170 protein-coding genes, 7 tRNA genes, 2 pseudogenes and 1 riboswitch are annotated in these 189192 nt (G+C 72.0%); of the genes and pseudogenes, 50 read left to right on the plus strand and 129 right to left on the minus strand.

Translation table 11 applies throughout. The annotated features are described in order from the left end of the window. Positions 1–158 precede the first annotated feature (158 nt). The 4 genes from fxsA to ABZX75_RS18030 form a co-directional block, all read right to left on the minus strand. Positions 159–746 (minus strand): FxsA family membrane protein, encoded by a 588-nt coding sequence (gene fxsA / locus ABZX75_RS18015; protein ID WP_355411501.1) that lies wholly within the window; start codon positions 744–746, stop codon positions 159–161. Between the two features lie 73 nt (positions 747–819). Further along, complete coding sequence (locus ABZX75_RS18020) at positions 820–1698, minus strand: polyprenol monophosphomannose synthase (protein WP_355411503.1); 879 nt, start codon at positions 1696–1698, stop codon at positions 820–822. A 305-nt stretch (positions 1699–2003) separates the two neighbouring features. Beyond that, positions 2004–3626, minus strand: coding sequence for an amidohydrolase (locus ABZX75_RS18025; protein WP_355411505.1), 1623 nt, complete (start codon positions 3624–3626; stop codon positions 2004–2006). 168 nt (positions 3627–3794) lie between these two features. After that, positions 3795–4235, minus strand: a complete 441-nt coding sequence (locus tag ABZX75_RS18030; protein WP_355411813.1) for an Lrp/AsnC family transcriptional regulator — start codon at positions 4233–4235, stop codon at positions 3795–3797. Positions 4236–4452: 217 nt separating this feature from the next. On the opposite strand from ABZX75_RS18030, the gene ABZX75_RS18035 reads away from it, so the two are divergent. Further along, positions 4453–4899, plus strand: a complete 447-nt coding sequence (locus tag ABZX75_RS18035) for a hypothetical protein (protein WP_355411507.1) — start codon at positions 4453–4455, stop codon at positions 4897–4899. A gap of 19 nt (positions 4900–4918) precedes the next feature. Here ABZX75_RS18035 and ABZX75_RS18040 read toward each other — a convergent pair whose 3' ends face one another. The 4 genes and pseudogenes from ABZX75_RS18040 to ABZX75_RS18055 form a co-directional block, all read right to left on the minus strand. Continuing rightward, a complete protein-coding gene (locus tag ABZX75_RS18040) occupies positions 4919–6010 on the minus strand; it encodes a phosphotransferase family protein (protein WP_355411509.1) in 1092 nt (363 codons plus the stop codon). Between the two features lie 34 nt (positions 6011–6044). Beyond that, entirely contained in the window at positions 6045–7187 is a 1143-nt protein-coding gene (locus tag ABZX75_RS18045; RefSeq protein WP_355411511.1) for a hypothetical protein, read from the minus strand. A gap of 1952 nt (positions 7188–9139) precedes the next feature. After that, positions 9140–10312, minus strand: a complete 1173-nt coding sequence (locus tag ABZX75_RS18050) for an acyl-CoA dehydrogenase family protein (RefSeq protein ID WP_355411513.1) — start codon at positions 10310–10312, stop codon at positions 9140–9142. Positions 10313–10780: 468 nt separating this feature from the next. Beyond that, positions 10781–11290, minus strand: a pseudogene (locus ABZX75_RS18055) (TetR/AcrR family transcriptional regulator); the annotation flags it as partial. A 192-nt stretch (positions 11291–11482) separates the two neighbouring features. Between ABZX75_RS18055 and ABZX75_RS18060 the strand changes: the two are divergent. Together ABZX75_RS18060 and ABZX75_RS18065 are read left to right on the plus strand one after the other, a co-directional pair. Further along, on the plus strand, positions 11483–12031 hold the full coding sequence (locus ABZX75_RS18060; protein ID WP_355411815.1) for a DUF6230 family protein: 549 nt from the start codon (positions 11483–11485) through the stop codon (positions 12029–12031). Continuing rightward, positions 12022–13023: a DUF6114 domain-containing protein gene (locus ABZX75_RS18065; protein ID WP_355411515.1), complete on the plus strand. Its 1002-nt coding sequence runs from the start codon at positions 12022–12024 to the stop codon at positions 13021–13023. The genes ABZX75_RS18060 and ABZX75_RS18065 overlap by 10 nt, the downstream gene beginning before the upstream one ends. An 85-nt stretch (positions 13024–13108) precedes the next feature. Here the strand turns inward: ABZX75_RS18065 and ABZX75_RS18070 are convergent, their stop codons facing one another. From ABZX75_RS18070 to ABZX75_RS18080, 3 genes are all read right to left on the minus strand, one after another. After that, positions 13109–13279, minus strand: a complete 171-nt coding sequence (locus tag ABZX75_RS18070; RefSeq protein WP_355411517.1) for an SCO1431 family membrane protein — start codon at positions 13277–13279, stop codon at positions 13109–13111. Positions 13280–13467: 188 nt separating this feature from the next. Then, complete coding sequence (locus tag ABZX75_RS18075) at positions 13468–13899, minus strand: SPW repeat protein (RefSeq protein ID WP_355411519.1); 432 nt, start codon at positions 13897–13899, stop codon at positions 13468–13470. 137 nt (positions 13900–14036) lie between these two features. After that, positions 14037–15395 (minus strand): peptidase C39 family protein, encoded by a 1359-nt coding sequence (locus ABZX75_RS18080; RefSeq protein ID WP_355411521.1) that lies wholly within the window; start codon positions 15393–15395, stop codon positions 14037–14039. Between the two features lie 214 nt (positions 15396–15609). On the opposite strand from ABZX75_RS18080, the gene ABZX75_RS18085 reads away from it, so the two are divergent. Together ABZX75_RS18085 and ABZX75_RS18090 are read left to right on the plus strand one after the other, a co-directional pair. Continuing rightward, positions 15610–16245 carry a hypothetical protein gene (locus ABZX75_RS18085; protein WP_355411523.1) on the plus strand — a complete coding sequence of 212 codons (636 nt, stop codon included), beginning with the start codon at positions 15610–15612 and terminating at the stop codon, positions 16243–16245. Positions 16246–16622: 377 nt separating this feature from the next. Further along, complete coding sequence (locus ABZX75_RS18090) at positions 16623–18581, plus strand: AAA family ATPase (protein ID WP_355411525.1); 1959 nt, start codon at positions 16623–16625, stop codon at positions 18579–18581. A gap of 54 nt (positions 18582–18635) precedes the next feature. On the opposite strand, the gene ABZX75_RS18095 is transcribed toward ABZX75_RS18090, so the two are convergent. The 10 genes from ABZX75_RS18095 to ribD form a co-directional block, all read right to left on the minus strand. Beyond that, complete coding sequence (locus tag ABZX75_RS18095; protein WP_355411527.1) at positions 18636–19730, minus strand: hemolysin family protein; 1095 nt, start codon at positions 19728–19730, stop codon at positions 18636–18638. Further along, positions 19727–21151, minus strand: a complete 1425-nt coding sequence (locus ABZX75_RS18100) for a hemolysin family protein (RefSeq protein WP_355411529.1) — start codon at positions 21149–21151, stop codon at positions 19727–19729. Before ABZX75_RS18100 ends, ABZX75_RS18095 begins: the two co-directional genes overlap by 4 nt. Positions 21152–21382: 231 nt before the next feature. Then, positions 21383–21847: a PH domain-containing protein gene (locus ABZX75_RS18105; RefSeq protein WP_355411531.1), complete on the minus strand. Its 465-nt coding sequence runs from the start codon at positions 21845–21847 to the stop codon at positions 21383–21385. A 31-nt stretch (positions 21848–21878) separates the two neighbouring features. Beyond that, positions 21879–22727: an ATP phosphoribosyltransferase gene (gene hisG / locus ABZX75_RS18110; protein WP_355411533.1), complete on the minus strand. Its 849-nt coding sequence runs from the start codon at positions 22725–22727 to the stop codon at positions 21879–21881. 90 nt (positions 22728–22817) lie between these two features. Next, positions 22818–23099: a phosphoribosyl-ATP diphosphatase gene (locus tag ABZX75_RS18115; protein ID WP_355411535.1), complete on the minus strand. Its 282-nt coding sequence runs from the start codon at positions 23097–23099 to the stop codon at positions 22818–22820. 35 nt (positions 23100–23134) lie between these two features. Next, a complete protein-coding gene (gene ribH, locus ABZX75_RS18120) occupies positions 23135–23620 on the minus strand; it encodes a 6,7-dimethyl-8-ribityllumazine synthase (protein WP_215031692.1) in 486 nt (161 codons plus the stop codon). A gap of 76 nt (positions 23621–23696) precedes the next feature. Next, positions 23697–24986: a bifunctional 3,4-dihydroxy-2-butanone-4-phosphate synthase/GTP cyclohydrolase II gene (locus ABZX75_RS18125; RefSeq protein ID WP_355411537.1), complete on the minus strand. Its 1290-nt coding sequence runs from the start codon at positions 24984–24986 to the stop codon at positions 23697–23699. Next, entirely contained in the window at positions 24983–25636 is a 654-nt protein-coding gene (locus tag ABZX75_RS18130; protein WP_355411539.1) for a nicotinamide mononucleotide transporter family protein, read from the minus strand. The genes ABZX75_RS18125 and ABZX75_RS18130 overlap by 4 nt, the downstream gene beginning before the upstream one ends. Beyond that, entirely contained in the window at positions 25633–26238 is a 606-nt protein-coding gene (locus ABZX75_RS18135) for a riboflavin synthase (RefSeq protein ID WP_355411541.1), read from the minus strand. The genes ABZX75_RS18130 and ABZX75_RS18135 overlap by 4 nt, the downstream gene beginning before the upstream one ends. After that, positions 26239–27339 (minus strand): bifunctional diaminohydroxyphosphoribosylaminopyrimidine deaminase/5-amino-6-(5-phosphoribosylamino)uracil reductase RibD, encoded by a 1101-nt coding sequence (gene ribD, locus ABZX75_RS18140; RefSeq protein ID WP_355411817.1) that lies wholly within the window; start codon positions 27337–27339, stop codon positions 26239–26241. It lies immediately after the preceding gene. A 215-nt stretch (positions 27340–27554) separates the two neighbouring features. Further along, positions 27555–27685, minus strand: a riboswitch (FMN riboswitch). A gap of 279 nt (positions 27686–27964) precedes the next feature. Here ribD and ABZX75_RS18145 point away from each other — a divergent pair. From ABZX75_RS18145 to ABZX75_RS18155, 3 genes are all read left to right on the plus strand, one after another. Continuing rightward, entirely contained in the window at positions 27965–30343 is a 2379-nt protein-coding gene (locus ABZX75_RS18145) for a chitinase C-terminal domain-containing protein (protein ID WP_355411543.1), read from the plus strand. Between the two features lie 119 nt (positions 30344–30462). Further along, positions 30463–31353 carry an RNA polymerase sigma-70 factor gene (locus tag ABZX75_RS18150; RefSeq protein WP_355411545.1) on the plus strand — a complete coding sequence of 297 codons (891 nt, stop codon included), beginning with the start codon at positions 30463–30465 and terminating at the stop codon, positions 31351–31353. A 52-nt stretch (positions 31354–31405) separates the two neighbouring features. Continuing rightward, positions 31406–32152, plus strand: a complete 747-nt coding sequence (locus ABZX75_RS18155; protein WP_355411547.1) for an NAD(P)H-binding protein — start codon at positions 31406–31408, stop codon at positions 32150–32152. A gap of 134 nt (positions 32153–32286) precedes the next feature. Here ABZX75_RS18155 and ABZX75_RS18160 read toward each other — a convergent pair whose 3' ends face one another. After that, positions 32287–33483: an ROK family transcriptional regulator gene (locus ABZX75_RS18160; RefSeq protein ID WP_355411549.1), complete on the minus strand. Its 1197-nt coding sequence runs from the start codon at positions 33481–33483 to the stop codon at positions 32287–32289. Positions 33484–33538: 55 nt separating this feature from the next. Here ABZX75_RS18160 and ABZX75_RS18165 point away from each other — a divergent pair, with 55 nt between their 5' ends. The 3 genes from ABZX75_RS18165 (at position 33539) to ABZX75_RS18175 (ending at position 37094) form a co-directional block, all read left to right on the plus strand. Beyond that, positions 33539–34777, plus strand: a complete 1239-nt coding sequence (locus ABZX75_RS18165; protein WP_355411551.1) for an MFS transporter — start codon at positions 33539–33541, stop codon at positions 34775–34777. Between the two features lie 156 nt (positions 34778–34933). After that, entirely contained in the window at positions 34934–36328 is a 1395-nt protein-coding gene (locus tag ABZX75_RS18170) for a solute carrier family 23 protein (protein ID WP_355411553.1), read from the plus strand. Between the two features lie 76 nt (positions 36329–36404). Next, positions 36405–37094, plus strand: coding sequence for a DUF5995 family protein (locus tag ABZX75_RS18175; protein WP_355411555.1), 690 nt, complete (start codon positions 36405–36407; stop codon positions 37092–37094). A 105-nt stretch (positions 37095–37199) separates the two neighbouring features. On the opposite strand, the gene ABZX75_RS18180 is transcribed toward ABZX75_RS18175, so the two are convergent. Beyond that, the gene (locus ABZX75_RS18180) at positions 37200–38897 is read right to left on the minus strand and encodes an NAD(P)/FAD-dependent oxidoreductase (RefSeq protein WP_355411557.1); all 1698 of its coding nucleotides are present in this window, start codon (positions 38895–38897) and stop codon (positions 37200–37202) included. 48 nt (positions 38898–38945) lie between these two features. Further along, positions 38946–39746, minus strand: coding sequence for a carbon-nitrogen hydrolase family protein (locus ABZX75_RS18185; RefSeq protein ID WP_355411819.1), 801 nt, complete (start codon positions 39744–39746; stop codon positions 38946–38948). A 334-nt stretch (positions 39747–40080) separates the two neighbouring features. On the opposite strand from ABZX75_RS18185, the gene ABZX75_RS18190 reads away from it, so the two are divergent. Next, the gene (locus tag ABZX75_RS18190; protein WP_355411559.1) at positions 40081–40380 is read left to right on the plus strand and encodes a WhiB family transcriptional regulator; all 300 of its coding nucleotides are present in this window, start codon (positions 40081–40083) and stop codon (positions 40378–40380) included. Between the two features lie 132 nt (positions 40381–40512). On the opposite strand, the gene ABZX75_RS18195 is transcribed toward ABZX75_RS18190, so the two are convergent. Then, positions 40513–40968, minus strand: a complete 456-nt coding sequence (locus ABZX75_RS18195; protein ID WP_073920257.1) for an Lrp/AsnC family transcriptional regulator — start codon at positions 40966–40968, stop codon at positions 40513–40515. A gap of 16 nt (positions 40969–40984) precedes the next feature. Further along, complete coding sequence (locus tag ABZX75_RS18200) at positions 40985–42469, minus strand: amino acid permease (protein WP_355411561.1); 1485 nt, start codon at positions 42467–42469, stop codon at positions 40985–40987. A 468-nt stretch (positions 42470–42937) separates the two neighbouring features. Here ABZX75_RS18200 and ABZX75_RS18205 point away from each other — a divergent pair, with 468 nt between their 5' ends. The 6 genes from ABZX75_RS18205 (at position 42938) to ABZX75_RS18230 (ending at position 49040) form a co-directional block, all read left to right on the plus strand. Further along, positions 42938–43234: a hypothetical protein gene (locus tag ABZX75_RS18205; RefSeq protein WP_355411563.1), complete on the plus strand. Its 297-nt coding sequence runs from the start codon at positions 42938–42940 to the stop codon at positions 43232–43234. 194 nt (positions 43235–43428) lie between these two features. Next, entirely contained in the window at positions 43429–44433 is a 1005-nt protein-coding gene (locus ABZX75_RS18210; RefSeq protein WP_355411821.1) for a GDSL-type esterase/lipase family protein, read from the plus strand. A 75-nt stretch (positions 44434–44508) separates the two neighbouring features. Continuing rightward, positions 44509–45339, plus strand: coding sequence for a LytTR family DNA-binding domain-containing protein (locus ABZX75_RS18215; protein ID WP_355411565.1), 831 nt, complete (start codon positions 44509–44511; stop codon positions 45337–45339). A 176-nt stretch (positions 45340–45515) separates the two neighbouring features. Then, the gene (locus tag ABZX75_RS18220; protein ID WP_355411567.1) at positions 45516–45791 is read left to right on the plus strand and encodes a hypothetical protein; all 276 of its coding nucleotides are present in this window, start codon (positions 45516–45518) and stop codon (positions 45789–45791) included. 289 nt (positions 45792–46080) lie between these two features. Beyond that, the gene (locus ABZX75_RS18225; RefSeq protein WP_355411569.1) at positions 46081–47808 is read left to right on the plus strand and encodes a cation acetate symporter; all 1728 of its coding nucleotides are present in this window, start codon (positions 46081–46083) and stop codon (positions 47806–47808) included. Further along, on the plus strand, positions 47805–49040 hold the full coding sequence (locus ABZX75_RS18230) for a histidine kinase (RefSeq protein ID WP_355411571.1): 1236 nt from the start codon (positions 47805–47807) through the stop codon (positions 49038–49040). The genes ABZX75_RS18225 and ABZX75_RS18230 overlap by 4 nt, the downstream gene beginning before the upstream one ends. Positions 49041–49230: 190 nt before the next feature. On the opposite strand, the gene ABZX75_RS18235 is transcribed toward ABZX75_RS18230, so the two are convergent. The 8 genes from ABZX75_RS18235 to fmt form a co-directional block, all read right to left on the minus strand. Then, the gene (locus ABZX75_RS18235) at positions 49231–50694 is read right to left on the minus strand and encodes a GuaB1 family IMP dehydrogenase-related protein (RefSeq protein ID WP_355411823.1); all 1464 of its coding nucleotides are present in this window, start codon (positions 50692–50694) and stop codon (positions 49231–49233) included. A gap of 291 nt (positions 50695–50985) precedes the next feature. Then, on the minus strand, positions 50986–51399 hold the full coding sequence (locus ABZX75_RS18240; protein WP_355411573.1) for a barstar family protein: 414 nt from the start codon (positions 51397–51399) through the stop codon (positions 50986–50988). Next, the gene (locus tag ABZX75_RS18245) at positions 51396–51911 is read right to left on the minus strand and encodes a ribonuclease domain-containing protein (protein WP_355411575.1); all 516 of its coding nucleotides are present in this window, start codon (positions 51909–51911) and stop codon (positions 51396–51398) included. The genes ABZX75_RS18240 and ABZX75_RS18245 overlap by 4 nt, the downstream gene beginning before the upstream one ends. A gap of 49 nt (positions 51912–51960) precedes the next feature. Next, positions 51961–52182 (minus strand): CarD family transcriptional regulator, encoded by a 222-nt coding sequence (locus ABZX75_RS18250; RefSeq protein ID WP_355411577.1) that lies wholly within the window; start codon positions 52180–52182, stop codon positions 51961–51963. A gap of 116 nt (positions 52183–52298) precedes the next feature. Beyond that, a complete protein-coding gene (locus tag ABZX75_RS18255) occupies positions 52299–53345 on the minus strand; it encodes a sugar-binding domain-containing protein (RefSeq protein WP_355411579.1) in 1047 nt (348 codons plus the stop codon). A 105-nt stretch (positions 53346–53450) separates the two neighbouring features. Next, positions 53451–54137: a ribulose-phosphate 3-epimerase gene (gene rpe, locus ABZX75_RS18260; protein ID WP_355411581.1), complete on the minus strand. Its 687-nt coding sequence runs from the start codon at positions 54135–54137 to the stop codon at positions 53451–53453. Between the two features lie 238 nt (positions 54138–54375). Continuing rightward, positions 54376–55755, minus strand: a complete 1380-nt coding sequence (locus tag ABZX75_RS18265) for a transcription antitermination factor NusB (protein WP_355411825.1) — start codon at positions 55753–55755, stop codon at positions 54376–54378. 274 nt (positions 55756–56029) lie between these two features. Continuing rightward, complete coding sequence (gene fmt, locus ABZX75_RS18270; protein WP_355411583.1) at positions 56030–56974, minus strand: methionyl-tRNA formyltransferase; 945 nt, start codon at positions 56972–56974, stop codon at positions 56030–56032. Between the two features lie 331 nt (positions 56975–57305). Between fmt and ABZX75_RS18275 the strand changes: the two genes are divergently transcribed. After that, entirely contained in the window at positions 57306–57827 is a 522-nt protein-coding gene (locus tag ABZX75_RS18275) for a hypothetical protein (protein WP_355411585.1), read from the plus strand. 213 nt (positions 57828–58040) lie between these two features. Here the strand turns inward: ABZX75_RS18275 and ABZX75_RS18280 are convergent, their stop codons facing one another. The 14 genes from ABZX75_RS18280 to pyrR all read right to left on the minus strand — a co-directional run bounded on the left by ABZX75_RS18280 (position 58041) and on the right by pyrR (position 74817). Then, positions 58041–60212 (minus strand): primosomal protein N', encoded by a 2172-nt coding sequence (locus ABZX75_RS18280; protein WP_355411587.1) that lies wholly within the window; start codon positions 60210–60212, stop codon positions 58041–58043. Positions 60213–60327: 115 nt separating this feature from the next. Then, positions 60328–61536, minus strand: coding sequence for a methionine adenosyltransferase (gene metK / locus ABZX75_RS18285; protein WP_355411589.1), 1209 nt, complete (start codon positions 61534–61536; stop codon positions 60328–60330). 194 nt (positions 61537–61730) lie between these two features. Beyond that, positions 61731–62945, minus strand: coding sequence for a bifunctional phosphopantothenoylcysteine decarboxylase/phosphopantothenate--cysteine ligase CoaBC (coaBC, locus tag ABZX75_RS18290; RefSeq protein ID WP_355411591.1), 1215 nt, complete (start codon positions 62943–62945; stop codon positions 61731–61733). Between the two features lie 128 nt (positions 62946–63073). Further along, a complete protein-coding gene (gene rpoZ, locus ABZX75_RS18295; RefSeq protein WP_004948662.1) occupies positions 63074–63346 on the minus strand; it encodes a DNA-directed RNA polymerase subunit omega in 273 nt (90 codons plus the stop codon). A 61-nt stretch (positions 63347–63407) separates the two neighbouring features. After that, positions 63408–63971 (minus strand): guanylate kinase, encoded by a 564-nt coding sequence (gmk, locus tag ABZX75_RS18300; RefSeq protein ID WP_355411595.1) that lies wholly within the window; start codon positions 63969–63971, stop codon positions 63408–63410. A gap of 61 nt (positions 63972–64032) precedes the next feature. Then, positions 64033–64356, minus strand: a complete 324-nt coding sequence (locus ABZX75_RS18305; RefSeq protein WP_030008746.1) for an integration host factor — start codon at positions 64354–64356, stop codon at positions 64033–64035. 377 nt (positions 64357–64733) lie between these two features. Then, on the minus strand, positions 64734–65576 hold the full coding sequence (pyrF, locus tag ABZX75_RS18310; RefSeq protein WP_355411598.1) for an orotidine-5'-phosphate decarboxylase: 843 nt from the start codon (positions 65574–65576) through the stop codon (positions 64734–64736). After that, positions 65573–66682 carry a quinone-dependent dihydroorotate dehydrogenase gene (locus ABZX75_RS18315; protein WP_355411827.1) on the minus strand — a complete coding sequence of 370 codons (1110 nt, stop codon included), beginning with the start codon at positions 66680–66682 and terminating at the stop codon, positions 65573–65575. The genes pyrF and ABZX75_RS18315 overlap by 4 nt, the downstream gene beginning before the upstream one ends. A gap of 94 nt (positions 66683–66776) precedes the next feature. Then, positions 66777–70085 carry a carbamoyl-phosphate synthase large subunit gene (gene carB / locus ABZX75_RS18320; RefSeq protein WP_355411601.1) on the minus strand — a complete coding sequence of 1103 codons (3309 nt, stop codon included), beginning with the start codon at positions 70083–70085 and terminating at the stop codon, positions 66777–66779. Beyond that, positions 70078–71235, minus strand: coding sequence for a glutamine-hydrolyzing carbamoyl-phosphate synthase small subunit (gene carA, locus ABZX75_RS18325; protein ID WP_355411603.1), 1158 nt, complete (start codon positions 71233–71235; stop codon positions 70078–70080). Before carA ends, carB begins: the two co-directional genes overlap by 8 nt. Beyond that, complete coding sequence (locus tag ABZX75_RS18330; protein WP_355411605.1) at positions 71232–71813, minus strand: hypothetical protein; 582 nt, start codon at positions 71811–71813, stop codon at positions 71232–71234. The genes carA and ABZX75_RS18330 overlap by 4 nt, the downstream gene beginning before the upstream one ends. Then, the gene (locus ABZX75_RS18335; protein WP_355411607.1) at positions 71810–73096 is read right to left on the minus strand and encodes a dihydroorotase; all 1287 of its coding nucleotides are present in this window, start codon (positions 73094–73096) and stop codon (positions 71810–71812) included. Before ABZX75_RS18335 ends, ABZX75_RS18330 begins: the two co-directional genes overlap by 4 nt. 2 nt (positions 73097–73098) lie before the next feature. Further along, positions 73099–74091, minus strand: a complete 993-nt coding sequence (locus tag ABZX75_RS18340) for an aspartate carbamoyltransferase catalytic subunit (protein WP_355411609.1) — start codon at positions 74089–74091, stop codon at positions 73099–73101. A gap of 132 nt (positions 74092–74223) precedes the next feature. Continuing rightward, positions 74224–74817, minus strand: coding sequence for a bifunctional pyr operon transcriptional regulator/uracil phosphoribosyltransferase PyrR (pyrR, locus tag ABZX75_RS18345; RefSeq protein ID WP_355411611.1), 594 nt, complete (start codon positions 74815–74817; stop codon positions 74224–74226). A gap of 288 nt (positions 74818–75105) precedes the next feature. On the opposite strand from pyrR, the gene bldD reads away from it, so the two are divergent. After that, on the plus strand, positions 75106–75606 hold the full coding sequence (gene bldD, locus ABZX75_RS18350) for a transcriptional regulator BldD (RefSeq protein ID WP_030026184.1): 501 nt from the start codon (positions 75106–75108) through the stop codon (positions 75604–75606). 238 nt (positions 75607–75844) lie between these two features. Here the strand turns inward: bldD and nusB are convergent, their stop codons facing one another. The 13 genes from nusB to ABZX75_RS18415 form a co-directional block, all read right to left on the minus strand. Beyond that, entirely contained in the window at positions 75845–76279 is a 435-nt protein-coding gene (gene nusB, locus ABZX75_RS18355; protein WP_355411613.1) for a transcription antitermination factor NusB, read from the minus strand. Positions 76280–76281: 2 nt separating this feature from the next. Continuing rightward, entirely contained in the window at positions 76282–76848 is a 567-nt protein-coding gene (gene efp, locus ABZX75_RS18360; protein WP_355411615.1) for an elongation factor P, read from the minus strand. A 57-nt stretch (positions 76849–76905) separates the two neighbouring features. Then, the gene (locus ABZX75_RS18365; RefSeq protein ID WP_355411617.1) at positions 76906–78012 is read right to left on the minus strand and encodes an aminopeptidase P family protein; all 1107 of its coding nucleotides are present in this window, start codon (positions 78010–78012) and stop codon (positions 76906–76908) included. A gap of 91 nt (positions 78013–78103) precedes the next feature. Further along, positions 78104–78853 carry an AAA family ATPase gene (locus ABZX75_RS18370; RefSeq protein WP_355411619.1) on the minus strand — a complete coding sequence of 250 codons (750 nt, stop codon included), beginning with the start codon at positions 78851–78853 and terminating at the stop codon, positions 78104–78106. A gap of 147 nt (positions 78854–79000) precedes the next feature. Beyond that, positions 79001–80092, minus strand: coding sequence for a 3-dehydroquinate synthase (aroB, locus tag ABZX75_RS18375; RefSeq protein ID WP_355411621.1), 1092 nt, complete (start codon positions 80090–80092; stop codon positions 79001–79003). After that, positions 80089–80607, minus strand: coding sequence for a shikimate kinase (locus ABZX75_RS18380; protein ID WP_355411623.1), 519 nt, complete (start codon positions 80605–80607; stop codon positions 80089–80091). Before ABZX75_RS18380 ends, aroB begins: the two co-directional genes overlap by 4 nt. Next, a complete protein-coding gene (aroC, locus tag ABZX75_RS18385; protein WP_355411625.1) occupies positions 80604–81788 on the minus strand; it encodes a chorismate synthase in 1185 nt (394 codons plus the stop codon). The genes ABZX75_RS18380 and aroC overlap by 4 nt, the downstream gene beginning before the upstream one ends. Before the next feature lie 198 nt (positions 81789–81986). Continuing rightward, positions 81987–82814 (minus strand): shikimate dehydrogenase, encoded by an 828-nt coding sequence (locus ABZX75_RS18390; protein ID WP_355411627.1) that lies wholly within the window; start codon positions 82812–82814, stop codon positions 81987–81989. A gap of 11 nt (positions 82815–82825) precedes the next feature. Then, positions 82826–84511 (minus strand): endolytic transglycosylase MltG, encoded by a 1686-nt coding sequence (mltG, locus tag ABZX75_RS18395; protein ID WP_355411629.1) that lies wholly within the window; start codon positions 84509–84511, stop codon positions 82826–82828. Between the two features lie 129 nt (positions 84512–84640). Further along, a complete protein-coding gene (ruvX, locus tag ABZX75_RS18400; protein WP_355411631.1) occupies positions 84641–85111 on the minus strand; it encodes a Holliday junction resolvase RuvX in 471 nt (156 codons plus the stop codon). A gap of 2 nt (positions 85112–85113) precedes the next feature. Beyond that, entirely contained in the window at positions 85114–87798 is a 2685-nt protein-coding gene (gene alaS, locus ABZX75_RS18405; RefSeq protein ID WP_355411633.1) for an alanine--tRNA ligase, read from the minus strand. Then, a complete protein-coding gene (locus tag ABZX75_RS18410) occupies positions 87798–88151 on the minus strand; it encodes a DUF6167 family protein (RefSeq protein ID WP_355411635.1) in 354 nt (117 codons plus the stop codon). Before ABZX75_RS18410 ends, alaS begins: the two co-directional genes overlap by 1 nt. An 8-nt stretch (positions 88152–88159) precedes the next feature. Continuing rightward, positions 88160–88585 carry a DUF948 domain-containing protein gene (locus ABZX75_RS18415; RefSeq protein WP_355411637.1) on the minus strand — a complete coding sequence of 142 codons (426 nt, stop codon included), beginning with the start codon at positions 88583–88585 and terminating at the stop codon, positions 88160–88162. Positions 88586–88732: 147 nt separating this feature from the next. Between ABZX75_RS18415 and ABZX75_RS18420 the strand changes: the two genes are divergently transcribed. After that, entirely contained in the window at positions 88733–91006 is a 2274-nt protein-coding gene (locus ABZX75_RS18420) for an AAA family ATPase (protein ID WP_355411639.1), read from the plus strand. 127 nt (positions 91007–91133) lie between these two features. On the opposite strand, the gene rpsD is transcribed toward ABZX75_RS18420, so the two are convergent. Beyond that, positions 91134–91745, minus strand: a complete 612-nt coding sequence (gene rpsD, locus ABZX75_RS18425) for a 30S ribosomal protein S4 (RefSeq protein ID WP_150520470.1) — start codon at positions 91743–91745, stop codon at positions 91134–91136. A gap of 286 nt (positions 91746–92031) precedes the next feature. On the opposite strand from rpsD, the gene ABZX75_RS18430 reads away from it, so the two are divergent. Next, positions 92032–92718 carry a DUF2470 domain-containing protein gene (locus ABZX75_RS18430; protein ID WP_355411641.1) on the plus strand — a complete coding sequence of 229 codons (687 nt, stop codon included), beginning with the start codon at positions 92032–92034 and terminating at the stop codon, positions 92716–92718. A gap of 52 nt (positions 92719–92770) precedes the next feature. Here the strand turns inward: ABZX75_RS18430 and ABZX75_RS18435 are convergent, their stop codons facing one another. From ABZX75_RS18435 to ABZX75_RS18450, 4 genes are all read right to left on the minus strand, one after another. Continuing rightward, a complete protein-coding gene (locus ABZX75_RS18435) occupies positions 92771–94123 on the minus strand; it encodes a replication-associated recombination protein A (protein WP_355411643.1) in 1353 nt (450 codons plus the stop codon). Positions 94124–94225: 102 nt separating this feature from the next. Then, positions 94226–94840, minus strand: coding sequence for a vitamin K epoxide reductase family protein (locus tag ABZX75_RS18440; protein ID WP_355411645.1), 615 nt, complete (start codon positions 94838–94840; stop codon positions 94226–94228). 217 nt (positions 94841–95057) lie between these two features. After that, positions 95058–96320 (minus strand): histidine--tRNA ligase, encoded by a 1263-nt coding sequence (gene hisS, locus ABZX75_RS18445; RefSeq protein ID WP_355411647.1) that lies wholly within the window; start codon positions 96318–96320, stop codon positions 95058–95060. Between the two features lie 10 nt (positions 96321–96330). Continuing rightward, positions 96331–97050, minus strand: a complete 720-nt coding sequence (locus ABZX75_RS18450) for an MBL fold metallo-hydrolase (protein WP_355411649.1) — start codon at positions 97048–97050, stop codon at positions 96331–96333. Between the two features lie 153 nt (positions 97051–97203). Between ABZX75_RS18450 and ABZX75_RS18455 the strand changes: the two genes are divergently transcribed. Both ABZX75_RS18455 and ABZX75_RS18460 read left to right on the plus strand, forming a co-directional pair. Next, complete coding sequence (locus ABZX75_RS18455) at positions 97204–97986, plus strand: peptidylprolyl isomerase (protein ID WP_355411651.1); 783 nt, start codon at positions 97204–97206, stop codon at positions 97984–97986. A 190-nt stretch (positions 97987–98176) separates the two neighbouring features. After that, positions 98177–99406: a DUF349 domain-containing protein gene (locus ABZX75_RS18460; RefSeq protein WP_355411653.1), complete on the plus strand. Its 1230-nt coding sequence runs from the start codon at positions 98177–98179 to the stop codon at positions 99404–99406. 76 nt (positions 99407–99482) lie between these two features. Here the strand turns inward: ABZX75_RS18460 and ABZX75_RS18465 are convergent, their stop codons facing one another. The 15 genes from ABZX75_RS18465 to pgsA all read right to left on the minus strand — a co-directional run bounded on the left by ABZX75_RS18465 (position 99483) and on the right by pgsA (position 114997). Then, positions 99483–101903, minus strand: a complete 2421-nt coding sequence (locus tag ABZX75_RS18465) for a bifunctional (p)ppGpp synthetase/guanosine-3',5'-bis(diphosphate) 3'-pyrophosphohydrolase (protein ID WP_355411655.1) — start codon at positions 101901–101903, stop codon at positions 99483–99485. A 335-nt stretch (positions 101904–102238) separates the two neighbouring features. Then, complete coding sequence (locus ABZX75_RS18470) at positions 102239–102790, minus strand: adenine phosphoribosyltransferase (RefSeq protein WP_355411657.1); 552 nt, start codon at positions 102788–102790, stop codon at positions 102239–102241. Beyond that, entirely contained in the window at positions 102787–103860 is a 1074-nt protein-coding gene (secF, locus tag ABZX75_RS18475; RefSeq protein ID WP_355411659.1) for a protein translocase subunit SecF, read from the minus strand. The genes ABZX75_RS18470 and secF overlap by 4 nt, the downstream gene beginning before the upstream one ends. Positions 103861–103863: 3 nt before the next feature. Continuing rightward, on the minus strand, positions 103864–105645 hold the full coding sequence (secD, locus tag ABZX75_RS18480; RefSeq protein WP_355411661.1) for a protein translocase subunit SecD: 1782 nt from the start codon (positions 105643–105645) through the stop codon (positions 103864–103866). Positions 105646–105798: 153 nt separating this feature from the next. Then, positions 105799–106290, minus strand: coding sequence for a preprotein translocase subunit YajC (gene yajC, locus ABZX75_RS18485; RefSeq protein WP_355411663.1), 492 nt, complete (start codon positions 106288–106290; stop codon positions 105799–105801). A 165-nt stretch (positions 106291–106455) separates the two neighbouring features. Continuing rightward, positions 106456–107541, minus strand: a complete 1086-nt coding sequence (gene ruvB / locus ABZX75_RS18490) for a Holliday junction branch migration DNA helicase RuvB (RefSeq protein WP_355411665.1) — start codon at positions 107539–107541, stop codon at positions 106456–106458. Positions 107542–107775: 234 nt separating this feature from the next. Further along, positions 107776–108408, minus strand: a complete 633-nt coding sequence (gene ruvA, locus ABZX75_RS18495; RefSeq protein WP_355411667.1) for a Holliday junction branch migration protein RuvA — start codon at positions 108406–108408, stop codon at positions 107776–107778. Continuing rightward, a complete protein-coding gene (ruvC, locus tag ABZX75_RS18500; RefSeq protein WP_355411669.1) occupies positions 108405–108935 on the minus strand; it encodes a crossover junction endodeoxyribonuclease RuvC in 531 nt (176 codons plus the stop codon). The genes ruvA and ruvC overlap by 4 nt, the downstream gene beginning before the upstream one ends. 237 nt (positions 108936–109172) lie before the next feature. Further along, on the minus strand, positions 109173–109925 hold the full coding sequence (locus tag ABZX75_RS18505) for a YebC/PmpR family DNA-binding transcriptional regulator (RefSeq protein ID WP_355411671.1): 753 nt from the start codon (positions 109923–109925) through the stop codon (positions 109173–109175). A 57-nt stretch (positions 109926–109982) separates the two neighbouring features. Beyond that, a complete protein-coding gene (gene pdxT, locus ABZX75_RS18510) occupies positions 109983–110576 on the minus strand; it encodes a pyridoxal 5'-phosphate synthase glutaminase subunit PdxT (RefSeq protein WP_355411673.1) in 594 nt (197 codons plus the stop codon). 6 nt (positions 110577–110582) lie between these two features. Further along, complete coding sequence (gene pdxS, locus ABZX75_RS18515; protein WP_355411675.1) at positions 110583–111503, minus strand: pyridoxal 5'-phosphate synthase lyase subunit PdxS; 921 nt, start codon at positions 111501–111503, stop codon at positions 110583–110585. Between the two features lie 153 nt (positions 111504–111656). After that, positions 111657–112199: a hypothetical protein gene (locus tag ABZX75_RS18520; protein WP_355411677.1), complete on the minus strand. Its 543-nt coding sequence runs from the start codon at positions 112197–112199 to the stop codon at positions 111657–111659. 67 nt (positions 112200–112266) lie between these two features. Beyond that, positions 112267–113436 (minus strand): glycosyltransferase family 4 protein, encoded by a 1170-nt coding sequence (locus tag ABZX75_RS18525; protein ID WP_355411679.1) that lies wholly within the window; start codon positions 113434–113436, stop codon positions 112267–112269. Next, positions 113436–114338, minus strand: coding sequence for a phosphatidylinositol mannoside acyltransferase (locus tag ABZX75_RS18530; RefSeq protein ID WP_355411681.1), 903 nt, complete (start codon positions 114336–114338; stop codon positions 113436–113438). The genes ABZX75_RS18525 and ABZX75_RS18530 overlap by 1 nt, the downstream gene beginning before the upstream one ends. Continuing rightward, complete coding sequence (gene pgsA / locus ABZX75_RS18535; protein ID WP_355411683.1) at positions 114338–114997, minus strand: phosphatidylinositol phosphate synthase; 660 nt, start codon at positions 114995–114997, stop codon at positions 114338–114340. The genes ABZX75_RS18530 and pgsA overlap by 1 nt, the downstream gene beginning before the upstream one ends. 260 nt (positions 114998–115257) lie before the next feature. On the opposite strand from pgsA, the gene ABZX75_RS18540 reads away from it, so the two are divergent. Together ABZX75_RS18540 and ABZX75_RS18545 are read left to right on the plus strand one after the other, a co-directional pair. Then, the gene (locus tag ABZX75_RS18540; RefSeq protein WP_355411685.1) at positions 115258–117462 is read left to right on the plus strand and encodes an elongation factor G-like protein EF-G2; all 2205 of its coding nucleotides are present in this window, start codon (positions 115258–115260) and stop codon (positions 117460–117462) included. A gap of 146 nt (positions 117463–117608) precedes the next feature. Beyond that, on the plus strand, positions 117609–119279 hold the full coding sequence (locus ABZX75_RS18545; protein WP_355411687.1) for a hypothetical protein: 1671 nt from the start codon (positions 117609–117611) through the stop codon (positions 119277–119279). Between the two features lie 9 nt (positions 119280–119288). Here ABZX75_RS18545 and ABZX75_RS18550 read toward each other — a convergent pair whose 3' ends face one another. Both ABZX75_RS18550 and thrS read right to left on the minus strand, forming a co-directional pair. Then, positions 119289–119849 (minus strand): HIT domain-containing protein, encoded by a 561-nt coding sequence (locus ABZX75_RS18550; RefSeq protein ID WP_355411689.1) that lies wholly within the window; start codon positions 119847–119849, stop codon positions 119289–119291. Positions 119850–119993: 144 nt separating this feature from the next. Further along, positions 119994–121970, minus strand: a complete 1977-nt coding sequence (thrS, locus tag ABZX75_RS18555; protein WP_355411691.1) for a threonine--tRNA ligase — start codon at positions 121968–121970, stop codon at positions 119994–119996. Positions 121971–122141: 171 nt separating this feature from the next. Here thrS and ABZX75_RS18560 point away from each other — a divergent pair, with 171 nt between their 5' ends. Next, complete coding sequence (locus ABZX75_RS18560; protein ID WP_355411693.1) at positions 122142–122642, plus strand: GNAT family N-acetyltransferase; 501 nt, start codon at positions 122142–122144, stop codon at positions 122640–122642. 59 nt (positions 122643–122701) lie between these two features. Here ABZX75_RS18560 and ABZX75_RS18565 read toward each other — a convergent pair whose 3' ends face one another. Both ABZX75_RS18565 and ABZX75_RS18570 read right to left on the minus strand, forming a co-directional pair. Continuing rightward, the gene (locus tag ABZX75_RS18565) at positions 122702–123976 is read right to left on the minus strand and encodes a hypothetical protein (RefSeq protein ID WP_355411695.1); all 1275 of its coding nucleotides are present in this window, start codon (positions 123974–123976) and stop codon (positions 122702–122704) included. Beyond that, positions 123976–124578, minus strand: a complete 603-nt coding sequence (locus ABZX75_RS18570) for a DUF4365 domain-containing protein (protein WP_355411697.1) — start codon at positions 124576–124578, stop codon at positions 123976–123978. Before ABZX75_RS18570 ends, ABZX75_RS18565 begins: the two co-directional genes overlap by 1 nt. Before the next feature lie 219 nt (positions 124579–124797). On the opposite strand from ABZX75_RS18570, the gene ABZX75_RS18575 reads away from it, so the two are divergent. Continuing rightward, complete coding sequence (locus ABZX75_RS18575) at positions 124798–125523, plus strand: 3'-5' exonuclease (protein WP_355411699.1); 726 nt, start codon at positions 124798–124800, stop codon at positions 125521–125523. Between the two features lie 83 nt (positions 125524–125606). On the opposite strand, the gene ABZX75_RS18580 is transcribed toward ABZX75_RS18575, so the two are convergent. After that, positions 125607–125678 (minus strand) — tRNA-Val (locus ABZX75_RS18580). 38 nt (positions 125679–125716) lie between these two features. After that, positions 125717–126205, minus strand: coding sequence for an SRPBCC family protein (locus tag ABZX75_RS18585; protein WP_355411701.1), 489 nt, complete (start codon positions 126203–126205; stop codon positions 125717–125719). 122 nt (positions 126206–126327) lie between these two features. Between ABZX75_RS18585 and ABZX75_RS18590 the strand changes: the two genes are divergently transcribed. Continuing rightward, positions 126328–128670: a hypothetical protein gene (locus ABZX75_RS18590; protein ID WP_355411703.1), complete on the plus strand. Its 2343-nt coding sequence runs from the start codon at positions 126328–126330 to the stop codon at positions 128668–128670. A gap of 47 nt (positions 128671–128717) precedes the next feature. On the opposite strand, the gene ABZX75_RS18595 is transcribed toward ABZX75_RS18590, so the two are convergent. Beyond that, positions 128718–128789: transfer RNA gene (locus ABZX75_RS18595), tRNA-Val, on the minus strand. Between the two features lie 68 nt (positions 128790–128857). Further along, positions 128858–129319: a TIGR02611 family protein gene (locus ABZX75_RS18600; RefSeq protein WP_355411705.1), complete on the minus strand. Its 462-nt coding sequence runs from the start codon at positions 129317–129319 to the stop codon at positions 128858–128860. A gap of 188 nt (positions 129320–129507) precedes the next feature. Between ABZX75_RS18600 and ABZX75_RS18605 the strand changes: the two genes are divergently transcribed. Both ABZX75_RS18605 and ABZX75_RS18610 read left to right on the plus strand, forming a co-directional pair. Continuing rightward, the gene (locus ABZX75_RS18605) at positions 129508–129921 is read left to right on the plus strand and encodes an SsgA family sporulation/cell division regulator (protein ID WP_030011909.1); all 414 of its coding nucleotides are present in this window, start codon (positions 129508–129510) and stop codon (positions 129919–129921) included. A 255-nt stretch (positions 129922–130176) separates the two neighbouring features. Further along, entirely contained in the window at positions 130177–130794 is a 618-nt protein-coding gene (locus ABZX75_RS18610) for a CGNR zinc finger domain-containing protein (protein ID WP_355411708.1), read from the plus strand. Positions 130795–131017: 223 nt separating this feature from the next. Here the strand turns inward: ABZX75_RS18610 and ABZX75_RS18615 are convergent, their stop codons facing one another. After that, positions 131018–131467 (minus strand): hypothetical protein, encoded by a 450-nt coding sequence (locus ABZX75_RS18615; protein WP_355411710.1) that lies wholly within the window; start codon positions 131465–131467, stop codon positions 131018–131020. Positions 131468–131637: 170 nt separating this feature from the next. Here ABZX75_RS18615 and ABZX75_RS18620 point away from each other — a divergent pair, with 170 nt between their 5' ends. After that, positions 131638–132153: a DsbA family protein gene (locus tag ABZX75_RS18620; RefSeq protein ID WP_355411712.1), complete on the plus strand. Its 516-nt coding sequence runs from the start codon at positions 131638–131640 to the stop codon at positions 132151–132153. A 218-nt stretch (positions 132154–132371) separates the two neighbouring features. Here the strand turns inward: ABZX75_RS18620 and ABZX75_RS18625 are convergent, their stop codons facing one another. The 3 genes from ABZX75_RS18625 to ABZX75_RS18635 form a co-directional block, all read right to left on the minus strand. Continuing rightward, positions 132372–133196 carry a GNAT family N-acetyltransferase gene (locus tag ABZX75_RS18625; protein ID WP_355411714.1) on the minus strand — a complete coding sequence of 275 codons (825 nt, stop codon included), beginning with the start codon at positions 133194–133196 and terminating at the stop codon, positions 132372–132374. A 64-nt stretch (positions 133197–133260) separates the two neighbouring features. After that, positions 133261–134082 carry an aminodeoxychorismate lyase gene (locus ABZX75_RS18630; RefSeq protein ID WP_355411716.1) on the minus strand — a complete coding sequence of 274 codons (822 nt, stop codon included), beginning with the start codon at positions 134080–134082 and terminating at the stop codon, positions 133261–133263. Continuing rightward, entirely contained in the window at positions 134079–135155 is a 1077-nt protein-coding gene (locus ABZX75_RS18635) for a chorismate-binding protein (protein WP_355411718.1), read from the minus strand. The genes ABZX75_RS18630 and ABZX75_RS18635 overlap by 4 nt, the downstream gene beginning before the upstream one ends. Positions 135156–135334: 179 nt before the next feature. On the opposite strand from ABZX75_RS18635, the gene ABZX75_RS18640 reads away from it, so the two are divergent. From ABZX75_RS18640 to ABZX75_RS18660, 5 genes are all read left to right on the plus strand, one after another. Then, positions 135335–135407, plus strand: a tRNA-Gly gene (locus ABZX75_RS18640). A 39-nt stretch (positions 135408–135446) separates the two neighbouring features. After that, positions 135447–135520 (plus strand) — tRNA-Cys (locus ABZX75_RS18645). A gap of 1 nt (position 135521) precedes the next feature. Continuing rightward, positions 135522–135593: transfer RNA gene (locus ABZX75_RS18650), tRNA-Val, on the plus strand. Positions 135594–135612: 19 nt separating this feature from the next. Continuing rightward, a tRNA-Val gene (locus tag ABZX75_RS18655) sits at positions 135613–135684 on the plus strand. Between the two features lie 43 nt (positions 135685–135727). Beyond that, positions 135728–135802: transfer RNA gene (locus tag ABZX75_RS18660), tRNA-Val, on the plus strand. A gap of 261 nt (positions 135803–136063) precedes the next feature. Here the strand turns inward: ABZX75_RS18660 and ABZX75_RS18665 are convergent. Next, complete coding sequence (locus ABZX75_RS18665) at positions 136064–136249, minus strand: hypothetical protein (RefSeq protein ID WP_355411720.1); 186 nt, start codon at positions 136247–136249, stop codon at positions 136064–136066. Positions 136250–136800: 551 nt separating this feature from the next. On the opposite strand from ABZX75_RS18665, the gene ABZX75_RS18670 reads away from it, so the two are divergent. Continuing rightward, the gene (locus ABZX75_RS18670) at positions 136801–137997 is read left to right on the plus strand and encodes a serine/threonine-protein kinase (RefSeq protein ID WP_355411722.1); all 1197 of its coding nucleotides are present in this window, start codon (positions 136801–136803) and stop codon (positions 137995–137997) included. 172 nt (positions 137998–138169) lie between these two features. Here ABZX75_RS18670 and ABZX75_RS18675 read toward each other — a convergent pair whose 3' ends face one another. The 8 genes from ABZX75_RS18675 to ABZX75_RS18710 all read right to left on the minus strand — a co-directional run bounded on the left by ABZX75_RS18675 (position 138170) and on the right by ABZX75_RS18710 (position 149510). After that, positions 138170–138988, minus strand: coding sequence for an RNA methyltransferase (locus ABZX75_RS18675; RefSeq protein ID WP_355411724.1), 819 nt, complete (start codon positions 138986–138988; stop codon positions 138170–138172). Positions 138989–139046: 58 nt separating this feature from the next. Continuing rightward, a complete protein-coding gene (cobA, locus tag ABZX75_RS18680) occupies positions 139047–140279 on the minus strand; it encodes a uroporphyrinogen-III C-methyltransferase (RefSeq protein WP_355411726.1) in 1233 nt (410 codons plus the stop codon). A gap of 816 nt (positions 140280–141095) precedes the next feature. Next, a complete protein-coding gene (gene cobT / locus ABZX75_RS18685; RefSeq protein ID WP_355411728.1) occupies positions 141096–144332 on the minus strand; it encodes a nicotinate-nucleotide--dimethylbenzimidazole phosphoribosyltransferase in 3237 nt (1078 codons plus the stop codon). A 260-nt stretch (positions 144333–144592) separates the two neighbouring features. Continuing rightward, the gene (gene cbiE, locus ABZX75_RS18690) at positions 144593–145801 is read right to left on the minus strand and encodes a precorrin-6y C5,15-methyltransferase (decarboxylating) subunit CbiE (protein WP_355411730.1); all 1209 of its coding nucleotides are present in this window, start codon (positions 145799–145801) and stop codon (positions 144593–144595) included. Between the two features lie 97 nt (positions 145802–145898). Further along, entirely contained in the window at positions 145899–146582 is a 684-nt protein-coding gene (locus ABZX75_RS18695) for a GNAT family N-acetyltransferase (protein WP_355411732.1), read from the minus strand. A gap of 208 nt (positions 146583–146790) precedes the next feature. Beyond that, positions 146791–147654 (minus strand): MetQ/NlpA family ABC transporter substrate-binding protein, encoded by an 864-nt coding sequence (locus ABZX75_RS18700; protein WP_355411734.1) that lies wholly within the window; start codon positions 147652–147654, stop codon positions 146791–146793. A gap of 111 nt (positions 147655–147765) precedes the next feature. Next, a complete protein-coding gene (locus tag ABZX75_RS18705; RefSeq protein ID WP_355411736.1) occupies positions 147766–148434 on the minus strand; it encodes a methionine ABC transporter permease in 669 nt (222 codons plus the stop codon). Further along, positions 148431–149510: an ATP-binding cassette domain-containing protein gene (locus ABZX75_RS18710; protein ID WP_355411738.1), complete on the minus strand. Its 1080-nt coding sequence runs from the start codon at positions 149508–149510 to the stop codon at positions 148431–148433. The genes ABZX75_RS18705 and ABZX75_RS18710 overlap by 4 nt, the downstream gene beginning before the upstream one ends. A 580-nt stretch (positions 149511–150090) precedes the next feature. Here ABZX75_RS18710 and ABZX75_RS18715 point away from each other — a divergent pair. After that, complete coding sequence (locus ABZX75_RS18715) at positions 150091–150459, plus strand: hypothetical protein (protein ID WP_355411740.1); 369 nt, start codon at positions 150091–150093, stop codon at positions 150457–150459. Continuing rightward, positions 150452–150868, plus strand: coding sequence for a hypothetical protein (locus ABZX75_RS18720; protein ID WP_355411742.1), 417 nt, complete (start codon positions 150452–150454; stop codon positions 150866–150868). Before ABZX75_RS18715 ends, ABZX75_RS18720 begins: the two co-directional genes overlap by 8 nt. Positions 150869–150889: 21 nt before the next feature. Here the strand turns inward: ABZX75_RS18720 and ABZX75_RS18725 are convergent, their stop codons facing one another. From ABZX75_RS18725 to ABZX75_RS18735, 3 genes are all read right to left on the minus strand, one after another. Beyond that, on the minus strand, positions 150890–151402 hold the full coding sequence (locus ABZX75_RS18725; RefSeq protein ID WP_355411744.1) for a GNAT family N-acetyltransferase: 513 nt from the start codon (positions 151400–151402) through the stop codon (positions 150890–150892). A 37-nt stretch (positions 151403–151439) separates the two neighbouring features. Beyond that, on the minus strand, positions 151440–151994 hold the full coding sequence (locus tag ABZX75_RS18730) for a sigma-70 family RNA polymerase sigma factor (RefSeq protein WP_355411746.1): 555 nt from the start codon (positions 151992–151994) through the stop codon (positions 151440–151442). Positions 151995–152067: 73 nt separating this feature from the next. After that, positions 152068–153240: a glycerophosphodiester phosphodiesterase gene (locus ABZX75_RS18735; RefSeq protein WP_355411748.1), complete on the minus strand. Its 1173-nt coding sequence runs from the start codon at positions 153238–153240 to the stop codon at positions 152068–152070. 366 nt (positions 153241–153606) lie between these two features. On the opposite strand from ABZX75_RS18735, the gene ABZX75_RS18740 reads away from it, so the two are divergent. Continuing rightward, positions 153607–154239 carry a lysophospholipid acyltransferase family protein gene (locus ABZX75_RS18740; RefSeq protein ID WP_355411750.1) on the plus strand — a complete coding sequence of 211 codons (633 nt, stop codon included), beginning with the start codon at positions 153607–153609 and terminating at the stop codon, positions 154237–154239. Positions 154240–154293: 54 nt separating this feature from the next. Here the strand turns inward: ABZX75_RS18740 and ABZX75_RS18745 are convergent, their stop codons facing one another. The 5 genes from ABZX75_RS18745 to ABZX75_RS18765 form a co-directional block, all read right to left on the minus strand. Then, positions 154294–155772 (minus strand): membrane-associated oxidoreductase, encoded by a 1479-nt coding sequence (locus tag ABZX75_RS18745; RefSeq protein ID WP_355411752.1) that lies wholly within the window; start codon positions 155770–155772, stop codon positions 154294–154296. Between the two features lie 68 nt (positions 155773–155840). Continuing rightward, positions 155841–157385 carry an MFS transporter gene (locus ABZX75_RS18750; RefSeq protein WP_355411754.1) on the minus strand — a complete coding sequence of 515 codons (1545 nt, stop codon included), beginning with the start codon at positions 157383–157385 and terminating at the stop codon, positions 155841–155843. Then, positions 157385–157933, minus strand: a complete 549-nt coding sequence (locus tag ABZX75_RS18755; RefSeq protein WP_355411756.1) for a helix-turn-helix domain-containing protein — start codon at positions 157931–157933, stop codon at positions 157385–157387. Before ABZX75_RS18755 ends, ABZX75_RS18750 begins: the two co-directional genes overlap by 1 nt. A 222-nt stretch (positions 157934–158155) precedes the next feature. Beyond that, on the minus strand, positions 158156–159583 hold the full coding sequence (argH, locus tag ABZX75_RS18760) for an argininosuccinate lyase (protein ID WP_355411758.1): 1428 nt from the start codon (positions 159581–159583) through the stop codon (positions 158156–158158). A 93-nt stretch (positions 159584–159676) separates the two neighbouring features. Then, positions 159677–160870: an argininosuccinate synthase gene (locus tag ABZX75_RS18765; protein WP_355411760.1), complete on the minus strand. Its 1194-nt coding sequence runs from the start codon at positions 160868–160870 to the stop codon at positions 159677–159679. Between the two features lie 191 nt (positions 160871–161061). On the opposite strand from ABZX75_RS18765, the gene ABZX75_RS18770 reads away from it, so the two are divergent. Beyond that, positions 161062–161730, plus strand: a complete 669-nt coding sequence (locus ABZX75_RS18770) for a L,D-transpeptidase family protein (RefSeq protein ID WP_355411829.1) — start codon at positions 161062–161064, stop codon at positions 161728–161730. Between the two features lie 44 nt (positions 161731–161774). On the opposite strand, the gene ABZX75_RS18775 is transcribed toward ABZX75_RS18770, so the two are convergent. The 5 genes from ABZX75_RS18775 to argC are packed head-to-tail and all read right to left on the minus strand — an operon-like array spanning position 161775 to position 166659. Further along, positions 161775–162311, minus strand: a complete 537-nt coding sequence (locus tag ABZX75_RS18775; RefSeq protein ID WP_355411762.1) for an arginine repressor — start codon at positions 162309–162311, stop codon at positions 161775–161777. A 7-nt stretch (positions 162312–162318) separates the two neighbouring features. Further along, positions 162319–163524, minus strand: coding sequence for an acetylornithine transaminase (locus ABZX75_RS18780; protein WP_355411764.1), 1206 nt, complete (start codon positions 163522–163524; stop codon positions 162319–162321). After that, positions 163521–164465, minus strand: a complete 945-nt coding sequence (gene argB / locus ABZX75_RS18785) for an acetylglutamate kinase (protein ID WP_355411766.1) — start codon at positions 164463–164465, stop codon at positions 163521–163523. The genes ABZX75_RS18780 and argB overlap by 4 nt, the downstream gene beginning before the upstream one ends. After that, positions 164462–165634 carry a bifunctional glutamate N-acetyltransferase/amino-acid acetyltransferase ArgJ gene (argJ, locus tag ABZX75_RS18790; protein WP_355411768.1) on the minus strand — a complete coding sequence of 391 codons (1173 nt, stop codon included), beginning with the start codon at positions 165632–165634 and terminating at the stop codon, positions 164462–164464. The genes argB and argJ overlap by 4 nt, the downstream gene beginning before the upstream one ends. Then, complete coding sequence (gene argC / locus ABZX75_RS18795) at positions 165631–166659, minus strand: N-acetyl-gamma-glutamyl-phosphate reductase (protein ID WP_355411770.1); 1029 nt, start codon at positions 166657–166659, stop codon at positions 165631–165633. Before argC ends, argJ begins: the two co-directional genes overlap by 4 nt. Before the next feature lie 560 nt (positions 166660–167219). Between argC and ABZX75_RS18800 the strand changes: the two genes are divergently transcribed. The 3 genes and pseudogenes from ABZX75_RS18800 (at position 167220) to ABZX75_RS18810 (ending at position 170214) form a co-directional block, all read left to right on the plus strand. Then, on the plus strand, positions 167220–168284 hold the full coding sequence (locus tag ABZX75_RS18800) for a gluconolaconase (RefSeq protein ID WP_355411772.1): 1065 nt from the start codon (positions 167220–167222) through the stop codon (positions 168282–168284). 53 nt (positions 168285–168337) lie between these two features. Then, positions 168338–169495 (plus strand): hypothetical protein, encoded by a 1158-nt coding sequence (locus tag ABZX75_RS18805; RefSeq protein ID WP_355411774.1) that lies wholly within the window; start codon positions 168338–168340, stop codon positions 169493–169495. A 288-nt stretch (positions 169496–169783) separates the two neighbouring features. Next, positions 169784–170214: pseudogene (locus tag ABZX75_RS18810) on the plus strand (VOC family protein). Positions 170215–170276: 62 nt separating this feature from the next. Here ABZX75_RS18810 and ABZX75_RS18815 read toward each other — a convergent pair. Continuing rightward, complete coding sequence (locus ABZX75_RS18815; protein WP_355411776.1) at positions 170277–170702, minus strand: helix-turn-helix domain-containing protein; 426 nt, start codon at positions 170700–170702, stop codon at positions 170277–170279. Positions 170703–170726: 24 nt separating this feature from the next. Between ABZX75_RS18815 and ABZX75_RS18820 the strand changes: the two genes are divergently transcribed. Continuing rightward, the gene (locus ABZX75_RS18820) at positions 170727–171137 is read left to right on the plus strand and encodes a DUF4440 domain-containing protein (RefSeq protein ID WP_355411778.1); all 411 of its coding nucleotides are present in this window, start codon (positions 170727–170729) and stop codon (positions 171135–171137) included. A 147-nt stretch (positions 171138–171284) separates the two neighbouring features. Here ABZX75_RS18820 and ABZX75_RS18825 read toward each other — a convergent pair whose 3' ends face one another. Beyond that, on the minus strand, positions 171285–171860 hold the full coding sequence (locus ABZX75_RS18825; RefSeq protein ID WP_355411780.1) for a histidine phosphatase family protein: 576 nt from the start codon (positions 171858–171860) through the stop codon (positions 171285–171287). A 31-nt stretch (positions 171861–171891) separates the two neighbouring features. Beyond that, complete coding sequence (locus ABZX75_RS18830; protein WP_355411782.1) at positions 171892–173370, minus strand: PLP-dependent aminotransferase family protein; 1479 nt, start codon at positions 173368–173370, stop codon at positions 171892–171894. On the opposite strand from ABZX75_RS18830, the gene ABZX75_RS18835 reads away from it, so the two are divergent. Next, complete coding sequence (locus ABZX75_RS18835) at positions 173369–174274, plus strand: DMT family transporter (protein WP_355411784.1); 906 nt, start codon at positions 173369–173371, stop codon at positions 174272–174274. The genes ABZX75_RS18830 and ABZX75_RS18835 overlap by 2 nt on opposite strands. 57 nt (positions 174275–174331) lie before the next feature. After that, entirely contained in the window at positions 174332–174529 is a 198-nt protein-coding gene (locus ABZX75_RS18840; RefSeq protein WP_355411786.1) for a DUF1918 domain-containing protein, read from the plus strand. A 1-nt stretch (position 174530) separates the two neighbouring features. Here ABZX75_RS18840 and ABZX75_RS18845 read toward each other — a convergent pair whose 3' ends face one another. Beyond that, on the minus strand, positions 174531–175853 hold the full coding sequence (locus tag ABZX75_RS18845; RefSeq protein WP_355411788.1) for a family 10 glycosylhydrolase: 1323 nt from the start codon (positions 175851–175853) through the stop codon (positions 174531–174533). Positions 175854–176007: 154 nt separating this feature from the next. Between ABZX75_RS18845 and ABZX75_RS18850 the strand changes: the two genes are divergently transcribed. Further along, a complete protein-coding gene (locus tag ABZX75_RS18850) occupies positions 176008–176910 on the plus strand; it encodes a 3-hydroxybutyryl-CoA dehydrogenase (protein ID WP_355411791.1) in 903 nt (300 codons plus the stop codon). Between the two features lie 3 nt (positions 176911–176913). Here the strand turns inward: ABZX75_RS18850 and ABZX75_RS18855 are convergent, their stop codons facing one another. From ABZX75_RS18855 to infC, 10 genes are all read right to left on the minus strand, one after another. Continuing rightward, the gene (locus ABZX75_RS18855; RefSeq protein ID WP_355411793.1) at positions 176914–177444 is read right to left on the minus strand and encodes an NUDIX hydrolase; all 531 of its coding nucleotides are present in this window, start codon (positions 177442–177444) and stop codon (positions 176914–176916) included. 53 nt (positions 177445–177497) lie between these two features. Further along, positions 177498–178841, minus strand: coding sequence for a transcriptional regulator (locus tag ABZX75_RS18860; protein ID WP_355411795.1), 1344 nt, complete (start codon positions 178839–178841; stop codon positions 177498–177500). 351 nt (positions 178842–179192) lie between these two features. Next, positions 179193–180380, minus strand: coding sequence for a SpoIIE family protein phosphatase (locus tag ABZX75_RS18865; protein ID WP_355411831.1), 1188 nt, complete (start codon positions 180378–180380; stop codon positions 179193–179195). A 390-nt stretch (positions 180381–180770) separates the two neighbouring features. Further along, the gene (gene pheT, locus ABZX75_RS18870; RefSeq protein ID WP_355411797.1) at positions 180771–183299 is read right to left on the minus strand and encodes a phenylalanine--tRNA ligase subunit beta; all 2529 of its coding nucleotides are present in this window, start codon (positions 183297–183299) and stop codon (positions 180771–180773) included. Further along, the gene (gene pheS, locus ABZX75_RS18875) at positions 183299–184426 is read right to left on the minus strand and encodes a phenylalanine--tRNA ligase subunit alpha (RefSeq protein ID WP_355411799.1); all 1128 of its coding nucleotides are present in this window, start codon (positions 184424–184426) and stop codon (positions 183299–183301) included. The genes pheT and pheS overlap by 1 nt, the downstream gene beginning before the upstream one ends. A 154-nt stretch (positions 184427–184580) precedes the next feature. After that, a complete protein-coding gene (locus ABZX75_RS18880; RefSeq protein ID WP_355411801.1) occupies positions 184581–185861 on the minus strand; it encodes a PAS domain-containing sensor histidine kinase in 1281 nt (426 codons plus the stop codon). A gap of 55 nt (positions 185862–185916) precedes the next feature. Next, positions 185917–186774: an RNA methyltransferase gene (locus ABZX75_RS18885; protein WP_355411803.1), complete on the minus strand. Its 858-nt coding sequence runs from the start codon at positions 186772–186774 to the stop codon at positions 185917–185919. A 111-nt stretch (positions 186775–186885) separates the two neighbouring features. After that, entirely contained in the window at positions 186886–187272 is a 387-nt protein-coding gene (rplT, locus tag ABZX75_RS18890; protein WP_007263143.1) for a 50S ribosomal protein L20, read from the minus strand. Between the two features lie 99 nt (positions 187273–187371). Next, positions 187372–187566, minus strand: a complete 195-nt coding sequence (gene rpmI / locus ABZX75_RS18895) for a 50S ribosomal protein L35 (protein ID WP_355411805.1) — start codon at positions 187564–187566, stop codon at positions 187372–187374. 102 nt (positions 187567–187668) lie between these two features. Next, positions 187669–188385, minus strand: a complete 717-nt coding sequence (gene infC, locus ABZX75_RS18900; RefSeq protein ID WP_355411809.1) for a translation initiation factor IF-3 — start codon at positions 188383–188385, stop codon at positions 187669–187671. Between the two features lie 324 nt (positions 188386–188709). Here infC and ABZX75_RS18905 point away from each other — a divergent pair, with 324 nt between their 5' ends. Further along, positions 188710–189078: a DUF1844 domain-containing protein gene (locus ABZX75_RS18905; RefSeq protein WP_355411811.1), complete on the plus strand. Its 369-nt coding sequence runs from the start codon at positions 188710–188712 to the stop codon at positions 189076–189078. Positions 189079–189192: the final 114 nt, after the last annotated feature.

Below are 189192 nucleotides of genomic sequence, written 5' to 3' on the forward strand. Positions count from 1 at the left end.
CGCGGACCCGGGAAGGGCGGCGCTTCGCTGGCCCTACCTCCCGGCGGGCATCAGACCGTGCTTGACGCCCCTCGGCTTTTCACTTGTCCACGAACCGTGCTGCGGGCCGGCCCGTTCTGCGGGCCGGCCCGTTCTGCGGGCCGGCCCCTCCACCGCGTCTACGGGGTGAGCGGTGGACGGTACGCCGTGTCCGGGCCCTGCTCCTCGCCGGGCCGGCCCGGCCGGTCCTCGCGGATGACCTCGCCCTGGACGACCCTGCCGTCGGGGTGGTGGATGCGGACCTGCTGGAAGGCCCCGCCGAAGGTGCCCGCGGGCACCGAGGCCATCCTGCGCTCCAGCGAGCGGGCCGCCCGGCGGCCGATCCAGGCGCGGACGGGCGGGAGCAGGCAGAGCAGGCCCGCCACGTCGGAGAGCAGGCCGGGCATCATCAGGAGCAGGCCCGCCAGCATGGTGAGGCCGTTTCCCTGGCCGGGCCGCTGCGGGGCGGGCTGCTGCCCCTGCTGAGCCTGCTGGAAGGTGTCCGTCAGGTTCCTGAAGGCACGCCGCCCGGCCCGCTTGATGACCACCGCGCCCAGCACGATCCCACCCACGAGCAGCGCGGCGACGGTCAGCCCGCCGGCCTCGCCGGCGACCAGGCTGAGCAGCCAGATCTCCAGGAACAGCCAGGCGGCGACCGCCAGGGGCAGGAAAGTACGGGCGGGCGAGCGCCGCCGGGGGGCCGTCGAAGTGGGAACGCCGGTCGTCATACCAACAGTGTGCCTGGACCGGCGTAAAAGCGGCCTCAGCCGGAGGTGCCGGGCATCCCCTAGGGGTCGCCGGTCAGGCCTTGCCGCTGCTGCCCTGGTCGCCGCCGTCGTCCGTGCGCTCGCCCGTGTCCTTGTCCGTGCGCTCGCCCGTGCCCTTGTCCGTCGCCTCGCCCCTGGGGGCGTCCGTGCGGTCGCCCTTGCCGATCAGCTTGGCCGCCTGGGCCTTGATGCCCCACTGGGTGACCCGCCACAGGGCCTCCACCACGATGTCCTTGCTCATCTTGCTGTCGCCGAACTCGCGCTCGACGAAGGTGATGGGCACCTCCACGACGCGGAAACCCTTCTGGACGGCCCGGCGGGCCAGGTCGACCTGGAAGCAGTACCCCGCGGAGGCCACCTCGTCCAGGCCCAGCCCCTCCAGGGTCTCGCGGCGAAAGGCCCGGTAGCCGCCGGTCACGTCGCGGATGGGCACGTTCAGCATCAGGCGGGAGTACGTCGAACCGCCGCGCGAGAGGATCTCGCGGCTCTTGGGCCAGTTGACGACCCGGCCGCCCGGCACCCAGCGCGAGCCCAGAACCAGATCGGCGCCGCTCAGCGCCGTGAGCAGACGGGGCAGTTCCTCCGGCTGGTGGGAGCCGTCGGCGTCCATCTCGACGATGACGCCGTAGCCGGCCTCCAGGGCCCAGACGAAGCCCGCCAGGTAGGCGGCGCCGAGCCCCTCCTTGCCCTTGCGGTGCAGGACGTGCACGTGGTCGTCGCCGACCGCCAGCTCGTCGGCGAGCTTTCCGGTGCCGTCGGGGCTGTTGTCGTCCGCGACCAGGACGTGGGCCTCCGGCACCGCCGCGCGGACGCGTCCGACGATCAGCCCGATGTTCTCCGCCTCGTTGTAGGTCGGAATGATCACCAGGGCTGTACCGAGCGGTCCGTAGGTCCGCTGTCCGCCGTCGCTCACTGAGTCCCCTTTTGTGCTCTTGCACGTCCTGTACGTCTTGTCGCAGAGGATGACTTTAGAACAGTGATCGGGGCCCGCGGTCCTTCGGGCCGGTCGGACTCCCGCTGGATGCGGGTCGTCGTGACCGTTGTCTACTGGACCGCCGGGCCCCGACCCGGGGCCACCCGCCGCCCGGCGAAACCTTCCCTCGCCCCCGAGGCGCGGGCGCGCTGAGCAGACGGATCCATCCGGCACGGACGTCCTGTGGTGGACCCGGCCGAACCTATCCGGGTCCGACCGCCCGCACCGAACCGAGGCCGACCGGATCACCCCTGTGGCCGTACGAATACCTCCCGGCCGCCGACGACGGTCGCCAGGCACACCGGCAGGTCGGCGCCCGGGCTCAGGTCGGGCAGGCCGGGGGTGCCGGAGCGGGGGTCGGTGGACCAGCGGGCGACCCGGTCGTCGGGGGCCTGGACGACCAGTTCCGAGGTCTCCCAGACGGCGTAGTCGGCCGGGGCGCCGGGGACGAGGACGCCCGCGTCGTCGCGGCCCAGCGCCCGCCAGCCGCCCCTGGTGTGGGCGGTGAAGGCGGCCCGCACCGAGATGCGGTGGGAAGGGGTGCGGTGGAAGGCGGCCGCGCGGACGGTGCCCCAGGGGTCGAGCGGGGTGACGGGCGCGTCCGAGCCGAAGGCGAGCGGCACGCCGGCCTTGAGCATGGCCGCGTACGGGTTGAGCGTGCGGGCGCGCTCGGCGCCGAGCCGGTCGGCGTACATGCCGTCCTCGCCGCCCCAGGCGGCGTCGAAGGCGGGCTGCACCGAAGCGGTGAGGCCGAACTCCGCGAAGGCGGCGATGGTCGCGGGGGTCATCATCTCGGCGTGCTCGACGCGGTGCCGGGCGGCGCGGACGCGGGCCGGGCCGACCTTCTCGGCGGCCGCGCGGACGCCCTCCACGACCGCGGCGATCGCGGCGTCCCCGATGGCGTGGAAACCTGCCTGGAGGCCCGCCTCGGTGCACGCGGCCACGTGTTCGGCGACGGCGTGCGCGTCGAGATAGCCGGTACCGGTGTGAGAGGCGTCGGCGTACGGGGCGTGCAGGCAGGCGGTGTGGGAGCCGAGGGCGCCGTCGACGAAGAGGTCACCGGCCGCGCCGACGGCCCCCAGCGCCTTGGCCTGGTCGAGGTCGAGGTCGGCCCAGTACCCGAAGACGCGCGGCCCGGGGCGCTCCCCGGCCAGCGCGAGCAGGGCGGTGAAGTCCTCGGCGGAGGAGATGTCCGGCCCGCCGCACTCGTGCACGGAGCCGATGCCGAGGGAGGCGGCCCGGTCGAGGGCGGCCCGCTGGGCCTCGGACCGCTGGGCAGGGGTGACGGCGGCGAGGGCGGCGGCGCGGACGGCGTGGTGGGCGTCGCGGGTGAGCGGCTCGTCACCGTGGACGGCCACGCCGGGTACGAGGTCGAGCAGGGCGGTGGTGACCACGGCCGAGTGCACGTCGATGCGGCTGAGGTAGAGCGGGCGGCCGCCGGCCGCCCGGTCGAGCTCGTCGCGCCGCGGGGCGCGCCGCTCGGGCCAGCGGGCGGCGTCCCAGCCGTGCCCGAGGAGCACCCGATCGGCGGGGCGGCTCGCGGCGTACGCGCGTACGAGGTCCAGCGCGGCGGGCAGGGAGCGGGCGCCGGAGAGGTCCAGCCCGGTGAGGGCGAGGCCGGTGGAAGTGGTGTGGACGTGGGCGTCGGTGAAGGCGGGGGTGACGAGCGCCCCGCCGAGGTCGACGACCTCGTCGACGCCCTGCGCGAAGGCGTCGGCCGCGCCTTCGGAACCGACCCAGGCGATGTGGCCGCGCTCGACCACCATGGCGGTGGCGAAGGGGTCGGCGGGGCTGTGTACCTCACCCCCGCGGAGGAGGACGGTCCGGTGGGGCGCGGGCGGGGCGGCGTCGGCGGTGCGGTCAGTCATGGGAACCAGTCTCGCGGGTGCGCGGACCCGGCTTCGACCGGGGCCGGGATCCCCTAGGCGTACCGCCCCGGGGAGAAGGCATGCCGGGCGGCGCATCGGGGCCGGCGCGTCAGAAAGGCGCAGAGCGGTTCACAGGCGGGGCGGACGCTTCCCACACGGGCGGACGGTTCACACGCGGGGCGGGCGGGCCTCGTACGGGGTGGAGAGGACCACCGTCGTGCGGGTCGAGACGTGCGCCAGGGCGCGCAGGCGGCCCAGGAGGTCTTCCAGCTCCAGAGGGGTCCCGACACGCACCTTGAGGATGTAGTTCTCGTCGCCCGCGACGCTGTGGCAGGCCTCGATCTCGGGGACGCCGGCCAGACGGTCGGCGATGTCGTCGGGAGCGCTCGGGTCGAACGGCTTGACCGAGATGAAGGCCGTCAGCGGCAGCCCGACGGCCTCGGGGTCGACGACGGCCGCGTAGCCGCGGATCACCCCGCGCTGTTCCAGCCGCCGTACTCGCTGATGGACCGCCGACGTGGACAGTCCGGTGGCCTTGCCCAGGTCCGTGTAGCTCATCCGCCCGTCCCGCACGAGCAGATCCACGATCTGGCGGTCCAGCTCCTCCATTGCGCTCATAGCCGCTCAACCTAAGGCCCAAGGGCACTCCAGGCACAGTGCTGTCCGCCCACTGGAGGCATCTGCGCCGGGCATGTGACCAAGGCCACAGGCCTGTGCACGCGTACGCCCGGCGGTTGTGGTTACTCGTGCCGCGCGACGGGAAGTGCTTGGTGTGGCCGAGGCTGTGGAAACTGCCCGCCCGGCCCACCCAAGGGGGAGTACATCCATGCTGAACAACAAGCGCGCCGGTCGCACCGAACCGGAGCCCCTGGAACCGCTCGATTCCGAGGACGGCGAATACCTCGAATACCTCGACGACGCCGAGGGTTTCGAGATCCACCACGGGATCTGCCCCGACTGCGGGCAGGCGATCGCCCTGGTCGCGGACGAGGAGTACCTGCCGCAGCACGCGCTCTGCCTGACCCCGTGGAACCCCTTCGGGCTCACGGTGTGCGCGGGCACCGGCCGGCCCGCCGCCGACGCGCTGCCCAGCATCGGCGTCATCGAGCCGGTGGAGAGCCGGGAGCTCGAACCCGTCGTCCACCTGGCCCTGCCCCAGGGGCTGGACTGGCGGACGCAGCCCTTCTCGCACGTCGGCGGTCCGGGCTCGCGTCCCGTCCGCGTGGTGAGCCCGGTGCTGCCGCAGCGGCGACAGCACGCGCAGGCCGCCTGACGGTCTCCCCGTACGAGTCCTACCAGTACGTTCCCCGCACCATGGCCGCCAGAGCCGCGTGGTGCAGGATCAGACGGTCCGGATCCGCCGGGATCTCCACCTCGCCGAAGTACGCCTGCCGGTAGGCGATGCGCAGCATCACGATGCCGTGCCGCAGGGCGGCGTAGAGGGTGTGGAACTCCATGTCCCTCGGGGCGTGCCCGGTCAGTTCGGCATACCGGCGCTCCAGGTCCTCACGGCGCAGGAAGTCCGGCAGGCCGGGCTGGCCGAAGCCGACGGTGAGGTCCTGGAAGAAGCGGTGGAGGTAGACGGTCCAGCCGAGGTCGACCTCGCGCGGGGCGTACGCGGCCATCTCCCAGTCCAGGACGGCCACCGGGGTGAAGCCGTCGTAGATGACGTTGCCGATGCGGGCGTCGCCCCAGTTGAGGACCGCCGGGCCCTCGTCGGCGGGCCACAGCTCCTCCAGTCGGGCGAAGGCGCGCTCGATGAGCGGGGACGGGGCGAGCCCGCCGACCACCCAGTCGTAGTAGGCGCGTTGGCATTCCACGTGACGGCGCAGCGGGGTGCCCTCACCCTCGGGCAGGAGGAACTCGGCTTCCTTGGCGGGGAACTGGTCGTGCAGGCGGGCCAGGAGCGAGATGCTCTGCTCCTGGAGTGCGGCGCGCTCGGCGTCGGTCGCCGCGTGCAGCCAGTTTCCCTCGTAGGTGTAGGGCATGACATCGGGCGGGACCCGCCCCTCGGCGCGGGCCATCACGAAGAACGGCGCTCCGAGCGGGGCGGGGTCCTCCTCCAGCCATTGCACGCGCGGGACGGGCAGGTCGGTGTGCTCGGCGACCAGGCTCATCACGCGGTGCTGGCGCGGCATGTCGTACGCCGGGAAGACGGTGTAGGCCGCGGGGTCGGCGGCGAGGCGCAACGCGCAGGCGCGCAGCGGGGTGTCGGGGTGCTCGATGTCGAAGAGCAGGGTCTCGCTGGACATGCCGTTGGACCCCGGGACGCGGACGTTGGTGACCCGCACGCCGGGAAGCCGCGCGTCGAGCCAGGCGGCGAGGCGCCGGCCGAGCTCCTCGGGCTCACGGGTGGAGGTGCGGGGGCGTGGAGCGGTTGCCATGGGTGAGCCCCTCTCTGCTGGTCTCTGCCGGTCTCTACTGGGCGACGGAGGAGTAGTCGGCGAAGCCGCTCGGGTCGTGGCGGCCGAAGCTGCCGTGTTCGAAGATGCCGTGGCCGACCTGCCCGTCGAGGGTGAAGCGGGCCGAGTGGTCGGTGACCCCGAAGGCGGCCATGGGGTGGGCGGCGGGGTCGGAGAGGTCGTAGACACGGCAGTCGGTCCAGCCGCGCCCCTTCCAGGTGCCGTGCTGCCAGTCGCTCGCGGGCGGGTACCCGGCGCCGACGGCCAGCGGGGAGGAGGCCAGGATCTCCACTCCCAGCTCAAGGGGCTTGCGGGCCGGATCGGTGAGGTGGACGACGGCGCTCTCGGGATGGCGGGTGCCGGGGCGGTAGCGGATCTCGGTGTGCGGCCAGCCGAGCTGGACGTCGTGGCGCCCGCTGTCCTCGGGGAAGACCTGCACGGCCTCGCTGAGGGTGCGGTGGCCGTCGGCGTCCTCCTGCGCGATGACCATGACGAACCGGTCCTCGAAGCGGACGGGGATCCAGAGCCAGTGGAAGCCCTCGGGGCGGTACTCCTCGGCGGCCCGCCCGCCGTCCTCGCCGGGGATCGGACGCACACCCCAGCTGCGGTCGCGCGTGCCGGTCCACTCCCCCGGCGCGAGGGTGAACTCCTCACCCTTGGCCCGGATGGTGCCGGTGACGTCGCCGGCCTGGACGAAGCGGCGGCCCTCCAGCATCAGGCGGTCGCCGCGCCGCTGGACGTGGTGCGGCTCCCAGACGGCGGGGAACGCGGCGGTCCAGGTGATGTCGTACGAAAGCCCGTGCGGGTCCGCCGGGTCCGCCGGGTCGGCGGCGCAGCGCAGGGTGAGCTGCTTCAGCGGGGCGTCGACGGTGAGGGAGAGAGGCCCCACGGAGAGGTTCATCCGGTCGTCGCCGAGGGCGTCGGAGGCCCGGACTGCGAGGAGTTCATCACCGATGCGGAGGGTGGCGTAGGCGTCGATGACCCCGGCGTTGGGGTAGACGCCGAGGCCGAGGATGAGGACGGCGCGGCCGGCGTGGTCGAAGACGTGGAAGATGCAGCGGTCGTAGGCGTTGCGGTCGCCGCTGACGAGGTGCTTCATCGACAACGGCGCCTGGTGGATGGGGTATTCGTCGAGGGCGACGGGCCGGTCGACGGGCATGGCGAACCTCCGGGGCGCGGTGACGGGCGAATGCACGGGGACGCGACTTGACGGTACGTCAGACACCGCGCGCGCGGCCATACCGCTGCCGCGGGGGCGGGCATACCGCTCCCGCGGGGCGGGCGGGGCGGCGCGCCGGTGACGGACAGCGGAACGGGAGCCCAGCAGGACGCAGCACCGGCGGCGAACAGCTGGGCGGGAGCCGAGGAGGACGGAACACCGGCGGCGGACAGCTGAGCGGGAGCCCAACAGGACGGAACACCGGCGGCGGACAGCTGGGCGGGAGCCGAGGAGGACGGAACACCGGCGGCGAAGATCCAGGCCGGGGACCCGGGAAAACGGAGCACGGCGGCAAAGAGCCGAGCCGGGAGCCCCGGAGGACGGCACACCAGCGACCAAGAACCGAGCCAGGAACCCAGGACCCCCGAGCACCGGCGACCGAGCACCAGACCGGGGACCAGCAGAACGAAGCACGGGGGGCAAAGAGCCTGGCCGGGAACCCAGGGGGACGGAGCGTCGGCGACGAAGAGCCGGACGGGGCTGCCGGGGGCGCGGCCATCGTGCTCGTCAGAGGGCAAAGAGGCTTGTGCCCAGCCCGAGACGGCCGTCAGCCGCTCGAGTGAGAAACGCCTAACGACCCTGGGCGGCTTATGTCCAGCCACGGACAGCCGCCGGTCGCTGAGCCGTGAGAAGCGCGTAGCGATCTGGCGCGCTGCCCGCCGGAACCGCTGCCAGGTCGCTCTGGTGGAGGTTTGACCGGGGGTGGGCCGCCCCCGACCCCGAAACCAGGCCCGTATGGGCCCGCCTCGGGCTCGTCCTCAAGCCCGGGCCCTCACCACCGGTGGGGCTTCACGGCACGCCCGGACTGATCCTGGGACACCGGCCCGGCGCTCCCTGCGGGGGTGGCCTGCCCCCGACCCCGGAACCAGGCCCGTCTGGGACCGCCTCGGGCTCGTCCTCACACCCGGGCCCTCACCACCGGTGGGGCTTCACGGCAGGCCCGGACTGATCCTGGGACACCGGCCCGGCGCTCCCTGATGACCCCGTATCCCTGTCCGTCCCCCGTGACCGTTCCTTCGGGGGCTTCCCGACAGTCCTCGTATGTCCGGGGCGGGACGGTCGGTCAAGGGCGGCCGCAGGCCGTCGCGCAGCGACGCGACGACGAGGAACGAGGAGGAGCGCCCTTGACGGGCCGGCACGACACGGAGAGACGATGGGACTGACGGGAAACCCCCAAGACATCCCCGATCCCGCCCGACTGCATGCCGCCACCCGAAGCCCCGCCCCCGTTCCGTCCACCGATGTACGGGGTCCCGCCCCCCGAAGCCCCACCCCCCACCCCCGGGGACGCGTCGAACGGATAGCCGGGGCGGGGAGGCGGTAACCCGGGGCTCGCGTGCCGCGTTGCCCCTGCATGACCACGGTTGAGACTTCCACGCCGAGGACGGGACGCCGTCGGCGGCCGACGCCGGCCGGTTACGAAGAATCGGTTCAGCAGGCACCTCGTCAGCGCCACCCCGATCCACCCATCTACAGCGCCCTGATCGCCCGCTGGACCGAGGAAGAACGCACCCTGCCGGGACGGCGCGATCCGGAGTGGTCCCGGATCAGCTCGTCCCCGATCTGGCCGAACGGTCCGCTCTTCGGGAGCTGACCTCAGAGCGGGCGCGGCCAGCCGCCGGGCGGAAACCGCACTGCACGCAGAAGGCGCCCAGGGGGCGACGTAGCGCCCGTGCGACCCCTGCGCGCGACCCGTAGTACGTCGCACTACAGCGCCGCGTCGTCCGCGGTCCATACCGGCCGCTACCGGCCGCTACGAACCGTAGCCCGAACCCGAACCCCGGCCCCGACCCCGACCCCGGCCCCGGCCCCGTCCCCGGCTAGCCGTAGCCCTGACCCGCACCCCGGGCGGCCACGTCGTCCGCCCTGGCCATCTGCCCCAGTCGCCCGTCCTAGCGGCTCTCGGGCCCCGCCAGGTGGCGGGCGATCACCATGCGCTGGATCTGGTTCGTGCCCTCCACGATCTGGAGGACCTTCGCCTCGCGCATCAGCCGCTCGACCGGGAAGTCCGCGGTGTAGCCGTAGCCGCCGAGGACCTGGACCGCGTCCGTGGTGACGGCCATCGCCGCGTCCGTGCAGAACAGCTTGGCCATCGCCGCCTGCCGGGAGAACGGCTTGCCGGCATCCCGCAGCCGCGCCGCCGCGAGGTACAGCGCCCGGCCCGCCTCGATCTTGGTTGCCATGTCGGCCAGCATGAAGCGCAGCCCCTGGAAGTCCGCGATCGGGTGCCCGAACTGCTTGCGGTCCAAGGCGTACGCCAGGGCCTCATCCAGCGCCGCCTGGGCGACGCCGATGGCGCAGGCGGCGATGCCGAGGCGGCCGGCGTCCAGCGCGGCCAGGGCGATGGTGAAGCCCTGGCCCTCCTCGCCGATGCGCCGCGCGTCCGGCACCCGTACGCCGTCGAAGTGCAGCTGGGCGGTGGGCGAGCCCTTCATGCCCATCTTCTTCTCGGGCACGGCGGCGGTCAGGCCGGGCGCGTCCCCGGGGACCAGGAAGGCCGTGATGCCCTTGGCGCCCTCGGCGCCGGTGCGCGCCAGGACGGTGTAGAAGTCGGCGACGCCGCCGTGGGTGATCCAGGCCTTGGTGCCGGTGATGATCCAGTCGTCGCCGTCGCGCACCGCTTTGGTGGTCAGGGAGGCGGCGTCGGATCCGGAGGCCGGCTCGGAGAGGCAGTAGGCGCCCAGCAGGCCGCCGCCGAGCATCGCGGGCAGGTGGGCGCTCTGCTGCTCCTTGGTGCCGTAGCCGGCGAGGCCGTGGCAGGCCAGGGAGTGCACGCTGACGCCGAGCCCGACGGTCAGGCGGGCTGCGGCGAGTTCTTCCAGTACCTGGAGGTAGACCTCGTACGGCTGCTCGCCGCCGCCGAAGTCGCCGTCGTAGGGGAGGCCGAGCAGTCCGGCCTCCGAAAGAAGGGTGAAGACCTCTCGCGGGAACCTCCCGGAGTCCTCCTCCTCGGCGGCCCGGGGGCGGATCTCCCGCTGGGCGATCTCTCGTACGAGCGCGAGGAGGTCCCGGGACTCCTCGGTGGGCAGCTGACGGTCCACCGGCTGCGGGGCGCGGTCGTTCATGGCGGCGCTCTCCTCCCTCGTCGGGCACGGCGGCGACGCGCGAGGTGTGGGGCGCGCCGCCGGGTCTCGGTGCTCTTACAGCCGATGCTGCCCTCCCGGATCACGGAAGGGGCTGTTCAGCGGCTGCGGCGGGTTGAGTATGCCCGATCAGGCGCGTCCCGTCACCGGTGCAAGATCGCTCGGGTGGGCGGGCGGTTCCTCGGCGGCGGGCGGAGCGGGGCACTCCGGGACGAACTCCTCGATGACCGTCAGGGTCGCGCGCAGCTGGCGCACGAGGAGGGCGCCGACTTCGGCTCGGCCGAGCCGCTCGGCCGCGCCCGCCACCGCGCCCGCCACCGCGCCCGCAGCCGTATCCGGGGCCCCACCCGCATCCCCGCCCGCAGCCGTATCCCGCTCCGGCTCGGCACCCCCACCCCCACCCGCACCCGCGCTCCCACTCCCGCCCCTACCCCCGTCAGCGAGGCCGCCGATCCACTCCAGGGTGATCCCCTCGACCCCCGAGAGCCAGCCCACCAGGGCGAGCCGGGCGATCGCGGGGACAGTGCGGTGTCCGTACGCGCCTTCGGCGATGGTCGCGACCAGTTCCTCGCGCACGGCGTCGCGGATCGCCAGCACCTCGGCGTCGGAGCCGACGCCGCCGGTGACGATGGTGCGGTAGGCGGCGTGGTGGTGCTCGGCGTAGTGGAGGTAGCCGTCGACGGTGCGCCGGACCCGCTCGGCGGCCGGGAGGTCGGTCTCCCCGCCGGCGCGGGCGACGAGTTCGGCCACGGAGTCCTCGACGATGGCGAGGTAGTAGCCGCGCTTGCTCTTGAAGTAGTAGTAGATCAGCCCCTTGGCGACGCCGGCGTGCTTGGCGATGTCGTCCATGGAGAGCGCGTCGTACGAGGTGTCGGCGAACAACTTGCGGCCGATGGCTATGAGTTCGGCCCTGCGGACCTGCGAACGCCCGGTCGCTCCGCGCTGTTGACTATTATTCAAATTCAGCCCTAGCCTCGAAGCGCCACAGGATGCCCGAAGTATGGCAGACCTGTGTGCCGAGCTCGCTTCGCACTTCCCCTGCGCACTGGACGACGTACGGGAGGAACAGTCATGGGTAACGGCAACATCCGCAACGGCGGGAGACGGCCCGCCGAGGGCCGGGTCGACTGGAAGAAGACGGCCGTCGTGGCGATGCCCGCGGTCGTCGCGGTGGGGGCGATGGCCATGGTCATGGCGCAGGGCGCGCTCGCCGCCTCCTTCGCCGTCTCGGGGACCAGCTTCCAGGTGTCCTCCTCCAAGCTGAGCAGCAAGGGCCTGGCCTCGTTTGTCCAGACGGACCGCTCCGTCGACGGCAAGGGGCATCCGGTCGCGCTGCTCGGCATCGGCGAGGCCACGCTCACCGACATCTGCCAGGCCGCCGAGGTCGACACCCCTCTCGGCAAGGTGATCTTCAAACTGACGGCCGGCGGCCCGGCCGGGGAGGTCACGGCCAGCAACCTGGTGATCGACGGCGAGGACCTCGACGGCGACGCCACCTTCGGCACGGCCCAGATCGGCCGGGACGCCTCGACCCTGGACCGGGTGGACGGGGTCAAGGGAGAGCCGGGGAAGTTCGGCCTGCAGGCCGGGAACATCGAGGTGGTGGGCGTGAAGTCGCACGCCTGGTCCGCGACCGGCGGCAACTTCAAGCTCAAGGGCATGAAGCTGAACGTCAGCCTGGACGGCAAGAAGTGCTTCTAGGCGTCCGAGGCCTACGGGGCACCCCGCTGCCCGAGCACCGGCGCCGGCTGCGCGCCTGGCGCCGGACCCGGCCGTTCTGGGGCGGGCTGCTGGTCATCCTGGGCGGGACGGAGCTGCTGCTGGTCCCGCTCTCCCCGCTGACGGTGCTGGTGAGCCTGGGCCTCGGGGGGCTCGCCGCGATCGGGATCGGTGTCGCACTGGTCCTGGCGGGGCTGTGCCTGTGGTTCCTGCCGCAGGCGCGGACGTACGTCTCGCTGCACGCCCTGCTGCTGTCGGTGCTGTCGTTCGCGGCGACCAACCTGGGCGGTTTCCTCATCGGGATGGCGCTCGGCATCGCGGGGAGCGCCCTGGCCTTCGGCTGGACCCCGCTGCCCGAGGAGGAGGCGGGCGAGGAGGGACGATGGGGCTCACCCGGGACGGCGTCGGCGTCCGGCGGAGTACCGAACCCGGGCCCTCGCCCGGGTCCGGAGGGACGCGGGCCGCGCACGCTGGCCGCCGCGCTGCCGGTGGTGCTGCTCGCGGCGCTGGTAACGGCCGGGCCCGGGGCGAAGCCCGCCGCCGCGGCGGCGGGGAAGCCGGGGGCACCGATGGCCGCCAGGACTCCGCCGACCGTCACCACTTCCCTCTTCGCACCCCAGGGCTTCGCGCTCGCCGGCGTCACCCAGGTGTCCACGGTGGACGGGCCGTTGAAGGTGCTGGTGCTCAGGATGCACGCGGCTTCCCTCCGCGACTACCGGCTGCGCACCCGCGACGGCCGGGACGAGTACGGGCTGGCCGCCAGGTCCCTCGATCTGCGCGGCGACGTGACCCTGTACCTCACGAAGTTCAGCGGCTGCATCGAGGGGCTGCTCTGCGTCACCTTCAGTCCCGACGGGCTGCCCGCTCCCCCGGTCATCCCGCCCTTCGTCTTCATGACCCAGGTCAGCGCCGAGCAGGCGCTCGTCACCTCCGACGTCATCGTCACCGACGGACTGCGACTGGAGGCCTCGTGATCCCGGTCCGGACGGCGGACGGCCGCTAGGTGTAGCTAGGCCCTGTCGTCAAAGTCCCGCCTTGCCCGCGACGTCCGGCACGGAACTAGAGCCAGCCGACCTGGGTGACGAACATGGCGACGACCACCACGAGCGTCCAGCCGAGCACGTGTTCGAGCCAGGACGAGTCCTCTCCGGGGCCACCGGTGCGGACGAGGTCGCGGGCACGGGCGGTCAGAGTGGCGGTGGCGGTGGGGGCGGCGGTGGCGGCGGTCATGGTGTCCAATGTGCCAGCGGTCGCGGCCTTCGCGGTAGAGACGAGGGCCACGGGTGGCGGACGTCACGCCGCCGGGCCCCGACCGTGGTGCGGTCGGGGCCCGGCGGCCGGTTCGGCGTCCTGACCAGACGCGGGCGGACCTTGGGCGTGGACGTCGGGTTCGAGCCGTCGGGTTCGAGCCGTCGGTGTCACGCCCGGGTTTCACGGTTGCGGCCGGCCATCGCCGCCATGGCGAGGCCGAGACACAGGGCGACGGCGCCGGTGATCACATTGCTGACCACCGAACGGGTCGTGTCCATTTCACCGGCGATGACCCATGGAGCGATGATCGTCCATGCTCCGAGTGCGACCGCCGTCCAGGCCATCGCGTGAGTGCGCTCATAGGCGTTCCCGAACCCGCCCATGCAGACGCAGAACGCGAGGCCGGCGATCAGGTTGTTGATGGCCAGCGGGGTCAGGCCGCTGAACCCGGCGATCCAGGGCGAGGCCGCCAGGTACAGGCCCGTCAGCAGGGCCAGTGCCTCTACGGCCTGCGCACGGGGAGTGCTGGTGACCCGCTCGAAGCGAGTGCGCATCTCGGCGAGGTCGGGGTGGTGCTCGATTCTCGAATGGGTGGTCATAGCGGGCTGCCTCCTAGTGAAGCCTTTATATGCCCTTTACCCCACTATGCGCGGACTATTCGGACTCATCGGACTCATCGGTCAACCCCATCGGACTTTTCGGTCAGCCTCATCCGACTCGTCGGTCAACGCCAACCTCACAGCACTCCGACCGCCCTCAGAGCGTCGACCTGCGCCGGCCCCGCGTCGACGGGAGCGAAGAGGTAACAGATGCCTCCGGTGCCCGGGACGACCTTGCCGGCGGCGTTGTGGCGCTTGGTCCGCAGCCAGATGTTCTCGAGCTGCCGCCGCTTGTAGACCCGCCGCACGGACGGGTTGTCGGGCGAGTTCGGGTCGTTGGCGATCACGTCCCCGTCGGCGGTGAAGCCGACGACGGTCATCAGGTGCCCGGCGGTGCCGTAGCCCGCGCCGGTGAGCTCCTCCGGGAGGAAGGACTGGGAGGTGATGGCCGGGATGCCGGCCCGGACGAGGATCTCCAGGTCGGTGAGGGAGGTGAGGCGCGTGACCACCCCGGCGAGCCGGCGGTAGGTGGCGGCGTAGGCGGCGTTGAAGGGCCAGTTGCCGCAGCCCTTGTAGGCGGCGTCGTAGGTGGAGCGGGCCGCGTGGCAGACCTGCGGGTCGGCATAGGCCGGATTGACCCACGCCAAAGCCTTGGCACTGGCCTTGCGGCCCCAGAACTCGATGACCATCTGGGAGGAGGTGGGGCTGCACCAGGCCTCGCCGCCGTTGTCGTACTCGGGGTACTGGCCGACGTGGATCTCCTGGGAGTAGCGCGGCACCATCAGCTCGTGCGGCCGGCCGGGAGTCGAGGCGGGGACGGTGAACCGGTCCGGGACGTCGGAGGCCATGGCCCCGGCCAGCCAGACGGTGGGGCCGCGGTCGGCGCCGGGCCGGCGGTAGAGGGTCAGACGCAGTCGCCAGTCCGCGATGCGCAGGCCGGTCGCGGGAGCGTCGACGGCCAGCGTGTCGGTCCCGACGGTGGACTTGCCGTCGGTCTGGCCGTCCACGGAGGTGCGGCGGATGTCGCCGTCGCCGGAGGCCCAGCGGCCCATGACGTACCAGGGGGTGGCGGTGCCGTCGGTGTAGGTGCCGCACAGTTCGATCTGGATCCAGGTGCCGACGGGCGTACGGGCGTTCCATGAGGCGATGGCCTCGGTGGCGGGCACCGCGGAGCGGTGCGCCGGGGAGGTCCAGGTGGCGTACTCCCAGGTGCTCTTCTTCCCCGTGTGGGGGTCTGCGTACGTGGTACGGCCCGCCGGGATCCCGATCTCCAGGCCGGGGCGGGCGCCGCCGACCGCCGTGGTGCCCTGGTGGGCGCCGGCCAGCCAGTGGTCGTACGAGAACCAGAACCGGTTGTCCACGGTGCGGGCGGTCCCTCGGGGCGCCGGCGGGGCGGCGGCCGACGCGCTGCCGCCGGGGACGGCGGCGGTGGTGGCGGCGGTGGCGACCGCGAGGGCCGCGACGAGTACGGCCCTGCGCGGTGTGGGTGCGGTCATCGCGGGATTCCCCCAGGAGTGCGTCGATACTTCGCTGCTTCGGTGCTTCGGTGCTTCGGCACATCCGCGCTTCGGTGCGTCGGTGCGTCGGTGCGTCGGTGCGTCGGCACTTCACCCTTCCATTTCCCGGCGGCCGGAGGCCGAAGCCGGGAGCCCGTGTCGGGGGTGACGACCGGTCCGGCCGAAGGGTCGCCCGCCGCCGTAGGGTTGCGGCGTGGAGCCACACCAGTCACTCGAACCACTCGCGCGGGAGCTCGCCGCCCTGCCCCCCTCCCTCGGCCCGGTCCGGCTGATCGGCGTCGACGGGCACGCCGGGTCCGGGAAGAGCACCTTCGCGGCGCGGCTGGCCGAGGAACTGGGAGGAGCGCCGGTGCTGCACCTCGACGATGTGGCCACCCACGAGGAACTGTTCGGCTGGGTGGAACGGCTGCGCTCGCAGGTACTGGAGCCGCTCGCCGCCGGACGGCCCGCGCGCTGGACCCCGTACGACTGGGTGGAGCGGCGCTTCGGCCCGGAGCGGGTCCTGGAGCCGGCGCCCGTGGTGATCGTGGAGGGGGTCGGGGCGGGGCGCCGGGCGCTGCGCCCCCGTCTGGCACGGCTGCTGTGGATGGAGACGCCGCGTGCCACGTCCTGGGGGCGCGGGAGGAACCGGGACGGGCGCGAACTGTCCGACTTCTGGGACGGATGGGAGCGCGCGGAGCGCGCGCACTTCTCGGACGACCCTTCGCGCCCCTTCGCCGACACCCTGGTGTGCCAGAGCGGTACGGGATACGAGTGGTCTTCCGGGGCCACTGCGACGGCGCGAACGACCACCACCCTCACTGAGGGTGACGAACTCCCCCAGGCCTGAGCCACCCTCGAAATCCGCTCCGACGGGCCTCCGCCGACCCGCTTGACCCGGGGCCCGCAGCGGCCTTACGTTTCCCATGCGCGGCCCTTGGCGGCCGGCGCGGACGCGAAGCCCCCGGTTGTTCCCCCGTGACCGGGGGCTTCGTTCTGCCGCACACCTCCGCGCCCTCGCGTCACGCGACGCGCATGCCCCCGGGACCTTCACACAGAGTCACCGGATGCCCTCGGGTGACTCGCCCGAACCGGCTCCGACGCGCCCTACGTAAGGTGCGAAACCGCAGGTACGATGCAGCCCTGATTTCATCGGCGCAGTGGGCAACCCGCGTGCTCGACGCGTGGGTTGCCGCGCACCACGGGGGCAGGCTTGTGGGGGACGTGATGGATTTCGGCACGCCGGGCAGCACGCACGCCCCGGCCGAACTCGCCTGGCTGCGCGGGGTCGACGCCTGCACCATGGGCGCCTATCCGCAGGCCGAGGAGGAGTTCCGGGCCGCCGTACGACTCGATCCCGCGATGGCTGACGCCTGGCTGGGCCTGCACGCGCTCCGAGTGGACACCACCAACGCCTTATTGCGCATGTACGCGCACCGGGACCGTTTCGGCGAGCAGCGGGCCCGCCACCGGCGGACGCTCAACTCCTGGTACTGGCTGGGCTGGTGGGTGCAGCCGGTGCTGGAGAGCCGGCGTGACCTCCTGCTGGCCCACGCCTCGCACTGGCTGGACGGCCGCCATGTGCCCGAGCTGGACCAGGCCCTGGCCGCCCTGCCCCCGGTGGACACCGATCCGCAGGTGCGGTTCCTGCACGCCTGCCGGGCGTACCTGGTCAAGGACTGGGAGCAACTGGTGCGGCACACGGAGCCCTTGGTGAACGATCCGCTGCTGGGCATCGAGGCGGGTCTGTTCGGCGGGATGGCCCGGGTCCGGCTGGAGATGTACGGCCAGGCCGAGCCGATGCTGTCGGCGGCGCTGATGCGGTGCCGCAGTGAGCAGCCGCAGCGCAAGGAGCTGCGGTACTGGCTGGCGCGGGCGCACGAGGGCACCGGGCGCAGCGCGGCGGCGCTGCCGCTGTACCGGGCGGTGCACCGGGTGGACCCGTCGTTCATGGACACGGCCGCCCGGCTGACTGCGATCGCCGACGGCGACGACGCCGACGACATGGCGGGGCTGGCGGGGTACTCCGGGTACGGGGCCTACGGCGGCCACGGCCTGTCCCCGGCCGGCGGGGACTTCGCCGCCGTGGCGCTCGGCGGGGGCGGCGGCGCAGGCGCCGGACCCGTCCAGGACCTCGCGGCGGACGGCCAGGTGGACGCGGAACCGCCACCGCCCGACCCGCCGGACGCGCGCTTCGGGCCCGGAGCACCGCCTACGGGCCGGGCGGGAGTCGTACGGCGCAAGGTGACCGTGCCGCCGCAGGCGGCGCCCGCGGGGCTCCCGGGCGGGCCGCCCGACCCGGCGGCGCTCGCCGAGGCGCTGGCGGAGCTGGAGCGGATGGTGGGTCTGGAGCCGGTCAAGCGGCAGGTGAAGGCGCTCTCCGCGCAGCTGCACATGGCACGGCTGCGGGCCGGTCAGGGGCTGCCGGTGCAGCCGCCGAAACGCCACTTCGTGTTCTCCGGCCCCTCCGGCACGGGCAAGACGACGGTGGCCCGGATCCTGGGCCGGGTGTTCTACGCGCTGGGGCTGCTCGGCGGCGACCACCTGGTGGAGGCCCAGCGGGCGGACCTGGTGGGCGAGTTCCTGGGGCAGACCGCCGTGAAGGCGAACGAGCTGATCGATTCGGCGATCGGCGGGGTGCTGTTCGTGGACGAGGCGTACAGCCTCTCCAACTCGGGGTACAGCAAGGGCGACGCGTACGGCGACGAGGCCCTGCAAGTGCTGCTCAAGCGGGCCGAGGACAACCGGGACCACCTGGTGGTGATCCTGGCCGGCTACCCGGCCGGGATGGACCGGCTGCTGGCCGCCAATCCGGGACTGTCCTCGCGGTTCACCACCCGGGTGGACTTCCCCAGCTATCGGCCGCTGGAGCTGACCGCGATCGGCGGGGTGCTGGCGGACGCGAACGGGGACCGCTGGGACGAGGAGGCTCTGGAGGAGCTGCGCAGCATCAGCGGGCACGTGGTGGAGCAGGGCTGGATCGACGAGCTCGGCAACGGCCGCTTCCTGCGCACCCTGTACGAGAAGAGCTGCGCCTACCGGGACCTGCGGCTGGCGGGCTTCGCGGGCGAGCCGTCGCGGGACGATCTGTCGACGCTGCGGCTGCCGGATCTGATGCAGGCGTACGGGGAGGTCTTGTCGGGCCGGGGTCCCCAGGACCGCTCGGAGCCCCCGCCGGCTCAGTGACCGGCGGGGACCCGCGCGGGCCGGAAACCCCGGCCGCGGAGCCGGGCCGGGGGGTCAGCCCGCCATGGCCCCCTCGGCCACCGGCGCGTGCACCACCGGTGCCCGGCGGGCGGCCGGAGTCGTGCGGTGCGCCGGGTCCCGTACCTCTCCCACCAGCATCTCCAGGACGTCCTCCATGGCGACCAGGCCCAGCACCCGCCCGGCCGCGTCCGCGACCTGCGCGAGGTGGGTGGCGTCCCGGCGCATGACGCTGAGCGCGTCGTCCAGCGGGAGGGTCGAGGACACGGTGGTCATCCGCCGCCAGACGCGCTGCGGCACGGCCCGCTCCCGGTCCTCCAGGTCCAGTACGTCCTTGACGTGCAGGTAGCCCATGAAGGCGGCGCCGCTCTCGGAGCGGACGGGAAACCGGGAGTAGCCGGTGCGCACCGTCAGCTGCTCGATCTGGCGCGGGGTGACCGCGGGGCCGACCGTGACGAGGCGGTCCCGGGCGAGCAGGACGTCGGTCACCGGGCGGCTGCCCAGTTCGAGGGCGTCCTCCAGCCGCTCCTGCTCACCGGGTTCCAGGAGCCCGGCCTGCCGGGAGTCCTCGACGAGCCGGCCGAGCTGGGCTCTGGTGTAGACGGCCTCGACCTCGTCCTTGGGCTCGACCTTGAAGAGCCGCAGGATCAGCGTGGCGCAGGCGCCCAGCGCGGTGGTGACCGGGCCGCAGACCCGGGCGAAGGCGACGAGGCCGGGGCTGAACCACAGGGCGGTCTTCTCGGGGGCGGCCATGGCGAGGTTCTTGGGGACCATCTCGCCGATGACCAGGTGCAGGAAGATCACCGCGGCGAGCGCGAGGGCGTAGCCGAGGGGGTGGATCAGGCTCTGCGGTACGTGGACGGCATGGAAGACGGGCTCCAGCAGCCGGGCCACCGTGGGTTCGGCGACCGCGCCGAGGGTGAGCGAGCACACGGTGATGCCGAACTGCGCGGCAGCCATCATCCGGGGCAGGTTCTCCAGGCCGTAGAGCACCTGGCGGGCCCGCTTGGAGCCGGCCGCGAGGGGCTCGATCTGGCTGCGCCGTACGGAGACGAGCGCGAACTCGGCGCCGACGAAGAAGCCGTTGGCGAGGACCAGGAGCAGGGCGAACACGAGCTGGAGGGCGTTCACCGGCCCACCGCTTCCAGCTCGGCGGAGGCGGCCGGGGCGGCGGCCCCCGCCCTTGCCCCGGCTCCGGCCCTTGCCCCGGCTCCGGCCGCGCCGTCCGGGCCGGCGCCGAGGGGCGCCTTACGGACCAGCCGGACCCGTTCGGCCCGGAAGCGGCCGACCCGGCGGACGGACAGCTTCCAGCCGGGGAGCTCGGCACGGTCCCCGGGGGCGGGGATGCGGCCGAGCAGGTCGGCGACGAGACCGGCGACGGTCTCGTACGGGCCCTCGGGCACCTCCAGGCCTATCCGGCGCAGGGTCTGCACCCGGCAGCTGCCGTCGGCCTCCCACGCGGGGCGGCCGTCCTCGGCGGGTACGGCGGCCAGCTCGGGGCCGTCGTCCTCCGCGCTGTCGTGCTCGTCGCGGACCTCGCCGACGAGTTCTTCCACGATGTCCTCCAGGGTGACCACGCCGGCGGTGCCGCCGTACTCGTCGACGACCACGGCCATCGGCTGTTCGCTGCGCAGCCGCTCCAGCAGCGGCTGCACCGGCAGGGAGCCGGGCACACGCAGCGGGGCGACGCAGATGCGGCTGACGGTGGTGCGGGCGCGCTCGGACTCGGGCACGGCGAGGGCGTCCTTGAGGTGGACCACGCCGGTGATCTCGTCGATGCGCTCGCGGTAGACGGGGAAGCGGGACAGCCCCGTGGCGCGGGTCAGGTTGAGCACGTCGGCCGCGGTGGCCGTGTGCTGGAGGGCGCTGACCTTCACCCGGGGGGTCATGACGTGCTGGGCCGTGAGCTCGCCCAGGGAGAGGGTGCGGACGAAGAGGTCGGCGGTGTCCTGTTCGAGGGCGCCGGCCTGGGCCGAATGGCGGACCAGGGAGACCAGCTCGCCGGGGGTGCGGGCGGAGGCCATCTCCTCCGTGGGCTCCACGCCGAGCGCCCGTACGAGGCGGTTGGCGACGGCGTTGAGCCCGGCGATGACCGGCCGGAAGGCGCGGGAGAAGGCGTACTGGGGCCCGGCGACGAAGCGGGCCACCTGGAGCGGCCGGGAGATCGCCCAGTTCTTGGGGACGAGCTCGCCGACGACCATCTGGACGGCGGAGGCGAGCAGCATGCCGATGACCACGGCCACGCCGGGGACGGCTCCCGTGGGCAGACCCGTCGCGGCGATCGGCCCGGACAGCAGGGCGGCGAGGGCCGACTCGGCCAGCATGCCGACCACGAGGGAGGTGATGGTGATGCCGAGCTGGGTGCCGGAGAGCTGGAAGGACAGCTCCCGCAGGGCCTTGACCACCGTACGGGCACGGCGGTCACCGTCGGCTGCGGCGCGTTCGGCCTCGGGTCTCTCCACGGTGACGAGGCCGAATTCGGCCGCCACGAAGAAACCGTTGGCGAGGATGAGAACGAACGCCGCCACGAGAAGGAGTAGCGGGATGGTCATGCCGCCGCCTCCGAGGGGAGGGCGGCGCGGGTATTACCGGACGGTCCGTCCATTGCTGGAGGGAGTCACTCCTCAAGTCGCAGGTGCCCGCGGGCCACGGGGTCCCGGGGCCGGTGGGAGGACGCACGGTCGCGCCCCGCCACCAGGTTAGTCACTGAGATCGCGGCCGCAATGGGACGCAGCGGTGAGCTGTCGTCCCGGTGTCCGGCTCACGGGGGGGGAGGCGGGGGCTCAGTGGTCGTGCGCCCCGGTTCCCCGGCTCTCGGCGAGCGCGCGCAGGGCTCGGGCGTCGCTGATGGCCTGCTGCTTGGCCACGCCGGGCTGGATGCCGAGGGCGGGCAGGCTGGTGCCGTCGCTGAGGTCGAGGAACACCCACGGGTCGCCGGGGCGGAGGTTGACGCGCAGGATCTGCGGCCACTCCAGGCGGTGGGTGGTGGTCAGGTTGACGACGGTGACGCCGGCCTCGTCGGCGACCACCTTGGGGCGGCTGAGGAGGACGAGTACGGAGGTCAGCAGGGCGCCGGTGAAGATGAAGCTGATCCGCTCCCCCGGGCTGAGGGTCTCCAGCAGCAGGGCGACCGCCGTGATGGTGGCGAACATGGCGAGCCCGACGCCCAGCAGCACGGCCCGCGTACGGGTCGGCCGGAAGGTGACCGGCAGGGCGGGCGGGGCGGGCTGGGCGGCGGACTCGCTCATGGTGCGTTGCCTTCGGGAGTCGTCGTACGGGTCAGAGGCGACAGGCGTGGATGGACGTGGTGAGGATCGCCCGCGCGCCGAGCTCGTACAGGTCGTCCATGATCCGCTGGGCCTCCTTGGCCGGGACCATGGCACGGACCGCGACCCAGCCTTCGTTGTGCAGCGGGGAGATGGTCGGCGACTCGAGGCCCGGGGTGAGGGCGACCGCGCGCTCCAGGTGCTCGGCGCGGCAGTCGTAGTCCATCATCACGTAGCTGCGCGCCACCAGGACGCCCTGCAGGCGGCGCAGGAACTGCTGCGCCTGCGGGTCGTCGGGGTCGGCGCCGTTGCGGCGGATGACCACGGCCTCGGACTGGAGGATCGGCTCGCCGATGACCTCCAGCCCGGCGTTGCGCAGGCTGGTGCCGGTCTCGACGACGTCCGCGATGATCTCGGCGACGCCGAGCTGGATCGCGGTCTCGACCGCACCGTCCAGGTGCACGACGGAGGCGTCGATCCCCTGGTCGGCGAGGTGCTTGGCGACAATTCCCTCGTACGAGGTCGCGATCGTCATGCCGTGGAAGTCCTGGAGGCCCTTCGCGGTGCCGGGCTTGGTGGCGTAGCGGAAGGTCGAGCGGCCGAAGTTCAGCGGCAGGATCTCCTCGGCGCTGGCGCCGGAGTCGAGCAGCAGGTCACGGCCGGTGATGCCGATGTCCAGCTTGCCCGAGGAGACGTAGATCGCGATGTCCTTGGGGCGGAGGTAGAAGAACTCCACCTCGTTCTCGGGGTCGACGACCACGAGCTCCTTGGACTCCTTGCGCTGGCGGTAGCCGGCCTCATGGAGCATCGCCGACGCCGGTCCGGAAAGTGAACCCTTGTTGGGGACGGCGATGCGCAGCATGGGGCTTCCTTTGATGCGTAGGTTGATGCGTAGGTGCGAAAGATGTGGGCGGGCGGGTGGACCGGCCGGGACCCGCGGGGGCGCTCCGGCCTAGAGGTGCGCGTAGACGTCGTCGAGGGAGATCCCGCGCGCCACCATCATCACCTGGACGTGGTAGAGCAGCTGGGAGATCTCCTCGGCGGCGGCTTCCTTGCCCTCGTACTCGGCCGCCATCCAGACCTCGGCGGCCTCCTCGACGACCTTCTTGCCGATGGCGTGGACGCCCTGGTGGACGAGCTCGGCGGTACGCGAGGTGCTGGGGTCGCCGTCGGCGGCCTTGAGCTGGAGCTCGGTGAAGAGCTCTTCGAAGCTCTTGGGGGATTTGTTCGCCATGATGGTCCTCAGAATAAGGGGTCGCCCGCCGCGACTCAGCGCCAGGGTTCGCTGACGGTCCGCAGGGTCATGGCCGTGGAGACGGCGGCGGTGACCGCTTCGTGCCCCTTGTCCTCGTTCGACCCCTCGAGCCCGGCGCGGTCCAGCGCCTGCTCGTCGTTGTCGCAGGTCAGTACGCCGAAGCCGACGGGGACTCCGGTGTCGATCGACACCTGCACCAGGCCCTGGGTGACGCCCTGGCAGACGTAGTCGAAGTGCGGGGTGCCGCCGCGGATGACCACGCCGAGGGCGACGATGGCATCGTATCCGCGACCGGCCAGTACCTTCGCCACGACGGGGAGCTCGAAGCTGCCGGGGACGCGCAGCACGGTCGGCTCGTCGATGCCCAGCTCGTGCAGGGCCCGCAGGGCTCCGTCGACCAGCCCGTCCATGACCTTCTCGTGCCACTGGGCCGCGATCACGGCGACTCGCAGGTCTCCGCAGTTCTTCACGCTCAGTTCGGGTGCGCCCTTGCCGCTCACAGCTCTGCTCCTCGGTGGTGTGCGTTGGGTGGTTGGTGTGCGTTGGATTCGATCGTTCGGACTGGTGTTGCCGGTGTCACTGGTTGCCGCAGGTCGTGACCACGACCTCGTCCAGCCAGGGCAGGTCGTGGCCCATCCGGTCGCGCTTGGTGCGCAGGTAGCGCAGATTGTGCTCGCCGGTCTCGCTCGGCATCGGCTCCCGGACGGAGACCGTGATGCCGTGCCGTTCGAGGGCGGCCGACTTGTCGGGGTTGTTGGTCAGCAGCCGGACGCTGTGCACGCCGAGGTCGGCGAGGATCTGCGCACCGGCCGCGTAGTCTCGGGCGTCGGCGGGCAGGCCCAGCTCCAGGTTGGCGTCGAGGGTGTCACGGCCGCGCTCCTGGAGTTCGTACGCGCGCAGCTTGGACAGGAGTCCGATGCCGCGGCCCTCGTGGCCCCGCAAGTAGACGACGACGCCGCGGCCGTCGGCCTTGATACGGGCCATGGACGCGTGCAGCTGGGGGCCGCAGTCGCAGCGCAGGGAGTGGAAGATGTCGCCGGTCAGGCACTCGGAGTGCATGCGGACCACGACGTCCTCGCCGTCGCCGATCTCGCCGTGGACGAGGGCGACGTGCTCGACCCCGTCGACGGTGGAGCGGTAGCCGTAGGCCGTGAAGTCTCCGAACGTCGTCGGCAGGCTGACCTCGGCCTCGCGGCGCACGGACGGCTCGGCGGAGCGGCGGTAGGCGATCAGGTCCTCGATGGAGATGATCGTCAGGCCGTGCTTGCGGGCGAAGGGGATCAGCTCGGGCAGGCGCAGCATGACGCCGTCCTCGCCGGCGATCTCCACGATGGCGCCGGCCGGGCGCAGGCCCGCGAGGCGGGCGAGGTCGACGGCGGCCTCGGTGTGGCCGTTGCGGACCAGGACGCCGCCGGGCTTGGCGCGCAGCGGGAAGATGTGGCCGGGGCGGACGAAGTCGGAGGGCTCGCAGGAGCCGGCCGCGAGCAGCCGCAGGGTGGTGGCGCGGTCGGCGGCCGAGATGCCGGTGGTGACGCCGTGGGCGGCGCTCGCGTCGACGGAGACGGTGAAGGCGGTCTTCATCGACTCGGTGTTGTTGCGGACCATCTGCGGCAGTTCGAGCCGGTCCAGCTCGGGGCCCTCCATGGGGGCGCAGATCAGGCCGCGGCACTCGCTCATCATGAAGGCGATGATCTCGGGGGTGGCCTTCTCGGCGGCGATGACGAGGTCGCCCTCGTTCTCGCGGTCCTCGTCGTCCACGACGACGATCGGCCGGCCGGCGGCGATGTCGCGGATGGCCTGTTCGACGGGGTCGAGCAGGAAGGTCTCTTCGGGGGCGGCATCGGGCACGGGCTTGAGGGGGGTCATGCCGTTGCTCCTTCGAGGGCCGGGGCGGAGGTGGTGCGCGAGCGCTGGTACCAGTCGTAGGCGCCCCACAGCACGAGGGCGAAGTACACGACGTAGACGAGGCCGGAGAAGGCCAGCCCGTTGTTGAAGGCGAGGGGGACGCCGACCAGGTCGACGAGGAGCCAGGCGAACCAGAACTCGACGAGGCCGCGGGCCTGGGCCACCATCGCGACGATGGTGCCGACGAAGATGTACGCGTCGGCCCACGGGCTCCAGGACAGGTGCGGGTAGAGGGTGAACAGGCCGCCGACGGCGAGGGTGCCGAGCACCGCGCCGGCGAGGAGCAGTCCGCGCTCCGTCCAGGTGGCGGTGCGCACGGCGATGGAGCCGTCCTGGGCCTGCTGCCTGCCGCGCTGCCAGGCGCGCCAGCCCCAGACGGCCACGCCGATGACCAGGAGCTGCTTGCCGACGCCGCCGGCGAGGTGGGCGGAGGCGTAGGCGGCGATGAGGATCAGGCCGGAGAGGAGCTGGGCGGGCCAGGTCCATATGGAACGGCGCCAGCCGAGGGCGAGGGCGGCCAGGCCCATCAGGTTGCCGATCATGTCGGACCAGATGACCTTCTGGCCGAAGACGGTGAAGGCCTCGGCGTTGAGCCACTCCAGGGCGCTCACCGCTCCGCCTTCCGGTCCGCTCCGAGCAGCCGCTCGACGTACTTCGCCAGGACGTCGACCTCAAGGTTGACCGGGTCGCCGAGCTGCTTGATGCCGAGCGTCGTCAGGTCGAGGGTGGTGGGGATGAGGCTGACGCTGAACCAGTCGGCGGCGGCCTCGACGACGGTGAGGCTGACGCCGTCCACCGTGATGGAGCCCTTCTCGACGACGTACCGCGAGAGGTTCTCCGGCAGCGCGACCCTGACGATCTCCCAGTGCTCGGAGGGGGTACGGGAGAGGATCTCGCCGGTGCCGTCCACGTGCCCCTGGACCAGGTGGCCGCCGAGTCGTCCGCCGAGGGCCATCGGGCGCTCCAGGTTGACGCGGGAGCCCTTGGTCAGGGCGCCGAGGCTGGAGCGGTTCAGCGTCTCCTGCATGACGTCGGCGGTGAACTCGCCGTCGACGGTCTCCACGACGGTCAGGCAGACGCCGTTGACGGCGATGGAGTCGCCGTGCTTGGCGCCCTCGGTGACGACGGGGCCGCGCAGGCGGAAGCGGGAGGCTTCGGCGAGCTGCTCGACGGCGGTGACCTCGCCCAGTTCTTCGACGATTCCGGTGAACACTCAGTGCTCCTTGAGGGCGGTGGGGACGGACGGGGCGGGCGTGGGGACGGCGGTGACGCGGAGGTCTGTACCGATGTGGGCGGTCTCGGTGATCCGGAGCCGGAGCGCCTCGGTGATCGTGCCGATGCCGGCGTCGCCGAGGGCGGTGGGGCCCGCGCCGAGGAGGACGGGGGCGAGATAGCCGACGACCTTGTCGACGGCGCCCGCGGCGATGAACGCGCCGGCGAGCGTCGGGCCGCCTTCGAGGAGGACGGAGCGCACTCCGCGCCGGTGCAGCTCGGCGAGGAGGGCGTCCACGGAGATCCCGCCCTTGTCGCGCGGGAGCCTGGCCAGCTCGACGCCGGCGAGGTGGCGGGTGGCTGCCTCTTCGAGGTTCTCGGCTACGACGATCAGGGTCGGGGCGGTCTCGTCCAGGACGCGGGCGCCGGGCCTGACGGTGGCGTGGGTGTCCAGAACGACGCGCAGCGGCTGGTCGGCGGCGGTGAAGCCGGCGAGTCCGCGTACCGCGAGGTGCGGGTCGTCGGCGCGCAGGGTGCCGGAGCCGACGACGATCGCGTCGGCCTCGGCGCGCAGCCGGTGCACGTCGGCTCGGGACTCGGCCGAGCTGATCCAGCGGCTGGTGCCGTCGGCGGCGGCGATCCTGCCGTCGAGGGTGGCGGCGTACTTCCACAGGACGTACGGGCGGCCCAGGCGCACGGAGGTCAGCCAGGCGGCGTTGCCCGCCTCGGCCTCGTCCGCGAGCAGCCCGGCCTCGGTGGCGACGCCGGCGGCGCGCAGGGTGAGGGAGCCGCCGCCGGCCTGCGGGTTCGGGTCGGGGACGGCGTAGACCACGCGGGTGATGCCCGCGTCGATGAGGGCCTGGGCGCAGGGCCCCGTACGGCCGGTGTGGTTGCAGGGTTCGAGGGTGACGTACGCGGTGCCGCCGCGGGCGGCGGGGCCGGCCGCGCGCAGGGCGTGGACCTCGGCGTGGGGGCCGCCGGCCCGCTCGTGCCAGCCTTCGCCGACGACGGTGCCCGTGGCGTCGGTGATGACGCAGCCGACGACCGGGTTGGGGCTGGTGGAGCCGAGTCCGCGGGCGGCGAGCTCGACGGCTCGGCGCATGTGGTGCGCGGCTGTGCCGGGTACTGCGTGCGCGGCGTGTGTCGCCACCGGGTCCTCCTGCCTCATCGGGCACGGACTCCGGGGCCTGTCGGGATACGACAGATGAAGCAGTACAGCGCACGCGGGGACGCCGAGGCCGGAAAACAGTCCGCTCGGGCATATCCGTGGGGATACGCCGAGGAACCGCCGACGGCGGCGTACCGGTGACTGGCCCGCCGCGCACTGCCTCCCATCCGGACTTTAACCGTCGGTCCAGGAATCTCACCTGGTCAACCGGCCGCTGGCTGCGGACGGGTCGCGGACTATAACCGCCGGTTCGGAATTACACCGACCCCGGAGTGCGCTGCTTACTGGTACTGAAGCCAGTTTGCCATGGGCGATCGGCGGCCATGCGGGTGAGGGTATGTGGCCTGGATCACAGGGGGTCGTTCGCCGCGGAGTCCGTCAAGTGGGACTGCGGTTGGTCCAGACCTATTGACGGGTTGGTCTAGTCCTCTTAACGTTCCCTTCATCTTCCCCGGGAACGGCCCGTCAGATGTGCGCACGTCACGGGTCCAACAAGCGCCACCCCTCTGCATGTTGTGTCCTGTCGTGTTCTGTCATCCTCCCCTCCCCAGGAGGCACAATGCCGTCCCCCACACGTACGAGAGCGATGCTTCTGGCATCCGGCGCCGCAATCGCCGGACTGCTGGTGGGCGGGCTCTCGGCGGGCGTCTCGCACGCCGCCGACCACGAGAGCTGTCGCCCCGACGGGCTGTACAAGACCGCCGGTGTCGACGTTCCGTACTGCTCGGTCTACGACTCCGAAGGCCGCGAGAAGATGGGCGCCGACCACCAGCGGCGCGTCATCGGCTACTTCACCGGCTGGCGCACCGGCAAGGACGGCACCCCCGCCTACCTCGCCCACGACATCCCGTGGTCCAAGGTCACTCACCTGAACTACGCCTTCGCCCACGTCGGCGCCGACAACAAGATCTCGGTCGGCGCGGACAACGCGAACAACGCCGCCACCGGGATGACCTGGCCGGGCGTCGCGGGCGCCGAGATGGACCCCGCCCTCCCCTACAAGGGCCACTTCAACCAGCTGACCAAATTCAAGAAGCAGTACCCGGACGTCAAGACGCTGATCTCGGTCGGCGGCTGGGCGGAGACCGGCGGCTACTTCGGGGACGACGGCAACCGGGTCGCCTCCGGCGGCTTCTACTCCATGGCCACCAACGCCGACGGCTCGGTCAACCAGGCGGGCATCGACACCTTCGCGGACTCCTCGGTCGAGTTCATCCGCAAGTACGGCTTCAACGGCGTCGACATCGACTACGAGTACCCGACCACCATGAAGGACGCGGGCAACCCGCTGGACTGGCAGCTGGCCAACGCCCGCCGCGCCGGCCTGGTCAAGGGATACGCGGCCCTGATGAAGTCCCTGCGGGAGAAGCTCGACCGCGCGGGCGCGGCCGACGGCAAGCACTACCTGCTCTCCGTCGCCGCCCCCTCCTCCGGCTACCTGCTCCGCGGCATGGAGACCTTCCAGACACAGAAGTACCTGGACTACGTCAACATCATGTCCTACGACCTGCACGGGGCCTGGAACGAGTACGTCGGCCCCAACGCCTCGCTCTTCGACGACGGCAAGGACGGCGAACTGGCCGCCGCGGGCGTCTACTCCACCTCCCAGTACGGCGGGATCGGCTACCTCAACACCGACTGGGCCTACCACTACTTCCGCGGCTCCATGCCGGGCGGCCGCATCAACATCGGCCTGCCGTACTACACCCGCGGCTTCAAGAACGTTCAAGGTGGCACCGACGGCCTGTGGGGCAAGGCCCCCGCGACCACCTGCCCGGCCGGTGCCGGCCTGACCAAGTGCGGCGACGGCGCGGTCGGTATCGACAACCTGTGGCACGACAAGGACACCAACGGGGCCGAGTCCCCTGCGGGCTCCAACCCGATGTGGCACGCCAAGAACCTGGAGAAGGGCGTCGTCGGCGACTACGCCGCCCGGTACGGCTTCCCCGCGAACACCACGCTGACCGGCACCTACGTGCGCAAGTACGACTCCACCCTGGTGGCGCCGTGGCTGTGGAACGCCCAGAAGAAGGTCTTCCTCTCCACCGAGGACGAGCAGTCGGTCAAGGCCAAGGCCGACTACGTGGTCGCCAAGGGCATCGGCGGCACGATGGTCTGGGAGCTGGCGGGCGACTACTCCTACAACGCGGCCAAGGGCCAGTACGAGATGGGCGACACGCTCACCGACGCGATGTACCAGAAGTTCAAGTCGGCTCCCCCGTACGGCGCCAAGCGCGCCACGATCACCATGCCGACCGAGGCGATCAAGGTGGACGCGGAGTTCGGGCAGTTCCCGCTCGGCGACTCCAACTACCCGATCAGCCCCAAGCTGAAGATCACCAACAACACGGCGGCGACCCTGCCGGGCGGTACGGAGTTCCAGTTCGACTACTCCTCCTCCGCGCCCGCCAACGCCAAGGACCAGTCCGGCTGGAACACCACGATCGTCCGCAGCGACCACACCGGCACCAACGTGGGCGGGCTGAAGGGCGACTACAACCGGGTGTCGCTGAAGCTGCCGGCCTGGCAGTCGCTGGCCCCGGGTGCCTCGGCCGAACTGGACTTCGTCTACTACCTGCCGACCTCCACCCCGTCCAACTGGACGGTGAGCTTCGGCGGCAGGACGTACGGCATCGCCGGTGACCTGGCGCGCGGTGCGAAGGTGGTGGAGCCGGGCGGTACGACGCCCCCGCCGACGACCACCCCGCCCACCACCGCGCCGCCGACCACCGCGCCGCCGACCACGCCTCCCCCGACGACCGCGCCTCCGACGGGTGGTAGCTGCACCGGCCCGGCGTACGTGGCCGGGACGGTGTACACGGCCGGGACGCTCGTGTCCCACAAGGGCCGTGTCTGGAAGGCCCAGTGGTGGACGCAGAACGAGGAACCCGGCACCACGGGCGAGTGGGGCGTCTGGAAGGACCAGGGCGCCTGCTGACACCCGCCGGGTGAGAAGCCGCCGTTCGTGAGAACGTGAAGCCGTGAGGACCCGGTGGCCCGGCGGCCACCGGGTCCTCACGCGTGTGCCCGGCGCCGGGTGTCTGGCAGGCTGCTCGGGTGAGCACCCATGGGACCGCACCCGTCGCGGAATTCGAGCAACACCGGCCCCGGATGTTCGGCATCGCCTACCGCATGCTCGGCTCCGCCGCGGAGGCCGAGGACACCGTCCAGGACGCCTACCTGCGCTGGAGCGCCGCCGACCGCGCCGGCATCGAGGCGCCCGGGGCGTGGCTCGCCAAGGTCGTCACCCACCTGTGCCTCAACCGGCTCACCTCGGCGCGCGCCCGCCGCGAGGAGTACGTCGGCCCCTGGCTCCCCGAGCCGGTCCTCACCGGGGACGGGACGCTGGGCCCGCTGGAGTCGGCCGAGCAGCGGGACAGCGTGTCCATGGCCCTGCTCGTGCTGCTGGAGCAGCTCACGCCGGTGGAGCGCGCGGTGTACGTGCTGCGCGAGGCCTTCGCGTACGGCCACCGGGAGATCGCCGGGCTCCTCGACCTCTCCGAGGCCAACTGCCGCCAGCTCTACCGGCGGGCCGCGGGCCGGGTGGCCGCCGGGGCTCCGAAGCCGCGCTTCGAGCCGGACCCGGCCCAGTGGCAGGGCCTGGTGGAGACCTTCCTGGCGGCGGCGCGCAGCGGGGACCTGGCCCGGCTGGAGAGTTTGCTGACGGCCGACGTCCGGTACGTGTCGGACGGCGGCGGCGTGGTCAACGCGGCGAGGCGGCCGATCCTGGGCCGGGACAAGGTGGCCCGCTTCTCGATCGGCGCGCTGGAGAGGTTCGCGGCGGACCTCCCGGTCACCGTCGCCGAGGTCAACGGGTCGCCCGCACTGCTCTTCGGCGAGGTGGCGGTCCTGCTCGTGGAATTCGAGAACGGACTGGTCAGCGGCATGCAGACGGTGGTGAACCCGGAGAAGCTGGAATTCCTCCGGCGCCAGCTGTCACATTCCTGACGGCTGTCCGGTCTCCGCTGGTGAACGCACCTCTTCAGGAAGGACGACGCCCATGAGCACCATCCTCGTCACCGGAGGCACCGGGAACCTCGGCTCGCTCGTCACCGAGCGGCTGCGGGCGGCGGGTCACGACGTACGCGTCCTGAGCCGGCACTCCCCCGACCACCCGGTCGACCTGCGGAACGGCAGCGGGCTGGACGCGGCGATGGCGGGCGCGGACGTGGTCGTGCACTGCGCGAGCTCGCCGCGCGGCGGCGACGACGTGGCCGCCGGGCACCTCATCGAGGCGGCCCGGCGGGCCGGGACCGTCAAGAACCTCGTCTACATCTCGATCGTCGGGGTCGATGTGGTCCCGCTCGGCTACTACAGGACGAAGCTCGCGGTGGAGCGGATGCTGGAGCGGTCCGGGCTCGGCGTGACGATCCTGCGGACGACCCAGTTCCACGACCTGGTGGCGCAGGTGGTGGACGCGGCGGCGAAGCTTCCCGTGGCGCCGCTGCCGCACGGCGTCCGGGTGCAGCCGATCGCCGTCGAGGAGGTCGCGGACCGGCTGGCCGAGCTGGCGGTCCCCACCCCGGCGGGCCGGGTCCCGGACATGGGCGGCCCGGAGATCCGCACCCTGCCGGAGCTGGGCCGGGCGTACCTGGCGGCAACGGGGCGCCGCCGCCGGATCGTTCCGCTGCCGCTCGCGGGGAAGGCGTACGCGGGCTTCAAGCGCGGCGGGAACCTGGCCCCCTCGCACGCGGCGGGCCGGGTCACCTTCGCGGAGTTCCTGGCGGGGCGGGCGCGGGGACGTTGACGCGCGGTTGCCCCTTGCGGCGGGCGCTGTATCCGGTCAGGCACGCGTACGCCGGGGCGGGCACCTCGTCTTCCCGCCGGCCTCACGGCTCCGCACATGACCGCCCGGACGAGCCGAGGGGCACCGGTGTCCCCTCATGCTCCGAACAGCACCTCCTGCGCCGCCTCCCGCGCCGCCAGCCGCGCCCCCTCCAGGACCGCGGGGCCGCCCAGGGCCGTGGCGCGGACCTCCGTGGGAACGGGGGTCAGGGTGGCCAGGCGGCGGGCGACGCGGGCGGCGAGGGCGGGGCCGCCCGCGCGGCCGAGTTCGCCCGCCAGTACCACGCATCCCGGATCCAGGACCGCTGCGACGGCCGCCGCGCCCAGCGCGAGCCGCTCGGCGAGGGCGTCGAGGAACGGCTCCCCGGCGGCGCCCGCCACGGCCTCCTCCGCCGGGCCGTGGAAGCCGTGCTCCGCGGCCAGGGCCGTCACGGCGTCCCGGCCGGTCAGGGCGTGGAAGCCGCCGCCGCAGTCGGTGGCGGAGGGCAAGCCGTCGGTGCCCGGCACCGGGAGGAAGCCGATCTCGCCCGCGCCGCCCGAGGCGCCCCGGCGCAGCCGGCCGTCCAGGACCACCGCGGCGCCGACGCCCGCGCCGAGCCACAGCAGGACGAAGGATTCCAGGTCGCGGGCGACGCCCAGGCGCTGTTCGGCGAGGGCGGCGAGGTTGGTCTCGTTCTCGACCACCACCACGGCGGGCAGGCTGCGCTGGAGGGCGTTGACCAGGTGCCGGTGCCAGGCGGGCAGGCCGGTGGTGTCGCGGAGTTCGCCGGTGGCGGGGGCCACCAGGCCGGGGGCGCCGATGACGACGGTGTGCAGGTGCGCCGCCCCGGCCTCGCGGGCCGTGCGCAGCAGGGCCGCCACCGCGTCCTCGGGGGCGCCGACGGGCAGGGCGGCCTCGGCCAGGGGGCGGCCGAGGAGGTCGGTGACCACGGCCGTGACGCCGTCCGTGCGCACGTCGAGCGCGGCCAGGTACGCGCGGCGGGCGACGATCCCGTACAGCCGGGCGTTGGGGCCGCGCCGCTGTTCGCCGGACTCCCCGACCACCTCGATCAGGCCGGCCTCGGTGAGCCGCTCGATGAGGTCGGCGACCGAGGGGCGGGAGAGGCCCGTCATGGTCTTGAGCTGGGTGGCCGTCAGCGGCCCGGATTCCTGGAGCAGCCGAAGGGCCAGCCGGTCGTTGATGGCCCGGGCGGTGCTCGGCGAGGCGGGCGAGGGGGCGGCGGCGGAGGGCGTGGCGGAGGGAGCGAACGTGGCGAAGGTGGCGAGGGCCTTGGCGGGAGTCACGGCGCCCATCCTAGGGAGGGGAAAGTCATCAACCATCAGGCAGGCTCCCTGATAGTTTACGGTCATGACCGGGGAAACCGACCTCAGCCCGGCGCGACTGCGCCATGCCCGTTCGGCCATCGCCGCCGTCTTCTGCGCCCACGGCGCCGTCACGGGGTCCTTCGCCACCCGCATCCCCTGGATCCAGGACCACGCGCAGCTCAGCGCGGGCACCCTGGGGCTCGCCCTCGCCTTCCCCGCCCTCGGCGCGGCGCTCGCGATGCCGCTGGCCGGGCGGATCAACCACCGCTTCGGGGCCCGCACCGCCCTGCGGGCTCTGCTGGCGATGTGGACCCTGTCCCTCGTCCTGCCGAGCCTGGCCCCGAACCTGCCCGTCCTGTGCTTCGCGCTCTTCGTCTACGGAGCCACCTCCGGCATGTCGGACGTGGCGATGAACGCGCTGGGCGTGGAGACCGAGAACCGGCTCGGCCGCTCGATCATGTCCTCGCTGCACGGCATGTGGAGCGTGGGCGCCCTCCTCGGCTCCGCCGCCGGTACGGTCGCCGCGCACACCGGCGCCGACGCACGGCTGCACCACCTGATCGCCGCGCTCGCCCTCACCGCGGCCGGGCTGGTCGCCGTACGCGGGGTGCTGGACCTGCGGAGCGCCGAGGAGGCGCAGGCGCCGCCGCACTTCGCGCTGCCCCCCAAGTCCGCCCTGCTCATCGGCGCCATCGGTTTCTGCGCGGTCTTCGCGGAGGGCGCGAGCCTGGACTGGTCGGCGGTCTACCTCCGGGACGTCCTGCACACGGACGACGGCCTGGCCGCCGCCTCCACCACCGCCTTCGCGCTCACCATGGCCGTCGCCCGGCTCGCCGGGGACCGGGTGGTGGACCGGTTCGGAGCGGTGCTCACGGTCCGGGTGAGCGGCGTACTGGCCACCGCCGGCGGGCTGCTCGTGATCACGGTCCGCCATCCGGCGGCCGCCCTGGCCGGCTTCGGGCTGATCGGGCTCGGCATCGCGGTGGTGGTCCCCCTGGCCTTCGCGGCAGCCGCGCGCAGCGGTCCCGCCCCGGCGCAGGCCATCGCCGGTGTCGCGACAATCACGTACACCTCGGGGCTGATCGCACCGTCGGCGATCGGAGCGGTGGCCGACGCGACCTCGCTCGTGGTCTCCTTCGGACTGGTCACCCTGCTGGCCTTCGCGCTGGTCGTGGGAGCCACCGTGCTGCGGCAGAAGCCCGCGGCGGGGCGGGCCGGGGCACAGCCGGCGACGGGCACGGACCCGGCCAATCGGGACGAACCTTCCTCTATCCGGCCGTAACATATCTCTGGTACCTCGCTCTTGTGCGTACGCAGATCGTTCGTCCATCGTTCGTACAACATCGTTCGTACAACATCGTTCGTACACCGTCGGCCGCAGCGGCAGCTCACGCGCTGCGGCCTCCGTGTGTGACCAGCCGGAGAAATGGAGTGGAACATGGGCCTCGGCGTGCGCTGGACCCTGCACGGAGACGGGCGGACGCCCGCCCCCGGGGCGGTGGTCCGGCCGGACGAGCGGCTGTCGTGGCCGCGGACCGCCGGGCTGGGCGCCCAGCACGTGGTGGCGATGTTCGGCGCGAGTTTCGTCGCGCCGGTGCTGATGGGCCTGGACCCGAACCTGGCCATCATGATGTCCGGTGTCGCGACGGCGGTCTTCCTCCTCGCGACGCGCGGCCGGGTCCCCTCCTACCTGGGCTGCTCGCTCTCCTTCGTCGGCGTCGCGGCGGCGATCCGGGCCTCCGGCGGGGACAGCGCGGTCGTCACCGGCGCCGTCTTCGTCGTGGGCGCGGCGCTGTTCCTCTCCGGTCTCGCGGTCCAGCGCTTCGGCGCGCGGATCATCCACGCGGCGATGCCGCCGGTGGTCACGGGCGCGGTCGTCATGCTGATCGGTTTCAACCTGGCGCCGGTGACCGCCTCGACGTACTGGCCGCAGGACCAGTGGACGGCCCTGCTGGTCATGCTCTTCACCGGCCTCGCCGTGGTCTGCCTGCGGGGGTTCTGGTCGCGGATCGCGATCTTCCTCGGGCTGATCTTCGGGTACGGGATCTCCTGGGTCTTCGACCTGGTCTTCGGCAAGATCCACTCTCCGGCCGGCGGGGCGCAGGCCGTGGACCACTGGCGTCTGGACCTGGCCGCGGTGGGCCGGGCCGACTGGATCGGGCTCCCCACCTTCCACGCCCCGCAGTTCGAGTGGTCGGCGATCCTGATCGCCCTGCCCGTGGTGATCGCGCTGATCGCCGAGAACGCCGGGCACATCAAGGCCGTCGGCGAGATGACCGGCGACCCGCTGGATGACAAGCTCGGCACCGCCATCGCGGCCGACGGCGCCGCGTCCATGCTGTCCACGGCGGTCGGCGGCCCGGCGAACACCACGTACTCCGAGAACATCGGCGTCATGGCGGCCACCCGGGTGTACTCCACCGCCGCCTACTGGGCAGCGGCCGGCTTCGCGCTGCTCTTCGGGCTGTGCCCCAAATTCGGCGCGGTCGTCGCCGCGATCCCGGGCGGGGTGCTCGGCGGGATCACCGTCATCCTGTACGGCATGATCGGCCTGCTCGGCGCCCAGATCTGGCTGAACGGCCGGGTGGATCTGCGCAATCCGCTGAACCTCGTGCCGGCCGCGGCGGGCATCATCGTCGGCGTCGGCGGGGTCAAGCTGCACATCACCGACAGTTTCGAGCTCGGCGGCATCGCGCTGGGCACGATCGTGGTGATCACGGGCTATCACGCGCTGCGGTACTTCGCCCCCGCGCACCTCAAGGAGCAGGAGCCCCTGCTCGACGCGGGCACCTCCGCCTACGACGAACAGGACGGCCGGGGCACGCCGCGTTGACGGGGTTTCGCCCGAACCGGGGAAGCGTACGGCCAAGTTCCCCGGATCGGCGCCGGCACCTGCGACTCTGCGTCCCATGGAAGCGGTGCTCGCGCGGATGCGCGCCCTGGACGAGCGGCTCCCCGCGCAGGACGGCGTCGCCGTCTTCAACCGGGTGTACCTGACGGTGACGCAGACGCTGCACCGCCGCATCGAGCGCGGGCGGTTCCCGGCGCCCCGGGCGGCGCAGACCCTCAGCGTGCGGTTCGCGGAGCACTACCTGACGGCGGTGGAGGCGGCGGCCGGCGGTGACCGGCCGGTCCCGGCGTGCTGGCGGCCGCTGTTCCAGTACCGCCGCCACCCCGGCGTCCGGCCGCTCCAGCACGCCCTGGCCGGCATCAACGCGCACATCGGGCACGACCTGGCGCTGGCGGTGGTGTCCACGTGCCGCGCCCTGGACTGCGAACCGGCCGCCCTGGAGGCCGACTTCGACCGGGTCGGTGACACCCTGGTCTCGCTGGAGGAACACATCCGCGAGGAGCTGATGCCGGGCCCCGACCTCCTGGAGATCGCCGACCCGCTGACCCACCTCATCGGCTCCTGGAGCCTGGAGCGGGCCCGCGCGGGCGCCTGGGCGGCGGCCCGCCTGCTGTGGACCCTGCGCCACGCGCCCGACCTGGCCGAGGAGTTCCGCGAATCCCTGGACGCGGGCGTCGGCCTGGTCGGCCGCTGCCTGCTCACCCCCACCCGCCGGAAAGCCGGAGCCACCTGGGCGAACGCCGTCTAGGCCGGCGGTCCGCACCTACCGCACGTCCGCATGGAAACGGGCCGCCGCCGTGCGGTCTCCAGCGCACGGCGACGGCCCGGGTATGCGGGGCCGGGAGGGCTGCGGTCAGTCCTCCGGGAGTTCGACCGGGGCGATGTCCTCGTAGAGGTCGCCCGGGCCCGGGTTGGTGGCGTCCGTCGAGCCGCCGAGGTGGTGCATGACGCCCCACACCGCGTTCAGCGCGGTCTGCACGGCGCCCTCGGCCCAGCCGGCCGTCCAGGAGATGTCGTCGCCCGCGAGGAAGATGCCGCGCTTGTCCTCGGGGAGGCGGTCCTGCATGAAGTGGGTGAACAGGCGCCGCTGGTAGCGGTAGTGGCCCGGGAGGTTCGCCTTGAACGCGCCCATGAAGTAGGGCTCGTTCTCCCAGGACACGGTCACCGGGTTGCCGATGATGTGGCGGCGGATGTCGACCTTGGGGTAGATCTCGCCGAGGGACTTCAGCATGACCTCCATCCGCTCGTTCGCCGACAGCGGCAGCCACTTCAGGCTGTCGTCGCACCAGGTGTACGAGAGGCAGATGACGGCGGGCTTGTCCGGGCCGTTGTCCAGCAGGTAGGTGCCGCGGGTCATCCGGTCCGTCAGGGTCATCGACATGACGTCGCGCCCGGTCTGCTCGTCCTTGTCCAGCCAGAACGGCCGGTCCACGGGGACGAACAGCTTGGACGACTCCATGTAGTGGGTGCGCTCGATCGCCGTCCAGTGGTCGATCGGGAAGAGCGTGTCGTCGCACTCGATCTTGGACAGGAGCATCCAGGACTGGGCCGTGAAGATCGCGGCGCGGTACGTACGGATGTCACCCGACGCGTCGGTGACCGTGATGCGGTTGCCCGCGGTGCGGTGGAGGCGGGTCACCGCCGGGCGCGGCGTCCCGTCGTGCAGGGAGGACAGCGAGGTGCCCTGCGCCCAGTGCAGGATCTTCTCGGGCTCGCGCTCCCACAGGCGCAGCGGGAGCTGCTGCGAGCCGCCCACGATGCCGCGGTGGTGGTCGTCGGCCTCGGTGTAGACGACGCGCAGGATCTCCAGGATGGAGTTCGGGAAGTCGGTGTCCCAGCCGCCCGTGCCGAAGCCGACCTGGCCGAAGATCTCGCGCTTGCGGAAGGACTGGAAGGCCTCGGACTTGCAGAGGAAGCCGTAGAAGGTCTCGTCGTCGAGCTTCTCGACCAGCTTGGCCCAGATCTCGCGGATGCGCGGGACGTCCCGCTCGCGCATGGCGGTGTTCATGTCGGAGAAGTCGGCGCCCTCGTCGAGGCAGGCGTTCCACGCGGCGGCGACGTCGCGGTAGATCTGCGGGAGGTCGGCGATGGTCTCGGCGTAGTGCGACTCGCCCTTGAGGTCCACGACCGTGGAGGGCGTGGCCTCGGAGAGCGGGTTCGGGAAGGGCTGGGTGGTCAGGCCGACGAGGTCGATGTAGTGCTGGAGCGCCGTGGAGGACGGCGGGAAGCGCATCGCGCCCATCTCCGCGGTCAGCTCGTCGGTGCCGACGCCCTCGAAGCCGACGGTGCGCAGCCGGCCGCCGATCTGGTCGGCCTCGTAGACGACGGGCTTGAGGCCCATCTTCATCAGCTCGTACGCGGAGATGATGCCGGACAGTCCGCCGCCGATGACCGCGACCTCGGTGCCGTGCTCGGTCGCCGGTATCTGGCCCAGGCCCGCCGGGTGGGCGAGGAAGTCGTCGTACGCGTACGGGAAGTCCGGGCCGAACATGGTGATCGGCGGCTGTCCGTCGCTGTGCGGGACGGCGGTGGTGGGCACCGTGGACGTCATGGGGGTACGTCTCCTTGCGAGCTTGCGGCAGGGCTGGGGGAAGAGGTCTTAGACGAGGGAGGCGTAGAGCCCGGGGCGGCGGTCGCGCAGGTACGGGTTGTTCTCGCGCGAGGCCCGCAGCAGCTCGGCGTCGGCCTCGCCGAACACCAGCTCCTCGCCGCGGCCGGCCCGGGTACGGGTGACCCCGTCGGGGCTCGCCAGGCAGCTGAGTCCGATGAATTCGAACTCGCCCTCCGGGCCGGTGCGGTTGACGTACGCGATGTACATCTGGTTCTCGAAGGCCCGTACGGGGACGAGCTGTTCGGCGACGAACTGGAACGGGTGCATCTGCGCGGTCGGCACCAGGAGGAGGTCGGTGCCGGCCAGCGCGTGGGCCCGGACGTTCTCGGGGAACTCCACGTCGTAGCAGATCATGATGCCGACGCGGAGACCGCCGAGGTCCGCCTGGACGACGGGGGTGTCACCCGGCGTGAAGGCGTCCTGCTCGAAACAGCCGAAGAGGTGCGTCTTGCGGTAGTTCGCGAGCGCGACCCCGTCGGGGCCGATGAGCTGCGCCGCGTTGAAGACGGCGTCCCCCGCGCGCTCGGGGTAGCCGTACAGGACGGCGACCCCGTGGCGGCGGGCGATCATGCCGATGGCGTGGGCGGACGCGCCGTCGGCCGGTTCGGCGAGGCCGGCGATGTCCTGGACGTCCAGGGCGTAGCCGGTGAGGAACATCTCCGAGGTCACCAGGAGCCCGGCCCCGCCCTGTGCGGCGCGCGCCGCGGCCTCGTCGAGCGCCTTGAGGTTCTCGGCGGTGTCGCCGAGCCGTCCGGAGCTCTGAAGGAGGGCGGTGCGCAGCGGGGGCATGGGCATACCTCTGTGGCAGGAGGGGTGGGGTTGTCCTAAGACGGTACGTTCACGCCTTCCACCGCGACAAGCCGTGACCGTTGTGCTGCGCGCATCGATTCGTTGCGTGTTCCGGCCCGAGCGCGGCGATTCGTTGCGCGAGGCCCTGTGGACCCCGTCATACCCCCGTCATACCCGCGGCAGAGCCTCCGCCGGCCCCTGGTCATCCGGCGGGTCCGGCTTCTCGGTACTGGGCGGGAGCAGAGCTGTCCGGGGCCCTCGGATGGTAGGCCGACGCGGGTTTCAAGGGGCGCCGAGCGGTCAAACGCGGGGCAACCCACGGAAAGGAACTGCCATGACCGACGTCTCACGCCTGCCCGGCGCCGTGCACCACCACTGGCAGTGGCAGACCCGCGCGGCCTGCCGGGAGCTGGGGTCGGGCCGGTTCTTCCATCCCGCCGGTGAGCGGGGCGAGGACCGGGAGGAGCGTGACGCGGCCGCCAAGCGGGTGTGCACGGGGTGCCCGGTGCGTACGGCCTGTCTGGAGCACGCGCTGCGCACCCGGGAGCCGTTCGGGGTCTGGGGCGGCTTGACCGAGGAGGAGCGCCACGCGCTGCTGGCCCGTCCGGGTGCCGCCATGGCGGGCCGGGCCTGAAAGGCGGGTGCCGGCCGCGGGCGACCGGCACCCGGACCGGCACCCCCACGGTCCCGGACCTTGGCACTGGCACTGGCACTGGCACGGAACGCACGAGCAACGGCACCCGAACCGGCAGGACGCCGCCTACGTCTAGGCAGGCGCGCCCGACGTGAAGCGGCGCAGGAGCGGCGAGAGGACCAGCACCGACTTGGTGCGCTCCACGAACGGCTCCCCCGCGATCCGCTCCAGCACGCGCTCGAAGTGGCGCATGTCGGAGGCGAAGATCTGGACGAGGGCGTCCGCGTCGCCGGTGACGGTCGACGCGGACACCACCTCGGGGTAGCGCCCCAGACCTCGCCGGATGTCGTCCGGCGAGGTGTTGTGGCGGCAGTAGATCTCGATGAAGCCCTCGGTCTCCCAGCCCATGGCGGCGGGGTCCACCCGGACGGTGAAGCCGGTGATGGCCCCTTCGGCCCGTAGCCGGTCCACCCGCCGCTTCACGGCGGGGGCGGAGAGCCCGACCTCGGAGCCGATGTCCGCGTAGGAGCGGCGGGCATCCTCCGCGAGGGCGTGCACGATGCGTTCGTCGAGATCGTTCAGTCGCACGGGAGGTGAATCACTTCTATTCAGCGGCCTCCGCGGCCGAAGCGGCCACGGTGGCCACAGTGGCCAGGCTGGAGCGGCGCATGCCGTACAAGAAGTAGATCACGAGCCCGACCGCCATCCAGCCACCGAAGACCGCCCAGGTGACTCCCGGGAGCTCCAGCATCAGGTAGGCGCAGAAGAGGAAGCCCAGGATCGGGGTGACGGGGAAGAGCGCGACCTTGAAGGTGCGGTTCATGTCGGGGCGCTTGTAGCGCAGGATGACGACGGCGACGTTGACCAGCCCGAAGGCGAAGAGGGTGCCGATGCTGGTGGCGTTCGCCAGCTCGCCCAGCGGGATGGTGGCGGCGAGGATGCCGCAGAACAGGCAGACGATGATCGTGTTGACGCGCGGCGTGCCGGTCTTCGGGTCGACCTTGGCGAAGGCCTTCGGCATCAGGCCGTCGCGGGCCATCGCGAAGAGGATGCGGGTCTGGCCGTAGAGCACGGCGAAGACGACGCTGGCGATGGCGACGACCGCACCGGCGGCGAGGATGACGCTCCAGAAGCTGTGGCCGGTGACGTTCTGCATGATCTGGGCCAGGGCGGCCTCGCTGCCCTCGAAGTCCTGCCACGGCATGGCGCCGACCGCGACCAGCGCGACGAGGCAGTACAGCGCGGTGACGATCAGCAGCGAGAGCATGATCGCGCGGGGCAGGTCCTTCTTCGGGTTCTTGGCTTCCTCGCCGGCCGTGGAGGCCGCGTCGAAGCCGATGTACGAGAAGAAGAGCATGGAGGCGGCGGTGCTGATGGCGGTGATGCCGAGCGGCGCCAGCGGCGTGTAGTTGCCGGCCTTGATGCCCATGAAGCCGATGACGCAGAAGAGCACCAGCGTGACGATCTTGACGCCCACCATGATCGAGTTGATCCGGGCGCTCTCCTTGGCTCCGCGGAGCAGGAACACCATGCACAGCAGGACCACGACCAGGGCCGGCAGGTTGATGTAGCCGCCTTCACCCAGCGGCGCGGAGAAGCCCTCGGGAATGGTCAGGCCGAGCGTGCCGTCGAGCAGCTCGTTGAGGTACTGGCCCCAGCCGACGGCGACGGCCGCGACCGAGACGCCGTACTCCAGGATCAGGCACCAGCCGCAGACCCAGGCTATGAGCTCGCCCATGGTGGCGTAGGCGTACGAGTAGGAGGAGCCCGAGACCGGGATCGATCCCGCCAGCTCGGCGTACGAGAGCGCGGAGAACAGCGCGGTCAGGCCCGCGATGATGAAGGCTATGAAGACGGCCGGACCGGCGATCGGCGTGGCCTCGCCGAGGACGACGAAGATGCCGGTGCCCAGGGTCGCGCCGATGCTGATCATGGTCAGCTGCCACATGGTGAGCGAGCGCTTGAGCGCGCCGCCCTCTCCCTGACCGCCCTCGGCGACCAACTGCTCGACCGGCTTGCGTCGGAGCAGCGGGTGGGCAGGCTTGCGGGGCTCGGTGGCGAGTGGTGGCGCCTGGCCGTGGTCGAGCACGAGGGGTACTCCTTAGTCGCTGCGGATGGGGACTGACAGGCATCGACCGCAGCGGTCCGGAGCAGGAGCAGGCAGAGCCTGAACATGGGGAACCGCCGAGCAGGCGGTCCACGCCACTCCACGTACAGCGAGTGAGCCTACGAGCTGAGTGATACCGCCCGTAATGCGCCATCCTTGCACATTGCCGCACGATCGTTGCGTGGATCTGTCCTGGATGGTCCTTTGTTGCGCGCAGATGATCGATCGCTGCGCAGACCCCCTCGAACCCGATTATTGACACCTCGTCAGATCTGCCGCAGCGTGCCGCCATGGATCTGTACCTGCGCCGCGGGATCGACGTGCCGGAGCCGCCGGGCAGCGCGTCCGTGCGTGCCGTCCGGGCGCCGGGTGGAGGGGGGGGATCCGCCGGCGCTCCGCTCCGCTGGAGCGGACGGACTGCGGGGTGGACCCGGCGGAGTCCCGGGACGAGTGGCGGGGGGTGTGGCCCCGTACCGGGCGGCCGCCCGCACGCCGCGTACGGCGCCGGCGAGGCCGGGCCGGCGCAATGGTGCGCTCGGCGGCGGTCGAACCGGCTCCGAGCGGGTACGGGTGAACGCGGTGGCGCCGGGGGTGGTGTGGCCACGGCGGGGCCGCCTGCCGGGCGGCGAGGGGCGGCGGCGCGGCGCGGAGAACGTCCCGCTGGGCCGGGTCGCCGAGACCGCGGACAGCGCGGCCGCCCTGTACTCCCCCGGCGCGCCCCCGTCCTCGTACGTGGCGGGGCAGTAGTTCCCGTATCCGACGACCGGAGGCGAAGAGTGAGTGAGCACGACGACCAGCGCGACGACGACGGCGGCAGCGGCAGCCGCGACCCAGGCGGTCACGGCGGTCACGGCGGTCACGGCGGTCACGGCGGTCACGGCGGTCACGGCGGTCACGGCGGGAACAGCGGCCACGGCCCTTGGCAGGACCCCGCTCCGTTCCTGCGCGGGGTCGCCTGGCTGGACAAGGGCCGCCCGGTGCGCGCCGACCCCGCGGACGCCATGCGGCTGCCCTGGGACACCGGCGAACGGGCCGCCGTGCCCATCGGGGTGCGCCTGGAGTTCGCCACCGAGGCCGCGCGGGCGGTGGAGATCCGCTACCGGGCGATCCTGCCCGGTCCCACCGACGCCCTGCGCGACCTCGCCCACGGATTCGCCCTGTGGGACCGGCACGGGGTGGTCACCGAGGTGTTCACCGACCCGGCCGCGGAGTCCGTCGTACGGATCGAACTGCGCGGAGGCCACGGGCCGTTCACCATCCACCCGCCCGAGACGCAGTCCCCGCTGATCCTCGGCCTGCGCGGAATCGGCGGCCCCCTCACCCCGGCACCCCCCGCCCCGCGCTGGGTGGTGCACGGCGACTCCATAACCGAGGGCTGGTGGTCCACCCGACCCGCGCACGGCTGGCCCGCCGTCACCGGCCGCGCGCTGGGCTGGGACGCCGTCAACCTCGGCTACGCGGGCGCCGCGCGCGGCGAGCTGGCCGTCGCCGAGCAGCTCGCGGGCCTGCCGGCCGATGTCCTCACGCTCGCCTTCGGCACCAACTGCTGGACGGGCGTGCCCTTTTCGGCGCCGCTGCTGTACGAGACCACGCGTACCTTCCTCGACCTGCTGCGGCAGGGGCATCCACGGACCCCGCTGCTGCTCGTCTCCCCCGTCCTGCGCCCCGACGCGGAGCGCACCCCGAACAGGCTGGGCGCCACCCTCGGCGCCCTGCGCGATGCCATGGAGCGCGCCACCCGGGAACGGATCGCCGCGGGGGACGACCGCCTGGCCGTGCTTCCGGGGCGCGGCCTGCTGGGTCCCGAGCACCTGGCGGACGGGCTGCACCCCAATGACGCCGGACACCGGGTACTGGGCCTCGCCGTGGCCGCGGCTCTGCGCCGGACCGGGTTCGGCGCGGGGCGAGTGAAGGCGGCGGGGTGCGTGAAGGGCCGGGGCGAGTGAAGGGGCGGGGTGAGTGAAGGCGGCGGGGTCCGCGGACCGTTCCGTCCCGGCGGGGCGAAACCTAGACTCGGCCGCATGCTGCGCGTACTGGCCGTCGACGACGAGAAGCCGCTCCTCGAGGAGCTCCTCTACCTCCTGCGCTCCGACCCCCGGGTGCACAGCGCGGAGGGCGCCTCCGACGCCACCGAGGCCCTGCGCCGGATCACCCGGGCGCTGGAGAGCGGCCCGGACGGGCCCGACGGCATCGACGTGGTCTTCCTCGACATCCACATGGCCGGGCTGACCGGCCTCGACATCGCGCGGCTGCTGGCCGGCTTCGCCCGGCCGCCGCTGACCGTGTTCGTCACCGCCCACGAGGGCTTCGCCGTGCAGGCCTTCGACCTCAAGGCCGTGGACTACGTACTCAAGCCCGTGCGCCCGGAGCGGCTGGCCGAGGCCGTCCGGCGGGCCTGCGCCCAGCTGGACCGGTCCGGGGAGCGGCCGCCCGCCACTCCCGGGGCCGCGCCTGCCGTCCCGGCCGTGCCGGTGGCGCGCCGCCCGGGCGCGGGGGTCACCGTCGCCGCCGACCGCGCCCCGGACCAGATCGCCGTGGAACTGGGCGGGGTCACCCGTTTCGTGGCCATCGCCGACATCGCCTACGTCGAGGCGCAGGGCGACTACGCCCGGCTGCACACCGACGAGGGCAGTCACCTGGTCAGGATCCCGCTGTCCACGCTGGAGGAGCGATGGGCGGCTCGCGGTTTCGTCCGGATCCACCGCCGCCACCTGGTGGCGCTGGCCCGGATCGACGAGCTCCGGCTGGATGCGGGCACGACCAGCGTCCGGGTCGGGTCGGCGGAGCTGCAGGTGAGCCGCAGGCACGCGCGGGAGCTGCGAGAGCTGCTGATGCGCCAGGCGACGGGCTGAGCGGCGGGCGCGCGGACACCGGTCGACCGTCCGGCGCGCGTTGCGGAGCCGTTCGTCGCACGGCGAGGGGCGTAGGGCGATCCGCCGGGGCCGTCGGCCGCAGCGGGCGGGGCACCGGCCCGCCGGACCCGCGGCCCGTGCGTATCGTGGATCTTCCGGTGCCCGGGAGGAGCGTGATGTCCGAGATGCAGGCGCTGCTCGACGCGCTCACCGGACTGCCCCGCAGCCAGCCGGCCGGGCCCGCCGAGGCCGAGGCCCTGCTGGCCGGGCTGCGCAGCGCGGCCGCCCGCTGGGCCGACGTCCTGTACGAGGCGGGCGAGGACGTACGCCGCCAGGTGCCGCCCCGCGCGGAGGCGGCCCTGACGCTGGCCTTCCGGCGCGCGGAAGAGTCGTACGTGGAGCTGGAGATCGCCCTGCGCGACTGCGCGGAGCACCGCGACCCCGCGACCTGAACCAGCCGCCCGCACCCCGCACCCCGCACCCGCGCCCGGTTCACCGGCCCCGGACAGCCGGGGCTCCGGTGTTCCTCCGGCGCGGTCGGAACCGGCCTCCGAGCGGTGCGCGGCGGGTGCCGGGCCTCGGGGTGCGGGCGTACCGGCAGGGCCCGGCCCGGCGCGACGGCCCCGACCGGCCGGGCCCCGGCCGGATCATGTCTGTCGCCGGGCCCGCGGGGATGCATAGACTCCGGTTCGCCCCTGCCTGCCGCCGCCCCCGCCCCCCGCCCCGCCGAAGGACCGACCGGTGAACCAGACGTACGCGCTGACCGCGGTCACCGTCGTCGTCCTGGCCACGGTCCTGGTCGGCGCGCTGGGTCTGCGGATATCCCGGACCACCTCCGACTTCTACGTCGCCTCCCGCACCGTCGGCCCCCGCCTGAACGCGGCGGCCATCAGCGGGGAGTACCTCTCCGCCGCCTCCTTCCTCGGCGTGGCGGGGCTGGTGCTGCTGCAAGGGCCCCAGATGCTCTGGTACCCGGTGGGCTACACCGCCGGGTACGTGGTGCTGCTGATCCTGGTGGCGGCCCCGCTGCGCCGCTCGGGCGCCTACACGCTGCCCGACTTCGCCGAAGCCCGCCTGGAGTCGCAGGCGGTGCGCCGGATCGCGGTGCTGTTCGTCGTCGGGGTCGGCTGGCTGTACCTGCTGCCCCAGCTCCAGGGCGCCGGACTGACCCTGGAGATCCTGACGGGTGCCCCGCACTGGGCCGGCGGGGTGGTCGTCGCCACCGTGGTGAGCGCGGCCGTGGCCGCCGGCGGCATGCGCAGCATCACCTTCGTGCAGGCCTTCCAGTACTGGCTCAAGCTCACCGCCCTGCTGGTGCCCGCCTTCTTCCTGATCGCCGCCTGGGCCGGGGACGGCGCGCCGCGCGCCACCTTCGACGCGCCGGCCGTCTTCCGCACGCACACCTCGGTCACGCTCGCCGAGGACGTACGGCTGGCCGTGGACGCACCGCTCACGCTGACCGTGACGGGCCAGGTCGACGGGCATGCGCACGAGGCTGCTCCGGTGACCCTCGCCGCCGGGCAGCACTCCTTACGGGCGGGCACGCGGCTGGAGTTCGCCCCGCAGACCGCCGTCCCGCAGACCCGGGCCGAGGCCGGTCCCGGCATGTCCAGCTGGTCCGAGCCGCTGTCCGAGGACGGGAAGGAGTACCGGCTGTACGCGACGTACGGCCTGATCCTGGCCACGTTCCTGGGCACCATGGGCCTGCCGCACGTGGCGGTGCGCTTCTACACCAGCCCCAACGGGCGGGCCGCGCGGCGGACCACGCTGGTCGTGCTCGGGCTGGTCGGTGCCTTCTACCTGCTGCCGCCGGTGTACGGGGCGCTGGGCCGGATCTACGCACCCGAGCTCGCCCTCACCGGCGACACGGACGCGGCGGTGCTCGTGCTGCCGGACCGCATGCTGGGCGGACTGCTCGGCGAACTGCTGGGGGCGCTGCTGGCCGGGGGCGCCTTCGCCGCCTTCCTGTCGACGGCTTCGGGGCTGACCATGGCGGTGGCCGGGGTGCTGCACCAGGACGTGCTGCCGATGCGCGGGGTGCGCAGCTTCCGCTTCGCGGTACTCGTGGCGGTCCTCGTGCCGCTGGCCGGAAGCGTGGCCGCCCGCCACGTGCCGGTGGCGGACGCGGTGGGCCTGGCCTTCGCCGTGTCGGCCTCGTCGTTCTGCCCGCTGCTGGTGCTGGGCATCTGGTGGCGCGGGCTGACGCCGCCGGGGGCGGTGGCCGGTCTGGTCACGGGCGGCGGGGCGGCGCTGAGCGCCGTGCTGGCGACGCGGGCCGGGCTGGCCCCGGCGGGCTGGACGCACACGCTGCTGGCGTGGCCGGCCGCGTGGTCGGTGCCGCTCGGTTTCCTGACGATGGTGCTGGTCTCGCTGGGCACCCGCTCGCGGATACCGGGCGGTACGGCGGCCATCCTGGCCCGGCTGCACCTGCCGGAGGACGTGGCCGTGGACCGCGGGGGGGTGCGGTGACCGGGGCGGCGCCGGCCGTGCTGGCGGTGGCGTGCGCGGCCCTGCTCCTGGGCGTCGGCTGGACGGCTGGGCGGTGGCATGCCCGGCGCGGTGAGCGGGCGGCCGGCCTGGACCTCGGCACGCCGGTGGAGCGGGCCACCTTCCACACCCTCCACACCGCTTCGCTGGCCGCTCCCCCGCTGCGCGCCGGCCTGACCGAGGACGCCGCCCGCAAGGCCGCCCGGCGGCTGCGGTCGCTGCTGGGCACGGAGGCACTGTGTCTGACCGACCGGGAGGCGGTGCTGGCCTGGGACGGCCCGGGCGCCGACCACCACCAGCGGCGGGCGATGGCCCGGGTGACGGAGATGCTGGAGTCGGGGCGCAGTCAGAGCGTACGGACCGGGTGCGAGCGGCCCGACTGCCCGCTGAAGTGGGCGGTGGTGGCTCCGCTCACGGGCGAGGACGGGGTGCTGGGCGCACTGGTCGCCTACGGGTCGCGGGAGTCGGCGGTACTGGTGCGGGCCGCGACCGAGGTCGCGCGCTGGGTCTCCGTACAGCTGGAGCTGTCGGAGCTGGACCGCTCGCGGACGCGGCTGATGGAAGCGGAGATCAAGGCGCTCCGGGCGCAGATTTCGCCGCATTTCATCTTCAACTCGCTCGCCGCCATCGCCTCGTTCGTGCGGACGGACCCGGAGCGGGCCCGGGACCTGCTGCTGGAGTTCGCGGACTTCACCCGCTACTCCTTCCGGCGCCACGGCGACTTCACCACCCTCGCCGACGAGTTGCGCTCCATCGAGCAGTATCTGGCGCTGGCCGGGGCCCGGTTCGGGGACCGGCTGAAGGTGACGCTCCAGGTGGCGCCTGAGGTGCTGCCGGTGGCGCTGCCCTTCCTGTGCCTTCAGCCGCTGGTGGAGAACGCGGTCAAGCACGGGCTGGAGGACTCCACCGAGGAGTGCCGGATCACCATCTCCGCCCGGGACGCGGGCTCGGAGGCGGTGATCACCATCGAGGACAACGGCATCGGGATGGATCCGGCGCTGCTGCGCCGGATCCTGGCCGGGGAGCGCAGCGGATCCTCCTCCGGCATCGGGCTGCCCAATGTCGACGAGCGGATTCGACAGGTGTACGGGGACGAGTACGGCCCGGTGATCGAGACGGGTATCGGCGCCGGCATGAAGGTCACCCTTCGGATCCCCAAATACCGGGCCGGCGTGCACAGTTCACCGCCGAACGGCCGGCTCGCCGGGTACTGACCGGTCGGCGGCGGGGCCGGAGGTCATCCCCGCCGACGTGTGAGGCGCGAGGTCTGGGGCGGAGCCCCGGGAAACGGCGGGGAAGACGAGCACCGAGCGCCCCGCCCGCACGACCCCGCACCACCCCGGGGACGCCCGGGGCCCCGGTCCGTCCACCAGGGGACGGCCGGGGCCACGGGCGAAAAGGGACCTAGCTCCAGCTGGCGTGCAGCGGCTTGCCTTCGGCGTAACCGGCGGCGGACTGGATGCCCACGACGGCCTTCTCCTCGAACTCCGCGAGGGAGCCGGCACCGGCGTAGGTGCAGGAGGAGCGGACACCCGCGATGATCGAGTCGATCAGGTCCTCGACGCCCGGACGGGCCGGGTCGAGGAACATGCGCGAGGTGGAGATGCCCTCCTCGAACAGCGCCTTGCGGGCGCGGTCGTAGGCGGACTCCTCGGAGGTGCGGTTGCGCACGGCGCGCGCGGAGGCCATGCCGAAGGACTCCTTGTACAGGCGCCCGTCGGCGGACTGCTGGAGGTCGCCCGGGGACTCGTACGTCCCGGCGAACCAGGAGCCGATCATCACGTTGGACGCGCCGGCGGCCAGCGCCATCGCCACGTCGCGCGGGTGGCGGACACCGCCGTCGGCCCACACGTGCTTGCCGTACTTCTTCGCCTCGGCCGCGCACTCCAGCACCGCGGAGAACTGCGGGCGGCCCACGCCGGTCATCATGCGGGTGGTGCACATGGCGCCGGGGCCCACACCGACCTTGATGATGTCCGCGCCGGCGTCGATGAGGTCCTTGACGCCCTCGGCGGCGACGATGTTGCCGGCCACGATCGGGACCTGCGGATCCAGCGCGCGGACGGCCTTGATCGCGTTGATCATCGACTCCTGGTGGCCGTGCGCCGTGTCGATGACGAGCGTGTCCACGCCCGCGTCGAGCAGCTGCTTGGCCTTCTGCGCGAAGTCGCCGTTGATGCCGACGGCGGCCGCGATCCGCAGCTTGCCGTTGGCGTCGGTGGCCGGGGTGTACAGGGTGGCGCGCAGCGCGCCCTTGCGGGTGAGGATGCCGACGAGCTTGCCGTCCTTGTCGACGGCCGGGGCCAGCTTGCGGTGGCCGGCGTCGAGCTTGTTGAAGGCCTCGCGGGGGTCGATGTCGGCGTCGATGAGCAGCAGCTCCTTCGACATGACCTCGGAGAGCTGCGTGAAACGGTCCACACCGCTCAGGTCGTGCTCGGTGACGACGCCGATCGGGCGGTCCTCGCCGTCGACGACGACACCGGCGCCGTGGGCGCGCTTGTGCAGCAGCGACAGCCCGTCGGCGACGGTCTGGCCGGGCGCCAGCGTGATCGGGGTGTCGAGCACGAGGTGGCGGGTCTTCACCCAGGAGATGACGTCGGTGACGATCTCGATCGGGATGTCCTGCGGAATGACGACGAGCCCGCCGCGGCGGGCGACCGTCTCGGCCATCCGGCGGCCCGCGATGGCGGTCATGTTCGCCACGACGAGCGGAATGGTGGTGCCGGTGCCATCGGGCGCGGACAGGTCGACGCCCTGGCGGGAACCGACCGCGGAGCGGCTCGGCACCATGAACACATCGTCGTACGTGAGGTCGTACGGCGGCTTCAGGTCATTGAGGAAACGCACGTGCTGAACATCCCAGTCGATTCGGAGGGGCCCGTCCTGCCCGTCAGGGCAGCCGAGGAAACGCACGTACTTCATTCTCCCACGTCCCGGCCCGTATGCCGCCCGGGCTGATCGTCCAGGACATACCGGGCCGCCTGGTCGTTTCCTACGGGATCGTGGTCCCGACGGCGCGGCGGACGGCGGTCGGCGCGTCCATACCCCGGTGGACCAGGTCCCGGCGCCGGCCCGGCGGCGCCACGGATCCGCCTGCCGGACGTCTCTGAGCGGGCTCCTTCTGCGCCGTGGCCGGGGACGGCGCCCACCAGGGGCCTGTCAGCCCCGTCGGCGTTTGAGGCGCGAGGTCTGGGGCGGGCCCCCAGGGGCCGGTTCGGCCAACAGCACCGTCAACGCGGGCGCCCCGTCCTCCTCGCGCCAGAAGTCGACGGCCTCCTCCAGGATCTCCACCAGCGTCTCCCAGTCGGCCGGCCGCGCGGCGGCGAACTCCCGCCAGGACGTCACGGCCACCAACCGCCCCGGAACCACCGGCAGCCACGACAGGTCCCTCAGCGCGTCCGCCAGCGCGTCCCAGTTCCCGCCGAACCACTCCGGCACCCGCAGGGCTTCCCCGCACCGCCGCATCAGCCCGGCCTTGCCGCGTACGTCGTCCAGGTCCAGCCGTACGGTCGTCCAGCCCGCCTTCTCGGCGGCTGCGAGCGCCGGCGCGAGCGGCTGCGCGTCCAGGGTCATCGGAGAACCGCCTTGAAGGTCTTGTAGTGGTCGTCCGTGTAGAAGAACTCCCCACCCTGCCCCGTCACGATCCGCCGGGCGCCACGGTCACGCTCTCCCGGAGTCCTCACGGTGAATTCGTGGTAGTAGCCGCGCTTCTGCCTGGGCAGGACCTTCTCGAAGTTCCCGAAGACGGTCCCGTCCTGCCGGTACGGATACGGCCCGCCCTCGTCGATCAGCGCGAGCACGTCCCGCGCCTGCCGCGGCAGGGCGTCGGCCCGTACGGTCGCCATCCCCCTCGCCCACTCCGGGACGGCACTCGGGACGGCACTGCGACCAGCACTGGGCGCCCCGGGAGGCGCACTGGGTGAAGCGCTGGGCCCCGCGCTCAGATCAGCACTGGCACTGGCACTGGCGCTGGCGGCGGGCGCGGGCTTCTTCCCGCCGCAGCCCACCGCACCGACCAGCGCGGCGCAGAGGAACACAGCCCCCAGCAAACGCAGCAACGATCGGGGCACGTTCCCGAAGATCATGCACCGATCGTGCCAAATATCCGATTCGCTCGCGAATCGCCCACTGGCCTCAGAGCTTGGCCATCTTGGTGTAGGGACTCAGGATGCGTTTCTGGACCGACCCGAAGTCAACGAGAACGGCGATCCCCTCCTCGATACCGACGACACGGCCGAGGCCGTGCTCATCGTGAGTAACCCGGTCGCCGACGCTGAACTGCCGGAGCGGCGGTTCCACGGGGGCCTTGAACGGGCTGGACGGCAAATGGCGGCGAGGTACTGCTGACTTTGTCATTGGAACCAGTATGCGCCCAGCGGGCCGCCTCGCGGGCCGCCGTTCGGATCTCAATTCCGGCACCATCCGCACCAGCGGTGGCCTCCGCCCCGAGCATCAGGGCCGATCAGGCTCGGTCAGTCGTCAGGGTCGGCCCGCTCCAGCGCCGGCCGCAGGCCCGGGGCCGACTCGGTCAGCAGGTAGTCGGCGACGGCCGTGTCCGTGACCAGGCTGGTCACCAGCCCGGAGCGCAGCACCGCCCCGATCGCCGATGCCTTGCGCAGCCCGCCGGCGATCGCCACGACCTCGGGGATCCGCCGCAGCCGGTCCGCCTCCACCGTGATGCAGCGCTCGCCGAGGTCGCGTCCCACCCGCCGCCCCTCGGAGTCGAAGAGGTGGGCGGACATCTCGGCCGCCACGCCCAGCGAGGCGTAGTGGGCCCGCTCCTCGTCGGTCAGCATGTCGTGGACGGTCGAGATCCCCGGCTCCCACGACCCGATGGAGACGGCCGCGACGGTGACCTTGTCGAAGTACTCGAAGGCGCGCGCGATCCCGGTCTGGCCGCGCAGCGCTGCCGCGGTCGCCGGATCGGGTAGCAGCATCGGCGCGTAGATGGGGTGGGCGTCCCCGCCCGAGACCTGCGCGGCCCGCCGTACCGCCTCCACGGACCCCCGCTCGGCGGTCCCCGCGTCGTACACGCCGGTCAGCTGCACCACGGTGCACGGCGGCAGCCGGTGCAGGGAGGCGGCCATGTGAATGGTCGACCGGCCCCAGGCCAGTCCCAGCACGTCACCTTCGTTGACCAGCTCGCCGAGCAGGTCCGCCGCGACCGCGCCGAGGTTCTCCGGGTCGGGGGCGTCCTCGGTGGCGTCGGCCGGCGATTCCACGACGACCGCGTGCCGCAGCCCGTACCGGGCGCGCAGCGCGTCGGAGCGCTCCGCGTCCAGTTCGGCCGGTACCCGGATCTCGATGCGCACGAGGTCACGTTCGAGGGCCGTCTCCAGGACCCGGGCCACCTTGAAGCGGCTCACGCCGAACTCCTCGGCGATCTGGATCTTGGACTTCCCCTCCAGGTAGAAGCGGCGCGCCATGGCCGCCGCCTGCACCAGCTCCGCGGGTCCCATCCGCAGGGCTGACCGTCCCGCCGACATTGCAGACACCGCGTTCTCCTCACTGCTGTTCACACGCTCGTGTTCACACTCTCGACTCGCCGTTCATCCTGTCAGATCCAACGGCGGTTGATCAGCCCGGACAGTCTCCGTTCACCGAGCTGTTCATCAAGGCTTGGCTCAGTGGTCGCAAGCCCACGGCGCGAGGGCGATCGCCGCGTCCGCCTGCTCACGAAGAGTACGCACGGCGGCGGCCGGGTCGACCGCCCCGTAGACCGCGCTGCCCGCGACGAAGACGTCGGCTCCGGCCTCGGCACAGCGTTCGATGGTCGAGGCCGAGACCCCGCCGTCCACCTGGAGCCACAGCTCCAGACCGTGCTTGGAGATCAGCTCACGGGTGCGCCGGATCTTGGGAAGCATGATGTCGAGAAAGGGCTGGCCGCCGAAGCCCGGCTCTACCGTCATGATCAGCAGCATGTCGAGCTCGGGAAGGATGTCCTCGTACTGCTCGATCGGCGTCCCGGGCTTGAGCGCCATCGAGGCCCGCGCCCCCTGCGCCCGGATCTCCCGCGCCAGTCGTACGGGCGCGGCCGCGGCCTCGGCGTGGAAGGTGACCGAGCCCGCGCCGGCCTCCACGTACTGGGGAGCCCAGCGGTCGGGGTCCGCGATCATCAGGTGCAGATCCAGCGGGATGTCCGTCGCCCTGCTCAAGGACTCGACGATCGGCATACCGAGGGTGAGATTCGGGACGAAATGGTTGTCCATGACGTCGACATGCAGCCAGTCGGCCCCCTCGACGGCCTTCGCTTCCTCAGCGAGGCGGGAGAAGTCGGCGGACAGGATGCTGGGAGAAATCTGAGCGGCCATGCCCCAAGCCTGCCATGCCCCCAGCGGCTTCCGGCCAGGACCCCGCATCTCCCGCGGTGCGTAGCATCCCTTAAACGATCATGGAGAACGTTTCACTTGTCCTTCGTGTTTCTCCCTATGCACGGTGCTGTCCATGACAGGCGGCCCACGCCCGCCGCACCGGCGTACGAAGCACGGGGCCCGTCCTCCCGAACGGCAGCCGTCACGACTGAGCCGGGGGGGGACCCCCCGCCCCCGACTACCCCGTCCGCCTCAGCAGTGCCAGGTACATCGCGTCCGTCCCGTGCAGGTGCGGCCACAGCTGTACGTCCGGGCCGTCGCCCAGGGCCGGGACACCCGACATGTACGGCCGGGCGTCGATCAGTTCGGCCGCCACCGGCGAGGCGCCCGCGCCGCGTCCCTTCAGGACGTCGTCCACGACCACCCGGGTCTCCGCCAGGTGCGGCGAGCACGTCGCGTAGCCCACGACGCCGCCCACCCGCACCGCCGACAGCGCCTCCCGCAGGAGCCCGCGCTGGAGCGGGGCGAAGCCCTCCAGGTCCTCCGGGCGGCGGCGCCAGCGGGCCTCCGGGCGGCGGCGGAGCGCGCCCAGGCCGGTGCACGGGACGTCCACCAGGACGCGATCGAAGGAGCCCGGCAGCCACGGCGGCCGGGTGCCGTCGGCCGCGATGACCTGGTACGGACCGGGGTTGCCCGCCAGAGCGCGCTCCACCAGCCGCGCCCGGTGCGGCTGCTTCTCGGAGGCCAGCAGGAACGCCCCGCGCTGCGCGGCCAGTGCCGCGAGCAGCGCCGCCTTGCCGCCCGGTCCGGCGCAGCCGTCCAGCCAGCGCGTGTCGCGGCCCTCGACCGGTACGGCGGCCAGGGCCAGCGCCACGAGCTGGCTGCCCTCGTCCTGGACGCCCGCGCGCCCGTCGCGCACCGCCTCCAGCGCGCCGGGTTCACCGCCCTCGGCCATCCGCACGGCGTACGGGGACCAGCGTCCGGGCAGCGCCGAGTCCTCGCCCACCGCCTCCAGCAGCTCCTGCGGCGTGGACCGCCCGGGCCGCGCGACCAGGGTGACCTCGGGCCGCTCGTTGTCGGCCTCCAGCAGGTCCTCGATCCCGGCGCGGCCGCCGCCCAGGGCGTCCCACAGGGCGCTGACGACCCAGCGCGGGTGCGAGTGGTACACCGCGAGGTGTTCCTCGGCGTCGTCCTCGTACGGCGGCGCGACCCGCTCCAGCCAGCCTTCCAGGTCGTGCGCGGCGATCTTGCGCAGGACGGCGTTCACGAACTTCGCGCGCCCGTCTCCGAGCACCACGCGGGCCAGTTCCACGCTCGCGGACACGGCCGCGTGCGTGGGGATACGGGTTCCCAGGAGCTGGTGCGCGCCGAGGGAGAGGACATCCAGCACCGGCGGGTCGACCTCGCGCAGCGGCCGGTCGATGCAGGCCTTGATGACGGCGTCGTACGTGCCCTGGCGGCGCAGCGTCCCGTAGACCAGTTCGGTGGCCAGCGCCGCGTCCCGGGCCTGGAAGGTCTCGTCCTGGCGCGCCTTGCGCAGCAGCGGGGGCAGTACGAGGTTCGCGTACGCGTCGCGCTCGGCCACCGCCCGCAGCACCTGGAAGGCGAGCATCCGCACGGGGTCCTTCTTGGGCCGGCGGTGCGGCTTGGCCTGCTTGGCCCGCTTGGCCTGCTGGCCGGCCGCGCCTGCGGCGGCGGCGGGTCGGCGACCGGTCTGTTCGCTCACGTGAAAGGTGCTCCGGGGTTACGAGGTACGAGTGCTGTGACTGCGGGGACTGCTGGGAGTCGTACGCGGAGGTGCGCGTACTGCGCCTGACACGCGTGCGGTACGAGCGGCACGCGCGCGCCGGGTGATTCGGGTGATGCGTACGGCCGGGGCGCGGCGCCTGGGATCAGCCTACGTCCGCCCCGCCGAGCCGCTCGCCGGGAGCGATCCGCACCCCGCGCGCCCAGTCGGCGCCGCGCATCGGCTTCTTGCCCTGCGGCTGCACCCAGAGCAGCTCCACGGCGTGGGAGCCGGTGCCCGCGTAGACGTTGTTCTTGGCCGGTGCCAGCACGCCGGGCGCCAGGTCGGTGCGGTCGGGCACCATGCCCACCGAGACCAGCTTGAGCCGCTCTCCTCGGAAGACGGTCCACGCGCCCGGTGCCGGCGTGCAGCCGCGCACCACGCGGTCGACGCGCATCGCCGGGGCGGTCCAGTCGATCCGGGCGTCCTCCACCGTGATCTTCGGCGCGAGCGAGATGCCGTCGGCGGGCTGCTCGACGGCGCGCAGGGTGCCGTCCTCGATGCCGTCCATCGTGGCGGTGAGCAGTCCGGCGCCGGCGAAGGCGAGCCGGGTGAGCAGGTCGCCGCTGGTGTCGGTCGGCCGGATCTCCTCGGTGAGGATCCCGTACACGGGGCCGGAGTCCAGCCCCTCCTCGATCAGGAAGGTGGACGCGCCGGTGACCTGGTCCCCCGCCATGATCGAGTGCTGGACCGGTGCGGCGCCGCGCCAGGCGGGCAGCAGCGAGAAGTGCAGGTTGACCCACCCGCGCTTGGGGATGTCGAGGGCGCTCCTGGGAATCAGCGCGCCGTACGCGACGACCGGGCAGCAGTCCGGGTCGATCTCCCGCAGCCGGGCCTGGAAGTCGGGGTCACGCGGCCGGGCGGGCTTGAGGACCTCGATGCCGGCCTCCTCGGCGCGCTCGGCGACCGGGCTGGCGACGAGCCGCCGGCCGCGGCCGGCCGGTGCGTCGGGCCGGGTGATGACGGCCGCGACCTCGTGCCGCCCGGAGGCGATCAGGGCGTCCAGGGCGGGCACGGCGACCTCGGGGGTGCCTGCGAAGACGAGCTTCACTGGGGTCCTACCTCGCTATCTCGGCTGTCAGCAGCGCACCAGTCTATGGGGGCGGGCGCGCCCGGGCGTGTCCTGCCGACGAGAACGCGGCGGGTGCGCAGCCGGGCGCCGCGAGCCGGCCCGACCGGCATGGATACCCCCCGGGGCCCGCGTACGGCCATCAGGGGGCGTACGCACAGGGACGCGCCCCTCGCATATGCCGACACGCCCCCACAGCGTGACCTGGGCGCCGGGTGGCGCGTTGGTCAAGAGAGATTGACCAAAACGGGCCGCGTTTGCACGGTGTCTGCGGCCCGATCCCCCCTTCAGCACCGGTTCGAGAGGCTTCTTCATGGCCGACCACGCCACCCACGACGCCCAAGCCCGGGCCAGCCTGCATCTGCTGGTGCGGGACATCGAGCGGGTTCGGCGGCAGGTGGATGCTCTGCGTACGCTCACCGCCCAGCTCGGCAATGTGTACCGCCCGCGCCGCTCAGGTCCCTCCACGGGCTTCGTCGTCTACGGCCGGGCGCCCGCGCCCACCGTCCGCCTCGCGCAGGAGTTGCGGGACAGCGTCGAGACACTGGTCACGGCAGCGGTGGACTTCGACCGCTCGCTCGGCTTCTCGTGGGACGCGGTCGGCTCGGCGCTCGGTGTCACCAAGCAAGCCGTGCACCGTCGCTACGGTGCCCGCCGCGCGCAGACCGCCGAGTCCGCGGAGCTGCCGGCCGAGGGGGCGACCACCCGGACCCTGGGACCGCTTCCCACGGTCCCGGCGGCGCGCTCGGTGCCGCCGCAGCCCATGCGCGAGGAATCCCAGGCCGCTGCGGGCGCATCCCGCCAGTCGGCCTTCCCCGGGCCCCGCAACGGCTGATCCGCTCTCTGCTCCCAGCCGCCGGGACGCCGACCCCCGACGGCCGGCCTCCGAGCCACCGTGCCTGAACCCCGCCCCCGGCGGGCGACCCGAACGGTCGTCCCGCCGGGGGTTTTCCGCGTCGCCGAGGGAGCCGCTGCCCTCCGGGACCCCGAGTCGGCCGGGCGAGCCGATGTACTGCCGTCGGCCGATGCGGCGGCGGATCCGGCCGGTTCAGCCGATGTCCGGCGGGTCGATCCGGATCCGGACCGCCTCCGACGCCGGCACACCGCGCGCCAGGCGGGCGGCCTGCGCCGACTTCAGAGCGGCGGCGAGCGCCGCGCCACTGCCCGGCGGGACCCGGACCAGCGCCCGCTCCGCCGGCCGGGAGTCCCCCGGGCCGGAGTCCGGGGAAGGCTCTGCGCGCCGCCCCGGAAGCGGCACGGGACCCAGGATCTCCGCCTCCGGCGGCAGCCCGGCAGCGGCCAGGAAGGCTTCCACCGCCTCGCCCCGCCCGGCCACCGCCGCCATCCGGGACACCGGAGGGAAGCCGAGCTGGGCCCGCTCCGCGAGCTCGCGGACCGCGTGGCCGACCGGGTCCCACCGCACCAGCGCCTGCACGGGCCGCAGCGTCGGCTCGGCGACCACGACGACCTGCCCGTCGCCCCGTACGAGCGAGGCGGCCGCGATCCACCGGCGCAGCGCCTCCTCCCCCGCCCGCAGGTCCGGCCGGGACAGCATCGCCCAGCCGTCCAGCAGCAGCGCCGCCGCGTACCCGGCGCCCGCCGCGACCGGTTCGGCGCCGGGAGTGCAGACCACCAGCGCGGGCCGGTCCGGCACCTCGTCCAGGATGTGGTCGCGCCCCGATGTCCGTACGGGAACGGCCGGGAAGGCCCGGCCGAGCTCCTCGGCGGTCCGCCGGGCGCCGACCACCTGCGCCCGCAGCCGGAAGGAACCGCACTCCTCGCAGTGCCAGGACGGTTCGCCCCGGCCGCACCATCCGCACTGCAGGGCCCGCTCGTCGGGGGCCTCCAGCGGCCCCGCGCAGACCGTGCACCGGGCGGGCGTCCGGCACCGCTCGCACGCCAGCCGGGGCACATAGCCCCGCCGCGGCACCTGTACCAGGACGGGCCCGGTCTTCAGGCCCTCCCGTACGGTCTCCCACGCCAGCGTCGGCAGTCGCGCGGTCCGGGCGGCCTCGTCCCGGGCCAGCAGTTCGTCGCCCACCGTCCGGATCCGCGGGGCGCACGCGCGCACCGTCTCCCGGGTCGCCACCAGGGGCCGCGCCCAGCCGGACTCGACCAGCTGGGCGGCCTCGACAGTGCAGCTGGTGCTCCCGGCGAGGAAACCGCAGCCGTCGCTGACCGCGCGCAGCTCCAGTACCTCCCGGACGTGCGGGAAGGGCGCGTGGTCGTCGCTGTGGCTGGAGTCGCCGTCGTCCCAGATGGCGACCAGCCCGAGGTCCCGTACGGGGGCGAACATCGCGGCGCGGGTTCCTATGACGGCCCGGACCGAGCCGCGGTGCACGGCGAGCCACTGCCGGTAGCGCTTCTCGGGGCCGGACTCGGCCGTCAGCAGCGCGTGCCGCCCCTGGCCGAGCAGGGCGGTGAGCGCCGTGTCCACGCGGGCGGCGGTCCGTCCGTCGGGCAGCACGGCGAGGGCGCCCCGGCCGGAGGCGAGGGTGGCGGCCATGGCGCGGGCGAGTTCGTCGGCCCAGCCGGGGCCTGGCAGGGCGGTCCACACCGCGCGCGGAGCCCCGCCGGTGGCCAGGGCGCGCAGGAAGGCGGGGCCGGATCCGTACCGCTCCCAGCCGCAGGGCTCGGGCGCGGCGGGCGGGGGCAGCGGCTGCGGTGACGGCTTGGCCTCGGCGCGGGCGTTGCGCGGGGGCAGGGCGAGCTGGAGCACGTCGGCCAGACTGCCCGCGTACCGGTCGGCGACGGCCCGGGCGAGGGCCAGCATGCTCGGGCTGAGCACCACCTCGGGGGAGACGACGTGGGCGAGGGCGGCCAGGGCTCCGTTGTAGTCGGAGTCGGCTCGGCGCTCGACGATGAAGCCGTCGATGAGGCCGCCGCCCTCGCGGCGGCCGCCGTGCACCTGGTGGGAGCCGGCGCCGAAGCGGACGCGGACGCGGACGCCGGGCTGCGCGGCCTCGGACAGTTCCTCGGGGACGGCGTAGTCCCAGAGCTGGTCGAGGTGGAGCACGCCCTTGTTGACGAGGATCCGGGCGACGGGCAGTTCCCGGGCCAGGGCGGCGCCCCGCCAGGTGCGCGGTTTCGCCTTGGGCGCTTTGGCCTTGGCCGCGGCGACCATGTCCCGCATCAGCGCGAGCTGCTGCGGCGGACCGCCGGGACCCCCGTCCCCGGACCGCTCCCCGGACCGCTCCTCGGAATCGTTCGCGCTGCTCACACCAGCATTCTTACAAACGGCACCGACAACGCCGGCGGGTGAGCACAGGCGGAAGGGCCCGGACCGTTCCCGGTCCGGGCCCTTCCGTCAGGCGTACTTCGCTCTACGGGCCGGCTTACAGACCGGCGGCGGCGCGCAGGGCGTCGACGCGGTCGGTGCGCTCCCAGGTGAAGTCCGGCAACTCGCGGCCGAAGTGGCCGTAGGCGGCGGTCTGGGCGTAGATCGGGCGCAGCAGGTCGAGGTCGCGGATGATCGCGGCCGGGCGCAGGTCGAAGACCTGCCCGATGGCGTCCTCGATCTTCTGGACCTCGACCTTGGCGGTGCCGAACGTCTCCACGAACAGGCCGACCGGCTCGGCCTTGCCGATCGCGTAGGCGACCTGGACCTCGCAACGCGAGGCGAGTCCCGCCGCGACGACGTTCTTGGCGACCCAGCGCATCGCGTACGCGGCCGAGCGGTCCACCTTGGACGGGTCCTTGCCCGAGAAGGCGCCGCCGCCGTGACGGGCCATGCCGCCGTAGGTGTCGATGATGATCTTGCGGCCGGTCAGGCCGGCGTCGCCCATCGGGCCGCCGATCTCGAAACGCCCGGTCGGGTTCACCAGCAGGCGGTAGCCCTCGGTGTCCAGCTTGATGCCGTCCTCGATCAGCTGGGCCAGCACGTGCTCGACGACGAACTCGCGGATGTCGGGAGCGAGCAGCGAATCCAGGTCGATGTCCGAGGCGTGCTGCGAGGACACGACGACGGTGTCCAGGCGCACGGCCTTGTCCCCGTCGTACTCGATGGTGACCTGCGTCTTGCCGTCCGGACGCAGGTACGGGATGGTCCCGTTCTTGCGGACCTCGGACAGCCGGCGCGAGAGCCGGTGCGCCAGGTGGATCGGCAGCGGCATCAGCTCGGGCGTCTCGTCGCAGGCGTAGCCGAACATCAGGCCCTGGTCGCCCGCGCCCTGCTTGTCGAGCTCGTCCTCGTCACCCTCGACGCGCTGCTCGTACGCCGTGTCGACACCCTGCGCGATGTCCGGGGACTGCGCACCGATCGACACCGACACACCACAGGAAGCGCCGTCGAAGCCCTTCTTCGAGGAGTCGTAACCGATCTCCAGGATCTTGTCGCGGACGAGCTGCGCGATCGGGGCGTACGCCTTCGTCGTCACCTCGCCCGCGATGTGCACGAGACCGGTGGTGATGAGGGTCTCCACGGCCACACGCGAGGTCGGGTCCTCCCGCAACAGGGCGTCGAGGATCGTGTCGCTGATCTGGTCAGCGATCTTGTCGGGGTGGCCCTCGGTGACGGACTCCGAGGTAAACAGGCGGCGGGACACATCGCTCCCTGGGGTTGCAGCGGCTGCTGGCTGATCACTTGGCGGAACCACACCGGGGGCTGCGCCCGGTCACGTTCCGAGTGCAGTTTATCGGTCGCCACCGTTTGCCGGTCCACCCGTCTCGCCCTATGGGAGCCGTGTGACCTGCGGCACGTCATTGTGACGCACGGATTTGCCCAGGAGAAGGGATCCGCTCAGGCGCGTCGGAGCACGAGTCGCGGCGCGACGTGATCCCACAGGACGTCCGCCAGCGCTTCCTTCGGACCGTAGGGGACCTGCGTTTCGGATCCATCAGAAGCGAGGATGACGGCCTCGTTCTCCTCGGAACCGAAAGTCTTGGACTCGCCCACCTCGTTGACGACCAGAAGGTCGCATCCCTTGCGCAGAAGTTTGGCGCGCCCGTTGGCCAGGACGTCGTCGGTCTCGGCGGCGAAACCCACCACGACCTGTCCGTCCCGCGCCCGGTCGGCCGAGATCTCCGCGAGAATGTCAGGATTGCGGACGAGCGCCACCGGCGCGGGCTCCTGCCCGTCCTTCTTCTTGATCTTTCCGCCCGCGTACTCGGCGGGACGGAAGTCGGCCACGGCCGCGGCCATCACCACGGCGTCGGCGTCCGCGGCGGCCTTGAGCACCGCTTCCCGCAGCTGCACGGCCGTCCCCACCCGTACGACGTCCACCCCGGCCGGATCGGCCAGCGCGGTGTTGGCCGCCACGAGGGTGACCCGGGCTCCGCGCGCGACGGCCGTGCGGGCCAGCGCGTAACCCTGCTTGCCGGAAGAGCGGTTGCCGAGGAAGCGGACCGGGTCCAGCGGCTCCCGCGTGCCGCCCGCGCTGATCACCACGTGGCGCCCGACGAGGTCGGGCTCGGTGACCCCGCGGGCCAGGACCTGCCGACACACCTCGAAGATCTCGTCGGGGTCGGGCAGCCGCCCCTTGCCGGTGTCCTTGCCCGTGAGCCGGCCGACGGCGGGCTCGATGACGACGGCTCCGCGCCGCCGCAGCGTGGCCACGTTCTCCTGGGTGGCGGGGTGCTCCCACATCTCGGTGTGCATGGCGGGGGCGAAGACCACCGGACAGCGTGCGGTGAGGAGGGTGTTCGTGAGCAGGTCGTCGGCCAGCCCGTGGGCCGCCTTGGCCAGCATGTCGGCGGTGGCCGGTGCGACGACGACGAGATCGGCCGCCTGCCCGATGCGCACGTGCGGCACCTCGTGGACGGTCTCCCAGACGTCGGTGGAGGCCGGATTGCCGGACAGTGCGGCCCAGGTGGCCTCGCCGACGAAGTTCAGGGACGCCGCCGTGGGCACCACCCGCACCTCGTGCCCGGACTCGGTCAGCCGGCGCAGCAGCTCGCACGCCTTGTAGGCGGCGATCCCGCCGCTGACTCCCAGCACGACCTTCGGCTTACCCACCACGCACTCCCCTTCGAAACGTCCGGCACGCCGGACGCCTTCGGCTTCTGATCGTCGTACCACCCATGACACACCACAGGCCCGGCAGATGTTCTGCCGGGCCTGTGGTGAAAGGAATTCTCGGTGCCTTACTGAGCCGGGGCCTCGATGGCCTCGGAGGTCAGCAGACCCGCGTTGATCTCGCGCAGCGCGATCGAAAGCGGCTTCTCGTGGACGTGGGTGTCCACCAGCGGGCCGACGTACTCGAGCAGGCCCTCACCGAGCTGCGAGTAGTACGCGTTGATCTGACGCGCGCGCTTGGCCGCGTAGATCACGAGGCTGTACTTCGAGTCAGTAGCCTCGAGCAGCTCGTCGATCGGCGGGTTGATGATGCCCTCGGGCGCAGTGATGGAAGAGGACACGCTCTACCTTCCGAAGATGGGTGAAAGATCAAGCATTGACCGAATGAAAATCGATCAACGATCAGACAACTTCCATCAAGGCTAGCAGCTCGCGGGCCACGTCCTCGACGGAGGTATTGACAAGGGTGCTGTCGAACTCGGATTCGGCAGCGAGTTCGATCTTGGCCGTTTCGAGTCGGCGCGCGATGACCTCCGCCGATTCGGTGCCCCGGCCGGTGAGCCGGCGGACCAGTTCGTCCCAGCTCGGCGGGGCCAGGAAGACCAGCTGGGCGTCGGGCATGGACTCGCGGACGAGCCGTGCGCCCTGGAGGTCGATCTCCAGCAGTACCGGCTCGCCGTTGTCCAGGCGTTCCAGCACCGCGCCGCGCGGTGTGCCGTAGCGGTTGCCCGCGAACTCGGCCCACTCCAGCAGCTCGCCGTTGGCGATCAGCTTGTCGAACTCGTCGTCGTTGACGAAGAAGTACTGGACTCCGTGTCGCTCACCGGGCCGCGGCTTGCGGGTGGTGGCCGACACCGAGAGCCAGACCTCGGGGTGGACCTTGCGCATATGCGCGACGACCGTGCTCTTGCCGACCCCCGAGGGGCCGGAGAGCACGGTCAGCCGCGGACGAACCTCTGCTGCCATAAAGCGATTATCCAGGTTCCCAGGACTGCCTGAGAACGCCGGGAGAACTTCAGTCGACGCCTCAGGCGCCGGTGCTGCCGAACTCGCGCTCCAGAGAGGCGATCTGGTTGGAACCGAGACCTCGGACACGCCGGGATTCGGAGATGCCGAGGCGCTCCATGATCTGCTTGGCGCGGACCTTGCCCACGCCGGGCAGGGACTCCAACAGGGCGGAGACCTTCATCTTGCCGATGACGTCGTTCTCCTGCCCCGTCTTGATGACCTCTTGGAGGGAGGCGCCGGAGTGCTTGAGTCGATTCTTCACCTCGGCCCGCTCCCGGCGAGCCGCGGCGGCCTTTTCGAGCGCGGCTGCGCGCTGTTCAGGGGTAAGGGGCGGAAGAGCCACGCCTACGTCACCTCGGATGTCGAACTGTCGGATACGGACCGGTGGGGAGCTCGAAGGCACCACACCAGGCGAGCTCCCGAACAGCGGTGGAACTCGTTCGCTGCTCGTTCACTCTGCTCGGAGACTAGCGGCCATGGCCGCTCCAGTCAGCGAGAACGAACGAAAAGTCCTGGTCAGCCTCTACTGAACCGTACATCACGGACAAAATACCCCTGTTTTGTCCGGTGAAAGACGTTCGAATTTCGTCAGGTCGTGCGGGGCGCCGGTCCGGCGGGGCTGATTTCAGCCCCGCCCGGCGTCGAAGGCGATCTTCCGGCCCCGCCCGGCGAGCGGGCGCGGGGTCCGCGGCCGATGCCCGCCGCGGACCCGCAGCGGCGTTACGCGCAGACGGCCTCGCGGATCTCGTCCGCGAACTCCCGCGCGCGGGCGCGCAGCGCGGCCACATCCGGGCCGTGCTTCAGCACACCCCGCGACACGTTGGGCACGACGTTGCGCACCGCCTTGCCGAACACCCCCGGCAGGTCGGCCGCGGTCGCGCCCTGCGCGCCGATGCCCGGGGCCAGCAGCGGCCCGTTGATGTCCAGGTCGAAGGAGGACAGGTCGCCGAGCGTCGCGCCGACGACGGCGCCGAAGGATCCCATCGGCGCCGCGCCCGCGTTCTCCGACGCCAGGTGCGCCAGCATCGTCGCGCCGATCGTGCGGCCGTCCTCGCGCAGCGCCCGCTGGACCTCCGCGCCCTCCGGGTTGGAGGTCAGGGCCAGCACGAACAGGCCCGCCCCGGATTGCCGCGCCAGGTCGACCGCCGGGCGCAGCGAGCCGTAGCCCAGGTACGGGGACACCGTCAGCGCGTCCGAGAAGAGCGGCGAGGCCGGGTCCAGGAAGGCCGAGGCGTACGCCGCCATCGTGGAGCCGATGTCGCCCCGCTTGGCGTCCATCAGGACGAGCGTGCCCGCCGCCCGGGCGTCCGCCACGGTCCGCTCCAGCACCGCGACGCCCTTGGAGCCGAAGCGCTCGAAGAAGGCCGCCTGCGGTTTGAAGACCGCGACCTGGTCGGCCAGCGCCTCCACCACGGTGCGCGAGAACCGCTCCAGGCCCGCGATGTCGTCCCCCAGACCCCACTGCGCCAGCAGGGCGGCGTGCGGGTCGATGCCCACGCACAGCGGACCACGGGAGTCCATCGCCTCGCGCAGGCGGGTACCGAAGGGGGTCACAGAGGTCACAGCGCGGCCTTTCGGGTCTCGGCACCCACCGCTTCGGCGAGCGTCGCGTACGGGCTGGCGGCCAGGCGCGCGGCCAGGCCCTTGTGGAGGGCGCGGGCGTAGAACGGGCCCTCGTAGATGAAGGCGCTGTAGCCCTGGATCAGCGTGGCACCGGCCAGGATGCGCTGCCAGGCGTCCTCGGCGTTCTCGATGCCCCCGACCCCGACGAGGACCAGCCGGTCCCCCACACGGGCGTACAGACGGCGCAGGACCTCCAGGGAGCGCTCCTTGACGGGGGCGCCCGACAGGCCGCCGGTCTCCTTCACCAGGGACGGGGAGGACTTCAGGCCCAGGCCTTCCCGGGCGATGGTGGTGTTCGTCGCGATGATGCCGTCCAGCCCCAGTTCCAGCGCGAGGTCGGCGACGGCGTCGACGTCCTCGTCGGCCAGGTCCGGCGCGATCTTGACCAGCAGCGGGACCCGGCGGTCGGTCACCACCCGGTCCGCGGCCTCCCGTACGGCCGTCAGGAGCGGCCGCAGCGAGGCGGTGGCCTGGAGGTTCCGCAGCCCCGGGGTGTTGGGCGAGGAGACGTTCACCACGAGGTAGTCCGCGTGGCGGGCGAGGCGCTCGGTGGAGGTGACGTAGTCGGCGACGGCCTCTTCCTCCGGCACCACCTTGGTCTTGCCGATGTTGACGCCGACGACCGTCTTGAAGACCGGCTGACGGGACGCCAGCCGCTCGGCCACGGCCGCCGAGCCCTCGTTGTTGAAGCCCATCCGGTTGATCAGCGCGCGGTCCGGCACCAGCCGGAACAGCCGCTTCTTCGGGTTGCCCGGCTGGGGCTCGGCCGTCACCGTGCCGATCTCGACGTGGTCGAAGCCGAGCATCGCCATGCCGTCGATGGCGACGGCGTTCTTGTCGAAGCCGGCCGCGAGCCCGAAGGGGCCGTGCATCCGCAGGCCCAGGGCCTCGGTGCGCAGTTCCATGGAGCGGGGGGCGAGCCAGGCCGCGATGAAGGTGCGCAGCACCGGCGTGCGGGCGGCGAGGCGGATCCAGCGGAAGGCCGTGTAGTGGGCCTGCTCCGGGTCCATCCGCTTGAAGACCAGGTTGAAGAAGAGTTGGTACATCGTCACTGTCTTGAAGATCCCTCTGCGCTCATGGGAAGGGGGACACCCGTCGTGAAACCGGTGTCCCCCTCCCGTGTCCGGGCCGTACGGGCTGCTAGTCGCGGGCCGCGATCAGGCGCTCCGCGTGCTCCTGGAGCGAGCGGACGCCCACGTCGCCGTGGCCCAGCGCCTCGATGCCCTGCACGGCGGCGGCGAGCGCCTGGACCGTGGTCAGGCACGGGACGCCGCGCGCCACGGCCGCCGTGCGGATCTCGTAGCCGTCGAGGCGGCCGCCGGTGCCGTACGGGGTGTTGACGATGAGGTCGACCTGGCCGTTGTGGATCAGCTGGACGATGGTCTTCTCGCCGCCGGGGCCCTCGCCCTCGCTGAGCTTGCGCACGACGGTGGCGTTGATGCCGTTGCGGCGCAGCACCTCGGCGGTGCCCGAGGTGGCGAGCAGCTCGAAGCCGAGGGCGACGAGCTCGCGCGCCGGGAAGATCATCGAACGCTTGTCGCGGTTGGCGACGGAGATGAACGCGCGGCCCTTGGTCGGCAGCGGGCCGTACGCGCCCGCCTGCGACTTGGCGTACGCCGTGCCGAAGACGGAGTCGATGCCCATGACCTCGCCGGTGGAGCGCATCTCCGGGCCGAGGACGGTGTCCACGCCGCGGCCGTGGACGTCGCGGAAGCGCGACCACGGCATGACGGCCTCCTTGACGGAGATCGGCGCGTCCAGCGGCAGGGTGCCGCCGTCGCCGGTCTTCGGCAGCATGCCTTCGGCGCGCAGCTCGGCGATGGTGGTGCCGAGCGAGATCCGGGCAGCGGCCTTGGCGAGCGGTACGGCGGTCGCCTTCGAGGTGAAGGGGACGGTCCGGGAGGCGCGCGGATTCGCCTCCAGTACGTACAGGATGTCACCCGCCATCGCGAACTGGATGTTGATCAGACCGCGGACGCCGACGCCCTTGGCGATGGCCTCGGTGGAGGCTCGCAGGCGCTTGATGTCGTAGCCGCCGAGGGTGATCGGGGGCAGGGCGCAGGCCGAGTCGCCGGAGTGGATGCCGGCTTCCTCGATGTGCTCCATGACGCCGCCGAGGTAGAGCTCGGTGCCGTCGTACAGGGCGTCGACGTCGATCTCGATCGCGTCGTCGAGGAAGCGGTCGACCAGCACGGGGCGGGTCGGCGAGATCTCGGTGGACTCGGCGATGTACGACTCCAGCCGCGCCTCGTCGTAGACGATCTCCATGCCGCGGCCGCCGAGCACGTAGGACGGGCGGACGAGGACCGGGTAGCCGATCTCGTCGGCGATGGCCTTCGCACCCGGGAAGGTGGTGGCGGTGCCGTGCTTGGGCGCGGGCAGTCCGGCGTCGGCGAGGACCTGGCCGAAGGCGCCGCGGTCCTCGGCGGCGTGGATGGCCTCGGGCGAGGTGCCCACGACCGGGACGCCGTTGTCCTTGAGCGCCTGGGCGAGACCGAGGGGGGTCTGGCCGCCGAGCTGGACGATGACACCGGCGATGGGGCCGGCCAGCGTCTCGGCGTGGACGATCTCCAGCACGTCCTCGAGCGTCAGCGGCTCGAAGTACAGGCGGTCGGAGGTGTCGTAGTCCGTGGAGACGGTCTCGGGGTTGCAGTTGACCATCACGGTCTCGTAGCCGGCGTCGCTGAGCGCGAAGGAGGCGTGGACGCAGGAGTAGTCGAACTCGATGCCCTGGCCGATGCGGTTCGGGCCGGAGCCCAGGATGATGACCGCGGGCTTCTCGCGCGGGGCGACCTCGGACTCCTCGTCGTACGAGGAGTAGAAGTACGGGGTGTTCGCGGCGAACTCGGCGGCGCAGGTGTCGACCGTCTTGTAGACGGGGCGGACACCGAGGGCGTGGCGGACCTCGCGGACGACGTCCTCGCGCAGGCCGCGGATCTCGGCGATCTGGACGTCGGAGAAGCCGTGGCGCTTGGCCTCGGCGAGCAGCTCGGGGTGGAGCTTGTCGGCGGCGGCCAGGTCGTCGGCGATCTCCTTGATGAGGAAGAGCTGGTCGACGAACCAGGGGTCGATCTTCGTGGACTCGAAGACCTCTTCCGGGGTGGCGCCGGCGCGGATGGCCTGCATGACGGTGTTGATGCGGCCGTCGGTCGGGCGCACCGCGGTGGCGAGGAGCTCTTCCTTGTCCCCGGGCTCGCCGACGAAGGTGAACTGCGAGCCCTTCTTCTCCAGGGAGCGCAGGGCCTTCTGCAGCGCCTCGGTGAAGTTGCGGCCGATGGCCATGGCCTCGCCCACCGACTTCATGGTGGTGGTGAGGGTGGCGTCGGCGAGCGGGAACTTCTCGAAGGCGAAGCGCGGGGCCTTGACGACGACGTAGTCGAGAGACGGCTCGAAGGAGGCCGGGGTCTTCTCGGTGATGTCGTTGGGGACCTCGTCGAGCGTGTAGCCGATGGCCAGCTTGGCTGCGATCTTGGCGATCGGGAAGCCGGTGGCCTTCGACGCGAGCGCCGACGAGCGCGAGACGCGCGGGTTCATCTCGATGACGATGACGCGGCCGTCGACCGGGTCGATGGCGAACTGGATGTTGCAGCCGCCGGTGTCGACGCCGACCTCGCGGATGATCGCGATGCCGATGTCGCGCAGCCGCTGGTACTCGCGGTCGGTGAGCGTCATGGCCGGGGCGACGGTGATCGAGTCACCGGTGTGGACGCCCATCGGGTCGAAGTTCTCGATGGAGCAGACGACGACGACGTTGTCCTTGGTGTCGCGCATCAGCTCCAGCTCGTACTCCTTCCAGCCGAGGATGGACTCCTCCAGGAGCACCTCGGTGGTCGGGGAGAGCGTGAGGCCCTGGCCGGCGATGCGGCGCAGCTCTTCCTCGTCGTGGGCGAAGCCGGAGCCGGCGCCGCCCATGGTGAAGGAGGGGCGCACGACGACGGGGTAGCCGCCGAGGGTGTCGACGCCCTTGATGACGTCGTCCATCGAGTGGCAGATGACGGAGCGGGCGGACTCGCCGTAACCGATCTTGGCCTTGACGGCCTCGACGACGCCCTTGAAGAGGTCGCGGTCCTCGCCCTTGTTGATGGCCTCGACGTTGGCGCCGATGAGCTCGACACCGTACTTCTCCAGCACACCCTGCTCGTGCATGGAGATGGCGGTGTTCAGCGCGGTCTGGCCGCCGAGGGTCGGGAGCAGCGCGTCGGGGCGCTCCTTGGCGATGATCTTCTCGACGAACTCGGGGGTGATCGGCTCGACGTACGTGGCGTCGGCGATCTCCGGGTCGGTCATGATCGTCGCCGGGTTGGAGTTGACCAGGATCACCCGCAGGCCCTCGGCCTTGAGGACGCGGCAGGCCTGGGTGCCTGAGTAGTCGAACTCGGCGGCCTGGCCGATGACGATCGGGCCGGAGCCGATGACCAGGACGGACTGGATATCGGTGCGCTTAGGCACGCTCGGCCTCCATCAGGGCGGTTTCCATCAAAGACGTGAAGCGGTCGAAGAGGTACGCGGCGTCGTGCGGGCCGGCAGCCGCCTCGGGGTGGTACTGGACACTGAAGGCCGGCCGGTCGAGCAGCCGGAGGCCCTCGACGACCTGGTCGTTCAGGCAGACGTGGGAGACCTCGGCGCGGCCGTAGGCCGTCTCGGAGACCTTGTCGAGGGGCGCGTCGACGGCGAAGCCGTGGTTGTGCGCGGTGACCTCGACCTTGCCGGTGGTGCGGTCCTGCACCGGCTGGTTGATGCCGCGGTGGCCGTACTTCAGCTTGTAGGTGCCGAAGCCGAGGGCGCGGCCGAGGATCTGGTTGCCGAAGCAGATGCCGAAGAGCGGGGTCTTGCGTTCCAGGACGCCCTGCATGAGGGCGACGGGACCGTCGGCGGTGGCCGGGTCGCCCGGGCCGTTGGAGAAGAACACGCCGTCCGGGTTGACCGCGTACACGTCATCGATGGTGGCGGTGGCGGGCAGCACGTGCACCTCGATGCCGCGCTCGGCCATCCGGTGCGGGGTCATGCCCTTGATGCCGAGGTCGACGGCGGCCACGGTGAACTTCTTGTCACCGATCGCGGGGACGACGTAGGCCTCCTTGGTGGCGACCTCTGCGGAGAGGTTCGCGCCCTTCATCTGCGGGGCCTGGCGCACGCGGGCGAGCAGGGCCGCGTCGTCCGCGACGGAGGCCCCGGAGAAGATGCCGACGCGCATGGCGCCGCGCTCGCGCAGGTGGCGGGTCAGGGCGCGGGTGTCGATGCCGCAGATCCCGACGACGCCCTGGGTGACCAGTTCCTCGTCCAGCGAGCGCTGGGAGCGCCAGTTGGACGGGACGCGCGCGGGGTCGCGTACGACGTAGCCGGCCACCCAGATCCGGGCGGACTCGGGGTCCTCGTCGTTGACGCCGGTGTTGCCCACGTGCGGGGCGGTCATCACGACGACCTGCCGGTGGTACGACGGGTCGGTGAGGGTCTCCTGGTAGCCGGTCATGCCGGTGGAGAACACGGCCTCGCCGAAGGTCTCCCCCACAGCGCCGTAGGCACGGCCGCGGAAGATCCGACCGTCCTCCAGGACGAGTACGGCGGGAGCTTTGGCTGCTCCCCTGGTGGAGGTCGTCATCGTTCGGCGCCTTCCGTCGTGGTGGATGAGTTCATGAGGTTGAGGGCTTCGACCCAGGCGGCGTGTTCGGCCGCGCGGTCGGAGCGGAATCCGGAGTCGATCAGCTTGTCGCCGTGCGTCCAGGTGACGACGAGCAGACCGCCCTCGGTGAGTACCTTGCCCGCGATTCCCTTGTCGAGGCGGGCGCCGCGCAGCTGCGCGGCCGGTACGAAGAAGTCGTTGGCCCCCGGACGGACCACGTCGAGGCCCGCGTCGGTGAGCGTGAGCTCCACCCGGCTGCGCAGGCCCAGACCGTGGGCGACGATCCGGTCGAGCCACTGCCCGGCGGTGGTGGACCCGTGGTACCGGCCGGTCAGGGCCAGCCGGTGCTCGGGGAGACCGTCGGGGGCGGCGGGCAGCTCCGGCAGATCGTTCTGCAGAGCGCCGCGCCATTTCCAGCCCTGCCGCATCAGCCAGTACACGAAGGCGATGAAGACGAGCAGACCGGCCACCCACGCGATGCGCGCGCCGACGTCCGTCACCTCCGCCGACTGTCGCTCGACGGCCTCGGCGGCCAGTTGGATTACTGCAGGTGTCACGCCAGCGTCCCGTCCACGACCGTTGCCCGGCCCCGCAGGAAGGTGTGAGTGACGCGACCCGGCAGTTCACGGCCCTCGTAAGGCGTGTTGCGGCTGCGGGAAGCGAAGTGCGCGGGGTCCACGACACCACGGTACGAGGTATCGACCAAGGTCAGGTTCGCGGGTTCACCTGCCGAGACGGGACGGCCGTGGTTCCCCAGGCCGCCGATGCGCGCCGGGGCGAAGGACATCCGCTCGGCGACGCCCGCCCAGTCGAGCAGTCCGGTCTCCACCATCGTCTGCTGGACGACGGAGAGCGCCGTCTCCAGGCCCACCATGCCCATGGCGGCGGCGGCCCACTCGCAGTCCTTGTCCTCGTGCGGGTGCGGAGCGTGGTCGGTGGCGACGATGTCGATCGTGCCGTCGGCGAGGGCCTCGCGCAGGGCCATGACGTCGCGCTCGGTGCGCAGCGGCGGGTTGACCTTGTAGACCGCGTTGTACGAGCGCACGAGCTCCTCGGTGAGGAGGAGGTGGTGCGGGGTGACCTCGGCGGTGACGTCGATGCCGCGGGCCTTGGCCCAGCGGACGATCTCGACGGAGCCGGCGGTGGAGAGGTGGCAGATGTGGACGCGGGAGCCGACGTGCTCGGCGAGGAGGACGTCCCGGGCGATGATCGACTCCTCGGCGACGGCGGGCCAGCCGCCGAGACCGAGCTCGGCGGAGACGACGCCCTCGTTCATCTGGGCGCCCTCGGTGAGGCGGGGCTCCTGGGCGTGCTGGGCGACGACGCCGCCGAAGGCCTTCACGTACTCCAGGGCGCGGCGCATGATCACGGCGTCGTCGACGCACTTGCCGTCGTCGGAGAAGACGGTGACGCGGGCGGCGGAGTCGTGCATGGCGCCCAGCTCGGAGAGCTGCTTGCCCTCCAGACCGACGGTGACGGCGCCGATGGGCTGCACGTCGCAGTAGCCGGATTCCTTGCCCAGGCGCCAGACCTGCTCGACGACGCCGGCGGTGTCGGCGACCGGGAAGGTGTTCGCCATGGCGAAGACGGCGGTGTACCCGCCGGAGGCGGCGGCCCGGGTGCCGGTGAGGACGGTCTCGGAGTCCTCGCGGCCGGGCTCGCGCAGGTGGGTGTGGAGGTCGACGAGGCCGGGGAGGAGCACCTGGCCTTCGGCCTCGATGACGGTCGCGCCCTCGGCGGACAGTCCGGCACCGACCCTGGCGATGGTCTCGCCGTCGATCAGGACGTCCTGCGCCTCGCCACCGAGTACCTTCGCGCCACGGATCAGGATCTTGCTCATCTTTACTTGCTCTCCTCGGTACGGGCGGCGGCGGGGGTGGTGGTGACGGCGGGCTCGGATCCTCCGAGCAGCAGGTACAGGACGGCCATCCGGGTGGAGACCCCGTTGGCGACCTGCTCGACGGCCGTGCAGCGGTCCGAGTCGGCGACCTGGGCGGTGATCTCCATGCCGCGGTTCATGGGGCCGGGGTGCATCACGATGGCGTGCTCGGGCATCTTCGCCATGCGCTCGCCGTCGAGCCCGTACCGGCGGGAGTACTCGCGCTCGGTCGGGAAGAAGGCGGCGTTCATGCGTTCGCGCTGCACACGCAGCATCATCACCGCATCGGACTTCGGCAGCACCTCGTCCAGGTTGTACGAGACCTCGCAGGGCCAGCTCTCGACGCCGATCGGGACCAGGGTGGGCGGGGCCACGACGGTCACCTCGGCGCCGAGGGTGTGCAGCAGCTGGACGTTGGACCGGGCCACCCGGCTGTGCAGGACGTCGCCGACGATGGTGATGCGGCGGCCGTTCAGGTCCTTGCCCAGACCGGCGTCGCGGCCGACCAGGCGGCGGCGCATGGTGAAGGCGTCCAGCAGGGCCTGGGTGGGGTGCTCGTGGGTGCCGTCGCCGGCGTTGATGACGGCGGAGTCGATCCAGCCGGACGTGGCGAGCCGGTAGGGCGCGCCGGAGGCGTGGTGGCGGATGACGACCGCGTCCGCGCCCATGGCCTCCAGGGTCAGGGCGGTGTCCTTCAGGGATTCGCCCTTGGAAACCGAGGAGCCCTTGGCGGAGAAGTTGATGACGTCGGCGGACAGCCGCTTGGCGGCCGCCTCGAAGGAGATCCGGGTGCGGGTCGAGTCCTCGAAGAAGAGGTTGACGACGGTCAGGCCGCGCAGGGTGGGCAGCTTCTTGATCGGCCGGTCCGCGACCCGGGCCATCTCCTCGGCGGTGTCGAGGATCAGGACGGCGTCGTCGCGCGTGAGATCGGCGGCCGAGATGAGGTGGCGCTTCATCTGGATGGCTCCGTAGGGCTGGAGGGCAGGCAGGCGGACTGACTGACTAGGGGTGCGGACGGGGCGGGGCAGGACAGGCCGGGGCACGGCACGGCGCAGGACCCCCGTGGGAGGCCCTTTCACTCGTAAGGACTACTGCCCGGCTGCCTGGGCGGTCCGCTGGCCGAGCAGCACGGCGTCGCGGCCGTCCTCCTCCTGGAGCTGGACCTTGACGGTCTCCCGCAGCGAGGTGGGGAGGTTCTTGCCCACGTAGTCGGCGCGGATCGGAAGTTCGCGGTGGCCGCGGTCGACGAGGACCGCCAGCTGTACGGCGCGGGGGCGGCCGAGGTCGCCGAGCGCGTCGAGGGCGGCGCGGATGGTCCGGCCGGAGAAGAGCACGTCGTCGACGAGGACGACGAGGCGGCCGTCGAGGTCGCCGCCGGGGATCTCGGTACGGCCGATCGCGCGGGCGGGCTTCATCCGCAGATCGTCGCGGTACATGGTGATGTCGAGGGAGCCGACCGGGATCTTCGAACCGGTGATCTCGTCGAGCTTGGCGGCCAGCCGGCGGGCGAGGTAGACACCGCGGGTGGGGATGCCGAGGAGCACCACGTCGTCGGCACCCTTGGCGCGTTCGACGATCTCGTGGGCGATGCGGGTCAGTACCCGCGCGATGTCCTGCGCTTCGAGTACGGGGCGCATGGCATCGGTTTGCTCATCGATCTGAGCGGTGTTCTGAGTGTCCATGAAAAGGACCTCCTTCTCCGCCTCACGGGACGGACCTTAAAGGACGTCTGATGTACGCCTCTCACCGTACCAGGGTCATTCCGGCCGTCGTGCACCCGCCCGCGCCGGGCGGCCGCCAGGACGGCGCCGGGCCCGCCCGCGAGGGGCGGGGAAAGACCATTCGGCTTGACGCATCCAAGTAACGCTGCGTAACCTCACAGTGAGTTACCAGCCGCGCGGCGGAGCCGCACGTGGTCCATGTCGTCACAGCGTCCATGTCGTCACAGCGTCACAGCGTCCGGGAGCGTTATGTCCAGCGAATACGCCAAACAGCTCGGGGCCAAGCTCCGCGCCATCCGCACCCAGCAGGGCCTTTCCCTCCATGGTGTCGAGGAGAAGTCCCAGGGCCGGTGGAAGGCCGTCGTGGTCGGTTCTTACGAGCGCGGCGACCGCGCCGTGACCGTCCAGCGCCTTGCCGAGCTGGCGGACTTCTACGGGGTGCCGGTGCAGGAACTGCTGCCGGGTACGACTCCCGGCGGAGCGGCCGAGCCGCCGCCGAAGCTCCGTCTCGACCTGGAGCGCCTGGCGGGCGTGCCGGCCGAGAAGGCCGGCCCGCTGCAGCGTTACGCGGCGACCATCCAGAGCCAGCGCGGCGATTACAACGGCAAGGTGCTGTCGATCCGCCAGGACGACCTGCGCACCCTGGCCGTCATCTACGACCAGTCGCCTTCGGTCCTGACCGAGCAGCTGATCAGCTGGGGCGTGCTGGACGCGGACGCCCGTCGCGCCGTGGCGCACGAGGACGTCTGAGCCCTGGGCCCCAGGCCAGCAGAAACGTTTACCGGTGGGTGCCGGGAAGCCGAGAGGCCTCCGGCGCCCACCGGTTTTTCGTATCCGCCGCCCGGGACGTGCGGGACGCCCCGAGGGCCAGCACGTCATACGGAAATGGACGTCGTACGGACCGACGGAAGGGCCCGCAGCGCGTACGGCGTACGCTGCGGGCCCTTCCGTCGGGCGCGGTGCCGGTGGTTCCGTGTTCCGTACGGTGTCAGCTCTCGCTTCGGCGCAGGCTCGGCTTAAGGTCCTTGAAACGGGCCAGCAGCCCGTTCACGAACGAGGGAGACTCGTCCGTCGAGAACTCCTTCGCGAGCTGGACGGCCTCGTCGATGGCCACGGCGTCCGGGGTGTCGTCCACCCAGATCAGCTCGTACGCACCGAGCCGCAGGATGTTCCGGTCCACGACCGGCATGCGGTCGAGGTCCCAGTCCACGGCGTAGGTGATGATCAGGTCGTCGATGCGGTTCACCTTGTCGGCGTATCCCTCGACGAGATCCATCGTGAAGGCGCTGACCGGCGGCTGCCGGTCGTCCGACCGCGTGTGGCGGATCCAGTCCGCGAGGACCTCGCGCACGGGCACCCCGCGCTGGTCGGCCTCGAACAGGATCTGGAAGGCGCGCTTGCGCGCGTTGCTCCGGGCAGCCACGGTTAGCTGCTCACCCGGCCGAGGTAGGCGCTGGTGCGGGTGTCGACCTTGACCTTCTCGCCGGTGGTGACGAAGAGCGGGACCTGGATCTCGTAACCGGTCTCCAGCTTGGCCGGCTTGGTGCCGCCGGTGGAGCGGTCACCCTGGACACCCGGGTCGGTGTGCTCGATCGTGAGCTCGACGGCGGCCGGGAGCTCGACGTAGAGCACCTCGCCCTCGTGCTGCGCGACGGAGGCGGTGAAGCCCTCGACCATGAAGTTGGCGGCGTCGCCGACGGCCTTGCGGTCGACCATGAGCTGGTCGAAGGTGCTCATGTCCATGAAGACGAAGTAGTCGCCGTCCATGTACGAGAACTGCATGTCACGGCGGTCGATAGTGGCCGTCTCGACCTTCGTGCCGGCGTTGAAGGTCTTGTCGACGACCTTGCCGGAGAGCACGTGCTTGAGCTTGGTGCGCACGAAGGCCGGGCCCTTGCCGGGCTTGACGTGCTGGAACTCGACGACGGACCAGAGCTGGTCACCGTCGAGCTTGAGCACCATGCCGTTCTTGAGGTCGTTCGTGGAAGCCACGGTTGCGGAATCTCCTGCACTGGAAGACCACGGGTGCGCGCACAGCCCGGCAGCGGGCTAGAGCGCGAGCAGCTCCTTGGTCGTAATGGTGAGTAGCTCGGGACCGCCGTCCGCCTCGGGGCGTACGACGAGCGTGTCATCGATCCGGACGCCGCCCCGGCCAGGGAGGTGAACCCCCGGTTCGACGGTGACCGGCACGCAAGCGTCCAGTTTACCCATTGCCGTAGGTGCAAGCTGCGGGTCCTCGTCGATTTCGAGACCGACACCGTGTCCGGTCCACGGAGCGACGGATTCCCCGTGGCCGGCGGAGTCCAGTACGGAGCGTGCGGCATGGTCGACATCGCGGTACGCGGCCCCGGGCAGCAGCGCCTCGCGTCCGGCCCGCTGGGCGGCGAAGACGAGGTCGTACAGCTCGATCTGCCAGTCCGCCGGGGTGGTGCCGATCACGAAGGTGCGGCCGATCTCGCACCGGTAGCCGCGGTAGTTGGCGCCGAGGCAGACGGAGAGGAAATCGCCCTCCTCCACCCTGCGGTCGGAGGGCCGGTGCCGGGAGCGGCCGGAGTGCGGCCCGGTGCCGACGGAGGTCGGGAAGGCGGGCCCGTCCGCGCCGTGGTCGACGAGCCGGCGTTCGAGCTCCAGCGCGAGGTGCCGCTCCGTACGCCCGACGAGGATCGATTCCAGCAGCTCGCCGAGGGCCTGGTCGGCGATCTCGGCGGCGATCCGCAGGCAGGCGATCTCCTCCTCGTCCTTGACGAGGCGCTGCTGCTCGACGGCGGTCCCGAGGTCGGCCAGGCGCAGGTCGGGGGCGACCGAGTGCAGGGCACGGTGCCGCCCCACGGTGAGGTGGTGCTCCTCCACCGCGAGGGAGTCGGCGCGTGCGCCCGCGGCCATGTCGGCCGCCGCCACGGCCGGGTCGCCACCGGGGCTCGACAGCAGGGAGAGTCTGAGCCGGTCGTCGAGGCGTCCCTCGTCGGACTCGCCGGTGGGCGCGCCGGCGCAGAACAGCACGTCCTCGGCCGGTCCGACCAGCAGTACGGCGCCGAGCGGGGAGGCCCCGGAGAGATAGCGGACGTTCGACGGACGCGTGATCAGTGCGGCGGCGTTCCCCGCGGCGGCACAGCGGTCGCGAAGCAGGCTCCGGCGGGCGGCGTACACGTCTGACATGTCTTCGAGCCTACGAGCGCGGCGCGGATCCGGCCCGACGAGCGCGTCCGGACGGGGCCGGGCACGCCGCCCGGACCCGGCCCCGGCCGGGCTACCAGGCCGCCGGAGCCGTGATGGCTCGGGCGAGCACCTCGTCGAGGGCGCGCGCCGTGCCCTCCACATCGAGCTGGGAGTTGTCGATGATCGGCAGGCCGGAGCCGTACCACCCGGCCATCCGGCCGTGGATCCGCGCGACTTCCTCGTCCGAGAGCCGGCGGTTGCCGGAACGGGCCGCGTTGCGCTCCAGGACGATCTCCAGGCCCGGCAGCAGGACCACCGGCAGCAGCGCGGGCCCCACGTGCCGCTTCCAGCCGCCCAGCCCCACCACCGGCCGGTCCGGGAAGACCGCGTCGTCGAGGATGCAGGAGATCCCGTTCGCCAGGAAGTTGCGGGCGGCGAAACCGCAGGTGCGCCGGGCCAGGCGGTACTGGGCCTCGGAGTGGTCGTTCCACCCCGACTGCGGGTCCGCGAAGCCCGAGCACACCCACTCCCGGACGTCGTCCAGGCTCACATGGGCCGTCGGCACCGGCCGGGTGCCGGCCCAGTGCCGGGCCACGGTGGTCTTGCCCGCGCCCGCCGGCCCGATCAGCAGCACGGCGAGGGTGGCGCCTCCCGTACCCGCCGCCGCGGGCGGCAGCGGGATGTGCCCGGTGGCTTCCGACCCCTGCGGTACCGAGGGCAGGGGAGGCGGCGGTGTCCCCGGCCAGCCCTGCGCCGGGGGTATCGGTGGCTGCGAAGGCGCCGCCGGGTGCTGTCCCGACTGCCCCCAGCCCGCGCTCCCGCCCCCCACTCCGTGCTGCATCCGCTGCCACTCCGTCTCGTTCCGGCGACTGATGCGAGAACGTTATATGACCCTGGGGGCCCGGCCGTCCACCAGCACTGTGAGGCGGAACTCAGCCCGGCGTCGCGCAGGGCCGGGCGGCGGCTCAGGCTCAGGGCCGGGCGGCGGTCAGGCGGCGACCTCTCCGTACGCGGCCACGAGCACGGCCGGGTCCGGGCCTTCCAGGACGGTCGGCTTGGCCAGCCCGTCGAGGACGATGAAGCGCAGCAGGTCGCCGCGGGACTTCTTGTCGACCTTCATGGTCTCCAGCAGCTTGGGCCACTGGTCGCCGCGGTAGGTCAGCGGCAGCCCCACCGAGGCGAGCACCGCCTTGTGCCGGTCGGCCGTCGCGTCGTCCAGCCGGCCCGCGAGCCGGCCGAGCTCGGCGGCGAAGACCATGCCGACCGACACGGCCGCGCCGTGGCGCCACTTGTAGCGCTCGTTCTTCTCGATGGCGTGCGCGAGCGTGTGACCGTAGTTGAGGATCTCGCGCAGTCCGGCTTCCTTGAGGTCGCTGGAGACCACATCGGCCTTGACCTGGATGGAGCGCACGATCAGTTCGGCGGTGTGCGGGCCGGTGGGCGTGCGGGCCGCCTGCGGGTCCTCCTCGATGAGGTCGAGGATCACCGGGTCGGAGATGAATCCGGCCTTGATGACCTCGGCGAGGCCGCTGACGTAGTCGTTGACGGGCAGGGAGTCCAGCGCGGCGAGGTCGCACAGCACCCCGGCCGGCGGGTGGAATGCGCCCACCAGGTTCTTGCCCTCGGCGGTGTTGATGCCGGTCTTGCCGCCGACCGCCGCGTCCACCATCGCCAGGACGGTGGTCGGTACGGCGATCCAGCGCACCCCGCGCAGCCAGGTGGCCGCGACGAAGCCCGCGAGGTCGGTGGTGGATCCCCCGCCGACGCCGACGATGACGTCGGTGCGGGTGAAGCCGGACTGGCCGAGCGCCTTCCAGCAGTACGCGGCCACCTCTGCCGTCTTGGCCTCCTCGGCGTTCGGCACCTGGATGGCGACCGCCTCGTAGCCCTGGTCGGCGAGGTCGTCGCGCAGTGCCTCACCGGTCGAGGCCAGGGCCTCGGGGTGGATCACGGCGACCCGCCGGGCTTTCGTACCGATCAGGGAGCCGAGCTCGCCGAGCAGCTGCCGGCCGACCAGCACGTCGTACGCGTCATGGCCGGCGCTCGCGCCGACGTGGATCCGCGTCACCTGGTCTGTCATACGTCCTTCAACTCCAGAGCGTCGAGGACCGCCTGGGCGACCTCTTCGGGTGTGCGGTCGTCGGTGGCCACCACGACGCGCGCGACTTCGGTGTACAGGGGGCGCCGGGCGTCCATCAGCTCGCGCCACTGGCGGCGCGGGTTGACGGCGAGCAGCGGGCGCGCGGCGCCGAGGCCGACGCGCCGTACGGCTTCCTCGACGTCCATCGACAGATAGACGACGGGCAGGCCGGTCAGCAGCTCGCGGGTGCCCTCGTCGAGGACGGCGCCGCCGCCGAGGGCGAGGACTCCGGTGTGCTCGGCGACGGCGGCCGCGACCGCCTGCCGCTCCAGCTCACGGAAGTACGGCTCGCCCTCGTCGATGAACAGGTCAGAGATCTCCCGGCCCTGGGTGGCGACGATGTCGGCGTCCGTGTCGCGGTAGGGGACGCCGAGCCGCTCCGCGAGCAGGCTGCCCACGGTGGACTTGCCGGAACCCATGGGGCCGACGAGGACGACCAGTGGTCCGCCGGTCACCGGATCTGCAGGTGGTCGAGGTACGACTGGACGTTGCGCCGGGTCTCGGGGACGGAGTCGCCGCCGAACTTCTCGACGACCGCGTCGGCCAGCACGAGCGCGACCATGGCCTCGGCCACGATGCCCGCGGCGGGCACGGCGCACACGTCGGAGCGCTGGTGGTGGGCCACGGTCGCCTCACCGGTCGAGACGTCGACGGTCGCCAGGGCGCGCGGCACGGTCGCGATGGGCTTCATGGCGGCCCGTACGCGCAGCAGCTCGCCGGTGGTCAGCCCGCCCTCGGTGCCGCCGGAGCGGCCGGAGGTCCGCTTGAGGCCCTCGGGGGTGGAGACGATCTCGTCGTGCGCCTTCGAGCCGGGCACGCGGGCGAGCTCGAAGCCGTCGCCGACCTCGACGCCCTTGATGGCCTGGATGCCCATGAGGGCGGCGGCCAGGCGTGCGTCCAGCCGGCGGTCCCAGTGGACGTGCGAGCCGAGCCCTACGGGGACCCCGTAGGCGAGGACCTCGACGACGCCGCCGAGGGTGTCGCCGTCCTTGTGGGCCTGGTCGATCTCCGCGACCATCGCCTTGCTCACGTCCGCGTCGAGGCAGCGCACGGGGTCGGCGTCGAGCTTGTCGACGTCGGCGGGGGTCGGGTAGACGCCGTACGGGGCCTTGGCCGCGGCCAGTTCCACCACGTGCGAGACGATCTCGATGCCCGCGGCCTCCTTGATGAAGGACCGGGCGATCGCACCGAGGGCGACGCGGGCGGCGGTCTCCCGGGCGCTGGCGCGCTCCAGGATCGGCCGGGCCTCGTCGAAGCCGTACTTCTGCATGCCGGCGAGGTCGGCGTGGCCGGGCCGCGGGCGGGTCAGCGGCGCGTTACGGCCGGTCTCCTTCAGCTCCGATGGGTCGACGGGGTCGGCCGACATGACCTTCTCCCACTTCGGCCACTCGGTGTTGCCGATCATGACGGCGACCGGGGACCCCAGCGACAGTCCGTGGCGGACACCGCCGAGGAAGGTGATCTCGTCCTGCTCGAACTTCATCCGGGCACCGCGGCCGTAGCCGAGCCGGCGCCGGGCCAGGTGGTCGGCCACCAGCTCGGTGGTGACCGGGACGCCGGCGGGAAGCCCCTCCAGCGTCGCTACCAGCGCCGGTCCGTGCGACTCCCCGGCGGTCAGCCAACGCAACCTGCTCAACGATGCTCCTCATGCTCGCGCCTGGTACAGCGACGGCGCGATCGGGTGCGCGGCCCGGACCCGCCATACCCGATCCTCCCATGTCCGGGCCGGTGCGCCGCCCTCGGTCCAACTGTCGGACGGCGCCGCACCCGTCCCCACAGTGGCGGTGCTCGGACGGCAGGGCAAGATCAGCCCCGGCAAAGCATCAGGTGTCCCTCAGTGGCGGGCCAGGAGCGCCGCTTCACCGGCCGCCCGCATGGCGGCGAGCGGCGCGGTGGGCCGCCCCGTCATCTGCTCGACCTGGAGCACGGCCTGGTGGACGAGCAGGTCCAGGCCGCCGATGACCTTGCCGCCCTGCCGGGACCAGGCCGCCGCGAGAGCGGTCGGCCAGGGGTCGTAGAGGACGTCGAAGAGGGTGCCGGGGTGCTCGGGGACGGCGGTGGCCAGCGCGTCCGTCGTCCCGGCGGGGGTGGTGGCGATCACCAGCGGCGCGCGCAGCGCCTGCGCCGCCTCCTCCCAGTCGGCCGTGCGCACGGGCACCCCGAGCCGCTCGCCCCACTGCCGCATCTCCTCGGCGCGGGCGCGCGAGCGGACGTACGCCGTCACCTCGCCGGAGCAGATCCGCGAGAGCGCGGCGAGCGCCGAGGAGGCGGTGGCTCCGGCGCCCAGGATGGCGGCGGACGGCACCTTGTCGATGCCGCGCTCGTGGAGCGCGGCGACGATGCCGGGGATGTCGGTGTTGTCGCCGAGACGGCGGCCGTCCTCGGTGAGGACGACCGTGTTGACCGCCTCGACCGAGGCGGCGGTGTCGCTGATGCCGTCGAGCAGCGGGATGACCGCCCGCTTGAGCGGCATGGTCAGCGACAGCCCGGCCCACTCGGGGCCGAGGCCGGCGATGAATCCGGGGAGCGCGGCCTCGTCGATCTCGAACCGGTCGTACGACCAGCCGTCGAGGCCGAGCTCCCGGTAGGCGGCGCGGTGCAGCACCGGTGAGAGGGAGTGCTCGATGGGCGAACCCAGCACCGCGGCCCTTATGCGTGACATGTCCTACCTACCTACCCGCCGTTTTTCTGCTTCTGCCGAGCGTTGAACTCATCGACCAGTTTGACGTGTTCGTCATAGGACTGGGTGAAGGTGGTCTTGTTCCCGTCGACCGAAACGAAGAACATCCAGCCGCCCTGGTCGGGGTTGAGCGTGGCGTTCAGGGCGTCGTCTCCGGGGTTGCCGATCGGACCCGGGGGGAGGCCCTTGTAGAAGTAGGTGTTGTAGGCGTGGTCGAGGGTCCTCGCCTCCTTGACGGAGACGTTGATGTCGCTCGTGCCCTTGAGGTAGTTGATCGTCGAGTCGAATTCGAGCTTCTGGTTGGTGACGTCGTTGGTCTTCTTCAGACGGTTGTAGATGACCTCGGACATCTTCCGGAAGTCGTCGTGGTTCATGCCCTCGGCGTTGATGAGGCTCGCGACCGTGACCACCTGGAGCGGGTTCTCCAGGCCGAGCTCCTTGGCCTTCGCCTCGATGCCGAGCGCCGCGTACTTCTCGTTCGCGTTCTTGACCATCTGCCGCAGCACGGACTCCGGCGTGCTGTCCTTGCTGAGGTCGTAGCGGGCCGGGAAGAGGAACCCTTCGAGCGGGTCCATGGCCTTCTGGTTGTTGGCCGCCCAGGCCGGCAGGCCGAGGTTCTTGGCTTCGCGCTTGGCGATGTCCTGCGTGGTGCCCGTCTCCTTGCCCAGCTTCTTGTCGATCGCCTCGTAGACCTTCACGTTGCGCTCGCCCTCGGGGACCGTGATCACGTTCAGCTTCGAGGGGTCGGTCATCACCTCGACGGCCGCCGCGGCCGACATCTTCTTCTTGAGCGGGTAGACGCCCGCCTGGATGGACTTGCCCTTGGAGTTGGCGGCGGCCGCGCTGGTGAAGGCCTCCACGCTCGCGACGACGCCGTGCTTCTTGAGGATCTGACCCATCGTGGCCAGGGAAGCGCCCTTGGGGATCTCCACGTCGATCGACTCGCCGCTGCCCTCGCCCGCGTAGTCCTCGGCCGTGGCGAACCGGTCCTTGAGGTAGGTGTAGCCGTAGTAGCCGCCACCGCCGAGCACACCCACGATGACGAGGCTGGCGATCAGGCAGGCGGCGCCGCTGCGCTGCTTGGGCTTGCCGCCCTTCGAGCGGCCGGAACGGCGGCCGCCGCCGGCCGGAACGGCCCCGTCGTCGTCTCCGCCCCGCTCCTCGGTCTCCACGTCGGTGTCCTGCCACTGCTCGGCCGGTTCCGGCTCCAGGTGGCGGCGGCCCGGGGGCTGCGGCGGCGGGTAGGCCTCGGCCGTGGTGTACAGGTCGGGGCTCTCGCCGGGGTAGCCGCCGACGGGCTGCTGGGCGTACGGTTCCGCGCCGAGGTAGGGGTCGGCCGTCAGGGCGGCCGCGTACTGGTCCTGGCCGGTGTCCCAGCCCTGGCCGTCGTACGCCGGCTGCTGCGGCTGGACGTGCGGCTGCTGCGGGGCATAGCCCTGCTGCTGCTCGGCGTACGGCGGCTGCTCGGTGTACTGCGGCTGCTGGAAGTGCTGCGGGTACTGCTGCTGCTCGGGGTACTGCTGCTGGTACTGCGGCTCCTGCGCGTACTGCTGCTGCGGGTCACCGCTGTAAGGCACCTGGCCCTGCTGGGTCTGGTGCCCGGTCCACCCCTGGTCCCCGTACAGGGGGTCCTCGGGGTGCCACGGTTCGGAGCCACGGCCCCGGCCATACTCAGTCATCGGTCCCCTAGAGCCGCGAGACGAAGGCCACGGTTTTCCGTCTACCGTGGCACCCGGTTCCGCCTCTTTGGTGGTGGGCGACGGCTGTTCGAATGCCGTCTCATCGCGCGGAACGTTACCGTATCGCGATCAGACAACCACTTCGACGCACTCGCCAGGCGGATTACCTGATACCCGTTCGGTCTCAAGAGCGTTCTGCAGGATCACCACAGCGGCCGCCTGGTCGATGACCGAACGGCCCTTCTTGGCGTTCCGTCCGGATGCCCTCAGGCCCTGGGCGGCGGTGACCGTGGTCATCCGCTCGTCCACCAGACGGACCGTCACCGGCTTGATGCCCTTGGCGAGTTCCATCGCGAAGGCGCGGCACTTGGCCGCGGCCGGGCCCTCCCGCCCGCTGAGCGAGCGGGGCAGGCCGACCACGACCTCCAGGGGCTCGTACTCCTCGACGAGCTGCCGCAGCCGCCGGTGGGCCGCCGGGATGTCACGTCCCGGCACGGTTTCGACCGGTGTGGCGAGCACCCCGTCGGGGTCGCACGAGGCGACCCCGATCCGGGCGTCACCGACATCGATCGCAAGGCGGCGGCCGCGGCGCAGGCTCATCGTCAGACCGTCTCGACGACGAGACGCTCGACGGCGCTGATGGCCTCCGGAACGGCGGCCGGGTTCTGGCCGCCGCCCTGGGCGACGTCCGGCTTGCCGCCACCGCCGCCGCCGAGGGTCTTGGCGGCCGCGCGGACCAGGTCGCCCGCCTTGAGGCCGCGCTCGCGGGCCGCCTCGTTCGTCGCGATGACCGTCAGCGGACGGCCGCCCGCCACGGCGAAGAGCGCCACGACGGCCGGACGGTCGCCCGCGCCTGTCATCTGGTGCAGCCGGCCTCGGACGTCGAGGACCAGCTTGCGCAGGTCATCGGCGCCGGTGCCGTCCGGCACCTGACCTACGACGAGGGCGACCCCGCGGATGTCCTGAGCGTTCTCGGCGAGGCCGGCGGCGGCCTGGAGGACCTTCTCGGCGCGGAACTTCTCGATCTCCTTCTCGGCGTCCTTCAGCTTGCCGAGCATGGAGGAGATCTTCTCCGGCAGCTCCTCGGGACGGCCCTTGACCAGCTCCTGGAGCTGCGCGACGACCGTGTGCTCCTTGGCCAGGAAGTTGTAGGCGTCCACGCCGACGAGGGCCTCGACACGGCGCACGCCGGAGCCGATGGAGGACTCGCCGAGCAGCTTCACCAGACCCAGCTGGGCCGTGTTGCCGACGTGCGTGCCGCCGCACAGCTCCTTCGAGAAGTCGCCGATCGTCACGACCCGCACGCGCTCGCCGTACTTCTCGCCGAACTCGGCGATGGCGCCCTGCTTCTTCGCCTCGTCGATGCTCATGATCTCGGCGGTCACGTCCAGCTCACGCGAGAGGACCTCGTTGATCTTCTGCTCGACGTCCGTGAGGACTCCGCCGGGAACGGCGTTCGGCGAACCGAAGTCGAAGCGGAAACGGCCCGGCGAGTTCTCCGAACCGGCCTGGGCCGCCGTCGGGCCCAGGGCGTCACGCAGCGCCTGGTGCGTCAGGTGCGTGGCCGAGTGGGCGCGGGCGATGGCCCGGCGCCGCTTGACGTCGATGGCGGCGTACGCGGAGGCGCCCACGGTGACCTCGCCGACCTGCACGGAGCCCTTGTGCACGGAGACACCCGGGACCGGCTGCTGGACGTCGCGGACCTCGATGACGGCGCCCGAGCCGAGCTTGATCCGGCCCTGGTCGGCGAGCTGGCCGCCGCCCTCGGCGTAGAAGGGGGTCCGGTCGAGGACGACCTCCACCTCGTCGCCCTCGGAGGCGGCGGGCGAGGAGACACCGTTGACCAGCAGGCCGACGATGGTGGACTCGCCCTGCGTGGTGGCGTAGCCGGTGAACTCGGTGGCGCCGGCGCGGTCCGCGATCTCGCGGTACGAGGCGACGTCGGCGTGGCCGGTCTTCTTGGCCTTGGCGTCGGCCTTGGCCTTGTCCCGCTGCTCCTTCATCAGGCGCCGGAAGCCGGACTCGTCCACCGACAGGCCCTGCTCGGCGGCGATCTCCAGGGTGAGGTCGATCGGGAAGCCCCAGGTGTCGTGGAGCAGGAAGGCCTTGTCGCCGGAGAGGACCGTGCCGCCGGAGGCCTTGGTCTCGCTCACGGCGCCGTCGAGCACGTTGGAGCCGGCGTTCAGCGTCTTGAGGAAGCGGGCCTCCTCGGCGAGGGCGACGGTCTCGATGCGCTTGCGGTCGGTGACGAGCTCCGGGTACTGCTGCCCCATCGTGTTGATCACGACGTCGACGAGTTCCCGCACGACCGGGCCGGTGGCGCCCATGAGGCGCATGTTGCGGATGGCGCGGCGCATGATGCGGCGCAGCACGTAGCCGCGGCCCTCGTTGCCGGGGGTGACCCCGTCGCCGATGAGCATGACGGAGGTGCGGATGTGGTCGGCGACCACGCGCATGGCCACGTCGGTGTCCTTGGCCGCTCCGTACTGGACGCCGGTCAGGTCGGTGGCCTTGTCCATCACCACGCGCAGGGTGTCGGTCTCGTACATGTTCCGCACGCCCTGCAGGATCATGGCGAGACGTTCGAGACCCAGACCGGTGTCGATGTTCTTCGACGGCAGGTCGCCGAGGATCGGGAAGTCTTCCTTCCCGTCGCCGGCGCCGCGCTCGTACTGCATGAAGACCAGGTTCCAGATCTCCACGTACCGCTCGTCGTTGACGGCCGGGCCGCCCTCGACGCCGAACTCGGGGCCGCGGTCGTAGTTGATCTCCGAGCACGGGCCGCAGGGGCCGGGGACGCCCATGGACCAGAAGTTGTCCTTCTTGCCCAGGCGCTGGATGCGCTCGGCGGGGACGCCGATCTTCTCGCGCCAGATCTGCTCGGCCTCGTCGTCGTCGAGGTAGACCGTGATCCAGAGCTTCTCCGGCTCCAGGCCGTAGCCGCCGTCCGCCACGGAGCTGGTCAGCAGCTCCCAGGCGTAGCTGATGGCGCCTTCCTTGAAGTAGTCGCCGAAGGAGAAGTTGCCGCACATCTGGAAGAACGTGCCGTGGCGGGTGGTCTTGCCGACCTCTTCGATGTCCGGCGTACGCACGCACTTCTGCACGCTGGTGGCGCGGGGGGCCGGGGGCTTGGCCTCACCGAGGAAGTACGGCTTGAAGGGGACCATGCCCGCGTTGACCAGCAGCAGAGTCGGGTCGTCCGCGATGAGCGACGCCGAAGGGACAACGGCGTGACCGCGCTCCTCGAAGAAGCTCAGCCAGCGGCGGCGGATTTCAGCCGACTCCATCAGTGGTCCTCATTCCGGTCGTACGAAAACTTCGGTCGGTGGGTGGTCTTGTCATTCTCGATGGCCCGCAGACGCCGCGGCCCGGGGAGGGCGGTGACGTTGTCGGGCCGGGCCGCGTCTTCGGCGTCCCGCCCCAGCCCCAGTGCGTCTTTCAGCTCGTCCTCGCGCTGCGTCATTCCCGCCCTGACGTCGAGCGCGAAGTCCTTGAGGCGGTGCCCCGCCTCCACGGCCTTGTCCGCGGCCTGGGCGGCGAGGCTCTCCGGGGTCAGCTTCTTCAGCTGACGGTTGACCTTGGTGGTGGCCCACACGCCGGCGGCTGCGCCTGCGGTGAACCAGAAGGCTCGGCGGAACATCGGCGGTCTCAGCCCTTCTGCTTCCGACGCCGGGCCGCCGGCACCGTACGGCCGACGATCACGGTACGACGGGACGTCTTCTTTGGCTCATCCGTTCGGCCGAGCGCCTTGCGGACGCCGTAGCCGAAGGCCGCGACCTTGACCAGCGGCCCGCCGAAAGCGGAGGCCACGGTGGAGGACAGCGCGGAGGCGTTCGAGGTGACCTCCTGGACGTCGCTCGCGATGGCGTCGACCCGGTCGAGCTGGGTGCGCGCGGAGCGGACGGTGGTGGAGGCATCGGCCAGCAGCGGGACGGCCTGGTCGGTCACGTCGGCCACCAGCTTGGTCGTCGCCTTGAGCACCTGGGCCAGCCTCGCCAGCACCACCGCGAGGAAGGAGACCAGGATGGCCCAGAAGACGGCCACGAGGATCCCGGCCACCTCTCCACCGGACACGTCACACCGCTCTCTGTCTGTACCTGAACTGCTGGGAAGATGCGCCCTACGACCCTATCGCGCCGAGGATCCCCGGCCGTACCGCAATTCAGGGGTCGGGGGCTCGCCTTGAACGCGGCGCGTCCGGACCAGTACTCTCCGTGTCCCATGCGACACAGACCCCTTCCATACACGGCCCGGGGCAATCTTCCCTCGGAGCTGAACCGGTTCGTCGGGCGGGGTGGCGAACTCGCCGAGTTGGGGCGGCTGCTGGAGTCCTCGCGGCTGGTCACGGTGACCGGCGTGGGAGGGGTGGGCAAGTCCCGGCTGGCCCTCACGGCCGCCCGGATGCTCGCCGAAGAGGCCGGACGGGCATCCGGCTCCCCCGAGACGGTCCAGACCGGCGAGACCGGCGCAACCGGCCAGGCTCGGGGCGTACCGGCGCAGGAACGCTACTGCGACGGAGCATGGCTGGCCGAGCTGGCGACCGTACGGGATCCGGCGCTGCTGGAGCTCACGCTCGCGGAGGCGCTCGGGCTGACCGACCACACCACGCGCCCGCCCCGGGCCGTCCTGGCCGATCACCTGGCCGAGCGGCGGCTGCTCCTGGTCCTGGACGGCTTCGAGCAGCTCGTCGACGAGACGGCCGGGCTGGTACGGGAGCTGCTGCGCCGCTCCCCGGGCCTGCGGGTGCTCGCGGCGGGCCGGCGCCCGCTGGACCTGGACGGGGAGCAGGTCTTCCCGCTCGGCCCGCCGGCGCCGGACGAGGCGTTGGCCCTGCTGGCGGAGCGCGCCGCCGCGAGCGATCCGGCCTTCGCGGTCACCGACGCGAACCGGTCGGAGCTGACCGATCTGTGCGCCCGCCTCGACCGGCTCCCGCTGGCCCTGGAGCTTGCGGCCGCCCGCTTGCGGGTGCTGTCCCCGGCGCAGGTGCTGGCCCGGCTGGAGGACCGCTTCGCCCTGCTGACGGGCGGCGCCCGGGGGGCGCTTCCCCGGCACCGGGCGCTGCGTACGGCCATCGGGTGGAGCCATGAGCTGTGCACGGCCGAGGAGCGGCTGCTGTGGGCCCGGCTGTCGGTCTTCGCCGGGCCGTTCGATCTCGACGCCGTCGAGTACGTGTGCGCGGGCCCCGACCTGCCGGTGGAGCACGTGCTGGACCTGGTCGGAGAGCTGCTGGCGCAGTCCCTGCTGGTCCGGGAGGAGACGGCGGCCGGGGTCCGCTACCGGATGCTGGAGACCGTACGGCTGTACGGGGCGGGCTGGCTGGAGTCGCTGGGTGACGCGGGGCGGCTGCGGCGGCGGCACCGGGACTGGTACATGGGCCTGGCGACCTGGTGCGAGCTGGACTGGTTCAGCCCCCGCCAGTACGAGGTCGCGGCGCTGGTGGAGGCGGAGCTGCCGAATCTGCGGCTCGCGCTGGAGTGCTGCCTGGACGAGCCGGACGAGATCCACCTCGGCCAGTACCTGGCGGGCACGCTCTGGTTCTACTGGGCGGGTTGCGGGCGCCTGACCGAGGGACGGCACTGGCTGGACCGGACCCTGGAGCCCGGCGGGGCATCCGGGCACGCGGAGTCGGAGTACGGGAGCTCGCGGCTGAAGGCGCTGTGGGTGCTCGGCTACGTGGCGGCCCTGCAAGGCGACGCGGTGGCCTCGATGAGCGCCCTGTACGAGTGCCGCGACGGGGCGGAGCGGGTGGGGAACCAGGTGGCGGCGGCGTACGCGGTGCACCGGCTGGGCTGTCTGGCGCTGGTCTCGGACGACATGGCGCGGGCCGGGGAGCTGCTGGGTTCCGCGCTGGAGCGGTACCGGGCGGCCGGGGAGCTGAACAGCAATGTGCTGATGTGCCAGGTGGAGCTGGCGATGGCGCTGGCCTTCCAGGGTGAGCTCGCGGGCGCGCTGTCGCTGTGCGAGGAGGTCCGGGAGATCTGCGAGGAGCGCGGCGAGCGCTGGACGAAGGCGTACGCCTTGTACGTCCTCGCGTACGCGGCCCTGGACGCGGGGCGCACGCAGGAGGCACGGCGGTTGCTGACCGAGTGCGTGGCGGTCAACCACACCTTCAACGATCTGGTCGGCCTGGTGCTGGCGGTGGAACTGCTGGCCCTGGTCACGGTGGCGGAGGGCGATCCGGCCGAGGCGGCGGTGCTCCAGGGCGCGGCGGAGCCGATGTGGGACGGGGTGGGGCTGCAGCTGTTCGGCTCGGGGTACTTCAACGCCCCCCGGCTGATGTGCCAGGAGCGGGCGGGCGAGCTGCTGGGCGCCGAGCGCTACGGGGCGCACGCCGCCGAGGGGCGGGAGCTGAGCCGGGAAGCCCTGGTCCTGCGCGCGCAGCGCTCTCCCGGGGAGCGGGGCGGGGCGGCTCCGGCTCCGCGGCCGGCGAGCCGGGCGGGGCTGCGGGGCCCGCGGGCGCCGCGCCGCGCCCCGGCGGCCCGGGACCAGCCCTAGCGTCCGTGGGCCCGCAGGCCGGTACGCCCGTCCAGAACGCGGAAAACCCGCCGCCCCCCGAAGGGGACGGCGGGCTGACCAGCCTGTGAGACTGTCCCCCGGCTGAGGGCCGGGAGGTACCCCTGTATCAGCGGGCGTAGTACTCGACGACGAGCTGCTCGTCGCAGATGACCGGAATTTCCTTGCGGTTCGGGTCACGGTCCAGGCGGAAGGCCAGGGCCTTCAGGTTGACCTGCAGGTAACGCGGGGTTTCGCCCTCGCCTGCGTAGCCACCCTCACGGGCGACCTGGAACGGAACCTTCTCGCGGCTGCGCTCGCGCACGGTCACGACGTCGTCCGGGCGGACACGGAACGACGGCTTGTCGACCTTGCCACCGTTGACCTCGATGTGGCCGTGAACGACCATCTGGCGGGCCTGGTAGATGGTGCGGGCGATGCCCGAACGCAGAACCAGGGCGTCGAGGCGACGCTCGAGCTCGACGACAAGCGCCTCGCCCGTCTTGCCTTCGGCCTTCTTGGCGCGGTCGTACGCGCGGGCCATCTGACGCTCAGAGATGTCGTACTGAGCGCGCAGACGCTGCTTCTCCAGCAGACGAACCTTGTAGTCCGAGTTCTGCTTGCGGCCACGGCCGTGCTCGCCCGGCGGGTAGGGGCGGGCCTCGAAGTACTTGACGGCCTTCGGGGTCAGCGCAATGCCGAGGGCACGCGACTTCTTGACCTTGGGTCGCTTCTGGTTCACGTGGAACCTACCTCCATGTAAGTTAGGTGAGGCTTACCTTAGCGAGGAGGACGTAATGTCTCGACCACATGGGATCCCCCTGCCCAGTGCGCATCGAAGTTCAGATTCCAACGAAACGGAATCTGCTTTCGACGACGATAAGCAAGGTCAGCCGCGTCCCAGGGAAGGCGTTCGGCAGCTCACCGGAGCCGAACGCGTACGAACCCTCGTAGAGTCCAACGCCTCAGTATCCCTCACGCTCCCGGGTGCTCCTGACAGTCAGGAGCTCGCGGAGCTGGGGGCAGGGATGCCGGCCGCTCGGACCGTCACCCCGGACGGGGACGTGATTCTCCTTGTTTCCGGGGAATCCGCGGCTGCCAGGGCAGCCGCTCACGCCCAGGACGACGACCTCACCGCCGTGATCGAGATCACGGATGTGGCGCCGGTGTCCGTGCCCCATCGTATCCGAGGCCACGCCCGGCTGGGCGGGTGGCTGACGCCGGTGCGCGGATCCGACCGCGCGGCCTGTGCGGCGCTGCTCGCGGAGCGCCATCCGGTGGGTGAACTGCTGGGCATGGCCGAAGCGCTCGACGGCGAGCCGTACGGACGCCCGGCGTGGATGCTCCTGCGCCTGGAGGTCGGCGAGATGTCGGTGGACGACCTCTGGGGCGCCGAGCAGGTGGACCCCGACGACCTGGCCCTGGCGGAGCCCGACCCGATGGTCGCGCACGAGACGGAGCTGCTCCAGCACCTGCACTCGGCCCACGGCGACCGGATCGCCGAGCTGTGCGGCCTGCTGGGCTCCCGGGAGGCCGACGGCATGACCGCCGTCCCGCTCTCGCTGGACCGGCTCGGCCTGCGCGTCCGCTTCACGGGCGGGGCAGCCGGCTCCTTCGACGCCCGCTTCGACTTCCCCGAGCCGGTGGCGGACATCTGCGGCCTGCGCCGGGCGATGCACACCCTCTTCTCGGCGGCGGGCCACCCGGACCACTGAGGATCGCCGGGGACGGGTCGCCGGCGTGCCGGGAGCGTGGGCGACCCGCGGGTCAGGACCCGCCCCGGAGGCGTTCGCGGACCTTCTCGACCACATCCGCGTACCGGGCCTCCGCCCCGTACCGCGTCGGCTCGTAGTACCGCTTCCCGTGGATCTCGTCCGGCGCATACTGCTGCGCGGCGATGCCTCCCGGCACATCGTGCGGGTACACGTACCCCTGAGCGTGCCCGAGCTTCGCCGCGCCCTTGTAGTGCCCGTCCCGCAGGTGCGGCGGAACCGTCCCCGCCAGCCCCGCCCGTACGTCCGCCAGCGCCGCCCCGATCGCGGTCGTCGCGGTGTTCGACTTCGGGGCCAGCGCCAGCGCGATGGTGGCGTGGCTCAGGGTCAGCGCGGCCTCCGGGAAGCCGATCATCGCGACCGCCTGGGCCGCGGCCACCGCGATCGGCAGCGCCGTCGGGTCCGCCAGTCCGATGTCCTCGCTCGCCGAGATCATCAGGCGGCGCGCGATGAAGCGGGGATCCTCCCCCGCCTCGATCATCCGCGCCAGGTAGTGCAGCGCGGCGTCCACGTCGGAGCCGCGGATCGACTTGATCAGGGCGCTCGCCACGTCGTAGTGCTGGTCGCCGTCCCGGTCGTACTTGACCGCCGCCCGGTCGACCGCCTCCTCCACCGTCTGGAGGGTGATCTCGTCCTCGCCCTTGGCGAGGGCCGAACCGGCTCCGGCCTCCAGCGCCGTCAGCGCCCGCCGGGCGTCGCCGCCCGCGATGCGCAGCAGGTGTGCCTCGGCATCCGCCGGCAGGGACACCGCCCCGCCCAGGCCCCGCTCCTCGGTCAGCGCCCGCCGCATCAGCGCGCTCAGGTCCTCGTCGGTCAGCGGTTCCAGCGTCAGCAGCAGTGACCGCGAAAGCAGCGGGGAGATGATCGAGAAGTACGGGTTCTCCGTGGTCGCCGCGATCAGGGTCACCCAGCGGTTCTCGACGGCCGGGAGGAGCGAGTCCTGCTGCGCCTTGCTGAAGCGGTGGATCTCGTCCAGGAAGAGGACGGTCTCCTTGCCGTATCCACCCGCCGCGCGGCGGGCGCCCTCGATGACCGCACGGACCTCTTTGACTCCCGCCGTGATGGCGGACAGCTCGACGAACCGCTTCTCGGTGGCCTGGCTGACGACATAGGCGAGGGTCGTCTTTCCGGTGCCGGGCGGCCCCCACAGGATCACCGACGAGGCACCGGCGGGGCCCCCGGCCCCTTCCTCGACCAGCCGCCGCAGCGGTGATCCGGGCTTCAGCAGGTGCTGCTGGCCGACGACCTCGTCCAGGGTGCGCGGGCGCATCCGGACGGCGAGGGGAGAGCTCGCGGGGTCTTTCTCCTGGCGGGCCTCGGCAGCGGCGGTGAACAGGTCTGGTTCCACACCGGAAGCCTATGCGAGCCCACTGACAACACCGGCGCTCCCGGTCGGCGGCTCAGGAGGCCCGGCTCAGGCCGGGATCAGGAGCTCCCGCCCAGGCCGGGATCAGGAGGTCCAGAAGTCCCACCAGCGGGTCAGGATCAGCATCCCGATGATCCCGGTGTGCAGCACGGGCAGGACCCAGGCGAACTCGTCGAAGAAGGCCCGCAGCCAACCCGGGGCTGGCAGCAGCCCCTCGCGCACGTTGTGCGCGGTGACGTACCAGAACATGACGATCGTGGCGACCCAGGCCAGGCAGCACCACAGACAGAGCGAGTTGATGTTGTACAGCGACTGGTACGTGAGCCAGGCGCAGAAGACGACGCCGAAGAGGGTGCCCGCGTTCAGCGTCAGCCAGTACCAGCGGCGGAAGCGGGCCCCGGCCAGCAGGCTCATGCCGACCGCGACGACGATCCCGTAGGCGACCAGTCCGAGCATCGGGTTCGGGAAGCCGAAGACGGACGCCTGGTCGCTGGTCATGATGTTGCCGCAGGAGACGATCGGGTTCAGGCTGCAGCCCGGCGTGAAGTTCGGGTCCTCCAGCAGCTTGAACTTGTCGATCGTGATCACCCAGGCGGCCAGCAGCCCCGCGGCCCCCGTGATCACCAGGAGCAGGGCCAGGGCCCGGCCGGCCCCGACGGTCCTGGGGGCGGTGTCCGCGTCCGTACCTCGTGTCGTCATACCGCCCGCTCCGCCATCCCGTCCACGGCCGTACGGCCACGCCTGCAAGGTCATCAAGCACCGGCCATTGTGCCGTACCGGGACGTGTCCCGGCCGTTCGATGGACATAAGGACGGAGCCGCACCCGCGGACCGGACGGCGGCGCGCACGACGAAGGGCGGGGCGGAGAGCCGCGCGCAGCGCGATTCCCCCGCCCCGCCCAGCCGGGCGGCGGCCCTCAGACCAGCTTCGCCCGGACCGCGTCGACCAGATCGGCCAGAGCCACCGGGGACTGCTCCCCGGTCTCCATGTCCTTCAGCTGCACCAGGCCCTCGGCCAGGTCACGCTCGCCCGCGACCACCGCGAACCGCGCACCCGACCGGTTCGCGTCCTTCATCGCACCCTTGAGGCCCTTGCCCCCGTACGAGAAGTCCGCCGCGATCCCGGCCCGGCGCAGCTCGGTGACCTTCCCGAACAGCACCCGGCGGGCCTCCTCGCCCAGGGCCACCGCGAACACCGACGTCGCCGCCGGAATGTCCAGCTCGACGCCCTCGGCCTCGAGCGCCAGCACCGTACGGTCCACACCCAGCGCCCAGCCCACCGACGGCAGCGCCGGTCCGCCGATCATCTCGGACAGGCCGTCGTAGCGGCCGCCGCCGCCCACCGCGGACTGGGAGCCCAGACCGTCGTGGACGAACTCGAAGGTGGTCCGGGTGTAGTAGTCCAGCCCGCGCACCAGCTTCTCGTCGTCCTCGAAGGCCACACCCGCGGCCGTGATCAGCGAGCGGACCTCCTCGTGGTACGCCTTGCACGCGTCGCACAGGTAGTCCCGCAGCATCGGAGCGCCGACCAGCTGCTTCTGTACGTCGGCCCGCTTGTCGTCGAGCACCCGCAGCGGGTTGATCTCGGAGCGCCGGACGGTCTCCTCGTCCAGGTCCAGCCCGCGCAGGAAGGCCTGCAGCGCCTCCCGGTACACCGGGCGGCACTCCTTGTCGCCCAGGGAGTTGAGCAGGATCCGGAAGTTGCGCAGGCCCAGCGAGCGGTACGCCTGGTCGGCCAGGATGATCAGCTCGGCGTCCAGCGCCGGGTCCTCGGCGCCGATCGCCTCGGCACCGACCTGCGAGAAGTGGCGGTAGCGGCCCGCCTGCGCCCGCTCGTAGCGGTAGTACGAACCGGAGTACCAGAGCTTGACCGGCAGGAGGCCGAGCTTGTGCAGGTTGCCCTGCAGCGCGGCGCGCAGCACGGACGCGGTGCCCTCGGGACGGAGTGCCAGCTGGTCGCCGCCCTTCGTCGTGAGGGTGTACATCTCCTTGGTCACGATGTCGGTGGACTCGCCGACGCCGCGGGAGAACAGCTCGACGTTCTCGAAGCCCGGGGTCTCCACATAGCCGTAGCCCGAGTTCCTCAGCGGCCCGGCGATCGCCTCGCGGACCGCCAGGAACGTCGCGGACCGGGGCGGCAGCAGGTCGTAGGTGCCCTTGGGGGCCTGGAAAGTACTCACGGAGTTCTCGTCACATTCCTCGTCGTGGAGCGGCGGTGCCGTCACGGCTTCCTCGGCGGCCTGCGGCCACTTCTCGCAGATACGGGTTGGTCGCGCGCTCGCGGCCGATGGTGGTCTGGGGACCGTGGCCGGACAGCACCACGGTCGAGTCGTCGAGCGGCAGGCACACACGGCCCAGCGACTCGAGCATCTCGGCGTGGGAGCCGCCGGGCAGGTCGGTGCGTCCGATGGAGCCGGCGAAGAGCAGGTCGCCCGAGAAGAAGACCGGCGGAACATCGCCCAGCTCGGGCATGCTGAAGGTCACCGACCCCTTGGTATGGCCGGGCGCGTGCGCCACCGAGAAGTCCATTCCGGCCAGCTTCAGGCTGCTGCCGTCGGTCAGCTCGCGGACGTCGTCCGGCTCGCCCACGGTCAGCTCGCCCATGAGCGGCATCCCGATGGAGCGGCCGAGGGCCTTCTCCGGGTCGCTCATCATGTAGCGGTCCTCGGGATGGATCCAGGCCGGTACGTCGTGTGCTCCGCACACCGGGACCACGGAGGCCACATGATCGATGTGGCCATGGGTGAGCACGACCGCGACGGGCTTGAGCCGATGCTTCTTCAGCGTCTCTTCGACACCCCGGGCGGCCTGGTGGCCCGGGTCGATGATGACGCACTCCTCACCGGCGGCGGGGGCGACCACGTAACAGTTGGTCCCCCAGGCCCCGGCGGGGAACCCGGCAATCAGCACGTTCGTCCTCAATCGTCGTCGGCGGGGAGGCTGCAGATCTGAATGCTGCTGCTCAGAGCCTACCGGCGCGGATCATTACACAGCGAACCCATATACGGTACGGCCTATCCCAGCCCGGACAGCAGTACCAGACACGTACAAGGAGACGACCCGGTGGTCACGAACGATCAGCGGCGGCGACAGCTCGCCAGGGAGAAGTACGAGCGCCAGCAGAAGCGCCGGGCCGAGGCTCGGCAGAAGGCGCGCAGACGCATGGCGGTGATCGGGGCGGCGGTGGCCGTGGTGGTCGCCACGCTGGTCGGCCTCGTCGTGGGAGGCGTCTTCGACAAGGACAAGAAGGACCAGGCGACGGACCCGGCGGCGAACCCGTCCGCCTCGCCGACGCCCAAGCAGTCCCCCTCGCCGGAGATGGCGATCGACCAGAAGGCGAAGTACACCTTCGCCCTGAAGACCAGCGCGGGCGACATCACGTTCGCGATGGACGCCGCGAAGACGCCGCAGACCGTGAACTCCTTCAAGGCGCTCGCCGACAAGGGCTACTTCGACAACACGAAGTGCCACCGGCTGACCACCGGCGGGATCTTCGTGCTCCAGTGCGGCGACCCCGAGGGAACCGGCAGGGGCGGCCCCGGCTACACCATCCCGGACGAGAACCTGGACTCCCTCGGCAAGCCGAACGAGCAGGGTCAGGTGACGTACCCGGCGGGCACGGTGGCCATGGCCAACACCGGCCAGCCCGGTACCGGCGGCAGCCAGTTCTTCCTGGTCTACAAGGACAGCCCGCTGGCTCCCGGGTACACCCCCTTCGGCAAGATCGACGCGGCCGGCCTGAAGGTCCTGGAGGACGTCGCCAAGGCCGGGACGGCCGACGGCGGCCAGGACGGGCCGCCGAAGAACGAGGTGAAGATCGAGAAGGGCACCGTCAGCAAGGACTGACGGCCCGCGGCGGCCCACGGGCCCGGTCGGCCCGCCCCCCGTACGTCGATATTCCGTCGTGCGGGATGCGGACAGCCGGCCCGGCGGTCGCCTATGTTGGCGTTGTGCAGGGCGGGCGCGGCCCGCCCCAGGAAACTGTGGACGATGCCCAGGGGGCGACCCCGCACAGGCATCAGGTGGAGGAGGCGCTGTGAGCAGCGACCCGTGGGGCCGAGTCGACGAGACGGGCACCGTGTACGTGCGTACTGCCGATGGCGAGAAGGTCGTCGGCTCGTGGCAGGCGGGCACCCCTGAGGAGGCCCTGGCCTATTTCGAGCGCAAGTACGAGGGCTTGGTGGTCGAGATCGGCCTCCTCGAAAAGCGGGTGCGGACCACCGACCTGTCCGCCAAGGACGCGCAGACGGCGATCGACCACCTGCGCACGCAGGTCGACGAGCACCACGCCGTGGGCGACCTCGACGCCCTGCGCGTCCGGCTGGACAAGCTGGTCACGACCGTGGAGTCCCGGCGCGAGGAGCGCAAGGCCCAGAAGGCCAAGCAGGCGGACGAGGCCCGTGCGGCCAAGGAAGCCCTGGTCGTCGAAGCCGAGCAGCTGGCGCAGAGCGACCAGTGGCGCAGTGCCGGTGAGCGGCTGCGGGCGCTGGTGGACATCTGGAAGGGGCTGCCGCGCCTGGACCGCAAGTCGGACGACGAGCTGTGGCACCGCTTCTCGCACGCCCGCTCGGCCTTCTCCAAGCGCCGCAAGGCGCACTTCGCCTCGCTGGACGCGCAGCGCGAGGACGCCCGCAAGGTCAAGGAGAAGCTGGTCGCGGAGGCCGAGGCGCTGTCGAAGTCGACCGACTGGGGTCCGACGGCCGCCCGCTACCGCGAGCTGATGGCGGACTGGAAGGCGGCGGGCCGGGCGCAGCGCGAGTCCGAGGACGACCTGTGGAACCGTTTCCGCGGCGCTCAGGACGTGTTCTTCGCGGCGCGCGGCGAGGTGTTCGCGGAACGGGACGCCGAGCAGACCGAGAACCTGAAGCTGAAGGAGGAGCTGGCCGACGAGGCCGAGAAGCTCGTCCCGGTGACGGACCTGAAGGCGGCCCGGGCCGCGTTCCGCTCCCTCAACGAGCGCTGGGAGGCCATCGGCCACGTGCCGAGGGACGCCCGTCCGAAGGTCGAGGGCCGGATGCACGCGGTGGAGCGGGCGATCCAGGAGGCCGAAGAGGGCGAGTGGCGGCGTACGAACCCGGAGGCTCGGGCGCGAGCGGCCGGGCTCACGGGGCAGCTCCAGGCGGCGGTCGACAAGCTGCGCGGTCAGATCGACGCGGCGCGCGCCGCGGGCAACAACGCGAAGGCCGACAAGCTGGCCCGGGAGCTGGAGGGCCGTCAGGCCCTGCTGGACCAGGCGCTGAAGGGCCTGGAGGAGTTCGGCGGCTGACGCGGCCCCGGACCCGCATGACATGAGAGTGGGCGCCACCCCCGAGGGGTGGCGCCCACTCTCGTGTACCGGCTCGCTACGGCCTGCGCGCCGAGGTCACGCGGTAGACGTCGTAGACGCCCTCCACGCCCCGAACCGCCTTCAGGACGTGCCCCAGGTGCTTCGGGTCGCCCATCTCGAAGGTGAACCGCGAGGTGGCCACCCGGTCGCGGGAGGTCTGCACGGCCGCCGAGAGGATGTTCACGTGCTGGTCCGACAGGACCCGGGTGACGTCGGACAGCAGCCGGGACCGGTCCAGTGCCTCGACCTGGATCGCGACGAGGAAGACCGAGGACTGGGTGGGCGCCCACTCGACCGCCAGCATCCGCTCGGGCTGCTGGGAGAGCGAGTCCACGTTGACGCAGTCCGCGCGGTGAACCGATACGCCGCTGCCCCGGGTGACGAATCCGATGATCGGGTCGCCCGGTACCGGGGTGCAGCAGCGGGCCAGCTTGATCCACACGTCGTCGACGCCCTTGACGACCACGCCCGGGTCCGCGTTGCTGCGCCGCTTGCGGCCGCGGGCCGGCGGGATGGTCTCCTCCATGTCCTCGTTGGCCGCGTCCTCGCCGCCGAGGGCCTGCACCAGCTTCTGTACGACGCCCTGCGCGGCCACATGGCCCTCGCCGATCGCCGCGTACAGGGAGGAGATGTCCGGGTAGCGCATCTCGTGCGCGAGGGTGACGAGGGAGTCGCCGGTCAGGATGCGCTGGATCGGCAGGTTCTGCTTGCGCATGGCCCGCGCGATGGCGTCCTTGCCGTGCTCGATGGCCTCGTCGCGGCGCTCCTTGGAGAACCAGGCGCGGATCTTGTTGCGCGCCCGGGGCGACTTGACGAAGCCCAGCCAGTCGCGGGACGGGCCTGCGCCCTCGGCCTTGGAGGTGAAGACCTCGACCAGGTCGCCGTTGTCGAGCGTGGACTCCAGCGGGACGAGGCGGCCGTTGACCCTGGCCCCTATCGTCCGGTGGCCGACCTCGGTGTGCACGGCGTACGCGAAGTCCACGGGCGTGGCGCCGGCGGGCAGCGCTATCACGTCGCCCTTCGGCGTGAAGACGAAGACCTCGTTGCGCGAGAGGTCGAAGCGCAGCGAGTCGAGGAACTCGCCCGGGTCCTCGGTCTCCTTCTGCCAGTCCAGCAGCTGGCGCAGCCAGGCCATGTCGTTGACGGTGTCCTGGCCGGCGGTGCCCTTGGCGGCCTGCGGGACGTCGGTGCGGACCTTGGAGGTGCCGGCGACGGTCTGCTGCTTGTACTTCCAGTGCGCGGCGATGCCGTATTCGGCGCGGCGGTGCATGTCGAAGGTGCGGATCTGCAGTTCGACCGGCTTGCCGCTGGGCCCGATGACCGTCGTGTGGAGCGACTGGTACATGTTGAACTTGGGCATCGCGATGTAGTCCTTGAACCGGCCGGGGACCGGATTCCACCGCGCGTGCACCGTGCCCAGGGCCGCGTAGCAGTCGCGGACGGTGTCGACGAGGACGCGAATGCCCACCAGGTCGTAGATCTCCGCGAAGTCGCGGCCGCGGACGATCATCTTCTGGTAGACGCTGTAGTAGTGCTTGGGCCTGCCGGTGACGGTGGCCTTGATCCGGGCGGCCCGCAGGTCGGCCTGGACCTCGTCGGTGACGACCGCGAGGTACTCGTCGCGCTTGGGCGCCCTTTCGGCCACCAGGCGCACGATCTCGTCGTACATCTTCGGGTACAGGATCGCGAAGGCGAGGTCTTCGAGCTCCCACTTGATGGTGTTCATGCCCAGCCGGTGCGCCAGCGGGGCATAGATCTCAAGGGTCTCGCGGGCCTTCTTCTCCTGCTTCTCCCGCTTGAGGTACCGCATGGTGCGCATGTTGTGCAGCCGGTCGGCGAGCTTGATGACCAGGACGCGCGGGTCCTTGGCCATCGCCACGACCATCTTGCGTACGGTCTCGGCCTGCGCGGCCTCGCCGAACTTGACCCGGTCGAGCTTGGTGACGCCGTCGACGAGCAGGGCCACCGCGTCGCCGAAGTCCCGGCGCAGGTCCTCCAGCCCGTACTCGGTGTCCTCGACGGTGTCGTGCAGCAGACCGGCCATGAGCGTGGCCGGGTCCATGCCGAGCTCGGCGAGGATGGTGGTCACCGCGAGCGGGTGGGTGATGTAAGGGTCGCCGCTCTTGCGCTTCTGGCCTCGGTGCCAGCGCTCGGCGACCTGATAGGCCTGTTCGAGCTGGCGCAGTGTCGCCGTCTCGATCTTCGGGTCGTTGCTGCGGACTATGCGGAGCAGGGGCTCCAGTACCGGGTTGTACGCATTGGTGCGCTGGACGCCGAGGCGGGCGAGACGGGCGCGCACGCGGTTCGAGGACCCGGCCGACTTCGCCGGCGCGGGCTTGACCGGCGGAGCCGGCGGGGGCGTGGCGGCGGGCGCCGCGGCCTGCTCGGCCTGCGGGTCGGGCTGCGCGGCGGAGAGTGGCTGGACCTCGTCTGGCAAGAGCGCTCCTCTGGGGGTCCCCCCGGACGGAGTCGGGGGAGGATCCGGTGCCCCGGTCAGGTCCGGATAACCCATGGTAGCGAGGGTTCCCGCTCGCCGTTCCCCGTGGCCCTCCCCAACCCTCCGCAGCCCAGGGGGCCTGCGGCGTACGAGGCACACCACCCGGCCCCGCCGGGGTCCGAGGCGCACCACCCAGCTCCGCCGGAGGCCCCTCCGAGCGGTAGCCGGGGCAGTTCGAGGCGCGGGTCCGGGGCGGAGCCCCGGCAGCGGCGCCGCACGCGAAAGCGGCGGGCGCCCGGGGAAGACCCGGACACCCGCCGCTTCGGCAAGGAAAGTCAGACCACGATCAGCGCGTCCAGCGGAGCCCCCGCCAGCGCACCGGCCAGCCGCAGGCGCCCCGGCAGGAACGACAGCTCCATCAGGACCGCCACCCCCGCGACCTCCGCGCCGGCCCGCCGGATCAACTGCAGCGACGCCTCCGCCGTGCCACCGGTCGCCAGCACGTCGTCGATGACCATGACCCGGTCACCCGCCGACAGATCCTCGGCGTGGACCTCGATCTCGGCGGTGCCGTACTCCAGGTCGTAGACCTGTCCGAGGGTCGCCCCCGGCAGCTTCCCGGCCTTGCGCACCGGTACGAAGCCGATTCCCGCCTGGACGGCCACGGGAGCCGCCAGGATGAACCCGCGGGCCTCCAGTCCGACGATCTTCGTCGCGCCGTACCGCCCGGCCAGTTCCACCAGCGCGTCCGTCAGCGCCGCGAACGCCTTGGGATCGGCGAGCAGGGGGGTGATGTCCTTGAACATCACGCCCGGCTTCGGGTAGTCCGGTACGTCCTTGATCCGGCCGAGCAGCAGCTCGTGCACGTCGGACGGGAGGGCGGTCACCGGCGCCGCCCTGCCCGGCCCTGCGCCAGAGCCTGCGGCTCGTCGTTGCCGTCACCGTCGGAGGAGGACTCGGAGCCCTCGTCCTCGGACCCGCCCTTCGCCGCCGCGGCCGCCCGCTTGGCGAGCACCCGCTTCTTCAGCGCCTTCATCGCCGGCTCGCGCTCCTTGAGGTCCACGACCAGCGGGGTCGCGATGAAGATCGAGGAGTACGCACCGGCCGCGAGGCCGACGAAGAGCGACAGCGAGATGTCGTTCAGCATGCCCGCGCCCAGGAAGCCGCCGCCGATGAACAGCAGGGCACCGACCGGAAGCAGCGCCACGATCGTGGTGTTGATCGAGCGGACCAGGGTGCCGTTGATGCTGCGGTTGGCGATCTCGCTGTACGTGTAGCGGGTCTGCTTGGCGATGTCCTTCGAGCCCTCCTTCAGCCCGTCGAAGACGACGACGGTGTCGTAGAGGGAGTAACCGAGGATCGTCAGCAACCCGATGACCGTGCCCGGGGTGACCTCGAAGCCGACGAGCGCGTAGATGCCGACGGTGATGGTGAGGTCGTGGACCAGGGCGATCAGCGCGGCGACGGCCATCCGCCACTCGAAGGCGATGGCGAGGTAGATCACCACGAGGAGCATGAAGATGCCGAGGCCGGTCCAGGCCTTGTTGGCGATCTGGGAGCCCCAGCTGGGGCCGACCAGGTCCGCGTTGATGTCGGCCTCGGTGACCTTGAGGTCGGCGGCGAGCTGCTTCTTCACTCCGGTCGCGGAGTCGGTGTCCAGACCGGAGATCTGGATCCGCATGCCGCCGGTGCCGAGCTCCTGGACGATCGCGTCGTGGCCGGAGGCCTTCTCCGCGTCCTCCGTCACCTGGGCGACGGAGACGGCCGTCTTCGGGGTGGTGAAGACGGCACCGCCCTTGAACTCGATGCCCATGTTGAGGCCCTGAACGGCCAGGGCGACGATCGCCGTGATGGTGATCAGGATGGAAACGCCGTACCAGAGGAAGCGCTTGCCGACGAAGTCGTAGCCGACCTCACCGCGGTACAGCTTGGCGCCGAGATCTCCCAGCTTCGACATCTCTCACGCCTCCTTTACGTCGACGGGGGCGGGGACGGCACCGGTACGACGGGCCCGGCGCAGCGGCGGCTTGGCGCCGAGCCGCTTCGGGTCCAGCCCGGACCACGGGTGGCCGCTGGAGAAGAACTTCGTACGCGCGAACAGCGTCATGACGGGCTTGGTGAAGAGGAACACCACGACCACGTCGAGCAGGGTGGTCAGACCCAGCGTGAAGGCGAAGCCCTGCACCTTGCCGACGGTGACGATGAACAGCACCGCGGCCGCCAGGAACGACACGAAGTCGGAGACCAGGATGGTGCGCCGGGCACGCGGCCAGGCGCGCTCGACGGCCGGACGCAGGGTGCGGCCCTCGCGGATCTCGTCCCGGATGCGTTCGAAGTACACGATGAACGAGTCCGCGGTGATACCGATGGCCACGATCGCACCGCAGACGGCGGGCAGGTTCAGCGCGAAGCCGATGCCCTTTCCGAGCAGCGCCATGATCGTGTAGGTGAGGATCGCGGACACCAGGAGGCTGACGATGGCGATGAACGCCAGGCCGCGGTAGTACACCAGCAGGTAGATGACCACGAGGATCAGGCCGATGGCACCGGCGATCAGGCCGGCCTTCAGCTGTTCGCCGCCGAGCGCGGCGGTGACGGTGGTGACGCTGTCCTCGCTGAAGGAGAGCGGCAGGGCGCCGTACGACAGCATGTTGCCCAGGTCCTGAGCGGACTGCTGGGTGAAGCCGCCGGTGATCTCGGCGTTGCCGCCGGTCAGCGCCTGGCTCACGGAGGGGTCGGAGATGACCTCGCCGTCGAGCACGATCGCGAACTGGTTCTGCGGCATCTGCTTGGTCGCCAGCTCACCGGTGATCTTGGCGAACTTGTCGGCGCCCTTGTCGGTGAACTGCATCGTGACGATCCAGATGCCGCGCTGGGGGTCGATGACTCCCTTGGCGTCCTTCACGTCCTGGCCGTTGACCTGGGCCGGGCCGAGTACCCACTTGCCCCAGGTGTCGCCGCGCTTGCCGCAGGCGATCATCGGCTCCTCGGGCTTGGCGCCCTTGCCGGCGGCGGCGCGCTGCGCCTCGTCGTTGCAGTCCAGCGCGGCGAACTTCGCCTGCAGATCCGCGGCGGCGGCCTCGTCGCCCGAAGGCGTCGCGGACGGGGACGGAGCCTTGTTGTCGTCTGCCTTCTTCGACTCGCTCGCCGAGGGCGAGGGAGTGGGGGCGTTCGGGGCCCTGAGGGCCTCGCTGAGCGCACGGCCCTGGGAAGTGGCGCTGGACGACGGGGTGGCCGAGGGACTGGACTTGTTGCCGTCCTCGGCCTTCGGTGCGCCGGAGCCGCTCGCCGAGGGGCTCGGGCTCTGGGTGCCCTCGGGGGCGACCGGGGCGCCGTCCGCGAAGGCGATGACCGGGCGGAAGTACAGCTGGGCGGTGGTACCGACCTGCTCGCGCGCCTGCTGCTCGTTCGTCCCCTTGGGGATGTTCACGATGATGTGGTCGCGGCCCTGCGTCTGCACCTCGGCCTCCGACACTCCGAGACCGTTGACGCGGCGCTCGATGATGCCGACCGCCGTGTTCATGTTGGTCTCGTTGATCGCGTCCGGCTTGCCGGGCTCGCTCTTGGCCTTGAGCGTGATGCTCGTACCGCCGGCGAGGTCGATGCCGAGCCGGGGAGTCGTCTGCTTGGAGAGGAACATCCCCGCGGTGAGCGCCACCATCGCGATCAGGATGATCGCCAGGGCGCGCCCCGGCCTCCCCTGAGCCCCCGTGGGCCGCCGGCCCTTCTTCGGTGCTGCCACCTTGTCGTTTCTCCCTGTCCAACCGCCCCGCGCCGGGTCAGCGCGCGGACGGCCACGAATGTGTGGTGGGGACCCCTGCCCCCCCGCGGAAGTGTCACTGACGGGGACCGCGGCGGCCGCCGGTCAGGCGCCCTCGCGGCCCCCGGCCGCGCGCTACTTCGCGCCGGCCTCGCCGTCGGTCTTGCCGTCCTTGGGCTCATCGGCCTTGGGCTCGCCGGCCTGGGGCTCGTCCTTCTTGCCCAGGTCGAGCTTGGGAGCCTCGGCCGTGTCCGAGTCCTTGGCGAGGACCGTCTTGGGGCCCTCGGTCAGCGAGGACGCGTCGTCCGGGACGACCGGCGTGTCGCCGACCGGCTCGTCGCTGATGCCGTGGACGATGCGGTTGTACTCCGCGTCCTCGAGCACCGCGCCGATGGAGTTCTTCGCGTAGATCGCGTGGACGCCGGGGGCCACCTCAAGGGTGACGGTGTCGTCGCCGATCTCCTTCACCGTGGCGTACATGCCGCCGATGGTGCGGACGCCGGTACCGGGCGTCATCTGGTCGCGCATCTGCGCGGCCGCCTGCTGCTTCTTCTTGGCCGAGCGGGTCATCAGGACCATCGCCCCGATGAGCACGACGAACGGCAGGAAGGTCACGAGACTGTTCACGGGACGAAGATCCTTCGCACGACCGCATGGGAAGGCGGCCTATTTCTACGGGGGTGGGCATACCGACCCGAAGGGTCGGCATCGGCGGAGTCTAGGCGAGTCCGCACCGATGGAACAACGCCCAGCATGGCACCGCAGTTCCTGAGGGGGCGAACCTCCGCGCCGTCAGGCTCCGAACAAGCCCGGTTGTCCGCTTGATCCACTGATCGATCCACTGGCGCCGTGCTGCGGCGGTACGAGGCCCAGGTGGGCCCACGCGGCAGGCGTGGCCACCCGTCCCCTCGGCGTACGAGCGAGCAGCCCCTCACGGACCAGGAAGGGCTCCGCGACCTCTTCCACGGTCTCCCGCTCCTCGCCGACGGCCACGGCGAGGGTCGACAGCCCGACGGGGCCGCCGCCGAACAGCTTGAGCAGCGCCTCCAGCACGGCCCGGTCCAGCCGGTCGAGTCCGCGGGCGTCCACCTCGTACACCTGGAGCGCGGTACGGGCCACCTCGCGGTTGATCACTCCGTCCACCTTGACCTGGGCGTAGTCGCGGACGCGGCGCAGCAGGCGGTTGGCGATGCGCGGGGTGCCGCGCGAACGCCCGGCGATCTCGGCGGCGCCGGCGGTGTCGATCTCCACGTCGAGGAGGCGGGCGGAGCGGTGCAGGACGCGCTCCAGCTCCTCGGGGGCGTAGAACTCCATGTGTCCGGTGAAGCCGAAGCGGTCGCGCAGGGGCGGTGGCAGCAGTCCGGCCCGCGTGGTGGCCCCGACCAGGGTGAACGGCGGCAGCTCCAGCGGGATCGCGGTGGCCCCCGGTCCCTTGCCGACGATCACGTCGACGCGGAAGTCCTCCATGGCCATGTACAGCATCTCCTCGGCGGGCCGGGACATGCGGTGGATCTCGTCGAGGAAGAGGACCTCTCCCTCCTGGAGGGAGGAGAGGATGGCGGCCAGGTCGCCGGCGTGCTGGATGGCGGGGCCGGAGGTGATGCGGATGGGCGCGCCCATCTCGGCCGCGATGATCATCGACAGCGTGGTCTTGCCGAGGCCGGGCGCACCGGAGAGCAGGACGTGGTCGGCGGTGGCGCCGCGCTGGCGGGCCGCCTTGAGGACGAGGTCCAGCTGCTGGCGGACCTTTTCCTGACCGACGAACTCCCCGAGGTCCTTGGGCCGCAGCGCCGCCTCGACGGCGGTGTCCTCCCCGTCCGCGGCGGCGGCGACGATGCGGGCCTCGTCCTCGGCGGTGGTCTCGTCGTCCCAGTTCACGGTGTCAGTCTGCCTTCTCGGTTGGTGCGGTGGTCGTGGTCCGGCCCGGGTGCCCCCGCGGGCCGCCCTACTGGGCTTCGCCCCGGACCCGCGCCTCACCCGCGAGGCTTGCCCTGCCCCGTCGGCGGTCCGAGCCCGCGAGGCCGGCGTCAGCCGCACGCGGCCCCGTAGGCGGGTGCGGCACGGCTGTCACGGGGGCAGGGCCCCCGGCGGCGGCGCCGCGGGCCGGCGGGCTCAGCGGGTGCGGTTCAGGGTCTGGAGGGCCGCCCGCAGGAGCTGCGGCACGGGGGCCGAGCCCCCGGCGGCGATGGCCGCCTCGGCCTGCGGGGTCACCGCCGAGACGGCTTCGTCGGCCTCCCGGGACGCGTAGCCGAGCCCGATCAGCGCGGCCTGGAGCTGCTCGGTCCACGGCGCGGGGCCGGCCGCGACGGCCCGCTGCGCCCCCACCAGTCCACTCGCGCCCAGCGGAGCCCCCAGCCTGTCCTTCAGCTCCAGCAGCAGCTTCTGGGCGCCCTTCTTGCCGATGCCCGGCACCGCCGTCAGCGCCTTCTCGTCCCCCGTGGACACCGCCAGCCGCAGCGCGTCCGGCCGGTGCACCGCCAGCATCGCCTGCGCCAGCCTCGGCCCGACCCCGCTCGCCGTCTGCAGCAGCTCGAAGACCTGCCGCTCGTCGTCGTCGGCGAAGCCGTAGAGCGTCAGGGAGTCCTCCCGGACGACGAGCGAGGTCGCGAGCCTCGCCTGCTCGCCCGTCCGCAGGCTCGCGATGGTGGCCGGCGTGCACTGCACGGCCATGCCCACTCCCCCGACCTCGATGACGGCGAGGGTGGGGGCGAGCGCGGCGACTGGGCCGCTGACGAAGGCGATCATCGGGTACGGCCTTTCGAGGCGTGCAGGGCGACCGCCCGCTGGAGGCGGTTCTGGGCGGGGGCCCGCCAGATGTGGCAGATGGCGAGGGCGAGGGCGTCGGCGGCGTCGGCGGGCCTGGGCGGCTCGGCCAGCCGCAGGAGCCGGGTGACCATGGCCCCGACCTGCGCCTTGTCGGCCCGGCCGGTGCCGGTGACGGCGGCCTTGACCTCGCTCGGGGTGTGCAGGGCGACCGGTATCCCGCGGCGCGCGGCGCACAGCATGGCGACGGCACTGGCCTGGGCGGTGCCCATCACGGTGCTGACGTTGTGCTGGCTGAAGACCCGCTCCACGGCGACGACTTCGGGCCGGTGCGTGTCGAGCCATTCCTCGATGCCCTGCTCGATGGCGACGAGCCGGTGGCCCAACTCGGCGTCCGCGGGCGTCCGTACGACCCCCACTGCGAGCATGGTCAGGGGACGGCCGGCGACTCCCTCGACCACGCCGACACCGCACCGCGTCAGCCCGGGGTCCACACCCAGTACGCGCACCGCACCCACCCCTGCCTTCGATCACCTGTCCGTGCGCAGGCTATCCGGCCCCACTGACAAAGCGACGGGCCGACAGGGTGTGTCCTGTCGGCCCGCCGAAAACAGCAACCATCAACTGAGCAACCACAGCGGCGGACAACCACATCCGCGAGAGCGGCCGGGGGCACCTCCGAGGGGGTCCCCCCGGACGGAGTCTGGGGGAGGTAGCTGGGGGAGGTTTAGCCGCAAAAAAGGGGCTCAGGCGTCGACCTTCTCCATGACCTCGTCCGACACGTCGAAGTTGGCGAAGACGTTCTGCACGTCGTCGCTGTCCTCCAGTGCGTCGATGAGCTTGAAGATCTTGCGCGCGCCCTCTTCGTCGAGCTCGACCTGCATCGAGGGGACGAAGCTGGCCTCGGCCGAGTCGTAGTCGATGCCGGCGTCCTGGAGCGCGGTGCGGACCGCGACCAGGTCCGTGGCCTCGCTGACGATCTCGAAGGTGTCGCCGTTGTCGTTGACCTCTTCGGCGCCGGCCTCGAGCACCGCGCCGAGCACGTCGTCCTCGGACAGTTCGCTCTTGGGCAGGATGATGACGCCCTTGCGGTTGAACAGGTACGAGACCGAGCCCGGGTCGGCCATGGAGCCGCCGTTGCGGGTCATGGCGACGCGCACGTCCGAGGCGGCACGGTTGCGGTTGTCGGTGAGGCACTCGATGAGCACCGCGACACCGTTCGGACCGTAGCCCTCGTACATGATCGTCTCGTAGTCGGCGCCGCCGGCCTCGAGGCCACCGCCGCGCTTGACCGCGGAGTCGATGTTCTTGTTCGGCACCGAGCTCTTCTTGGCCTTCTGAACGGCGTCGAAGAGCGTCGGGTTGCCGTCGATGTCAGCGCCGCCCATCCGGGCCGCGACCTCGATGTTCTTGATCAGCTTCGCGAAGAGCTTGCCGCGCTTGGCATCGATCACGGCCTTCTTGTGCTTCGTCGTAGCCCATTTAGAGTGGCCGGACATCCGCCTGTCTCCTTCGCGTCACCAACAGTGTTCGTCACCGATCCTACCGGGACCTGATTACAGCCCCGCGCGCACCATGTCGACGAAGTACGCGTGGACGCGGTCGTCGCCGGTCAGTTCGGGGTGGAACGAGGTCGCGAGGACGTTGCCCTGCCGCACGGCGACCGTGTGGCCGTCGTACGTGGCGAGCACCTCCACGGCGGCGCCGACGGATTCGACCCACGGGGCCCGGATGAAGACGCCTTCGACCGGGCCGCCCGCTACGCCCGCGAAGTCGATCTGCGCCTCGAAGGACTCGTTCTGGCGGCCGAAGGCGTTGCGGCGGACGATCATGTCGATGCCGCCCAGCGTCTCCTGGTCGTCACGGCCTTCCAGCAGCTTGTCGGCGAGCATGATCATGCCGGCGCAGGTGCCGTACACCGGCATGCCGGCCCGCACGCGCTCGCGCAGCGGCTCCAGCATGCCGAACAGCACGGCGAGCTTCGACATCGTCGTGGACTCGCCGCCGGGGATCACCAGGGCGTCGACCTCGGCGAGCTCCTCGGGACGCCGGACCGGCCTGGCCACGGCGTCCGCCGCGGCCAGGGCGATCAGGTGCTCCCGTACGTCGCCCTGGAGAGCCAGGACACCGATCACGGGGGTGTTGGTCATGACCGGTTACCAGCCGCGGTTGGCGTAGCGCTCGGACTCGGGGAGGGTGTCGCAGTTGATGCCGACCATGGCCTCGCCCAGGTTGCGGGAGGCGTCCGCGATGATCTTCGGGTCGTCGTAGAAGGTGGTGGCCTTCACGATGGCGGCGGCGCGCTTGGCCGGGTCGCCCGACTTGAAGATGCCGGAGCCGACGAAGACGCCCTCGGCGCCGAGCTGGCGCATCAGCGCGGCGTCGGCCGGGGTGGCGACGCCACCGGCGGAGAACAGCACGACCGGGAGCTTGCCGAGCTCGGCGACTTCCTTGACCAGCTCGTACGGCGCGCGCAGCTCCTTGGCGGCGGCGAACAGCTCGTTGTTGTCGTAGCCGCGCAGGCGGGCGATCTCGTTCTTGATCTGGCGCAGGTGGCGGACGGCCTCGACGACGTTGCCGGTGCCGGCCTCGCCCTTGGAGCGGATCATGGCCGCGCCCTCGGCGATGCGGCGCAGGGCCTCGCCCAGGTTGGTGGCGCCACAGACGAAGGGGGTGGTGAACGCCCACTTGTCGGAGTGGTTGACCTCGTCGGCCGGGGTCAGGACCTCGGACTCGTCGATGTAGTCGACGCCGAGGGACTGCAGGACCTGGGCCTCGACGAAGTGCCCGATGCGGGACTTGGCCATGACCGGGATCGAGACGGCCTCGATGATCTCTTCGATCATGTTCGGGTCGGACATGCGGGCGACCCCGCCGTCCTTGCGGATGTCGGCCGGGACCCGCTCCAGGGCCATGACGGCCACGGCGCCGGCGTCTTCGGCGATCTTCGCCTGCTCGGCGTTGACGACGTCCATGATCACGCCGCCCTTGAGCTGCTCGGCCATGCCGCGCTTGACGCGCGAGGTGCCGATCGCCGAAGACTCGGAGGACTGCGGGGTGGAGGGAAGCGTGCTCACGGATTGACCTCACTCGAAAGGAAGACTGGTACGCGGGGGTACCGGGTCACACGGGTGGTACTCGACTGAGGAAACCCTCCGCGACCAGTCCACTGCAAGGGCCAATGTGGAGCCAGTGGCTCTTCCACTTGTCCCCTGCGGCCCTGGCAGGACCTAGACGGGCCGCTCGGCGAGATCCACCGGAGGCTCGTCGTCCATTTCGAACGCGAGCGGGAAGGGCGCGTGCCCCGCCAGCCGGAACCAGCGGACCTTGCGGTGCTTGCGCAGGGCGCGGGCGGCCCGCACGGAGTCGTTGTGGAACCGCCGCGCCATGGGCACCCGGCGGACGGCCGCCGCCAGGTCCTCCGTCGCCTCGGCCCCGCCCGGAGCCGCCTTGAGCACATCGACCTGGTGGGCGTCCGCGAACACCGCCCGCAACGCCTGGCTCAGCTCGCTCTCCGCCACCTCCCGCTGCTCCTCCTCGGCCTGCCGGGCGGCGTGCGCGGCCTCGTACAGCACCAGGGACGACGCGGGGTCGAGCACCCCAGAGGTGGCCACCTCCAGCACTACGGACGCCCGCCGCACCAGCTGCGCGTCCAGTGCGGCCCGCGCGGCGTCCATCCGCGAATGCAGCCGGTCCAGCCGACCGGCGGTCCAGCTGAGGTAGACCCCGATGACACCGAGAGCCAGGGCGATCCAGACAAGGGTTTCGATCACGGGCGGCGACACTACCCTTTGGGGCCCACCCCTTGCGCGCCCCGGCCCCGGAGGGCCACTTCGGCCGTCAGTCCGACGTGTCCCGCGAGAAGCCCAGGCGGGTGCGGAGCGGGACGCGTTCGTCGGCGGCCACCGCCGTGGCGCCGTCCGTCACCGTTTCGTAGACCGCCAGGATGTCCGCTCCGACCGTGGACCAGTCGAAGCGGCGGACGTGGGCCGAACCGCGGGTGCTCAGGGCCGCGCGGCGGGCCGGGTCGCGCAGCAGGGCGATGGCGCCCGACGCCAGGGAGGCGGCGTCCTCGTTCGTGAAGAGTTCGCCCGCGCTGCCCTGGTCCAGGACCTGCGCGAAGGCGTCCAGGTCGGAGGCCAGGACCGCCGCGCCCGCCGACAGGGCCTCGACGAGGATGATGCCGAAGCTCTCGCCGCCGGTGTTCGGGGCGACGTACACGTCGACGCTGCGCAGCAGCCGCGCTTTGTCCTCGTCCGAGATCATGCCGAGGAATTCGACCCGCGGGCGGAGCTCCGCGGGCAGCGAGGCCACCGCCTCCTCCTCGTCACCGCGGCCCGCGACCAGCAGGCGTACGTCCGGACAGGCCTCCACGATCTCGGGGAAGGCCGACATCAGCACGGGCAGGCCCTTGCGCGGCTCGTCGATGCGGCCGATGAAGCCCAGCGTCTGGCCGGTCCACTCGGGCTTCGGCTCGGCGGAGGCGAAGAAGCCCACGTCGACGCCGTTCGGGATCACCACCGCGTCGCCGCCCAGGTGCTCCACCAGTGTGCGCCGCGCGTACTCGCTCACCGCGATCCGCGCGCTGATCTTCTCCAGCGCCGGCTGCAGGATCGGGTACGCCGCGATCATCGCCCGCGAGCGCGGGTTCGAGGTGTGGAAGGTCGCCACGATCGGCCCCTGCGCCGCCCAGCAGGACAGCAGCCCCAGTGAGGGCGAGGCCGGCTCGTGGATGTGGATCACGTCGAAGGTGCCGTCGTGGAGCCAGCGCCGCACCCGGGCCGCCGACAGGAAGCCGAAGTTCAGCCGGGCCACCGACCCGTTGTACGGCACCGGCACCGCCCGTCCCGCCGAGACCACGTACGGCGGCAGCGGGGTCTCGTCGTCCGCCGGGGCCAGTACCGACACCTGGTGGCCGAGGCGGATCAGGTGTTCCGCCAGGTCCCTGATGTGGAACTGGACGCCGCCGGGGACGTCCCACGAGTACGGGCACACGATGCCGATCTTCACTACGCGCGCTCCTCCAGGTCGTCCAGCCACAGCCGCTGCAGCATGTGCCAGTCCTCCGGGTGCTCGGCGATCCCCCAGGCAAAGGCGTCCGCCATCGCCTGCGTCATGACGGAGGTCTTCTCGGTCCGGGTCCCCGTCCTGGGCACCTGCACCTCGGGGTGGATGCGGCCGTACATCTTGGGCGTGTCGCCGTAGTACAGGGTCGCCGGGAGCAGCACCGCGCCCGTGTGCTGTGCCAGCAGCGCCGGCCCGGCCGGCATGCGCGCGGTCGAACCGAAGAAGTCCACTTCCACCCCGGAGGCCGAGAGGTCACGGTCCGCGACCAGACAGACCATGCCGCCGGAGCGGAGCCGGCGGGCGAGGGTCCCGAAGGCGGCGCCGCCGGTGTGCGGCAGCACCTCCATGCCCAGGCTCTCGCGGTAGGCCACGAAGCGGTCGTAGAGGCTCTCGGGCTTGAGCCGCTCGGCGACCGTGGTGAACGGGACGCCGATGTGGCCGACGGCCCAGGCCCCGCCGAGGTCCCAGTTCGCCAGGTGCGGCAGGGCGACGACGACCCCGCGCCCGGAGGCGAGGGCCTCGCGCAGGATGTGGTCGTCCTTCATCTCGACGTCCGTGCCGAACCGCTTCGGGTCCATGGCCGGCAGGCGGAAGGATTCCATCCAGTACCGCATGTAGGAGCGCATGCCCGCCCGCGACAGCTCGCGCAGCCGCTCCGGCCCGGCGTCGGGCACCACCCGCGCCAGATTCGACTCCAGCCGCAGCACGCTCTTGCCGCGCCGCTTCCACGCGAAGTCCGCGATCCGGCGGCCGAGGGCCACCGCGGCCGGCTCCGGCAGCTTCTTCACTCCGGCCCAGCCCAGCCCGTACAGGCCGTCGACCAGCTTGTCCCGCGCGGCGCCCATCAGGCCGCGCCGCCCTCGGCGGCGGCCGCGTCGGCCTCGGCCGACTCACGGCGTACGGTGACCACCCGCTGGATCAGCGTGACGAGCGAGCCCGCCGCCACGACCCACAGCGCGATCGGCAGCAGCATCCCGATCCAGGCCGGCACCCCGAAGGTCTCCAGCCCGGACAGACCGGCCGCGACCAGCGAGATCACCAGCCGCTCGGCCCGTTCGACGAGCCCGTTGACGGCCACCGGAAGGCCGATCGACTCGCCGCGCGCCTTCGTGTACGAGACCACCTGGCCGCTGGCCAGGCAGAAGATCGCGACCGCGCACAGCGCGTTGTCGTTCCCGGAGCCCGCGTACCAGAGCGCGAGGCCGCCGAAGATCGCCGCGTCGGCCACCCGGTCGAGCGTCGAGTCCAGGAAGGCCCCCCACCGGCTGGAGACGCCGGCCTGGCGGGCCATGTTCCCGTCCACGAGGTCGGAGAAGACGAACAGGGTGATGGTGATCGTGCCCCAGAAGAACTCTCCGCGGGGGAAGAAGACAAGCGCTCCCGCGACCACTCCGGCCGTGCCGATCAGGGTCACGGCGTCCGGGCTCACCCCCCGCCGGAGCAGAAAAGCGGCGAATGGCGTGAGAACACGCGTGAAGAATGCACGCGCGTACTTGTTCAGCATGGCCTTCCCGGAGGGTCGCTGGGCCGCACGGCCACCACGGCCACCGGCTGGCCCATCGTAGCCAGCGCGCCGCCTCCCGGACGCCGCGCACCCACCGGTTCGTGGCGCGCAAGACGTTCTTCGCCCCACAGACCGGTCCCGGCCACCGCCGCGGGCGGCCCCGGTACGACGTATGGACGTGGTGTGACACCGGTGCAAAGCTCGAAGAACCCCGTTTCCCGCTTCCAAGGAAACCTCCACCACCGGGAGGCACGAGCATCATGGGAGCCACATCACACCAAGCCGGGGCCGCCGGCAGGGCACTGACGGCCGACCGACCGTCCTCCGTACGGAACGTCGTGCTGGTCGGCCACAGCGGTTCCGGCAAGACCACGCTGGTCGAAGCCCTGGCCCTGACCGCCGGAGCGGTCAACCGGGCCGGCCGGGTCGAGGACGGCGCCACCCTCTCGGACTACGACGAGATCGAACACCGGCGACAGCGCTCCGTCCAGCTCTCCCTCGTCCCCGTCGAATGGGACGGAATCAAGATCAACATCTTGGACACCCCCGGATACGCCGACTTCGTCGGAGAACTCAGAGCCGGTCTGCGCGCCGCGGACGCGGCTCTCTTCGTCGTCTCCGCCTCTGACGGCATCGACGGAGCGACCCGCATGGTCTGGGACGAGTGCGAGGCCGTCGGCATGCCCCGCGCCATCGTCGTCACGCACCTGGAGGCCGCCCGCGCCGACTACGCCCAGATGACAGAAGTCTGCGGCGAGATCTTCGGCGCCGACGACCCCGACGCGGTCATCCCGCTCTACCTGCCCCTGTACGGACCCGCCGGCCCCGACGGGCACTCCCCCGTCACCGGCCTCCTGGGCCTGCTCTCCCAGCGCGTCTACGAGTACACCTCCGGGCAGCGCACCGAGCGGGACCCGGACCCCGCCGAGCTCGCCCTCATCACCGACGCCCGCTCCCGCCTCATCGAGGGCATCATCGCCGAGAGCGAGGACGAGGGGCTGATGGACCGCTACCTCGGCGGCGAGGACATCGACATGAAGACCCTCGTCGACGACCTGGAGCGCGCCGTCGCCCGCGGCACCTTCCACCCCGTCCTGATGGCCGCCCCCGCCGCCGAAGGCGCCCGCCAGGGCCTGGGCACCCTGGAACTCCTCGAACTGATCACCGGCGGCTTCCCCACCCCCCTGGAGCGCGCCCCCGTCCCCGTCACGGCACCCGACGGCTCCCCCCGTCCCGCCGTCACCTGTGATCCCGACGGCCCCCTCGTCGCCGAGGTCGTCAAGACCTCGTCCGACCCGTACGTGGGCCGCGTCTCCCTCGTCCGCGTCTTCTCCGGCACCCTGCGCCCCGAGGACACCGTCCACGTATCCGGCCACGGTCCTGCGGACCGGGTCCACGAGGGCCGCGCCCTCCACGAGGAAGACGAACGGATCGGCGCCCTCACCTCCCCCTTCGGCAAACACCAGCGCACCCTGGACCGGTGCATCGCCGGCGACCTCGCCTGCGTGGCCAAGCTCAGCCGCGCCGAGACCGGCGACACCCTCTCCGCCAAGGAGAATCCGCTCCTCATGGAGCCCTGGAGCATGCCCGAACCGCTGCTGCCCCTCGCCATCGAGGCCCACAGCAAGGCCGACGAGGACAAGCTCTCCCAGGGCCTGGCCCGGCTCGTCGCCGAGGACCCCACCATGCGGCTGGAGCAGAACCCGCACACCCACCAGGTCGTCCTGTGGTGCCTCGGCGAGGCCCACCAGGACGTGGCCCTGGAGCGCCTGCGCACCCGCTACGGCGTCCAGGTCGACCCGGTCCCGCACCGGGTGAGCCTGCGCGAGACCTTCGGCGCCAGGGCCGCCGGCCGCGGCCGCCACGTCAAGCAGTCCGGCGGCCACGGCCAGTTCGCCATCTGCGAGATCGAGGTCGAACCGCTGCCGCCCGGCAGCGGCATCGAGTTCGTCGACAAGGTCGTCGGCGGCGCCGTGCCCCGCCAGTTCATCCCGTCCGTCGAGAAGGGCGTACGCACCCAGGCCGCCCGCGGAGTCGCGGCCGGCTACCCCCTCGTCGACATCCGCGTCACCCTCCTCGACGGAAAGGCGCACTCGGTGGACTCCTCCGACGCCGCCTTCCAGACCGCCGGCGCCCTCGCCCTGCGCGAAGCCGCCTCGGACGCCCTCATCCACCTCCTCGAACCGGTCGCCGAGCTCGCCGTCATCGTCCCCGACGAGTACGTCGGGCCCGTGATGAACGATCTCGCCGGCCGCCGCGGCCGCGTCGTCGGCACCGAACAGGCCACCACCGGGCGCACCCGGGTCCGCGCCGAGATCCCGGAGATCGAGATCGGCCGCTACGCCATCGAGCTGCGCTCCGTCTCGCACGGCACGGGCCGCTTCGCCCGGGCCTACGCCCGCCACGAGCCCATGCCGCCCCAGATCGCGGACAAGGTGCGAGAACGGACTGAGAAGGGAACCTAGTTGATGTAGCCCTTTGCGGCCGCCCACCCAACCCGGTTGCGGTGGGCGGCATTTCCCTGTCCCATGACCATGGGGCGGGCTCCGCCGATAGGCTCATCGGCGCGACGAAGAGCACGAACGCACGACGCACGGCAATGGGGGCAGCGGTGGCGGATGACGGATTCGACTTCAGGCCCGGGGCGCAGATTCCTCTCCAGGGCGGCGGGGGCCAGACGGCGGCGACCAACGCCCTCGCCTCCGCCGCGTACCGCGACGGCGGTCGGGACACCGACCTGGAATCCATACTCAAGGCCAACAGCGAGCACCACCCCGCCACGGTCAAGCCCCCGAAGATCTCCCTCTTCCGAGCCAACCTCGGCGAGGCCTTCTGCCGCGCCGTCGAGGTCCGGACGCTGGGATCCGCCCGCAAACCGCTCATCCAGTCCTTCGGCGCCGACCCCCAGACCGTCGTCGAGCACTGCCTGTCCGCCTCCCGCGTCCGCAAGGAGCGCGACCGCAAGCTCCGCCTGATCATGCTGGTGTGCGGCGTGCTGTTCATGCCCGGGCTGCTGCTGTGGCTGGGCCTGTTCCAGCTCCGCCAGAGCCTGTCCTCCGACAAGAAGGGCGCACGCGGTTCCTGGATCGGCACCGCGCTCCTGGTCGGCGTCGCCCTCGTGGTGGCGGTCCTCATGTTCCGGCTGCCGTTCACCGGGTTCCTGGGCCTGTACCTGCGCGCCATGATCGTCGCGCCGGCCCTGGGCTGGCTCCTCGCCCGCCGGCTCTGCGAGGCCACCGCCGCCGACCTGCGCTCCCGCTGGGACGGGCTGCTCTCCGGCGACGGCGTCCCGGCCAAGATCCCGGAGGCCGTCCCCGGCAACCCCGACGAGAAGGCCCGCGAGGACCTGCGCCACCAGCTCGCCAAACTCACCGCGGAGGACCGCAGCAACTCCGTCTTCTACGCCGGCGCCAAGGGCATACTCGGCATGGGCACCCGCTGGGGCAGCTGGCAGATGGCCGAGGAGCTCACCCCCACGACCGAGGGCTCCGACATCCACCCCTTCCGCAGCTGGGACGTCATACGCGCGATCGACGCCCAGCTCCGCAAACTGGAACGCGGCCCCCTGCACACCGGCGGCTTCCCGCCCGCCGCCATCCAGCACTGGATCGTCACCCCGATCGGCGAAGGAGCCGCCGAGGTGGCCCGCCCCACCGGCGAGAACATCGACACCTTCCTGATCAAGCCGCACGAGATCACCCGGATCTGCAACGAGCAGCAGTTCAGCGCCGGCAACCGGCACTACCTGGGCATCCAGTACCCGCTCTGGGACGGCCAGCTCGTCATCACCATGCTGGTCACCGTCACCGTGCTCTACAAGACGCTGCGGGTCGACGTCACCGCACACGCCCTGGGACCCGTACACGCGCTGTTCACCACGAAGCCCGTGCAGCCGACGGTCGAGGTGCCCAAGAGCATCCGCTTCTGGGAGACCGAGGAGCGCCGGCTGCCGCTGGTGGACGCCAAGGAGGTCGTACGCCTCGCCGTGCGGGCCCCGCTGACCTGGTACCCGCCGCTCCTGGACTACCTCGGCGGCAAGCTGGTCCTGCCCGAGCCCTTCGGCGTCCGGCACGTCTGGGCCGGCCCGATGTGGCGCCACCGGTTCATGGCCGATGACGCGCTGCGCACCGTGGCGCCGGTCCTGCGGGCGGTCCACGCCGCCACCTTCAAGGTCCTGGAGGAGAACGGCGTCGACACCGAGCGCTTCACCAACCGCTCCTCGATCATGAGCGGCCTCATCCAGGAACCCGCACCGCGCAAGGCGGACGTGTACGACGCCTGATCAGTCGACTCAGTCGACCGGCCAGGCGTCGGAGAGCATCTGCCGGGTGTCGGCGAGGAGTTGGGGCAGGATGCGGGTGTGCCCGACGATCGGCATGAAGTTCGTGTCCCCGCCCCAGCGGGGCACGACGTGCTGGTGCAGATGCGCGGCGATGCCGGCCCCCGCCGCGCTGCCCTGATTGAGCCCGATGTTGAAACCGTGCGCGCCCGACGCCTTGCGCAGCGCGAACATGGCGCGCTTGGTGAAGTCCGCGAGCTCGGCGGTCTCCGGACCGTCGAGCTCGGTGTAGTCGGCGACGTGCCGGTACGGGACCACCATGAGGTGCCCGCCGTTGTACGGGTAGAGGTTCAGCACGGCGTACACGTGCCTGCCCCGGGCCACGACCAGCCCGTCCTCGTCCGACATCTCCGGGATCCCGCAGAAGGGACAGCCGTCCCCGGCCTCCGGGCCGGTCGGCTTGTTCTCCCCCTGGATGTAGGCCATCCGGTGGGGCGTCCACAGACGCTGGAACGCGTCCTGAGTGCCCACCCCGATCTGCTGCTCCGGCTCAGTCGTCATGGAAAGCAGCATATGACCTCGCCCGCGCGGACGAGGAAGGCCCCCGGAAAGTGATCACTTTCCGGGGGCCGAAGCCCCGCGGGGCGGGGAGAAGGTGTACACGCCGCAGGCCACTAAGGGCGCCCTTGGATCACCCCCGCATCGGCGGGGAGCAGGTCACACCTGGACGCGACGCTCCACCACGTCAACGAGCTTCGCCAGCGCTGCGTCGCGCGGAACGCCGTTCTCCTGCGAACCGTCGCGGTAGCGGAAGGAGACCGTGCCTGCGGCCATGTCCTCGTCACCGACGATGATCATGAACGGGACCTTCAGCTTCTGGTGGTTGCGGATCTTCTTCTGCATCCGGTCGGAGGAGGCGTCCACCTCGACCCGCAGGCCCTTCTTCTTCGCCTCGGCGGCGAACTCCTGAAGGTACTCGACGTGCCCGTCGCCGATCGGGATGCCGACCGCCTGGACCGGGGCCAGCCACGGCGGCATGGCGCCCGCGTAGTGCTCCAGCAGCACGGCGAAGAACCGCTCGATGCTGCCGAACAGCGCCCGGTGGATCATGACCGGCCGCTGACGGGAGCCGTCCGGCGCGGTGTACTCCAGGTTGAACCGCTCCGGCAGGTTGAAGTCCAGCTGCACGGTCGACATCTGCCACGTGCGGCCGATGGCGTCCCGCGCCTGCACCGAGATCTTCGGGCCGTAGAAGGCCGCGCCGCCCGGGTCGGGGGTCAGCGGGAGCCCCTGCTTCTCGGCGACCTGCTGGAGGACCGCGGTGGCCTCTTCCCACACCTCGTCCGAGCCGACGAACTTCTCCGGGTCCTTGGTCGACAGCTCCAGATAGAAGTCGGTCAGACCGTAGTCGCGCAGCAGGTTCAGCACGAAGGTGAGCGTGCGGTCGAGCTCCTCCGCCATCTGCTCACGGGTGCAGTAGATGTGCGCGTCGTCCTGGGTGAAGCCCCGGGCGCGGGTCAGGCCGTGCACGACGCCCGACTTCTCGTACCGGTACACGGTGCCGAACTCGAAGAGACGCAGCGGCAGTTCGCGGTAGGAGCGGCCGCGCGCGTCGAAGATCAGGTTGTGCATCGGGCAGTTCATGGGCTTGAGGTAGTAGTCGGTACCACCGTCAAGCTGCATGGGGGGGTACATGCCCTCCGCGTACCAGTCCAGGTGACCGCTCTTCTCGAAGAGGGCGCCCTTGGTGGCGTGCGGGGAGTAGACGAACTCGTAGCCCTCTTCCTCGTGCTTCTTCCGCGAGTAGTCCTCCATGGTCCGGCGGATGATGCCGCCGCGCGGGTGGAAGACGGCGAGGCCGGATCCGATCTCGTCCGGGATGGAGAAGAGGTCCAGCTCGCTGCCGAGCTTGCGGTGGTCGCGCTTCTCGGCCTCGGCGAGGAAGTCGAGGTGCGCCTTCAGCTCGTCCTTCGACGGCCACGCGGTGCCGTAGATGCGCTGGAGCATCGGGTTCTTCTCGCTGCCGCGCCAGTAGGCGGCCGCGTTCCGCATGAGCTTGAAGGCCGGGATGTTGCGGGTGCTGGGCAGGTGGGGACCGCGGCAGAGGTCCGACCAGCACAGCTCGCCGGTCTTCGCGTCGAGGTTGTCGTAGATGGTCAGCTCGCTGCCGCCCACCTCGACGTTCGCACCGTCGTCGGTGGACGCGGATCCCTTGATGCCGATGAGCTCCAGCTTGTACGGCTCGTCGGCGAGCTCCTCGCGCGCCGCCTCGTCGGTGACCACGCGGCGGGCGAACTTCTGGCCCCGCTTCTGGATCTCCTGCATGCGCTTCTCGATGGCCTTGAGGTCCTCCGGGGTGAAGGGCTTCGCGACGTCGAAGTCGTAGTAGAAGCCGTTCTGGACCGGCGGGCCGATGCCCAGCTTGGCCTCGGGGAAGAGCTCCTGCACGGCCTGCGCCATGACGTGGGCGGTCGAGTGGCGCAGGATGTTGAGCCCGTCCTCGGAGGAGATCTCCACCGGCTCGACGGTCTCGCCGTCCCGCACCTCGTACGCGAGGTCCTTCAGCTCACCCGCGACGCGCGCGGCGATGACGGTGCGCTCACCGGCGAACAGCTCGGCCGCCGTAGTGCCCGTGGCCACCACGCGCTCGTCCCGCTCGGAATCGCGTTGGATGATCACACGGACGTCTGACACCGGTCTCTCCTGACTCAGGGGGTGCGCGAGCGAACACTGCGCGCCTGAATCGTACCGAGCGCAGCGGCCGCGCCGCTAAACGGTTAACGGGCGGGGGCGCCCGCACCCCCCGAGACCCTCCCGCCCGGCGGCTACGGTGGGCCCTCCGCCCGACGCCCCGAAGGGACCCGTATGCCGAGCGTGCTCGTGCGCCCGCTGGACCTCACCGACGACACGACCGCGTACGCCGTGCACCGGATCGGCCGGGCGGCGTACCGCGTGGAGGCGGAGCTGATCGGCTTCGACGGCATTCCCGCCCTGCGCGAGAGCCTCGCCGACATGCGGGCGCGCCCCCTGCGGTGGCTGGGTGCGGTGTCCGGCGACGGCGGCGGAGGCGGAGGCGGCGAGATCGCCGGTTTCGTCGCCTGGGCGGAGGAGGCCGACGGCGGTGTCTGCCTCGACCGGCTCTGCGTGGACCCGGCCTGGTTCCGCCGCGGCGTCGCCTCCCTGCTGCTGCGCCACGTACTGGCCGAGGTCCTCCCGGACCGCACCGTCGAGGTCACCACGGGCTGCGGCAACGCGCCCGCGGTGACGCTGTACGAGCGCCTGGGCTTCGTCCGCGGCGCGGACTTCTCCCCCGTACCGGGCCTGCGCATGGCCTCGTTCAGCCGACCGGGGCCCGCCTGGAGGTAGCCGGGGCCGAGGCGGGATCCGGCGGAGCATGCCGGCGGCGCGGCGCCGCCGGACCCGTCCTATTCGTCGGCCGGCAGCACGTCCCCAGGGTCGAACGCGTCGTCCAGCGACTTCATCAGGCGGTCGCGCTCCACCTCGTCCAGGGGCACCGGCGTCACCTCCGCGGCATCCGTCAGACGCCGGAACCCGCCCCGCCGCTGGAGCCGCCCGGTGACCCGGATCGGCAGCCCCACCAGGTGCGCGTGGCCCGCCACCCGGTACGCCTCCTCGTCCAGCGCGACACGGACGTACGGGATCTCCGCCCCTGCGAGCACCCGCAGCCGGACCGTGCCCCCGCCCCCCGGGGCCGAGCGCCGCATCCGTACCACCGCGCCCGCGATCCGGACCTGGACGGCCGGTTCGTCCCGGGTGTAGCGGGCCGCCGCCTCGCGGAGCACCGGCAGGTCCCCGGGGGAGAACTCCACCGGCTCCGGCCGGGCCGCGCACCCCGCCGGGACCCCCGCCGCCGGCGCCCAGGCCAGCGAGACACGGACTCCCTCCGAGCCCCTGACCAGCGCGATCAGCGCGTCGGCGAGTTCCCGGCTGACCCCGGCCCCCACCGCGGCGTCGAAGGCCTCCATGCTGCCGGTGGCCCGCCGGTAGTCCACGGCTTCGCGGGCGGCGTGCAGTGCGTGGTGGAGCCGGGTCACGGTGCCCCGCCCCCCGCCGACGGGGACGTACGCGGTGAGTCGCCGGCCGCCCGGTGACGGCCCGACCAGGACCCCGTCCAGGGAGTGTTCGGCCTGTCCGCGATGCCGGGCGCCGTAGTACCCGGCCCGTGCCCGGGCCGCCAGGGCCCCGGCCAGCAGGAGCTGCCGGGCGGCCGAGCGCAGCTGTTCCTGCACCGTCCACGCGGCCTCGCCCCGGAGCCCGTACGGCCCCTCGGGGATCGCGCGGTCCCAGCGGATCTCGTCGCTGGGCACGCTCAGGCCGTAGAGCACCTCCCGCGCCGAGGGCAGTGCGCTGCGCGAGAGCGCGGTCAGCGCCTCCTCCAGCAGGTCGGCGCAGTCGGGGAAGCTCCGGGTCTCCGGGACGAGGAGGCTGGTGCCGCTGCTGCCCGCCGGGTGGGTGGCGGGCGGTGTCCAGCGCCCGTACCGTCCGGGCGGCCCGCCCCGGCGCAGCCAGCCGTGCCGGCGCAGCAGGGCGCCCAGCACGACCGGGTCGACCTGTGCGGGATCGGGTGTGACGGAGTGCGCGTCCTGCGCGCTCTCGCCGTCCCCGTACGCCGCGTACTGCCCGTATTCCCCGTGCTCCGGGGACGGCAGCGGTTCGAGATTCGGTGAGTGCCAGTGCATCAGGGTGTCCCTCCCGACCCGACCCGGGTCATGATCTCGCACAACGCCCGGTCGTCGAAGATCCGCGTGGTCGGGATCCGTACGGTGGTCCGGCGCCGGCCGGTCACGGGGTGTCCGGCGAGATTGGTCCAGTAGCAGCAGTGCCGCAGGTCGAGCCGGTCGTGCCCGGCGGCGAGCCACTGGTCGCGCTCCCGCGGGACGAGCATCACGACGAGGATCTTGTGGACGGCGACCGGGGTGCGGGCGAGTTTCACGAGGTGCTCGTTGTCGAGGGTGAAGGCGAAAGTGGGTCCGGCCGGTCTGGGCGGTGTCTGGTAGGTCGCTTTCAGCTGCACCTTGACGGTGACTTCGTCGTCGACGAGGTGCTCGGGCGCCCCGTGGCTGACGTGCCAGTCGATGCCGTTGTCCGGAAAGGGCTGGGAGAGCGAGCAGCCGGCCGCGGCGGCGACGGCGTGCAGGTATCCCACCTGAAGGGTTTCCATACAGGCGGTGGTGGCGAGTGCGCCGCGCAGCGGTCCGGTCCGCGCGTCGCCCGGCGTACCGGTCCGCGGATCGATCTGCCCCGCCGGCACCCCGCCCGGTTCGGGCTGCGCGAGCGCCATGGCCGGCTCCCCATGCCTTCCGGGCTCTGCCGTGGGTGGGTGGGTGGGTGTGGGTGGGGTGACGACCGATCATGTGTGCGGCTCCCCAAGGAAGTTGTCTCCGTACCCGGGTGCCCGCAAACGGCGTACGGGGCAAACGGCCCGGGTATCACCGATTCGGGCAAGGGCCGCGTGTTCCGGGTGCGCCCCGATCTGCCCGCCGGGGACGAGGAGTTCGCCATGACACGCTGGTACGAGGGCCCGCTGGCCGCATTCGACACCGAGACGACCGGGGTGGACGTCGAGCAGGACCGGATCGTGTCCGCCGCGCTCGTCGTGCAGGAGTGCGCGGGTGGCCGCGTCCGCTCCACGCGCTGGCTGGTCAATCCCGGCATTCCGGTCCCCCCGGGTGCCACGGAGGTGCACGGCCTCACCGATGAACACCTTCAGCACCACGGGCGCTGGCCGGCGCCGGTGATGGAGGAGATAGCCCGGGCGCTCGGAGAGCAGCAGGTGGCGGGCCGGCCGGTGGTGGTGATGAACGCTCCGTTCGATCTGACGCTGCTGGACCGGGAGTTGCGTCGGCACCGGGCGTCGTCGCTGTCGCGATATCTGGACAACCGGCCGCTGACGGTGCTCGATCCGCGGGTGCTGGACAAGCACCTGGACCGTTACCGCAAGGGGCGGCGGACCTTGACGGACCTGTGCGCGCACTACGGGATCGAGCTGGAGGCCGCGCACGACGCGGCGGCGGACGCGCTGGCCTCGCTGGAGCTGGTGCGGGCGGTGGGGCGCCGGTTCGCGGGGCGGCTGGAGCGGCTGACACCGGCCGAACTGCACACGCTCCAGCAGGTGTGGCACGCGGCGCAGGCGCGGGGGCTGCAGGCGTGGTTCGCGCGTCAGGGGACGCCGGAGCCGGTGGATCCGCACTGGCCGCTGCGGCCGGACATGTCGACGGCGGCGTAGGACGTCCACCGGCCACCGGCCGACGTTCCGTCCCCTCGCATGCGGAAGACCGGTCCGTCATCAGACGGACCGGCCTGTCCCGGTGGGCGATACTGGGATCGAACCAGTGACCCCTTCGGTGTGAACGAAGTGCTCTCCCGCTGAGCTAATCGCCCGGGAACGCACTGAACAATACAGAAGGCTTGGGGCTGGTTCAAACCGCTTGCGACCCGGCCGCGAGATGCGCCGCGAGGCCTCGCCGGCCGGCCCGCATCAGCAGACTGTGGTTGAGCCGGAACACCGGCCGGCCGGGCAGCGCGAGCCACCGCATCAGCGGCCGGCGCACCTCGACCTCCTGCTCGTACAGCACCCGCGTCCGCCGTCCGTCCGGTCCGCCGCGGGGGCGTACGGTCCACCGCGCCCAGCCGTCGATGTCTCCGTGCAGGGCCACTTCGAGCACGCCGCGCCCGGGGGCGCGCAGGAGTTCGGTGGCGGTGACGTGCAGGGCGTACGGCAGCACCGAGCGGACGAGCGCGCCGCCGGCGCGGTCGCCGGCCGGTTCCGTCCGGCGGATCTGGGGCCACCAGCTCGGGTACTCCTCGCCCTGCTCCAGTACGGCGTACACGGCCGACGGCGGGGCGTCGAGGTCCCACACGCTGCGGAAGCGGTAGCGGCTCCAGCGGTCCCAAGGGCTGCGGTCCATGGATCCAGTCTGCCCCCGGGGCCCGCGGGCACGCCCGGTTCCCGCGACCCGTGCGTACTCAGGGCGGATCTGAGTACGGGGACCCATGTCCTGACGGCGTGACGGGCGCCACACTCCGCCCTATGAACACGTCCCTGCCGCCGGCCGAGGAGCTGGCGCTCATCGACCGCGAGCTGACTCAACTCGACGCCCGCCGACTGTACTTGCTGAGCCGCCGCGACTGGCTGCTGCGGCTGCTGCACCAGATAGGGCCGGGTCCTGGCGGCTGGGCCGCCCCCGCGACCCCTCCCCGGCCCGCGAAGGACGCCTCGGCGCCGAGCGCGCAGAACGTCCTGCTCGCCCTGGGGGCGGTGCTGCTGGCGGTGGCCGCGCTGGCGTTCACGCTGGTGAGCTGGGGGTCCCTGGGGATCGCCGGGCGCTCGGCGGTACTGGCCGTGGTGACGGCGGCGGCGCTGGCCGCGCCCGTGGCGCTGCTGCGCCGCGGGCTGAGGTCGACGGCGGAGTCGGTGGCGGCGGTGGGGCTGCTGCTCACGGTGCTCGACGCGTACGCGCTGCGCGTGACCGGCATGCCGGACGCGGACGGCCTCCGGTACGCGGCGGGGGCGGCCGGGGTGCTGGCGGTGGTGTGGGCGGGGTACGGGCTGGGGCTTCCCAAGCTTGTTCTCCCGCTGCCCGCGGCGGTGCTGGCGGCGCAGTTGCCGCTGCCGCTGGCGGCGCTGGCCGCGCAGGCGGGCCCGCTGGACATCGGCTGGGCGCTGCTCGCGACGGCGGCGCTCGACGCCGTCCTCGCGCTGCGGGTCCGGACGGCGTCGATCCCGGGGGCTCTGCTGGGCGCGGGAGCGCTGCTGACCGGGGTGGCCGAGTCGTGGGCGGCGGCTTCGGCTGCCGAGTCCCTCGCACCGGCGGCGCTGCTGCTGGCGTGCGCGGCGCTCGGTGTGGCGGTGGCCCGGCGGGAGCCGCGCGCCTCGGCCGCCGCGCTGGCGGGCGGTCTCGCCTGGGTGGCGGCGCTCGGCGGTGTGGCACGGCCGGCGCTGACCGGTTCGACGGCGGGGGCGGGCTGGGCGGTGGTGGCGCACCTGCTGGTGGCGCTGCCGCTGCTGGCGGCGGTACGGGCGAGCTCGTTCCCGCCCGCGGTCCGGCGCGGGCTGGCCGGGGCGGGGGCGGTGGTGGCCGCCCTGGCGGCCTTGGCGGGCTGGTCGGCGGTGGCGCCGACGCTGCTGGCACGGGTACGGGTGCTGGACGAGGTGTGGGCGGCGACGACTCCGCCGGGGGATCCCTCCTGGCCGGGGGCGGCGGTTCCGGTCGCCCTGCTGATCACGGCGGGGGCGGCCTGGTGGCTGGGCCGGGCACTGTCGCGGCCGGAGCCGGGCGTGGTGGGGGTGGTCCTGGCCTGGTCGGGTCTGTTCACCGCGCCGGTGCTGCTCGGTCTCCCGGTGGCGGCGGTGTTCGCCGCGCAGCTGGCGGTGACGGCGGCCGCGGGGTTCCTCGCCCTGCGGTCCGCGGCTCGCGGCGCCGCAATCGCGGCCGGGGTGTGTGCGCTGGCCGGGGCCGCGAACGTGTCCCTGGGCGCGCTGGACGGCCGGGCGGCCACCTTCGCGGTCTGGGGCCTGCTGGGGGCCGGCTGCGCGGCGGGAGCGGCGTACAGGGCCGCGCCGCGCTGGGCCCGCTCCGGGGCGGCCGTGTGCGCCGTCGGGTACGCCACCGGGGTGCTGGTGGCGGTCGGCGCGGCCGCGGAGCTGGCAGTGGCCTGGTGGGCCCTCCCGGTGCTGGCCGTCCCCGCGGCGGTGGCCGCGCCGGGGCCCCGGCTGGGCGGCGTCCGCGTCCCCGCGGAGGGCGCGGCGGCGGCGGCCGTGGTGCTGGCGGTGGCCCTGGCCTCCGGGGACGCGCTCGTGCTGGCGTTGGTCCTGTCGCTGGCCGGGGTGGTCTGCGCGGGTGCGGCGGTGCGCGCGGACCGGCGCGTGCTGGGCTGGGCGGCGGGGGCGCTGTTCGTGGCGGCGACCTGGGTGCGGCTCGCCTCGTCCGGGGTCACGGCGCCGGAGGCGTACACGCTGCCGGTGACGCTGCCCGCCCTGGCCGTGGGCCTGCTGCGGCGCCGCGGGGACGAGCGGGCCTCGTCCTGGACGGCGTACGGCCCCGGCCTGGCGGCGACCCTGCTGCCGAGCCTGGTGGCCGCCTGGGGCGACGCGCACTGGCTGCGGCCGCTGCTGCTGGGTCTGGCCGCGCTGGGTGTGACCCTGGCGGGCGCGCACCGGCGGCTTCAGGCCCCGCTCCTGCTTGGCGGCGCCGTGCTGGCGGCGGTGGCGCTGCACGAGCTGGCCCCGTACGTCGTGCAGGTCGCGGGCGTGCTCCCGCGCTGGCTGCCGCCGGCGCTGGCGGGCCTGCTGCTGCTGGCGGTGGGGGCGACCTACGAGAAGCGGCTGCGCGACGCCCGGCGCCTGCGGGAGGTGTTCGGCCGGCTCCGGTAACGCCGAAGGCCCGGAGACGGTGAAAGTCTCCGGGCCTTCGGTCCGGGTGGGCGATACTGGGTTCGAACCAGTGACCCCTTCGGTGTGAACGAAGTGCTCTCCCACTGAGCTAATCGCCCGGACGCACCGCAAACATTACCGCATGTCAGCGGTGCTCCTCGACCAGCCCCGGGCCCCTGGCTGCCGGTCACTGGTCCTTGAGGTTCCAGGGCAGTACCAGGCCGTACTTCCACAGGTAGAAGCCGATCAGCACGCCCGCGACGACCAGACCCACGGTGGTCAGGATGAGGTTGCGGCGGCGGACCTTGGGGTCGAGCGCCTTCTGCGCGGCCTCGGTGACCTTGCGCTTGGTCCAGTGCAGGACGAGGTGGGCCCAGGCGAATTCCGTGGCCCAGATCGCCAGGCCGGCGAAGATCGCGACCCATCCGGGCCCGGGCAGCACGAGCATGGCGACGCCGGCCCCGATGACGGCGAGGCCGACGATGAAGACGCCGACCTGCCAGCTCAGGTGCAGGCCCCGCCTGGCCTTGATGAAGTCGGGCGCCTTCGATACGTGCGGCGCCTCCGGTGCGGCTTCCTTGTCCGGTGTGGCTTCCTTGGTGGCCTCTTCGGCTGCGGACTCGTGCCCGCGGTCACTCCCCGTATTCATGGGGTGGAATCTACCCGAGCCGGAAGCGGACCCGCAGCACACGTGAATGGTGGTTTGGATCCGCCGTACGAGGGACCCAGAGGTCCGCAAAACGGTCAGAGGGGTTTACAACGGCACCGTAGGTGGCATGTCGATTTCGCCGACGTGCGAATCCCCGAGCGCACACTGAGCGAAAGGCCCTGGCGCTTATGAACACCACGGTCAGCTGCGAGCTGCACCTGCGCCTCGTTGTGTCGAGCGAGTCCTCACTGCCTGTTCCCGCGGGCCTGCGGTATGACACGGCCGACCCCTACGCCGTGCACGCCACCTTCCACACCGGCGCCGAGGAGACGGTCGAATGGGTATTCGCCCGCGACCTCCTCGCGGAGGGCCTCCACCGGCCCACCGGTACCGGCGACGTCCGCGTCTGGCCGTCCCGCAGCCACGGTCAGGGCGTCGTCTGCATCGCCCTGAGCTCACCGGAGGGAGAAGCACTGCTCGAAGCACCCGCCCGAGCACTCGAGTCGTTCCTCAAGCGGACGGACGCCGCGGTTCCACCCGGGACCGAACACCGGCACTTCGACCTCGACAAGGAGCTCTCCCACATCCTGGCCGAATCCTGAGCCAGGACCACAGCCGCTCGACACCGTCCGACTCGGGGCGACGGTGCGGGTCGGACAACCCCATACGGCGATGCCGGCGCTGTTCTCGCGGAAGCCACCCGCGAGGGCGGCGCCGGTTTGCGTGGGCGTGCCGCGCGGAGCGCTCCGCGGGCCCGGCGTGATCCACGGGGCACCCCTGGGAGGGACCCGCTAGAGTCGGGCCACCAGCGGCGGTACTGGCCCGTCGCCGCAGGCCCGGCCCTTGAGGGAGACCCCGTGCAGATCCCCCACGACACCCGTCGCGCGCTCGACGTCGTCGTCGCGCTGGTGAACACCGCGGCCGAGGCGGACCAGCCCGACGGGCTGGCGGACATCGGTGCGCTGCGCGCCTTCGTCCACGAGTACGCGATCAGCGACGTCGGCGAGCTCGGCGCCCGCGATCTGGCCGGGGTCCGGACGGTACGCGCCAAATTCGCCCAGGTGTTCGCGGCCCCGAACTCCCGCGCGGCGGCCACGCTGATCAACGAGCTGGTCGCGACCGCCGGCACCACCCCGCAGCTGACCGACCACGACGGCTACGACTGGCACGTGCACTACTTCGCGCCGGGGGCGTCGGTGGGCGACCACCTGGCGGCGGACGGCGGCATGGCGCTGGCCTTCATCGTGGTCTCCGGCGAAAAGGAGCGGCTGCGCCGCTGCGAGGCGCCCGACTGCCGGCGCGCCTTCGTCGACCTGTCCCGCAACCGCTCGCGGCGCTACTGCGACAGCCGGACCTGCGGGAACCGGCTGCACGTGGCGGCGTACCGGGCCCGGCGCAAGGAAGCCGACGCGGGAGCGGCGGGCCCGGCGGACGTGTCAGAGCACGAAGAGATCGTGCACGGCGGCAAGCAGTAGCAGAGAGCCGATCACCCCGAGGAAGATCATCAGGGGTGGCTGGGAGAGCGCGAAGAGGCACCCCCGCGGCTCCTCGGCGACGGGGGCCGGGACCGGCGCGGGACCCGACGGATCAGTGTGCGATGTGTCGAGCATGTCGGGGCGATGATGACGCAGCACACCGCCGTCGGCCTCTCAACACGCCAGTGTTCGGGCGGTACTCCGCCCGATCTCGTGGACCGGCTCAGATGCCGTGCTTCTTGAGGATGGCCTCGATGTCGGAGAAGTCGTCCGCGGGAGCGGCGGCGGCGGGCTTCCGGGACGCGGTCGGCCGGGGGTCGGAGCCGGCGCCGAGGGACGGGGCGGAGGAGGCCGGGGCGACGGCCTCGCGGACCGGGGCGCCCTTGGCGGCCTTCGCCGGCTTCTCGGGCTTCCCGAGGCTCCGGCGCTCGATGGCGCGGGTCGTGACGAAGAGCAGCCAGGCCAGCGCCAGGAGTCCGAAGCCGGCCCAGACGGTCGGCTTGAAGACCATCCCGGACACCCACTGCACGACGCCCGTCATCACCAGACCGACCGGCACCAGCGCGTACGCCGCGATCCGCGCGGCGGTCAGGAAGCGCTTGCGGTAGGCGGTCAACGCGGCGATGCCCAGGCCCGCCGCGGACACCGCTGAGCAAATGGTCTCGGCAAGCATGCGGTCCTCCATGGCTGGGGCGGTCTGTCCCCCCTCCATCCTGCACCGGCCGTCGCCGTACAGGCCAGGCCCGAAGCGGCTCGCCCGCCGATCTCGGGGAGATCTCCGGGTCCCGCCTCCTCCCCAGGTCCCGGTCGGTGGGGGGTGCGCGGGGCTGGGAGACTGCCCGTATGACCGATTCCGTGATCCTCGACGTCTGGTGCGAACTGCAGTGCCCGGACTGCCACAGCGCCCTGGACGACGTCCGCGCCCTGCGGGCCCGCTACGGCGACCGGCTGGACATCCGGCTGCGCCACTTCCCGCTGGAGAAGCACAAGCACTCCTTCGCCGCGGCGCAGGCCGCCGAGGAGGCCGTGGAGCAGGGGCAGGGCTGGCCGTACGCGGAGGCCGTGCTGGCGCGTACCGCGGAACTGGGCGAGCGGGGCGAGCCGGTGCTGCTGGACGTGGCGCGTGAACTTGGCCTCGACGTCGAGGAGTTCGACACGGCCCTGATCGACGGGCGGCACATCCTGATCGTCGACGCGGACCAGGCCGAGGGCAAGGCCATCGGCGTGACCGGCACCCCGACGTACGTGATCGACGGCGAGCGCCTCGACGGCGGCAAGAGCCAGGAGGGGCTGCGCGCCCGCATCGAGGAGATCGCCGACCGGCTGCTGGCCGCCGGTGACGGCCCGGCCCAGGACTAGGTCGTCTCTTTCGGATCTTGCCGGGCCCGCGTTGACCGGTGCCGCACCTCGCTGCACTGCGTTCGCTGCGCTCACTGCGTCTCGGCTCCTCTTCGAGGACCTTGGCGGCCGAGCTGTCGGAAGCGCCCTAGTACGTCCAGTACAAGGACGCTCCTCCGCCTTGCGATGCACGGCACCGGTCAACGCGGGCTCGGCCGACAAGATCCGAAAGAGACGACCTAGAGCAGGTCCTTGGCGTAGTTGAGGTTGGTCGTCCGGTAGCCGAGGGACTCGTAGAGCCGCAGGGCCGGGGTGTTGCCCGCGAAGACCTGGAGCGCCAGCACCCGGTGGCCCTCGGCGAGGGCCGTGCGCTCCGCGAGCAGCATCAGGTCGCGGCCGTACCCCCGGCCGCGGTGCCCCGGGTCGACCCCGACGTCGAAGACGTACGCGCCCTCCCCGCTCGGCGCGGTCCACACGTGCCCGACGGGCGTGCCGGCCGCCTCCAGGACGCAGAGGGTGGTTCCGGGGCTGGCGAGGCCCCGGGGCAGCAGGGCTTCGTGGTCGGCCACCGACTTCGCGTGGGCGGCCTCCTGCGGCATGCCTCGGCCGGCCAGGTCCCCCGTGTAGCTCCGGCGCGCCTCGACGATCCAGACCTCGTACTCTGCCTCCGTCATGGGGCGGCCGAGCACCCCCTCGGAGAGGGCGGGCGGCTGCGCCGGGAGCTCCTTGGCCATGTTGCGGCTGTACTCGGCGTACCCGAGGGTCTCGGCCATGCGCAGGCCGCCCGCCGAACCGGCCGGTACCGAGACGCGGACCCGGCGGCAGCCCCAGCCGCGCAGCACCTCCTCGGCGGCCAGAGCGGCCACGGTGGCCCGGCCGCGCCGGCGGTCGGGCTCGTCCACGGCGAGGTCGCGGATATCCCCGACCGTCGGCCCGAAGGGGGTGTCGGTGGCGATCACCAGTGCGCCGACGCGCCTGCTGTTGACCCGGATCTCGTACGGGCGCGAGCGCGCCCCGCCGGTGCTCTGCTGAAGCGGCCCGGACGGCCGCAGGGTGGTGGTCATCAGTCGAGTTCTACCCGCCCCGCGGCCCCCGCGACAGCCCCTTTCGCCCCGCTCGGGCTTCCCCCTACGGGTCGAGGTCGTCCGCGGCGCGCGCGGCGAAGATCCGCATCGCCTCGGCGGTGACCGGGCCCGGGGTGGCCGCGAGCTCGCGGCCGTCGATCCGGTGGACGGCCTGCACATCGCGCAGGGAGGAGGTCAGGAAGACCTCTTCGGCCTGCTCCAGCGCCTCGAAGGGCAGGTCCGTCTCCTTGGCCCCGGCCCATTCGAGGACGAGCGCGCGGGTGATTCCGGCGAGGCAGCCGGAGGCGACGGGCGGGGTGTGCAGTTCCCCGTCGAGTACGACGAACACGTTCGAGCCGGTGCCCTCGCAGAGCCGTCCGGTGGTGTTGGCGAAGAGCGCCTCGGAGGCCCCGGCCCGGTGGGCGGCGGCGAGCGCGACGACGTTCTCGGCGTACGAGGTGGTCTTCAGGCCGGCCACGGCGCTGCGCTCGTTGCGGACCCAGGGCACCGTGACGACGGCGGTGGTGTCCGGGCGGCGGGTGGTCTCCCCGACGGCCACGATCAGGGTGGGTCCGGCTTCGCCGCGGTCGGAGCCGAGCGGGGAGACGCCTCCGGTGTAGGTGACGCGCAGCCGCCCGAGCGATACCGCCCGCTGCGCCAGCACGGCCGCGCAGGCCGCCCGTACCTCGTCGAGGTCGGGGTCCGGCAGGCCGAGGCCGCGGGCCGAGTGGGTCAGCCGTTCCAAGTGGCGGGTGGGCGCGAAGAGCTCGCCGCGCTCCACTTTGAGCGTCTCGAAGACGCCGTCGCCCACGGTCAGCCCGTGGTCGAAAACGGACACCCGCGCGCTGTCCGCGTCCCGCAGCGCTCCGTCGAGCCAGATCCTCACCGTACGGTCCTTCCGATCGTCCCATGGGTACCGGTCACCTCGTGGGCACCTGACGCTACCCGCAGCAGGCGGGCGGCCTTCAGTTCGGTCTCGGCCCATTCGCGGTCGGGGTCGGAGCCCCAGGTGATCCCGGCGCCGGTACCGAAGAGCAGGCGGGGGCCGCCGGGGGCCCCGCGGTCGATCCAGAAGGTGCGGATGCCGACGGCCAGCTCGGCGGTGCCCCGGTCGGCGTCGACCCAGCCGATGCCGCCGCAGTACGGGCCGCGCGGGGCTGTCTCCAGGGCTTCGATGATGCGCAGGGCGGAGGACTTGGGCGCGCCGGTGACGGAGCCGGGCGGGAAGGTGGCGGCGAGCAGCTCCGGCCAGCCGGCGCCGTCGGCGAGCTCTCCGCTGACGGTGGAGACGAGGTGGACCAAGCCCGGGTGCTCCTCGACGGCGCACAGCTCGGGGACGGCGACGGAACCGGTGGCGCAGACCCGGCCCAGGTCGTTGCGTACGAGGTCCACGATCATCACGTTCTCGGCGTGGTCCTTGGGCAGCAGGTCGGCGACGGTGCGGCCGGTGCCCTTGATGGGGCCGGACTCGACGTGTCGGCCGGAGCGGCGCAGGTACAGCTCGGGGGACGCGGTGGCGATCTCGACGCTGTGGGCGGGCAGCCGAATCGTTCCTGCATAGGGCGCCGGATTGCCGCGCGCGAGCAGCGCGGTGAGCGCGTCGACATCCGCGCCGTCCGGGTCGGGCAGCGGCGCGGACATCACCCGGCACAGATTGGCCTGGTAGACGTCGCCGGCGGCGATGTGCTCGCGGATGCGGCGTACGCCGGCGGTGTACGCGGCGCGGTCGAGCGAGGAGGACCAGGTGTCGGCCCCGGGACCCCGCCAGGCCCCCGGGAGGGGCGCCGAGACGGGATCGGGGCGTATGTCACCGAAGCGCGCGCAGACGAGCCGCCCTTCGAAATCCGCCGCCACCGCCCAGAACCCGGTGGAGTCGAGGGCGGCGGGATCACTGGTGACGTCTCGGAGGTCGGTCGCGAGCAGGCCGCCGAAGCGGGCCAGGGGAGGCAGGTCGTGCACGGCTGCGAGTCTATGGCCGGTGACGCGACGGCGCCGGTGAGGTGACGGCCGGGTGACCGAGGGTGATCGAGCGGCAGCACGCTGCGGAAACGTGTTTTTGAGCTGGCCGGGGAATCCGCTAGAGTTCAACACGTCGCCAGGGAGCGAAGGGGGAAACCCCGGAGCGAGCACGGTGACCTGCGGACGTAGCTCAGTTGGTAGAGCACCACCTTGCCAAGGTGGATGTCGCGAGTTCGAGTCTCGTCGTCCGCTCGAAGTGGGGGATCTTCCCGAGAACCCCCGCAGCTCCATGGTGGAGTGGCCGAGAGGCGAGGCAACGGCCTGCAAAGCCGTCTACACGGGTTCAAATCCCGTCTCCACCTCCAAGGACGATTAGCTCAGCGGGAGAGCGCTTCCCTGACACGGAAGAGGTCACTGGTTCAATCCCAGTATCGTCCACTGGTCCGCAAGGATCCCCGCGCGATTAGCTCAGCGGGAGAGCGCTTCCCTGACACGGAAGAGGTCACTGGTTCAATCCCAGTATCGCGCACGCAGCACCTGCCAGACCTGCGGCCTTCGAGCCGTGGATCCCCGCGCGATTAGCTCAGCGGGAGAGCGCTTCCCTGACACGGAAGAGGTCACTGGTTCAATCCCAGTATCGCGCACCACCTCCGGAAGCCCCGGCCGTCTCGACGGCCGGGGCTTCCGCGTTTCCCGCGGGGTGCCGACGCGTGCTCGTGGGGCTTTGGGGGAGGCGTTCGCGGAGGCGTTCGCGGACGAGAACGAGGGCGTGAGAAAGGGTGCTGCCCGTACGACTCTCCAGCCGTACGGGCAGCACCCTTCACCTGCCGTCCGTCGCTCCCCCGTCCCCACGGGGTCGACAGGCCGATGTCCCGGCCCGGGCCGCTCTCCCGGGCCTGGAGCGCCGCTCAGCGCCCCAGCATCAAGCCCACGGACGACGCCTGCGCCGCCACCTGATCGAAGCCTCCGAAGAGGAAGAGCAGGACGGCGGCCAGGGGGAGGACCATGGCCGCGGCCACCAGCGGGTGTCGCGTACCGGACTCATGGCCGTTGAACGCGAATGCCTTGCGTCCCTGCCGTGCGATGTCCGCCATGGCCCACTCCCTGTCGTTTGGCAGCGGCGGGCTTTTGACCTCGGGGGACGAGTGCATCACCCGCCGCTTGTCTTCAACCCTAGGCGGGCGCAAGGCGCCTGGCCTCATGCCTTCGTACCCATTGCCAGGCCTCCAGGAGGATGACGGCGTCCCGTCCGTGTACTCCCCTGGGTGGAGGCCGCTCCCCCGCTGTCGGGGTCTTCCCCGAGGGGATGACCGGAGGGTAGTGACTTCGCTCACTTCCGTCACTCCCTGTTGATGCGTGTCCGTCCGCGAGCCGTCGGCAAGATCGATTCGGCTGCGGCCGTCGCGCGGGCGCATCACACCGCGTGGCCGCCCCCCTGCGCCGCCCAATCCCCTTGGTGTGAGGGGCGCTTGGTCCCGGGCGGCCTTGCCGGGTGACCATCGGGCGATATCACTGAGGAACCCTCAAGTGGGCGGTGCCGCACTGACAATCGAATCCCCCGACGAGGGCGCGGCCTCTGAGCGCGCGTGGCGGATGGTCCGTAAGCTGTGGCACGTCAACAGGACGACCGGTCAGCGGGGTGGACATGGCGATGATGCGGCTCCGGCGCGAGGACCCGCGTGTCGTCGGCTCGTTCAGACTGCACCGGCGGCTCGGCGCCGGCGGTATGGGCGTGGTCTACCTGGGGTCGGACCGGCGCGGACAGCGCGTCGCGCTCAAGGTCATCCGGCCGGACCTGGCCGAGGACCAGGAGTTCCGCTCGCGGTTCGCCCGCGAGGTGTCCGCCGCCCGGCGGATCCGCGGCGGGTGCACCGCACGCCTGGTCGCGGCGGACCTGGAGGCCGAGCGGCCGTGGTTCGCCACCCAGTACGTCCCGGGGCCCTCCCTGCACGACAAGGTGGCCGAGGAAGGCCCCCTGACGGCCGCGCAGATCGCCGCCATCGGCGCCGCGCTCTCCGAGGGACTGGTCGCCGTGCACGAGGCGGGCGTCGTCCACCGGGACCTCAAGCCCTCGAACATCCTTCTGTCCCCCAAGGGCCCGCGCATCATCGACTTCGGCATCGCCTGGGCCACCGGGGCCAGCACGCTGACCCATGTGGGAACGGCCGTCGGCTCCCCCGGGTTCCTCGCGCCCGAGCAGGTGCGCGGCGCCGCCGTCACCCCCGCCACGGACGTCTTCGCCCTCGGCGCCACCCTGGCCTACGCCGCGACCGCCGACTCGCCCTTCGGGCACGGCAGTTCCGAGGTCATGCTCTACCGCGTGGTGCACGAGGAGGCGCAGCTGCACGGGGTTCCGGACGCGCTCGCACCCCTCGTACAGGCCTGCCTGGCCAAGGATCCCGAGGACCGGCCCAGCACGCTCCAGCTGTCCATGCGGCTCAAGGAGATCGCGGCGCGCGAGGCACAGGGCCTCTCCGACGGGCGCCCGCCGGCGCAGCGCGCCCGCTCCGAGCGGCCCGCCGGGCGGCAGGCCGACGGGGCCGACCAAACCGATCCGTACGCGGGCCAGCGCACGGAGCGTCGTACGGCCGGCAGCACGCCCCGGCCCCGGAGCGGCCCGCAGAGCGGACCTCATTCGCGGCCCTCGTCCTCGCGGAATCCGGGCGGCCCCTCGTCCCGGTCGACCGCGGGCCGTTCGGGCGGCCGCCCGGCCTCTCGGACGACGGGAGCGGGACGGCGGCCCTCGCGGCCGGACCCGAAGCTGATGCGGCAGCGGCTGATCGTCTTCGTCGTGGTGACGCTCATCGTGGCGCTGGGGATCGCGGCGGCCCAGAAGCTGTAGGGGCTACGGGACACGGCGGCGTGGTGGACGCCTCGGGGCCCGCCGTCACAGGAGCGCACCCACCGTCCGTGGCGTCCGGCGCCCTCCCCGGGGGGACCCGGCGAGACCCGGGGGGACCCGGCGAGACCCGGGGGGACGCCGACGACCGGACGGAGGCGAAGGCTGCGGCGATCTAGCGGGCTTCGCGGCCCTGCGCCACCGCGTAGAAGGCGACCGCGGCCGCCGCACCCACGTTCAGCGAGTCCACGCCGTGCGCCATGGGAATCCGTACCCATTCGTCGGATGCGACCAGCGCCTGCGTCGACAGGCCGTCCCCCTCGGCTCCGAGCATCAGCGCGACCCGCTCCAGGGAGTGCGGCGCCGCCACGTCGATCGGCGAGGCCTTCTCGTGCGGGGTCAGGGCGAGCAGCTTGAAGCCCGCCTCGCGGACGGAGTCCAGGCCCTTGGGCCAGGCGTCCAGACGGGCGTAGGGGACGGAGAACACCGCGCCCATGGAGACCTTCACCGAGCGGCGGTAGAGCGGGTCCGCGCAGTCGGGCGACAGCAGCACCGCGTCCATGCCGAGGGCGGCGGCGCTGCGGAAGATGGCCCCGATGTTGGTGTGGTCGTTGACCGCTTCCATGATGACCACGCGGCGGGCGGAGCCGAGGAGTTCCTCGGCCGTGGGCAACGGCTTGCGCTGCATGGAGGCCAGGGCGCCTCGGTGCACGTGGTAGCCGGTGACGCGTTCGGCGAGCTCCGGGCTCACGGCGTAGACCGGGGCCGGGAGCTCGTCGATGACGTCGCGCATGACGTCGACCCACTTGGCCGAGAGAAGCATCGAACGCATCTCGTACCCGGCGTCCTTGGCGCGTCTGATGACCTTCTCGCCCTCGGCGATGAACAGCCCCTCCGCGGGCTCGCGGCGGCGCCGCAGTTCCACGTCGGTCAGGCCCGTGTAGTCGCGCAGGCGCGGGTCGTCGGGGTCTTCGATGGTGATGAGATCAGCCACAGGGTGATACTGCCTTGTCCTGGGTGTGGTGCCAACGGCCCGTTCAGCCGCCGGGGGTTCAGACGCCGGTCGTGCGGGGTGCCGCGTTGACCGTGACGACCTCGCCGATGACGATGACGGCGGGCGGGCGGACCTCCTGCACGCGGACCGTCTCACCGACCGTGGCGAGCGTGGCGTCCACGCGGCGCTGGGCGGCGGTGGTGCCCTCCTGGACGACGGCGACCGGGGTGTCCGCCGAGCGGCCGTGACGGACCAGGGCGTCGGCGATCAAGCCGATCTTGTCGACGCCCATGAGGATCACCAGGGTTCCGGTGAGCTTGGCGAGAGAGGCCCAGTCCACCAGCGAACGCGGGTCGTCGGGGCCGACGTGGCCGCTGACCACGGTGAACTCGTGGGCCACGCCCCGGTGGGTGACCGGGATGCCCACGGCGCCGGGCACGGAGATCGAGCTGGAGATGCCGGGAACGACCGTGCAGGGGATGCCCGCCTCGGCGAGGGCCTGGAGCTCCTCCATGCCACGGCCGAAGACGTACGGGTCCCCGCCCTTGAGCCGGACCACGGCCTTGCCGGCCTTGGCGTGCTCGATCAGCGCGTTGTTGATGGCCTCCTGGGCCATGAACCGGCCGTACGGGATCTTCGCCGCGTCGATGACCTCGACGTGCGGCGGCAGCTCGTCGAGCAGGTCGCGGGGGCCGAGCCGGTCGGCGATGACGACATCGGCCTCGGCGAGGAGGCGGCGGCCGCGGACGGTGATCAGGTCGGGGTCGCCGGGACCGCCGCCGACGAGGGAGACACCGGGAGTGTGGACGCGGCGGTGGGCGGGCGCGGCGAGGGTGCCTTCGCGCAGGCCCTCGACGATGGCGTCACGGACGGCGGCGGAACGGCGCGGGTCGTTGCCGGTGAGCACGGCGACGGTGACGCCCTCGCTGCGGCCGGTCGCGGGGGTCCAGGCGGTGGCGGCGGAGGCGTCGTCGGCGCGCACGCACCAGACCCGCTCGCGCTCGGCCTCGGCCGAGGCACGCTCGTTGTCCTCGCGGTTCTGGGTGGCGATCAGCGCGTACCAGGCGCCGGCCAGGTCGCCCTCCTGGTAGCGGCGGCGCTCCCAGCGGATCTCCCCGGTCTCCGCCATGGCGTCCACGGAGGGGGTGGCGGAGGGAGAGATCAGCAGGACGTCGGCGCCCGCCGCGATGAGGGCGGGGAGCCGGCGCTGGGCGACCTGGCCTCCGCCGATCACGACGACACGGCGGCCGGCCAGGCGGAGTCCTACGGGGTAGGCGGGGGTGTCGGCCATGGCGGTTGCGGCTCCTGGTGCGGCGAGGGGGGCCGCTGCGACGCTGGAGCGGCTGGGTTGACGTGCGGTTTCCGTGTCCGGGTCCACGATACGACCCGGGGGGTCGGGGGTCCGCGCGGGGCCGGGTCCCTGCGGGTGCGGGCGGTGCGGGGCCGGGCGCCTGCGGGCGGACGGTACGCGGCGGCTGCGCCGGCCCCCCGGGCTCCACCCCGAACCCGCGCCTCAAACGCCGGCGAGGCTGAAAACGCGGGCCCGACTGGATACTGCCCTATCGGCGCGGGAACGGATGCCTGCGGGCGGCCGGTACGCGGCGGCTGCGCCGGCCCCCCGGGCTCCACCCCGAACCCGCGCCTCAATCGCCGGCGAGGCTGAAGATGCCGGTCCGCCTGAATGCTGCCGTATCGGTGCGGGGACGGGGGGTCCCTCTGGATGGGCCGTGGGGTGGGGACACTCCGGGATGTCCCCGCAGGTCGAGCGAACCCACCGCCGGTCGGCAGGCCGGTTCGGCTCGGGGTTCGCGAGCCGAGGAGACGTCCCGGAGGGGCACCGCCCCACCACGAAGCCCGGACCGGCCCAGCCCGCACGGCCCGACATGGCCGAGGGCCACCGCGCCTGGCACAACCGCCCGCACGCCCGGAACAGGGGCGAGGGCCACCGCGCTCGGAACAACCGCCCGCACGGCCGGCCACCGCCGAGGGCCACCGCGCTCGGAACAACCGCCCGCACGGCCGGCCACCGCCGAGGGCCACCGCGCCCGGAACAACCGCCCGCACGCCCGGACACCGCCGACGGCCACCACGCCCGGACCCGCCGCGGCTACTTCTCCGTGACGCCCGCGGAGTCGAACGTGGCGACCTCGTGCATCGCGCGGGCCGCGCTCTGGACCAGGGGGAGGGCCAGGAGGGCGCCCGTGCCCTCGCCCAGGCGGAGGTCCAGGTCGACCAGGGGGCGCAGGCCGAGCTTGTTCAGCGCCGCCACATGGCCCGGTTCCGCGCTGCGGTGGCCCGCGATGCAGGCCGACAGGGACTCGGGGGCGATGGCCCGGGCCACCAGGGCGGCCGCTCCCGCGCTGACCCCGTCCAGGATCACCGGGGTGCGCAGTGAGGCCCCGCCGAGGAGAAGGCCGACGATCGCCGCGTGCTCCAGGCCGCCGATCGCGGCGAGGACGCCGATGGGATCCGCGGGGTCCGGCTGGTGCAGTTCCAGGGCGCGGCGTACGACATCGACCTTGCGGGCGTGGGTCTCGTCGTTGATGCCCGTGCCGCGTCCCGTGACCTCCGCCGGGTCCACACCGGTGAAGACGGAGATCAGCGCCGCGGACACCGTGGTGTTCGCGATGCCCATCTCGCCGGTGAGCAGGGCCTTGTTGCCGGCCGCGACCAGATCGCGGGCCGTTTCGATGCCCACCTCGATCGCGGCGACCGCTTCTTCGCGCGTCATCGCGGGGCCGACGGAGAGGTCCGCCGTGCCGGGGCGGACCTTGCGCGGGAGCAGGCCCGGGGTGGCGGGGAGGTCCCCGGCCACGCCCACGTCGATCACGCAGACCTCGGCGCCCACCTGGTTGGCGAAGGCGTTGCAGACCGCACCGCCGCCCAGGAAGTTGGCCACCATCTGGGTGGTGACCTCCTGCGGCCACGGCGTGACGCCCTGGGCGTGCACCCCGTGGTCACCGGCGAAGATCGCGACGGCGGCGGGCTCCGGGATCGGCGGCGGGCAGACCCGGGAGAGGCCCGACAGCTGCGCCGAGATGATTTCGAGCATGCCGAGGGCCCCGGCGGGCTTGGTCATGCGCTTCTGCCGCTCCCACGCCTCGCCGAGCGCCTTCGCGTCGAGCGGGCGGATGCTGGCGACCGTCTCCGAGAGCAGGTCGTGCGGCTCCTCGCCGGGCAGCGCGCGACGGCCGTACGTCTCCTCGTGCACGACCCATGCCAGCGGCCGCCGCTGGGACCAGCCGGCCTGGGCCAGCTCGGGCTCCTCCGGGAACTCGTCGACGTAGCCGACGCACAGGTACGCGACGACCTCCAGGTGCTCCGGCAGGCCGAGCTCGCGGACCATCTCGCGCTCGTCGAAGAAGCTGACCCAGCCGACGCCGAGGCCTTCGGCGCGGGCGGCGAGCCAGAGGTTCTCGACGGCGAGGGCCGAGGAGTACGGGGCCATCTGCGGCTGGGTGTGCCGGCCGAGGGTGTGGCGGCCGCCACGGGTCGGGTCGGCGGTGACGACGATGTTCACCGGGGTGTCGAGGATGGCCTCGATCTTGAGTTCCTTGAACTGCTTCGCCCGGCCCTTGGGCAGCGACTTCGCGTAGGCCTCGCGCTGGCGCTGGGCGAGTTCGTGCATCGTGCGACGGGTCTCGGCCGAGCGGATGACGACGAAGTCCCAGGGCTGGGAGTGGCCGACGCTGGGCGCGGTGTGGGCGGCCTCCAGGACGCGGAGCAGCACCTCGTGCGGGATCGGGTCGGTACGGAAGCCCTTGCGGATGTCACGGCGCTCGCGCATGACGCGCAGGACGGCCTCGCGCTCGGCGTCGGCGTAGGCGGGAGCCGGGTCGCCTGCGGCGGACTCGGCGGGGGCGGGCTCGGCGGGGGCGGGCTCGGTCTCGGCGACCGGCGGCTGCGCCGGGGCGGGCTCTGCTTCGGCGGCGGCCGCGGCGACCGGCTCGGCGTCGGCCGCTTGCGCGGCGGCGGGCTCGGCCTCGGGGGCGACCTCGGCGGCCGGGGCCGCTGCGGCAGCGGACGGCTCGGCCTCCACGGCGACCGGGACGGCCGGGGCCGCTTCGGCGTCGGGCGGCTCGGCCGCGTCCACCACCGGCTGCGCCGGGACGGGCTCCGCGGACACGGCTTCGGCGGCCTCCGCGGGGGCCGGCTCCGCCGGGGTCCCGGGCGCGGTCGGTACGAGGGGCGCGGCGGGGGCGTGCTGCTCGACGGCGGCAGGCTCGGACTCCGCTGCCTGGACCACCGTTTCCGCGGGGGCGGCCGGCGCCTGCGCATCCGGTGCCTCGGGGAGCGCCGGCTCGACGGGCGCGGCTTCCGCCACCGGCTCGGCCGGGACGTCTGCGGCCTCGGGGGCCTCGGGGGCCTCGGCGACCGCGGGGGCCTCGGCGACCGCGGGGGCCTCGACCGGCTGCGGCTCAGGTTCCGCGGCGGCCACGGCGACCGGCTCCGCCGGGACCACCGGCTCGGGCTGCGGGGTCGGGGGGACCTCGGCGGCCTGCGCCGGGGGCTGCTCCGCCACCGGCTCCGGGACGGGCGACGGTTCCGGGGCGGCGGTCTCCGCGACGGGCGCCGGCTCCGGCGCCCACGGCGCCCCGGCCTGCGGCGGGATCTCGCTCGGCTGCTGCGCGGGGGCGGCCACGGCCTCGGCACGCGGGACGTCCAGGTACTCCGGCCCCGTGTTCGGCGGACCGGCCTGGCGGACGGGAATCGGCGCGGCCGGGGTGGTCATCCCCGGAGCAGCCGGGGCAGCGGGGGCTGCCGCGGGCGCTGCGGCCGGGCCGCGGTCCGCGAGCGACCGTACGACTCCGCCGGTGGCCTCGGGCACGGGCGGACCCATGTGCAGCGGGCGCCGGGCCGGGGCCACGGGCGCGGCGGGCGCCATCTGCGGCGGAACCACCAGGCCCCCGAGGTCGAGCGCGCCGGAGTCGCGGCCGCCCGCCTCGTGCGCGCCCGCGCTGTAGGTGGTGTCGGGGAAGGACGGCTGCGGGAAGCCGGGGTACGCGGGCTGCTCGGCGTAGGCCGCGGGCGCCTCGGCGTACGACGGCTGCGGGTAGGCGGGCTCGGCGTAGACCGGCGGCTCGGACGGGTTGCCGTAGGAGGAGTCGACGGGGAAGGCGGGCACCGGCGGGACGACCTGCGGGTCGCTCCACGCGCCCTGGCCGCTCGGCATCAGCAGCAGCTCTTCGTCCTCGGGCTCGGCCGGGTCGTCCACGAGGTCCTGGAAGGCGTAGCCCCCGGGACCGGCTGTCGGCGGCTGGACCGGAGCGGGGATGCCCTGCTGATCCACCATGCCCGCGCTGTCCGGGAGACCCTCGCCCGGGACCTGGCCGGTGTCAGTCATGCGTACCCCTCGCCCATCGGTGTTGCCTCTACGATCGCCCGGCGCCCACGTGACCAACGAGCGGGGTCGCCGTGCGGCACGTACGCCTCACGTACGCCTGCGCGACAACCACTAAGCATTGTCGCGCCCGTTCGCCATCGTGGCGGCCATAACCGCCACGGTCCGCTGTGGACTGCGCCACGTCGCGCGTCCCGGCTGTGCCGCGTGCCCGAATCGTCCTGGGCAGTACGACGATCGGCCAGCCTACCCCGGCCTCCCCGTCAGCGGGGCACAGGGCGTTCGGCGGCCAACAGGAAGACGACGGAACGCTCCTGCTCGGTCCAGGTACGGGGGTCGAGGCCGACGGACTGGAGCAGCGCGCATTCGACCGCGTACCCGTGTTCGGTGAGCGCGCGGCCGATGGCCTCCGCCTCGTCGCGTGTGGAGGCGTGGCTGACGATCCGTTCGGGGCGGCGGGAGGCGACGGCCGCGACGACCTCGGCTCCCCCGCCGCCGACGCGGACGACGTCGGGTTCCGGGAGGTCTTCCAGTACGTGCGGTGCGCGCCCCGCGACGACCTGGAGTTGCACGCCCCGGTTGCGGGCGGCGGCAGTTACGCGGTCGCAGGCCTGCGGGTCGGCGTCGACCGCGATGACGGCGGCGCCGAGGGCCGCGGCGTCCACGGCGAGGGCGCCGGAGCCGGCGCCGATGTCCCAGACGAGGTCGCCGGTGCGCGGGCCGAGCCGGGCCAGCTGTGCGGCCCGCAGCTGCGCGGACTCTCCTTCTCCCACGTCGGCCTCGGGCCTCGCCCAGCCGCGTCCGGCCGACTGGGCCGGGCCCTGGCCGAACAGCCAGCCCGGTTCGGCGGCCAGGGCCTGTCCGCTGGCGGAGCCGCCGATGACGATGACGACGTTCGGGTCGCGCCAGCTGTGGTCGGCGGCCTTGTCCGAGGTGAGGACGCTCACCTGCTCCTTGTCGGTGCCCAGTTCCTCGCAGATGACGAAGGTGCGGTGGACCGGGCCGAGGAGCAGCGCGAGTTCGGCGGGGCCGGCGCCGGGTGAGGTGAGGACGGCGACCTTGCCGTGGGCGCGGCAGACGTTCACGGCACGGCGCAGGGTGCGGGGGTGGGCGACGACGACCTGGGCGTCGTCCCAGGGCATGCCGGCGCGGGCGAAGGCGGCGGCGACGGAGGAGACGGCCGGGACGACCTCCACCTCCAGGCCGTGCTCCGGGGCGCGCAGGGTGCGTACGACGCCGAAGAAGCCGGGGTCCCCGTCGGCGAAGACGACGGCGGAGCCGCGGTGGGCGGCGATGCGGCGGGCGGCGAGGCCGAGGCTGCCGAGGCGGATGCGTTCGGCGGGGGGCGGGACCTCGGGAAGCGCGAGATGGTGGGCGGCGCCGGCCACCAGCGTGGCGGCGGAGAGCGCGGACCGGGCGGCCGCGGTCAGGGGCGAGCCGTCCCAGCCGATCACCGTGACCCGGTCGGCCATCGTCGTCAGTCTCCTGGGGTGGGGGCGGGCGAAGCTTCGTCAGGGGGCGCGCACGGTGAGACTACCTGGTCATCGCGGTGGGGGGCGGTTGGAGGGGTCAGTTCCAGTCGGCCCCGACGGCGTACCCGTTCGCGTCGCTCCGCTGCCCGAAGCTGTAGCTGTGGCCGTCGTCGTCCTCGTAGCCGCCGTAGCCGTCGCCTTCTTCGAGGTCCTCGGGGACGAGGCTCCAGACGATGAGGTCGGTACGGGTGTCGGTCCAGGTGCCGTCGGCCGTCTGTGTGCGCACTATCCACGCGTTGCGCAGCACGCCCTCGCTGATGCAGCCGATCTTCTGGGCGACCTGCTGGGACGCGGTGTTGTCGGCGGCGGTGCGCAGTTCGAGCCGTTCGAAACGCTGGTCGCGGAAGAGCCATTCGGCGACGGCGAGGACGGACTCGCTGGCGTATCCCTCGCCGCGGGCCCAGGGGGCGGTGACGTAGCCGACCTCGGTGGAGCGGGTGCGCCAGTTGGTGTTCTGGAGGTGGACGATGCCCACCAGGCGCTGGGTGAGGAACTCGGTGACGGCGAAGACGATGCCGCGGCCCTCGGTGCGCTCGGCGTGGGAGTGCAGGGTGGCCCATCCGTGCGCGTCGGCGCGGGTGTAGGGGTGCGGCACGGAGGTCCAGGCGGTGACGTTCTCGTCGTTCATCATCTCGGTGAGCGCGGTGACGTCCTCTTCCTCGAAGGGGCGCAGCACCAGCCGGTCCGTGCTGATGGTGACGTCCGGGAAGGTGGTAGTCATGCGCAGCTCCATGCCTGAGACCGTGGTGCGACCGTGATGCGTTGCGACGGCGGTGCGGGACCGTTTGTGCGGGTCGTAGGCCACAGCATGCAGCATCGGCCGGGGGATGTGCAGGGCCGGGTTGCCCGGGAGCGGGCAGAGCTCGGCCCCGCGCGCCGAGGGGGCACGCGGGGCCGAAAGGCCTCCCCCCGGGGGGAGGCCGGGTGGCTCAGGAGGCGGGGGTGCCGAAGGCCGGCGTGACCGAGCCCTGGTACTTCTCCTCGATGAACTTCTTGACGTCGTCGGAGTTCAGCAGCTTGGCCAGCTTCTGGATCCGCGGGTCGTTCTGGTTGCCGTCCTTGACCGCGAGGAAGTTGGCGTACGGGTTGCCCTCGGCCTTCTCCAGGACCAGCGCGTCCTTGGCGGGCGTGAGGTCGGCCTCGATGGCGTAGTTGCCGTTGATGACGGCGGCGTCCACGTCGTTCAGGGCGCGCGGGACCGTGGCGGCCTCCAGCTCCTTGAACTCCAGGCCCTTCTTGTCGGTGATGTCGGACAGCTTGGCGCTGGTGCCGACGCCTTCCTTGAGGGTGATGAGGTTGTTCGCGGCGAGCAGCTGGAGCGCGCGGCCCTCGTTGGTGGTGTCGTTGGGGACGGCGATGGTCTGGCCGGCCTTGATGTCGGAGAGGGCCTTGACCTTCTTGGAGTAGAGGCCGAGGGGCTCCAGGTGCACGTTCACGACGGGCACGATGTGCGTGCCGTTCTTCTTGTTGAAGTCGTCGAGGTACGGCTTGTGCTGGAAGTAGTTGCCGTTGACCTGGCCCTGCTCGGTGGCGGTGTTCGGCAGGACGTAGTCCGTGAACTCCTTGACCTCCAGCGTGAGGCCTTCCTTGGCCGCGAGCTTGTCCTTGACGAAGTTCAGGATGTCGGCGTGCGGGCTCGGAGAGGCCGCGATGACGAGCGGCTTGCTCTCGTCGGTGGTGCCGCCGCCGGCCTTGGCGGAGGACGGGTCCGAGGAGCTGCCGCAGGCGGTGAGGCCGAGGGCGAGCGCGGAGGCGGTGGCGGCGAGAGCGGTGAGCTTGATGTTCTGACGCACGAAGAGTGCCTTTCTTGCTGCGCAAGTACCGAGGACTTGCTGGTGGTGGTGGCCCAAGCACGACAAGTGCGGGCTCTCTGAGGGGGAAGGTGGTGTCGGCCCGTGGCCGGGTCAGCCGGTCCGGCCGCGCCGGGCGAGGAGGCGGACCGCGCCGTCGCCGAGCAGCTGGATGACGGTGACGATGGCGATCAGGACCACGACGGTGGCGACCATGAAGCCGGTCTCGAAGCGCTGGAAGCCGTAGGTGATGGCCTTGGAGCCGAGGCCTTCGCCGCCGACGGCGCCCGCCATGGCGGAGTAGCCGACCAGGGTGATGACGGTGGTGGTCACGCCGGCGACGAGGGACGGCAGCGCCTGCGGGAGGAGCACCTTGCCGACCAGGGTGGGGATGCCTCCGCCCATGGACTCGACGGCCTCGATCAGGCCGTGGTCCACCTCGCGGACGGCGGTTTCGACGAGCCGGGCGAAGAAGGGGACGGCGCCGATGGCAAGCGGGACGATCATGGCGGTGGGGCCGATGAAGGTGCCGACGACCGCGGTGGTGACCGGGATCAGGAAGATCAGCAGGATGATGAACGGCAGCGAGCGGCCTATGTTCACGATCACGCCGAGGATCTTGTTGAGCGGCCGGTTCTGCAGGAGGCCGCCCTTGTCGGTGAGGACCAGCAGGATGCCGATGGGCAGTCCGCCGAGGACGGTCACCAGGGTCGACCACAGCACCATGTAGAGGGTGTCGTACGTGCCCTGGGCGAGCAGGGGCTGCATCTCGGACCAGGTCACTTGGCACCATCCTTGACCAGTGCGGCGAGTTCCGCGTCGGCGTCCCCGTCGAGGCGGGGGTCGATGTCGGCGTCGGCGTCGACGACGTCGACCTGGAGGCCCTGCTCGCGCAGGAAGCCCACGGGCACGACGTTGTCCTCGTAGCGGCCCGGCAGTTCGATGCGCATCCGGCCGATCTGCCGGCCGGCGACGGTGTCCATCGCGGCGCCGAGGATCGAGATGTCGATGTTGTACGTCCGGGAGAGCTGCGAGATGACCGGCTGGGCGGCGGCGTCGCCGTGGAAGGTGACGTCGACGACCGTCCGGTCGGGGCCGGAGGCGGCGCCGGTGACGGGGAAGAGTTCACCGGCGAGCTCGGAGCCGGGGGTGGCGAGCAGTTCGGCGACGGTGCCGGACTCGATGATCCGGCCGTTCTTCATGAGGGCGGCCGAGTCGCAGACCGACTTGACCACGTCCATCTCGTGCGTGATGAGCAGCACGGTCAGGCCCAGCTGCTGGTTGAGGTCGCGCAGCAGCTGGAGGATGGAGCGGGTGGTCTCGGGGTCCAGGGCGCTGGTGGCCTCGTCGGACAGCAGGACCTTGGGGTCGCCGGCCAGGGCGCGGGCGATGCCGACGCGCTGCTTCTGGCCGCCGGAGAGCTGGGTGGGGTAGGCCTTGGCCTTGTCGGCGAGGCCGACGAGGTCGAGCAGTTCCAGGGCCTTGCGGGAGCGCTCGCGGCCACGGACACCGAGGATCTCCAGGGGCAGTTCGATGTTGCCCTGGACGGTGCGCGAGGACAGCAGGTTGAAGTGCTGGAAGACCATGCCGATGCGGCTGCGGGCCTCGCGGAGTTCCTTGCCGGCGCGGCGTCCGCGGCCGGCGAGCGCGGTGAGGTCGGTGCCGTCGACGCTCACGGTGCCGGCGGTGGGGCGCTCCAGCAGGTTCACGCAGCGGATCAGGGAGGACTTGCCGGCGCCGCTCTGGCCGATGACTCCGTAGACCTCGCCCTCGCGGACGTGCAGGTCGACGCCGTCCAGGGCGGTGACCTCACGGCCACGGGACTGGTAGACCTTCGTGAGGCCTGTTGTGGTGATCACAGGATTTCCGTCGCTGTCGAGTGCACGGCGAAGCAGGTGCCGGGCACGGGGCAAACATCTGGGGACGCGATACGGGTCGAACCATCACAAACCGATGGCGCTGACGCGTGCGTGGGGCAGGGAGCGATCCGCGCTGTTCAACAGCTGGTGGCGGACGGGCTCGGCCGGTCTCGCTTCGGGGCGCGAGGCTCAGGAAGGGGCCCTCAGAAGGCGCACATTCGACACATACAACGAGCACCGGGCGTCATCGTCGCCTCGGTCGCAAGGGTGCGGCTGCTCGTCGTGGTCATGGCCCCAAGTAAAGCAGACCCATCCCCTCACCGATCAAAGCTGTCCGGATAGCGGACGGGTGTTGGTCACGAAGCGGACGGCGCCGGTCGGTCCCGGCCGTCCTTCCCGGCCGCCGCGCGGGCGTGGCTGACCTGCGCGGATCCGGTCGGCACGTCCCTTGCGGCCACCTCGTCGGCCGGTTCGGCGGGGGCCGCGTTGTGGTCAAGACCACGGGCCGGAGTCCGCGTGACCCCGGGCGGGCGGGCGGGGTGCGCGCATCGGGTCTTTCGGCCCGTAATACCCTCGCTGCATGCTCGACGCCCTGACGGTCGCCATCGGCGTGGCCGCACTCGCCCTCGCCGCCTGGTGCGGATTCGCCGCCTGGCGGGACCAGTCGACCAAGGACTGGCACTTCATCGGCATGGCCGTGGTGACCGCGCTGGTCCTGGCCCAGCTGGTGACCGGACTGGTCAAGCTGGCCGGGGGTGAGAAGCCCGACGAGGGCGCGGTGATCTTCGTCGCGTACCTGCTGGGCGCCTTCGCCGCGGTCCCGGCCGCCGGGCTGCTCTCGCTGACCGAGCGCACCAAGTGGGGTTCGGTGACGGTCTCCGCGAGCGCGGTCGTCCTCGCCGTCCTCGAAGTACGGCTCTACGACATCTGGGGAACCCCCGGTGCCTGACACGACCACCGCCACCCCCGCCGGGCGCAAGCGGCTCGTGTCCGGACCCGGGCTGCTGCTGGTATGGCTGTACGGGGTGATGGTGGTCGGAGCCGTCTCGCGGTCGGCCTACCAGATCTCCACCGAGTACGACCGGGCGCCGCTGGCGTACTCGCTGTCGGCGGCCGCGGCGCTGGCCTACGCCTTCATCACGTACTCGCTGGTGCGCGGCGGGGAGACGGCCCGCAAGGCGGCGCTGGTGTGCTGCGCCGCCGAGCTGGCCGGCGTACTGGTCGTGGGCGCCTGGACCGTGGTGCGCCCCGAGGCGTTCCCCGACGCGACCGTGTGGTCGCAGTTCGGGATGGGCTACCTGTTCATCCCGGTGATCCTGCCGGTCACCGGGATGCTCTGGCTGCGTACGAAGCGCTGAACGGCGCGGCCGGGGCCCGGACTACGCGCTGACCGCGAACTCCGTCGGGGTGGGGTCCTTGGCTTCCTTCTCCAGGATCACCAGCCGCACGCCGTCGCAAGCGGTGCGGCCGCCGACCTGGGTGTAGCCCGCCTTGCGGTAGAGCCGCAGGTTCGACTCGCTCTTGTGCCCGGTGTGGAGCCGGAACCGGGTGGTGCCGCCGTCGCCGGCGAGGGCCTCCTCGACGGCGCGCAGCAGCCGGGCGCCGAGGCCGTGGCCCTGCATGCGCGGGTGGACACAGAGCTTGGCGATCTTGCCGGTGCCGTCCTCGTCCACGCTGCCGCGCACGGTGCCGACGATCTCGTCGCCGAGCCGGGCCACGAGCACGGTGTCCGCCGCGAGCTCCGCCTTCAGGGAGTCCAGGGACTGGGTGAGCGGCTGGATGAGGTAGTTGCCGTACAGCTCGGCCTCGCGCTGGAAGGCCAGGTACTGCAGTTTGAAGATCTGCTCAGCGTCCTCGGCGGCCGCCGCCGAAATGGTCACGCTCATGCCCATGTGCGCATGCCTCCCGCTCACCTGGTAGCCCGTTGGTCTACCGCTCCTTTCCCCACGGGCCAGGAGCCGCAACCTCTGCAGCCAGCATTCTGCGCAGACATCCCAGGCAACGGGAACGGACGGGCCCCAAACTTCCTTGTGAGATACCCAACTCTCCTGCGATTTCACGGTAGGTGAGGTCTCTTGGCGAAAGAAGTGCCTTCATGAGCTCGGGACAGCGTCCGGGCAATCGGGCGACCGCCGAGCGCAGGACCCGGTTCTGCTCGCCGTGCAGCAGGACGTCCTCCGGCTCGCTGCCCGCCTCCGTCGGCGCCCCGGTGTCGTAGGCGACCTCGCGGCGGGCGCGGCGCCGGGCGAGGCGGGCCTCGGCGCGTACCGCCCGGCGCAGCCAGCGGGCGGGTTCCGCCGGGTCGGCGGGGCGGGGGGAATCGGGCGAATCGGGGGCGCGCCGGTCGCGTTCCAGCAGCCTGACCCAGACGGCTTGTTCCAGGTCGGCCGCGTCCACTCCGGCGCCCGGCGCCTCGGCGGCGGCCTCGGCGGAGAGCAGCGGGCCCAGTCGGTTCAGGAGCTCGGGGTCCTTCAACAGGTCCATGCCGGGCGGGACGCGAAGGCCGTGCCCCGCGGTTTCCCCACCGGGCACGGCCCACTCGTACGGGAAGCTACGGTCAGCGGTTGACGGGGCGCCGGCCGGGGCGGAAGGCCTCCGCCGCCAGCAGGGCGGTGTCCGGGTTGTCGGTGAAGATGCCGTCGATGCCCTGTTCGAAGTAGGTCCGCAAGGCGCCGAACGCATCGCCGTACGCGGCCGGATCCGTGCCCTTGCGGTACTCGGCCGGCAGGAAGCTGTTCTCGTTGCGCGCGGTGTAGGGGTGCAGCACCAGCCCGCGCGCGTGGGCGTCCTTCACCAGGGTGGTCGGGGCGCCGAGCCGGCCCGCCGCGTCGCGCGGGATGACCAGGTCGAGGGTCGGGCCGATGCCCTGGGCGAAGCCCGCGATCCACTTCAGGCCCTCCGGCTTGACCAGGTCCGCGACCGTGCGCGGGTCCTTGGCCAGCTCGAAGTCCCAGGGGCGGGTTCCCGCGTCGGAGAGCAGGACCACCCTCGGCGCGGAGACCAGCCGGGCGAGCCGCTGCATGCTGGAGGGCTCGAAGGACTGGAGGAAGAGGGCCGCGTCGCGCCCGTCGCGCCCGTGGCGGCGCAGCAGCTTGGCGAGGGGCTCCTCCAGGCCGAGGCCGAGGGCACGGAAATAGCTGGGGTGCTTGGTCTCGACGTGCAGCCAGACCCGCTTGCCGCGCCGCTTGCCCTCGCGATCGGCCCAGCGCAGCACCTCCTCGAAGGTCGGCACCGCCCACCGGCCGTCGTAGAGCGTGTTCCGCTGGCGAACGGCGGGGATACGTTCCTTCGCGCGCAGGGTCTTCAGCTCGGCGAGGGTGAAGTCCTCGGTGAACCAGCCCGTGACCGAGACCCCGTCGATCGACTTGGTGGTGCGCCGGGCGGCGAATCGGGGGTGGGCGGCGACATCGGTGGTGCCGCCGATCTCGTTCTCGTGACGGCAGACCAGGTGGCCGTCCTTGGTGGGTACCAGGTCCTGCTCGATGACGTCGGCGCCCAGGTCCAGGGCGAGTTGGTAGGAGCCGAGGGTGTGCTCCGGCCGGTAACCACTGGCGCCGCGGTGGCCCACCACCGTGGGGACGGGAAGGTCCCGGTAGCCGCCGCCGTCGCCGTGCCCCGGGCCGGGGGCCGAGGCGGCAGCGGGTCCCGCCGAGAGTCCCGCCACGGCTCCGCCCGCCGCGAGGACGGCTGCTCCCAGTACCGTGCGCCGCGCTGCCCCACCCTGCGTCATCAATGCCACTCCTCATTCTGAAGGGGTCTGGTCTTTCCGAACGGGTCCGGTCTTCCTGAACGGATCCGGATTCCGAACGGGTCCGAGCGCCCGGGATCTCCGGTGTCCCGGCGTCTCGCGGCCCGCGATCGGCCTGGCGATCGTAGGCAGGAGCCGGTGTCCGGGAGGAGGGGACGGGCGGAACATGGCGCGAACGCGCGTCAACGCTGTGTATCCGATGTGTGAACCCGATGTGCGATCAGACCTGACCCGCGAGTATCGTCCTCACCTGCACTACCGCCGTGTGGTGGGTGCGAACCGCTTTTCGATGCCGGAGGGCCCCCGTTGTTCCGTACTGCGCTCATCAAAGCCACTGTCGGACCCGTCATGCGCCTGATGTTCCGCACCCGCGTGGAGGGCATCGAGAACATCCCGGGTTCCGGACCTGTGATTTTGGCGGGCAATCACCTCACCTTCATCGACTCCATGATCCTGCCGCTGGTGTGCGACCGCACGGTCCACTTCATCGGCAAGGACGAGTACGTGACGGGCAAGGGGTTCAAGGGCCGCCTCATGGCCTGGTTCTTCACCGGCTCCGGGATGATCCCCGTCGACCGGGACGGCGCCAACGGCGGGGTCGCGGCCCTGATGACCGGCCGCAGGATCCTCGAAGAGGGCAAGATCTTCGGCATCTACCCCGAGGGCACCCGCTCTCCCGACGGCCGGCTCTACCGCGGCCGCACCGGCATCGCCCGCCTGACCCTCATGACCGGCGCCCCCGTGGTGCCGTTCGCGGTGATCGGCACCGACAAGCTCCAGCCCGGCGGCGCCGGAATGCCGCGCCCCGGCCGGGTCACCGTCCGCTTCGGCGAGCCGATGGAGTTCTCCCGCTACGAGGGCATGGACCGCGACCGCTACGTGCTGCGCGCCGTCACCGACTCGGTGATGGCCGAGGTCATGCGGCTGTCGGGCCAGGAGTACGTCGACATGTACGCCACCAAGGCCAAGGAAGCGGCCTGATCACCGCGGTCTGATCACCTCCGTGTGATCAGCGCCTCTGATCACCGCCTCTGGTCACTGACGCTGGAGTGACCGGCTGACGCCCGCCGCCGTCGTGGTGGCCAGGACCCAGCCGGTCACGATCAGCAGGTACGACAGCCACTGGTGCCAGCCGCTGGGCGCGTAGGCCTGCTCCTGGCCGAAGCCGATGATCGGCAGCATCAGGTCGAGCGTGTAGAACAGCGGGTTGAAGTCCGGCGCCTCCCCCGCCTTCAGGGGGCGCGGCGGATGGATGCGGAAGGCGATGGTCCCGGTCAGCAGCAGCGCGGCCAGCCAGCCCGCCGCGCGCAGCGGCCGGAACCCGTACCCCACGGTGGTGTCCTGGAGCAGCCCCCACAGGCGCGTGTGCCGGGGCAGGGTGCGCCGGTGCCGGCGCAGCTTGGCGAGCTGTACGGTCCGGGCTGCCGCCTCGTCGCCCGCCGTACGGTAGGCCGCGGCGAGCTGCTCGTAGGCGTACGGCAGGTAGCCGGACTCCTCCCGCTCCAGCACGGGCAGCCGCTCCTCGGCGGGCAGGTGCGGGGCGAGGGTGCGGTAGGTCAGCCCGTCGATGCGGATGCGGTCCGGCCAGGTCTCGGGCGGCATGTGCAGCAGGTCGAACTGCGAGCGCCGCAGGTTCACCGCGCCTCGGAGCCGCTCGCAGGAGCGCAGCCACACCTCGCCGATCACCGAGCTGGAGGCGCGCAGGGCGACTCCGCCGGGGTTGACGAGCTGGGCGTAGGCGAAGTTGAGCTGGCCCGGGATGCGGGAGCCGGTGAGGTTGATCCGGCCCCGGGCCTCCATCCGCATGGCCCGCAGGTCGGTGCCGACGCTGACGGTCTCGGCGTGCAGGGCCGTGCCCTCGGGGGCGAGGAGGCGGGCGTCGTCGAGGTTGATCTGACCGCCCACGGTCGCTCCGTTGAGGCGCGTCTGGCCGTGGACGGTGAGTCCGAAGGCGATGACGTCGGTGCCGATGGTGGCGTGATTCAGCTGGAGCGGCGGCTCGTGCGTTGCGTCGGCGGCGCGGTCCGGGGTCCCGAGGACCGCGCCCTGAAGGAAGAGGCCGCCGGATATCTGGGCCCCGGCGAGACGGATCGGGCCCGTGACACGGCAGCACGACATCCGGAGCACCACCTCGACGCGCAAGGTGGCGGCGGTCAGGCCCGGCAGGAAGGACTCGGTGAGGACGAGGGCGCGCAACCGGGCGCCGTACAAGCCCGGCTTGTGTTCGAACCAGCAGGCCCGCATCCGCATCGGGGCTTCGATGGCGGCGTACTTGAGGTCGAGCCGACCGATGATCTTCGCGCCCTTGATCTTGAGACCGGCGACCTGGCCGGGCACGGAGGGGCTGTTGACGAGCAGGGCGCGGAGCACGTCGGCGCGGATGGTTCGCTCGGGCCCCCAGGAGGCTCCGTCCGCCGGGTCCTCGTCACGGCTCTCCCGGAAGTCGACACCGTGGCCGTGCGGGAAGGCGTCCCATACACGGCGTTCCGCCGGGGTCAGATCGGTGAACTCCATCGCCGGGATGGTGTCCCGCACTTGATCGAACTGTCAACTCCGTGTGGACACCGCCCTTTGTCAGGGCATCAGTGCTCGATCCCGTCCTGGAGCCGCTGCCCCTTCAGCAGGAACCAGGCGGCCACGGCGGTGGCCAGCAGCACGGCCGCGCCGACCCCCGAGGCCAGCCGCAGCCCGTCCACGAAGGCCTCCTGGGCGGCGCCCACCATCTGCGCGGCGGTGTGCGGATCCAGCGCCTTGGCCGCCTCGACGGCCCCACCGAGGGAATCGTGCGCGGCTTCGGCGACGGGTGCGGGCACCGTGGCCGGGGCGGTGAAACCCTGGTAGACGCCGGTGACGATGGAGCCGAGCAGGGCGATGCCGAGGGCGGCGCCCAGTTCGTAGGCCGTCTCGGAGACGGCGGATGCCGAACCGGCCTGCTCCTTGGGCACGCTGGAGAGGATGACGTCGGCGGTGACGGTGAAGGAGAAACCGGCGCCGAGGCCGACGACGAGCAGCGCGGCGCCGAGCAGCGGGTAGCCGCTCTCCTTGTGGATCACGGTGAGGGCGGCCAGGGCCAGGCCGATGGCGGCGAGGCCGCCGGCGACGAGGGACCGTACCGAGTACCTGCGGGCGTACTTGCCCGCGACCAGACCGGTGACCACCGCGCCCACGGCGGCGGGGAGTTCGGCCAGGCCGGCCTCCAGCGGCTGGCGGCCCTGGACGAGCTGGAGGAACTGGGAGAGGAAGAAGACCAGGCCGGAGAGGCCGAAGACCGTGAGCAGGTCGGCGAGGACCGCGCCGGAGAAGCCGCGGTGCTTGAAGAGCCGCATGTCGAGCAGCGGGGCGGGCAGCGTGAACTGGCGGCGTACGAAGGTGTACAGCGCGCCCGCGCCCAGGACCGCGGCGGCGCACGCCTCCCAGGACAGGCCGTGGGTGGCGAGTTCCTTGACGGCGTAGACGACGCCGATGACGCCCACGAGGGAGAGGCCGACGCTGAGCAGGTCCCAGGGGCCGGCGACCGGGTTCTTGGACTCCGGCAGCAGCTTGATGCCGACGACGACCAGGACGGCCATCACGGGGAGGTTGATGAGGAAGACCGAGCCCCAGTAGAAGTGCTGGAGCAGGGCTCCGCCGACGACCGGGCCGACGGCCGCGCCGGCGGAGGCGGTGGCGCCCCAGATGCCGATGGCGAGGCTGCGCTCCCTCGGGTCGTGGAAGATGTTCCGGATCAGCGCGAGGGTGGACGGCATCAGGGTCGCGCCGGCCACGCCGAGCAGGGCCCGGGCGACGATCATCATCTCGGGGCTGGTCGCGTAGGCGTTCAGGACCGAGACGGCGCCGAAGGCGGTGGCGCCGACCAGGAGCAGCTTCTTGCGGCCGACGCGGTCGCCGAGGGAGCCCATGGAGACGAGCAGGCCGGCGATGACGAAGGAGTAGATGTCGCCGATCCACAGCAGCTGGGTGCCGGACGGCTTGAGGTCCTCGCTGAGGGAGGGCGTGGCCAGGCCGAGTACCGTGGCGTCCACCGCGACCAGCAGGACGGCCAGGACGAGCACGGAGAGCGCGAGCCAGCGCCCGGGGCTCCTGCCCTCCGTCCCCTTCTGCCGGCTCAGCTGTTCGGTACCGCTCATCACTTCACACTCCGTCTTGCGCCACCGAGCAACAGCTCGGTGATCATGTACTGAAAGTCCTTGGCGGCGACCCGGCCGTCCATGACGGCCCAGGCGCAGGTGCCGATGAGGCCGTAGAGGGCCTCGGTGAGCCAGGCGGGGCTCAGGTCGATCCGGATGTCGCCCTCTTCCTGGCCGCGCCGGAAGAGGGCGCTGACGCGGGCGTCGAGCCGGGCCCATCCCTCGTTGACCTGGTCGCCCTCGAAGAGCTGGTTTTCGGTGACGAGGAAGGCGAGCAGCGGCCCGTCGGGCTCGGCCTCGGCGACGAGGCGCCTGAGCGCGTCGACCGCCGTGCCCTCGTCCAGGCGGGCGTTGTCGAAGGCCACCTCGAACTCCCGGATCCCCAGCTCTTCGAGGGCCCGTACGAGCGCGTCACGCCCGGCGAAGTGCCGGTGCAGGGTCGCCCGCCCGATCCCGGCGGCGCGGGCGACCTCGTCCATCGTGGCGGTCGACTTACGGGAGAGCAGCGCGGCCGCGTCGCGGAGCACCTGGTCACGGTCCATAGCCATGAGACAACCATACCCCGAATGAAACACTGCCGTCTCAAGAGATAAATGAGCTGCCTGCGGGCCACCGGAACGGAATCCCGCCCTGGCCGAACCACGGCCACGGCGCGCAGCTGCGCGCGCCGGCGGACTGGGCGGCGTGGGGCGGCGTACGCGCCGGGGGGGGGGACGCCGAAGGGGCGGCGCGGAACGGGTGCTCCGGCCGCCCCTTCGGGACACCGCCTGCTACTGCTTGTGGGCCGCCCAGGCGTGCTGGATGACCAGGTCGGCCTTGAGTTCGGTGAGCTGGACGGCGACCGCCGACGGGGCAGTGCCGCCGCGGCCGCTCCGCGAGGCCAGGGCGCCCTTGACGTTGAGCACGGTGCGGACCTCGGGGGTCAGGTGCTCCGAGATCTTCGCGAACTGGGCGTCCGTCAGCTCGTCGAGCTCGATGCCCTCGCCCTCGCAGACCTTGACGCACTCGCCGGCGACCTCGTGCGCCACCCGGAACGGCACGCCCTGCTTGACCAGCCACTCCGCGATGTCGGTGGCGAGCGAGAAGCCGGCCGGAGCCAGCTCCTCCATCCGCTCCCGGTTGACGGTGAGGGTCGCCATCATGCCGGTGAAGGCCGGCAGCAGGACCTCAAGGGTGTCGCAGGAGTCGAAGACCGGCTCCTTGTCCTCCTGGAGGTCCCGGTTGTAGGCCAGCGGCAGCGCCTTGAGAGTCGCGAGCAGGCCCGTGAGGTTGCCGATGAGGCGGCCCGACTTGCCGCGCGCCAGCTCCGCGATGTCCGGGTTCTTCTTCTGCGGCATGATCGACGAGCCGGTGGAGAAGGCGTCGTGCAGGGTCACGAAGGAGAACTCCTTCGTGTTCCAGATGATGATCTCCTCCGCGATCCGGGACAGGTTGATCCCGATCATCGCGGTGATGAAGGCGAACTCGGCGACGAAGTCACGCGAGGCCGTCCCGTCGATCGAGTTGCCGACCGAGCCCCGTTCGAAGCCCAGGTCGGCGGCGACCGCCTCGGGGTCCAGGCCCAGCGAGGAACCGGCCAGCGCGCCCGAGCCGTACGGGGAGACCGCGGTCCGGGTGTCCCACTGCCGCAGCCGCTCCGCGTCCCGCGACAGGGACTGCACGTGGGCCAGTACGTGGTGGGCGAAGAGCACCGGCTGCGCGTGCTGGAGGTGCGTGCGGCCCGGCATGGCCACGTCCGCGTGCGTCTCGGCGAGGCCGACGAGCGCGTCCTGGAGATCGGCGATCAGAGCGCCGATGATCCGGGCGTGGTCGCGCAGGTACATCCGGAAGAGGGTGGCCACCTGGTCGTTGCGGGACCGGCCGGCCCGCAGCTTGCCGCCGAGATCGGCGCCGAGCCGCTCCAGCAGCCCGCGCTCCAGCGCCGTGTGCACGTCCTCGTCGGCGATGCTGCCGGTGAAGGAGCCGTCGGCCACATCGGCTTCGAGCTGGTCGAGGCCGGCGATCATGCGGTCGAGTTCGTCGGCCGTGAGCAGCCCCGCCTTGTGGAGCGCGCGGGCGTGGGCGCGGGACCCGGCGATGTCGTACGGTGCCAGGCGCCAGTCGAAGTGGACCGACGCGGACAGCTTCGCGAGGGCCTCGGCGGGACCGTCGGCGAACCGGCCGCCCCAGAGCCGGACGTCACTCTTGTTGCTGCTCACAGCTACTGCTCCTCAGGACTGCATGGCTTCGGATGTGCAACAGCCTCCCCGGCGCGGAGGTAACGGGGAGGCCGTCTGTACGACGGGTGGGGATCAGACCAGGTCGCGACGGGCGGCGATCTTCGAGGACAGGCCGAAGATCTCGATGAAGCCCTGGGCCTTGGACTGGTCGAAGGTGTCGCCCGAGTCGTAGGTCGCCAGGTTGAAGTCGTACAGCGACTCGTCCGACTTCCGGCCGGTGACGACGGCGCGGCCGCCGTGCAGCGTCATCCGGATGTCACCGGTCACGTGCTGGTTGGCCTCGTTGATGAAGCCGTCCAGGGCGCGCTTGAGCGGGGAGAACCACAGGCCGTCGTAGACCATCTCGCCCCAGCGCTGCTCGACCTGCCGCTTGTAGCGGGCCAGCTCGCGCTCGACGGTGACGTTCTCCAGCTCCTGGTGCGCGGTGATCAGCGCGATCGCGCCCGGAGCCTCGTACACCTCACGGGACTTGATGCCGACGAGGCGGTCCTCGACCATGTCGATCCGGCCGATGCCCTGGGCGCCGGCGCGCTCGTTCAGCTGCTGGATGGCCTGGAGAACCGTGACGGGCCGGCCGTCGATGGCGACCGGGACGCCCTCCTTGAAGGAGATGACGACCTCGTCGGCCTCAACCGGGGTGGCCGGGTTCGAGGTGTACTCGTAGATGTCCTCGATCGGCGCGTTCCAGATGTCCTCCAGGAACCCCGTCTCGACGGCGCGTCCGAAGACGTTCTGGTCGATGGAGTACGGCGACTTCTTGGTGGTCGCGATCGGGAGGTTCTTCTCCTCGCAGAAGGCGATCGCCTTGTCGCGGGTCATCGCGTAGTCACGGACCGGGGCGATGCACTTCAGGTCGGGGCCGAGGGCGGCGATGCCCGCCTCGAAGCGGACCTGGTCGTTGCCCTTGCCGGTGCAACCGTGGGCCACGATCGAGGCGCCGTGCTTGTGGGCCGCGGCGACCAGGTGCTTGACGATGGCCGGCCGGGAAAGGGCCGAGACCAGCGGGTAGCGGTCCATGTAGAGGGCGTTGGCCTTGATCGCCGGGAGGCAGTACTCGTTGGCGAACTCGTCCTTGGCGTCCGCGACCTCGGCCTCGACCGCACCGCAGGCGAGGGCGCGCTTGCGGATGACGTCCAGGTCCTCGCCGCCCTGGCCGACGTCCACAGCGACGGCGATGACCTCGGCGCCCGTCTCCTCGGCGATCCAGCCGATGGCGACGGAGGTGTCCAAGCCGCCCGAGTAGGCGAGTACGACGCGCTCGGTCACGGGTTTCTCCTTACGGTGCATTCAGCGATAGGCATAACTATGCACTACTCCGTATGTTTCGTCAATCAAGCCTCTCGACGCTCGCCCGGCGGGGTCTTGGAACCTGTCCCGACGGCCCGCCTGCGCCGCCCTTGCCCCTTTTGCCCCGTACCGTCTGACATGTGCTGCGCATCGCTCTCGTCACCGGCTCGCTGATCGTCACCACCCTGCTGCCCCAGGGCCTCCCGAGCCGTCCCCCGCTGCCCGCCCGTCTCGCCGACACTGGCGGCGGCAGCCAGTTGATCACCGCCGTCGCGCCGGCGCCCGGGTCCACGACCGGGCGGGTGACCTGGTGGGACCGGCGGGCGGGGCGCTGGTTCGAGGCGGGGAGCGCGCCCGCCCGCTTCGGGGCGAACGGCCTGACGGAGGGCGCGACCCGTACGCAGGGCACCAGTACGACCCCGACGGGCCTGTACGACCTCCCGTACGCCTTCGGGATCCGGCGGGCGCCGGCCGGGACGGGGTACCGCTACCGCCGGGTGACCGACGGCTCGTGGTGGTGCCAGGACAACGCCTCCGGCAGCTACAACCGCTGGGTGGAGCCGCTGCCCGCGGACTGCGCGCCGGGCGAGGCCGAGCACCTGGTGACGTACGAGTCCCAGTACGCGCACGCACTGGTCATCGGCTTCAACTACGCGCGGCCCGAGCGCGGCCGGGGCGCGGGGATCTTCCTGCACGTCAACGGCAGGGGCGCGACGGCCGGCTGCGTGTCCGTACCGGAGCGGGCGATGCGGGCGATCCTGCGCTGGGCCGAACCCCGGCGCCGCCCGCACATCGCGGTCGGCACGGCGTCCGGGCCCCTGGCCGTCACGCGCTACTAGGTCCTGTCCGAGCGCCTTTGGGACGGCGCCCTGCTGAGCGGTGGTCAGCTCTCCTTCTGCGCCAGGCGCAGGAGGTGGTCGGCCAGGGCCTGGCCGCCCGCCGGGTCGCGGCTGATCAGCATCAGCGTGTCGTCGCCGGCGATCGTGCCGAGGATCTCCTGGAGCTCGGCCTGGTCGATCGCCGAGGCGAGGAACTGCGCCGCACCCGGCGGGGTGCGCAGGACCACGAGGTTCGCGGAGGCCTCCGCCGAGATCAGCAGTTCCCCGGAGAGGCGCCGCATGCGCTCCTCCTTCGCGGACTCGCCGAGCGGGGCCTGCGGGGTGCGGAAGCCGCCCTCGCTGGGCACCGCGTAGATCAGCTCGCCGCCGGTGTTGCGGATCTTCACCGCGCCCAGCTCGTCGAGGTCCCGGCTGAGCGTCGCCTGGGTGACGCTCAGCCCGTCGTCGGCGAGCAGCTTGGCCAGCTGGCTCTGGGAGCGGACCGGCTGCCGGTTGAGGATGTCCACGATCCGGCGGTGGCGGGCGGTGCGGGTCTGGGGGACGGCCTGGCCGCCGTGCTCGTTGTCCTGCGCCTGGCTCATCGTCGTCTCATTCTCCGGATCCGTCCCCGTTGGCTGCGTCGAGGATGCCGGGCAGGGCCCGGAGGAACGCGTCCGCCTCGGCCTCGGAGAGGACGTACGGAGGCATGAGCCGTACGACGTCGGGGGCGGGCGCGTTGACCAGGAAGCCGGCTTCCTGAGCCGCCTGCTGCACCTGGGGTGCGAGCGGCTCGGTCAGCACGATACCCAGCAGAAGACCCGCCCCACGGACATGGGAGACGAGCGCATGCCCGGAAGCTTCGATTCCGGAGCGCAGCCGCTCGCCGCGCGCCTTGACCTGGTCGAGCAGTCCTTCGGCGGCGATCGTGTCGATGACGGCGAGGCCGGCGGCGCAGGCGATCGGGTTCCCGCCGAAGGTCGTGCCGTGCTGGCCCGGCTGGAGCAGGTCGGCCGCGGCACCGAAGGCGACCACGGCGCCGATCGGCAGGCCGCCGCCCAGACCCTTCGCGAGCGTGACGAGATCGGGCTCCACGCCCTGGTGGGCCTGGTGCTCGAACCACTGGCCGCACCGACCGATGCCGGTCTGCACCTCGTCGAGGACGAGCAGGGTGCCGGTGGCCCGGGTGATCTCGCGGGCGGCCTTCAGGTACCCGGCGGGCGGTACGACGACGCCGTTCTCGCCCTGGATCGGCTCGACGACGAGGAGCGCGGTCTCCGTGGTGACGGCGGCCCGCAGGGCCTCGATGTCGCCGAACGGGACGTGGGTGACCTCACCCGGCAGCGGCCGGAAGGGGCCCTGCTTCTTCGGCTGGCCGGTGAGGGCGAGGGCGCCCATGGTCCGGCCGTGGAAGCCGCCCTCGGTGGCGACCATGTGGGTCCGCCCGGTCAGCCGGCCGATCTTGAAGGCTCCTTCGACGGCCTCGGCGCCGGAGTTGCAGAAGAAAACCTTGCCGGGACGGCCGAAGAGCTGGAGCAGCCGCTCGCCGAGCGCGAGGACGGGCTCGGAGGCGTAGAGGTTCGAGACGTGGCCGAGGGTCGAGATCTGTCCGGTCACGGCCGCGACGATCGCCGGGTGGGCGTGACCGAGGGCGTTGACCGCGATGCCGCCGACGAAGTCGGTGTACTGCTTGCCGTCCGCGTCCCATACCCGGGCGCCTTCGCCGCGTACGAGGGCCAGCGCGGGGGTCCCGTAGTTGTTGGTCAGCGCCGCCTGCCAGCGGGCGCCGTACTCCTGATTGCCGCTGCCCGTCGTCATGCCGCTCCCCCTTGCTGCCCGTCGGGCACGACCATCGTGCCGATTCCCTCGTCGGTGAAGATCTCCAGCAAGATCGAGTGCTGGACGCGCCCGTCGATCACGCGGGCAGTGCTGACGCCGCCGCGCACCGCGTGCAGGCAGCCCTCCATCTTGGGCACCATGCCACTGGACAGGTCGGGCAGCAGCTTCTCCAGCTCGCTGACGGTGAGCCGGCTGATGACCTCGTCGCTGTTGGGCCAGTCCGCGTACAGGCCCTCGACGTCGGTGAGGACCATCAGCGTCTCGGCGCCGAGCGCGGCGGCGAGCGCCGCGGCCGCCGTGTCGGCGTTCACGTTGTACACGGAGTGGTCGTCGGCGCTGCGCGCGATGGAGGAGATGACCGGGATCCGGCCGTCCGCCAGCAGCGCCTCGATCGCGCCCGTGTCGATGGCGGTGATCTCGCCGACCCGCCCGATGTCGACGAGCTCGCCGTCGATCTCGGGGGTGTGCTTGGTCGCGGTGATGGTGTGGGCGTCCTCGCCCGTCATGCCGACGGCGAGCGGCCCGTGCTGGTTGAGCAGCCCGACGAGTTCGCGCTGGACCTGGCCCGCCAGGACCATCCGTACGACGTCCATGGCCTGCGGAGTCGTGACGCGAAGGCCCGCCTTGAACTCGCTGACCAGGCCCTGCTTGTCGAGCTGCGCGTTGATCTGGGGGCCGCCGCCGTGCACCACGACCGGCTTGAGACCCGCCTGGCGCAGGAAGACGACGTCCTGCGCGAAAGCGGCCTTGAGGTCCTCGTCGATCATGGCGTTGCCGCCGAACTTGATGACGACGACCTTGCCGTTGTGGCGGGTGAGCCAGGGCAGGGCCTCGATGAGGATCTGCGCCTTGGGCAGGGCGGTGTGCTTGCGGGCGGTGCCGCCGGTGGTGCCGGGCTGTCCGGCCTTGTCGGCGCTCATGAGGAGTACGCGCTGTTCTCGTGGACGTACTCGGCGGTCAGGTCGTTGGCCCAGATGACGGCGGACTCGCCGCCGGTGGCCAGGTCGGCGGTGATGTGGACCTCGCGGTCCTTCATCGAGACCAGGTCGCGGTCCTCGCCGACCGAGCCGTTCCTGCACACCCAGACGCCGTTGATGGCGACATTGAGCCGGTCCGGGTCGAAGGCGGCCTTGGTGGTGCCGATGGCGGACAGCACCCGGCCCCAGTTCGGGTCCTCGCCGTGGATGGCGCACTTGAGCAGGTTGTTGCGGGCGATGGACCGGCCGACCTCGACCGCGTCGTCCTCGCTCGCCGCGCCGATGACCTCGATGCGGATGTCCTTGCTGGCGCCCTCCGCATCGCCGATCAGCTGGCGGGCGAGGTCGTCGCAGACGGTCCGTACGGCCTCCGCGAACTCCTCGTACGCCGGCACCTCGCCGGACGCCCCGGAGGCCAGCAGCAGCACCGTGTCGTTGGTCGACATGCAGCCGTCGGAGTCGACCCGGTCGAAGGTGGTGCGGGTGGCCGAGCGCAGCGCCCGGTCGAGGGTGGCGCTGTCCAGGTCGGCGTCGGTGGTGAGGACGACGAGCATGGTGGCCAGCCCCGGGGCGAGCATGCCGGCGCCCTTGGCCATGCCGCCGACGGTCCAGCCGCCGCGGGTGACGGCGGCCGTCTTGTGCACGGTGTCGGTGGTCTTGATCGCGACGGCGGCGGCCTCGCCGCCGTCCGCGGACAGGGCGGCCACGGCGGTCTCGATGCCCGGCAGCAGCTTGCCCATGGGAAGCAGGACGCCGATCAGGCCGGTGGACGCGACCGCGATCTCCCCGGCGCTGTACTCCTCACCGAGACCGCGCTGGTTCAGGACGCCCGCCACCCTCTCGGCGGTGGCGTGGGTGTCCTGGAAGCCCTTGGGGCCGGTGCAGGCGTTGGCGCCGCCGGAGTTCAGGACGACCGCGCTGACCGTGCCGCCCCGCAGGACCTGCTCGGACCAGTGCACGGGCGCGGCCTTGACGCGGTTGGAGGTGAAGACGCCCGCGGCGGCCAGACGCGGCCCGTTGTTGACCACGAGGGCCAGGTCGGGGTTGCCGTTTGCCTTGATTCCGGCGGCGATGCCCGCCGCCGTGAATCCCTGTGCTGCCGTGACGCTCACGGTGCGACTCCGATCGTGGAAAGCCCGAGCTGCTCGGGGAGCCCGAGGGCGATGTTCATGCTCTGCACCGCGCCGCCGGCGGTGCCCTTGGTGAGGTTGTCGATGACGCTGATGGCGATGATCCGCTGCGCGGCCTCGTCGAACGCGACCTGGATCTGAACGGCGTTGGAACCGTAGACGGACGCCGTCGCCGGCCACTGGCCCTCGGGGAGCAGGTGGACGAAGGGCTCGTCCGCGTACGCCTTCTCGTACGCGGCGCGGACCGACTCGGCGGTGGTGCCGGGGAGCGCCTTGGCCGAGCAGGTGGCGAGGATGCCGCGGGCCATGGGCGCGAGGGTCGGTGTGAAGGAGACGGAGACCCGCCGGCCCGCGAGCGGGCTGAGGTTCTGGATCATCTCGGGGATGTGCCGGTGCCCGCCGCCGACGCCGTACGGGCTCATGGAGCCCATGACCTCGGAGCCGAGCAGATGCGGCTTGAGCGCCTTGCCCGCGCCGGAGGTGCCGGTGGCGGCGACGATCACGGCCTCGGGCTCGGCGAGCCGCGCCGCGTAGGCGGGGAAGAGCGCGAGGGAGACGGCGGTGGGGTAGCAGCCGGGAACCGCGATGCGCCGGGAGCCCGCCAGCGCGGCGCGGCCGCCCGGCAGCTCGGGGAGGCCGTAGGGCCAGGTCCCGGCGTGCGGGGCGCCGTAGAACCGGTCCCAGTCGGCGGAGTCCTTGAGCCGGTGGTCGGCGCCCATGTCGACGACGAGGACGTCCTCGCCGAGCTGAGCGGCGACGGCGGCGGACTGGCCGTGCGGCAGCGCGAGGAACACGACGTCATGGCCGGCCAGGACCTCGGGGGTGGTGGCCTCCAGGGTCCGCCCCGCGAGCGGCAGGAGGTGCGGTTGCAGGGGGCCGAAGGGCTGTCCGGCGTTGGAGTGGCCGGTCAGCGCGCCGATCTCCACCTCGGGGTGCGAGAGCAGCAGGCGCAGGACTTCCCCGCCCGCGTACCCGCTCGCTCCGGCCACCGCTACACGTACCACCATCGGAACCCTCCTCATCGATGGCATGACTATACGTATCTACGCAGTTTTATGCAAAGAGCCGCTCGTTCCGCCGGCTCATCAACCATGCCGACTGCGGCTCCTGCCGAGGGCCGAAACATCGGGGCGACCTTCGCCGGTCTCCCGGCAGCCGAGGACACTGGCTGACCTGACCGAGGACCAGCGGGAGCGGGCCCGGCTGAGGGCTGCACATGACCCGACCCGACCCGCGCGCGTACGGCCCGACGCGCCGCCGGCTCGCACCGGCGCATACCCGCGAGAGCGGCGCATCCCCCGCGACGGCACATCCCCGCCACTTCCCGACCGCCCCCGGCCCCGCAAGCGGCCCGAGACCACGGATCCGGCCACACCGGACGTCCCACGCCGCCGGGGACAGGCCGGTCCACCCCTCGCCGAAAAGGCGATCCCCGCAGGTAGAAAGGAGGTTGTCCGATTTTCATCCCATGGCCATTTCCCCTCGATGATCATCTTGCACCGGCCGCGTAGTTTCACCGTGCAACGGAAAAATCTTCATTTCCGCGACTCAGGGAGGCCTCAGGTACATGTCGGAGAAAAGCGCGAAGAGTGATGTGGGCAAGGCTTATATCAACGACGTGTTCATGCGCCACCCGCTCACCGCACGGAACCAGGACGAGCTCGAAATCCCGTCCAAGGCCGAAGCCATCCTGGAGCGGAACAAGCAGCGGGGCGCGCTGAAGAGGACCCCCGAAGGAGGGGGAGCGCCGATCAGCCCCATCGGGTTCTCGTTGAACAAGAAGCGCTACGGCGAGTTTCCCGAGGACGAGAAGACGGCGCAGGAGCGCGGGTGGCGCGCGTTCATGAACATGGGCGTGCCCGTCGTCGAAGAGCGGAGCGACATCACGCAGCCCCCGCCCGACATGATCTCCAAGCAGACGTACATCAACGGAACCGACCCCGTCAAAATAACCGTGACGGACACGGTCGAATTCTCCATCTCGAACACCGTCAGCTGGTCGCTCCAAGGCGAGGTGAAGCTCACCTTCGGGGCGAAATCCATCGCATCGCTGCAGCAGGAGATGCAGAAGAGCATGGCGATGCAGCAGTACCAGAAGACCACCCTCAAGAACAGCAAGGACAATCAGGGCGTCGACCAGGAGACCCAGACGGAGGCGACGAGCACGACGACGGCCACGACTACCGCCACGGGCACCGGTGAGCTGTGGGCGGACCTGCTGCTTGGCGTCACCGCCTCCGTCAGCGGTTCGCTGACCACCGAATGGAAACACCAGTCGTCGGTCAGCCTGGAAGTGATGAGCCGGGCGGACGTCATGGCCACGACCCGCCGCCAGGTGAGGCAGTTCGACTACGAATTCCCGGTCACCTTCGGCGGTTGGGTCGCCTTGTACTACCCGCAGCCGGTGGAGGTCAGGGGAACTCCCCCGCAGGCCAAGGAGCCGAAGTACTCCCGGGTCGTCGCATGGAAACTCGGCGACTCCGTCGAGGACCGCAGCAACTTCGACCTGGCCGATGAAGGCAAGAGGTTCATGCAGAAGGGGTCGGCCGAAATCGTGGCCGTCCGCACCGGGGAACACCGGGTCTTCCAGCCCGAGACACTCGACTACGAGAGCCAGAAACAGCCTCTCTGAAAAGGCGATCACCCACCGGGCAGGCCAGAACAGCCACATCAGGAGGAACTCTCGTGTCATTCGGAAACATCTTCGACGGCGGCGGCAGCGGAGCCGACTCCGCCAAACAGTCCGCTGAAGCGCTCAACAAGGACACCCCCGGGGTCGGTGACGTCTCGGAAGCCGTCCGCAAAATGGAGAGTGAGCGCGACCCGTGGCTCGTGCGCCAGACGGCGCACGGGGCGTTCGACGTCATGGGTTTCCTCAATCCCCTCTTGCAGAAATTCCACGACGCGTCCGCCGATCAGCGTCAGGTCTCCGAGGACCCCGGTTCGACGTCCGCCATGGCCTCGTCGGCCCTGAAGGCGGCCGGACCGCCGAAGGTGAGCATCGGCGAGGACGACATGCCGAAGCTCGAAGACCTGGCGAAGCTCATGGCCACCAGGCGGAGCTTCGCCCTCATCGCGACGGGCCTGGGCACGTCCGAGGGCCTCGCGGTGGACCCGTCGCAGAACACGGCGTACGTCGCCGACCGGGGCGGCCAGAAGCTGTCCGCGGTGAGGATCGCCACCGGCGGGCAGCGCGTGGTCGCGAGCAGCCTGGGCGCCATAAGCGATGTGAAGCTGGACCGGAAGGGCAAGGCCTACACCACCGACTACGGCGCCGCGCGCCTGCTCGCGGTGGACCTGTCCACCGGCACCTCCAGCACGGTCGCCAGTGTCCCGGGCGCGTACGGTCTCGCGCTGGACGGAGCGGGCAAGGCCTACGTCGTCAGCCACAGCGAGGGGAAGCTGATCGCGGTCGACCTGCAGAACGGGCAGAAGACCACGGTCGCCACCGGCCTGCCGGTCGGCGTCTCCGCAGTGGCGCTGGACGGCAAGGGCAAGGCGTACGTCGGTCAGAAGGACCACGGCGGCAACCTGTACGAGGTCAACCTGGCCGACGGCGCGAAGCGCCTCGTGACCAACCTCCCCGGGGCGAGCACCATTCGCGTGGAACTCACGGGCGACGGCAAGGCGTTCACCATCGACCACCTGAACGGCCGCCTGTACGAGATCACCCTGGCCGACGGCTCGCAGCGCGTGGTGGCCAGCGGCCTGGCGACCTGCGAAGGCCTCGCACTGGACACCGCCAACGGCCAGATCTACGTCAGCAACCGTGAGACCCAGCTCTGGCAGATCACCCAACGCGACACCCAGCCCATGGGCGGCGTCGGCAAGGTCGCGGCGTAGGGCGTCCTTCACGGCCGGGCGGGCATGCTCCTGGATGAGGGCAGCAACAGCCCTGTTGCTGCCATGACGTCGGACCACCTCTCCACGACACTCACCCACAGTGAACGTCCACCGTCATGATCCGCAAACTGAAGTTCTCGGTCACAGGACGGGCGTTTCCCGTGCGCGGCGGCCCCTTCGTGGGCGACGGTGGGGTCCCGCCCCGGTGTCGGCGGTCGCGCGCGTGCGGTCCCGGCTTCGCGGCGATCCGTTCGCCGGACCCGCCGACGTTTCTGAGGAGATCCTTCCGTGAACTGGACGCTCGAAGTCATCCCGGTCCCCGTCACCGACATGGACCGGGCCAAGGAGTTCTACGCCGACAAGGCCGGCTTCACGGTGGACCTGGACGACGAGGTCGCCCCGGCATGCGCATCATCCAGCTGACCCCGCCCGGCTCGCGGTGTTCGATCGCGATGCTGGAGGGGATGCCCCCGGCGCCCGACATGAAGGTGATGGCCCCGGGAACGCTGCAGGGCCTCCAGCTCTGCGTCACGGACATCGAGGCGGCCCGCGAGGAGCTCGTCGGCCGGGGCGTGGACGTCTCGCCGATCCGCCACGTCGGCGAGACGGGCTGGGAGGACGGCAAGGGCGACACCTGGAACTCGTTCATGTCGTTCGAGGACCCGGACGGCAACGGCTGGGTGGTCCAGGAGGCCCCGTCGGAGCTGTCGGAACGCTGACCGGTAGCGGACCCGCGCCGACGGCCGGCCCTCGGCGCGGGTCCGCGAAGGCGGCCGGCGGATCACCGTCCCGCCTCCGTCCGCGCCAGCTCCACCCCCGTCCGGTAGAGCTCCATCAGCAGCGATCGCAGCCCGGCCCCGGCCGGGGTGAGCCGGTAGCGGGTGCGGACGGGGAAGCCCGCGAGCCGCTCCCGGACGGCCAGGCCGCGCCGCTCCAGGGCCCGCAGCCGCTCGGTCAGCACCTTGGGGCTGATCTCCGGCAGCCGCGCCTCCAGGTCACCGAAGGAGAGCGGCCCCTGCATCAGCTCCCGCAGCACCAGCGTGGTCCAGCGGCCGGCCACCGCCGCGAGCGCCAGCTCGACCGGGCAGTCTGGCTCGGGCCGCCGGGTCCGGCCGCCGGGGTCCGGGACCAGCTCGGCGTCCCAGCCACCGGCGGTGGCCCCGCTGCTTTCCGGCCCGCTGCCGTGGCTTTCCGTTTGGTGAGCCATTGCGCCGTCGGTTTCGCTGCCGCCATGAACATCGAACGGGATCATGTGCCCACTGTTTCCCTGACCACCGACCCGGAGCAACACCCGGCCGCCTTCGCCGCCGCCTTCAACACCGGCGATCCGGCCGCCGTGCGGCAGATGTACGAGCCGGACGCCGTCTTCGTCCCGCGGCCCGGCGCCCCCGTGACGGGCGCCTCGCTGGCCTCGGCCACGCTGGACTTCCTCGCGCTCGGCCTGCCGATCGAGGTGCGCCCCCGGCACACCTACACGGCCGGCGATCTCGCGCTGCTGATCGTCGACTGGACCATCGACGGCGTGGGACCCGACGGCGCCCCGGTCCGCCTGGAGGGGACCGCCACCGATGTGGCCCGGCGCGGAGCGGACGGACTGTGGCGGTACGTCATCGACAATCCGTTTGGGGCCGCCGCCGGATGACCCTCAGGGGGTCGGGCCGAGGGGGGCCCGCGGTGTGCAGGGCGATTCGGGCCGTTCGGCGAGCGTGGTGATGAGGGTCCCGGTCATGCCCGCAGGCCAGGCGCGCCCTTCCGCGGCCTCAACCGCTTTACACGGGGCCTCTCCGCCTTACACGGGGGATTGCAGGCAGAGGTGCCAGCGTCCCGACCAGCCGGTCAGGGTGACGGTCGACAGGGGCCGGACGTCGACGTTCCAGTAGGTCAGCGGAGGCGCTTTCAGCGCGTACACCAGGGCCGCCCGGACCACCGAGGGCTCCGCCACCGCCACGATGGCGACCCCGTCACCGGCGGGCCGGGTGTCCAGCCAGCCGCCGATCCGGGAGATGAAGGCGAGGAGCGACTCACCACCGTGCGGGGCCGCCCTCGGATCGGTCAGCCAGAGGTCCACCGCCCCGGGCTCGCGGGCGGTCACCTCGGCCAGGGTCTGCCCCCGCCAGCGGCCCATGTCGCACTCGCGCAGCGCGGGCTGCGCGAGGGGCGCGTATCCGAGGGCCTGGCCGGTGGCCCGGCTGCGCGGGGTCGGCGAGCAGTAGCGCAGCTCGGCGGCGCCCAGCGGTACGAGCCCCCGCGCGGCGCACTCCACCGCCCGCCAGCCGGTCCCGTCCAGCGGGCGGTCGTCGTCGAAGCGCTCGGCGAGCAGCGAGGAACTGCGGGCTGCGGCGACGAGCGAGACCCGAACATGCATGCGGCGATGGTGAGCCGCGCACCGCACGGGGTCAAGCGTCTGGACCGAGACCGCTCGCCACGGCGTCGCCGGGGGCGCCCTGCGGGCCGCGCAGGCCGCCCCGCAGCCGCTGGACCGCCTCCACGAGTTCGGCGGGGCCCGACACCCCGGCGAAGCTCAGCCGGACGTACGGACCCGGGGGCTCGGCGCAGAAGTACGGACGTCCGGGCGCGACCGCCACCCCGGCGCGCAGGGCCGCCGCCGCGAAGGCGACGTCATCGCCCCCGAAGGCGGGCCGCGCCCACAACTGGTAGCCGCCGGAGGGCAGATGCGGTACCGCCAGTCCGGGCAGTTCCCGCCGCAGGGCCCCGGCCAGCACCTCCCGCCGGTGGCGCAACTCGGAGGCCACGGTCCGCAGGTGGCGCGGCCAGGCGGGCGCGCCGACCAGCTCCAGGGCGGCTTCCTGGAGCGGGCGCGGCACGAAGAAGCTGTCCACGACCTGGATGGCCCGCAGCCGGTCCACCACCGGACCGCGGGCGGCCAGCGCCCCCACGCGCAGGCTGGGCGAGGTGGCCTTGGTCAGGGACCGGACGTGCACGACCACCCCGTCGGCGTCCTCGGCCGCCAGCGTCGCCGGCAGCGGCCCGGAGTCCTCGTGGGCCAGGGCGCGGGCGTAGTCGTCCTCGACCACGAACGCCCCGGCGGCCCGCGCGATCCGCAGCACCTCGGCCCGCCGCCCGGGCGCCAGCACCGCACCGGTCGGGTTCTGGAACAGCGGCTGGCATACGAAGACCCGCGCGCCGGTCGCTTCGAAGGCGGCGGCCAGCAGTTCCGGCCGGACCCCGTCGGCGTCCACGGGGACGGGCACGGGCCGGCACCCGGAGGCGCGGGCGATGGCCAGCAGGCCGGGGTAGGTCGGGGACTCCACCAGGATCGGCGCCCCGGGCGGGGCGAGCGCCCGCAGAGCGGTGGCCAGCGCGCTCTGCCCGCCCGCGGTGACCAGCACATCAGCGGCGCCGACCGCGCCGCCGATCTCCCGGGCGAACCAGTCGCGCAGCTCGGGCAGCCCCTCCACGGGCGGCCTCCCCCAGGCCCCGGGCCGCCGCCCGGCCCTGGCCAGCGCGGCCGCCATGGCCCGTTCGGGCTGCAAAGAGGGGTGGAGGTAGCCGCCGTTGAGCCCGATCACCCCGGGCGGGGGCGTGGCGAGCGAGTTCAGCACTCCCGAGGCGTCGACGGAACGCGGCACGATCTCGCCCGCCCCCTCCGCGCTGAGGGCGACCTCCTGCCAGGAGGTGTCCCCGGGCCCGGGGGCCTCCGTACGCGGCCGGGCGCGGAAGACACCCGCGCCGGGGCGGGTGACCACCAGGCCTTCCGCGGCGAGCAGGGCGAGGGCCCGGGAGACGGTGACGGGGCTGACCCGGTAGCGCTCGACCAGGGCCCGGCTGGACGGGAGCTTTCCACCTACCGAGTAGCGGTTCAGTTCTGCTCTCAGGGATTCTGCGAGCTCTGCCACACTGCTACGCTCATACATGACAGCACAGAATAGCGCTACTCTCTCCAACCCGATAGCGGTCAAGGGCACCGCGAGCCGAGGTACGGTCCTCGCCTCGCTCGGCGTCATCGCCTTCTCGCTGACCTTCCCCTCCACCGTCTGGGGCCTGGAGAGCTTCGGCCCCTGGTCCCTCGTGGCCCTGCGCAGCGTCCTCGCGGCTGTCATCGCCGGGGCGTTCCTGCTGGCCTTGCGGATCGCGCCGCCCGCCCGCGAGCACTGGGCGGGCCTCGCGGTCGTCGCCGCCGGGGTGGTCGTCGGCTTCCCGCTCCTCACCACCCTCGCGCTGCAGACCTCCACCTCCTCGCACGCCGCCGTCGTCGTCGGCCTGCTCCCCCTCACCACGGCCGCGCTCTCCGCGCTGCGCACCGGGGCCCGCCCTTCGCGGCGCTTCTGGGCCGCGGCCCTCGCCGGCGCCGCGGTGGTCATCACCTTCACCGTGAGCCAGAGCGGCGGCAGCCTGTCGGCCGGTGACGGCTACCTCTTCGCCGCCCTGCTGGTGTGCGCCGCCGGGTACACCGAGGGCGCGCGCCTCGCGCGCACCCTGCCCGGCTGGCAGGTGATCGGCTGGGCGCTCGTGTTGTGCCTGCCGCTGAGCCTGGCCGGCTCGGCGCTGGGGCTCGCGTACGAGCCGGTGCACCTCACCGGCCACGGGCTGGCCGGTCTCCTCTGGGCCGCGGCCGGCTCGACCTTCCTGGGCCTGTACGTCTGGTACCGCGGCATGGCCGAGATCGGCGCCCCGCGGGCCAGCCAGCTCCAGCTCGCCCAGCCGCTGCTGACCCTGTTCTGGTCGGTGGCGCTGCTGGGCGAGCACCTCTCGCCCGCCGCTCCGGTGGCCGCCTGCGCCGTCCTCGTATGCATCGCCGTGACTCAACGGGTCAAATAGGGCCGGAACAACCTAAACTGCAAGGGCCGGATCGGACCGCCACCGAGGAGGTCAGTTATGCGCGCGACCGAGGGCGACCAGCTGGTGCAGCACGGCAGGATCGTCGGACAGCACGACAAGGTGGGCGAGATCACCCAGGTGCTGGGCGAGAACGGAACCCCCCCGTACCGGGTCCGTTTCCAGGATGGACACGAAGCTCTGATGGCGCCCGGACCGGACTGCGTGGTCCGCCACCCCGAGCCTCCCGAGGAATGACTCAGCGCGGGGGCGCCGCCGAGCCGTAGTGGTCGGCGACGACCCTCGCCATCGCCCCGTTGGGGTCCGCGGCCACCTGCTTCGCGGAGAAGTAGGCATGGCCGCGGACCTCCGGGTACTGGCGGGCGGACCGCACGTGCCGCGACAGCTCGGCCGGATCACGCCAGGCCGCGACGGGGCTGTTCGCGTCGCAGCGGTACAGCGCCTCCCCCACGTACAGCTCGACGCCCGTGCCCGCGACGGTCCGCGCCCACCAGGGGACGATGGCGGCGTAGTCGGCGGTCGGGTGGCCGATGTGCCAGTACGCCTGCGGCACGATGTAGTCGATCCAGCCCTCGGTGACCCACTTGCGGGTGTCCGCGTACAGGTCGTCGTAGGTCGCGACGCCCGCCCGCGTCGGTGACCCGAGGGGGTCCCGGTCGTTGTTGCGCCAGACGGCGAACGGGCTGACGCCGAACCGCGCGGCCGGCCGGACCTCCCGCAGCCGCGCGGACATCTCGCGGACCAGGGTGTCGGTGTTGTGGCGGCGCCAGTCGGCCCGGGAGTCGAAGGCCGCGCCGTGGCGCTCGTAGGCGTCGTCGTCGTCGAACTCCTGCCCCTCGACCGGGTAGGGGTAGAAGTAGTCGTCCCAGTGCACCGCGTCCACGGGGTAGCGGGCGACGGCGTCGAGCATCGCCTCCTGGACGAAGCGGCGTACTTCGGGCAGGCCGGGGTTGTAGTAGAGCTTGCCGCCGTACGGAACCACCCAGCCGGGATTGCGCCGGGCCGGATGGCCGGCCGCGAGCCGCTGGGGGTCGGTGTGGTTGGCCACCCGGTACGGGTTGAACCAGGCGTGCAGTTCCAGTCCCCGGGCGTGCGCTTCGGCGACGGCCGTGCCCAGCGGGTCCCAGCCGGGATCGCGGCCCTGCACCCCGGTCAGCCACTGCGACCACGGCTCCAGCCGGGACGGCCACATCGCGTCGGCCGTCGGCCGGACCTGGAGGATCACCACGTTCAGGCGGCGCTCGACGGCCGTGTCGAGGAGGGCGATCAGCTCGGCCCGCTGCTCCCCGGCGGGCAGCCCGGTCCGGGAGGGCCAGTCCACATTCCCCACGGAGGCGATCCACATCCCGCGGAAGTCCGCCGTCAGCGCGTGGTGCCCAGGGACGGACCGAGGCTCGGCCCGAGGCCCCGGCCGGAGGGCGGACCGGGACTCGTCTTCGCGTCCGGCCCGGAGTCCGGCCCGACGGGCGGCCGCGCTCGCCGGGCCCGGCTGGCCCGCCGCGGCCGCGGTCAGCGCCGCCGCGGCTCCCGCCAGCAGGCTCCGGCGTCCGATGTACCCCATGTGACGACTCCGTTCCATTGCGTGACATCACTCTCCGTGCGCCCAGCATGCCCGCCCCGGCCCCTCACCGGGGTCAAGGTCGGGGGTAACGTCGGGGGGCGTGGCGGGCGCCGGAATGCAGTGACCACTGACAAGTACGGGGGACCCGCGATGGATGAGCAGCGAAAGGCACGATGTGACGGACCTCTCTACCCTCCCGACCGACATTGCACGCGTCGGCGTAGTGGGCTGCGGCCAGATGGGCGCGGGCATCGCGGAGGTGTGCGCCCGCAGCGGTCTTGAGGTGAAGGTCGCCGAGACCACCGGGGAGGCCCTGGAGATCGGGCGTACCCGGCTGCACAACTCCCTGATGAAAGCCGCCGAACGCGGCAAGATCAGCGAGGAGGAGCGGGACGCCACCCTGGCCCGCCTCACCTTCACCACCGACCTCGGCGAGTTCGCCGACCGCGACCTCGTCATCGAGGCGGTCGTCGAGAACGAGCAGGTCAAGACGGAGATCTTCCAGGTCCTCGACCAGGTGATCACCCGCCCGGACGCGATCCTCGCCTCCAACACCTCCTCGATTCCGCTGGTCAAGCTGGCCGTCGCGACCTCGCGGCCCGACCAGGTCATCGGCATCCACTTCTTCAACCCGGCCCCGGTGCAGCAGCTCGTCGAGCTGATCCCGGCGCTGACCACGGGTGACGAGACGGTGAAGCGCGCCGAGGCCCTGGTGCGGGACGTGCTGGGCAAGCACGCCATCCGCGCCCAGGACCGTTCCGGCTTCGTGGTGAACGCGCTCCTCATCCCGTACCTGCTGTCCGCGATCCGGATGTTCGAGTCGGGCATCGCGAGCCGCGAGGACATCGACAACGGCATGGAGCTGGGCTGCGCCCACCCGATGGGCCCGCTGAAGCTGGCGGACCTGATCGGCCTGGACACGGTGGCCTCGGTGGCCGACTCGATGTACGCGGAGTACAAGGAGCCGCTGTACGCGGCTCCCCCGCTGCTCCAGCGGATGGTCGACGCGGGCCGCCTCGGCCGCAAGACCGGCTCGGGCTTCTACCCGTACGGCTAATAGCTAGCCGAGCCGCAGGTGATGCAGCAGCAGGAGCCCGGCCGCCATGTTGGCGGCCGGGATCTCTCCGCGGGCGATCATGTCCGGCACGAGTGAGAGCGGGACCCACGCGCGGTGCGACGACTCGAAGTCGTCCTCGGGGTGGCCGATGTAGGTCGCCCCGTCCGCCCAGTACAGGTGGTGGCGCGCGTCGGTCAGTCCGTTGGACGGCTCGACGGTCATCAGATGGCGCAGCGGGCCGGGCCGCCAGCCCGACTCCTCCTTCATCTCCCTCGCGGCCGCCGCCTCGACGGACTCGCCGTCCTCGACCACCCCGGCGGGCAGTTCCCACCCCCAGCTGTCGGTGATGAAGCGGTGCCGCCACAACAGGAGCACCTCATCGGCCTCGTTGACGGCGGTGGCGACGGCGACCGGACGCAGCCGGATCACGAAGTGGTCCAGGTGCCGGCCGTCGGGGAGCTCCACATCGGCGAGATTCACATCGAACCAGCGGTTCTTGTACACAGTCTGCTCACTCAGATTCATCCACTGCACGGTTGCGCCACCTTCCGATCGGATTGGTGGCAACATGGGAGCAGTTGAAGCCGTCAGAGGGGAACGCGCAGCGCCCCGTCGATGAGCTGAGCGGTCTCCTCCGCGCCCGAACAACCGCTGGTCAGCAGCTGTTCTCGGACCGCCCTGAGCCGGTCACGCAACCGCAGCGACTCCATCCCCTTGGCCCGCTCGGCCATTTCGGCCGCGGCCGCGACGGCCCGGTCCGCCTCCCCCTGTCGCAGCTGGACCTCGCAGAGCATCGCCAGCCGGTGCACCCGGCCGCGGTCGTGCGCGGGGGTGCCGACGGCGGCGGCGGCCTGCTCGTGGGCGGCGTCGAGGTCCCCCATGCTGAGCAGCGCCTCGGCCACCTGGACGTTGACCAGCCCCGGCTGCACGTAGCCCGTCTCGTCCGGCTCGGTGCCCGGCCGGATCCGCTCGGCGGCCGCTTCGGCATGGCGGATGCAGGCCAAGGCGGCGCGCGTGTCGCCGAGTTGGGCGTACGCCTTCGCCTGCATGGCGTACAGGTCGGCGGCCAGCGCCGGGGTGGTGTGCCGGCCCGCGGCGCGCAGCGCGGCCTCGGCGAAGGCCACGGCCTGGCGGTAATCCCGCAGGTGCAGCGACTGGTTCACGATCAGGGCGATCACGTACGCGCCGAGCCCGCGGTCCCCACTGGCCTTGGCCAGCCGCAGCGCCTGGTGGAAATAGCGCTGGGCCAGCCCGTGCGCGTCCGAGTCGTACGCGCAGATCCCCGCCACCGCCACCAGGGATCCGGTGGCCCGGTGCAACTGGCGGCCGAGCCCGTCCGGGTAGCTGCCGCGCAGCATCGGCGCGGTCTCGCTGCCCAGGAAGCGGACGATCCGGGCCCGGGTGGCCACCCCGCCGGCCCGGCGGTACATCAGCTCGTAGTGCGCCCGCGCCGCCCGCAGGATCTCGATGTGCTCGGGCCCGATCCGGTTCGGCCCCTCGCGCGAGACGTCGGCGTCCTCGGGCGGGTTCTCCCACTCCCAGACCGGGATGACGGCAGGTGTACCCGTGACGGCCTCGGCGCTGAGCAGCTGGGGCCGGCCCTGCTCGTCGGAACGCCACAGGGCGGCCGCCCGGTCCACGAATCCGCTGAGCGGGGAGGCGTGCGGGGACGCCGGCCCGCCCGGCACGCCGAGCCCGATGTCGTCCAGCCCGACGGGCCGCCTCAGCCGGCCACCGATCACCTCGCAGATCAGGTCGGGAACCTGGCCCCGGGGCCGCTGGCCCTTCAGCCACCGGGCAACGGCCGTGTGTTCGTAGCGCAGGGCGAGTCCGCGGGTCCGGCCCGCCTGGTTGACGTGTGCGGCGAGTCCGGCGTGGGACATGCCCGCCTCGGCAAGGAGGGCGTCGAGCAGGACATTGGGCTGCTGCATGGGCCCCTCCAAGGGCTCTTCGGACTCAGGCTAACGGGTGCGCGGTTCACACGGGGTGTGAACCCAGTACGCGCATAAATGCGCCGCGCACTCTGCCGCGCGGCCCCCCGAGGGCGCTTCACTTAAGGGCCTCGCCAAGAGGTAGCCCGGGTCGTCGGCTCCCCCTCGTACAGTGCGACGACCCGTCACCGCGCCGCCCGTTCTGCTGTCTGCCCGACACTCCATGGCAGGCGGGCGGCGCGCTCCGGTTCCGCCGGCACCCGGTTGGTCGCCGGGCCCGGCAGGGGCCGAGCCGAACGCGCGCCGGGCCACCCACCGGGTCCGGCGCGCGGTTCGGCTCCACCGCGCCGGTCAGGCGCGGTCGTTGCGGAGCACCAGCAGGGCGACGTCGTCGGCGAGCCGCCCGCCCGTGTGCCGGAGCAACGCGGCGTGCACGCCCGCGACCAGCCGCGCGGGCGTGACCACCGGCTCCTGGGCGAGGACGCGCCGGAGCGGGAAGAACCGCCCGTCCGCGTCCCGGGCGTCCTCGGCCCCGTCGGTGTGCAGGAACAGCGTCTCCCCGGGCCGTAGTTCCCCGCACGGTTCTGCTCGCACCCGCGCGGATACGGGCACCACCCCGAGCGGCGGCAGGGTCTCCCCGCCGGTGAGCAGCTGTACGTCAGGCAGTTGTACGCCGGGCCGCTGTACATCGGGCCGATGCGCGGCGCCGTCCCCTCCCCGCCCCTTCCCGAAACCGGGCTCCGCGCGGACCCTCCCCCGGGCCCGGTCCGCGGCAGCCCCCGGCCCGGGCGCCCGCGGGGCCGGGTTCGTACCGCTCGGCGGGCCGGAGCGCGCGCAGCGCACTGCCAGGCCCGCCGGCGAGGGAGGTGCGGGGTCCGGGGTGGCGGCGCCCCGGCCGCGCGCAGCCCAGGGCCCCGGCTCGGGTTCCCGTTCCGGTTCCGGCTCCGGCTCCGGCTCCGGCTCAGGCTCCGGTTCCGCTGAGGTTGCCGCCGGGCGGAGGAGGTACGGCCACGGGTGGCCGCAGTTCAGGGCCAGCAGGGCTCCGTCCGGCGCGATCTGGAGGAGCAGCACCGTCACGAACTCCTCCGCCACGGGAGACTCCGGTTCGACCGGGCAGGCCGACGGGTGCTCGGTGCGCGCGCGGTCGCGCACGTGGCGGCCCAGTGCCCGTTCCATCCGGCGCAGGACGCCCCCGAGGGACACCTCGTCGTACGCCGCCTCGCGGAACGCGCCCAGCACCGCCGCCGCCGCGCCCAGCGCCGGCAGTCCGTGACCCCGTACGTCCCCGATGACCACCCGCACCCCGTGCGCCGTCGGCACGGCCTCGTACAGGTCCCCGCCCACCGCCGCGCCCCGGCTCGCCGACAGTTGCGCCGCGGCCGACGTCAGGCCGTCGATCCGCCCGGGCAGCGGCCTCAGCAGCGCCCGCTGCGCCGCGCCGGCGATCTCCTGCGAGCGCCGAAGCTCGGCCACCAGCCGGCGCCGGACGTGCAGGGCGCAGCCGGTGGCCAGCAGCAGGAAGGCCGCGCAGGTGGCCAGGCTCGGCGCCAGCCGGCCGGGGGTGGACAGCTCCCAGGACACCGCGGCGCCGCCCCAGGCGGCGACACACACCCGGCGCACCCGGGGCATCTCCGCGCGCGCGGCCAGGGAGCGGGTGCCTTCGGCACCGGGCCCGGCTCGCGCCGTCCGGTGCCGCGCATCGCCGCGCCGCGTTCGCTTCGCTCGCTCCGCCTCCACCCCTCTTCGGAGCCTCGGGAGGCTGAGCTCTCGTCGGTCGCCGATGCTCCGCATGGACTCCCTCCTCGGCCGCAACGATTGTGTCGACCACTCGGTGCCCCGGACACGGGTCGGCTGCCTTCTCACCCGAATGAGTGAGGGGCGCATCCGGTGCTCCGGATACGCCCCTCAACAGGCCCTACGCCACGGCGGCTACGCGCCGCGCAGCACCGCCCCGGTCCGCTCGCCCGCCAGCGCCACCGCCGCGTCACGTGCGGCCGTGGACTCCTCGGCGGTCAGCGTGCGGTCGGCCGCGCGGAAGCGCAGCGCGTACGCCAGGGACTTCTTGCCCTCGCCGACCTGCTCACCGGTGAACACGTCGAACAGCCGCAGCGATTCGAGGAGTTCGCCCGCTCCCTCACGCAGGGCGGCTTCCACCGACGACGCCGGGACCGAGGCGTCCACGATCAGCGCGACGTCCTGGGTCGCCACCGGGAAGGTGGAGATCCTGGGCGCCCGGGGGGCCTCGCCGCCGGCCGCCGCGAGGCGGTCCAGGTCGAGTTCCATCGCGCTGGTGCGGGCGGGCAGGCCCATCGCCTTGACCACGCGCGGGTGCAGCTCACCGGCGTGGCCGATGACCTGCTCGACCCCGTCGACGGTGACGACGAGCTCGGCGCAGCGGCCCGGGTGCCAGGGGCCGTACTGGCCCTGGCGGACGACGAGCTCGGTGCCCGCCTCGACGGCCAGGGAACGGGCGGCCTGGACCGCGTCCGCCCAGTCGGCCGGGCGGCCCTTGCCCCACCAGCCGGCCTGTTCGCGGGCGCCGGCCAGCACGACCGCGGCATACCGCGGCTGTGCGGGCAGGGCCGCGTCCAGGGTGGCGATCTCCTCGTCCGTGGGACGCCGGTGGACGGGCAGCCGTACGGCGACACCCGGCTGCTCGGCGGCCCGGAAGACCGAACCGGTCTCGAAGAGGGCCAGGTCGTGGCTGCCCCGGCTGTCGTTGCGGCGCAGCGCGCCGAGCAGACCCGGCAGCAGCGTGGTGCGCAGCGCCGGCTCCTCCTCGGAGATCGGGTTGACCAGCTTGACGACCTGGCGGGCCGCGTCGTGCGCGGGGAGCTGGAGCTGGTCGAAGACCTGCTCGCCCAGGAAGGGGTAGTTCAGCGCTTCGACGTAGCCCGCGCCCGCGAGCGCGCGGCCGACCCGGCGGTGCAGCTGCTGCCGGGGGGTGAGGCCGCGGCCGGACGGCACCGGCGGAAGGGTCGACGGGAGGTTCCCGTATCCCTCCAGCCGGATGACCTCTTCGGCGAGGTCGTTCGGCTCGGCGAGGTCGGGACGCCACGACGGGACGGTGACGACGAGCTCGTCCTGGCCGTAGACATCGCAGCCGACCTCCTGGAGGCGGCGCACGACGGTCTCGCGGCCGTACTCCATGCCCGCGACCCGGTCCGGGTGGTCCGCGCTCATCGCGATGGTGCGCGGGGCGCCCGGAGCGGCGAACTCGGTGACGCCGGCCTCGGCGGTGCCGCCCGCGAGCAGCACGAGCAGGTCGACGGTCCGCTGCGCGGCCGCGGCGGCGGCCTGCGGGTCGACGCCCCGCTCGAAGCGCTTGGAGGCCTCGGAGGAGAGCTTCAGGCGGCGGGCGGTGCGCGAGATCGACACGGAGTCGAAGTGCGCGGCCTCGATGACGACGTCCCTGGTCCCGGTGACGGCGCCCGTCTGCGGGTCGGTGACGGAGTCGGCGATCTCGGTGTTCGCGCCGCCCATGACACCGGCGAGGCCGATCGGCCCGCTGTTGTCGGTGATCACCAGGTCTTCGGCGTCGAGCGTGCGCTTGACTCCGTCGAGGGTGGTGAACTTCTCGCCCTGCTCGGCGCGGCGGACGCCGATGGCGCCGTCGATGCGCGAGCGGTCGTAGGCGTGCAGCGGCTGGCCCAGCTCCAGCATCACGTAGTTCGTGACGTCGACCGCGAGCGAGATCGGGCGCATGCCCGCCTTCTGCAGGCGGCGCGTGAGCCAGATCGGGGAGCGCGCGTCGGGGTCGAGGCCGGTCACCGTACGGGCGGTGAAGCGGTCGCAGCCGGCCGGGTCCTCGACCTTGACCGGGTAGCCGTACGAGTTCGGCGCGGGCACGTCGAGCAGCGCCGGGTCGCGCAGCGGCAGGCCGTAGGCGGTCGCCGCCTCACGGGCGACGCCACGCATGGACATGCAGTAGCCGCGGTCCGGGGTGATGTCGATGTCCAGGACCTCGTCGACGAGCTGGAGCAGCTCGATCGCGTCGGTGCCGACCTCGTACTCGTGCGGCAGCACGATGATGCCGTGCGTGCCGTCGTCGCCCATGCCCAGCTCGTCGCCCGAGCAGATCATGCCGTGCGAGGTCCGGCCGTACGTCTTGCGCGAGGCGATCGCGAAGTCGCCGGGCAGTACCGCGCCGGGGAGGACCACGACGACCTTGTCGCCGACGGCGAAGTTCCGGGCGCCGCAGACGATTTCCTGCGGCTCGCCGGTGCCGTTGGCCTGGCCGACGTCGACGGTGCAGAAACGGATCGGCTTGCGGAAGCCCTCGAGCTCCTCGATCGTCAGCACCTTGCCGACGACCAGGGGGCCCTTGAGCCCGCCGCCGAGCTGCTCGACGGTCTCGACCTCGAGGCCGGCGTCGACGAGCTTGGCCGCCACGTCACGACCGGTCTCGCCCGCGGGCAGGTCGACGTACTCCCGCAGCCAAGAAAGCGGGACCCGCATCAGATCTCCATCCCGAACGGCCGGGTGAAACGAACGTCACCCTCGACCATGTCTCGCATGTCTTCGACGTTGTGGCGGAACATCAGCATCCGTTCGATGCCGAACCCGAAGGCGAATCCGCTGTACTTCTCGGGGTCCACACCGCAGGCGATGAGCACCTTCGGGTTGACCATGCCGCAGCCGCCCAGCTCGATCCAGCCCTCGCTGGAGCAGGTACGGCACGGGCGGTCGGGGTTGCCCACCGACGCGCCGCGGCACACGTAGCACTGCATGTCCATCTCGGCGGACGGCTCGGTGAAGGGGAAGAAGTGCGGGCGCAGGCGCGTGGTCGTGCCCTCGCCGAAGAGCTCCTGGACCATGTGGTCCATGGTGCCCTTGAGGTCCGCCATGGTCAGGCCCTCGTCGACGGCGAGCAGCTCGACCTGGTGGAAGACCGGCGTGTGCGTCGCGTCGAGCTCGTCGGTGCGGTACACCCGGCCCGGGCAGACGATGTAGACGGGGGGCTTGCGCTCCAGCAGCGAACGCGCCTGCACCGGGGAGGTGTGGGTGCGCAGCACGACACCGGACTCGTCGCCCTCGGTGCCCGCGGGCCCCTGGACGAAGAAGGTGTCCTGCATCTGGCGCGCCGGGTGGTCGGGCGTGAAGTTGAGGGCGTCGAAGTTGAACCACTCCGCCTCGACCTCGGGCCCCTCGGCGACCTCGTACCCCATGGCCACGAAGATGTCCGCGATGCGGTCCATCAGCGTGGTCAGCGGGTGGCGGGCGCCGGCGGGGACGCGGTCGTACGGCAGCGTGACGTCCACCGCCTCCTCGACCAGCACCCGCTCGTCGCGCTCCGCTTCGAGCTCGGCCGTGCGGGTCCCGAAGGCCTTGTTCACGGCGCCGCGGGCCTGGCCCACGCGCTTGCCCGCCTCCGCCTTGGCCTGGGGCGGCAGGGCTCCGATCTCGCGGTTGGCGAGCGCCAGGGGCGAGCGGTCGCCCATGTGCGCGGTCTTCGCCTCGCGCAGTGCGTCGAGGTCACCGGCGGACGCGAAGGCGGCGAGCGCCTCGTCCCGCATGCGCTCGATCTCATCCGGTTTCAGTGCCTCGACCTCGACAGGGTCGTACGACTTGTTCGGTGCCGACATCTCTTCCCGTACTTCCGATGGCTGGCTGGTGGTCCCCGACGACTCGATCGACCTGATCGGACAAGGACAAGGACACAAAGGTGCCAAAGGACGAGTCTAAAGGTCGCTGGGGGTGGAGGGGCCCGTGGGCCGCCTGGCGGGACGCTCCGCAGGGCTACTGCGTGAGATAGGCCGGGGCGGCGACGGGCAGGATAAATCGGAACTCGGCGCCCCCGCCGGGGCCCCGGCCGACGGTGATGGTGCCGCCGTGGGCTTCCACGATGCCCTTGACGATGTACAGGCCCAGGCCGGTGCCGCCGCGTTTGCTCCCCCGCCAGAAGCGGGTGAAGACGCGGCCCATCGACTCCTCGGGGATTCCGGGGCCTTCGTCGGACACGGTGACGGCGGTTCCCTTCTCGTGCGGCGATACGTCGATGGTGACCGTTCCGTCACCGTGGCGCACCGCATTTTCAAGGAGGTTGCCGAGGATCTGATCGATCTTGTCCGGATCGGCCCACAGGTCGGGGAGCGGGCGGCTGACCCGTACGAGGAACCGCTCGGGGGCCTGGCCGTTCGCGATGAGGGCCTGGACGTGGCGGCCCACGGCGGTGGCGATGTCGATCGGCTGACGGCGCACCTCCAGCCGCCCGGAGTCGATGCGGGAGATGTCGAGGAGTTCGGCGATCAGGCGGGTGACGCGGTTGGCGTCGGCGTCGACGGTCTCCAGCATCAGCCGCTTCTGATCGTCGGTGAACCGCTCCCACTTGGCGAGCAGGGTCGCGGTGAACCCCTTGACGGAGGTCAGCGGGGAACGCAGCTCGTGCGCGACGGTGGCGATCAGCTCGGCGTGGCTGCGCTCGGTGCGGCGGCGGGCCTCGGTGCCGCGCAGGGTGACGACGAGGCGGCGCAGCGGCCCGGTCGGGTGGGTGCGGACGTACCGGGCGGAGACCAGCACCTCGCGGCCGCCGGGGAGCAGCAGATTGCGCTCGGGCTGGCCGCGGCGGGTGGCCAGGCCCCCGTACGGGTCGGTCAGCGCCCACCAGCGGCGGCCTTCCAGGTCCTCCAGGGGCAGCGCCCGGTCGATGCTGGCGCCGAGGGCCAGCGCCGGGTCGGTGGCGGTCATCCGGGCCGCGGCGCGGTTGAAGCAGATGACGCGCCCGGTGGCGTCGGCGACGACCAGGCCGTCGGGCAGGTCGTCGGGATCCACCCCGCACGCGGTCCCCTCGCCGGGGGCGGCGGCCGTCGGCCCGGGGGAGGCATCGGAATTCCGCGCCGCGGGCGGGGCTTGCCGCGGTACGGCCTGCTGCTGTACGGCCTGCTGCTGTACGGCGTCCCGCGCGGCCCCGGCGGCGCCGCGCCGGGCGGGACCACCGGGTTCGGGGGCGTCCCGGAACCGCTCCTGGGCCGCGTCAGCGGCTCCCGCGGCCCCCGGTGAGCTGTTCGTACCGACGGTCATGTCCCCGTACCCCACATCTCCGAGTAGCGCAGTGGGCCCCCGGGCCGCCACATTACTAGCTGGGGGTCACGGAGCGGCACCCTCCGGGCGCCCGCTGTGCACGCGCGGACGCGTACAGGCACACCGCGGCGGCCGTGGCGAGGTTCAGGCTCTCCGCCTTGCCGTGGATCGGGACCCGCACGACCGCGTCCGCCAGTGCCCGCGTCTCCTCCGGCAGGCCCCACGCCTCATTGCCGAAGACCCAGGCGGAGGGGCCGCCCATGGTGCCCGCGTCCAGCTCGGCGTCCAGGTCGTCCTCGCCCGCCCCGTCGGCGGCGAGGATCCGTACGCCGGCCGCCCGCAGTCCCTCGACGGCCTGCTCCACCGGGACGCCGACGGCGACCGGGAGGTGGAAGAGGGAGCCCACGGAGGCCCGTACCGACTTGGGGTTGTAGAGATCCACGGAGGCGTCCGTGAGGACCACGGCGTCCGCACCGGCGGCGTCCGCGCAGCGCAGCACCGTACCGGCGTTGCCGGGGTCGCGGACGTGCGCGAGGACGGCGACCAGCCTGGGTCCTGCCGTGAGGATCTCCTCGAAGGGCGAGTCCAGGAAGTGGCAGACGCCGACGAGGCCCTGTGGGGTGACGGTCTGGGAGACCTCGGCGAGTACCTCGTCCGAGGCGTAGTGCACCCGGGCACCGGAGGCCAGCGCGGCGTCGATGATCTCGGCGTAGCGCTCGGCGGCCTCGACGGTCGCGAACAGCTCGATCAGGGTCGCTCCGGCGGCGCCGCGGTGCAGGGCCGCCTCACGGACCGCCTGCGGCCCCTCGGCGATGAAGCGGCGCTCCTTGGTGCGGAAGTTGCGCCGCGCCAGTCGCCTGGCGGCGGCCACCCGCGGGGATCGGGGGGAGATCAGCTCGGCGGGGGTACCCATGGTCTCAGCGGTTCTCTCTCGGGGTGTGCGGGGCGAAAGCACACGGACCCGCAGGCGCGGGGCCTGCGGGTCCGTGGGGGCCGGTCCTGCTCGCGCGGGGCCGGCAGAGCCTTACGCGGCGGCCTTCGGGGCGTTGACGTCGGCCGGAAGGGCCTTCTGCGCAACCTCGACGAGCGCGGCGAACGCGTTGGCGTCGTTGACGGCCAGCTCCGCGAGGATCTTGCGGTCCACCTCGATGTTGGCGGCCTTGAGACCCTGGATGAGGCGGTTGTACGTCATGCCGTTCTGGCGGGCAGCGGCGTTGATGCGCTGGATCCACAGCTGACGGAAGTCGCCCTTGCGCTTCTTGCGGTCGTTGAAGTTGTAGACCAGCGAGTGGGTGACCTGCTCCTTGGCCTTGCGGTACAGGCGCGAACGCTGACCGCGGTAGCCGGAGGCCGCCTCGAGGATCGCCCGGCGCTTCTTGTGGGCGTTTACTGCCCGCTTGACGCGTGCCACTTTTTAACTCCTTGTAGCGGGGCCGTGGTTGTCTTCACACGGCCCGAATTCGATGGGGTCCCGGTCTTGACGTCCCGCTCCCGGAAGGAGCGGAGGACGTCACTTGCCGAGAAGCTTCTTGATCTTCTTGGCGTCGCCCGGGGCCATCTCGGCGGTGCCGCTGAGGCGGCGCGTCAGCGTCGACGGCTTGTGCTCGAGCAGGTGGCGCTTGCCGGCACGCTCGCGGAGCACCTTGCCGGAGCCGGTGATCTTGAAGCGCTTCTTGGAACCGCTGTGCGTCTTGTTCTTCGGCATAGCGCCGTATCTCCTCGTCGGTGGCGCTCCCACCGGTCCTGTCGGGGACCGGCTCGCGGGAGCGTCATGTTGTATCGGTGATCCAGGACGGGCTGCCCGGAATCAGGCCTCGGTGTCCGCCTCGGCGGCGGGAGCCTCGTCGGAGGCAACCTCGGCGGCCTCGGTGCCCTCCACCTCGACGGCGGCGTCCTCGGAAGGAGCCTCGTCGTCCGTGAGGGACACACCCTGGCGCTCGGCCTTGCGGGCGGCCTGCGCCTCGCGGGCTTCGGCCATCGCCTCGGTCTTCTTCTTGTGCGGACCGAGAACCATGATCATGTTTCGGCCGTCCTGCTTCGGGTTCGACTCGATGAACCCGAGGTCCTCGACGTCCGAAGCGAGACGCTGCAGCAGTCGGTAGCCGAGTTCCGGCCGGGACTGCTCGCGACCACGGAACATGATCGTGATCTTGACCTTGTCGCCCTGCTTGAGGAACCGAACGACGTGACCCTTCTTGGTGTCATAGTCGTGCGGGTCGATCTTCGGCCGGAGCTTCATTTCCTTGATGACCGTGTGCGCCTGGTTCTTGCGCGCCTCACGGGCCTTCATGGCCGACTCGTACTTGAACTTGCCGTAGTCCATGAGCTTGCAGACCGGCGGGCGTGCGGACGCCGCGACCTCGACCAGGTCGAGGTCGTACTCCTGCGCGAGCTCAAGCGCCTTGGCAAGCGGCACGATGCCGACCTGCTCGCCGCTGGGACCGACAAGCCGTACCTCGGGAACGCGAATCCGGTCGTTGATGCGGGGCTCGGTGCTGATGGATCCTCCTCGGTAGCACCACACGACTGTCTGGCAGACAGCCGCTGACGTGTATTTCCGTCAGACCTACCGCGGCGGAACATCAAAAAAGCCCCGCCGGGCACAGGCAGGGGCTCCAAAACAACCGGAGCACCGCCGCATGCGAACCGCGGGGCGCAAACTCGGGCAGCTTTCCATCGTCCGTACGGAACGATGGATACCGCCTGACCGGTGACCCGCCGCCCCGGAGGGTGGTCGGGTGGGAGATCGGAGCCTCCACTTGTGGGCCGGGCACACAGGTGTCCGGCCGGTCGATGTACATACTAGCACCCGCGTTGCAAGCACGCCGCACGGCATATCGTGGGACGCATGACTGACGCGACACCCCCCGCCAACGACGCCGCCCCCGACTACGACGCCATGACCCGCGACATCGCGGACGTCCCCGCCGTCGAGGTGATCACCACGGTGGCCGTGCACCTGCTGAGCGCCGCGGCGGTCAACCTGGGCCTGGACAAGCCGGACTCCGAGTACAAGGACCTGGACGAGGCCCGCAAGCTGATCACGGCCCTCGCCGGCCTGGTCACCGCGAGCGCCACCGAGATCAGCTCCTTCCACGCCGCCCCACTGCGGGACGGCCTGAAGTCGCTCCAGCTGGCCTTCCGCGAAGCCTCCATAGTGCCGGACGAGCCGGGCCAGGGGCCGGGCGAGAAGTTCACGGGTCCCGTCTTCGGCTGATCGCGTCCAATGCGGCGTCCGGCCGTCGGCCGTTCGGCCTTTCGGTGTGCGGCATGAGGCATCGGGCATCCCGCAGAAAAAATGGGGGCGCGGCTCCTGGGGAGTCCCAGGAGC

The sequence above is a fragment of the Streptomyces sp. NPDC003038 genome (assembly GCF_040611115.1).
Taxonomy (GTDB): domain Bacteria; phylum Actinomycetota; class Actinomycetes; order Streptomycetales; family Streptomycetaceae; genus Streptomyces.

Coding starts and splice junctions, on each gene's coding strand:
- fxsA (WP_355411501.1), bottom strand. CDS start 746: ATGACGACCGGCGTTCCCACTTCGACGGCCCCCCGGCGGCGCTCGCCC.
- ABZX75_RS18025 (WP_355411505.1), bottom strand. CDS start 3,626: ATGACTGACCGCACCGCCGACGCCGCCCCGCCCGCGCCCCACCGGACC.
- ABZX75_RS18030 (WP_355411813.1), bottom strand. CDS start 4,235: ATGGAGGAGCTGGACCGCCAGATCGTGGATCTGCTCGTGCGGGACGGG.
- ABZX75_RS18035 (WP_355411507.1), top strand. CDS start 4,453: ATGCTGAACAACAAGCGCGCCGGTCGCACCGAACCGGAGCCCCTGGAA.
- ABZX75_RS18040 (WP_355411509.1), bottom strand. CDS start 6,010: ATGGCAACCGCTCCACGCCCCCGCACCTCCACCCGTGAGCCCGAGGAG.
- ABZX75_RS18045 (WP_355411511.1), bottom strand. CDS start 7,187: ATGCCCGTCGACCGGCCCGTCGCCCTCGACGAATACCCCATCCACCAG.
- ABZX75_RS18050 (WP_355411513.1), bottom strand. CDS start 10,312: ATGAACGACCGCGCCCCGCAGCCGGTGGACCGTCAGCTGCCCACCGAG.
- ABZX75_RS18060 (WP_355411815.1), top strand. CDS start 11,483: ATGCCCGCGGTCGTCGCGGTGGGGGCGATGGCCATGGTCATGGCGCAG.
- ABZX75_RS18070 (WP_355411517.1), bottom strand. CDS start 13,279: ATGACCGCCGCCACCGCCGCCCCCACCGCCACCGCCACTCTGACCGCC.
- ABZX75_RS18075 (WP_355411519.1), bottom strand. CDS start 13,899: ATGACCACCCATTCGAGAATCGAGCACCACCCCGACCTCGCCGAGATG.
- ABZX75_RS18080 (WP_355411521.1), bottom strand. CDS start 15,395: ATGACCGCACCCACACCGCGCAGGGCCGTACTCGTCGCGGCCCTCGCG.
- ABZX75_RS18090 (WP_355411525.1), top strand. CDS start 16,623: ATGGATTTCGGCACGCCGGGCAGCACGCACGCCCCGGCCGAACTCGCC.
- ABZX75_RS18100 (WP_355411529.1), bottom strand. CDS start 21,151: ATGACCATCCCGCTACTCCTTCTCGTGGCGGCGTTCGTTCTCATCCTC.
- ABZX75_RS18105 (WP_355411531.1), bottom strand. CDS start 21,847: ATGAGCGAGTCCGCCGCCCAGCCCGCCCCGCCCGCCCTGCCGGTCACC.
- hisG (WP_355411533.1), bottom strand. CDS start 22,727: ATGCTGCGCATCGCCGTCCCCAACAAGGGTTCACTTTCCGGACCGGCG.
- ABZX75_RS18115 (WP_355411535.1), bottom strand. CDS start 23,099: ATGGCGAACAAATCCCCCAAGAGCTTCGAAGAGCTCTTCACCGAGCTC.
- ABZX75_RS18125 (WP_355411537.1), bottom strand. CDS start 24,986: ATGACCCCCCTCAAGCCCGTGCCCGATGCCGCCCCCGAAGAGACCTTC.
- ribD (WP_355411817.1), bottom strand. CDS start 27,339: ATGCGCCGAGCCGTCGAGCTCGCCGCCCGCGGACTCGGCTCCACCAGC.
- ABZX75_RS18145 (WP_355411543.1), top strand. CDS start 27,965: ATGCCGTCCCCCACACGTACGAGAGCGATGCTTCTGGCATCCGGCGCC.
- ABZX75_RS18155 (WP_355411547.1), top strand. CDS start 31,406: ATGAGCACCATCCTCGTCACCGGAGGCACCGGGAACCTCGGCTCGCTC.
- ABZX75_RS18160 (WP_355411549.1), bottom strand. CDS start 33,483: ATGGGCGCCGTGACTCCCGCCAAGGCCCTCGCCACCTTCGCCACGTTC.
- ABZX75_RS18165 (WP_355411551.1), top strand. CDS start 33,539: ATGACCGGGGAAACCGACCTCAGCCCGGCGCGACTGCGCCATGCCCGT.
- ABZX75_RS18170 (WP_355411553.1), top strand. CDS start 34,934: ATGGGCCTCGGCGTGCGCTGGACCCTGCACGGAGACGGGCGGACGCCC.
- ABZX75_RS18175 (WP_355411555.1), top strand. CDS start 36,405: ATGGAAGCGGTGCTCGCGCGGATGCGCGCCCTGGACGAGCGGCTCCCC.
- ABZX75_RS18180 (WP_355411557.1), bottom strand. CDS start 38,897: ATGACGTCCACGGTGCCCACCACCGCCGTCCCGCACAGCGACGGACAG.
- ABZX75_RS18185 (WP_355411819.1), bottom strand. CDS start 39,746: ATGCCCCCGCTGCGCACCGCCCTCCTTCAGAGCTCCGGACGGCTCGGC.
- ABZX75_RS18190 (WP_355411559.1), top strand. CDS start 40,081: ATGACCGACGTCTCACGCCTGCCCGGCGCCGTGCACCACCACTGGCAG.
- ABZX75_RS18215 (WP_355411565.1), top strand. CDS start 44,509: ATGCTGCGCGTACTGGCCGTCGACGACGAGAAGCCGCTCCTCGAGGAG.
- ABZX75_RS18220 (WP_355411567.1), top strand. CDS start 45,516: ATGTCCGAGATGCAGGCGCTGCTCGACGCGCTCACCGGACTGCCCCGC.
- ABZX75_RS18240 (WP_355411573.1), bottom strand. CDS start 51,399: ATGACCCTGGACGCGCAGCCGCTCGCGCCGGCGCTCGCAGCCGCCGAG.
- ABZX75_RS18245 (WP_355411575.1), bottom strand. CDS start 51,911: ATGATCTTCGGGAACGTGCCCCGATCGTTGCTGCGTTTGCTGGGGGCT.
- ABZX75_RS18250 (WP_355411577.1), bottom strand. CDS start 52,182: ATGACAAAGTCAGCAGTACCTCGCCGCCATTTGCCGTCCAGCCCGTTC.
- rpe (WP_355411581.1), bottom strand. CDS start 54,137: ATGGCCGCTCAGATTTCTCCCAGCATCCTGTCCGCCGACTTCTCCCGC.
- ABZX75_RS18275 (WP_355411585.1), top strand. CDS start 57,306: ATGGCCGACCACGCCACCCACGACGCCCAAGCCCGGGCCAGCCTGCAT.
- gmk (WP_355411595.1), bottom strand. CDS start 63,971: ATGGCAGCAGAGGTTCGTCCGCGGCTGACCGTGCTCTCCGGCCCCTCG.
- ABZX75_RS18315 (WP_355411827.1), bottom strand. CDS start 66,682: ATGTACCAACTCTTCTTCAACCTGGTCTTCAAGCGGATGGACCCGGAG.
- carA (WP_355411603.1), bottom strand. CDS start 71,235: ATGACGACCTCCACCAGGGGAGCAGCCAAAGCTCCCGCCGTACTCGTC.
- ABZX75_RS18335 (WP_355411607.1), bottom strand. CDS start 73,096: ATGAGCAAGATCCTGATCCGTGGCGCGAAGGTACTCGGTGGCGAGGCG.
- ABZX75_RS18340 (WP_355411609.1), bottom strand. CDS start 74,091: ATGAAGCGCCACCTCATCTCGGCCGCCGATCTCACGCGCGACGACGCC.
- pyrR (WP_355411611.1), bottom strand. CDS start 74,817: ATGGACACTCAGAACACCGCTCAGATCGATGAGCAAACCGATGCCATG.
- bldD (WP_030026184.1), top strand. CDS start 75,106: ATGTCCAGCGAATACGCCAAACAGCTCGGGGCCAAGCTCCGCGCCATC.
- ABZX75_RS18365 (WP_355411617.1), bottom strand. CDS start 78,012: ATGTCAGACGTGTACGCCGCCCGCCGGAGCCTGCTTCGCGACCGCTGT.
- ABZX75_RS18370 (WP_355411619.1), bottom strand. CDS start 78,853: ATGCAGCACGGAGTGGGGGGCGGGAGCGCGGGCTGGGGGCAGTCGGGA.
- aroB (WP_355411621.1), bottom strand. CDS start 80,092: ATGACAGACCAGGTGACGCGGATCCACGTCGGCGCGAGCGCCGGCCAT.
- ABZX75_RS18390 (WP_355411627.1), bottom strand. CDS start 82,814: ATGTCACGCATAAGGGCCGCGGTGCTGGGTTCGCCCATCGAGCACTCC.
- mltG (WP_355411629.1), bottom strand. CDS start 84,511: ATGACTGAGTATGGCCGGGGCCGTGGCTCCGAACCGTGGCACCCCGAG.
- ruvX (WP_355411631.1), bottom strand. CDS start 85,111: ATGAGCCTGCGCCGCGGCCGCCGCCTTGCGATCGATGTCGGTGACGCC.
- alaS (WP_355411633.1), bottom strand. CDS start 87,798: ATGGAGTCGGCTGAAATCCGCCGCCGCTGGCTGAGCTTCTTCGAGGAG.
- ABZX75_RS18410 (WP_355411635.1), bottom strand. CDS start 88,151: ATGTTCCGCCGAGCCTTCTGGTTCACCGCAGGCGCAGCCGCCGGCGTG.
- ABZX75_RS18420 (WP_355411639.1), top strand. CDS start 88,733: ATGCGACACAGACCCCTTCCATACACGGCCCGGGGCAATCTTCCCTCG.
- ABZX75_RS18430 (WP_355411641.1), top strand. CDS start 92,032: ATGCCGGCCGCTCGGACCGTCACCCCGGACGGGGACGTGATTCTCCTT.
- ABZX75_RS18440 (WP_355411645.1), bottom strand. CDS start 94,840: ATGACGACACGAGGTACGGACGCGGACACCGCCCCCAGGACCGTCGGG.
- secF (WP_355411659.1), bottom strand. CDS start 103,860: ATGTCGAAGCTGGGAGATCTCGGCGCCAAGCTGTACCGCGGTGAGGTC.
- ruvA (WP_355411667.1), bottom strand. CDS start 108,408: ATGATCGCCTTCGTCAGCGGCCCAGTCGCCGCGCTCGCCCCCACCCTC.
- ABZX75_RS18505 (WP_355411671.1), bottom strand. CDS start 109,925: ATGTCCGGCCACTCTAAATGGGCTACGACGAAGCACAAGAAGGCCGTG.
- pdxT (WP_355411673.1), bottom strand. CDS start 110,576: ATGACCAACACCCCCGTGATCGGTGTCCTGGCTCTCCAGGGCGACGTA.
- ABZX75_RS18530 (WP_355411681.1), bottom strand. CDS start 114,338: ATGGGCGCCGCGCGGGACAAGCTGGTCGACGGCCTGTACGGGCTGGGC.
- pgsA (WP_355411683.1), bottom strand. CDS start 114,997: ATGCTGAACAAGTACGCGCGTGCATTCTTCACGCGTGTTCTCACGCCA.
- ABZX75_RS18540 (WP_355411685.1), top strand. CDS start 115,258: ATGGGAGCCACATCACACCAAGCCGGGGCCGCCGGCAGGGCACTGACG.
- ABZX75_RS18550 (WP_355411689.1), bottom strand. CDS start 119,849: ATGCTGCTTTCCATGACGACTGAGCCGGAGCAGCAGATCGGGGTGGGC.
- ABZX75_RS18560 (WP_355411693.1), top strand. CDS start 122,142: ATGCCGAGCGTGCTCGTGCGCCCGCTGGACCTCACCGACGACACGACC.
- ABZX75_RS18565 (WP_355411695.1), bottom strand. CDS start 123,976: ATGCACTGGCACTCACCGAATCTCGAACCGCTGCCGTCCCCGGAGCAC.
- ABZX75_RS18570 (WP_355411697.1), bottom strand. CDS start 124,578: ATGGCGCTCGCGCAGCCCGAACCGGGCGGGGTGCCGGCGGGGCAGATC.
- ABZX75_RS18575 (WP_355411699.1), top strand. CDS start 124,798: ATGACACGCTGGTACGAGGGCCCGCTGGCCGCATTCGACACCGAGACG.
- ABZX75_RS18585 (WP_355411701.1), bottom strand. CDS start 126,205: ATGGACCGCAGCCCTTGGGACCGCTGGAGCCGCTACCGCTTCCGCAGC.
- ABZX75_RS18590 (WP_355411703.1), top strand. CDS start 126,328: ATGAACACGTCCCTGCCGCCGGCCGAGGAGCTGGCGCTCATCGACCGC.
- ABZX75_RS18600 (WP_355411705.1), bottom strand. CDS start 129,319: ATGAATACGGGGAGTGACCGCGGGCACGAGTCCGCAGCCGAAGAGGCC.
- ABZX75_RS18605 (WP_030011909.1), top strand. CDS start 129,508: ATGAACACCACGGTCAGCTGCGAGCTGCACCTGCGCCTCGTTGTGTCG.
- ABZX75_RS18615 (WP_355411710.1), bottom strand. CDS start 131,467: ATGCTTGCCGAGACCATTTGCTCAGCGGTGTCCGCGGCGGGCCTGGGC.
- ABZX75_RS18620 (WP_355411712.1), top strand. CDS start 131,638: ATGACCGATTCCGTGATCCTCGACGTCTGGTGCGAACTGCAGTGCCCG.
- ABZX75_RS18625 (WP_355411714.1), bottom strand. CDS start 133,196: ATGACCACCACCCTGCGGCCGTCCGGGCCGCTTCAGCAGAGCACCGGC.
- ABZX75_RS18665 (WP_355411720.1), bottom strand. CDS start 136,249: ATGGCGGACATCGCACGGCAGGGACGCAAGGCATTCGCGTTCAACGGC.
- ABZX75_RS18670 (WP_355411722.1), top strand. CDS start 136,801: ATGGCGATGATGCGGCTCCGGCGCGAGGACCCGCGTGTCGTCGGCTCG.
- cobA (WP_355411726.1), bottom strand. CDS start 140,279: ATGGCCGACACCCCCGCCTACCCCGTAGGACTCCGCCTGGCCGGCCGC.
- cobT (WP_355411728.1), bottom strand. CDS start 144,332: ATGACTGACACCGGCCAGGTCCCGGGCGAGGGTCTCCCGGACAGCGCG.
- cbiE (WP_355411730.1), bottom strand. CDS start 145,801: ATGGCCGACCGGGTCACGGTGATCGGCTGGGACGGCTCGCCCCTGACC.
- ABZX75_RS18695 (WP_355411732.1), bottom strand. CDS start 146,582: ATGACTACCACCTTCCCGGACGTCACCATCAGCACGGACCGGCTGGTG.
- ABZX75_RS18715 (WP_355411740.1), top strand. CDS start 150,091: ATGCTCGACGCCCTGACGGTCGCCATCGGCGTGGCCGCACTCGCCCTC.
- ABZX75_RS18725 (WP_355411744.1), bottom strand. CDS start 151,402: ATGGGCATGAGCGTGACCATTTCGGCGGCGGCCGCCGAGGACGCTGAG.
- ABZX75_RS18730 (WP_355411746.1), bottom strand. CDS start 151,994: ATGGACCTGTTGAAGGACCCCGAGCTCCTGAACCGACTGGGCCCGCTG.
- ABZX75_RS18735 (WP_355411748.1), bottom strand. CDS start 153,240: ATGACGCAGGGTGGGGCAGCGCGGCGCACGGTACTGGGAGCAGCCGTC.
- ABZX75_RS18740 (WP_355411750.1), top strand. CDS start 153,607: ATGCGCCTGATGTTCCGCACCCGCGTGGAGGGCATCGAGAACATCCCG.
- ABZX75_RS18745 (WP_355411752.1), bottom strand. CDS start 155,772: ATGGAGTTCACCGATCTGACCCCGGCGGAACGCCGTGTATGGGACGCC.
- ABZX75_RS18750 (WP_355411754.1), bottom strand. CDS start 157,385: ATGAGCGGTACCGAACAGCTGAGCCGGCAGAAGGGGACGGAGGGCAGG.
- ABZX75_RS18755 (WP_355411756.1), bottom strand. CDS start 157,933: ATGGCTATGGACCGTGACCAGGTGCTCCGCGACGCGGCCGCGCTGCTC.
- ABZX75_RS18775 (WP_355411762.1), bottom strand. CDS start 162,311: ATGAGCCAGGCGCAGGACAACGAGCACGGCGGCCAGGCCGTCCCCCAG.
- ABZX75_RS18780 (WP_355411764.1), bottom strand. CDS start 163,524: ATGACGACGGGCAGCGGCAATCAGGAGTACGGCGCCCGCTGGCAGGCG.
- argB (WP_355411766.1), bottom strand. CDS start 164,465: ATGAGCGCCGACAAGGCCGGACAGCCCGGCACCACCGGCGGCACCGCC.
- argC (WP_355411770.1), bottom strand. CDS start 166,659: ATGGTGGTACGTGTAGCGGTGGCCGGAGCGAGCGGGTACGCGGGCGGG.
- ABZX75_RS18800 (WP_355411772.1), top strand. CDS start 167,220: ATGTCGGAGAAAAGCGCGAAGAGTGATGTGGGCAAGGCTTATATCAAC.
- ABZX75_RS18815 (WP_355411776.1), bottom strand. CDS start 170,702: ATGGCTCACCAAACGGAAAGCCACGGCAGCGGGCCGGAAAGCAGCGGG.
- ABZX75_RS18820 (WP_355411778.1), top strand. CDS start 170,727: ATGAACATCGAACGGGATCATGTGCCCACTGTTTCCCTGACCACCGAC.
- ABZX75_RS18825 (WP_355411780.1), bottom strand. CDS start 171,860: ATGCATGTTCGGGTCTCGCTCGTCGCCGCAGCCCGCAGTTCCTCGCTG.
- ABZX75_RS18835 (WP_355411784.1), top strand. CDS start 173,369: ATGACAGCACAGAATAGCGCTACTCTCTCCAACCCGATAGCGGTCAAG.
- ABZX75_RS18830 (WP_355411782.1), bottom strand. CDS start 173,370: ATGTATGAGCGTAGCAGTGTGGCAGAGCTCGCAGAATCCCTGAGAGCA.
- ABZX75_RS18840 (WP_355411786.1), top strand. CDS start 174,332: ATGCGCGCGACCGAGGGCGACCAGCTGGTGCAGCACGGCAGGATCGTC.
- ABZX75_RS18845 (WP_355411788.1), bottom strand. CDS start 175,853: ATGGGGTACATCGGACGCCGGAGCCTGCTGGCGGGAGCCGCGGCGGCG.
- ABZX75_RS18850 (WP_355411791.1), top strand. CDS start 176,008: ATGAGCAGCGAAAGGCACGATGTGACGGACCTCTCTACCCTCCCGACC.
- ABZX75_RS18860 (WP_355411795.1), bottom strand. CDS start 178,841: ATGCAGCAGCCCAATGTCCTGCTCGACGCCCTCCTTGCCGAGGCGGGC.
- pheT (WP_355411797.1), bottom strand. CDS start 183,299: ATGCGGGTCCCGCTTTCTTGGCTGCGGGAGTACGTCGACCTGCCCGCG.
- pheS (WP_355411799.1), bottom strand. CDS start 184,426: ATGTCGGCACCGAACAAGTCGTACGACCCTGTCGAGGTCGAGGCACTG.
- ABZX75_RS18880 (WP_355411801.1), bottom strand. CDS start 185,861: ATGACCGTCGGTACGAACAGCTCACCGGGGGCCGCGGGAGCCGCTGAC.
- ABZX75_RS18885 (WP_355411803.1), bottom strand. CDS start 186,774: ATGGGTACCCCCGCCGAGCTGATCTCCCCCCGATCCCCGCGGGTGGCC.
- rpmI (WP_355411805.1), bottom strand. CDS start 187,566: ATGCCGAAGAACAAGACGCACAGCGGTTCCAAGAAGCGCTTCAAGATC.
- ABZX75_RS18905 (WP_355411811.1), top strand. CDS start 188,710: ATGACTGACGCGACACCCCCCGCCAACGACGCCGCCCCCGACTACGAC.